The following is a 215,394-nucleotide window of genomic DNA, read 5'->3' on the forward strand; positions in this document are numbered from 1 at the left end:
TCCGCCCCGGGGGGGGCCCGCCGCCCCCCCCCCCCCCGGGCCCGCCCCCCCCCCCCCCCCCGCCCCGGCGGCTCCCCCCCCCCCCCCCCCCCCCCCCCCCCCCCCCCCCCCCCACGAGCGGAGCAGGCCGCTACGTGCCCGCGGGCTCCTGCTCCTGGGCGTGCTGGTTGGGGCCGGCGGCCTTTTCCTGGGAACGGAGCATCTGTGCCAGTGCCTCAAGGCTTTGCGCTGCGGCTGTGCCGCCACCGCAGGTCAAGGAGGCGATGAGGTTGCCGAGCAGGCCTGCCCGGTCGGCGACTATGCGTACCTGGCCGATTTCGACGACGAGGCCCAGCAGGTTCAGTCGCAGCCCCTGCGGGATGTTGAGTACGACGCACTCTTGAGGCGGTGTTGTCATCCGAGTCTCCCCCTCTGAAGGACCAACTGCGCTCCGGTACCCCTCGGGGGACACCCCATACGCGCCCGCACGCCTGCTTCTCACGCCCCTTCGGGTGCCGGTGACCCGTGCCGGACCGGTGGGGGCGTGCGGCGTGACAGGGGGCCGTTCCCGCGGTATGGAGGCCGGTCCGCGTGCGGTGTGCGGGGGAGCTGCCTGCGGGTCCGGCGGGTGGCTGGCGCTTCGGGCCGTACGCCGGTCGCGGGCATGCGGGCAGGGCGTACCGGGGAGGGGCGGGTATTGCGGGGGAGGGGGCGTACGCGGTACCGACCGGGTTTTTCGGTGTGTGCGTCGAGGCGGGCGTGGGGCGGAGGGCTGAGGGAGCGTGGGCGGGGTGGGCCGGTGCTCGCAGTGCGCCGGGGCGAGGCCCGGTACGGCGAAGGCCCCGACGTGGTCCGCCGGGGCCCGGGGGCGTTGCTGGTGCCGTTACTTGCCGGCGCCGACCGGGTCGACCGTGATCGACGGCGTGGCGCTGTCGGAGGCGGGGACGTTGATGGTCAGGGGCAGGGAGTGCGAGTGGGTCTCACCGGGCGGGGTGACGATGAGGGACGTGAAGGTCACGCCGCTGCCGCCGGAGTCGTTCATCGGGTGGTGAAGGGTGAAGCGGGTCTCCTCGCCGGGCGCGACGTCGACCTTCGTCGGGCCGATCTTGCTGCGGGTGGCGCTGACCGTGCCGTCCTTGCCCTTCAGGTCCACGCCGGGGAAGCCCTGGAGGCTGCAGGTGGCGGACCCGGTGTTCTTGAGGTTGATGAGCGTCGTGCCCTCGCTCATGCCGTGGGAGCTGCTGAAGTCGAGCTGCGAGGTCTTGCAGGAGCCGGAGCCCGAGGCGCCGCTCTCGCCGGAGCCGTCACTGCTCGAACCGGATTCCGAGCCGGTCGCGTTGCCGTCCGCGGGTGCGCTGCCGCCCCCGGAACCCTGCGACGCCGAGCTGTCGTTGCTGCTGCCGCTCGCGGAGTCGCTGTCCCCGCCCTGGCAGGCGGTGAGCGAGAGGCCGGCGGCGACCACCACGGCCAGTAGGGACAGCTTCTGAGCACGCATCGTTTCTCCTTGGGGGATGTGTGGGGGGAGTGCCCACTCCTCGCGAGTGAGCCCTGCCGGTCACAGGGACCCGGCCGGCGCCGGAGGCGTTGCGCATGATCGTCTCCTAATACGTGGCTGTGACAAACAATTCCGGATGGTGAGACCAGTCCCGTCCCTCTGGGTGACAGCGTGCACATTCGTCCGGCATGGGTGCGTGGCACTGTCGGTGGACACCCACGCGAGCCCCCCGCGCGCCGCTGTCGAGGCGGAAGAAGCTTCGTTATTTGTGAAGGGGCCTCGGATTTCAGGGAAACGGCGACAGCCGTCGCTCCCCGAGTGCTGCGGCATTCAGGGGTATCCGACCCTCTTGGTGCTGGCCGATGGGCCGGCTAAGCAAGCGCACGGTACGGCGAAACCCGGTGAGCGGAGGAATTTCGTGGTGGTACTGCGTACGGAATCGAGGGCGCCTGCTGGCGTGTCATTCGTGGATTACGGGGTTTCCACCCTGGCGCGTCTTCTGGACAGCGCGGGGATGGATGCCGAGCACGGCACAAGGGTACTGCGCGGGATGCTCACGCCATGGGGCGGAGGGCGAATAGGTGAGCGACCACATTGGCATTCGGACGTCTGCGCCGACGGTTCGCCGATCGAGTTCTCCGCGGCCTTTTCGAGGCACTGCCGAGAGGTTCGCGTGCTGGTCGAAGCCCTTCCTGACCGGCCGACCACACCGGCCGCACAGGAATCGGCGACCGAGCTCACCCGGATACTAGTCCAGGACTTCGGCGCGGACGGCGACCGGCTGGCGAAAATAACGGACCTGTTCCTCCCGGACGAGGAACCGACAGGATTCGCCATGATGCACGCGGTGGTCTTCACGCCCACCGGACGGCCCGAGTTCAAGGTCTACCTGAATCCGAACGCTTCCCGCGGGATGTCCGCCGTCGAGCGGACGCACGAGGCGCTGGACCGGCTGGGATTCGGAAAGGCGTGGACGGCCATCGCCGACTACGCCGACCGCGGATTCGACCTCGACCGGATCGTCTACGTCAGCCTCGACCTGGCCGACGGGCCCGAGTCACGCGTGAAGGTGTATTTCCGGCACTACGACGTCACCCCGGAATACCTCGACACCCGCATGGAGATATCGGCTCAGCACGAGCGGGGATTCCTCGGGGAATTCTGCCGCAAGGTGACCGGCCGGGCGGGAGAGGTACGGAACCAGCCGCTCGTCAGCAACCTGACCTTCGCCGCCGCCGGCGGGCATCTCCCCGTGTCCGCGACGCTGTACGTCCCCCTGTGGGTGCACGCCGAGAACGACCGGACCGTACGCGACCGCATCAGCGCGGTCATGGCCGGCCTGGGTCTTCCCGACAGCGGCTACCGGGCCCTGCTGGACCATGTGGCGCGCCGTCCGCTCCCGGACGGGCGCGGCATCCACACGTACGCGTCGGCACGGGTGCAGCACGGCCTTCCCCGCGTGACCACGTACTGGTCCTCGGAGCTGTACGACCGGTATCCGCCCGCCCGTTACCAGCGGGGCTGAGCGCCATGCCGCTCTACGAGGTGGAGCATGGGGCGCGCCACAAGATGGCGCACGAAGAGATGCACGGTACGACGCGCGAGGCGATGGGCTCGCTTTTCGACGACGCGCGTGTCCGGCCCGGTCTGCTCCGGAACCGTTCGCACATACGGTGGGGCGCCTATCCGCCCGATGTCATTCCGCTGACCGCCGCCGAACCGGATTTCCCCGGGCCGCAGGTGGTGACCGACGCCATGATCTCGGCGCTGGCCGACGGCTACTTTCCCTATGCGTCACCGGAGGGCCTGGACGAACTCCGGGAGGTGTTCGCGGAGGTGGCCGAGGACCGTTACGGGATAAGCGCACACCCCGACCGCGTGGTGACGGCGCCCGGCACGGCCGCCGCACTCTGGGGCGTGGTCCACCTGCTGTGCGGGCAGGGCGACGAATGCATATTGCTGGACCCGGTGGACCTGCTCTTCGGCCAGGCCATAGACGCCGCAGGAGCCCGCCGCGTCCATTACCCCGTCGACAAGAGGACGGGGCAGCTCGACCCGGACCGGCTCGCCTCCCTGATCACCCCGCGCACCGCACTGATCTGCATGTGCAACCCGCACAACCCTCTGGGCACGGTCTTCCCCGCGGAAACCCTCCGCGCGGTGGCGGAAACAGCCGGCCGGCACGGAATCCCGGTCCTTTCCGACGAGGTCTGGAACGAAATCGTGTACCCGCCCGGCGCGCACGTCAGCATGGCGAGCCTGGACACGGAGACCGGCCCGCGCATCCACACGGTGACCGGACTCTCCAAGACCTTTGCCCTGCCCGGCCTTCGGATGGGATTCGTGATCGCCCCGAATGCGCGCGAGGCGAACGACCTCCAGCGCGTCTTCCAGCGACTCGGCGCCGCGTACAGCCTGACGCCCTTCACCCAGGCCGGTGCGCTGGCCGCGCTGCGTCACGGCTGGCCCTGGCGGAACGCGTTCCTGGCACATCTGCGGGAGACCCGGGATTACTGCGTGGCACGGCTGAACGCGATTCCGGGAATGTCGTGCGGCCGCCCGGACGGCACATTCGTGCTGTTTCCCGATGTGTCGGCCACCGGCCTGAACAGTCGCGCGATGGGCGAATTCCTCCTGGCGGAAGCCCGGGTGGCGGTGGTGGCCGGTACGACGGAGTGGTTCGGCCCCGGCGCCGAAGGCAACATCCGCATCAGCTACGCCACGTCCCGGGCGGTGATGGAAGAGGCGCTGAACCGCGTGGAAAAGGCCGTCACCGGGCTTTCCGTGCGCGCGCGGCCCCTCCCATCACGAGCCCTCCGGCCCCCCTCACCCCCGTAGCCACGCCTTCAGCGGGCCCCACCAGGACCGACGACGCCGGGGAACCGGTACCGCCGGGGACGGGAGCGGGGGAGCGGGGTGAACCGGGAACCCGGCGGCGGGCCTCGGGCCGGTCACCGCCGACGCGCCCCGGGCGTCGCCCACGGGGCCGCCGGGCGCCGGTACGCTCCCCGCCGCGTCATCGAGCGGGGCGGGGGAGCGGCGCCGGGCCGCGGTGAACGTCACCGGCAGACTGGCCAGATGGCGCGTCATCCAGCCCGACGTCCAGCGCAGGTCCCCCTCGGGGATGCTGAGCCGGATGTCGGGCAGCCGCGCCAGCAGCGCGTCGATGCCGGTGTCGGCGATGGCGCGGCCGATGTTCTGGCCGGGGCACTCCTGCGGGCCGCTGCTGAACGCCAGATGCCCGCGGTTCCCGTGCAGCGGGGTCGAGGGGTCCGGCCGGACGGCCGGGTCGTAGTTACCGGCGGCCAGCCCGAGCAGCAGCATGTCGCCCGCCGCGACCTTCTGTCCGCCGACCTCCGTGTCCACGGCGGCCCATCGGCCGGGGATGGTCATCAGCGGCGGCTCGCTCCAGAGCACCTGCTCCACCACGTCCGGCAGGGTCATCTGCCCGCCGGCCAGCGACGCGTGGCAGCGGGGGTCGGTCAGCACCATCCGCAGCGTGCTCTTGAGCAGGTTGACCGTGGTCTCGTTCGCCGCGATGAGGATGACCCGCAGGTGGTTCCACACCTCCTCGTCGGTCAGCCCGGAGGAGTGGTCGATCAGCCAGGACGTGATGTCGTGGCCGCGGTCCTTGCGTTTGCGCCGTACGAGATCCGCGAGCGTTTCCACGATGAACTCGTTGCTGGCCACGGACGTCTCGGTGCCCGCCACCATGTCCCGGCTGGCCGCGACCAGCCGCGGTCCGAACTCGTCGGACATGCCCAGGAGCTGCGTCAGGACGAGCATGGGCAGCTGTTCGGCGAACTCGCCGGCCAGATCGGCCTCCCCCCGCTCCGCGAAGCCGTCGGCCAGCTGGTGCGTGAAGCGGGTGATGTGCCGCCGGATGCCGCGCCGGTTGAAGCGCTCCAGACTGTCGGTGACCGCCAGCCGCAGCCGGTCGCGCTCCGCCCCGTCCAGGAACAGGCAGACCGGCTGCCAGGCGATCATCGGGAGCAGTGGGGAGTCCGGCGGGACCTTCCCCTCCTTGAACCAGCGCCATGTACGGGAGTCGCGGCTGAACCGGCCCGGCGTACCGGCGACCTCCAGGATCTCCCGGTAGCCGAGCACGATCCACGCCGGCAGATCGCCGTCGAGCAGGACGGGCGCGACGGGGCCGTGCTCGGCGCGCAGGCGCTCGTACAGGCCCATGGGGTCCGCGGCCGCCTCGGGGCCGAAGAGCCGCGCCAGTCCGTCGGTACTCCTGGACCCGGCGTGCGCCGGACACTCCGGAGGCGGCCCGGGCAGCGACGTGAGGCGGGTCTGGTCGGGGGAGGAGGAGGTCACCGTGGCTCCGTGGTCGTGGTGGTGAGGGCGTGCAGATAGCGCACGAGGGACAGCAGACCGTCGCGGCTGGAGGTGCGTTCGCGGGCGTCGCAATCGATCACCGGCACCGCGTCGGGGATGTCCAGGGCCTCCCGGAGGTCGGACACCGGATAGGAGGGCGCGTCCGGGAAGGAGTTGATGGCGACGATGAAGGGCACCCCGCGCTCCTCCAGCCGGCCCATCACGTCGAAGCTGTCCTCCAGCCGCCGGGCGTCGACCAGGACCACGGCGCCGAGCGCGCCTTCGAAGAGGCCGTCCCACAGGAACCAGAAGCGCTGCTGACCGGGGGTGCCGAAGACGTACAGGACCAGTTCGTCGCTGAGGGTGATCCGGCCGAAGTCCATCGCCACGGTCGTCTCGCTCTTGCGCTCGACGCCGGCGATGTCGTCCACCCCGGCCCCGGCCTGCGTCATGGTCTCCTCGGTGGTCAGCGGTCTGATCTCACTGACCGATCCGACGAGGGTGGTCTTCCCGACGCCGAAGCCGCCGACGACGACGACCTTCACCGCGGTGGTGATCGACTCCGGCAGGACGTCTTCGGACCGGGGACCGACGACGGGCTCAGAGATTCTGTAGTCCATGCATCACCGCCTCCAAGAGTTCGACATCGGGCATCGACTTGGCGGGGATCGAGGCCCGGGCTTCCACGTGGCCGCTCTCCAGCAGGCCCGTGAGCAGAACGGTGACCACGCTGACCGGCAGCTTGAGATACGCGGAGATCTCGGCGACGGAGAGCGGGTAATCGCAGATGCCGACGATGGCGGCGCGTTCGGGCTGCATGCCCGAGCCGGCCTCGCTGCGGCTCACGATCAGCGTGACCACGTCCAGGGGGACGCGCTTCTCGGGCGGATTCCGGTCGGCGGACGCGAGGATGTAGAGCCGCTCGGGTCCGCCCTCTTCCCAGGGCCGGAGTTCCTCCTGTTCCGGGTCCTTCATGGCAGCTGCCGGTCGGACCGCGGTGGGCTGGTGAGGTGCTGCCCGATCCGGGCGACCAGGTCCCGCATGCGCTGCCCCACGAGCCCGGCGTCCACGTCGTCGTCGGCCAGTACCGCCAGATATGCCCCGGCGCCGGCCGCCATCAAATAGAAGAAGCCACCGTCGACCTCCACCACGACGAGTTTCATACGGCCGTTGCCGTGCGGGAATTCCGCCGCGATGGCCGCCGAAAGGCTCTGCAGTCCGGCGCAGGCGGCGGCGAGGCGATCAGCCGCGTCGCCGTCCGTACCGAATTGCGCCATGCACAGGCCGTCCGAGGACAGCACCACGATATTTCGGGTCTGCGGGACGCTGGAAGCCAATTCCTCCAGCATCCAGTCCATATTGAGCCACTGCTTTGTCGCCACGTGCTTACTCATCCTTACCTCATGGCTCTGTTACTGCTCGGATTCTTCATCGCTCGGGCCATCGGGACGAGACGCTGGGGAATCGGCTCGGGACTCGCCGGAGACACCTTCGAGGAAGGCGGACATCCACAACCCGGCCTGCGGTGGCCCGCCGGCCGACGCCGAGGACCGGGAGTCGGCGGTGGAAGCCGCCTGCTGCGGCGGCCGCTGATGGGGGGAGAGGGCGCGGGTACGCCGCCTGCGCTGCGGGAGCCCGTTGGCGGTGCGCCGGGCGTTGCTGGGCGACGGCTCCTGGAGGGACGCCTGGGAAATGGGCTTGCGGCCGTAGCTGGAGGGCTCGCGGGGCGGCGGCAGGCTGGGTGCCTTGGCCAGGGCCCCGCCGGGCACCGGAGTCACGGTGACCAGGTCGGGCGGGACGATCAGTACGACGCGCACGCCGCCGTACGCGGAGACCCGCAGGGACACCTTGAAGTGGTTCGTGTGGGACAGCCGGCCGACCACGGCCAGGCCGAGCCGCGGCGACTCGCCCAGGTCGTCCAGGTCCAGCCCGCTGGCGGCGTCCTGGGCCAGGGCGTGCTCGGCGCGGATCCGGGCTTCGTCGGTCAGCCCGAGCCCGGCGTCCTCGATCTCGACGGCCACGCCGGACTGCACCTCGGACGCGGTCAGATGGACCCGGGTCTGGGGCGGGGAGTAGCGGGTGGCGTTGTCCAGGAGCTCGGCCACGGCGTGAATGAGCGGCTCGGCGGCGCGGCCGAGAATGCCGACGTCCGCCACCGAGTGCAGGTCCACCCGGCGGTAGTCGGTGATTCGGGACATGGCGCCGCGCAACACATTGAACAGCGGGATGTCCTTCTGCCACTGACGCCCCGGCCGGGCCCCGCCCAGTACGGCGATGCTGTCCGCGAGGCGGCCGATCAGCGCGGTCCTGTGGTCGAGGTGCAGCAGGTCGTTGAAGACCTCGGGGTCCTGGCCGTGTTTGTCTTCCATCTCCCGCAGTTCCAGGGCCTGTTGATGCACGATGGCCTGGACGCGGCGGGCGATGTTGACGAAGGCCCGCTGGGCGGAGTCACGCAGGTCCTCCTCGGCCTCCACGGTCTGGAGCACGTAGCGCAGGACACCGTGCTGCGCGGCCTCGAAGCGGGGACTCACGAGGGACACCGGGCTGGTGGTGCGCAGTACGTCCTCGACCGAGTTGCCCTTCTGCAGCCGGGCCATGGCCGCGGGCAGCGTCTCCTTGGCCATCCGTACGGTCTCGGTCTCCTGCTCGGCCAACTGCCGCTGCAGGAACTCCTCTCTCGCGGCGTACTGCCGGCGGAGTTCGTCGATGGTGCGGCCCCGGCGGGCCGCCGACGCGGCCGCGACGGCCACCGCCGCCGTCGCGACGATGCCGATCCAGACGGCGTAGGGGCGGGCCGCCGGGGGCACCGACGAGGCGGCCACGGCCGTACATATGGCCAGTAGTGCGGGCGGCAGCAGCCACATCGTGGTGGCGGCGGGCCCCGGCCTTCCGGGTGACGCATCAGCACGGACCATCGGCATCCTCAGAGCACTAAGGGAAGGAATGGGGCGTCATGCACGGCATTCACGGGCCCGGGAAAAGGGCTGGGAACGACAGAAGACCGTCGGGCCACGCGCACCGTAAATCGGTCGCAGCACATGACTAATAGGTATTCCGCGCGGAGCCGGGTCCCCAGGACGCCCGAGCCCTCGTACGGCGGTCGGCATCACCGCAGCCGGCAGCGACGCGTTGTTTCCGTCGCAACCCGCTGCGCGGCAATGAGCATAGCGGTGTGGGATTAGCTCCGTGGGGCGAGTGCATATAACACATGAATGCACTCACGTGCGAAATTCAGCAGAATCGTTTGGTGCTGGCCATTCGCTGGAATCTTCCGCCCCCTTATTCACGGCCGGCGACCGGCGCAAAGGGGCGGGTGCGCGATTATGTCCGAGTCACGCGGCTTGCGCGCCATATGACGCGAAGACGCAGCAAACCGGCGGCCTTGTCGGGGTGCCCCCTCGTCGAGGGGGGCTTGAGTGAGTGGGCTCACACGAGGTGCTGAGCGAGGTGCAGGTGCGGCAGACGCCACGACAACGTCGAAGGGCCCCACCGCGAACGGTGGGGCCCTTCGACATCGTGCCCGGTGAGGCACTGGCGGAGGATACGAGATTCGAACTCGTGAGGGGTTGCCCCCAACACGCTTTCCAAGCGTGCGCCCTAGGCCTCTAGGCGAATCCTCCGCTGGAGACATTACATGACGTGGGGGAGTGCTCGCGAACTCGATCCCCGGGTGGGATCCACCCGGGTCGGGGGGCGGGGGTGAGGGTCGTTTCGGGGGCGCTGGATCAGGTACTGTGGGCGCAGCCCCTCACGTGGCGCTATCTGACTGAACTCCCCCAGGGCCGGAAGGCAGCAAGGGTAGGTCGGCTCTGGCGGGTGCGTGGGGGGCGTTTGCGTTCCCGGGGCTCGGGGCTCGGGGCCTCGGGGTGCCGCGGCCGCCGGTCGGCCTCGGTGGGCGGGCGGCCCGTAGGAAGGGCAGCCGTACGAAGGGTGGCCCGTGGGCAGGGCGGTCGGGTCGGCCGAAGGCGCGGGGCCGGGCTCCTTCGCTCCGGGGGTGGCCGTGGGACATCGTCGGCGGGGGCCGGTTGTCGGTGCGGGCCGATATCGTCGTATGCGTGTCATCCCTTGCGCTGTACCGCCGCTACCGCCCCGAGACCTTCGCCGAGGTCATCGGGCAAGAGCACGTGACCGACCCGCTGCAGCAGGCCCTGCGGAACAACCGCGTCAACCACGCGTATCTCTTCAGCGGACCCCGCGGCTGCGGCAAGACGACCAGCGCGCGGATCCTGGCGCGCTGCCTCAACTGTGAGCAAGGTCCCACCCCGAACCCCTGCGGGGAGTGCCAGAGCTGCGTCGACCTCGCGCGCAACGGCCGCGGATCGATCGACGTCATCGAGATCGACGCCGCGTCGCACGGTGGTGTGGACGACGCGCGCGAGCTGCGCGAGAAGGCCTTCTTCGGGCCCGCCAGCAGCCGCTACAAGATCTACATCATCGACGAGGCGCACATGGTCACCTCGGCGGGCTTCAACGCCCTGCTGAAGGTGGTCGAGGAGCCGCCGGAGCATCTGAAGTTCATCTTCGCGACCACCGAGCCCGAGAAGGTCATCGGGACGATCCGGTCGCGTACGCACCACTACCCGTTCCGGCTCGTGCCGCCCGGCACCCTGCGCGAGTACCTGCACGAGGTGTGCGGCCGGGAGGAGATCCCGGTCGACGAGGGCGTGCTGCCGCTGGTCGTGCGGGCCGGCGCCGGCTCCGTGCGTGACTCGATGTCGGTGATGGACCAGCTGCTGGCCGGCGCCGGTGCCGACGGTGTGACATACGCCATGGCCACGGCCCTGCTGGGGTACACGGACGGGTCGCTGCTGGACTCGATCGTGGAGGCCTTCGCCTCCGGGGACGGCGCGGCGGCCTTCGAGGTCGTGGAGCGGGTGATCGAGGGCGGCAACGACCCCCGGCGGTTCGTGGCCGACCTGCTGGAGCGGCTGCGCGACCTGGTGATCCTGGCGGCCGTGCCGGACGCGGCGGAGAAGGGGCTGATCGACGCCCCGGCCGACGTCGTGGAGCGGATGGAGGCCCAGGCGTCCGTCTTCGGCGCCGCGGAGCTCAGCCGCGCCGCCGACCTGGTCAACTCCGGCCTGACGGAGATGCGCGGGGCGACCTCGCCGCGGCTCCAGCTGGAACTGATCTGCGCGCGGGTGCTGCTGCCCGCCGCTTACGACGACGAGCGCTCGGTGCAGGCGCGGCTGGACCGCCTGGAGCGCGGGGTCGGCGTCGCGGCCCTCGGCGGCGGCATGCCGGGCGGCGCACCGGGCGCGGCCGGGATGCCGGTCATGCAGCCCGGCGGCGAGCCCGCAGCGGGGTACGTACCCGGGCCCGACACCCACGCGGCGCCGGGCGTGCCGGCGGGGCCGAGCGGTCCCGCGGCGGCACGGGCCGCGGTGCGCGGCGCCATGGGCGGCCCGGGAAGCGGCGCCGGGGGCGGTACAGGGAACGGCCCGGCGGCCGGAGCGGTCGGCGGTCCGGAGGGTGGCCCGACAGGTGGCCCCGCGGGTGGCGGTGCCGGGGGGGCGCCCGGTGCGGGGAGCGCGCCGGGGGACGCCTCGGGCGCGGCGCCCGTACCCGGCGGCAGCGGTGGCGCTCCGGCGGGCGCGTGGCCTTCGGGCGCGCAGCAGCCGGGCCGTGCGCCGGGCGACGGCGGGCAGCCCGCTGGAGCCGGCGCGGAGGCCGGTGCCGGGGAGCGCCGGCCGGGCGCCTGGCCGGGCAGCGCGAGCGGGCCCGGCGGTGCGAGCGGCTCCGGTGGCGGTGGTGAGGAGTCCGGGCAGCGGCCCGGGGCCTGGCCGACGGCCGGCGGTGCCGGACCACAGGGCGGACCTCAGGGCGGACCGGCGGCGGGCGGTGCCGAGGGCGGCGCGGCAGGTGGCCGGCGGCCCGGCGGCTGGCCGACCGCGGCCGCGCCCGGGAGCCAGCCGGGCGGCGGCCAGGGCGACGCCCCTGTACAGCAGTCCGGCGGGCAGCCGTCGTACGCCCCTCAGCCGTCCGCTCCGCAGCCGGCGGCCCCGCAGCAGCCCGCGGCCCAGCAGGGCGGGGGCGTGCCGGGGGCCGGTGGGCAGGGCAACGCCCAGGGGACTCAGCAGGTACGGCAGATGTGGCCGGACATCCTGGAGGCGGTGAAGGGCAAGCGGCGCTTCACCTGGATCCTGCTCAGCCAGAACGCCCAGGTGGCAGGGTTCGACGGCACGACGCTGCAGGTCGGCTTCCCCAATGCCGGCGCGCGCGACAGCTTCGCGAACGGCGGCAGTGAGGACGTGCTGCGGGAGGCGCTGGCCGAGCGGTTCGGCGTGCAGTGGCGGGTCGAGGCGATCATCGATCCGTCGGGCGGTGCCAACCCGCCGAGCGGCGGCCCGGCCCCGCGCGGCGGCGGCTTCGGCGGCAGCGGCGCGAGCGGTGGCGGCTTCGGCGGCGGTGGCGGTGGCTTCGGCGGCGGTGCCCCGGCCGGGCCGCCGCAGCCCGCGGCGGCGCCCGCACCGCCCGCGCAGGGCGGGCCCGACCGGAGTGCCGCGGGCGGCGGTCAGGGCGCGCAGCGGGCGCGGCAGGCCGTGGCCTCGGCCGGAGCTCCGCAGGCGCCGGGGCCGGCCGCCGAGCCGGCGTACCGCGAGCCGGAGCCCTCGCCCATGTCGATCGAGGAGGACATGCCGGCGGAGGACGACGCCGACCTCGTCGACTCGGCGCTGAGCGGCTACGACCTCATCGTCCGCGAACTGGGCGCGACGGTCATAGAGGAGTACAACAACGAGTGACCTCGTGCGACGAGAACGAGTGACCTCGTGCGACGACCACGAGTGATCTCGTGCGACGACCACGAGTGACCTCGTGCGGCAGCAACGGGTGGCCTCGTACGTCGACCACGAGTGACCTCGTGCGACAGCGCCGAGTGATCGAGTGGCTGTGTCGCTTTTTGTCGCATTCCGTCATCGCCGCAGGCGCGCCGCTGCCCGGGGCGGGCGCACATCCGTACTCCTCCCCGCGACGTAGGGCGGCACGCTCCCGGAGCACGTAGGCTCGGGCTACCGCACCCATTTGTAGTCGTACGGCAGGAGTCCGCAGTGATCCCCGGTGGTCAGCCCGATATGCAGCAGCTGCTCCAGCAGGCCCAGAAGATGCAGCAGGACCTCGCGGCGGCCCAGCAGGAGCTGGCGCAGACGCCCGTGTCAGGGTCCGCGGGCGGTGGTCTCGTCAAGGCGACGGTGAACGGCGCCGGCGAGCTGAAGGGCCTGGAGATCGACCCCAAGGCGGTGGACCCGGAGGCGGCGACGCCCGAGGAGACGGCCGAGACCCTCGCGGATCTCGTCATCGCCGCGGTCCAGGACGCCAACGCCGCGGCCGCCAAGCTCCAGCAGGACAAGCTGGGCCCGCTCGCGCAGGGCCTCGGCGGTGGCAGCGGCATCCCCGGCCTCCCCTTCTGAGGCCGCCCTTCCCGGCGGGAGCCGGTCCGGTTCCGTAACCGGTCCGGTTCCGCAGGGGCCGGGCCGACCGGTTTCCGGCGGGGAAGAACAGAAGAAGACCGGACGGCCGGCAGGCCAAGAGTTCCGGCAGGTTCCCTCTTCAGGGGGCCGAGACCTCCCCTTCGGACGGGAGGGCGATTAGCGTACGGAGCAGGGCGGACAAGGGAGAGAGCGTTCCGTGTACGAAGGCGTGGTCCAGGACCTGATCGACGAGCTGGGGCGGCTGCCCGGCGTCGGTCCCAAGAGCGCGCAGCGGATCGCCTTCCATGTCCTCCAGGCCGAGCCGACCGACGTCCGTCGGCTGGCGAACGCGCTGATGGAGGTCAAGGCGAAGGTCCGGTTCTGTTCCGTGTGCGGCAATGTCGCGCAGGACGAGCAGTGCCAGGTCTGCCGTGACCCGCGCCGGGACCCCTCGGTCATCTGCGTGGTCGAGGAGCCCAAGGACGTCGTCGCCATCGAGCGGACGCGGGAGTTCCGCGGCCGGTACCACGTACTGGGCGGGGCGATCAGCCCCATCGAGGGCGTGGGCCCGGACGATCTGCGGATCAGGGAGCTGCTGGCCCGGCTCGCCGACGGCACCGTCGGCGAGCTGATCCTGGCCACCGACCCGAACCTGGAAGGCGAGGCCACCGCCACGTACCTCGCGCGCATGATCAAGCCCATGGGACTGAAGGTGACGCGCCTGGCCAGCGGCCTGCCGGTCGGGGGCGACCTGGAGTACGCCGACGAGGTCACGCTCGGGCGGGCCTTCGAAGGACGGAGACTTCTCGATGTCTGATCCCACGTTGCACAACGCGACGCAGAACCCGGACGACTTCGCGGTACAGGTCGCCGATTCCATCGACAGCTTCATCGTCGCGGTCACGGAAGTGGCCCGCGGCGACGAGCCGGACAGCGCCGTGCCCTTCCTGCTCCTGGAGATCTCCCAGCTGCTGCTCACCGGCGGCCGGCTGGGCGCCCACGAGGACATCGTCCCGGACGAGCGGTACGAGCCGGACATCGGCCCCGAGCCGGACGTGGACGAGTTGCGGGAGCGGTTCGCGACGCTGCTGGACCCGGTGGACGTCTACAACGAGCTGTTCGACCCGTACGTCCCGCGCAGCGCGCCCGTGGCCTGCCGGATCTCCGACGACCTCGCCGACATCATCACCGACCTGCGGCACGGCCTCGCGCACTACCGGGCCGGGCGGATCACCGAGGCCCTGTGGTGGTGGCAGTTCTCGTACCTGTCGAACTGGGGCCCCACCGCGAGCGCCGCGCTGCGCGCCCTGCAGTCGCTGGTCGCGCACGTACGCCTGGACCAGCCGCTGGACGAGCTGGACGGCCTGGACACCGACACGGGCGCCGACGGCAGTGGCGACCTGGAGGAAGAGGCCGGGAAGGTGATGGCGGCGGAGATCGCCGGTCCCCTCGGCCTGCGCCAGGGCTGAGCGTCTGAGCGCCGGGGCCGAGCGCCGGGGCGCGCGGGCGAGGCTCGGCGTGCCCTTGGGCGCCGTCGCGTAACACCGGGCGCCTTGTGAGCTGGCTTACGTTTCCGGGTGGTTTCCGTGTGCTCTTGGCCGGAGCGGGCAGGTGGCCTGCCGAGCGGGCGCGACGGAGCGCCACGCCGGCCGTTTCGGGAGATACTCGGAAAGAAGGACACGGGACGGCTCGTACCGGGTCAGGGCGGTGGGTGCGGCGGTCGGACGCGACCGGCATGCCGACCGTTTCGATCAGGTTGCGAGCAATGTGTCTCACGATGTGGTAATGGCGAGGCGGATTCCGCCTGCTCGATAGACTGAGCCGACCGCATGGCCCCTGAACCCGGGGGTCCGGAAACAACCGCAGACCTGCGGAATCCGCAGGCCACGGGGATCCGACAGACAGTTGCGAGGAGCGAGCACACGTGGGCCTTGTCGTGCAGAAGTACGGCGGCTCATCCGTTGCGGATGCCGAGGGCATCAAGCGCGTTGCCAAGCGAATCGTCGAGGCCAAGAAGAACGGCAACCAAGTTGTCGTAGTGGTCTCCGCGATGGGCGACACGACGGACGAGCTGATCGATCTCGCGGAGGAAGTTTCCCCGATTCCTTCGGGCCGCGAGTTCGACATGCTGCTGACCGCCGGAGAGCGGATCTCCATGGCCCTGCTGGCGATGGCGATCAAAAACCTCGGACACGAGGCGCAGTCCTTCACGGGCAGCCAGGCCGGTGTCATAACGGACTCCGTGCACAACAAGGCACGGATCATCGATGTCACGCCGGGCCGGATCAAGACGTCCGTCGACGAGGGCAACATCGCGATCGTCGCCGGCTTCCAGGGTGTGTCCCAGGACAAGAAGGACATCACCACCCTGGGTCGCGGTGGCTCGGACACGACCGCCGTCGCGCTGGCCGCCGCGCTGGACGCGGACGTCTGTGAGATCTACACCGATGTCGACGGTGTCTTCACCGCCGACCCGCGGGTCGTGAAGAAGGCCCGCAAGATCGACTGGATCTCCTTCGAGGACATGCTGGAGCTGGCCAGCTCCGGTTCCAAGGTGCTGCTGCACCGCTGCGTCGAGTACGCACGCCGTTACAACATCCCGATCCACGTCCGGTCCTCGTTCTCGGGGCTTCGGGGTACGTGGGTCAGCAACGAACCGCAAGGGGACGAGCCGATGGAGCAGGCGATCATCTCGGGTGTCGCGCACGACACCTCCGAGGCGAAGGTCACGGTCGTCGGCGTACCGGACAAGCCGGGCGAGGCCGCGACGATCTTCCGGGCGATCGCGGACGCCGAGATCAACATCGACATGGTCGTGCAGAACGTCTCGGCCGCCTCCACCGGTCTGACCGACATCTCCTTCACGCTGCCGAAGACCGAGGGCCGCAAGGCCATCGCGGCGCTGGAGAAGACCAAGCCCTCCGTCGGCTTCGACTCGCTCCGCTACGACGACCAGATCGCCAAGATCTCCCTGGTCGGCGCCGGCATGAAGACCAATCCCGGCGTCACCGCCGGCTTCTTCGAGGCGCTGTCCAACGCGGGCGTGAACATCGAGCTCATCTCGACCTCCGAGATCCGCATCTCGGTCGTCACCCGCGCCGATGACGTCAACGAGGCAGTCCAGGCCGTCCACAGCGCGTTCGGTCTCGACACCGATTCCGACGAGGCCGTGGTCTATGGCGGCACCGGCCGATGACATCGGCTGATGGGCCGATGCTGTCGGCCCAGGCGGGGCGCGCGGACGACCGCGCGCCCCGTAAGCCGAACCTCGCCGTCGTCGGCGCCACCGGCGCCGTCGGCGGCGTACTGCTCGGCATCCTCTCCGAGCGCGCCGACATCTGGGGCGAGGTACGGCTGATCGCCTCTCCCCGCTCGGCGGGGCGCAAGCTGACCGTGCGCGGCGCGGAGACCGAGGTGCTGGCGCTCGCCGAAGAGGCCTTCGACGGCATCGACATCGCGCTCTTCGACGTGCCGGACGAGGTCTCGGCGAAGTGGGCGCCGATCGCCGCCGCCAAGGGCGCGGTGGTCGTGGACAACTCCGCCGCCTTCCGGATGGACCCGGACGTGCCGCTGGTCGTCCCGGAGGTCAACGCGCACGCCGCCCGCGCCCGGCCGCGCGGCATCATCGCCAACCCGAACTGCACGACGCTCTCGATGATCGTCGCGCTGGGCGCGCTGCATGCCGAGTACGGGCTGAGCGAGCTGATCGTCTCCTCGTACCAGGCCGTCTCCGGCGCGGGCAGGGCCGGCGTCGACGCCCTGCGCAGCCAGCTCTCCGAGGTGTCCGGCACCGAGCTGGGCACGACGCCCGGCGACGTACGGCGGGCCGTCGGGGACGACCTCGGGCCGTTCCCCGCGCCGATGGCGCTGAACGTCGTGCCGTGGGCCGGTTCCCTGCAGGAGGACGGCTGGTCCTCCGAGGAGCTGAAGGTACGCAACGAGTCCCGCAAGATCCTCGGGCTGCCGGACCTCCGGGTCAGCGCGACCTGCGTCCGGGTGCCGGTGATCACCACGCACTCCCTGACCGTGCACGCGCGCTTCGAGCGCGAGGTCACGGTGGCGGGGGCGCACGAGATCCTGGCCGCCGCGCCCGGTGTGGTGCTGTGCGACGACCCCGGGGAGGGCGAGTTCCCGACGCCCGCCGATGTGGTCGGTACGGACCCGACCTGGGTCGGCCGGGTACGCAGGTCTCTGGACGACCCGCTCGCGCTGGAACTCTTCGTCTGCGGCGACAACCTCCGCAAGGGCGCGGCCCTGAACACCGCGCAGATCGGCGAGCTGGTCGCGGCGGAGCTGACGGGGCACTGAGCCGCCGGGCCGTTGGCGGAGAGCGGGGCCGTGCGCGGCCGGACGTCGGCGGAGAGCGTAGCCGTGGGCGATCGGCGCTTCCGGGCCGTGGGCGGCCCTGAGTGATTGAACGTCGAAGAAACCCACTCCCCAAGATGTTCCCCGGTGGGTAATAATTCGAGGACTACTTGTGAAAGTCCTGTGAGCGGACGATCGACCCCGGTCGCTTGAGCTGGGTCGATGGCCCGTTCGACTATTCGCTCCCCGTCGAGCTGCAACCGCAGCCGCGCGGGGAGCGTCTTTGTCGCCGCCCTTCCTGGGCGTTCGACACGGCACGGTTCGGCGACGCGCCCTCACGGCGTACGGCGAAGGCCCCACAAGGGCCGCGGTAAGTGCGTAATACCGCCCATAGGGGTACGGGCAATCTGGGGCATCAAGGAAGAGCTGGTACGCATGAGGGCATTCAACGCATCGCCAAAAACGGTGCCTTGCGCGTACAACCCTGACGGGGGGAAGCGTGTCCAACAGGCGTGGCAGAGGTACTCGGCATCGCGATCGGCCCGGCGGGCGCAGGCGGCACAGCTGTGGCGCGGCCGCCGCGTACTCGCATCCCCGGTGGTATGCCGGTGATCGCGCCCTGGCCCGCCGCGCGCCCCTCGCAGGCACCGTCCCAGCACGGGAACGCTGACGAGGCGATGGCAGCGGGCACCACAGTCGACCACCTCACCGAGACCTACAGAGCGCACTACCGCTCCCTCCTCGGTCTCGCCGCGCTGCTCCTGGACGACACCGCGTCCTGCGAGGACGTCGTCCAGGAAGCGTTCATCCGTGTGCACTCCGCGCGCAACCGCGTGCGCGACCCCGAGAAGACCCTCGCCTATCTGCGGCAGACGGTCGTCAACCTCTCCCGCTCCGCGCTGCGCCGCCGCATCCTCGGACTGAAGCTGCTGTCCAAGCCGATGCCCGACATGGCGAGCGCCGAAGAAGGCGCGTACGAACAGCTGGAACGGGACCAATTGATCAAGGCGATGCGCGGTCTGCAACGGCGCCAGCGCGAAGTCCTCGTGCTGCGCTACTTCGCCGACATGACCGAGGCACAGGTCGCCGAGACGCTGGGCATATCGCTCGGCTCGGTAAAGGCGTACGGCTCACGGGGTATCGCGGCGCTGCGCGTCGCCATGGAGGCTCCGGCATGACCAGCAAGCAGTACGGCCCGCACGAGCCCGACTCCGAAGGCTCGACGGGCCGGCACGAAACGGCGCGCCCGGAGGACGGGGCGCCGGAGGGCGAGATGCGCCCGGAGACCGGGCCGCCGGAGGGCGGCACGCGTCCGGGTGCGCGTACGCCGGATGACAACGATGACAACGGTGCCATGGGCGGCGGCTTCGGCGGCCCCGGCGGCTTCGGCGGTCTCGATGGCCGTGGCGGTCTCGATGGCCGTGGCGGCCTCGACGGCCGTGGCGGTGAGGAGGAGCTGCGGAACCTCCTCCAGTCCGCCGTACGCGACCTGGAACCGTCCCCCGACTCCCTCGACCACCTCCGCCGCGCGGTACCGGCCCGGCGCAGGCGCCGCCGGCACGCCGTGGCCGGAGCCGCCGCCGTACTGCTCTTCGGCGGTACGGCCATGCCCGCCATGCTGCACGTCGCCAACGGCGGGGGAGACGACGCCGACCGCCAGGCCAACGCCGCCAGCAGCTCCCGGGCGCACGTCACGACCGGCGGCACGCACGGCGGGCCCGCCGGGCACCACACCGACCGCCCGGCCGGCAAGGACGGCAAGAAGGGCGACAAGGACGACCAGAAGACCGACAAGGACAAGGGCAGGAGCGAGGGCGGCAGCACCGACCAGCCCGGCGACCCCGCCGCCGACCCGGCCGCCACGATGGACGTCACCTCCCCGGCCTGCTTGCGCGCACAGCTCGGCGACGGCAGCGCCAGCGTCGCCGCCCCCGACGCCGAAGGCCGTGTCTACGGCGCCCTCAAGGTCGTCAACATCTCCACCACCTCCTGCTCCGTCGACGGCGGCGGCAGCGTCGTCGCCGTGGCCCAGGGCAGCGCCGACCCGAGCCGCGTCCAGGTCGTCGACCACACGGCGGGCGACGCCGCGCCCGGACTGCCGGACCCCGCAGCGGCGCCCGGCCAGCTCGTGCTCAAGCCCGGCGAGGCGTACGAGGTGAAGTTCGCCTGGATCCCGGCGCAGGGCGGCGGCCCCTCGGGCTGCGCGACAACCGGTACGCCCACGCCCGGCACGTCGGAGGGGGCGGGCGGCGGCGAGCCGGCCAACACGTCCTCCGCCGAGGGCAACGGCGACGAGGCCGGCGGCGGCAGCGAAGGACCCGGGGACGGCGGTACGCAGGCGGCCAGTGTCGCGGTCAGCCACACCCCGGAGGCGGGAGAGCCGTCCGCTGCCTCCACCACGCTCAACGAGGCGTGCGCGGGCACGGTCTACCGCACCGGCGCCCTGCCGGCGCAGTAGCGACCCCGAGTCGTTCCAGTCGACGGGGTGTTCTTGTCGACGGGGTCGTGTCGACGAGGTGATCTGGTCGACTCGGGTCACCGAGGCGCTGCGGGCCGGCGGATACGGGCCCGCCGTCCGGGTACGAGGCACGTGCCCGTACCTTTGATGGTGTGTACCGGTTCCTGCTCACCCCGCGATGGTGGGGAATCAACGTCTTCGTCCTGCTGGCGATCCCCGTGTGCATCTTCATGGGCAGCTGGCAGCTGAGCCGCTTCGAGGACCGCGTCGACAGCCACCAGCAGCAGGAACACCGGGCGGCCGACGCCAAGGCCGCGGCCGCCCGCCCGGTGACACAGCTGCTGCCCGTCGACCAGAACACCTCGGGCCGGAGCGCCACCGCGACCGGGCACTACGACACCGGTCACCAGATGCTCGTCCCCGGCCGGAAGCTCGGCGAGCGGACCGGCTTCTACGTGCTGACCATGCTGCGTACGGACGGCGGCAGGGCGCTGCCCGTCGTACGCGGCTGGCTGCCGGGCGACGCGGACTCCAAGGCCGCCACGGCGAAGGTGCCGGCGCCCCCGCGGGGCAAGGTCACCGTCACCGGCGCCCTCCAGGCCTCGGAGAGCCAGGGCACGCAGGGCGTCCAGACCGGCGGCGGCCTGCCGCAGGGCCAGCTCGGCATGATCAGCGCGGCGTCGCTGGTCAACATCGTGCCGTACGACGTGTACGACGCGTGGATCACCGTCTCCGACGCACAGGCCCCCCTGAAGGCCGTGCCGCCGGCCGCGGCCGAGGGCAGCGGACTGGACCTGAAGGCGTTCCAGAACCTCGGCTACACCGGCGAGTGGTTCGTCTTCGCGGGCTTCGTCATCTTCATGTGGTTCCGCCTCTTCCGCCGCGAATCCGAAGCGGCCCGGGACGCGGCGCTGGGAATTCCTACGGACGAGCCGGGCGGTCCGCCGGCAACGGCCGAGGCGAAAATCACCTCACCGTCCTGAGGCGCAAGGGGGGCCTTCCCGCCCCCGCCCCACCCCACCCCGAACTCAGCCCCGGCCATGGTCGTTCCCCGGCCCCCGGCCGCTCCGCCCCCCCCCGCGGCCATGGCGTCCCAGGCCGCGGGGCGAGCGGGCTCTTCGTTACTCAGGACTCAGGTGTGGGTCAGCCGACCTCCAGGTGGCGGCGGGCGAAGTCGAGTTCCAGGCGGAGCTGCTTGATGCGTTCCTCCACTACGAGGGAGCCGTGGCCCGCGTCGTAGCGGTAGACCTCGTGCGGGTGGGCGCGGGCCTTGAGGCGGTCGACGTAGTTCTCCACCTGGCGGATGGGGCAGCGCGGGTCGTTGACCCCGGCGGAGATGTACACCGGGGCGCGGACGGCGTCCACGTACGTCAGCGGGGAGGACGCCTTGAAACGCTCGGGCACCTCCTCCGGCGTGCCGCCGAGGAGCGTGCGGTCCATCGCCTTCAGGGCCTCCATCTCGTCGTGGTACGCCGTGACGTAGTCCGCGACGGGGACGGCGGCCAGGCCGAGGGCCCAGGACTCGGGCTGGGTGCCGAGGCCGAGGAGGGTCAGGTAACCGCCCCAGGAGCCGCCGGAGAGGACGAGCCTGGCCGGGTCGGCGAGGCCGGATTCCACCGCCCAGTCGCGGACGGCGGCGATGTCCTCCAGCTCGATCAGGCCGACGCGGTGCTTGAGCGCGTCCGTCCACTCGCGGCCGTATCCCGTCGAGCCGCGGTAGTTGACCCGTACGACGGCGAAGCCGTGGTCCACCCAGGCGGCCGGCGCCGAGGCGAAGGCGTCGCTGTCGTGCCAGGTCGGGCCGCCGTGGATGTCGAAGACGGTGGGGAAGGGACCGTCTCCGGCGGGCGTCTGGACCAGGGCGTGGATGCGGCCGCCGGGGCCCTCGACCCAGGTGTCCGTCACCGGGACGGAGCCCGGGGCCTTCATGCCGGGCGGGTCGAGGACGACCGCGCCGCTCGTGGAGCGGACCTCCGGGGGCTGGGCGGCGGAGGACCAGAGGAACTCCACGGTGCCGTCGGGCCGGGCGGTGGCGCCCGAGACCGTGCCCGTCGGGGTCTCGACGCGGGTCAGCTCGCCGTCGGCGGGGGCGTACCGCCACAGCTCGCCGCGGGCCTGGAACTCGTGCTCCACCAGCAGGGCCGAACCGTCGGGGTACCAGTCGGCGCCGACGTCGCCGGGCAGGTCGATGGCGAGGGCGGTCTCCTCGCCGGTCAGCGGATCCCAGATCATCGGCTCCCAGCGGCCGCGGCGCTGGTGGCCCACCAACAGCCGGGTGTCGCCGTCGACCGGCGCGAAGCCCATCACGGACAGGCCCAGTTCCTCGGTGCCGCCCTTGGTGTCGTCCAGCTCGGCGACGGTGGAGCCGTCGGCGCGGACGACGCGGATCGCGGAGTGCATCGCGTCACCGTGCTCGGTGTGCTCGATGGCGATCAGGGAGCCGTCGTGGGAGAGGGCGCCGACACCGGCCGACTCGCGGTGGCGGTAGATCTCCACCGGGTCCTGGCCGGGCCGGACGACGTGGACGGTCGAGCCCTCCTCGTCGGTGGAGCAGCCGATGACGGCCGAGCCGTCGCGGCCGAGGGCGAGTCCGCCCGGGTAGGAGGGGGCGAGGCCGGGCGCGGCCGGCTCGTCCTCGCCGCCGCCGAACGGCTGGCGCATCCAGACGCCGAACTCGTCGCCGTCGGTGTCGGAGAACCACCAGATCCACTCGCCGTCGGGGGTGAGCGTCCCGTCCGTCGTGCCGTTCGGCCGGTCCGTGACCTGGCGCTGCGCACCGTCGGCCCGGTCCCACGCGTACAGCTCGAAGGTGCCGGTGGCGTTCGACACGAACAGGGAGCGCTCGGGGGCGTCCTCCGCCCACTCGGGCAGCCCGACGCGGGGGGCCCGGAAGCGCTTCTCCCAGTCCGGCATGGACTCGGTGGTGGCAGTGGTCTCGTCAGTCATGGGACCCATTCTGCGCCCGGCGTGGGAGATCTCGTCGGGCCGTCCGTTCGCCTGTGGAAAACTCTCGGCGGGAGCATGTCAGGGGTTGGTCGAGCCGGGCCGGGGCAGGGGGCCGGGAGGCGGCCAGCGGCCCGCCGTGTGCGGCCAGTAGAGTGCGGCTCCGAATCCGCTCGAACTCCGAGGTAGCCGGCTGTGACCCCCGCCACGTCCCCACCCCCCACGCCACCGGCCGTGACCGTCGTCGGGATCGGAGCCGACGGGTGGGCGGGCATCCCGGCCACGTCGCAGTACGTGCTGCGGGACGCGGACGTCCTCATCGGCGGCCCACGCCAGCTGGACCTGCTGCCGGCGGAGTGCACGGGGCGCCGGGTGCCCTGGCCGTCCCCGCTGCGGCCCGCGGTGCCCGCACTGCTGGCGGCGCACGCCGGCCGCAAGGTCGCCGTGCTGGCCAGCGGCGACCCGATGTTCTACGGCATCGGGCGGACGCTCACCGAGGTGCTCGGCGACGGGGCGGTCGGCACCGACGCGCTGCGCATCCTGCCGCACCCCTCCTCCGTCTCCTACGCCTGTGCCCGGCTGGGCTGGCCGGTGGAGGAGACCGAGGTCGTCACGCTCGTCGGCCGGCCGCCCGCTCAGCTGTCCGCCGCCCTGCACCAGGGGCGTCGGCTGCTGGTCCTCAGCGCGGGCCCGGGCACGCCGGCCGAGGTCGCCCGGCTGCTGGGTGAACAGGGCTTCGGGCCGACGCGGATGCGGGTGCTCGAACAGCTCGGGGGCGAGGGGGAGCGCGTCCTGACCGGTACCGCCGAGGACTGGCCGCACCCGCCCGGGGACGCGCTGAACGTCATCGCCTTGGAGTGCCACCGGTCACCGGACGCGCTGCCGCTGGGCGCCGTGCCCGGACTGCCCGACGCCGCGTACGAGCACGACGGGCAGCTGACGAAGCGTCATGTGCGGGCGGCCACGCTGGGCGCGCTCGCTCCGGAGCCGGGCGAGCTGCTGTGGGACATCGGCGGCGGCTCGGGCTCCATCGCCATCGAGTGGATGCGGACCCACCGTTCGTGCCGCGCCGTCTGCGTCGAGCGCGACCCCGTACGGGCCGAGCGCATCGGGCGCAACGCCGACCGGCTCGGCGTACCGGCCCTTCGGGTCGTCACCGGCCCGGCCCCCGAGGCGCTGGCCGAACTTCGCTCCCCGGACGCGGTCTTCATCGGCGGCGGCCTGACCACCCCGGGCCTGCTCGCGGCCTGCTGGGCCGCGCTGCCGCCCGGCGGCCGGCTGGTCGCCAACACCGTGACGCTGGAGTCCGAGGCGCTGCTCGCGGACTGGTACCGGAGGCACGGCGGCGAGCTGGTACGGCTGGCCGTCTCGCACGCCGTACCGGTGGGCGGGTTCACCGGCTGGCGGCAGGCGATGCCGGTCACGCAGTGGGCCGTACGCAAGGGCCCCGGCCGGTCGGGAGACGGGACCGACCCAGGGGCCTTCGACGGCATCCGGGGAGGGACGTTCGACGCCCCCGCGGCGGCCGGGCCCGGTCACGGGCCCGAAGGTGACGACGACTACGAAGCACTTCCAGGAGACGACAGATGACCGTGTACTTCATCGGCGCGGGCCCCGGCGCGGCCGACCTGATCACGGTGCGCGGTGCCCGTACGCTCGCCGACTGCCGGGTCTGCCTGTACGCGGGCAGCCTCGTGCCCCGTGAACTGCTCGCCGAGTGCCCGCCGGACGCGCGTCTGGTGGACACCGCGCAGCTGAACCTGGACGAGATCATCGCCGAGGTGCTGCGCGCGCACGAGGCCGGGCACGACGTGGCCCGGCTGCACTCCGGCGACCCGTCGGTGTTCTCCGCGGTCGCCGAGCAGATGCGGCGGCTGGACGCGGCGGGCGTGCCGTACGAGATGGTGCCCGGCGTCCCGGCGTTCGCGGCGGCCGCCGCCGCGCTCAAGCGGGAGCTGACCGTGCCGACGGTCGGCCAGACGGTGATCCTCACCCGTATCGCGCAGCAGGCCACCGCGATGCCCGAGGGCGAGGACCTGGCCACCCTCGGACGCAGCGGCGCCCTTCTGGTGCTGCATCTGGCCGCCCGGTACGCGGACCGCGTCGTGGCGGAACTGCTGCCGCACTACGGGGCCGACTGCCCGGCCGCGGTCGTCGCGATGGCCAGCCGGCCCGACGAGGTCGTGCTGCGCGGCACCCTGGAGGACATCGCGGACCAGGTGAAGGCGGCCGGGATCGTCCGCACGGCGGTCATCATCGTGGGCCGCACGCTGGCCGCCGAGCAGTTCCGCGACAGCCACCTGTACTCGGCGGAGCGCGACCGCCACGTGTGCTGAGGCGGGGCACGGGGAGACAGGAGACGGAGCGTCGCTTCGTGCGGTCGGCCGGCGCCGCGGCGGTGGGTCAGCGGGGGCTGCTGCGCCCCACCACGTTGCCCGCGCGGTCGATGCAGATGACGTCGACGGTCACGGGGGCGCCGCGCAACACCTCAAGGGCCTGGTCCCGGGCGGTGGCCGCCACGAGGTCGCCCAGCGGGACCCCGGCCGCCGTGCACAGCTGAAGTGCCGCGAGCCCGGTGTTGGCCTCCGCCACCTCGGCCGCCAGCGCCTCGTCCGCGCCGCCGCGGCGTGCCAGGCCGGCGAGGAAGCCCTTGTCGACCTGGGAGCGGGCGGAGTGCAGGTCCAGGTGGCCGGCGGCCAGCTTGGAGAGCTTGGCGAAGCCCCCGCAGACCGTCAGCCGGTCCACGGGGTGGCGGCGGATGTACTTCAGCACCGCGCCCGCGAAGTCGCCCATGTCCAGCAGCGCGTCCTCGGGCAGCCCGTACTCGGCCACCACCGTCTTCTCGGACGTCGAGCCCGTGCAGCCGGCCACGTGCGTACGCCCGGCCGCGCGGGCCACGTCCACGCCGCGCCGGATGGAGTCGATCCATGCCGAGCACGAGTACGGCACGACGACGCCGGTCGTCCCGAGGATCGACAGCCCGCCCAGGATGCCGAGCCGCGGGTTCCACGTGGAGCGGGCGATCTCCTCGCCGTGGTCCACCGAGACGGTCAGCTCGACGTCCGCCGCGCCTCCCCCGTGGCGCGCGGCGACCTGCGCCAGATGGTCCCGCATCAGCCGGCGCGGTACCGGGTTGATGGCCGGCTCGCCGACATCGAGGGGGAGGCCCGGGCGGGTCACCGTCCCCACCCCGGGGCCGGCCTTGAAGACCACCCCGGAGCCGGGCGGCAGGGCTCGCACGGTGACGCGGACGAGCGCGCCGTGCGTGACGTCCGGGTCGTCCCCCGCGTCCTTGACCACACCCGCCGTCGCGCGCCTCCCGGCGGGCTCCCCAGGGCCACCCTCGGCCCCGGCCCGGTTCTCGGCTTCGGCCCCGGTCCCGCCCTCGGACAGCTCCTCGACCGCGAGCGCGAATGCCGGGGTCTGCCCCTTGGGCAGGGCGATCGTCACCGGGTCGGGGAAGTCGCCGGTCAGCAGCGCGGTGTAGGCGGCGGTGGCCGCAGCGGTGGCACAGGCACCGGTCGTCCAGCCGGGCCGCAGACCGGTGTGCTTGAGTTGGGCGCTGCGCCCGCCGCTCGCCTCAGTCATGGAAGGACCCGATGCACGCCACGCACGTACTGATCCTCGGCGGGACCACGGAGGCCCGCCGCCTCGCCACGGCGCTGGCCGACGGCCCGCTCGCCGGCGGTGTACGCGTGACGACCTCGCTCGCGGGCCGCGTCGCCCGTCCCGTGCTGCCGCCGGGCGAGGTACGCATCGGCGGCTTCGGCGGCGCCCAGGGGCTGGCCCAGTGGCTGCGCGCGCACCAGGTGGACGTGCTCATCGACGCCACCCATCCTTTCGCCGGAAAGATCAGTTTCAACGCGGCGACGGCCGCGGGCATGGCCCATGTTCCCCTGCTGGCGCTGCGCCGGCCCGGCTGGGTCCCCGGCGCGTGCGACGACTGGCACCCGGCCGGCTCCCTGCAGGAGGCCGCCGCGCTCCTCCCGGAGCTGGGCCGCCGGGTCTTCCTCACCACCGGCCGGATGGGCCTGTCCGCCTTCGCGGACCTGACGGACCTGTGGTTCCTCATGCGGTCCGTGGACGCACCCGAAGGGCCGTGCCCGCCGCACATGGAGGTGCTGCTCGACCGCGGCCCGTTCACCCTGGACGGAGAGCGGGCGCTGCTGCGCGAGCACCGGATCGACGTCGTGGTCACGAAGGACAGCGGGGGAGCGGCCACCGCCCCGAAGCTCACCGCCGCCCGTGAGGCCGGCGTCCCGGTGGTCCTCGTCCGCCGCCCGGCGGCCCCGGCCGGCGTCCCCGTCGCGGACGGCCCCGAACAGGCCGTCCGCTGGCTGGCGGATCACCTGGGCGAGGCCCTCCGTACGGAGGCGTGACCTCGGGAGGTGTGCCCCCAGAGGCGCGCCCGGGAGTCACGCCCCCGTCAGCCTCCCTCCGGGTACCGCCGCGGCATCAGTCCTCCGGATACCGCCGCGGCGTCCAGACGATCTGTTCGCCGCTGCCGCGCCGTACCGTCTGCGTCTGGGAGGAGCCGACGATCAGCAGGGTGCGCATGTCGACCTCGGACGGGTCCAGGTCGGCCAGCCGTACGATGCGGACGCTCTCCTCGGGGCCGCCGATGTCGCGGCCGAGCACCACCGGGGTGTCCGGCGCGCGGTGTTCGAGGAGCAGCTCGCGGGCCTTGCCTACCTGCCAGGTACGGCTGCGCGAACCGGGGTTGTAGAGCGCCAGCACCAGGTCGGCCGCGGCCGCGGCGCGCAGCCGCTCGGCGATGACCTCCCAGGGCTTGAGCCGGTCGGACAGCGAGATCGTGGCGTAGTCGTGGCCGAGCGGGGCGCCCGCGCGGGCCGCTGCCGCGTTCGCCGCCGTCACGCCCGGCAGCACCCGTACGGGCACCTCCGCGTACTCCGGCTGCGCGGCCGCCTCCAGCACGGCCGTGGCCATCGCGAAGACGCCGGGATCGCCGCCGGAGACGACCGCCACCCGCCGCCCGCGGCGCGCCAGGTCCAGGGCGAACTCGGCGCGCTCGGACTCGACCTTGTTGTCCGACCCGTGCCGCAGCTGCCCGGCCCGTACCGGCACCCGGTCCAGGTACGTCGTGTAGCCGACCAGGTCGGTGGCGTTGTCCAGGGCGCCGCGCGACTCGGGCGTCAGCCAGGGTGCCCCGGCGGGCCCGGTACCGACGACGGTCACCTCGCCGCGCCCCGGGGCCGCGGGCCCGCTGTCCACTCGGGACGGCAGTACGGCCACCGAGAAGTACGGCACCGACTCCGGGTCCACGTCCGCCAGCGCCGCCGTGCGCTCGCCCTCCATGTAGGCCCGCTCCACGTACCGCGCGTCCGCCAGCCGGCCCGCGCGCTCCAGGGCGCGGCGCACGGTCGGGAACGTACGGCCGAGCTTCATCACGACCGCCGAGTCGGCGGCGGCGAGCCGGGCCGTCAGCTCGTCCTCCGGCAGCGTGCCGGGCACGATCGTCAGGGTTTCCTCGGCCTCGACGAGCGGGACGCCCAGCCGGGCGGCAGAGGCGCTGACCGAGGTGATCCCGGGGACGACCTCGGTGGGGAAGCGGTGCGCGAGCCGCTTGTGCATGTGCTGGTACGAGCCGTAGAAGAGCGGGTCGCCCTCGGCGAGGACGGCGACCGTGCGGCCCGCTTCGAGGTGCGCCGCCAGCCGGGCCGAGGCCTCCTCGTAGAAGTCGTTGAGCGCGCCCCGGTAGCCGCCGGGGTGGTCCGTCGTCTCGACCGTGACCGGGTACCGCAGCAACTCCTCGATGTGGTCGGGCCGCAAATACCGCTCGGCGATCGCCCGGGCGCGGGACCGGCCGTGCCGGGCGCTGTGGTACGCGACGACGTCCGCCTCGCCGATGGCCTCGACGGCCCGCAGGGTCAGCAGGGACGGGTCGCCGGGCCCCAGCCCGACCCCGTACAGCTTCCCGGTGTTCCCGGCCTTCTCGGGGCCGCCTGCGCCCTCGGCGGCGCCGCTCTGCGTGGTGGTGCTCATTCCGCGGTGCTCGCAATCGCGTTGACGGCGGCCGCGGCCATCGCGCTGCCGCCGCGCCGGCCCCGCACCACCAGGTAGTCCAGGCCCAGCGCGTTGGCCGCCAGGGCGTCCTTCGACTCGGCCGCACCGATGAAGCCCACCGGTATGCCGAGCACGGCCGCCGGGCGCGGCGCGCCCTCCGCGACCATCTCCAGCAGGCGGAACAGGGCGGTCGGTGCGTTGCCCACGGCCACCACCGAGCCCTCCAGCAGGCCCCGGTCGCGCCACAGTTCCAGCGCGGCGGCGCTGCGCGTGGTGTCGAGCTTCGCGGCCAGCTCCGGTACGCCCGGCTCCGACAGGGTGCACACCACGTCGTTGTCCGCGGGCAGCCGCTTGCGGGTGACGCCGCTCGCGACCATCTGCGCGTCGCACAGCACCGGCGCGCCCGACTCCAGCGCGGCGCGGGCCCGGCCGATCACCTCCGGGCTGAAGGCGAGGTCGCGGACGAGGTCGGTCATCCCGCAGGCGTGGATCATCCGGACCGCGACCTGGGCGACGTCCGCGGGCAGCCCCGCGAGGTCCGCCTCCGCGCGGATGGTGGCAAAGGACTGGCGGTAGATCTCCGCCCCGTCCTTCTCGTAGTCGAACACTCTGCTCTCGCTCATCTCGTCGCTGTGGTCGCGGTGGTTGCGGTGGTCGGGGACCGCAGTGGTCACGTGGTGGCCGGGGACCGCGGTGGTCACGTGGTGGCCGGTGCCGCTGCGCTCGTACGTGCTGCCGCCACGGCGACGGCAAGGTCCGCTGACGTCCGTCCGTCCGCGGGCCCACAGGAGTCCGGTGACGTGTGCACGCCCGCGGACTCGCTCACACCAGATACATCTGAAGACCCGTTCATGTCTGCGGTGTCGGTCACGACAGTACGCAGGCGATCGCCGCGCTCCGTGACCCGGTACCCGTCGACCTCGTAGCCCTCGGGGGTGGCGACCACGTCCACCCAGTCGCCCTGCGGGTGGCCGCAGCGGCGCGCGCAGCCCGACCAGTACACCGGCAGCCCGCCGCCCGTGCCGAGGGCGCTGGCCGCGTCCGCCCGTACGTCGGCCAGCGACTTGGCGCAGCCGGGACGGCCGATGCAGGCGCCCACGCCGTGCCAGGGGGAGGCCGGGTCGGTGATCAGGCCGGCCGCGGCCAGCTCCCGCAGCCGGGCGTCGGCCGACTCCTGGCACAGCCCGGGGACGACCACGCCGCGCCACGGGGTGAGCCGCAGCTCGCCGGCGCCGTCCTTACGGGCCACGTCGGTCAGCAGCCTCCACTGCGCGGCGGTCAGCGTCCCCAGAGGGGCGAGGACGGACAGCGCCCGAAGGCCGCCGGGGCCCTCGACGATGCCGGGGGCGGGCGGCGCAGCTCCCGTAGGCGGCGAGGTCCGCTCCGTATCCGTAGCCGTGGCGGTATCCGCATCCGTATCCGTGCAGGGGCTGCCCGCCGCGTCCAGCCGCCGGGCCGTCTCGCGTACCAACGCGTCCGCGCCGTCCGGCAGATCGCGCACCCGCCAGGTGCGGGGCCGGCTCTCCGCCGTGTTGGACCCGCTCTCCGCCGCCGTGTTCGACCGGCTCTCCGCCGCCGCGTCCAGGAAGACCTCGGCGGCCGTCAGCGCGGCCCGGGGGCCGTCGGCGGCGCGCACCCGAAGAGCAGCGTCCGCAGCGCCGTCAGCAGCACCGTCCGCCGCACCGATGTGCAGCAGGGCGGCCCCGTCGCCGAGGGCGATCAATGTCACATCCGCGCCCAGCGCCGCCACGTCCCCGCGCCCGTCGTCCAGCGCGAACAGGAAGCGGCCCGAGAGCGCCGTCGCGGCGTCGCTCGCGCACAGCAGCCCGTCGAGGCCGCGCAGCCAGTCGCGTACCTCCGCGTGGCCGGCGCCGTCCAGCCCGGACAGCGGCGAGGCGACGATGTTCCGTACCCGTTCGTGCCGGTACGACGGCAGCAGTCCGGCCGCGTCGAGCAGGCCCGCGAGGGCCGCGCCGCATTCGCCGTCCAGGCCGCGCAATTGCACATTCCCGCGCGAGGTGAGATGCAGCGAACCGTCCCCGAGCCGGAGCGCCGCATCGGCCAGCGCGCCCGCCTGAGCGGCGGTCAGTACGCCGCCGGGCACCCGGACGCGGGCCAGCGCACCGTCGTCCGCGTTGTGCAGCCGCAAAGTGCCCGGGCAGGCGTCGAGGCGAACCGGTATGGGGGGTTCGTCCCGGGGTGGTGGGTTGGTCGCCGTGGGCATGGCGGCGAGCATACCGATCCTCTCCCGGCCGTCCGCCCCGCGCCGGGGAGGTGACCCTTACTATGACCACGGCGGACCACCCGGTCCGTCACCATCGCCGGCGACGGCGACAGGGGAGGAAGCCCGGTGCGAATCCGGCGCGGTCCCGCCACTGTGAGCCCGGCCCCTGCGGCCGGGTGAGTCAGGAACTCCCTTTCCCCCGCTCTCGGCCCTGCCGGAGCAGGGGAGATCCATTCCGACACCGCCCGGGGCGCGGACCCCGAGGAAGGCCCGACGCCGCATGCTGCCCACGTCCGGTGAGTCCACCCCGCAGCCGGGGAACCTCCAGTCCGAGGACCCGCAGTCCGGGGAGAACGCTCCCCGTCAGATCCTGCTCCTGTCGACCTCCGACACCGATCTGCTCAGCGCCCGCGCGGCCGGCGGCCCGGTCGGCTACCGCTTCGCCAACCCCTCCCGGCTGGACCTCGAAGAGCTGCCCGCCCTGCTGGACGGCTGCGACCTGGTCGTCGTACGCCTCCTCGGCGGCATCCGCGCCTGGCAGGAGGGCCTGGACCAGCTGCTCGCCGATGGCCGCCCGGTCGTCGTGCTGACCGGTGAACAGGCCCCCGACGCCCAGCTGATGGCCGCCTCGACCGTTCCGGTCGGCATCGCCGCCGAGGCGCACGCCTACCTCGCGCACGGCGGCCCGGCCAACCTGGAGCAGCTGGCCCGCTTTCTCTCCGACACCGTGCTGCTCACCGGCCACGGCTTCGAGCCCCCGGCCGCCGCGCCCTCCTGGGGCCCGCTGGAGCGGACCGCCCGTACGGACCTCGCCCCGGACGCCCCCACGGTCGCGGTGCTCTACTACCGCGCCCACCACATGAGCGGCAACACCGCCTTCGTGGACGCCCTGTGCGGCGCCGTCGAGGACGCCGGCGGCCGCCCGATGCCGCGGTACGTCGCCTCGCTGCGCGCGCCCGAGCCGGAGCTGATCGACGAGCTGCGCGCCGCCGACGTGATCATCACCACCGTGCTGGCGGCGGGCGGCACCAAGCCCGCCACCGCCTCGGCCGGCGGCGACGACGAGTCCTGGGACGCGGGCGCCCTCACCGGCCTCGACGTACCGGTCCTCCAGGCGCTCTGCCTGACCTCCTCGCGCGCCGATTGGGAGGAGAACGACGAGGGCGTCTCGCCGCTGGACGCGGCCAGCCAGATCGCCGTGCCCGAGTTCGACGGCCGCCTGATCACCGTCCCGTTCTCCTTCAAGGAGATCGACAAGGACGGCCTCCCGGCGTACGTAGCCGACCCCGAGCGCGCCGCACGGGTCGCCGGCACCGCCGTACGCCACGCCCGGCTGCGCCACATCGAGCCCGCCGACAAGCGCGTCGCGCTGGTGCTCTCCGCGTACCCGACCAAGCACTCCCGCATCGGCAACGCGGTGGGCCTGGACACTCCGGCCTCCGCCGTCGAGCTGCTGCGCCGCCTCCGCGCCGAGGGCTACGACTTCGGGCCCGAGGAGGAGATCCCGGGCCTGGTCTCCGGCGACGGCGACGAGCTGATCCGTGCGCTCATCGAGGCCGGCGGCCACGACCAGGACTGGCTCACCGAGGAGCAGCTGGCCCGCAACCCCGTCCGCATCCCGGCGGCCGACTACAAGCGCTGGTACGCCACGCTGCCGGAGGAGCTGCGCACCGCGGTCGAGGAGCACTGGGGCCCGGCCCCCGGCGAGATGTTCCTGGACCGCAGCCGCAACCCCGAGGGCGACATCGTGCTGGCGGCCCTGCGCCGCGGCAACCTGCTCATCCTCATCCAGCCGCCGCGCGGCTTCGGCGAGAACCCGATCGCGATCTACCACGACCCCGATCTGCCGCCCTCGCACCACTACTTGGCCGCTTACCGCTGGATCGCCGCCGCGCAGTCCGACGGCGGGTTCGGCGCCGACGCGATGATCCACCTGGGCAAGCACGGCAACCTGGAGTGGCTGCCCGGCAAGAACGCCGGCCTCTCCGCCGCCTGCGGCCCGGACGCCGCGCTCGGCGACCTGCCGCTGATCTACCCGTTCCTGGTCAACGACCCGGGCGAGGGCACCCAGGCCAAGCGCCGCGTGCACGCCACCCTCGTCGACCACCTCGTCCCGCCGATGGCCCGCGCCGACTCCTACGGCGACATCGCGCGCCTGGAGCAGCTGCTCGACGAGTACGCGCAGATCTCCTCCATGGACCCGGCCAAGCTGCCCGCGATCCGCGCGCAGATCTGGACGCTCATCCAGGCCGCCAAGCTCGACCACGACCTGGGCATGGAGGACCGCCCGGACGACGACGGCTTCGACGACTTCCTGCTGCACGTCGACGGCTGGCTGTGCGAGGTCAAGGACGCGCAGATCCGCGACGGCCTGCACGTACTCGGCGGCGCGCCGACCGGCGCCCCGCGCGTCGACCTGGTCCTCGCGATCCTCCGCGCCCGGCAGATCTGGGGCGGTACGTCAGCGCTGCCCGGCCTGCGCGAGGCGCTCGGCCTGGACGAGTCCGCGGCGACCCGCACCACCGCCGACGCCGCCGAGGAGCAGGCCCGCGCGCTGGTCCAGGCGATGGAGGACGCGGACTGGGCCCCCGAGGCCGTGGCGTCCGTCGCCGAGGGCCACTCGCAGCAGGTCGCGGACATCCTCGACTTCGCCGCCCGCGAGGTCGTGCCGCGCCTGGCCGGCACGACGGCCGAACTGGACCACGTCGTGCACGCCCTGAAGGGCGGCTTCGTACCGGCCGGCCCCTCGGGATCGCCCCTCCGCGGCCTGGTCAACGTCCTGCCGACCGGCCGCAACTTCTACTCCGTCGACCCGAAGGCTGTCCCGTCCCGCCTCGCGTGGGAGACCGGACAGGCGCTCGCCGACTCCCTCCTGGAGCGGTACAAGAGCGACAACGGCGACTGGCCCACTTCCGTCGGCCTGTCCCTGTGGGGCACGAGCGCGATGCGCACCGCCGGTGACGACGTCGCCGAGGCCCTCGCGCTGCTCGGCGTCCGCCCCGTGTGGGACGACGCCTCCCGCCGGGTAACGGGACTTGAACCCGTTGCTCCGGAAGAGCTGGGCCGCCCCCGCATCGACGTCACGCTCCGCATCTCCGGCTTCTTCCGGGACGCCTTCCCGCACACCATCGGTCTGCTGGACGACGCGGTCCGCCTGGTCGCGGGCCTCGACGAGCCCGCCGAGCAGAACTTCGTACGGGCGCACGCGCAGGCCGACCTCGCCGAGCACGGCGACGAACGCCGCGCCACCACCCGCATCTTCGGCTCCCGCCCGGGGACCTACGGCGCGGGCCTGCTCCAGCTGATCGACTCCCGCGACTGGCGCACCGACGCCGACCTCGCCGAGGTCTACACGGTCTGGGGCGGTTACGCGTACGGCCGCGGTCTCGACGGCTGTTCGGCCCGCGAGGAGATGGAGACGGCGTACAAGCGCATCGCCGTCGCCGCGAAGAACACCGACACCCGCGAGCACGACATCGCGGACTCGGACGACTACTTCCAGTACCACGGCGGCATGGTGGCCACCGTACGTGCGCTGCGGGGCACAGCCCCCGAGGCGTACATCGGCGACTCCACCCGCCCGGAGACGATCCGCACGCGCACCCTCGTGGAGGAGACCTCGCGCGTCTTCAGGGCGCGGGTCGTGAACCCCAAGTGGATCGAGGCCATGCGCCGCCACGGCTACAAGGGCGCCTTCGAGCTCGCCGCGACGGTCGACTACCTCTTCGGGTACGACGCCACCACCGGCGTGGTCGCCGACTGGATGTACGACAAGCTCACCGAGACCTACGTCCTGGACCCGGAGAACCGCGCGTTCCTCCAGGAGGCCAACCCCTGGGCCCTGCACGGCATCGCCGAGCGCCTCTTGGAGGCCGAGTCCCGCGGTATGTGGGCCAAGCCCGACCCCGCGGCCCTCGAAGCGCTCCGCGAGATCTTCCTGGAGACCGAGGGCGACCTGGAGGGCGAGGACTGAGCGCCGCCTGAGGCCCGACGGCTCCCGGGGCCCGGCTACTCCGCCGGGGCCCGGGAGCCGTTCGTGCGATTGAGGAAGGCCAGCAGGCCGCAGCACAGCACCGCCAGTGCCGCCGCCGCGGCCAGCAGCCGGGTCATCGGGACGGCGGCACCCATCGCGCTGAGCAGCAGGGGAGCGAACATCCCCAGGTAGGCGAGGCTCCAGAAGTACGACGTGAGGCGGGCGAGGGCGGCCGGAGTCGCGAGGGCCGCGGTGGTGGCCAGGCCGTAGGTGAGGGCGAGCCCGTACCCGGCGCCCAGCACCGCCCCGGCGAGCAGGGCGAGCACCGGCTGCCGGTACGCGACGGCCGGTACGGCGAGCGCGAAGCCCGCGGCCATCACCAGCAGGCCGGCGGCCCCGGTGAGCAGCCGGCTGCGACCGCTCAGCCGCCGGGCCAGCGGCTGCACCGCGACCCCCGAGCCGGGCACGACCGCGGTCGCCACCCCCGCGTACACCACCTGCCAGCCGGTGAGGCCACCGTCCACCAGCCCGGGGAGGGTCGCGAACCCGACCGTCGGCGCGGCGAAGACCCAGGGGGCCAGAGGGAGGACGGCACGCCGGAAGCCGGCGGTACGGCCGGTGGCGCGGCGTGCGCCGGTACGGCCGGTGGCGGCGCGTTCGCCGACGGGGCGGGTCTCAGGGATACGGGTGGCGGCGGCGCCGCGCGGGCCGGTGGGCCGGGTCTCCGGGCCGCCCAGGGAGAGGCAGCCGGCGAGCAGCGCCAGCACCACGTGGGGCAGATACGCCAGGACCATCGGCCAGGGCGCCCACTGCGCGATCAGCGAGGCGGACAGCCCGCCGGAGGCGAAGCCGAGCGAGACGAAGATCCCCGAGCGCCGGGCGGCCACCGTCTCCGTACCCGTCGGCGCGTACGGCGGCGAGGAGAGCTCCTTCACCCATGCGCCACCGGCCGCCAGCAGCGCACCGGCGCTGATCCCGGTGAGCAGCCGGCCGGGCGCCAGCCAGAACGCCGTGTCGGCGCCGAGCATCAGCAGCAGCGTGGCGGCCAGATTCAGGGCGAGCGCGGTGAACGCCACGGGGCGCCGGCCGTAGCGGTCGGCGAGCGGCGCGGCGGCGAGCAGCCCGGGTATCAGCCCCACCGCGTACACCGCGAGCAGCGCGTTCACCGCGGCGTCCGAGAGGCCGGCGGTGCGGTAGGCACCGAGCAGCGCGGCGAACTGGTTGGCGCTCCAGCCGGAGGCGGTCATCATCAGCGCCGTCCGCAGGCCGTACCGGCGCGGGGCGGGCGGCGTACGGGGTGCGGGGGAGGTACGGGTCGGTATCAGTCCGGCGGTGTCGGTCACCAGCCCGTTGTACGGGCACCGGGCCTCTCCCCGCCGCCCGCATTCACGATTCGTTAACGGACATACGCGCAGATAGCGGCTGCGTCGTACGCTGGACAACCATGGACCTCCGGCTGCTCCCGTCATTCCTGGCCGTGGTCGAAGAACAGCACTTCGGCCGGGCGGCGGCCCGCCTCTTCCTCACCCCGCCGGCCGTCACCCAGCACATCCGCCGCCTGGAGAGCGAGCTCGGCACCCCGCTGCTGCACCGGAACCCGGTACGGCCGACCGCCGCCGGGGCACGCCTCGCCGAGCACGCCCGCGCCCTGCTGGCCGCGGCGGACGCGGCGGTCGAGGACGTGCACGAGGTGGTGCGCCGGGACCGGGAGCGCACCACCCGCCCGCTGCGGATCGGGATCATGGGCCACGGCTCGGCGGAGATCACCCCGGCGGCGGTGAACGCCTACCGCAGGGCGCGCCCCGAGACACCCGTCGAAGTGGTCCAGCTCAATTTCACCGAACACGTCACGGCGCTGGTCGAGGGCCGGGTGGATCTGGCCTTCATCCGGCCGATGCCCGACGACGACCGGCTGGTCGGCGATGTGCTCCTCACCGAGCAGCGCATCGTGGTCGTCCCCGAGTCCGACCGGCTCGCCGATGCCCGTACCGAGGGCGTGCGCGTCGCCGACCTCGCCGACCTGCCGATCTTCCGGGTGCCGGACCACACGCCGTCGATCTTCAAGGACTACCTCTACTTCCACAACGAGGCCGCCCGCCGCGGCCGCAGCGTCGCCCTCTTCCCGCAGGAGGTGCTCACCGGCGTACTCACCGGCCACGGCGCCGGCTCCGGCCTCCGCTCCTTCGCCCGCTACTACAACTGGCCCGGTGCGGTCTTCGTCCCGGTACTGGACGCGCCCCTGGAGTCCAGCCACCTGGCGGCACGCGCCGGCGACACCGATCCCGAGGTCGCCATATTCCGCGCTCTGGCCACCACCCTCGCCCGCGAACTGGCCCCCCGCATCAACGCCATGCCCCTCCCCTGACCCGCCAACGGTCCACGCGGGGAAAAAGGACGCGTACTAGTACCGGCCGGAGCGTCCCCCAAGTGCCGTGCGAAACTCCCGAGATGACCTTTTGGAGCCGTCCCGGCACCCGGCAGGCCGCCCGCGGAGCCGCGCCGCTGCCCGCCGTACTGCTTTCCGCCTGCGCCGCCGCGTCGGTCCTCAGCGGCTGCACGGACGGGGGCTCGGACTCCGCCGGGAACGCCCGTCCCGGCTTCGTCAGCGGTAAGAGCGGCTTCGACACGGTCCCCGTCTCGGACCGCGAGCCGGCCCCCGACATCAAGGGCCGGACGACACAAGGGAAGCCGCTCGACATCGACGACTACAAGGGCAAGCTCGTCGTGCTCAACATCTGGGGCTCCTGGTGCGGTCCGTGCGATGCGGAGGCGCCCGACTTCGCCAAGGTCGCCGGGGAGAGCCGGGCCAAGGGCGTACGGTTCGTCGGCATCAACACCCGCGACAGCAACACCGCACAGGCCCGCACCTTCGAAGAGCAGCACAAGATGCCGTACCCCAGCCTGTTCGACCCGGCCGGCAAGCTCCTGGTGCGGTTCCCCAAGGGCAGCATCAACCCGCAGTTCATCCCGTCCACCGTCGTCATCGACCGCCAGGGCCGACTCGCCGCCCGAGCCATCGGCCCCGTCGGCGCCCCCCAACTACGCAAGATGCTCAAGCCCCTGACCGCAGAGGGCCTCTGATCCCTCAGGCGATCCTTGAACTCGCGGACAGCCTCTGATCCCCGCGGACAGCCTCGGATCCGGCAGAGTGGCATCCCGCGCTGACCGGGGACTGCCTCAGTTCATAGGCCGCCGCTTCAGGTCACCGGGGCGGCGAAGGGGAGAGCCGGCAGGACGGTAAGACGGTATGTCTGCGTGGTCAGGCGGTGAGCAGGTGTGTCGCCTGCCAGGCGAGTACGCAGTGGAGCACGACGCAGGCGGACCATCCGCCGGCTCCCTTGGCACCGTGCCTGGCCACCTGTACCCACCCCGCCACTGCCAGGAGCGCGGCGAGGCTCCACAGGACCCAGGAAACGGCCTGCCAGGTCCTGGACAGGTCGGTGAGAAAACCGATCAGGGGTACGGGAATGAGCGCGAGCAGGGGAACCGCCCAGGTCGCGTCGGTGGCCTTGTTCGTCTCGGTGGCCTTGTTCGTGGGGGTGTCGGCGTCGTCCGTCATAAAGCAGCTCTCCGATTGCGCGGACGCGGGGCAGCAGTCCGCTGCCCCGCGCTATCGATCACTGTTCCAACGCGTTGGCTCAGTGGTTGAAGTGCCACCAGATGTCGTAGAGCGACAGGCCGGGAGTCACCGACTTGATCAGGTACTTCACGTACCAGGGGCGGCTGTCGACCCACTTCTTGAAGTCGTTGTACTTGCCGCCGACGGCCTTGGCGAAGCCGCCGATCTTCTTCAGTGCGCCCCAGATCTTGCCCCAGTTGGGAGCCTTCAGGGCCTTGGCGCTGTGTGCGGCAGCGCCGTCATGGCCGTCGGCGACCTGCTGCATCTCCGCGAGCTCTTCAGGCGTGAACACGGACAGGAATGCCCGTACCTCAGGATCGTCACTGTCCAGGAAGGCCTTGAAGGTGCTGGGCAGCTGGGCTTCCTGTGCGGCTGCGAGTCGCGTCTGCGGCGAGGTGGCAGCAGTGGCCGCCGGCGCGGCGACTCCGACGGTGATTGCCGCCACGATGGCAGCGGCGGCCGTGCGAACGTGCTTGTGGTTCACGTAACCTTTCCCCTTGCAACACCAAGGGGGAAGAGGGACATGCGGATACGCCGGTAGGCGTCCAAACTTAACGGCCCCCGAATGTGCTTCTTCCCCCGTACTTCCCTGATCGGGTGGTCTGTCCGATCAGCGGTCGGCAGGACACTACCGGCGCTGAATAACCCCATACAAGCCGGTTCGGTGTGATGACGGTCATCACTACTGAGGGAACGCAATCAACCGATCATGCATCTGATCTGGATTGCCCGAGAGGTGCCGGCTGACCCGAGCGGATGTTCGCGCTCCCCACGGGGACCGCACGAACACCGCGACGGGAAACCCCATCCGTAAAGCGACTTGATGTCGCTGCCCATCTCGGGAGTGTCGATGGAGGCGTCCTCGTCGAACGACTGCGACCTGTCCAGGTCGTACGCCTCTTTCATCTTGTCGAGGTAGGAGGAAGTCTCGGATGCGATCGGCTCGGCGGAAATGAACGCCCAGTTTTGGGACAGCAACATTCAGCGAGGAATCGTTGTACCGGGTGCCGAGACCCTCGAGCTTGCTGTTGTATCTCTGCCAGTACGCCAAATCGGTCTCCGCCAACCGAGCGTTGTGCTGGACATCGATGTGGCCTTCGGCCTGAGCGGCAAAAAGTGCGTGGGGTGATTTCGCCTGAACCTTGGGCCGATAGCCGCGGCCCTTCAGGATCTCCTGCCACAGGTATGCGACATCCCTGCCCTGGTCCCCCTCGACGTATCCAACGGAGATACTGGGACCTGTAGGTGCGTCGTTCTTCGTCCTCAGGCTGATGGCGCCCGCGACGAGCGGGAGAGCGATCGGCCCGGCGGCGTACCCTGCCATTTACTGCTGCGCTGTTGCTGTGGAATGGGAGCGGCCGGCGTCGTTCGCCCGGCCCGCGTAACGGGCTCTGCCGAGACAGGCGTGACCTCGTCGCCCTCCGCAGCGGTGTCCGATGCGGCCGGAGTGGACTGCTTGTCGGTGACGAGCTGGAGAACGTCTGCCCACGCCCCCTCTTGTCCGGCCCAGCGGTCCTCGGGGGAGAGTCACGTGCGCCCCGCGGCGGACGCCCGCATCCTGTCGCAGCCAGTCGTACAGAGACCGCAGCTCCTGCTCTCCGCCGCCCACCCGCACATCAACCTGCGCGACTCCCCCTCCGAAGCGTTCGCATCCCCATCGCCACAAGAGTGGTCATACCTATGCACTGGGCAATCAGCTTGCCTACAGCACCAAGATCCCAGCGCACTTCCGATACGAGAACAGCCCCGGGAAGCGGCGGCGTTCACCCTCCCCGGGCCCCGGGCAGGAAGGCACTGAAGCGTGCCTGGCGAGGACGTGACCAACGTGGCCCCCGATGCGGGCGTGGCCATTGACGGTGAAGGCCGACGGTGTGTCCTACCTCACCCGTGGCCGTGCTCGATGATCTGCTGCGGCAGCGTCTGACGGGGCGTTGGTAGCGGGGTGCTGGGAGGTGGAGTCGAAGATCTTCTCCCAGGTGTCACTCAACAGGACCCCGGAAACCACTCAGCCCTGGTCTTCCTCACCGGAAGACCAGGGCTGACCTGGTGTTTCTTCAGTCGGGGTGGCGGGATTTGAACCCACGACCTCTTCGTCCCGAACGAAGCGCGCTGCCAAGCTGCGCTACACCCCGAAGCAACGAGCTCTACTTTAGCGGACCGATCCGCGAACGTGAAATCCGGTATCCGGGGCGCGGGGGAGCGGGCCTGAACTGGTCGATTGCGAGGAGGACCAGGGCGAGCGCGAAGAAGGCCAGACCGTAGAGGAAGGTGTTGACCAGGACGTCTGAGTACCCGTGGATCTCGACATCCAGGAAGGGGTACGGGTAGCGGCCGGCCGTGCCGGGAGTGATCAGGGCGCCGCGGACCAGGGCGAAGGCCAGATAGAGGAGCGGGTACGCCAGCCACTGCCAGGTGTGGCGCAGCCGGAAGTGGCGCGGGGTGGTCAGGAAGAGCCAGTCCAGTACGGCGGCCAGGGGCGTCACGGTGTGCAGGAGGTGGTTGGCGACCGTGCCGGTGGTGCCGCGTGCCGCGGCGCCGGTCATGGCGAAGTGGGCCGCGTCGCCGGCCAGGACGACGTGGTACACGAGGCCGGTGATCACCATGTAGAGCACGACGGCGCCGGTGATCCGGGGCGAGACGGGGCGGCGACCGGTGGCGGTCCGGTAGGCCGACCACGCGGCGCAGACGGCCAGCGCCGCGTTGCTCTGGATCGTGAAAGAGGACGCCAGCCGGGGCAGGTCCGTGGAGAGGGAGATTTCCAGGGCGATGCCGGTGGCGGCGGCCGCGGCGATCAGCAGCCGGAGGAAGGCGGCGAGCGGGCGGGGGCCGTGCGGCGCGACCGCCGACGACGGGGTGAGCGCCGAGGCGCCGGCCGGGCCGGTCGCGTAGTGCGAGGAACGGGTGGGGTCGGACCGGGTCGGGTCGATCATCCCTCCACGCTAGACGGGATGCGCGGGGATCGGGGACGGATCGGGGCGGCACCGGCCTTGAAGCGGAACCTGAGGTTTCCGGAGCCCGAGGCGGAAGCCGAGGCGGAAGCCGAGACGGAAGCCGGGGCGGATTCCGACTTGGAGTCCGCCCCGGAAGCGTGGAACCGGTCGGCGGCTAGGCGCGTTCCGTCAGGGTCAGCAGGGTCGCCTCGGGCGGGCAGGCGAAGCGGACGGGGGTGTAGCGGTTGGTGCCGCAGCCCGCGGAGACGTGCAGGTAGGAGGTGTGCTCGCCGGCGGTGTGGGTGGAGAGGCCCTTCACGCGGCCGGTGTCCAGGTCGCAGTTGGTGACCAGGGCGCCGTAGAAGGGGATGCACAGCTGGCCGCCGTGGGTGTGCCCGGCGAGGATCAGCGGATAGCCGTCGGCGGTGAAGGCGTCCAGCGAGCGCAGGTACGGGGCGTGCACGACGGCGAGCGAGAGATCGGCGCCGTCCTCGGGGCCGCCGGCCACCTCGGCGTACCGGTCGCGCTTGATGTGCGGGTCGTCCAGACCGGTCAGCGCGATCTCGAAGCCGTCGAGCTTCAGCCGGCCGCGGGTGTTGGAGAGGCCGACCCAGCCCGCCGTGTCGAAGGCGTCCCGCAGCTCTTCCCACGGGTTGTGGATGGCGCCGACGACGGGCGCGTTGCCGTTGAGGCCGTGCCGGCCCTGGACCTTCTCGATCAGGTAGCGGGCGGGATTGCGCAGCTTCGGCCCGTAGTAGTCGTTCGAGCCGAACACGTACGTACCGGGGAACTCCATCAGCGGGCCCAGCGCGTCCAGCACCTCCGGCACCCCTTCGGGGTCGGAGAGGTTGTCACCGGTGTTGACGACGAAGTCGGGGCGGAGGCCGGCCAGGGACTGCAGCCAGCGCCGCTTCTTGTGCTGCCCGCTGACCATGTGGATGTCCGACACCTGCAGCACCCGCAACGGCCGCATGCCGCGCGGCAGTACGGGGATCGTCACCCGGCGGAGCCGGAAGGACCGGGCCTCGATGCCGGCGGCGTAGGCGATGCCGGCCGCGCCGACCGCCGTCAGGGAAAGGGGTACTCCGTATCGCGCGCGCATGGCCCCATCGTGGCAGAGAGCGAGGCACGGAGGCATCACGGGGAGGGATGATCATGCTGTCGTACGGGTCTCGCACCGGGCGCGGGCCGGGTACGCGCCGGGCCTCGGCCGGGTTCCGGCGGCCGGGCTCGCCGGGGCCGGGGAAGCCGTTCCGGCCCGATAACTCCGCGCGGTAGCGGGCGGGCCCTGGCAAACTTGGGTCATGACCACGCTCAAGACGAAGCTGCAGGACGACCTCACCGCAGCGATCAAGGCGCGCGACGAGCTGCGCTCCTCCACCCTCCGCCTCACGATCACCGCGATCCAGAAGGAGGAGGTCGCGGGGACCGAGGCCCGCGAACTGTCGGACGGCGAGGTCGAGAAGATCATCGCGCGCGAGGCGAAGAAGCGCCGCGAGGCCGCTGAGGCGTTCGACAAGGGCGGCCGGACCGAGCAGGCCGCGCGGGAGAAGGCCGAGGGCGAGGTGCTCGCCGACTACCTCCCCAAGCAGCTCACCGACGCGGAGCTGGAGAACATCGTCGCCGAGGCGGTGGCGGAGGCCGTCGGCAGCGGCGCCGAGGGCCCGAAGGCCATGGGCGCGGTCATGAAGATCGTGAACCCGAAGGTCGCGGGCCGCGCCGAGGGCGGCCGGGTGGCCGCCACGGTGAAGAAGCTGCTGGCGGGCTGACCAGGGCGTTGGCGCCGGCGTTGGCGGGCTGACTCGTACGGATACGCGGGACGGACCGCGTATGGATACGCGGGAAGGACCGCGTTTGGACACGCGGGGCTGACCGCGTACGGGTACGCGAGGTCGACCGCGTACGGATGCGCGAAGGGGCGCCCCTCCGGAGAGGGGCGCCCCTTTTTGCGTGCTCGGTGCGCCGGGCACTATGCCCGAGACCATGGGCGCTAAGCCCACGGGCGGCTCCGGGTCACCGGTTGTGCCCCCGGCCGTTCCCACCGCCCGGCCAATTCCAGCCGCCGTCGCCGCCCCCAATGACGTCGGGCAGGTCCGGCAGGTCGGGGAGGTCGACGCCGCCCCCGCCGGGCTTGCCGTCCGTGCGGGCCGGCGGCTTGGCCCGGTTCTTCTTCTTGTCCTTGGGGCTGCGGATCGGCACCGTGTGGAAGCCCGGCGCTGGCTTGCCCGCGAGCGCCCCGGCCATCGCGTCCCGCCAGATCGGGCCCGGTACCTCGCCACCGAAGACCTTGTCGTGCGGGCGGCCGCCGATGGTGATGTCGACCATCCGCCGCTTGTGCTCGGGGTCGCCGACCCACACCGCGCCCGCCATGTTCGGGGTGTAGCCCACGAACCAGGCGGCGTAACGGCCGTCCGTCGTACCGGTCTTGCCCGCGCTCGGCCGGCTGTTGAGCCCGGCCTCCTTGCCGGTGCCGTCCTCGACGACGCCCTGCAGGAGGGTGTTTATGGTGTCGGCCGTCTTCTCCGACATGGCCCGGCGGCAGCTGGTCTGCGGGACCTTCATCGCCTTGCCGTTCGGGCCGGTGATCGACTCGATGGCGACCGGCGTGCAGTACTCGCCGCGGTTGGCGAACGCGGCGTACCCCGCGGCCATGGTCAGCGGCGACATCTCCTGCGTGCCCAGGGTGATCGACGGGACCTGGTCGATGTCCTTGCCGTCGGCGCGCTTGATGCCCATCTTGTCGGCCATCTTCGTGACCGGGCAGATGCCGACATCGCTGATCAGCGACACGAAGTAGGTGTTGACCGACTTCGCGGTCGCCTCCTTCATGCCGTACGGGCCCTTCTCGCTGCGGTTCTCGTTCTCCACCGGAGCGCTGCCGTTCCACATCCCCTTGCAGGTGGAGACCGGACTCGGGTACTGCATGCGGTACGGGGAGGGGTAGACCTTGTTCGGGCTGACGCCCTGCTCCAGCGCGGCCGCCGCGATCACCGGCTTGAAGGTCGAGCCGGGCTGGTAACCGGCGCCGCCGCCCATGTCACCGTCCACCGACAGGTTCATCTGGGTCTGGTGCGCCTTGAAGCCGTACGGCCGGGACTGGCCCATGCCGCGGATCTTGCCGCTGCCCGGCTCGACCAGGGCCGCCGCGGTGGCGACCGGGTCCGAGTCGTACACGTGATCGCTCACCGACTTCTGCACGGCCTTCTGGGCCTGCGGGTCCAGCGTCGTACGGATCGTCATGCCGCCGCGCTGCCAGCGGGCCAGCCGGGCCTTGGCCGTCTTGCCGAAGACCGGGTCGTTCAGGAACGCCTCGCGGACGTAGTCGCAGAAGAAGCCGGCCCCGTCGACGGCGGTGATGCAGCCGTTGCGCGGGGTGCTGACGTGCAGCTCGATCGGCTTCTTCGCGGCCGCGGCGGCCTGCGCCCGGGTGATGTCGTGGACGTCGGCCATCCGCTGGAGCACGGTGTTGCGCCGCTTGGTGGCCTCTTCGGGGTCGTTGACCGGGTCGTACCGGCTCGGCGACTGGACGATGCCGGCCAGCAGCGCGGACTCGGCGAGGTCCAGATCCTTGGCGGGCTTGCTGAAGTAACGCTGGGCCGCGGCCTCGACCCCGTACGCCTGCTGCCCGAAGAAGGTGATGTTCAGGTAGTTCTGCAGGATCTTCTTCTTGCCCAGCTCCTTCTCGACCTGGATCGCGTACTTCAGTTCGCGGACCTTGCGGCCGATGGTCTGCTGGGTGGCCTCCGCGACCTTGTCCTGGTCGTTGCCCGCCTCCTCGACGAAGACGTTCTTCACGTACTGCTGCGTCAGCGTCGAGGCGCCCTGGGAGACCCCGCCGGACTGCGCGTTCTTGTTGACCGCGCGCAGGATGCCCTTCATGTCGACCGCGCCGTGCTGATAGAAGCGCGAGTCCTCGATGGCGACGATCGCCTTCTGCATGTACGGGGAGACGTCCTTCAGGTCCACCACCGTGCGGTTGCGGAAGTAGACCTTGGCGATCTCGCCGCCGTCGGCGTCCAGGATCGTCGTCCGCTGGCTCAGCGGTGGCGTCTTCATATTGGACGGGATCTCGTCGAACCCCTCGACCGTCCCCTTGGCGGCGAGGCCCAGCGCGCCGGCGGCGGGGAGTGCCAGGCCCGCCAGTACGGCTCCGGCCAGAACGCTCACGCCGAGGAACTTCGCGGCCTGCTGGGTTGCGGTGAGGCCGCCACCGTCGCGCTTCTTACCCATGAAAGCACCCTAATCCGTTGGCAAGGACGTTCCGAGGCAGCGGGTGCCTCCCGGGATGTTCGAGTACCGGATCGTGACATCGGGGGCGCCCGGGTGGGCTATGCCATAAGGAGTAACGGTGGGCCGGAGCAACGGTGGACCGGCGTACCGGTGGGCCGCTCCGGGCCCCGGTGGAACGGTGGGCCGTCCCGGGCCGAGGAGGAGCTGTTCGACGGTGAGGGGGTACGGGCTCACCGTGCGGGCAGTTCGGCGCGGTGCCCCGGCAACGTGAGGCGCGTAGGTTCTCAATCACCGGACAGGGGCGCATCTGTTCGCATACTCTGTTCACGCCTGTCACTCGAACGTGGTTCCGCACCAGCACATCGCCGCTTTCCGCCGCGGGGCCGGTGACCGGATTGCCCGTATGCGTCGTCCGTGCTCGTTCGTGGCTTGTGTGAAACACCCTGAAGTGTCCTGGCCTGCCAGAAAAGCGACGTATGCCCTGCGCTCACTCCGTTGGGTGATCTGCCGCATACGCATAGTCCGTTCGGACCATTCAAGATTGGGCCCGAAGGGGGTGTTGCGCCCTGCCTGCCTTCCGTAACGTCCTCAACTGGCAACGGTGAATATGCCGCTTGCCGCCGTGGGGGAGCCTCGATTCGGGAGAGGACGGCGCCAGCATGAGCTGGGTAACCGACTGGAGTGCACAGGCAGCCTGCCGCACGACCGATCCGGATGAGCTGTTCGTTCAAGGGGCAGCCCAGAACCGCGCCAAGGCGGTCTGCACCGGATGCCCCGTGCGAACCGAGTGCCTTGCCGATGCCCTGGACAACCGCGTCGAATTCGGAGTGTGGGGCGGGATGACGGAGCGCGAGCGGAGGGCGTTGCTGCGCCGTCGCCCGACCGTCACCTCGTGGCGTCGGCTGCTGGAGACGGCTCGTACGGAATACGAACGCAGCGCGGGAATCCTCGTGGACTGCGACGAAGACGAAGAAGTGGAGTACGACAACTTCGCCGCGGTCGGCTGAGCCGGCCGGTGGTGCCCGGCGTCAGCCGGGAAATGAACACCCGGCGCAGGGCCGGCCGGGCAGGGTGAGCGCTGACTGCGGCATGGCCGCCGGCGCTTGGGTCGGTGCGCGATCGCCGCGTGCACGAGCGCGGTAGAAGTGCGGCACGTGACGGTGGCTTCGGCCGCCGTCGTGCACCGTCGCACTGAGGTCGGCGCGGGATGCGCCGCGTCGCGCCACGCCGTCCGTGCCTGAGTCGATGCCGTGCCGGGTTGCGCTGCCGTGTCGGCTCTCGTCTCTCCGCGTACGCCTCCTGAATGCGCCTCTCTGGATGCTGCATGGGCCTCTTGGATGCGCCTGCGCGAGGTCTGCCTGCTCGTCTCCGAATCGGCCAATCGGCATGACCTGTCGCCGTACTGGCTACCGCCGTACCGCTCCGCGCCATACCGCCTGGTCTCCACGTCCCGCGACGGTTCCGCGTGGTCTCCGAGACCGTTCCGCGTGATCTCCCCCACGGTTCCGCGTGCCGGCAGGCGATCGGTCCGTGCCGACGAGTGCCCGGGATGCTCAGTCTCATGCCCGTTGGGGCCGAGGAGCGTGCCCGAGCAGGCGCATGCCCGGACAGGCGCGCGCCCGAAGGGGCAGGCCCGTGTAGTCACGGACGGAGCCGGCGTGCGTCAGACCGTCCGCATCGTGCGGCGGGCTGTCAGCTCGCGCCCTCGGACGCGTCGCCGTGTGCCTCGTCCGTGTGCCCGGACGCGAGGCGGTCGGCGATCTCGCGCAGTCCCGAGACGTCATGGACGTCACCGGGCAGCGCGGCGATCTCCGCCACCGGTACTTCCGGGTGCAGCGCGGTGAAGCGGTCGCGGGTGCGCCGCTCGCGCGCCAGAACCTGCATCCGTTCGGCGTGCAGGGTCAGCAGGCCTGCGGCCAGACGGGCCGACCGGGCCTCGGGGGACTGCTTCGATTCGGGAGTTGCGGAGGGGTCTTGCCGGTGCAGCGCCGACGCAGCGGGGGAGGAAGCGTCAGCGGTACGTGATCCAGCCTTCCCGCCTCCGAGATCCACAATTCCGTCCTCGCCAAGATTTTCGGCGTCTTCCTCGTCCACCGAACCGGAGTTCCCGGCTCCGGCCAGGTCGGTCAGCGCTTCGGCCGCCGCCAGCGCCCGCTCGGCGCTCAACTGGTCGGCGCCGCTGCCGTGTACGCGGTTCAGCACCAGGCCGGCCAGCGGCATCTGCTCGGCGGCCAGCCGCTCCACGAAGTACGCCGCCTCGCGCAGCGCGTCCCGCTCCGGCGCGGCCACCACCAGGAAGGCCGTACCGGGCGCCTGGAGCAGCCGGTACGTGGCGTCCGCGCGGGTGCGGAAGCCGCCGAACATGGTGTCCATGGCGGCTACGAACGTCTGGACGTCCTTGAGCAGCTGGCCGCCCATCAGCTTGCTGAGCGTGCCGGTCATCATCGACATGCCGACGTTGAGGAACTTCATCCCGGCCCGGCCGCCGACCTTCGCGGGCGCCATCAGGACCCGGATGAACTTGCCGTCCAGGAAGGACCCCAGCCGCTTGGGCGCGTCCAGGAAGTCCAGCGCGGACCGGCTCGGCGGGGTGTCGACGATGATCAGGTCCCACTCGTCGCGGGAGCGCAGCTGGCCCAGCTTCTCCATGGCCATGTACTCCTGCGTGCCGGCGAACCCGGCCGACAGGGACTGGTAGAAGGGGTTCTCCAGGATCGCCCTGGCCCGCTCCTTGTCCGCGTGCGCCTCGACGATCTCGTCGAACGTGCGCTTCATGTCCAGCATCATCGCGTACAGCTCGCCCCGGCCTTCGGGACCGCTGACGTCCTTGACCTGCCGCGGGACGTTGTCCAGTTCGGAAATGCCCATCGACTGCGCGAGCCGGCGGGCCGGGTCGATGGTGAGGACGACGGCCCTCCGGCCGCGCTCCGCCGCGCGGACGCCGAGCGCGGCCGCCGTGGTGGTCTTCCCGACGCCGCCCGCGCCGCAGCACACGATGATGCGGGTCTGCGGGTCGTCGAGCAGCGTGTCCACGTCCAGGTGCGGAGCCGAAGCATCCAAGGTCGTGTACTCCGATGTCATATCGGTCCCTGTGTCCGCAGGTCCCGGGCCAGCCGGTAGAGCCCCGCGAGGTCGACTCCCTCGGGGAGCTGTTCCAGTTCGTACGTGGGCAGCCCGAGGCCGGTGATCTCGGTGTGTTCCGCACGCTCCAGCGCGACCCGCTCGGCGTGCTCGCGGGCCTGCTCCAGCAGCGGGTCGATGAGCCGCTCGGCGCGGCCGCCGCGGCGCGCTCCGCCGAGCCCCGCGCTGGAGAGTGCCGCCGCGATGCCCGCGCGGGCGCCGTTCGCGGCCAGGTCCACCTCGTCGGGGTCGAGGACGGGCGGCCGGATCATGTTGATGACCACGCCGCCCACCGGGAGGCCGGCGGCGCGCAGTTCGGCGACGCCGTCCACGGTCTCCTGTACCGGCATCTCCTCCAGCAGCGTCACCAGATGGACGGCCGTCTCGGGCGACTTCAGTACCCGCATGACGGCCTGTGCCTGATTGTGGATCGGCCCGATCTTCGCGAGTCCCGCGACCTCGTCGTTGACGTTCAGGAAGCGCGTGATGCGGCCCGTGGGCGGCGCGTCCATGACGACCGCGTCGTACACGAAGCGCCCGTGCTTGTCCTTGCGGCGGACGGCCTCGCAGGCCTTGCCGGTCAGCAGGACGTCCCGCAGTCCCGGCGCGATGGTCGTGGCGAAGTCGATCGCGCCGAGCTTCTTCAGGGCGCGGCCGGCACCGCCGAGTTTGTAGAACATCTGGAGGTAGTCCAGCAGCGCGCGCTCGGCATCGATGGCCAGCGCGTGCACTTCGCCGCCCCCTGGAGAGACAGCGATCTTGCGCTCTTCATAGGGAAGCGCCTCGGTCTCGAACACTTGGGCAATGCCCTGCCGGCCCTCGACCTCGACCAGGAGGGTGCGCCGCCCCTCGGTGGCCAGGGCGAGGGCGAGGGCGGCGGCGACCGTGGTCTTTCCGGTACCGCCCTTGCCGCTGACGACATGGAGCCTGCTCACGCCATGGAGCCTAACCAGTCCGCCTCCCGGCTACGCACGAGACGCCGGGCCTGTCGCGTATGCCTCGGTCGGCGGCGTGCTCACGGGCCCCTGGAGACGCGTGCGGGGGCGCCGCGGACGCGCGTCCTCGGCCACCCTGTACAGGCATTACGCTCGCCCCATGACGAAGTGGGAATACGCGACCGTGCCGCTGCTGGTGCACGCGACGAAGCAGATTCTGGACACCTGGGGCGAGGACGGCTGGGAGCTGGTCCAGGTCGTGCCCGGCCCGAACAACCCCGAGCAGCTGGTTGCCTACCTGAAGCGGGAGAAGCAGGCATGAGCCAGGTCGAGGACAAGATCGAGTCGCTCGGCCTGAAGCTCCCCGCCCTCGTGCCGCCGCTGGCCGCATACCAGCCGGCCGTGCGTACCGGGAACTACGTGTACACCTCCGGTCAGCTGCCGATGGTGGACGGCTCGCTGCCGGCCACCGGCAAGGTCGGCGCCGAGGTCGGTGCCGACCAGGCCAAGGAGCTGGCCGCCGTCTGCGCGCTGAACGCGCTGGCCGCCGTGAAATCCGTGACCGGCGACCTGGACAAGATCGTCCGGGTCGTGAAGGTCGTCGGCTTCGTGGCCTCCGCACCGGACTTCACCGGGCAGCCCGGTGTCATCAACGGTGCGAGCGAGCTGCTCGGCGAGATCCTCGGCGACAAGGGCGTGCACGCCCGCTCCGCCGTGGGCGTGGCCGTGCTGCCGGTCGACGCGCCGGTCGAGGTCGAGATCCAGGTCGAGATCGCGGACTGAGCGACCGGCCGGACGGCATTCTCCGAGGGGCGGTACGGCCCGCGGCACAAGCTGCGGATCCGTACCGCCCCTCGCGTCTGCGGAGCCGTACCGCCCCTCGGTCTTGGGGCTGCTGCTCCCTCGCCCCTGAGGCCCTTCGCGCCCGCCGGCTCTCGTGTCCGCCGTCCCTCGGGCCTTCGGGGCCGGTGCTCGCCGCCCCCTCGTGTGCCCCTGCGCGCGGCCTCTCCGAGGGGCGTCCGGGGGGCCGGGGCGCCCCCTCGAACATCCGCGCGTGAACGCATAGCATCCGGCCATGTCGACGACGACCAATGGCCAGTGGTACCCGCCCGAGTGGCCGGACCGGATCCGGGCGCTCGCCAGTGGGGAGCTGACGCCGGTCACGCCCCGTAGAGCGGCGACCGTCATGCTCCTGCGCGACTCCGGCCAGGGACCGGCCGTCCACATGCTGCGCCGGCGCGCCTCCATGGCCTTCGCGGCCGGCGCGTACGCGTACCCGGGCGGCTCGGTCGACCCGCGGGACGAGCGGCCGGTCGCCTGGGCCGGGCCCTCGCGCGCCGAGTGGGCCGCCCGGCTGGGCGTCGAGGAGGCCGTGGCGCAGGCGGTGGTCTGCGCGGCTGTCCGCGAGACCTTCGAGGAGGCGGGCGTGCTGCTCGCCGGGCCGTCGGCCGGCACGGTCGTCGCCGACACCACCGGGGACGACTGGGAGGCCGACCGTGCCGCCCTGGTGGCCCGTGAGCTGTCGTTCGCCGACTTCCTGGAGCGCCGGGGCCTGGCGCTGCGAAGCGACCTGCTGGGGGCCTGGGCGCGCTGGATCACCCCCGAGTTCGAGCCGCGGCGCTACGACACGTGGTTCTTCGTGGCCGCCCTCCCCGAGGGCCAGCGCACGCGCAACGCGTCCACGGAGGCCGACCGTACGGGGTGGACCCGGCCCGCCGAGGCGGCGGCCGGCTACGACCGCGGCGAGCTGCTGATGATGCCGCCGACCATCGCCACGCTGCGCACCCTTGCGCCGTACGGCACCGCCGCCGACGCGCTCGCCGCGGCGGCCCGGCAGGACCTCACCCCCGTACTGGCGCGCGCCGAGCTCGTCGAGGGGGAGATCGTGCTCAGCTGGCCGGGCCACGAAGAGTTCACCAAACACATCCCCTCGGGCGCGGCGGCCGGCCACGACGGCACCGCGTCCGGCTCCCCCGAAGGGCCTGCCGCATGACCGACGCAGCCGCACTTCCCGGCCAGCCGCGCGGCGGTGTCCTCTCCGGCGCCGCGACCGCACGCGCGTACTGCGTACTGGCGCCGAACCCGTCCGCGATGACCCTGGACGGCACCAACACCTGGATCGTCGCCGAGCCGGACTCCGACCGCGCCGTGGTCATCGACCCGGGGCCGCTGGACGAGAGCCACCTGAAGACGGTCCTCGACACCGTCGAGCGGGCCGGCCGGCGCGTCGCGCTCACCCTGCTCACCCACGGGCACCCCGACCACGCCGAGGGCGCCGCCCGCTTCGCCGAGCTGACCCGTACGCCGGTACGGGCCCTGGACCCCGCGCTGCGCCTCGGGGACGAGGGCCTGGCCGCCGGGGACGTGATCACGACGGGAGGCCTGGAGCTGCGCGTCGTGCCCACTCCGGGGCACACCGCCGACTCGCTCTCGTTCCACCTGCCGGCCGACGCGGCCGTGCTGACCGGGGACACGATCCTCGGGCGCGGTACGACGGTGGTGGCGCACCCGGACGGTCGGCTCGGCGACTACCTGGACTCGCTGCGGCTGCTGCGCTCCCTGACGGTCGACGACGGCGTGACCACGGTCCTGCCGGGCCACGGGCCGGTGCTGAACGATGCGCAGGGCGCCGTGGAGTTCTACCTCGCGCACCGGGCCAAGCGGCTCGCCCAAGTGGAGACGGCAGTCGAGGCAGGTCACCGTACGGCCGCCGACGTCGTCGCCCACGTGTACGCCGACGTCGACCGTTCCCTGTGGCCGGCGGCGGAGCTGTCCGTGCGGGCGCAGCTGGACTACCTGGGGGAGCACGGGCTGGTCTAGCCGAAGAACGGCCCGTCCGGCGTTGAGCGCCCCGGGGGGCGGGGGCGAAGCCCCCGCGCGAAAAGGCCCCGCACGGATGCGGGGCCTTTCGGTACGCGCGCTGACGCGCAGTGGTCAGCGCGACCGCTTCGCGAGGCGCTCGACGTCCAGGAGGATCACCGCGCGGGCCTCCAGACGCAGCCAGCCGCGGCCGGCGAAGTCCGCGAGCGCCTTGTTGACCGTCTCACGGGAGGCGCCGACCAGCTGGGCCAGCTCTTCCTGGGTGAGGTCGTGGACGACGTGGATGCCTTCCTCGGACTGCACGCCGAAGCGGCGCGAGAGGTCCAGGAGGGCACGCGCCACACGACCGGGCACGTCCGAGAAGACCAGGTCGGACATCTGGTCGTTGGTCTTGCGCAGCCGGCGGGCGACGGCGCGCAGCAGGGCCGTGGCCACCTCCGGGCGGGCGTTCAGCCAGGGCTGGAGGTCGCCGTGTCCCAGACCCAGCAGCTTCACCTCGGTGAGCGCGGTGCCCGTGGCCGTGCGCGGGCCCGGGTCGAAGAGGGACAGCTCACCGATCAGCTCACCCGGGCCGAGGACGGCGAGCATGTTCTCGCGGCCATCGGGGGAGGTGCGGTGCAGCTTCACCTTGCCGTCGGTGACCACGTACAGGCGGTCGCCCGGGTCCCCTTCGTGGAACAGGGCGTCACCACGGGCAAGCGTGACCTCGGTCATCGAGGCACGCAGCTCAGCAGCCTGCTCGTCATCGAGCGCCGCGAAGAGCGGTGCGCGCCGCAGAACGTCGTCCACGAGTTCTCTCCTTGTCGACATGCTCCGGGTGACGTAGGTCCCCATCATGCCGGAATGCAAAACAGTGCGATCAATCACAAGGATGCAGGACAGGTGTCCGCCGCCATAAGGCAGGGGGCCGATTGGGGGCGCGATTCCTGGCGATCGGGCCGGATGTCGGTGGGTGGCCGTAGTCTGGCCGAGTGTCCAATACGCCGGTGAGAGCACAGGACAAGGGGGCCGGACGAGTGAGCGCAGGCCGCGATTCTGCTGTGGGCGAACATGCGGGCGCGAATGCCGCGAAGCCCTCGAAAGCGGACTCGGAGCTGGTGGGGTCCGTTACCGCCAAAAGGGCTCCTGCGGCGGAGAAGGCCGGGGTGACGGAGGTGTCGGACGCCTCCGCGCCAACCACCGCCGACCCGGATTCGGGCAGGGCACGCACTCGTAGGAAACCGGCCACCACGAGGCAGCCGGAGGCGACCGCGGAGAAGAGCACGGTGACGGCGAAGAAGAGCACGTCAGAGGCGAAGAAGACCGATCGGGCCGGGCAGCGGACGGCTGCGGCGGCGAAGAAGTCGGCCGCCCCCGGGAAGGCCGCCGGAACCGCCTCCGAAAAGACCGCGAACGCGAAAAAAACCGCCGCGGCGGAGAAGACCGCGGCCGGGAAAAGCGCGGCCAAGAAGACCACGGCGAAGAAGAACGCCGCAGTGAAGAAGACTGCAGCGGCGAAGAAGACCGCGGCGGACAAGAGCACGGCGAAGAAGACCGCAGCGAAAAAGACCGCGGCACCCGAGACGCCCGCCGTCCGCAAGGCCGAGTCCCGCGTCGCCCTGGTCCGCCGGGCCCGCCGGATGAACCGCGAGCTCGCCGAGGTCTATCCGTACGCCCACCCCGAGCTGGACTTCCGCAACCCCTTCGAGCTGCTGGTCGCCACCGTCCTGTCGGCGCAGACCACCGACCTGCGGGTCAACCAGACCACCCCGGCCCTCTTCGCCGCGTATCCGACGCCCGAGGACATGGCCGCCGCCGACCCCGAGGCGCTGGAGGAGCTGATCCGCCCGACCGGCTTCTTCCGGGCGAAGGCGAAGTCCCTGCTCGGCCTGTCGGCCGCGCTGCGCGACCGGTTCGGCGGCGAGGTCCCCGGCCGGCTGGAGGACCTGGTCACGCTGCCCGGCGTGGGCCGCAAGACCGCCAATGTGGTGCTCGGCAACGCCTTCGGCGTCCCGGGCCTCACCGTCGACACGCACTTCGGGCGGCTGGTCCGCCGCTTCGGGTGGACCACGCAGCAGGACCCGGAGAAGGTCGAGGCGGAGATCGCCGAGATCTTCCCCAAGAGCGAGTGGACGATGCTCTCGCACCGCCTGATCTTCCACGGCCGCCGCGTCTGCCACTCCCGCAAGCCCGCCTGCGGGGCCTGCCCCGTCGCTCCGCTGTGCCCCTCGTACGGCGAGGGCGAGACTGACCCGGAGAAGGCGAAGAAGCTGCTCAAGTACGAGATGGGCGGCAAGCCGGGGCAGCGCCTGCGGCCCCCGGCCGACTTCCCCGGCGAGCCCGCGCCGCCCCTGGCGGCCCGCGTGACGGCCGGATGACGGAGGGCGGCCCCGGAGCCGGGACGTCGTGACCATCGCAGCGAGGGCCTGAGGGGGCGCGTATGACGAGAGCACAGGAGACGGCACGAGGGGCGTACGACCAGGACGCCCACGGACGGTGGACGGACGGGCGGACGGTGTACGGACAGCAGGCGGCCGGCGCGGGGGCGGCCGCCGGGGACGTACGCGTCACGACCGAGGGGCTGCCGGCGTGGCTGCGCCCGGTGGCCGACGCGGCGGCGACGGTCAAGCCGCATCAGCTGAGCCGCTTCCTGCCGCCCGCGACCGGCGGCCGGCAGTCCGCCGTGCTGATCCTCTTCGGTGAGGGCACCCGCGGTCCCGAGCTGCTCCTCATGGAGCGCGCCGGGACCCTGCGCTCGCACGCGGGCCAGCCTTCCTTCCCGGGCGGCTCGCTGGACCCGGAGGACGGCGACCCGGACGGCGACGGCCCGCTGCACGCGGCGCTGCGCGAGGCCCGGGAGGAGACCGGCCTGGACCCGGCCGGTGTGCAGCTCTTCGGTGTGCTGCCCCGGCTCTACATCCCGGTGAGCGGCTTCGTGGTGACGCCGGTGCTCGGCTGGTGGCACGAGCCCAGCCCGGTCGGCGCGGTCGACCAGGCGGAGACGGCCCGGGTGTTCACGGTTCCCGTGGCCGATCTCACGGACCCCGCGCACCGCGTGACGACCCGCCATCCGAGTGGCCACGTCGGCCCGGCCTTCACGGTCGAAGGGGCTCTGGTCTGGGGTTTCACCGCCGGTCTCATCGATCGGATCCTGCATTACGCGGGGTGGGAAGTGCCCTGGGACCGGGACAAGCAGGTCCCGCTCGACTGGCGCTCGTGAGACGGTGGCGGGCGTGAACGTCCTGGACATCCTGCTGTTGGTCGCCGCCGTGTGGTTCGCCGTCGTCGGTTATCGCCAAGGTTTCGTCGTCGGCATCCTGTCCGTGATCGGGTTCCTCGGCGGCGGACTGATCGCGGTCTACCTGCTGCCCGTGATCTGGAACGAAGTGACCGAGGACGCCACACCGGGCTCCTTCGCCGCCATCGCGGCGGTCGCCATCGTCATCGTGTGCGCCTCCGTGGGTCAGGCGCTCACCACGCATCTGGGCAACAAGCTCCGGAGATACATCACCTGGTCACCGGCGCGCGCCCTGGACGCCACGGGCGGCGCGCTGGTGAACGTCGTGGCGATGCTGCTGGTGGCCTGGCTGATCGGCTCGGCCCTCGCGGGCACGTCCCTGCCGACGCTGGGCAAGGAGGTACGCAACTCCAAGGTGCTGCTCGGCGTCTCCCGGGTGATTCCGGCACAGGCCGACATCTGGTTCGCCGACTTCTCCTCCGTCCTCGCGCAGAACGGCTTCCCGCAGGTCTTCACGCCGTTCTCCAACGAGCCGATCCAGGAGGTCGAGCCGCCCGACCCGGCGCTGGCCGGCAGCCCGGTCGCGGCCCGCGCCAAGCAGAGCATCGTGAAGGTCGTCGGCACGGCCACCGGCTGCGCCAAGGTCCTCGAAGGCAGCGGCTTCGTGTTCGCCCCGCACCGCGTCATGACCAACGCGCACGTCGTGGGCGGCGTGACCGAGCCGACCGTACAGATCGGCGGCGAGGGGCAGCGGTACGACGCGAAGGTCGTGCTCTACGACTGGCGGCGCGACATCGCCGTACTGGACGTCCCCGACCTGCGGGCGCCCGCGCTGCGCTTCACCGGCCAGGACGCGCGGAGCGGCAACAGCGCCATCGTCGCGGGCTTCCCCGAGAACGGCGGCTACGACGTCCGCTCGGCCCGTGTCCGCGGCCGCATCCAGGCCAACGGCCCGGACATCTACCACCGCGACACGGTCGCCCGCGATGTGTACTCCCTGTACGCCACGGTCCGGCAGGGCAACTCCGGCGGCCCGCTGCTCACCCCGGACGGCAGGGTCTACGGCGTGGTCTTCGCCAAGTCCCTCGACGACAACAGCACGGGGTACGCCCTGACGGCCGACGAGGTCCGCACCGACATCGAGCGGGGGCGTACGGCCCAGCAACCGGTCGACAGCCAGGGCTGTGCGATGTGAGAAGGGGCCCGGGGCGGCCGCTGCCGCTTCGGGGAGCCCGTACGGGCCGTCCGGAGCGTCCGCCGTCCGCGAGCCCGTCCAGCGGGCTCCTGGCGGCGTGACCCCGGCCGTCCGGGGTCAGCTCCGCGGGTGGCGGAGCCGCGCGGTCATCCAGCGCGCACGGCGGCGCAGGATGCGCGGAATGCCGAGTGGATCGGCGAGCTCATGAGGTCCGCCCGCCCGGAGGTCCGGGGCGCTCCTCTCCTTGGTGCCCAGCGCAGCGGCGTTGCTGCGGCGGTTGCGTGCCACGTCACGGTAGTCGTGCGTCCAGCCCATACCCTCGTCTCTGCCCGTGCCCCGCGGTCCGTAATCGCACCGGTGTCGGTCAATTGGCGTATGCGCCAGGCAAGTGGCTGTTCGTCAGACGAGCGTTCGTATCCGTTCGGCGGGGCGTCACTTCCGTCACCGGAACCCCGCTGACGAGGGCGTCCGCGGGGTCACCTGTCCGGCTCGGGATCCTTCAGCCAGTTGATGAGCTCGGTGGTGAAGCCGACCGGATCCTCCTCGTGGGGGAAGTGCCCCAGGCCGTCGAAGAGCCGCCAGCGGTAGGGCGCCTCGACGTACTCACCGGAGCCGGCCGCGCTGCGGGTACGCATCACCGGGTCGAGCGAACCGTGCAGGTGCAGCGTCGGCACCCGTACCGGCCACTTCATCCGGCGGTTGAACTGGATCCCGTCCGGTCGCGCCATCGACCGCACCATCCAGCGGTAGGGCTCGATCGAGCAGTGCGCCGTGGACGGGATGGTCATCGCCCGCCGGTACGCCTCGACGGCCTCGTCCTCGGGCAGCCGCGGCCCGGACCAGTCCCGGATCAGCCGTCCGACCAGCGCCGCGTCGTCCGCCACCAGGGCCCGCTCGGGCAGCCACGGCCGCTGGAAGTTCCAGATGTGCGAGGAGCGGCGGCTCTGCTTGACGTCGGCGAGCATGGCAGAGCGCCAGCGCCGCGGGTGCGGCATCGAGGACACCACGAGCCGCCGTACGAGCTTCGGCCGCATCACCGCGGCCGTCCAGGCCAGGTAGCCGCCCAGGTCGTGCCCGACGAGCGCGGCGTCCGGCTCGCCCAGCGAACGCACCACGCCGGTGATGTCCAGCGCGAGGTTGGCCGGGTCGTAGCCGCGGGGCGTGCGGTCGCTGCCGCCCACGCCCCGCAGATCCATCGCCACCGCCCGGAAGCCGGCCTCGGCGAGCGCGGGCAGCTGGTACCGCCAGGTCCACCAGAACTGCGGGAAGCCGTGCAGCAGCAGTACCAGCGGCCCGTCGCCCATCTCGGCGATGTGGAAACGCGCGCCATTGGCCGCGACGTCCCGGTGGGTCACCTCCTGGCCGCCGGGCAGGTCGAGCCGTACGACCGAGGCGGGCGAGGGAGCCGGCGAGGATTCGGAAGCCGTCATACGGCCGAGCGTGTCACACTCTCGACCGCCGGGTGCTCCTCCACGGCCGGGCGCGGGTGCGGCTTGACGTTCCCCAGCACGGCCGCGGTCTGCTTGGCCGACGCGACGGTCTTCTGGGGGCCCTTGCCCGCCTTGGCCTTCTTGAAGAACACCAGGGCGATCAGGCCCAGCAATCCGGCGACCAGCACGTTGGCCGCGAAGGAGAGCAGGAAGCAGACCGAGAGGTGCCAGCCGCTCCAGGCCTGGATGCCGTAGGCCAGCGCGAAGCTGAGCATCGGGAGCGAGAACAGCAGCACGATCGCCGCCGCCCCGCCCGCCAGTCCGCCGACGCCGGCCCGCTTCACATCGTTCCGCAGCTCGGCCTTGGCCAGCGCGATCTCGTCGTGGACCAGCGCGGACACTTCGGTGGTGGCGTGGGCCACGAGCTGCCCGAGGCTGCGGTCCCCGCCGTGGTCCGTGCCGTCGCCTGCTGTGCTCATCGACTGCTCCCGTTCTCTGTCTCCCGGTGATTACTCCTCAGATCATGCCGGACCATCCTGCCCGGAGTCGGAGGCGGCGGCCACCTCGGCCCGTCGTCGGTGTTCGGCCGCCTTCGCTTCGAGGAGCGCGGCCATCCGGAGGTGGTAGTCGGGGGTGCCCTCTTCGTAGATGTCCGGGATGCCGTCCAGGTCCTCGTCGCGGTTCTCTTCCTCGTACAGGCGCCGGTACTTGGCGTTGCGGATCTTCAGCAGCACGGTGGCCAGCACGGCGGCGGTCAGGGACCCGACCAGCACGGCGGCCTTGATCTCGTCGGCGAGCGCCGGGTCCGAGGAGAACGCCAGCTCGCCGATGAGCAGGGAGACCGTGAAGCCGATGCCGGCCAGCGCCGACACGGCGAAGACGTCCGGCCACTTCAGCTCGGGGCTGAGCGAGGCCTTGGTCAGCCGGGTGGTCAGCCAGGTCCCGCCGAAGATGCCGAGCGACTTGCCGAGGACCAGGCCGAGCACCACGCCGAGCGTCTCCGGCTTGGTGAAGACGTCGTGCAGCGCGCCGCCGGAGACGGACACGCCGGCCGAGAAGAGGGCGAAGAGCGGGACCGCGAGACCGGCTGAGAGGGGGCGTACGAGGTGCTCGATGCGCTCGCCGGGGGAGTGCGACTCGCCCTCGCGCCGGTGGCAGCGGAGCATCAGACCCATGGCCACGCCCGCGATGGTCGCGTGTACGCCGCTGTTGTACATCAGGCCCCAGATGACCAGCGCGAGCGGCACGTACACGTACCAGCCGCGCACCCCCTTGCGCAGCAGTACGTAGAACACCACCAGTCCGGCCGCCGCGCCGCCGAGCGCCCAGAAGTTGATCGTCGAGGTGAAGAAGACCGCGATGATCAAAATCGCGAACAGGTCGTCGACGACGGCCAGGGTCAGCAGGAACGCGCGGAGCGCCGAGGGCAGGGACGTACCGATGACGGCCAGCACCGCCAGCGCGAAGGCGATGTCCGTCGCGGTGGGCACCGCCCAGCCGTCCAGCGAGCCGCCGCCCGTCGTGCTGACCACGGTGTAGACGATCGCGGGCATGGCCATGCCGCACAGCGCCGCGACGACCGGCAGCGCCGCGGCCTTGGGGTCGCGCAGCTCGCCCGCGACCAGCTCGCGCTTGAGTTCGATGCCGGCCACGAAGAAGAAGACCGCCAGCAGGCCGTCGGCCGCCCAGTGCTGGACGGAGAGGTCCAGGCCGAGGGAGGCCGGGCCGAGGTGGAAGCCGCGCACCGCTTCATAGCTGTCGCCGAGCGGGGTGTTGGCCCAGACGAGCGCGATCACCGCGGCGGCCAGCAGCAGGACGCCGCCCACGGTCTCCGTACGGAGGAGATCCGTGAGGTGGTTCCGCTCGGGCAGGGACATCCGTCCGAAGAGGACGGAGCGGCGGGGAGCGGGCGAGTTCACGCGGTGACCTCCGGGTGACGGCAGCTGAGCATGGCTGTGCAGTTGCCGACCAGACTTCCCGGCGCACCCTGAGTGTTTCGCGTATTTCTTGACGCGTTCTTCACTGTACCCGGGTGGCGCACAGACGATCCAGCGATCTTCGGACGTGCATACATACAGGGATATAGGCGTGCTTTACGGGTGGCTTGTGAGCCGTGCGCGCTGCGAGGGGGGAGCGCGCCGCGGGGCGGCCGGTCGCTGCCGAGCGCGGGCCCGCGCTCGCAGAGGGGCGCCCCGCCGGCGTACGGCGGGGCGCCCCTCTGAGGTGCGTACCGGTCAGTCCTCGCTCGGCGCGCTCGTCAGCTGGGACTGGATCAGCCCCATGACCGAGGAGTCTGTAAGTGTCGAAACGTCGCCCATGTCACGGTTCTCGGCGACATCGCGCAGCAGCCGGCGCATGATCTTGCCGGAGCGGGTCTTGGGCAGCTCCTGGACCGGCAGGATGCGCTTGGGCTTGGCGATCGGGCCCAGGCTCTGCGCGACATGCGCCCGCAGCTCGTTGACCAGCTCCTCGTCCTGCTCGACGCCGCCGCGCAGGATCACGAAGGCGCAGATGGACTGGGTGGTCTGCGGGTCGGTGGCGCCGACGACGGCGGCCTCGGCCACCTTCGGGTGCGAGACCAGCGCGGACTCGACCTCGGTGGTGGAGATGTTGTGGCCGGAGACGAGCATGACGTCGTCCACCCGGCCCAGCAGCCAGATGTCGCCGTCGTCGTCCCGCTTCGCGCCGTCGCCCGCGAAGTACTTGCCCTCGAAGCGGGACCAGTACGTGTCGAGGTAGCGCTGGTCGTCGCCCCAGATGGTGCGCAGCATGGACGGCCAGGGCTCGGTCAGGACGAGGTAGCCGCCGGCGCCGTCGGGCACCTCGTTGGCGTCGTCGTCGACCACGGTTGCGGAGATGCCGGGCAGCGGCACCTGCGCGGAGCCGGGCTTCGTCGCCGTGACGCCGGGCAGCGGGCTGAGCATGATGCCGCCGGTCTCGGTCTGCCACCAGGTGTCCACGACCGGGGTCCGGTCGGCACCGATGTTCTTGCGGTACCAGACCCAGGCCTCGGGGTTGATCGGCTCGCCCACCGAACCCAGCACGCGCAGGCTCGACAGGTCGAACTTGGCGGGGATGTCGTCGCCCCACTTCATGCAGGCGCGGATCGCGGTCGGCGCGGTGTAGAGGATCGTGACGCCGTACTTCTGGACGATCTCCCACCAGCGGCCCTGGTGCGGGGTGTCGGGCGTGCCTTCGTAGAGCACCTCGGTCGCGCCGTTGGAGAGCGGGCCGTAGGTGATGTACGAGTGGCCGGTCACCCAGCCGACGTCCGCGGTGCACCAGTAGACGTCGGTCTCCGGCTTGAGGTCGAAGACCGCGTGGTGGGTGTACGAGACCTGGGTGAGGTAGCCGCCCGTGGTGTGCAGGATGCCCTTGGGCTTACCCGTCGTGCCCGAGGTGTACAGGATGAACAGCGGGTGCTCGGCATCGAAGGCCTGCGGGGTGTGCTGGTCGCTCTGCTGCTCGACCAGCTCGTGCCACCAGACGTCGCGGCCCTCCATCCAGGCGGTGTCCTGGCCGGTGCGGCGGACCACGAGGACGTTGCGCACGTTCTCCGTGCCGGGCTTGGTCAGCGCCTCGTCGACGGCGGGCTTGAGCGCGGAGGGCTTGCCGCGGCGGTAGCCGCCGTCGGCGGTGATCACGACGCGGGCGTCCGCGTCGTTGATGCGGGTGGCCAGCGCGTCGGCCGAGAAGCCGCCGAAGACCACCGAATGGGGCGCACCCAGACGGGCGCACGCCAGCATGGCGATGACCGTTTCCGGGATCATCGGCAGGTAGATCGCGACCCGGTCGCCGGCCGCGACGCCCAGCGACGTCAGCGCGTTGGCGGCCTTGGAGACCTCGCGCTGCAGCTCGGCGTAGGTGATCGAGCGGGTGTCGCCGGGCTCGCCCTCGAAGTGGATCGCCACCCGGTCGCCGTTGCCCGCCTCGACGTGCCGGTCGACGCAGTTGTACGCGACGTTGAGCTTGCCGTCGGCGAACCACTTGGCGAAGGGCGCGTTCGTCCAGTCCAGCGTCTGGGTGGGCTCGGTGGCCCAGGTCAGACGCTTCGCCTGCTCGGCCCAGAAGCCCAGCCGGTCCGCCGCGGCCTGCTCGTACGCCGCGGCCTTGACGTTGGCGTTCGCGGCCAGGTCAGCGGGCGGAGCGAACCGCCGCTCCTCCTTCATCAGGTTGGCCAGGCTCTCGTTGCTCACGGCATCTCCCAGTCTCAGGGCGTCCGGTGTGTCCCGAGCCTTAGCTCATCAGCCGATGGGGCGCTCTGACAAGGGCTGTTGATAAAAATTGGTGTAGACCTTTTGGCGTTCTTGGGGGCCGGCGGGTGAATCCGGCGCGGTCCGCGCGGGACGAGACCGCCGCAGGTCACGGCGGTCCGCCCGGCGCTCGGAGCCTTCGGACGCTACGCGTTGACCGGTGTCGCCTCAGGGCGCACGGCCGAGAACCGGTCGGAGCCGTGCTCCAGGACGTACGCCTGCGCCTCACCCACGTGGAAGTACATGCCGTACAGGGCCAGCGAACCCTCGGCCACGCGGCGCGCCACGCACTGATGCGACATCAGGTGGTCGAGCTGCTGCATGACGTTGACGAGCGCCAGCCGCTCCAGATCGTCGGCGACCGGCCGTTCCGCCAGCCGGACGGTCGCGCCTTCCGGCCGCTCCATCCGGTCCAGGCTCGGGTGACCGTGGCGCAGCCAGCGCGCGAGCGGGGTCTGCGCCCCGGGCTCATTGCGGTGGGAGTTGAGCAGCGCCTGCATCGCACCGCAGCCCGAATGCCCGCACACGGTGATCGAGCCGACCTTCAGTACTTCGACGGCGTACTCGATGGCGGCGCCCACGGAGTCGCAGGCGGCCTCCGTGCCCGGCGGCGGCATCAGATTGCCGATGTTGCGCACCGTGAAGAGGTCGCCCGGCCCGCTCGACGTGATCATGCTCGTGACGAGGCGGGAGTCGGCACACGTAAGGAAGAGGTTGGTGGGGCGCTGTCCCTCTCGGGCGAGCCGTGCCAGCTCCTCCCGGACGAGCGGAGCGGTGTTCCGCTGGAAGGCGCTGACCCCGCCGAGCAGCTGGCCGCCACCCAGGAGCTGGGCCTCGTCCGTACCGGTGGGCGGCGCGGGACGGGTGCAGTGGTGGTTGCGCCACGGTGTCCAGGGGCGGCAGGCGTGCGTGCCGCCCGGCTCGCCGATCGGCCGGCCGCCGCGCCCGCCCACGGTGACCTCGCCGCCGCGCGCCCGGTGCGCACTCGACCAGGACCGCAGCGCTTCGTAGGCGGCGTGGTCCATGAACGAGCCGTGCAGCTCGATGACCGCGTGGGCCTCCGCGGGTACCTGGGCCAGCGCCCGGGTCAGCCGCGGTACGGCCAGGAACGTCAACTGGCCGGTGACGCGCACCCGGTGCTGCGGGCCGTCCTCGATGACCGAGACCCGGGTGTGGGTGAGCCGGTGCATCGCCAGGAAGACGGCGACCGCGATACCCAGGCCCACGCCCTGCAGCACTCCGAAGACCACCACGCCGCCCAGCGTGACGGCGTAGACGGGGAACTCGCGGTGCCGCTGCACGTGCCGGATGTGCGCGAAGCTCACCATCCGTACGCCCACGAGCATCACCAGCGCGGCGAGCGCGGCCAGCGGGATCAGCTCCAGCGCCCCGGCGAGCAGCCCGGAGCAGAGCACCACCCACACGCCGTGCAGCACCGTCGACGCGCGGCCCGTCGCGCCGGCCTTCACGTTCGCCGAGCCGCGCATGGCGCCGCCGGCGATCGGCAGGCCGCACAGCATTCCGGAGACCACGTTCGAGACGCCCTGACCGGCCAGCTCACGGTCCAGGTGGGTGCCTCCGGAGCGGGTGCCGGGCTGTTCGGCGGCCAGCTTGTCGACCGCGACGGCCGACAGCAGCGACTCCATGCTCGCCACCAGCGTGACCGTCAGCACGGCAGCGATCAGGCCGAGCAGCGGCGTGTCCGGGAGGGTGGGCAGTGTCGGCGCGTCCCACGAGGGCAGCTCGACCCGCGGCACTTCGAAGCCCGCGCTCAGGGCGGTGGCCACGGCGACGGCGGGCAGCGGCGCGGGAACCTTGCGCAGCGCGTGGCCCACCCGCCCGGGCAGTCGGGGCCAGCCGACCAGGAGGGCGACGGTGAGCGCGGCGATCACCACGGAGGCGCCGTGCAGGCCCGCCAGCTGGCCCGGCAGCTCCGCGATGTTGGTCAGCGAGGAGCTGTGGGCGTCGCCGCCGAGCATCACGTGCAGCTGACCGAGCGCGATGGTCACACCGATGCCGGCGAGCATGCCGTGCACGATGGCGGGGCTGATCGCGAGCGCCGCGCGGGCCACCCGGAGCGCGCCCAGGAGGAGCTGCGCGAGTCCGGCCAGCACGGTGATGGCGCAGGTGGTCCGCCAGCCGTACCGCTGCACGAGGTCGGCGGTGACGACCAGGAGGCCGGTGGCGGCGCCGCTGACCTGGAGCGGGGCGCCGCCGAGCAGGCCCGCCACGAGGCCGCCGACGGCCGCGGCGATGAGGCCGGCCTGGGGCGGCGCGCCGATGGCCAGCGCGATGCCCAGCGAGAGGGGAATGGCGATCAGGAAGATGACGAAGGAAGCGCCCAGATCGCGGCGCCAGTCCTCGCCCGAGGAGCGGCGGAGCGACCGGAACGGTCCCCCGGAGCCCTGCTGTCTGTCGTGGTCCTGCTGCTCGGTACGCGGGTCCTGGGACCCTGGCGTGGCCGGCTCGGATGCGTAAGGCTGCGGCATTCCCGTCTCCTCCGGGGCGACGCGGCCGCGCTCGGGGCGCGGTCGTGGGCGGCGGTGTACTGCGGGGCTGAGCCGGCCGGGATGCGTCGCGGTGAGTGACGGTCCGGTGACTCTTCGGCTTCGGTAAAGAGATCGTAATGTCGTGTCAGGGTCTCCATGAAGCCGTGACAGGCAAACGGGCCGATTGTTCCGCCTATCAGGTGAACGTCCGCGCCGGCTGTCGGCGTGTGCGTTGCCGCGCGACCGGGGCGCGGTCGGCCGGGGGCCGCACTGCCGTGGCGGTCGGCGGGGGCCGCGGGTCCGCCGCTGAAGGTGTACCGGAGGGGTTCTGCCGGTCGGCGGCGCCCCGGTGGGCCGGGATCCGGGGCGAGCCGCCGTACGGCCGTCAGGCGGGCTGTGGCGCGGCCGTGGCCGGTGCTTCGGAGAGTACGAAGCCGGGGTCGACCTGGTCCGTCAGATCGGCTCCGGTCTTCCCGTTGCCCCAGCTCTCGGCGTTCTTCAGATGGAAGTGCACCATCTGCCGGGTGTAGCGCTCCCAGTCGCGCCCCGCGTACGCGGCGTCGGCTGTGGTGTGCAGCGTGCGCAGCGCCTCCTGGTTGGCGCCCTCCAGCTCCACGAACGGCGCCGGCCGGCCCTTCTCCATGGCGCGGACCCAGTCGGACTGGCCGAACGTCACCAGCAGGTCGTCGCCGACCTGGTCGCGCAGGAAGGCGAGGTCGTCCGGGCCCTGCACCTTGTTGCCGACGACCTTCAGCCGTACCCCGAAGTCCCGCGCGTACTCCTTGTACTGGCGGTACACCGCGATGCCCTTACGGGTCGGCTCGGCCACCAGGAAGGTGACATCGAAGCGGGTGAACATGCCCGAGGCGAACGAGTCCGAGCCCGCCGTCATGTCGACGACCACGTACTCCTCGCGGCCGTCCACGAGGTGGTTCAGGCACAGCTCCACCGCGCCGACCTTGGAGTGGTAGCAGGCCACCCCGAGGTCGGACTCGGTGAACGGGCCGGTGGCCATCAGCCGGACCGCATGGCCGTCGAGGCGCACGTCCCGGGCGCAGGCGGCGTACACGGGGTTGTCCTCGACGACCCGCAGCAGCCGGGAGCCGGCGCCCGGCGGTGTGGTCTTGATCATCGTGTCGGCGGACGCGATGCGCGGATTGGTGCCGCGCAAGTAGTCCTTGATGAGCGGGAGATGGGCGCCCATCGCGGGGAGCGCGGCGGCCTGGCTCTCGTCCAGGCCGAGCGCGGCCCCCAGGTGCTGGTTGATGTCGGCGTCCACCGCGATCACGGGGGTGTCGGTGGCGGCGAGGTGGCGGATGAACAGCGAGGACAGCGTGGTCTTGCCACTTCCGCCCTTGCCTACGAAAGCGATCTTCATGTTCACGAAGGGTAATTGCGGCATTGCCTTGCGTGATGGGTTTACGTGAAGAAGACCACTCCAACGAGGGGTCCGGCCTTGCGGTGCGTAGGGTCGTCCTCATGAGTACGACAGCCGACCCGCTCGCGACCCTTGCCTCGCTCCCCGGTGTCGCCGACAGCGTGGACTCCGTACGCAAGAGCATCGACCGGGTCTACGGGCACCGGATCATGCGTCGTCGCAGCAACGAGGTCACCGGTGAGGCCGCGCTGCGCAGCGCGCGCGGTTCGGCGGCTCTGTCCGGTGCCGACTGGGCGCTGGAAGAGGTCCGCAGGCGCACGGACTTCAGTGGCGACGAGGAGGCGCGCACCGTGGGCGCGGCGCTGCGGCTGTCGGCCGAGGCGGGGCAGCTCCTGAGTGTGTGGCGGCAGTCGCCCCTCCGGGTGCTGGCGCGGCTGCACCTGGTGGCGGCGGGCGGCGACGCGCCCGATGAGAGCGTGGGCCGGCCACGGCTGGCCGGTGAGGCCGTGGACGAGCCGCTGATCGAGCTGGAGCTGCCGGACGCCGACGAGGTGGCCGGGCGGCTGGACGGGCTGGCGCGGCTGCTGCTCTCGGGGACGCAGGCCCCGGCCCTGGTCACGGCCGCCGTGGTGCACGGTGAGCTGCTCGCGCTGCGGCCCTTCGGGTCCTGCAACGGCCTGGTGGCGCGTACGGCGGAACGTGTCGTCCTGGTCGGCAGCGGTCTCGACCCGAAGTCGATCTGCCCCTCGGAGGTCGGCTACGCGGAGCTGGGCCGGGCGGCGTACGTGGCCGCCCTGGAGAACTACGTCTCCGGCACTCCGGAGGGGATGGCGGCCTGGATCGCCCACTGCGGGCGCGCGGTCGAACTCGGCGCGCGGGAGAGCACGGCGGTGTGCGAGGCGCTTCAGAGGGGCGCTGCGTAGGCGCTGCACAGAAGTGCCGGGCCGCGCGGGCCCGGACAAAGGGTGGCGGCGGTACCTGGTCCTGCTCGGTACCGCCGCGCTGCACGTTCGTCGGGTTACCAAGCGTGCTCGATAGTTGCCGACAGGTCGGAGGCTTTGTCCGTCACCTGATGCGGCTGGCCCGTAATCGACGGGTCGGCGTCGCGTGGGTGCCTGGCGTTCGTGCGCGGTCCGTGGGCCTTACTGCGTTACAGGTTTTCCTCTCGGAGATCCTTGGTCTCGCGGGCCGTTAATTCCTTTGTACTCCTGCAGCCCGGCAAGCGGAACCCCTCGCTGCACATCTTTACTTTTGCCTTCAAAGGAGGGCGATTCGGGCGCATGTTCCGAGGGTGCGGTGCCGGGGCTCCTGTGAGGGGCGACCACGCTCAGGCCGAGAGGGCGCGCGCCGGCGTACCGCGGCGCCGGCTGGCGTACCAGACGAGGCCCGCCGTGGCGGCCGCGGCGCCCACCGCGACGGCAACCAGCGCCGGGCGCGCCGGCATGGCCAGCGACGGGATCCGCTGCTTCAGCCGGACCGGCCGGTCGAAGCTGAGGACCGGCCAGCCGCGGGCGGCGGCCTCCCGGCGCAGCGTCCGGCCGGGGTTGACCGCGTGCGGATGGCCGACCGCCTCCAGCATCGGGACGTCGGTCGCCGAGTCGCTGTACGCGTAGCACCGCGCGAGGTCGTACCCCTCGGACGCGGCGAGCTCCCGGATCGCCTCGGCCTTGGTGGGGCCGTAGGCGTAGTACTCGATCTCGCCCGTGAAGCGGCCGTCCGCGCCGACGACCATGCGTGTGGCCACCACCCGGTCGGCTCCCAGCAGTTCGCCGATCGGCTCGACGACCTCGGCGCCCGAGGAGGAGACGATGACGACGTCGCGGCCGGCGGTGTGGTGCTCCTCGATGAGGGAGGCCGCCTCGTCGTAGATGAGGGGATCGATCAGGTCGTGGAGGGTCTCGGCGACAATCGCCCGTACCTGAGCCACGTCCCACCCACGGCAGAGCGCGGAGAGGTACTCCCGCATCCGCTCCATCTGGTCGTGGTCCGCACCGCCCGCGAGGAAGACGAACTGGGCGTACGCGGTGCGCAGCGCGGCCCTCCGATTGATCAGGCCGCCTTGGTAGAACGACTTGCTGAAGGTCAGCGTGCTCGACTTAGCAATGACGGTCTTGTCCAGGTCGAAGAACGCGGCCGTACGGGGAGCCGAGTGGGGTGCTGAAGGAAGCGAGCTTCGGATTTCCACAAGGCGAGCATAGGGGGGCACCATTCGGCGTAAGGTGTGGCGCGTGGGTTTGCCTGAGAAGGCTCTCGGGTACACCATGGAAGTCACGGATCGTTCGCGACCGTGCTAACCCGGCCCGGCTCCTCCCCCCCCGAGTCGGCCGTGGAGACGACCCCCGCTCTCCCCCCCGGCGGGGGTCGTCGCATGTCCGGATGCATTTCCGGGCCTCCGGGGCCTCTTTTTGATCTTCCTTCGGCGATCGGTCGCCACGCCTCGTCGCGCACGCCCTTCGTAACTTACCGTAATCAGAAGGATGCTCTCAGGAAGTTTTCCATAGTCACTGGTATAGGTGACCGGGATATTCACAGCCCCAGTAGTTGTCCACAGTTTTCGACCAAGATCCACGAGATTTTCCGGATCGCTGCACCGTGAAAGTCCGCGAAGTTCGCGGATGTGCGAGTTGTGTAGCGACAGGGGGACAGAACGTGGTCGGAAGCAGCGATTGGGACAGTACGAAGCGCGACGCGCAAGAGCCCGGTCCGTTGATCGTCACGGAGGACGAAAACCTCCTCGACGATCTTCTGAGGCTCTGCGCGGCGGCAGGCACGATGCCGGCCGTGTCGCACGCCGGGGGAGCCGGTGCGGCCGGCTGGGACTCGGCCCCGCTGGTGATCGTCGGAGAGGACTGTATCCACCGGCTGCGCGGCGCAGGGCGCCGGCCCGGCGTCGTCCTCATCGGACAGCGGCCGGACGACACCCGCGTGTGGCAGCAGGCCGTGGAGATCGGCGCCGAGCGGGTCCTCGGGCTGCCGGACGGCGAGAGCTGGCTGGTGGACCGCATCGCGGACGCGGTGGAAGGAGACCGGAGCCCGGCCCTGACGGTGGGCGTCCTCGGCGGCCGGGGCGGCTCCGGCGCGAGCACCCTCGCCTGCGCCCTGGCCGTGACGGCAGCGCGGCAGGGCCACCGGACGATACTGATCGACGCCGACCCACTGGGCGGCGGCCTCGATGTCCTGCTCGGCGGCGAGCGGGAGAAGGGACTGCGCTGGCCCGCCTTCGCCGAGTCCCGCGGCCGGGTCGGCGGCGGTGCTCTGGCCGAGTCCCTGCCCCGGCTGCATGCGCTGCGCGTGCTGAGCTGGGACCGCGGCGAGTGCGTGACGATCCCGCCGCAGGCCATGCGCGCGGTGATGGCGGCGGCACGCAGGCGCGGCGGCGTCGTCGTGGTCGACCTGCCGCGCCGCCTCGACGGAGCCGTGGCGGAAGCGCTCACCCAGATCGACGTGGGGCTGCTGCTGGTCCCGGCCGACCTGCGTGCGACGGTCGCGGCCGAGCGCGTCGCCGCCTCGGCCCGGACTCTCCTGCGTGACCTGCGCGTCGTGGCCCGCGAGGTGCCGGGGCCCGGCCTGCCGGACAGCGAGCCGGCCCGGCTGCTCTCCCTGCCCCCGGTCGGCACCCTGCCCTGGGACCCGCAGCTCGCGGATGCCCTCGGCCGCGGCATCCCACCGGGAGCACATCCACGGTCACCGCTGAGTCGCTTCTGTACGGAGTTCTGGGTGCGGGTGCTGGACGGACAAGAGGCGGCGAGCCCCCGCTCCGAGGGACGTGACGTACTCGGTGCGGGTGCCGGCCGCCGTACCCGGCACGAAGACGGCGGCCTCTCATGAACGGCATCGGCACCCGGCTCAGGGCCCCGGGGGCGTCCCGGAGGGCGACACCGACGGCCACCACGCAACGCTCTGCGGAGTTCTCCCGCGGCGCAACCGAGGTCGGCGTCAGCAGCGCAGTGCAGGACGGGGGGCCTGTGAAGCAGGCCGCGACCACTTCCGCCGGCACAGGACAACAGCTCCTGGAAGCCGTACGGCTGCGGCTCGCCAGGGCCGGTGCCGAACCGACGCCCGCCCGCGTGGCCGTGGCGCTGCGCGAGGAAGGACGGCTGCTCGGGGACGCCGAGGTGCTCGGCGTCGTGACGGCGCTGCGCTCCGAAATGACCGGCAGCGGCCCCTTGGAGCCACTGCTCGCCGCACCCGAGGTGACGGACGTACTGGTCACCGCGCCCGACGAGGTGTGGGTGGACCGCGGCGGCGGACTCCACCGCGCCGACGTGCGCTTCCCCGATGCCGCGGCTGTCCGCAGGCTCGCCCAGCGGCTGGCGGCGGTCGCGGGCCGGCGACTGGACGACGCGCACCCGTGGGTGGACGCGCGCCTGCCCGACGGGACCCGCCTGCACGCCGTGCTCCCGCCGGTGGCCGTCGGCTCGACCTGCCTCTCACTGCGTGTGCTGCGCCCAAAGGCGTTCACGCTGGACGAACTGGTCGCGGCGGGCACGGTCCCGCCCGGCGGCGACCGCCTGCTCCGCTCGGTCCTCGCCGCCCGGCTGTCCTTCCTGATCAGCGGCGGCACCGGCAGCGGCAAGACCACGCTGCTCAGCGCCCTGCTGGGACTGGTGGGCGAGGAGGAGCGGATCGTTCTCGCCGAGGACTCCGCCGAGCTGCGGCCCGACCACCCGCACGTCGTACGGCTGGAGACCCGCCCGGCCAACCAGGAAGGCGCCGGCCTGGTCACACTGCGGGACCTGGTGCGCCAGGCGCTGCGCATGCGACCGGACAGGCTGGTCGTGGGCGAGGTCCGCGGCCCGGAGGTCACCGACCTGCTGGCCGCGCTGAACACCGGCCATGAGGGCGGCTGCGGCACCGTGCACGCCAATGCCGCCGCCGATGTACCGGCCCGTCTGGAGGCGCTCGGCTCGACCGCAGGGCTGGACCGGGCAGCCCTGCACAGCCAGTTGGCCGCCGCGCTCTCCGTCGTGCTCCACCTCGTACGCGACCGTACGGGACATCGCCGCATCGCCGAGATCCATGTCCTCGACCGCGCCCCCTCGGGCCTGGTCACCACCGCACCCGCCGCCGTCTGGCACCCGGCCGGCTTCCGTCGGGCCGAAGGCTGGCCCCGCCTGGCCGACCTCTGCGACCGGGGGAACGCGCTGAACGGGGGAACGCCATGACCGCGCAGCTCACGACGGACTCGATGACACCGGTGTGCGCGGCGCTGCTGTGCGCGGGGGCGGGCCTCTGGAGGGTCGGCGGCCGGGACAACTCCGTACGCCGCGCCCGTCTGCTGCTGGCAGGCGGCGAGACATCCGGCCCCGGACACGCCGTACGACGATGGGGCGCCGGGGAGTGGCCCCGGAGTGGTGCTGGGGGCCGGCCTCGTCGCGGCCGACTTCGGGCGTACGGCGAACGGGCGGCCCTGAGGTGCCGATCCTGGAGTGCCCGTCTCGCGCGACTGGGCCACGCATGGTGGAGCCTCCCCCTCGGTGCCGGACTCGCGCTCCTGGGCCAGTCGTTGCTGCCGCTGATCCTCGGGGTGCTGGCTGTACCGGTCGTGCACCGCCAACTGTGCGGTCGCGCGGCTCAGCGGGGGCGTGACCGACGTCGCGACCACGTGATCGCGCTCTGCGCCGCGGTCGCCGCCGAACTGCGCTCGGGGCGGCAACCGGGGCAGGCGCTGCTGCTCGCCGGTACGGAGGTGGCGTCGGATGCGGGCCCGGAGGGGCTGGGGGAGCCGGGGGCGGCTGTGCTGGCGGCGGCGCGGTACGGCGGGGACGTGCCGGCCGCGTTGCGGGAGGCGGCGCGCTTACCGGGTGCCGAGGGGCTGACCGGTGTGGCCGCCTGCTGGCAGGTCGCGGTCGAGGGCGGTGTGGGACTCGCGGCGGGCGTCGAACGCGTCACGGCGGGACTTCGAGCGCAACGACATCAACAAGCCGAGCTGAGCGCCCAGTTGGCGGGCGCGCGAACGACTGCCCTGATGCTCGCGCTCCTGCCGGCGTTCGGGCTGCTGATGGGCAGCGTGCTGGGAGCGGACCCGCTCCACGTGCTTCTGCACACGCCGGTCGGCTGGGGTCTGCTGGCGGTCGGCGGACTGCTGGAGTGGGCCGGGGTGCTCTGGGTGATCCGTATCGTCCGCGCGGCCGAGGGGCGGCGGGCCGATGGCGACCGCTGAAGTTATCCACAGCCTGGGGATTGTTTTCTCGCCCGCCACTACCGTGATCTGTCTCGCCACTCTCGTGATCTGTACGGCGCTCGGCACGACCTCGGTCCTTCGACAGGCCGTTCATGTGCGCACTGCCCGGCGGCGTGCGACCCGTATCTTCTCAGCCGCGAACCCGGCAGCCGTCTTCTCCGCGAGGCGCGGTGCGTCTCGCGGGGGGCCGGAGGGTCGGGCCCGTGCCGAACGGCGGACCGCGGCCGTTCGGGAGTGGGCCGTGGTCGTGGCCGCTGCCGTTACCGGTTTCGTCCTGGTCGGCGGGGCAGTCGGCGCCGCACTGGGAGTCGTGGCCGCGTACACCACGCGACGCCGACGGCGTCAGATGCGCGCCCGGTCCGCCGCCCGTGCGGTGGAGACGTCCGTACGCGAACAACTGGCCTCAGCGGCCGATTTGCTGGCCGGTTGCCTCGCGGCGGGCGCGAGTCCCGGCGAGGCGGCGGCCGCGGTGGGCGGGTCGCTGGGCGGCCCTGTCGGCGAACACCTGCGGCACACCGCGGCGGAACTCCGCCTCGGGGGCGAAGGGAACGCGAGCTGGGGGCGGTTCGCAGAGCTGCCCGGCGCACGGGAGCTGGGACGTTGCCTGGCGCGTGCGGACATGTCCGGTGCGCCGGCCGTCGAGTCGGTCGCGCGCATCGCGGCGGACCTGCGGTCCGAGTGGGGCCGCACGGCGACCGAGGCGGCGCGCAAGGCGGGGGTGCTGGTCACCCTGCCGCTGGCGGTGTGTTTCCTGCCGGCCTTCCTGACACTCGGGGTCGCCCCGGTGCTCGTGGGGCTGGCCCAGGGGCTGCTGAGTCCGCCGAACTGAACACCCGTCACCACGTACCAAAACGTCCATCACCACACATCAACGGCATTGCCTACAGGGGGATCTCATGACGACAGCAGCGTGGAAGCAGCCCGGAGCGACGGCAGAGGAAGCGACGCACGAGCCATCGAGCGAATCAACGAGCGGGACAACGTGCGAAACAACGAAGGGAGCCGTGACGGGAGCGGCGGAAGTGCCGCGTACGGCTGTGCCCGAGTGGGCGGCTGCGGCCGGCGGTGTCGCGCGCAGGGCGCGGGCAACGCGGGCTGCGGCTGTGGCCAGTGCCCAGGAACGGGTGACTGTGGCGGGAGGGCCTGCCGGCTGGGCCTCGTGGGCCGTCGCTCGCCTCACCTTCGGGAGGGTGACGCGACGGCTGGCGAGGAGGCGACGCGCGGCGCTGCGGAAGCGTGCGGATCGCGGGATGACGACGGCCGAGTACGCCATGGGGACGTTGGCGGCCTGTGCGTTCGCCGCGGTGCTCTTCAAGGTCGTGACGAGCGGGTCGGTGAGTTCGGCCCTGAGTTCATTGATCGGCAGGGCGCTCCATGCCCCGGTCTGACACGGCCGTGTTCGTGAGAGGGAAAGTCGTCGCCGCGAGGGCGGCAGCCGTCTCGGCGAAGGCGTCGGGGGACCGGGGGATGGTGACGGCCGAGGCGGCGGCGGTGATTCCGACGCTGGTGCTGCTCGTGGCGATGCTCCTGTGGGGGCTGATGGCGGCGTGCGCGCAGATCCAGTGCGTGGACGCCGCCCGCGCCGGGGCTCGGGCGGCGGCGCGGGCGGAGGCCGAAGGCAGCACGCTGGCGGCCGCCCGGGAGATCGCCCCGCGGGACTCGCGGGTGGTGCTCGAACGGGAGGGTGACCTGGTCCGCGTACGGGTCGCGGCGGCGATTCCGGCGCTGGGGCCGCTGAACATGACGCTCAGAGGGGAGGCGGTCGCCCTTGCTGAGGAGACGGTGGGGCGGTGAGCCGCGGGAGCGCAGAGGCGATGAGGGTGCTGCGACGGTCTGCGCGGCGGTGAGTGCGATGGCGCTGTGCGTGGTGTTCGCCGTGGTGCTCACCCTCGGGCAGGCGGCGCTCGCCCGTCATCGGGCGGGCGCCGCGGCCGACCTGGCGGCGCTCGCCGCCGCGGGGCGGAGCCTGTACGGGGAGGACGAGGCGTGCGAAGCGGCCCGGAAGGTCGCGGCAGCACAGCACGCACGGCTGGTGCGGTGCTCCGTGCGGGCCGAGATCGCCGACGTGGCGGCGGAGTCCCGCGCGGGACCGTTCGCCCCGAGGAGCCGCTCCCGGGCGGGCCCCTCGGACGCGCCCTCACAGGTCCGCCCCCTGCCAGTTCACCTCGCCTCTCCGGCGGCTTCGGACGATCCGGTGTCGGCCTCGGGCGGCCCGGTGATGCCGTCGGGCGACTCGATGGCGGCTTCATGCGACCCGGTGGGCCGGGGGGTCGACGCCGCCGCGTCCGCTCCCCGCAGCAGTTCGGTCAGCAGGCGGATAGCGCCGCGCTTGTGGAGGGGTTCGTTGCCGTTGCCGCACTTGGGGGACTGGATGCAGGACGGGCAGCCGGCGTCGCACTCGCAGGAGGCGATGGCCTTGCGGGTGGCGGCGAGCCAGTCGGCGGCGGTGTGGAAGGCGCGTTCCGCGAAGCCCGCGCCGCCGGGGTGGCCGTCGTAGACGAAGACCGTCGGGAGCAGCGTGTCCGGGTGCAGGGGGACGGAGACGCCGCCGATGTCCCAGCGGTCGCAGGTGGCGAAGAGCGGAAGGATGCCGATGGAAGCGTGTTCGGCGGCGTGCAGGGCGCCGCCCAGCTGTTCCGGATTGACCCGGGCCGCGTCGAGCTGGTCCTCGGTCATGGTCCACCACACGGCGCGGGTGCGCAGCGTACGCGGCGGGAGGTCGAGCTTGGTCTCGCCGAGCACCTCACCCGTGATCAGTTTGCGGCGGAGGAAGGAGACGACCTGGTGGGTGACTTCGACGGAGCCGAAGCACAGGCGCGCGTCGCCCCACGGCACCTCGGTGTCGGTCTCCAGGATGGAGATGGCGGTGGTGTCGCGGGCGGCCGTGGAGTAGGGCGGCGTGGCCTCCTCGACCAGGGCGACGCTGTCCTCCAGGTCCAGGTGCTTCACCACGTACGTGCGGCCCTGGTGCAGGTGGACGGCGCCCTCGTGGACGGTGGAGTGCGATGCGGCCTCGTCGACCGTGCCCAGGAGCCGGCCCGTGGCGGCCTCCACGACCTGGACGGGGGAACCGCCCTGGCCGCGGATGTCGGTGAGGTCGGCGGCGCGTTCGCGGCGGGTCCAGTACCAGGACTTGCCGCGGCGGCGCAGCAGCCGGCGGCGCTCCAGGCCCGCCAGGACGTCCGGGGCCTCCGGGCCGAAGAGGGCCAGGTCCTCGGGCCCGAGCGGGATCTCCGCGGCGGCGGCGCACAGGTGGGGCCAGAGCACGTACGGGTTGTCGGGGTCGAGGACGGTCGACTCGACCGGCCGGTCGAAGAGGGCTTCGGGGTGGTGGACGAGGTAGGTGTCCAGCGGATCGTCGCGCGCGACGAGTACGGCGAGCGCGCCCTGCCCGGCGCGCCCGGCCCGGCCGGCCTGCTGCCACAGGGACGCGCGGGTGCCGGGATAACCGGAGATGAGCACGGCGTCCAGGCCGGAGACGTCGATGCCCAGTTCCAGTGCCGTGGTGGCGGCGAGGCCGAGCAGATCACCGGTGTGCAGGGCGCGCTCCAGGGCGCGGCGTTCTTCGGGGAGATAGCCGCCCCGGTACGCCGCGACCCGGCCGGGGAGGGAGCGGTCGATCTCGCTCAACCGCTCCTGGGCGATGAGGGCGATCAACTCGGCGCCGCGCCGGGAGCGTACGAAGGCGACGCTGCGGACGCCCTGTACGGCGAGGTCGGTGAGGAGGTCGGCGGTCTCGGCGGTGGCGGTGCGGCGTACGGGCGCGCCGTGTTCGCCGTGCAGTTCGGTCAGCGGCGGCTCCCACAGCGCGAAGACGACCTCACCGCGTGGCGAGGTGTCCTCGGTGATCTGCACGACCGGCGCGCCGATGAGCCGCCCGGCCGACTCGGCCGGCTCGGCGGAGGTCGCGGAGGCGAGCAGGAAGACCGGCTCGGAGCCGTAGCGCGCGCAGACCCGGCGCAGCCGGCGTATGACCTGGGCGACGTGCGACCCGAAGACACCGCGGTAGGTGTGGCACTCGTCGATGACCACGTAGCGCAGCGCGCGCAGGAAGGAGGACCAGCGGGGGTGGGCCGGGAGGATGCCGCGGTGCAGCATGTCGGGGTTGGTGAGGACGTAATTGCCGTACTGGCGCACCCATTCGCGTTCTTCGACCGGCGTGTCGCCGTCGTACACGGCCGGGCGGATCGCGGTGCCCAGCGGGGCGGCCAGGTTGCGGACGGCGCGCCGTTGGTCGGCGGCGAGGGCCTTGGTGGGGGCGAGGTACAGGGCGGTGGCGCCCCGGCCGTTGGGGGCCTCGGAACCGTCCAGCAGTCCGGACAGCACGGGGGCGAGGTACGCCAGCGATTTACCGGAGGCGGTGCCGGTGGCGACGATGACCGATTCGCCGTGCAACGCGTGTTCCGCCACGCGGGCTTGGTGCTTCCAGGGGCGCTCGATGCCCGTGGTACGAATGGCGTCGATCACTTCCGCACGGATAGATGCGGGCCAGTCGGCATGGCTGCCGATCCGCGGGGGCAAGTGCTCCGTATGAGTGATGCGCGTAGCGCGGATCTCTCCCCTGGCGAGACGGTCGAGGACCATGCCCGGGGAGGGGCGCGCACCCGCATCCGGCGGAGGTTGATTGGAGGCCATCGGCACCGAGTGTGTCACCGGTGTGACGGACAATGCTCTTAAGGCGTCGTGCGCGCCTGCTGGTAAGTGATTGAATGCCATCGCGGCTGCCGATCCATGGGGGGCGACCGCTCGATAGCAAGGTGCTGGAGGATCCGTGGACCTGTCCCTGTCGACCCGTACCGTTGGCGACCGTACGGTCGTCGACGTCGGTGGCGAGATTGATGTATACACCGCGCCCAAGCTGCGGGAGCAGCTGGTCGAGCTCGTGAATGACGGCAGCTACCACCTCGTGGTGGACATGGAGCGCGTCGACTTCCTCGACTCCACCGGGCTCGGCGTTCTGGTGGGTGGCCTGAAGCGGGTGCGTGCCCACGAGGGCTCGCTGCGCCTGGTCTGCAACCAGGAGCGCATTCTCAAGATCTTCCGTATTACCGGACTGACGAAGGTGTTCCCGATTCACACCTCGGTCGACGAGGCCGTCTCGGCCACCGACTGACAGCTGTCCGGTGCCCCGCGCCGCGTGTGCGGGGGCAGGAAGCAGTGGGGGGTACCGGGCGACGCGTCCGGCCCCCTGCCTAGCACGCCCGCATACCGAGGGGGATGGCAATGGCCACCGTCGAACTTCGTTTCAGTGCCCTTCCCGAGCACGTCCGGACCGCGCGCCTGGTCGCGGCCGCCGTGGCACGACGGGCCGGGGTGGACGAGGCGGTGCTCGACGAGGTGCGCCTCGCCGTCGGTGAGGCGTGCAGTCGCGCCGTCGGGCTGCACCGCAGCAATGACGTCGCCGCGCCGATCACGGTCATGCTGATCGAGGACGAGAAGAAGTTCTCCATCGAGGTCGGCGACGAGGTGCCGGGGTCGGCCGCGAGTTCCGTGCCGGGTGTGCAGCACGCGGCGGACGGTGATCCGGACGGCGCGGAGTCCGCGTCCGTCGACGAGGCCGAGGACGAGATGGGCCTCGCGGTGATCAGTGGTCTGGTCGACGACGTCGAGGTGTCCTCCAGCGACAACGGCGGCGTCATCCGGATGAGCTGGCCGACGGTCCCGGACCCGGTCCTGCCGTAACGAGCGCGTCCGCCGGTCCGAGCGCCGGCCGATCACGCCGCCCCTGCCGCCACCCGGCGAGCCTCGGCCGACCGGGCCCCGGCCGATTCCCGCGGCTCCGCCGCGCCATGCCCACCCGGCGCCCTGACCGACCTCTCGCGTCGGCCGCTGTCGTCATGCGCGGCCACTGTCACCGTCGCACCGCCGCCGTCGACGCCTACCGCCATTGTGCGCCCGGCCGGGCCCGGCCCGTCTTCGGCATATCCGCCGCCACGCGCCGGATCGAGCCCCGAGCGGCCCGTTCGCGCCACAATCGCCGCCGTAAGCCCGCACTGGGGCCCGCGACCGCCGGAGCCGGGCGCTCACGGCTCCCGGAGGGGCACGAACGCCCGGCGCGCACGGCTGCCGCAGCCCAGACCGCTACCGGGCCCGACCTCCCGCGCCGCGCCATAAGGGCCCCGCATGCCCCCGGCGGCTTCCACCCGGCCCCTGCCCGGTCCCTCCCCGCCCCCGCCCCCGCCCCCTCCTACCGTCGCCGTACCGCCTCGCACGCTGTTCGGACGGGCCCGGGGGTGGGAGCGGGTGTACCGGCGGGGCTACGCCTACGCCTACATGTTCGTACGCGTACGCACACGCGGGACGTTCCGTCAGCGCCGCGTGCCGGAACGGAGGGGGTGGCTCCGCGGCGCGCCCCGTACCGCCTGCGGGAAAAGGATCTCGCGCTCGCCTCTGAGCAGCGGCGTTCAATAGGACAGCGAGATCATCCGTGCGCGGTCAGCGAATTTGCTGCATTCCGTCGTACGGGCGAATTCTCGGAGCGATCACCTATTGATCTTCGCGGCTGCAGGCGAATTCCCTTTGACGCGTACTGTTTTGATCTAGTGCGGCTCCCTACAATCCGTCCACATCTTTGCTCAGGACGCCTGAGCGTGCATTCGCGCGCCCATGTGCCAAACGTCAAGGAGGACGAATGGCGGGGCCTTACACCCCTCAGATGCTCGACACCCCCACATACCTGGCCGAGCCATCACTGACGAGCGGCAACCGCGGCATCGTGCTGGTGATCGCCGTCGTGGCCCTGGCGGCGCTCGCCGTCGCGGCCGTGCTGGTACGGCAAGTGCTCGCGGCCGGCGAGGGCACCGACAGTATGAAGAAGATCGCCGCTGCCGTGCAGGAAGGCGCGAATGCCTATCTCGCGCGGCAGTTGCGCACCCTCGGCGTATTCGCCGTCGTGGTGTTCTTCCTGCTCATGCTGCTGCCCGCGGACACGTGGACGCAGCGCATCGGGCGCAGCGTGTTCTTCTTGATCGGCGCGGGATTCTCCGCGGCCACCGGCTATATCGGCATGTGGCTCGCGGTGCGCAGCAATGTGCGCGTGGCCGCGGCCGCCCGGGAAGCCACCCCGGCCGAAGGCGATACGGCGCCCCGTGATCTGACGGCCGTTTCGCACAAGGCGATGAAGATCGCTTTCCGTACGGGCGGGGTCGTCGGCATGTTCACGGTGGGCCTCGGCCTGCTGGGCGCCTCCTGCGTCGTCCTGGTCTACGCGGTCGACGCGCCGAAGGTGCTGGAGGGCTTCGGTCTCGGCGCCGCGCTGATCGCCATGTTCATGCGAGTCGGCGGCGGCATCTTCACCAAGGCGGCCGACGTCGGCGCCGACCTCGTCGGCAAGGTGGAGCAGGGTATTCCCGAGGACGACCCGCGCAACGCCGCGACCATCGCGGACAACGTGGGCGACAACGTCGGCGACTGCGCCGGCATGGCGGCCGACCTGTTCGAGTCGTACGCCGTCACCCTGGTCGCCGCGCTGATCCTCGGCATGGCCGCCTTCGGTGACTCGGGCCTCGCCTTCCCGCTGATCGTCCCGGCCATCGGCGTGGTCACGGCGATGATCGGCATCTTCGTCGTCGCGCCCCGGCGTTCCGACCGCAGCGGCATGACCGCCATCAACCGCGGCTTCTTCATCTCCGCCGCCATCTCGCTGGTCCTGGTGGCGATCGCCGCCTTCACGTACCTGCCGTCCACCTACGCGGGCCTGACCGGCGTCACCGACGAGGCGATCACCGGCCGGGCGGGCGACCCGCGCATCCTGGCCCTGGTCGCGGTCGCCATCGGCATCGTGCTCGCCGCGCTCATCCAGCAGCTGACCGGCTACTTCACCGAGACCAACCGGCGCCCCGTACGGGACATCGGCAAGACCTCGCTGACCGGCCCCGCGACCGTCGTGCTGTCCGGCATCTCCATCGGACTGGAGTCGGCGGTCTACTCGGCCGTGCTGATCGGCCTGGCCGTGTACGGCGCGTTCCTGCTGGGCGGCACGTCCATCATGCTGGCGCTGTTCGCCGTCGCGCTCGCCGGTACGGGCCTGCTGACCACGGTCGGCGTCATCGTCGCCATGGACACCTTCGGGCCGGTCTCCGACAACGCGCAGGGCATCGCCGAGATGTCCGGTGACGTGACGGGCGACGGCGCGCAGGTCCTCACCGACCTGGACGCCGTCGGCAACACCACGAAGGCCATCACCAAGGGCATCGCCATCGCGACGGCGGTGCTCGCGGCGGCCGCGCTGTTCGGTTCGTACCGCGACGCGATCGCCAAGGCCGTGGGGGAGGTGGGTGACGCCGCCACGGGCATGGGGCTGAGCCTGGACATCTCCCAGCCGAACAACCTGGTCGGGCTGGTCCTGGGCGCCGCGGTGGTCTTCCTCTTCTCCGGACTGGCCATCAATGCCGTGTCCCGCTCGGCGGGTTCGGTGGTCTTCGAGGTGCGCCGGCAGTTCCGGGAGAAGCCCGGGATCATGGACTACACCGAGAAGCCGGAGTACGGCCGGGTCGTCGACATCTGCACCAAGGACGCGCTCCGCGAGCTGGCCACCCCCGGCCTGCTGGCGGTGCTCACGCCCATCGCGGTCGGCTTCTCGCTCGGCGTCGGCGCGCTCGGCTCCTTCCTGGCGGGCGCGATCGGCACCGGCACTCTGATGGCGGTGTTCCTCGCCAACTCCGGCGGTGCCTGGGACAACGCCAAGAAGCTGGTCGAGGACGGCCACCACGGCGGCAAGGGCAGCGAGGCGCACGCGGCCACCGTCATCGGTGACACCGTGGGCGACCCGTTCAAGGACACCGCGGGCCCGGCCATCAACCCGCTGCTGAAGGTGATGAACCTGGTGGCGCTGCTCATCGCGCCCGCCGTGGTCAAGTTCAGCTACGGCAACGACGCGAACATGGGCGTACGGGTCACGGCCGCGGTCGTCGCGCTGCTCATCATCGTGGTCGCGGTGTACCTCTCCAAGCGCCGCGGCATCGCCGTGGGTGACGAAGACAACTCCGGCAAGGTCGCTCAGACGGCCGACCCGGCGGTCGTTTCCTAGCGGGCGGCGGCACAGCCCCTCAACGGGCGGGTGGCCGAGGCGTTTTGTGCGCCTGGGCCACCCGCCCGTACGTATGCCCGGAGCGAGAGGTATCGGTCACCGTCCCTTGGTGCAAATGGCTTCAATGCGGGTCGTACGGGATGCTCGTCTCATGGTCAAAGCCTGTTGGGCGTGTATGTTCCGGGGCCGAGAGCCATGGAAGGGACCAATCCGGTGAACAAGAAGCTTGCGGCTGCACTGTCCGGCGGTGCGGCACTGGTGCTCGCGCTGGCCGGCTGCAGCGACGACAGCAACAAGAAGCTCGACGACTGGGCCAAGCGTTTCTGCGATCCGGCGCAGGCTCAGTTCAAGCAGATCCAGGACGCCAACGCGTCGATGCAGACCGCGGACGACGGGACGACCGACTCCAAGAAGGTCCAGCAGACCGACTCGCAGGCGTTCCAGCGCATCTCGGACGCTTACGGCTCGCTGGCCAAGTCGCTGGACAAGGCGGGCGCCCCGCCGGTCGACGGCGGCGCCGCCGACCAGAAGAACGCGGTCAAGGAGCTGAAGGGCCTCTCCTCGGGCTACGCGGACCTCAAGAAGGAGGTCGACGGCCTGGACACCAAGGACAAGCAGAAGTTCGCCGACGGGCTGCGCTCGCTGTCGGACGGCATCAACAAGCTCAACAAGAAGAGCGAGGCCGCCTTCAAGAAGCTGGAGTCCGGCGACGTCGGCAAGGCGATGTCGGGTCAGAAGGGCTGCCAGACCCAGAAGGCGTCGACCTCGCCGCAGAAGGGCTCCTGAGCGGTAGCCGTACGCACGGCGGCGGCCCGGCCCTCCTGACGGCTCGTCCGTACGGGACCGGCCGGGCCGCGGCCGTCGTGCCGGTGGTTCGCCGTCGGCGGTTGCCCTGACAATGGGGAGTGTGAGTACGCACCTCCCCGTCGCAGACGACCGAGACCCCCAGTCCGCCGCCCGCACCGCCCGGCTGCGGGAGGCGCTGCTGGCCGCCGGCTTCACCGCCGACGGCCTGCTGGAGCTGCTCGGCGCCACCGCCTACGCCGCGCTGGCCCGCAGCGAGACCGTGCCGGCCCTGCGCGCCACCAGAGGCGAGGGCCCGCTGCCGGCCCTGGTGCGGCTCTTCCTGCTCCAGCAGCCGGTGCCGGCGGCGCGCGCGGGCGCCGCGCTGCCCCTGGACGACTGCCTCGCCGACGGCTGGCTCGTCCGGGACGGCGACGAGGTACGCGCGACCGTGGACGTCCGCCCGTACGGCGGCCCCGAGGGCCAGGACTGGTGGATCGTCTCCGACCTGGGCTGCGCGGTCGGCGGCGCGGGCGGCATCGGCCGCGGCCCGGCCGGCGTGGACCGCGGCGAGCTGGTGCTCGGCGTGGGCGGCGCGTCCACCACGCTCGCGGGCCTCATGCTGCGCCCCCAGGCCGGTGCGCCGGCCGCCGGGCCGCACTTCGACTCCGTCCTCGACCTCGGCACGGGCTCCGGCGTCCAGGCGCTGCACGCCGCCGAGTACGCGACCCGCGTCACCGCGACGGACCTGAACCCGCGGGCGCTGCGCATCGCCGCGCTCACCCTCGCGCTGTCCGGTGCCCGGCCCGCCGATCTCCGGGAGGGCTCGCTGTTCGAGCCGGTCGGCGAGGAGACGTACGACCTGATCGTCTCGAACCCGCCCTTCGTGATCTCCCCGGGCGCCCGGCTCACGTACCGCGACGGCGGCATGGGCGGCGACGACCTGTGCCGCACGCTGGTGCAGCAGTCGGCCGGCCATCTGAACGACGGCGGGTACTGCCAGCTGCTGGCGAACTGGCAGCACGTCGAGGGCGAGGACTGGAAGGACCGGGTGCGCTCCTGGGTGCCGCGCGGCTGCGACGCCTGGATCGTGCAGCGCGAGGTGCAGGACGTCACGCAGTACGCCGAGCTGTGGCTGCGGGACGCCGGCGACCACCGGGCGGGCCCCGAGGAGTACGCCGCGCGGTACGAGGCGTGGCTGGAGGAGTTCGAGGCACGCAAGACCAAGGCGATCGGCTTCGGGTGGATCACGCTGCGCAAGTCCGGCGCCGACGAGCCGTCGATCACGATCGAGGAGTGGCCGCACCCGGTCGAGCAGCCGCTCGGCCCCGCCGTCCTCGGCCACTTCGCGCGGCAGGACTTCCTGCGGGCCACGGACGACGCGGCGCTGCTTGCCGGGCGGTTCAAGCTCGCCCCCGAGGTCGTGCAGGAGCAGGTCGGGCTGCCGGGCGCCGAGGACCCGGAGCACGTGGTGCTCCGTCAGAACCGGGGCATGCGGCGGGCCACGAAGGTCGACACGGTCGGCGCGGGCTTCGCCGGGGTCTGTGACGGCTCGCTCCCGGCCGGGCGCATCCTGGACGCCATCGCGCAGCTGGTCGGCGACGACCCGGTACTGCTGCGGGACCGTACGCCGGAGGCGATCCGCATGCTGGTCGAACAGGGCTTCCTGGAGCCGGTCGGCGGCCCGGCGGACGACGGGGACCCGGCCGAGGGCTGACACGGCCTCCCCGGGGCCGGCCTCCGGGAGCGGACGTGAAGCCCCTGGGGAGGCCGTGGGGAGCCCGTACGGGGGAGGGCGCGCGCGTGTTCACCCGGCGTTCGCCGGGGGGACGCGCGGGGCTGCCACGCTGCGGCCATGGAAAGTGGTCCCGCGCTGTTCTCCGGTGCTGCCTTCACGCTCTTCGGCGGCGGACTGCTGCTCTGGCTGGTGGCGCGCCTCGGTTTCCACGCACCCGTCGCTCACGGGGTCGGCCGCCCGCTCGCGGTGACCATGACCGCGCTCTTCGGCACGCTCTTCCTCGCGGTGGGCGGCTGGCTGCTCTCGGCGGCCTGACGCTCCGGGAGCCCGGCTGCTCTCGAAGGCACCGGCCCGGCCGTCGGCCGCGGCCCCGCCCCCGTCTCCGGTGCCCTCAGCCCGTCACGTTCCGTACGACGCCCCAGACGGCCGCGAGCGCGAGCGCGACGGCGAGCGTGCGTGTCCTGGGCCGGACACGGTAGCGGCGGCCCCGCAGTCCTTCGTAGAGCAGCCGTCCTCCCACGTAGGCGGTGAGCGGCACCCCGAGGACCAGCAGCGCCGCGTTGTCGTGGAACGCCGCGGACAGGTCGCCGTGCAGCAGGTCGTACGCCATGCGGGTGCCCCCGCACACCGGGCAGAGCAGCCCGGTCATGACGTTGAACGGGCAGCGCGGCAGCAGCTGTCCGGGCTGGTGTGGGTCGGTGTGCCACAGATACGCGCAGGCCGCCGTGGTGAGGCCGGTCATCGCCAGCGCCCCGAGGAGCGTCGTCCGCCGCACCCGTCGCGGGTCGGCCCGCTGCCGGTCGTCCGGCTTTCCGCCGGCCTGCTGCCCGCCGTCCGGTGCTGCGTACGGCGACCCACTGGGACTCGCCCACGGCGACTCATCGGGCGCTGCGTACGGCGACTCACCAGGTGCCGCGTACGGCGGTGCTTCCGGAGGGGCGGCCGACGACGTACCCGGAGTGGTGTGCGACGGCACGCCCGAGGTGGCGTGGGGCGACGCGCCCGGAGGGGCGGTCGGCGACGCGCCCGGAGCGGGCGGGGCCGTCGGTGTCGCCGCACCCGGTACCGCATGTATGTGGCCGCCGTGCTGCTCCGTCATGGCCGGCGCCCCCGAAGACGTATGAGTGTGTGACCGGCCACCCATCCTGCCAGCCGCCCCGGCACCGGGTGCCGGCCCCTGTCCCGCGCCGCCGGAGACCCGCTTCCCGGCGTGGTGCCGCCCGGAACCGGAATTTCCGGCGGGCCCCTTCCGTTCCAGCCGGGCGGAGTGCACGGAGCCGAATCCGGAGCGTCTTCTTCCGTGCCGCGCCGGCCCCCGGCGCGCCCCGTGGCGGCCCCTTCCGCGGCCCCCGCAGGGCACGTGATCACGCAGGGTGCCGGGACCGGCGGAGCGCGGTCCGGGCGGCACGAAGGGCTGGACTCGGGTTACCGTTCGAGTGGCGTTGTGGGCTTTTTCCGTTTGACACGGGGGCGGGATGTACCGTCACACTCCGCAGCGTCACCGCAGAGTCGCCCTCGGGAGTTCCGTCCCGGGGTACCCCCCAGCGTCGACCGGAGAGAAGAGCGAAGTTGTCCCCGACCAGCGACACCGCACAAGGCGGCGGCCGCCGACTCGTCATCGTCGAGTCGCCTGCCAAGGCGAAGACGATCAAGGGCTACCTCGGCCCTGGATACGTCGTCGAAGCGAGCGTCGGGCACATCCGTGACCTTCCGAACGGCGCGGCCGAGGTCCCGGCGAAGTACAAGGGCGAGTCCTGGGCGCGTCTCGGCGTGAACGTCGACGCCGATTTCCAGCCGATCTATGTCGTGAACAGCGACAAGAAGGACCAGGTCAAAAAGCTCAAGGAGCTGCTGGCCGAGTCCGACGAACTCTTCCTCGCCACCGATGAGGACCGCGAGGGCGAGGCCATCGCCTGGCATCTCCAGGAGATCCTCAAGCCCAAGGTCCCCGTCCACCGCATGGTCTTCCACGAGATCACCAAGGACGCCATCCGGGACGCCGTGGCGAACCCGCGCGAGCTGAACAAGAAGCTCGTCGACGCCCAGGAGACCCGCCGCATCCTCGACCGCCTCTATGGCTACGAGGTCTCGCCGGTCCTGTGGAAGAAGGTCATGCCCCGGCTGTCGGCCGGCCGCGTGCAGTCCGTCGCCACCCGGCTCGTCGTCGAGCGGGAGCGCGAGCGCATCGCCTTCCGCTCCGCCGAGTACTGGGATCTGACCGGCACCTTCGCCACCGGCCGTGAGGGCGACGCGAGCGACCCGGGCACCTTCGGCGCCCGCCTGACCACCGTCGACGGCCGCCGCGTGGCCCAGGGCCGCGACTTCGGCGCCGACGGCCGGCTCAAGAGCGACCAGGTCCTGCACCTGGACGAGGCGAACGCCCGCGCGCTGGCCGCCGCCCTGGAGGACACGCGCTTCGCAGTCCGCTCGGTCGAGTCCAAGCCGTACCGCCGCTCCCCGTACGCCCCGTTCCGTACGACGACGCTGCAGCAGGAGGCCAGCCGCAAGCTGGGCTTCGGTGCGAAGTCGACCATGCAGGTGGCCCAGAAGCTGTACGAGAACGGCTTCATCACCTATATGCGTACGGACTCCACGACGCTGTCGGACACCGCCGTCGCGGCGGCCCGTACGCAGGTCACGCAGCTCTACGGTGCCGACTACCTCCCGGAGAAGCCGCGCTCCTACGCGGGCAAGGTCAAGAACGCGCAGGAGGCGCACGAGGCGATCCGCCCCTCCGGCGACCGCTTCCGCACGCCCGCCGAGACCGGTCTGACCGGCGACCAGTTCAAGCTGTACGAGCTGATCTGGAAGCGCACCGTCGCGTCGCAGATGAAGGACGCCACCGGCAACAGCGTCACCGTCAAGCTCGGCGGTACGGCGAGCGACGGCCGGGACGCCGAGTTCAGCGCGTCCGGCAAGACCATCACCTTCCACGGCTTCCTCAAGGCGTACGTCGAGGGCGCCGACGACCCGAACGCCGAGCTGGACGACCGCGAGCGCCGGCTGCCGCAGGTCGCCGAGGGCGACCCGCTGACCGCCCGCGAGATGTCCGTCGACGGCCACGCCACCAAGCCGCCGGCCCGCTACACCGAGGCCACGCTGGTCAAGGAGCTGGAGGAGCGGGAGATCGGCCGTCCGTCGACGTACGCGTCGATCATCGGCACCATCCTGGACCGCGGCTACGTCTTCAAGAAGGGCACGGCCCTGGTGCCGTCCTTCTTGTCCTTCGCCGTGGTCAACCTCCTGGAGAAGCACTTCGGGCGGCTCGTCGACTACGACTTCACCGCCAAGATGGAGGACGACCTCGACGCCATCGCGCGCGGCGAGGCCCAGTCCGTGCCGTGGCTGCGCCGCTTCTACTTCGGTGAGGGCGAGGCCGAGGGCGCCGCCTCCGAGGCGGGCAACGGCGACGGCGACCACCTGGGCGGTCTGAAGGAACTGGTCACCGACCTGGGCGCGATCGACGCCCGCGAGGTGTCCTCCTTCCCGGTCGGCGACGGCATCGTCCTCCGGGTGGGCCGCTACGGCCCCTACGTGGAGCGCGGCGAGAAGGACACCGACAACCACCAGCGCGCCGATGTGCCGGACGATCTGGCACCCGACGAGCTGACCGTGGAGTTCGCCGAGGAGCTGCTGGCCAAGCCCAGCGGCGACTTCGAGCTGGGCACGGACCCGGAGACCGGCCACCAGATCGTGGCCAAGGACGGCCGGTACGGCCCGTACGTCACCGAGATCCTGCCCGACGGCACCCCGAAGACCGGCAAGAACGCGGTCAAGCCGCGCACGGCCTCGCTCTTCAAGTCGATGTCCCTGGACACGGTCACGCTGGCGGACGCGCTGAAGCTGATGTCGCTGCCGCGGGTGGTCGGCCAGGACGCCGAGGGCGTGGACATCACCGCGCAGAACGGCCGCTACGGCCCGTACCTGAAGAAGGGCACGGACTCGCGCTCCCTGGAGAGCGAGGAGCAGCTCTTCACCATCACGGTCGACGAGGCGCTGGAGATCTACTCCAAGCCCAAGCAGCGCGGCCGGGCCGCCGCCAAGCCGCCGCTGAAGGAGCTGGGCACCGACCCGGTCAGCGAGAAGCCGGTCGTGGTCAAGGACGGCCGCTTCGGCCCGTACGTCACCGACGGCGAGACCAACGCGACGCTGCGGCGGGACGACGACGTCGAGTCGATCACTCCCGAGCGCGGGTACGAGCTGCTCGCCGAGAAGCGCGCCAAGGGCCCGGCCAAGAAGAAGACCGCGGCGAAGAAGACGACGGCCAAGAAGGCGCCGGCGAAGAAGACCGCCGCCAAGAAGACGGCCGCGAAGAAGACGACGGCCAAGAAGACGACCGCGAAGAAGACCGCGGCCAAGAAGACGGCGAAAACCAGCCCGTCCGGCGAATGAGGCCGGCGCCCGGCGGGCGTCCCTCGGAGCAGGACCGCCAGGTCCGCTCCTATGTTCGGGCAGGGACCCGGTGTGTCACCGGGTCCCGCTAGGCTGGCGGAATGACGCGTACCGAGCAGCCAACGGTCGTGACCCCCACATCCGGCGCCCTCGCCGCGGACTCCCGCGAGCGCGCCGTGCGAGCCCTGTTGCGCTTCCCTCCGCTCAAACGGCTGTGGAGCGCCCAGTTCGTCGGTGGCATCGGTGATGCCCTCGGCGTGCTGGTCCTGGTTCTGCTCGCGCTTCAAGCGGCGGTCTTCACCCCCCACGGAGGCGCCGCGGCCTTCGGTGGCGGATACCGGGGCGCGGCCTTCGCGGTCGCCGCCGTTTTCGGTGCCCGCCTCCTGTCGACGTTGCTCTTCGGTGCCGTGCTGCTCGGCCCGCTCTCCGCGCTGACCGCCCCCGACGGCCCGCTGGACCGTCGCTGGACGATGATCGCCGCGGACGGCGTACGTGCCCTGGCGCTGATCGTCGCCCCCCTGTGGATCGACTGGCTCCCGGGCAACGCCCTGGCCTGCGTGCTGATCACGGCCTTCGTGACCGGCGTCGCCGAGCGCTTCTGGACGGTGTGCCGGGAGAGCGCGGCGCCCGGGCTGCTGCCCGCGCCTCCCGCCGAGGGCGACGCCGTGAGACCGCAGCCGGACCACCACGACGCGCTGCGCCGGCTCTTCCTGCGCACGGGCTTCGTGTCGCTGCCCATCGCCGCCGCCGGCCTCCTGGTCGTCACCCTCATCGGCAACGCCCTGGGCGCGGGCATCGAGTGGTTCCACACCCACCAGGCGGCCCTCGGCTCGTACGTGGCCGCCGGCCTGTTCGCCGCGTCCGTCTCGATCCTGTACTTCCTCGCGTTCCCCGGCTCCCGTACGCCGCGTCCGCGCTCGCCTCTTGAGGGGCTGCGCCGCCCCAAGAGCGGCACCGGCGTCGACAAGGGGCGCACGGGCGCGATCCCGCTCCTCGTGCTGGCCTGCGCGGCGGTGGCCGCCGCGATCGCCGCCGCCGTCGCCGTCAGCGTCCTGCACGTGCGCGACCTCGGGGGCGGCCCGGTCGGCTTCGGCCTCTTCGTGCTGGCACTGAGCGGTGGCCCGGTCGTCGGCATCCGCAGGGCCCGCAAGATCCTGCCCGGCTTCTCCCGCCGCCGGCTGCTCGCCCTCTCCGTCGCCGTCACCGGCCTCGCGCTGCTGGCCATGGGCCTGGTCCCCGACCCGACCACGGTCCTGCTGCTGGCGCTGCTCGCCGGGGTGAGCGCCGGTGTCGCGGCCAACACCGGACACGTCCTCCTCGACCAGGAGTCCGAGGAGTTCCGTACCTCCCGCACGACCGAGCACCTGCACGCCGTCGTACGGCTCGCCGTCGCGCCCGCCGCGATCATTGGCCCGCTGCTGGCCGCCGGCATCGGCCCGCACCACCTCGGGAACGGCTCGTTCGTCTTCGCGCACGGCGGTGCCGCGTTCACGCTCATGCTCGTCGGCGCGCTGCTGCTGCCGGTCGCCGCGTGGGTGCTCGGCAAGACCGACGACCGGCAGGGCGTACCGCTCCGCCGCGACCTGCGCGAGGCGCTGCGCGGCGGCGACCCGGAGCAGGCCCCGGCGTCGACCGGCTTCTTCATCGCCCTGGAGGGCGGCGACGGGGCCGGCAAGTCCACCCAGGTCGAGGCGCTCGCCGACTGGATAAGGGCCAAGGGCCACGAGGTCGTGGTGACCCGCGAGCCGGGCGCCACCGCCATCGGCAAGCGGCTGCGCTCGATCATCCTGGACGTCTCCACCTCCGGCCTCTCCGACCGGGCCGAGGCCCTGATGTTCGCCGCGGACCGCGCCGAGCACGTGAACAGCGTGATCCGGCCCGCCCTGGAGCGCGGCGCCGTCGTCATCACCGACCGGTACATCGACTCCTCGGTGGCGTACCAGGGCGCGGGCCGCAACCTCGCCCCCACCGAGATCGCCCGCATCTCCCGCTGGGCCACCGACGGCCTCGTCCCGCACCTCACGGTCCTGCTGGACGTATCCCCGGAGACCGCCCGCGAGCGCTTCACCGAGGCGCCGGACCGGCTGGAGTCCGAGCCCGCGGAGTTCCACGAGCGGGTGCGCAGCGGCTTCCTCGCGCTCGCCTCCGCCGACCCGGCGCGCTATCTGGTCGTGGACGCCGGGCAGGAGCCCGAGGCCGTCACCACGGTCGTACGGCACCGCCTGGACCAGGTGCTGCCGCTGTCCGAGTCCGAGGTCGAGGCCCAGGCCGAGGCGCGCAAGGCCGCCGAGGAGGAGGCACGCAGGAAGGCCGAGGAAGAGGCCGCGCGCAAGGCCGAGGAGGAGCGGCAGGAGCGCGAGCGCCAGGAGCAGCTCGCCCGGCTGCGCGCCGAGGAGGAGGAGCGCAAGCGCCGCGAGATCGAAGCCGCCAAGGCGCGCGAGGCCGCGCGGCAGGCGGAGGAGGCCCGGCAGCGTGCCGAGGAGGCCCGCCGCCAGGCCGAGGAGGAGCGCCGGCGCCGGGAGGCCGAGGAGGCCGCCCGTCAGGCCGAGCAGGAGCGGCTGCGCCGGCAGCACGAAGAGGAGAAGCGGCTCCGCCAGGAGGCCGAGGAGCGCCGCCTGGAGAAGCAGCGCAAGGCGGAGGAGGCGCTGCTCCGCGCCGAGCAGGCGCGGCTCGCCGCGGCCACGGCGGCCGAGGGCGTCCACGACGCCGACGCGCCGACCACCGAGACGCCGGTCTTCAGCATGCGCAAGAAGTACGTGGAGGACGCGCAGGGCTCCGCTTCGGACGCGGCGGAGACCGTGCCCGGTGGGACGCCGCGGGTGGACATGCACAAGGAGGCGGCGCCCGGCTCCGGGAACGCGCCCCGCTCCGGCGCCGAAGCCGGGGACCGGGACGCCCGGCCCGGCTCCGACCCCGAGGAGACCGCGGTGCTCCCGCAGCCCGAGCCGGCCCGGGACGACGACCGGCCCGAGTCCGGCCGGCGGACGTCCCCCGCGGGCTCCGACGCCGCCGATGAGACCGCCGTGCTGCCGTCCGTACGTCCGGAGGAGGCGGACCGGAGCCGTGCGGCCGATGAGACCGCCGTGCTGCCGCCCGTGCGTCCCGAGGGCCCGGAGGACCGGGTTCCGTCGTGGATGTTCCGCCCGGAGGAGGGCGGCACGCGACGGCCGGCGGCCGAGTCGAGCACCGAGCGCACCGCCGAGCTGCCGCAGATCGACCCGGCGACCGGCCGGCCCGCCGGGCAGTCGCCGTACGAGTCGTACGCGCCGCAGCAGCCGCACCCGCAGTACGAGCAGCAGGCGCGGCCGGCCGGCCGCCGGCGCCCGGAGTGGGCCGAGGAGACCCCGCTGGACGACCTCCCGACCCTCGCGGACGAGCTGCTCGGCCCGCGCGACACGGAAGAGGAGGAGCAGCGCGGCCGCCGCGGCCGCCGCTGACCCCCGACTCCCGACCCTGGCCCCCGGTACATGCGCGTACCGGGGGCCGGGGCGTTTTCGGGTGGGTGGGCGACCCGGTACCGGGTGGGGCTGCCGGTCCGCCGTGGCGGCCTGCCGGTGCTGCTTTCCGCCCCCTCCCGCCCCCGAGGTTTTCCACAGGCGGTCGGGAGTGTCGGTGCCGTCCACCACAATGGAATGCGACGGACCGACCGGGCGATGCGACGGCACGGGGAAGGCGGCGTGCCGGGAGGCGCGCGGCGGCGGCACGGCACGGCACGGTACGGCGACGGCACGGCAGACACGGACAGGACGGCGGAGCGGCAATGGCGGTGTGGGACGACCTGGTGGGCCAGGAGCGGGTGACGGATCAGCTCGCCGCCGCGGCGCGCGACGCGGACGCCCTGGTCACGGCCGAGGAGGCGGGCCAGGCCGCGTCCGAGGCCGCGCCGGCCTCCATGAGCGCGTCCAGGATGACGCACGCCTGGCTCTTCACCGGTCCGCCCGGCTCGGGCCGGTCCACCGCGGCCCGCGCCTTCGCGGCGGCGCTGCAGTGTGTGAGCCCCGACCGCGCCCTGGGGGGCACGCCCGGCTGCGGCTTCTGCGACGGCTGCCACACCACGCTGGTGGGGACGCACGCCGACGTCGAGGTGGTCCGTACGGATCTGCTGTCCATCGGCGTGAAGGAGACCCGCGACCTGGTCCGCAGGGCTTCCATGTCACCGGCCGGCGGACGCTGGCAGGTGATCGTCCTGGAGGACGCCGACCGCCTCACCGAGGGCGCGGGCAACGTCCTCCTGAAGGCCGTCGAGGAGCCCGCGCCGCGTACGGTCTGGCTGCTCTGCGCGCCCTCCATCGAGGACGTGCTGCCCACCATCCGGTCGCGCTGCCGCCTGCTGACGCTGCGGACGCCCGCCACTTCGGCCGTGGCCGACATGCTGATGCGGCGCGACGGCATCGAGCCGGCCGCCGCCGCTGCCGCCGCCCGCGCCACCCAGGGGCACATCGGCCGGGCCCGCCGGCTGGCAACGGACGAGCGCGCCCGGGCCCGCCGCGCCGCCGTCCTCAAGCTGCCGCTCCGGGTCGACGACATCGGCGGCTGCCTCAAGGCCGCGCAGGAGCTGATCGACGCGGCGGGGGAGGACGCCAAGCAGGTCGCCGAGGAGGTCGACACCAAGGAGACCGAGGAGCTGCGGGCCGCGCTGGGCGCAGCGGCCGGCACCGGCGGGCGGCTGCCGCGCGGTACGGCGGGCGTGATGAAGGACCTCCAGGACCGGCAGAAGCGCCGCTCCACGCGTACGCAGCGCGACAGTTTGGACCTCGCCCTCAGCGACCTGACGGGCTTCTACCGCGACGTCCTGGCCGTCCAGCTCGGCACCGCCTCCGAGCTGGCCAACGAGGACGTACGGGACAGCGTCCAGCGCATCGCCGGCGGCTCCACGCCCGAGCGCACCCTGCGCCGCATAGAAGCGGTGCTCGCCTGTCGCCAGGCCCTGGACCGCAACGTGGCCCCGCTCCTCGCCGTCGAAGCCATGACCGCCGCCCTCCGAGCGGGCTGACCGGCCCCCCGACCCGCGCCCACCGCCCCGTGACCATCGGCTGCGGGGAGCAGCCCACCGCCCGGCTGCCGGGGAGCCCTCCCCCACCCCTCTCGGCCACCCGGTACCCCGCCGGTTTGGCCGAGCCGTGCCCACCAAGCGGCTGAAGTCACTCGGACGAGGGCAATAGGCCGGGCACGGGCGCACCGGTACGGATACGCTCCCCAGAGCTGTCGCCAACTGTCACCATTGGTCACGAACAGTCACGAGCCGAGCGCCGCCACCGCCGCCGACCGAGGGACCGCCCCATGGACACCAGCCGTCTGTTTCGCACCTCCGGCGCCGTGCTCGCGGCCGCCGCGCTACTCGTCTCCTGCAGCTCGTCCGCGAGCAAGGGGGGCGACACCGTCGCCTCCCCGGCGCAGAACGGCCCCGACGCGCGCCCGGACAGCGACAAGGCGACCAAGCTCCTCGACCCGCTGCCCGCGGCCGTACCGGCGGCCCTGCGCCCGTACTACGACCAGAAGCCGGCCTGGCGCTCCTGCGGCCCCAAGGGCTTCGAGTGCGCCACCCTCAAGGCCCCCCTCGACTACGCGAAGCCCAGCAGCGCCACCGACCTGAAGCTCGCCGTCTCCCGCAAGAAGGCCACCGGCCCCGGCAAGCGGCTCGGCTCCCTGATGGTCGACCCGGGCGGCCCCGGCGCCTCCGCGATCAACTACCTCCAGCAGTACGCGCCGGAGCCGGCCGCCGTGAAGGCCCGCTACGACATGGTCGCGATGGACCCGCGCGGCGTCGCCCGCAGCGAGCCGGTGCGCTGCCTCTCCGACCAGCGGATGGACGCGTACACACAGGTCGACCAGACCCCGGACGACAAGGCGGAGCAGAAGAAGCTCACCACCGCCTTCAAGAACTTCGCGGACGGCTGCAAGGCCCGTTCCGGCAAGGTGCTCGGCCATGTCTCGACCGTCGAGGCCGCGCGCGACATGGACATCTTCCGGGCCGTCCTGGGCGACCGGAAGCTGACCTACGTGGGCGCCTCGTACGGCACCTTCCTCGGCGCGACGTACGCGGGCCTGTACCCCTCCCGCGTCGGCCGGCTCGTCCTGGACGGCGCGATGGACCCCTCGCTCACCTCACGGCAGCTCAACGAGGACCAGACCGCCGGCTTCAACACCGCCTTCACGTCCTTCGCCGCCGACTGCATCAAGAAGCGCGACTGCCCGCTGGGCACCAAGAGCACCGCGGACGCGGGCAAGCAGCTCTCCGCCTTCTTCCGGCGGGTGGACGCGCACCCCGTCGCCACGGGGGAGTCCCGCAAGCTCACCGAGTCCCTGGCGACCAGCGGCGTCATCGCCGCCATGTACGACCAGACGGCCTGGCCGCTGCTCCGCGAGTACCTCGGCAAGGCGAAGAAGGGCGACGGCAGCGGCCTGCTCGCGCTCTCCGACTCCTACTACGAGCGTGACCCCGACGGCAGCTACGCCAACCAGATGTTCGCCAACCCCGCGGTGAACTGCCTCGACCTCCCGCCCGCCTTCTCCTCGCCCGCGCAGGTCGAGGCCGCGCTCCCCGCCTTCCGCAAGGCCTCCCCGGTCTTCGGCGACAACTTCGCGTGGTCCCCGCTGAACTGCGCGTACTGGCCCGCCAAGGCCACCGGTGAGCCGCACCGCATCGAAGCGAAGGGCGCGGCCCCGATCATGGTCATCGGCACCACCCGCGACCCGGCGACCCCGTACCCCTGGGCCCGCGGCCTGGCCTCCCAGCTCTCCTCGGGCCGCCTGCTGACGTACGAGGGCGACGGCCACACCGCGTACGGCCGCGGCAGCGACTGCGTCGACACCGCCGTGAACACCTACCTCCTGGAAGGCGCCCCGCCGGCCAGGAACAAGCGCTGCTCCTGACCCCGGAGCCCGCCCCCAAAGCCGATTACGAACCACCCCTCCGCCATGTGTAGACTGGGCCGCGCACCACGCCGCCTTAGCTCAGTCGGCCAGAGCGACGCACTCGTAATGCGTAGGTCAAGGGTTCGATTCCCTTAGGCGGCTCCGTGAAAGGACCAGGTCAGAAGATTCTGACCTGGTCCTTTGCTGTGTGCGGGGGGGGATGGTCCGGCGCAGCCTTGCCGGTGGGGCGGTTGTGGAGCGGTGCATCGACGTTCCGGGGCCGGGAGCTCCGGCCCGGCGGGTTCCCTCGGGGGACACCGCCCCGCGCCATCCGGCGGCGGGGTGGCCGGTCCTTGGCGTCCGTGCGCGTGACTGGATGTGGACCGCTCCTGGTGCGGCTTCGTGTGGACGGGTGGCGTCCGGAGCCGGTCGCGGACGCTGGCCGGAAGCGTGCGAGCTGGGCGGATGGAGCGACCGGCGGCGCGCTTGCGGCTACCTGGTCATGGCTGGGCGCGGCCGGCTGGGAGGGGGACGGAACAGCGGTTCCGGATGCGGGCGTTTCGGTCCGCGCGGACCGGTTTCCGGCCTGCGGCCCCGGCTACGCGGATGCGGTCACGCCAAGCCGAGGAGGGTGAAAGTGATCACCCAGGAACAGATACCCGTTGTGCTGGAGCACCCGGTATACGACGCCGAGGGCAACAAGATCGGCGACGCCAAGCACGTGTTCTTCGACGACCTCACGGGCCGGCCCGACTGGGTCACCGTCAGGACCGGCCTGTTCGGCACGAAGGAGACCTTCGTGCCCACCCTGGAAGCCACCGTCGTGGAGGACCACCTGGAGGTTCCGTACCCCAAGAGCACGATCAAGGACGCCCCGCACGTCGACGTGGACGCCGGCGGCCATCTGTCCCAGTCCGACGAGGAGCGGCTGTTCGCGCACTACGGCCTCGTCGACGAGGCGGCCGGGCAGCAGCCCGACCGGCCGGCGGAAGGCATGCGTCCGGGCACCGGACGAATGGATGAGGAGCGGAGCGCGGCGCCCACGGCCTCCGCGCCGGGAGCCATCGCCGAGGAGCCCGCTGCCCCCGGTCCTGTGGCCGCGGGGGAGCACGCCGACGACGCGATGACCCGTTCCGAGGAGCGGCTGCGTACCGGTACCGAGCGCCGGGAGGCGGGTCGGGCACGGCTGCGCAAGTACGTGGTCACCGAGGAGGTCCAGCGGACCGTTCCGGTGCGGCGCGAGGAGGCCCGTATCGAGCGGGAACCGATCACCGAGGCCAACCGTGACGCGGCGATGGCCGGTCCGGACATCACCGAGGCCGAGCACGAGGTGACGCTGCACGAGGAACGGCCGGTGGTGGAGACCGAGGCCGTACCGGTGGAGCGGGTTCGGCTGACCACCGAGGAGCGCACGGACGAGGAGACCGTCCGGGGCGAGGTCCGTAAGGAGCGGATCGAGACCGACCTCCCTGAGGAGCGCGACCGTACCGAGCAGGCCGATCGGACCGGCCGGGCCGACGAGTCCCGTCAGGCAGGCGGGCCCGGCGAGCGCGAGAGCTGAGTGGCCGGCTGCCCGGCCGGGCTGCGGGCCGGGCAGCGGCAGGCTGTCGTGAATGGGGCTGTCCGGGGGCGGGGTGAAGGTTCTAGCCTCGGAACGTACGGAAGTTCCGTACCGGCAGGTGGAACAGCGCGTACCGGTACGGCGTGCAGCCATGGATCTCCGAGCCCCCGAGATCGTCATCCGGGCCCATGAGCGGCCGGAGATCCGCTGAGTCTGCGGCGACGTCGCGGTCTTCCGGCCCCGCCCTCCCGGACTTGTCCCGCCGGGGTCATTCCCGCGCTCCCGGCGGCCGGTGACGGGCGAAACCAGCGCCAGAAGACGGGGACGGGGAGCCACGCCTTCTCGCGCACGGTCGCCGCCGGAGCCGACTCACGTACCCGGCGGCGACCCCTCGCGGGGCCCCGTGCCCCGATCCTGCGGGAATCTTTCTTTTTCCGGGCCGGTCGGCCGACCGGGTGCCGCATTCGGCCGTTCGATTGAATAATCAAACGACTGCGGCTCGCGGGGCACCGTAACGCCGGGGTGCCGGGGACGCGAGAATGCGGCCGCCGGATTCCCCCACCGGGGTTATTAGTAGGGCTGGGCGAGCGCCGGGCGGGACACGGCTGTAATCATTTTTGTGTCCCACTTCTGCGCAAAAGGAGAGAAACCATGCGCAAGTTCATCGGACGCTTCGCCGCCACCGCCGCGCTCACCGCGGCAGCCGTTGTCCCGCTCTCGGGTGTGGCCTCGGCGCAGTCACAGGAGGCTGCTGCCGCACCGACATCCGCCTCGGCGGCCGGACCCTGCTGGTTCGGCAGCTGCTGGGGTGGCTGGGGCCACAACCACTACTACTCCGACAACGACGTCGTCAATCTCGGCGGAATCCTCCTCTGACGGAGGAGCGCGCCGGTAGTCACGGGGGAGACGGAAAGCGGAAGGGCCTCGCTCTCGCGGGGCCCTTCCGCCGTCACTGCCGTCCGCGAACGTCAGTCGTTCACGCAGGTGTTGCCGAAGGCGGGGTTCAGCAGACCGATGACGTTGATGGTGTTGCCGCAGACGTTCACCGGAACGTGCACCGGAACCTGGACGGCGTTGCCGGAAAGCACGCCGGGCGAACCGACGGCCGCACCGGAAGCGCCGCTGTCGGCCAGCGCGGCACCGGAAGCGGCACCCGTGGCGAGGCCGGCAGCAGCCAGGACCAGAGCGGCCTTGTGGGCATTCTTCATGGGGAATCCCTCCAGGGATGGTTACCGCGGCTCCGGACGGGCGCCGCACCGTGCTGAACGCAGTTCCGGTCGATCGGCTACGGGCAGCCGCCGATAAACCTTCGATCGGCTCAATGCGCTGAATGTGCGGGGCCGACCGACCGCGCTCCGAATTCTGGCCGGTGCGGCACGCGGGAGCGCGCAACGCTTGCCCGAGAGCGCCTTCGGCGTGTTGCGAACCGCACACCTGACCAGCGATTCACCCGATCGAAACCGCACCCGTCGACCTGTTGATGCGTTGATCGGTTTGTTAGCCCAACTGGGCGACGGAAATCGAAGCCGACGTTACTGTCCGCTGTTCAGTGAAGAGGTACTGCTATGTCGCGCGTTGCCAAGACCGCCCTGCTCACCGCCGTGGCCGGAGCCGCCGTACTCGGTGCATCCGGTATGGCTTCCGCCACCTCCGGTTCGGGTGCGTTCGGTGCCGCCGAGAACTCCCCGGGCGTCGGTTCCGGGAACCTCGTCCAGGCCCCCGTTCACGTTCCGGTGAACGCCTGCGGCAACACCGCCACCGTCATCGGTGCGCTCAACCCGGTTTTCGGCAACCCCTGCGTCAACCAGTGACGGCAGCGCCGGACGGCGGGATTTGAGCCGACCGGCGGCACGGCTGCGGACCGTTTTCCAGCGGCGCGGTGGCCTGATGTCCTTGCGGGCGTCAGGGCACCGCGCCGTTCCACGTTCATTCGAGTGACAGCACGCAACCAAACTCACCCCATCCCGTTGTCCAGTTCGCTCCGACTACGGGCATTCCGTATTGAGAAGGGTGAATCGTGTTCAAGAAGGTTCTTGCCACGGGTGCCGTGGCGGCGTCCATTGTGGGTATGTCGGCGGCGGCTGCTCCGCAGGCGCTGGCGCTCGGTGACGACGGGGGTGCCACGAACGCGAGCGGGAACGGCGCTTCGACGTCGTTCGGTAACCAGACGACGGCCGGTCACATGAGCACGCAGCTCGGTCTGGTCCAGGGCACGCTGAACAAGCCCTGTGTCGGTCTGCCGCTCAAGGCGAACATCGGCGCGCTCGTCGGCCTGGTCCCGATCGCCGTCCAGGACATCAACGTCCTGTCGAACCCGCAGAACCAGCAGTGCACCGACAACTCGTCCCAGAACAAGGGCGACGAGCCGCTGTCGCACATTGTGGACGGTGTTCCGGTGCTGTCGGCCAACGGTTCCGGCAACGGCTGATCACAACGGCTGTGAAGGCCCGGACCGCCAGTCCTCTCCTCCTGGGCGGTCCGGGCCTTTCCATGTCTCCGAATACCGTCTTCCCAGTACTGGTCGTATCAACCGAGTTGAGTACCGGCGAGCCGACCGGAAGAAATTCCTACAAGCATTCCTTCAGGCCGAGTCGTTGGGTCATTAGGGGGTGTTCCGGGGAAAGTTCCGGAGATGTGGTTTCGATTCTCCGGGGTGCTCGTTACCAGTCACGGCAGCGTAGTTACGGGCGATCTGGATAGCGCTCGTGCGGCACGAAGGTCGTGACCGTTTCGTACTCCGCTGCAGAAAGGGCTGAAAGTGAAGTACACGAAGGTCGCCGCGGTCGCCGCTGGAACGCTGATGGCTGCGGGCGTTGCCGCGCCGGCGTTCGCCGACTCGGGTGCCAGCGGTGCCGCCAACAACTCTCCGGGCGTGCTGTCCGGCAACGTCGCCCAGATCCCCGTTCACATCCCCGTGAACGTCTGCGGCAACACCATCGACGTCATCGGCCTGCTGAACCCCGCCTTCGGCAACACCTGCGTCAACGACTGACGTCCGCACGCACGCTGGTGCGAGTTCGACCCGGACGGCCTCGGGGCGCATGCCATGCGCCCCGGGGCCGCCTTGTGATTACGGGCGTACGGGCAGCAGGCCCTTACGCGACGGCAAGCGAAGACAGGAAGACCAATGCGACAGGTCCTGGCAAAGGGTCTCCTCGCCGCCGCGGCCACCACCGGTGTACTCGGGGTGACCGGAGGCGCCGCGTTCGCGGACGCGGGGGCGAGCGGCGAGAGCGGGAACTCCCCGGGCGTGCTCTCCGGGAACACCGTCCAAGCGCCGGTGGAGCTCCCCGCGAACGCCTGCGGGAACAGCGTGGACGTCGTCGGCGGACTCAACCCCGCCTTCGGCAACGGCTGTGCCAGTGACGGGGGCGGAAACGACGACAACGACAACGGGCATGCGCAGGGCGCACACCAGCAGCGCACGGGGGGAGGCGGCGGCAGCAGCAGCGACGGGAACGGCGCGAGCGCGACCGGCTCGGCGCAGAACTCCCCGGGCGTCGGATCGGGCAACGACGCCCAGGCGCCCGTCGACGTGCCGGTCAACGCCTGCGGCAACTCCGCGGACGTCGTCGGTCTGCTGAACCCCGTCTTCGGCAACAGCTGCGACTCCTCGACGGGTGAGAAGCAGCACGCCGAGGAGGCCGCGCCGCACCCTGTGCCCGAGACGCACACGCGTCCGGCGCAGCAGGAGCGGCCCGCCGCACCCCGTGCCGCCGAGCCCGAGGTCATGGGGGCGCAGCTGGCCCACACCGGTACGGCGCAGCTGGGTGCGGCGGCCGGCACCGGCGCCGCGCTGGTGCTCGGTGGGGCGATCCTGTACCGCCGGGCGCGTACGGCCGGGCGCTGAATCCCGCTGCCCGGCGTCGCCCACCCGGTCTCCGCGGCGGCGCCGGGCGGTGCGGTGGACGGGCTGCCCGTACCGCCGGGAAGTAATTCAGATTTCCGTATGGATGGGTGTGCATAACGCCGGGCGGGCTTCTCCCGGGTGCGCAGGGAAATCCGCGGAATCCCCGTCGTTCGAGTGGTACGGGAAAAAGGGAGCGGGCCCGCAGTTTCCGCGCGGGAACCGGGTCGTTACGCATGACGACAGCGGCGGTACGTACGGCTCGCCAAACTGCCTGCGCGACGCGCAGGGCGTCCTTGTCGCCCTCGCCGCTGCGGAAAGGAACGCTGAAGATGAAGCTCGCGAAGACCGCGGCGATCCTCGCCGGCTCCGTGGTGGCGCTGGGGGCCGCGACCCCCGCGTTCGCCGCACCCGCCCCCTCGACCTCTCCGAGCATGAGCCTGAACGCCGGGCTGAACGACGCGCTCGAGAACGCCGGCAAGGCCGAGGTCGACCCGCTGGTGGAGCACGCGCACCACACCACGCACGCGCTGGCCGCCGGCGACGGCGAGGGGCTGCTGGAGGGCGTCACCGGTGTCGCGGGAAACCTTCCGCTGGCCGGTCTGCCGCTCGGGAAGTAACGCCGCCGCACCGCCGGGCGGCCGATCCGGCGCAAGGATCAGCCGCCGTGCAGCGGGACGGCGTACGGCCCGTCCGGGCCCGCGACCGCGAGGACGGTTCCAGGATGAAGGGGATCGGAATCGCCCCCGCTGATCGGCCGCTCGATCAACATACCTTGCTCCGGTCCGTTATCCGGCACACCGGAGAATTTACCGCCGAACGGCGCATTCGGGCCGCCGCGCCGTTTTCCCTGAACAGCGCGTGGAATTCCCGGATCGTACATGCGCACGCGCGTTGCGCATTCCACCGTACGGCCGTTCCGGAACGGTGAATTCGAAGACCGCACGAAGAACCATATGGGTGAAAGTGCAAAACCAAACCCGCTGAGAAGAGTTGGGCAGAGCGCTCCGGATGCGGGCATTCAGTAACAAGAAGGGTGAATCGTGATCAAGAAGTTCATGGCCTCGGCCGCAGTTGCGGCGTCCATCGTCGGTGTCTCGGCCGCAGCCGCCCCGCAGGCGATGGCTGTTGGTGACGACGAAGGTGCCACCGCCCTCAGCGGCAACGGCGCGTCGCAGTCGTACGGCAACTCCACCACCCACGGCAACATGAGCCCGCAGATCGGCCTGATCCAGGGCTCCCTGAACAAGCCCTGCATCGGCCTGCCGGCCAAGGCCAACATCGGCTCGCTCGTCGGCCTGGTGCCGATCGCGGTCCAGGACATCAACGTCCTCTCCTCCCCGCAGAACCAGCAGTGCACCGAGAACTCGACCCAGAACAAGGGTGACGAGGCGCTGTCGCACCTGCTCGACGACATCCCGATCCTGTCGGCGAACGGTGCCGGCAACGAGTAAGTGCCACCGGGAACCCGGGCCGTTCACCCCTCGCGGGGTGCGGCCCGGGTTTCCTGCTGTCCGGCCGGCGTGCGGGCTTGTCCCGGGCGGACACGACGACGGCCCCGGGCGCCGCGGGTGGGCGGCGGCCGGGGCGGTCCGTACGAACGGCCGCGGTCCGTACGGTGCGGAGGCCGTACGGTCGGAGCTCGTACGGTCAGAGTTCGTACGGCCGTTGGCGGGGCGGCCGGGGCCGCGGCGGGTCGGGCACCCGTGGCGCCCGGAGCGGCGGCCGGTCCGGACCGGCCTGCGGCTCGGCGTCGTCGGGGAGTTCGCGGCGGGGCGGGAACGGGCCCCGCGCGTGCCACTCGGCCAGCAGTCGGTCGTAGATCGGCGTCGGCTCCTCCCGCACCCAGCGGCCGGGCCGGGGCACGCGCGGCGGTTGCCGGTCCGCGTGCTCGTCGTCGTCCATCATGTCCACGTCCACGTACAACCGACAGTCACGGCCGCGGGTTATGCCGGGTGTGGGCCGAAGGAGTTAGCCCGGGTGCGGGAGGAGCCGGGCAGGGCCCGCGACGCTCAGTAGTCCACGTCCGGTGTCTCGCCGGCCGGGGGCCGGGAGTACGGCGACTGCTGGGGCATGCCGGACGCGCCGGGTGCCTGGCCCCAGGGCCGCTGGACGTTGCCGAGGATGGTCTTGGCCAGGTCGCTGGTGGCGAAGACGGTCTCCTGGGCGGCCGTCGCGAGGTCCTCCCGGTCATTGGACCCGAGGGCCGCCACCAGGCCGAGAAGCTTGTGGTGCAGGACGCCGATGGCCTGCTCCTGCGCGCGCTGCGGAGCCGGCACCTGGCTTTCGGAACGCGCCGGGGCCCTGTTCGTCCCGGAGTGGTCGGTGGGGGCGTACGGGTCGGCCTGGGCGTAGATGTCGGCAGGCGCGTCGCCACCGGTCAGGCCCGACTGGTCCGCGGGGTACTCCGGGGTGGACATCAGATCGCGGCCCTGGAGCCTGGACAGCTCGCCGGCGATGGCCTGGGCCTCGGCCTTGGTCTGCGCAGCGGACTTCTTGTCGTCGGTCTTCAGCGCGTCCCCGACCACATGGAGCACGTCGGAGAGGGCGCCCAGCAGGCCGCCGGAACTGCTGCTCTGCGGAGTGTCGGCGCCGGGGGCCGGGGCGGTCACGTCGGGGGGCGCGGCGGTCCGTTCGGTGGCCGCAGCGGTGGCCGGGCCGGCCGTGCCGAGGACCAGGGCGCCGCAGACGGCGGAGGTGACGACGAGTCCGGGCTTACGGGGCATGCGCATGGGGGTCCTTTCGGGTGACCGGTCGTGGCGGTCGGTGGTGGGCAAGGCGGTACCCGCGAAGGGCACTGCCGAGCGGTGCGTCGGGGACGCCGAGATACCGTCACGGTGCAAAGGGCGGTCGCCACGCGCAATTCATCGACTACCGACTGTGTGGGGCGGTTGCTCCCGGTCACATTGCCTGACCTGCCGTTTCGCGCGGAGCGGCATTAGCGGTGGGGCTGCGGCCATTCGGGGCGTGCGGCGGACGGCCGGTGCGGGCGGTGCGTACGGCCGGCCGGCCCGCCCGAGTGCCCGGCCGGGTGGCAGCGGGCCCGGAATCATTACCTCCCGCCCCGCACGGCGTTGCACTGGGTGTGGCGGAACGTGTCACCGGCCGTGATGCGTGGGCCTTCGCGGGGCGGTGCCGTCCTCACCCTCCGGCACCGTCCCGCCTCCCGTACACAGCAGGCCTGTTCGGAGGCGGTGGAACGTATCTTCATGCCGTCCCCGGTGCAGGCGTATTCGGGGCCCGGTCCGGGTGCGGACCGCAACCTCCGGCCATGGCTTCGAGTTGGTCCGGGCGTGGAGCTCTTTCTCGAAAGACAGCGCCCCGGAGCCGTCCCGCGCCCCGGGATGGAGCCGACTCCGATCTACGACCGGCTGCTCGCCGAGTGGCGGGCGGGCACCGTCCGGCGGCCCGCCGCTGCCGGCTGGCCGCACGAGGACACGGTGTGCGGTACCGGCCAGGGGCCCGGCGGCCCCGGCCGGCCCGACGGTCCGCCCGGCACGCGGCTGCCCGCCGTGGTGACGGGGCCGGCGAGGGGGCCCGCACGGGGCGCGGCGCCGGTGCGGGGCGCGGGGCCGGTTCCGGTGGCGGCCCCGGCGCGCGCCGGGGCTCCGGCACGCCCCGGCATGCCCGCACGCGCCGCGGTGCCGGCCCGTACGGCGGCGCGGGCGCCGATGGCACGGATGGGCCGGGTGCCCGTGGCGCCGCGCACGGCGTCCACCTCGCACCCGCTGTGAGCTGCTGCTCGGCGACCTGGGGCACTGCGTGGTGACGTGATTCGCTGCTCGGTGGCCTGATCTGGTGCCCGGCGGGGCGAGGCGCGGAGGGCAGGCGGTCGGCGCCCTTCCTCGGCTCCTCGGCGCTCAGCGCCGGGTGTTCGTGCGGTCCGTCGGGGTGCCGCGCGGCCGGGGGATGGCCGGTCCGAAGGACAGCGCCTGGCGGACGACTTCCTCGGCGCTGGGCGGCACATCGGGCCAGAAGATCAAGTCGCTGATGTAGCGGCAGCGCAGGGCCTGCTCCAGCCAGTCCAGATGGGCGTAGAGCTCGGCCTCGCCCTCGTACGCACGGTCCAGGATCTGCTGGACGAGGGCGACGGCTCGCTGCCGCACGGCCTCGCCCGGGGCGTTACCGCAGTCGTCGTCGCCGCTGCCGCTGTGGTCGCTTTCCACGCGAGGCTCCCTGTCGAGGCTGACCGGTCCCCCAGAGACTGTCACTCTTCGGCCGCCGTCAAAACCTCCCGGACAGCGGCCGGACAGCAGCCGTACTGCCGCGGATCCGGCTCGGCGGTTGCGCTCCCCCGACGGACGGTGTGCGCGCCGGCGCACCGACGGGCCGGATCCGATGTGACGATCTCATCGGACGGGTCCAACGGCTGACTAACATGTGGCCAACCATGGGGCCAACGGGTCGGCCTGTACGGAGGAGCAACATGCGGTTCGGCCTGCTGGGCCCGTTGACGGTGGACGACGGCGCGGGCGGAGCCCGGCCGTTGAACAGTGCGAAGGGCCGGGCGCTGCTGGCCGCCCTCCTGCTGCGCGCGAACCGCGTCGTACCGGTCGAGGTGCTCAAGGAGGCGCTGTGGGGCGCGCGTGCCCCCGCCTCGGCCAACGCCTCGCTCTACAACCACGTCACGCGGCTGCGCCGCACGCTCGGTGCGGACGGCGACGGCCGGCTCCGCTCGGTGGCGCCCGGCTATCTGCTGCGGGTCGGCGCCGGTGAGCTGGACAGTACCGAGTTCACCGCGGCCGTACGGCGGGCCCGGGAGGCGTACAGCCGGGGGGACTGGACCGCGGTGCTCCGGGAGGCCGCCGGGGCGTCGGCCCTGTGGCGCGGCCGGCCGCTGGACGGCCTGTCCGAGGAGGTGCACGAGGCGCTGGACGCGCAGCCCTTCGTCCGCCAATTGGAGGAGGAACGTCTCCAGTTGCTGGAGTGGCGGTACGACGCAGAGCTGCTGCTGGGGCGGCACAGGGGCCTCGCGCCCGAGCTGTCGCGGCTGGTCGCCGAGCATCCGCTGCGCGAGTCCTGCCACCGGCAGCTGATGCTGGTACTGCGGCGCACGGGGCGTCAGGCGGAGGCGCTCGCGGTCTTCCACGCGCTGCGCCGGCGGCTGGTGGAGGACCTGGGCGTCGAGCCGGGCGCGGCGGTACAGGAGGCGTACCAGGAGGTGCTGCGGGACGACCCGCCCGAGGCGGCCGTCCCCGGCCGGAGAGAGACGAGCATCCCTGGCCAAAGGGCGGCTTCCCCGGCGCAAGAAGCAGCCGGGGAGGCAGCCCTTGAGGGGGACCACGAACGCTGCGTACCGGGTGCTGCGTACGACGGGGCCCCGTCTGTCGGCACGGAAGCCGGTGCAGGGCTCAGCGAGGAAGCCGGTGCCGGGCCGAGTACGGACACCGGTGCCGGTCCCGCGCCCCGGCCCGCCCAACTCCCGCCGCCGCCCACCCCGTTCCTGGGTCGCGACGCGCAGGTGGAGGCGCTGTACGAGGCGTTGGTGCCGCATGCCGACCGGCCCGCCACCGCCGTGCTCAGCGGAATGGCCGGGGTCGGCAAGAGCGCGCTTGCCGTGCACGTCGCCCACGGGCTGCGCGACCGTTACCCGGACGGGCAGCTCTTCCTGAACCTGCGCGGCGCCAACCCCGGTGGCGCGCCGATGACCGCGCTTCAGGGGTTGGAGGCGCTGCTGCGCGACCTCGGCGTACCGAGGGGCCGGGTGCCGGACGACGTGCACGCCGCAGCGGCGCTGTTCCGCTCGACGCTCGCCGGGGCCCGGATGCTCCTCGTCCTCGACGACGCGGCCGGCGCCGCCCAGGTGCGCCCGCTGCTCCCGGCGGATCCCGGCTGCGCGGTGCTGGTCACCAGCCGGTCGCCGCTGGCGGCGCTGGACGGCGCGGTGCACCTGCCGCTGGCCCGGCTCACCGAGCGGGACAGCGTGGACCTGATCGGCCGGGTCTCGGGGCAGGGCCGGGTGCCGGCCGGCAGTCCGGCGGCCCGGCGGCTGGCGGAGCTCTGCGGCCAGCTGCCGCTGGCGCTGCGGGTGGTCGCGGCGCGGCTGGCCGCCCGCCGTGCGCTGACCGTCGAGGCGCTGGTCGAGCTGCTGGACGGGCAGGACGGGCGGCTGGACCACCTGGAGTACGACGACCTGAGCGTGCGGCGTCCGCTGGCCTTCGCGTACGACGCCCTGGTCGCCTCGGAGCGGTCGGCCGACCGGGACGCGGCGCTGGTGCTGCGCCGGATGGGGACGCTGGACCTGCCGGAGTACGAGACGGAGCTGACGGCCCGGCTGATGGACGCCGGCGTCCGGCGGGCCTGTGCCGCGCTGGACCGGCTGGTGGACGTGGCCCTGCTGGAGGAGGTGGCCTTCGGCCGGTACGCGCCGCACGACCTCGTACGGGACTTCGCGCGCGAGGTGGCCGAGCGGCACGAGGAGGCCGCGGAGCGGGCGGCGGCGGTACGGCGCGGCGTGGAATGGTTCGCGGCCCGGGCCGCGCAGTCCGTCCGGGTGTTCCTGCCGGCGACGCGCTTCCGTGAGGTGCGGCTGGCGGGCGAGCCGGCGGAGCGGGCCGCGCCCTTCGAGGTCGGCGAGGAGGCGTGCGCCTGGGGCGATCGCGAACTGGCGGTGATGCGCTGCCTGGTGACCCGCCACATCCGTACGGAGCACGCCCGGGACGCGGCGGTGACGCTGGTGCGGATGCTCGCGCCGTATCTGCAGGGCCGCGGCCGGATGCAGGAGTTGACCGAGCTGAGCGGCCTGGCACGCACGGCCGCGCGGGAGTCGGGGGACGCGGGCGCGGAACTGGTCGCGATGAGCGACCTGGCCGGCGCGTACTACATGTCGGGGCGCTACGAGAAGGCGCTCGCGCTGATCGACGAGGCGATCGCGAAGTCGCGGCTGCTGGGCGACGACGAGTGGCTCCAGCGGGCGCTCGGCAACCGCGGGCTGCTGCTGTACGTGCTGGGTCGGCCCGAGGAGTCGGCGGCGGCGCAGGAGGAGGCGCTGGCGTACGCGTACCGGCTCGGCGACGACCACGCGGTGGCGGTCTGCCTCAGCAACCTGGGAAATCTCTTCGAGCTGACCGACGCGCGCAAGGCCATCGAGTTCCACATGCGGAGCCTGGAGACGGGCGTACGGCTGGACAGCGCACCGTTGCAGCAGACGGCGCGCTGCAACATCGGCTGCGCCTACCTCACGCTCGGCGAACCGGAGGAGGCCATCGGCCACTTCGAGGCGGCGCTGCACTCACCGGAGGACGCTACCGACTGGCACACGGTCTCCGAGAGCCGGCTCGGCCTCATCCGCGCGCTGCGGCGGCTGACGCGGGCGGACCACGCGGCGCGCGAGTGCGAGGCGCTGCTGGCCCTGGCCGAAGTGCGCGGCGACGCGTACACCTCGGGGAAGGCGCGGTACGAGTACGGCCATGTGCTGCGCGCACTGGGGCGCACTGCCGAGTCCGGTACGCAGTGGCGCCTGTCGCTGGCCGCGCTGGACGGTACGGACGCCGATGTACTGCCGGAGTTGCGGTCCCTCGTGTGACGTGCCGGTAGTGCGCAGGCCGAGTATTGGCCAAACAATTACTCAGCGTCCTTTCGCCATGTCCTGGCCCTCATCCGGCCGGTTTCCCGGGGGTGGGTAGCCCGCCTGGCGCACAGGAATGGGAAAACGGATAAACTGGTGCAATTGTGGTGGGAGTTGTCATGGGCTCTCCGGCGCCCGGCAGGGGTGGTCCGCCCTGTCCGGCGTGCGAGGCCCGCCGCCAGCGTCCAGGAGGCCCCATGCTCCGAAGCGCCGTCCGCAGCGCCGCAGCCGGTTTCGTGCTTCTCTTCGCGGCGGTGCTCGCCGCCGACGCGGGTGCCGGGGGCGGTGGTGCCGTCGCCCCGCCGGCCCCGGTCCGCCTGGTCTCCGCCCAGAAGGGACTGCCGCTCGACGGCCCCACCGTGGTCGCACACCGGGGGGCCGCGAAGTACGCGCCCGAGAACACCCTCGCCGCCGTCGACGAGGCCGACCGGCGCGACGTCGAGTGGGTCGAGAACGACGTACAGCGCACCAAGGACGGCAAGCTGGTCGTCATCCACGACGCCACGCTCACGCGGACCACCAACGCGAAGAAGGTCTTCCCCAAGCGGTCGCCTTGGCGGGTGGGGGACTTCACCGCTGCCGAGATCGCCAAGCTGGACGCGGGGAGCTGGTTCAACAAGAAGTACGCGGGCCAGCGGGTGCCCACCCTCGCGTCCTACCTCGACCGGCTGGACAACAACGGCCAGAACCTCCTGCTGGAGATCAAGAATCCGGAGAAGTACCCCGGCATCGAGAAGCAGGTACTCACGCAGCTGCGGAGTTCGGGTTGGCTGGACCCGGCACACGTCATGGACGGACTCGTCATCCAGAGCTTCGGCGTCGACGCCGTCCGTAAGGTGCACGCGCTCCAGCCGGAAGTCCGTACCGCGGTGCTCGGTACGCCGAGCCGGGCCAAGCTCCCGGAGTACGCCCGGTTCGCCGACTGGATCAATCCGCCCTTCAAGGACCTGAGTTCGGCCTATGTGTCCGCTGTGCACAGCCTGTGGGGACCGCACGCCGAGCGGCTCGAAGTGCACACCTGGGGCGTGTCGGCCAATCAGGCCAAACGGGCGTTCTCGGCCTTCGGAATCGACGGCGTCATCCTCTGACCTGCGCATTCCGCTTACCCGCCCGGCGTGTGACGTACATGGCATGTGAAGCATGTGAGGAGAGGATTTACGGGATTCGGCGTGCCGGGCTAGGGTGCCTCTGATGTTCTCAGCTGCCTCGCTCCCCGCAATTCCGGTAAGACGGAGAATTCTCTCCCTGGGTTGCCTGGGGGAGGGGACGTGAACAATCTCGCGCAGTCGCAGAGTGAGCGACGCACTCCCCTTCCTCCCACCCGGTCCGCACCGGGCGCCGCGGACACCGCGGTCAAGGACCATGCGGTCACCGGTGGCGGCGAGCAGACCGGCCGGAAGCGGGACACGCAGGCGAAGAACGGCAAACAGCGCGACGCCTTCTTCGACAACGCCAAGTACCTCGCCATCGTCCTCGTGGCGATGGGGCATTCGTGGGAACCGCTGCGGGACGGCAGCCGGTCGGCGGCCGCGCTGTACATCACCGTGTACGCGTTCCACATGCCGGCGTTCATCATCATCTCCGGCTACTTCTCGCGCAGTTTCGACATGCGCAAGGACCGGCTGCAGCGGCTGATCACCGGCGTCGCTGTGCCGTACATCCTCTTCGAGACGGCGTACACGCTGTTCAAGCGGGTGGCGGACGACGACCCTTCGTACCCCATCAGCCTGCTGGACCCGTGGTACCTGACCTGGTTCCTGATCGCGCTGTTCGTCTGGCGGCTCACCACGCCGATCTGGAAGATCGTGCGCTGGCCCGTCCCGCTGGCCCTGGCCATCGCCGTCCTGGCGTCCGTCTCGCCGGACATCGGTGACGACCTGGACCTCCAGCGCGTGCTGCAGTTCCTGCCGTTCTTCGTCATCGGCCTGTGCCTCAAGCCCGAGCACTTCCTGCTGGTGCGCAACAAGCGCGCCCGCATGCTGGCGGTGCCGGTCTTCGCCGCCGCGCTGGTCTTCGCGTACTGGGCCGCGCCCCGGATGAACGCCGCGTGGTTCTACCACCGCGACAGCGCCCAGGAGATGGCCGCCCCGTGGTGGTCCGGTGCGGTCATGACGCTGGCGATGTTCGGCTGCTCACTGGTCCTGGTGGCGTGCTTCTTCGCCTGGGTCCCGGGCCGCAAGATGTGGTTCACCGCGCTCGGCGCCGGCACCCTGTACGGCTACCTGCTGCACGGCTTCCTGGCCAAGGGGTCACGCTTCTGGGACTGGTACGACGCCCACTGGATGCACACCCCGCTCGGCGCGATCGCACTGACGCTGATCGCCGGTTCGATCATCACGGTGCTGTGCACCCCACCGGTGCAGCGGATGTTCCGGTTCGCCATGGAACCCAAGATGACCTGGGCGTTCAAGAAGGACGCCGCCGAGGTGGCCCGCCACCGGAAGTGACATGAAGGCCAGGCAGAATCGCCTGTGCCATCCGGGGCCCGGTTCGCGCGCGGACCGGGCCCCGTCGTCCGTCCGGAGGAGACACCATGTCCGAGTCGGCCTGGTCCGGTGAACAGCTGGACCTGGACGCCTACCTGGCGCGCATCGGGTACGCGGGGGACCGCGCGCCCACCCTGGAGACGCTGCGCGCGGTCCAGGCCGCCCACGTCACGGCCATCGGCTTCGAGAACATCGACGTGCTCCTCGGCCGGCCGCTGGCGCTGGACGTGCCGAGCCTCCAGGACAAGCTCGTCAGCGGCGGCCGCGGCGGCTACTGCTACGAGCACAACCTGCTCTACGCCGCAGCGCTGGAGCGGCTCGGCTTCGCCGTCTCCGGGCTCGGCGCCCGCATCCGGATGGGCGACGACCGGATCCGCCCCACCACGCACGCGCTGCTGAAGGTGCGGCTGGACGGCGAGGACTGGATCACCGACGTCGGCTTCGGCGGCGAGGCGCTGCTCGCGCCGCTGCCGCTGCGCGCCGGGTACCAGGAGCGGCAGGGCGGCTGGACCTTCGGCATCGACCGGGTCGACGCGGCGGACCCGGACGGCGAGCGCACGTGGATCGTGCGGTCGCTGCACCCCGAGGGCTGGCTCGACCTGTACTCCTTCGGGGCGGAGCCGCGGTACGCCGTCGACTTCGCCGTCTTCAATCACTACATCGCGACCCACCCGCGGTCGCCGTTCGTCCAGCGCCTCGTGGTGCAGCGCCCGGACCACGGCCTGCGGCGCACCCTGATCGGTACGGAGCTGACGCTGACCGGTACCGACTACTCCCGCGACGTGCGGGAGGTCGGCGCCGCCGAGCTGCCGCGGGTGCTCGGCGAACTCTTCCGGATCACGCTCACGGACGCGGACGAGAAGACGCTGGTGGGCTGGTACGGCCGGTGAGGGCCGGTGGCCGGCGCCGCGCGGCCGGGCGGATCAGGAGACGACCGCGATGCCCTCGATCTCGACGAGCGCGGCCTCGTCCCACAGGCGGGTCGTGCCGATCACGGCCATCGCGGGGTAGTCCGTGCCGACCAGTTGCTTCCACACCCGGCCGATCGCGGCGGCGTTGCTGCGGTAGTCGGCCACGTCCACCGCGTACACCGTCAGTTTGCCCAGGTCCCCGGGGCCGGCCCCGGCCGCCTCCGCGGCGGCCAGCAGGTTCGTCAGCGCCTGCTCGAACTGCTCGACGACGCCCGTGCCGACGATCCGGCCCGCGCCGTCCAGCGCCGTCTGCCCGGCGAGCAGGACGAGCGTCCCGGGAGCGGCCCGCACGGCATGGCTGAAGCCGGTGGGCGGGGACAACTGCGCCGGGTTGATCCGCTCCAGCTCACTCATGCACCGCTCCGTCCCGTGGTCCGCGCACGTACGCGGCCTCCGCCTCAGCCGTCGGTCGCCACCAATTCGTAGCGCACACCCAGCGATTGAAGCGCCTCCTGCTCCTCCTGCGGAAGATCCTGGTCGGAGATGACGAGATCGAAGTCGGCCAGCGGGGCCAGCTCGTACAGCGCCTGGCGGCTGAACTTGGAGTGGTCCACCAGCAGCACCTTGCGCCGGGCCGCCGCCATCAGGGCCCGCTTGACCAGGACGTTCTCCTGCGCCTGGTGGTAGCAGTGGCCGTTGTCGACGGCGGAGGTGGACAGGAAGGCGACATCGGCGCGGAAGCTGCGCGCGATGTCCGCGGTGGACATGCCGAGGAAGGCGTTGAACGCGGCGTGGTACTCGCCGCCCAGCGCGATCACCCGGATGTCGGGCTCGTCGGCCAGCTCATTGATCACCTGCAGGGAGTTGGTGATCACGGTGTACGCGCCCCGCCCGGAGAGCGAACGGGCCAGCGGCAGCGCCGTACTGGAGTCGTCGATGATCACCGCCTGGCCGGGCTCCGCGATGGCCAGCGCGGCCGCGCAGATCGCCTCCTTCGCGGCGACGTGCTCGCTGCCGCGCCAGCGCGCGTTGGACTCGAACAGGGCGTTGGGCGCCGCGGTGGCGCCGCCGCGCACCTTCCGCAGCCAGCCCTGGTGCTCCAGACTGTCCAGGTCGCGGTGGACGGTCATCTGGCTGACGCCCAGCTCCTTGACCAGGTCCTCGATGCTGACCTGGCCCTCCGCCAGCACCCGGTCCGCGATCCGCTTGCGGCGGTCCTTGGGGCTGAGCTTGGCCGGGGACGCGGGGTCGTCGGCCGGGGGCACGGCGTCAGGAGTCCCCTCGGCAGTGCCGTCGGCTGTCCCTTCGGTACCGGTCAACGCTGGTCCTCTCCCGGATGGCGGTCATCGACGTCCTCACGGCCCGGCCGGCCGCACCGGGGCCTCCTCGGAGTTTAGAGCCTGTACGGGCGCCGTCCCCCGGCTCGTACGCGGCCCCGTGCCAGGCCGTACGGCGCCCCGCCCGGCCGTGCCGCGCCTCATTTCGCGTCCGCGTAGCACTCCACCACCGCCGTGGTGAACGGGAAGCGGACCGGGGTGGGCCCGAAGGCGATGCGGCCCGCCAGATCGGCCGCCGCCGCGATGGCCTCGGCGACCGCGGGCGCTTCCTCCTCGGGACAGTGCACGATCACCTCGTCGTGCTGGAAGAAGACCAGCTCCGCGCGCATACCGGCCTCGTGCAGCGACCGGCGGAGCGCGGCCAGCACCAGCAGCGCCCAGTCGGCCGCGCTGCCCTGCACGACGAAGTTGCGGGTGAAGCGGCCGCGTGCCCGGTCGCCCGCCGTGCTGCCGTACGAGGCCGGGGCCTCCTCCTGCGGCAGGCCCGCCTCGTCGGGCAGGGCCACCGAAGCGGGCGTGCTCGTGCGGCCGAGCCAGGTGCGCACCAGGCGGCCCTCCTCGCCCGCCCGTGCCGCGTCGTCCACGTACGCCACCGCTGCCGGATAGCGGCGCCGCAGGTCCGCCATGTGCTTGAGCGCGTCGCCCGAGGTCTGGCCGTAGATCGCGCCGAGCAGCGCCAGCTTGGCCTGCGCGCGGTCCCCGCCGAAGGCACGGGCCGCCAGGTCGGCGTACATGTCGCGGCCGCTGCCCGCCACCTCCATCAGCCCGCGGTCCCGGGAGACGGCGGCCAGCACCCGCGGCTCCATCTGGTCGGCGTCCGCGACCACCAGCCGCCAGCCGGGATCGGCGACCACGGCCCGACGGATCACTTTGGGGATCTGGAGCGCGCCGCCGCCGTTGGTGGCCCAGCGCCCGGAGACCGTGCCGCCGGGGAGGTACTCCGGGCGGAACCGGCCCTCGTGCACCCACTGCTGGAGCCAGGACCAGCCGTGCGCCGTGTGCACCCGGTAGAGCCGCTTGTACTCCAGGATCGGGGCGACGGCCGGATGGTCGAGGGCCTGCAGCGCCCACTTGCGGGTGGAGGTCAGCTTGATGCCGGCCTGTCCGAAGGCACGGATGATGTCGGCGGGCAGGTCGGGACGGACCCGTATGCCCTCCCCGAAGGCCCGGGACACCTCGTCCGCCAGCTCGGCCAGCCGCTGGGGCTCCAGGCCGCCCGGATAGCGCTCGCCGAGCAGCTCGTCCAGGAGCGCGCGGTGCACGTCCGCGCGCCAGGGCACCCCCGCCCGCCGCATCTCGGCGGCGACCAGCATCCCGGCCGACTCCGACGCCAGCAGCAGCCGCATCCGCTCCGGCCGCTCGGTCTTCTCCGCACGCGCCAGCTGTCCCGCGTACACCTCCAGCAGCGCCGAGAACTCGTCCGTGCCCGGCGGCAGCGGCACCGGCCCCGTCTCGAAGAGCGAGGGCTGGGTGTCCGCGCTCCGCACGGGCGGGTCTTCGGGCACCGGCAGGCCGCGCAGTCGCGCCCAGGCCGCCGCGAGCGACCGCGGCTGGCCCGACTGGCCCTCCTCGTGCCCGATGAGCAGCGCCTCTGCGGCCTCGACGTCGTAACAGCGCTCGACCCGCACCCCCGCCGCCAGCAGCTTCCGGTACGACTCCGTCGTGGACCGCCACACCCAGCGCTCCACCTCGGGCCGCGCCCGCACCGCCGTCACCAGGTCCGGCTCCTCGGCCACCGGCCCGGCGGGCTGACCCGACCCGTCCACCGCGCACAGCCGCACACCCCCGCTCCCGGAACCACCCACCACCCACCGCATACGCTCGAGTTTCGCACCGGGGTCCGACAATCCCCCTCGGCGACGGCCCCCGCCGCCCGCCCGGCCCTCAGATCACCCGTACGGACACCGGGCGGTCCACGCCCGTGCAGCGCGCCAGGTGCGCCGCCTCGGCCGCCAGGCCCTCGTCCGGCACCGGCCCGCGCTCCGCCGCGTGGTCCTTGAAGAGGGCGATGTCCACGGCGGTGTCGGAGAAGGCCCAGACGCCCGCGACCCGCCCGCCGTGCACGACGACGGGGGAGATCCACCCGGCCGTACGGCTGACCTCCTTGCGGTACTGCGCCGGGACGAGCCGGGGGTCGGCCGTGCCGGGCCCGAGGACGTACTGATCGAAGCCGGCCAGCAGTCGCACCTCGCGGGAGGGCCGCGCGGCCGCCAGCGCGTCGGCGTCCTCGCTGCGCACGTATGCGCCGGGCACCCCGTCCACCTCCACCGGCGTGAGCGCGTCCCCGAGCGCCGCGAACCAGCCCCGCAGCACTGCCTTACGGGTCGCGCCGCGCAGCAGCCACGCGTCGAAGGCCGTCGGCGTGGCCGGGCCGTGCGCCCCCAGATACGCGGCGAGCACCGTGCCCGACGCCTCCTCCGGGTCCGGCACACCGGCCCAGTCCGGCACCCAGGACCGCGGCGCGGTGAAGGTCACGTTCCGCCCCCGGGGCAGGCCCTGGCACAGCCGGCCGGTCCACGCCAGCGGCTTGAGCACCGCGCTCCACCCCGAGGAGAGCTGCTCGCCGAGCCCGGCCAGGCCCTTGCGGGAGCAGACGGCCGCCACCAGCTCCTCGCGGGTCAGCTGCCGCCCGTCCAGCTCCTCGTCGACCGCCTCGCCCAGCGCCGCCACTTGCCGCGGACTCACCCCGAACGCCTTCTCCCAGGCAGGCTTCTCCCACGTACGGGCAGCGCCGAGCAGCGAGAGGTACGAGCCGAGCACCGGGGCGGGCAGCAGGTGCAGCGTCCCGCGCATGGCCCAGGTCCTGACCACCGAGCGGTCCACGAGCGCGGCGTCCACGGCGCCGGCGGCGGGCCGGCGGCGGCGGACGGCGACGGCCAGCTCGGCGGACGAGGCGACCTGGGCCTGCACTCCGGCCAGCCGCCCGGCGAGCCCGGCGACGGACTCGGTACCGCGGGGCACGAGGCTCTGCTGCCGCAGCCGCCAGGCCAGTACCTGGTCGTGGGAGACCTTCAGCGTCGGGTTCATGCCTCCATTGGACCGCAGGCCACTGACAGTCGCCCGGTACGCAAGTCGCCCCGGTGGCATAGGTGTTCGTGACGGTCAGCGTCTGTGCCGGGGCCGTGGACGGCGGGACCATACGAGGCGAGCACCACGGACCGGCCGTCTACGAGGGAGCCGCCGCATGACCAGAACCGAGCAGTCCGTCACTCACCGTCTCGTGGGCTCGGGCCCGCGCCACGTCATCGTGCTGCACGACTGGTTCGACACCTGTGCGGCCTGGGGCACGGCACTGGAGTACCTCGACGGCGACGCCTTCACGTACGCGCTGCTCGACTACCGGGGGTACGGCGAGCGCAGGGACGTGCCCGGCCGCTACGACCTGGGGGAGATCGCCGACGACGTGCTCGCCCTCGCGGACCAGCTCGGCTGGGACCGCTTCGCGCTGGTCGGGCACTCGATGGGCGGGAAGGCGATCCAGCAGGTGCTGGTCCGCGCGCCCGGCCGGGTGACCCGCCTGCTCGGCCTCGCCCCCGTGCCCGCCGGGCCGTACCCGATGGACGAGCCGACGCGAGCCCTCTTCTACGGCGCGTCCGAGGACCCCGAGAAGCGCCGTGCGATCCTCGACCTCGTGACCGGCCACCGTACGGGCCGGGTGTGGCAGCAGCGGATGGTCGGCCACTCGATGGCGGCCTCCCGAACGGAGGCGCACGCCCGCTACCTCGCCAGCTGGCACACGCTGGACCTCTCGGAGGCGGTGCGCGGCAACCCCGTCCCCGTGCGCGTCGTGGTCGGGGAGCACGATCTCGCCCTGACCGCCGACGTCATGCGGGCCACGTGGCAGGCCTGGTACCCGAACGCCGAGGTGATCACCCTGCCGGCGGCGGGCCACTACCCGATGCACGAGACACCGGTGATGCTGGCGCCGGTCATGGAGGAGTTCCTCTGGACCTTCTGACGGCCCTTCCGACGCCCGCCCGGGTCAGGCCCGGGCGGTGCGGGCCGTCACTCCCGGCCGGCGTCCACGGTCGCCCGGGCGCGCTCGGGGCTCGCGGTCCCGTCCGCCTCGGACTTCATGGCCTTGGTCTCGGACTTCAGGATGCGCATTGACTTGCCGAGGCCGCGGGCCATGTCGGGCAGCTTCTTCGAGCCGAAGAGCAGGACGAGGACCGCGAGGATCAGCACCAGGTGCCAGGGCTCGAGGGCATTGCGGAACATGGGGGCTCGCTCTCGTAGGGGTGCGTTCCCGTCGTAGGGGTGCGTTCCCGTGGGGTGCGCGGCCGCGCCTCCGTGAGCGCGGTACGGAATAGGGCGTTCCGCTCAGTATGCCCCGCACAGGGGTACGAAAGGGAAACCGGGGCCGAGGGGCGTGTGAACGCGGCCCCGGCCCCGGTGTCGGCGGGTGGTCTACCAGCTGGACTTCGTCACGCCCGGCAGGTGGCCGGCGTGCGCCTGTCCGCGCAGGTTGACGCGGGAGAGGCCGAAGGCGCGGAGGTAGCCGCGCGGCCGGCCGTCGATGCTGTCCCGGTTGCGGACCCGGGTGGCGCTGGCGTCGCGGGGCTGGCGGGCCAGCTCGCGCTGGGCACTGAGGCGCTCCTCGTCCGCCGTCTTCGGGTCGCGGATGATCGCCTTCAGGGCGGCGCGGCGGGCCGCGTACCGGGCGACGACGACGCGGCGCTTCTCGTTCTTCGCGATCTTGCTCTTCTTGGCCATGTCAGACGCGCTCCCCTCGGGCACGGATGCGGGCGACGGCGGCTTCGACGCCGATGGTGTCGACGGTCTTGATCGCCCTGGCGCTCAGCCGCAGGCGTACGTAGCGGTTCTCGCTCGGCAGCCAGTAGCGCTTGCGCTGGATGTTGGGGTCGAAGCGGCGGGACGTGCGCCGGTGCGAGTGGGAGATCGAGTTGCCGAAGGCCGGCGCGCGGCCGGTCAGCTGGCAGTGGGCGGACAAAGTGAGCTACCTCCTGCTGAGCTCTTAATGAAAATGGAAACCGTTTCTGTATAGTAGCCCGTATGGCCCGCAACGAACTACGTCCCGTGATCAAGCTCCGGTCCACCGCCGGCACGGGCTACACGTACGTCACCCGCAAGAACCGCCGGAACAACCCCGACCGGCTGGTGCTGAAGAAGTACGACCCGGTCGCCGGGCGGCACGTCGACTTCCGAGAGGAGCGCTGAGCAGCGTCATGAAGCCTGGAATCCACCCCGCGTACGGGCCCGTCGTCTTCCGCGACCGGGCCGCCGACTTCGCCTTCCTCACCCGGTCGACCGCCACCAGCGACAGGACGGTCGAGTGGGAGGACGGCAACACCTACCCGGTGATCGATGTGGAGATCTCCTCGGCGAGCCACCCCTTCTACACGGGGACGGCGCGCGTACTGGACACCGCGGGCCGCGTGGAGCGCTTCGAGCGCCGGTACGGCACCCGGACGCCCGGCGGCCGGCGCGCGGCCGGCGACGAGCGCGGGGACCGCTGATGGACCGCGACCGGCTCTCCGTGGTGATCGTCGGCGGGCTGCACGCGGAAGCCCGCCGGGCCGCCGTCGAGCAGCTGCTGCGCAAGGTCCCCGGCAGCGTCGCGCTCCACCACGACCTCGCCACCGCCGCCGACGGCCGCGTGCGGCGCACCGTACGGGACATCGGCGGGCTGCTGGACAGTGGCGAGGCGCCGCTGGTCAACGACTGCGCGTGCTGCGCGCTGCGCGAGGACCTGGTGCCCGAGCTGGAGCGGCTGGCCGACGGCCGGACCTGCCGGCTGGCCGTCGTGGAGCTGTGGGACTCCGTCGAGCCCAAGGCGATGGCCGAGGTGCTCGACGCCTGCGGCAGCGACGCGCTCGTGCTGACCGGCGTCATGACGGCCGTCGACCCGGCGCTGCTGCTGCCGTACCTCGGGTGCGGCGACGACCTCGCCGAGGCGGGGCTGGCTGCCGCCGCCTCCGACCAGCGGACCGTCGCGGACACCTGGGCGCGTCAGCTGGAGTATCCGTCGGCGCTGGTCCTCGCGCCCGGTGAGGAGCCGGGCGACGAGTCGGACCACGCGCTGCTGACGCAGCTGCACCCCACGGCGCTGCGCATTCCGGTGGAGTCGCCGGAGCTGGTGGCCGCGGCGACGGCGGGCTTCGACGTGGCGGCCGCCGCCGCGCGCCAGCACCCCGCCTGTGCGCTGCTGCCGCAGGAGGCCGAGGACGAGGACGTCTCGACCCTGGTCTGGCACCGCTCGCGGCCGTTCCACCCCGGCCGGCTGCACGCCGCGCTGGAGGACCTGTGCTGCGCCGCCGCGCGCAGCCGGGGCCGCTTCTGGCTGGCCGACCGGCCGGACACACTGCTGTCCTGGGACGCGGCGGGCGGTGCGCTCTGTGTGGAGAACACCGGGCCGTGGCTGGCCTCGCTGCCGGACGCCGCCTGGGAGATGGTGCCGCCGGTGCGCCGGGCCGCGGCCGCGCTGGACTGGGACCCCGAGCACGGGGACCGGGCGCAGCACCTGGTCTTCACCTCGCCGGGCCTGGACCGGGAGGGGCTGACGGCGCTCCTGGAGTCCTGCCTGCTCACCGACGAGGAGTACGCGCGGGGGCGGGACCACTGGCGGCGGCTGTCCACCGCGTTCGACGCGCTTCTCGACCCGGTGCCGTAGGGCGCGTCCGTCAACCGCCATACGGGTGCGTCATGCAACTACATCAATTCTCAGTCGTCTTTTGACCGTACGAGTTCGTAAGGAAATGTCTGTCATGCCCCGTCGCCCCGATCCGCGCAAGAAGAGCACGCCGCGTCCCAACCCGCTCGACGCGGCCGGGATCACCTACGTCGACTACAAGGACACCGACCTGCTGCGGAAGTTTCTTTCCGATCGCGGGAAGATCCGCAGCCGCCGCATCACCAGGGTTTCTGCGCAGCAGCAGCGGCAGATCGCCGCGGCGATCAAGAACGCCCGGGAGATGGCGCTGCTGCCGTACGCCTCGCGCTGACCGTACTCCGCCGGGCATGGGGGAGGGGGCGGCGGGGAAGGCGTCCGGCGGACACGAACGGGCTCGACGAGCTGTGACGGGCTGGCCACCCGCTGTCGTGCACGTGCATCTGCGCGAGCATCGGCATATGAACAGAGTTATGATCCCGGGCAGTTGACACCATTTCTCACCGGGAGAGACCTGTGCCCCACGCGTACAACGGCATGGCCGCATCGGATCTCGTCGGAGTGGTGTGGCAGAAGAGCCGGCACAGCAACTCCAACGGTACGTGCGTGGAGTTCGCGAAGTTGCCGGAGGGCGATGTGGCCGTGCGCAATTCCCGTTTCCCCGACGGGCCCGCGCTGGTCTACACGCCGGCCGAGATCGAGGCGATGCTGCTCGGCATCAAGGACGGTGAATTCGATCACCTCATGCGGGACTGACCGCGGTCGTCCCGAAAGGCGGGTTACCGGCCCGTACGAGGGCGGTTGAGGGGTCTCGCGGGAGGGGTTGCCACCGCGGGAATGGCCGCTGCGCCTGCATGTGATATCTGCACGTGCATATATCTGTGCGAATGGCGCCGGGAGTTCCTCAGCTCGCCTGGGAGGCCGCCGCCTGGGCCGGTACCTGAGGCAGCTGGAAGAGCGCCCAGACGACCTTGCCGTGCGCGGCGTCCTCCAGCCGGTGCCAGCCCCAGCTGTCGCTGAAGGAGTCCACGAGGTAGAGCCCGCGCCCGGATTCGGCGGAGAAGTCCGCCTCGCCCTCGACCGGAGAGGCGTCACTGCTGTCCCGCACGGCGCAGACGAGCCGGCCGGCCCAGCGGATCAGATGCAGCTTCGGGGGAGCCGAGTCGGCCGCCCGGTACACCTCTTCGTACGCCGCGCCTTCCACCAATTCGCCGGGTTCCGGGGCCGCGTGCCGCAGCGCGTTGGTGACCAGCTCCGAAACGACGAGCGCGACGCTGTCGAAAAGCTCGTCCATGTTCCAGCGCTGGAGCGTTTCCCTGGTGAACTGGCGCGCGCCGCGCACTGATTCGTACTGCGGCCGCAGGGTCCAGGTGACGGCGCCCGATATGGCTGCGGGGTCGACTGGCGGAAGCCCCTGCCATAACGGCGCGAGCATGGTCGAAACCTTGGTCCCCATGCGAGGCACTCCTGGCGTTCGCGGACGTCACGATCCAGACGGGTGTGCCCAGATCTCGCGGGTCTTTCACGAGCGTGCATGTGTGCGAGGTCCATGGTTCCGAATGCGTACGGCAGATGCAAGGGCAGATGCACGTGCAGACGTCCACTTTGTGTATGGCCGTAGGCATTGCGGCGTAATTCTTCCTACGCCCTCTTGTCCTGCTCTTTACCGGCGGTGCCAGAAGGGGCTCATATCCGTAACCGGTTGAGCACGCAACGGAGCCCGGACGTGGCAGACTGCCGCTCACTGTTGGACGGGGTGGGCCACGGGAGGGTCTGAGTTGTGACCGCAAGTGAGTCGAGCGGATCTGTGGTGCGGCGCATCCCGCTGGGGTCGCAGCTGCGGAGGCTGCGAGAGTCCCGCGGGATAACACGTGAGGCTGCCGGCTACTCGATCCGCGCTTCGGAATCGAAGATCAGCCGCATGGAGCTGGGGCGCGTGAGCTTCAAGGCGCGGGACGTGGCGGACCTGCTCACCCTCTACGGCGTCGGTGACGAGGCCGAGCGTGACTCCCTCCTCGGGCTGGCCCGTGAGGCCAATGTGGCGGGGTGGTGGCACAGTTTCGGCGATGTGCTTCCCGGCTGGTTCCAGACATATGTGGGACTGGAAGGAGCCGCGTCCCTCATCCGCACTTATGAAGTGCAGTTCGTGCACGGGCTTCTGCAGACGGAGGGGTACGCCCATGCCGTCGTCAGCCGTGGCATGCCCGACGCCGCCGCCTCCGAGATCGACCGCCGGGTCGCGCTGCGCCAGGAGCGGCAGAAGCTCCTCATAGCCGAGCGGGCGCCGCAGTTCGACTGCGTGCTGGACGAGGCGGCGCTGCGCCGCCCCTATGGGGACCGCACCGTCATGCGCGGCCAGCTCCAGCATCTGATCGACATATCCGAGCGTCCGAACGTGCGGCTCCAGGTCGTGCCGTTCAATTTCGGCGGGCACGCGGGCGAGAGCGGTGCCTTCACGATGCTGCGTTTCCCGGAGTCCGATCTCTCCGACATCGTCTATCTGGAACAGCTCACCAGCGCGCTGTATCTGGACAAGGCCGAGGAGGTCGGGCAGTACGAGCGGGTGATGAGCAGCCTGCAGGAGGAGAGCCTCGATCCCTCCCGCACCCGGGATCTTCTTCGCGGTCTGCTCCAATTGACGTGACTCGTCAGTAGAATGACGTCGGATCAGCCACCCCCACAGGCGCCCGCACAGAGTAGGAACGACCATGTCCTTCTTCTCCGACCTGGCCTACCAGTACATCGACGGTGAGTGGCGGGTCGGCAGCGGCTCGTGGGACATCATCGATTTCAATCCGTACGACCAGGAAAAGCTGGCGTCGGTCACCGTCGCGGGCGTGGACCAGGTCGACGAGGCCTACCGGGCGGCCGAACGCGCACAGCGCGAATGGGCGCGGACCAATCCCTACAGCCGCCGGCTGATATTCGAGAACGCGCTGCGCATCGTCCAGGAGCGCGAGGACGAGATCATCGAGGCGATCGTCGTCGAGCTCGGCGGTACGCGCGTCAAAGCGGCCTACGAAGTGCGCACGGCGCAGGAGTTCCTGCGCGAGTCGGTGCAGCTCGCGCTCCGCCCCGAGGGCCGCATCGTGCCGTCCCCCGTGGAGGGCAAGGAGAACCGTGTCTACCGCCTCCCCGTCGGCGTCATCGGCGTGATCAGCCCGTACAACTTCCCGTTCCTGGTCACCCTGAAGTCCGTGGCGCCCGCGCTGGCGCTGGGCAACGCCGTCGTCGTCAAGCCCAACCAGAACACCCCGGTGGTCGGCGGCGGCCTGATCGCCAAGATCTTCGAGGACGCCGGGCTGCCCGCCGGCCTGCTGAACGTCCTGATCACCGACATCGCCGAGATCGGCGACGCGCTCATAGAGCACCCCGTGCCGCGCGTCATCTCCTTCACCGGCTCGGACAAGGTCGGCCGCCACGTCGCCGCCGTCACCGCGGGCCACTTCAAGCGGGCCGTCCTCGAACTGAGCGGCAACAGCGCGCTGATCGTGCTGGACGACGCGGACATCGACTACGCCGTGGACGCCGCGGTCTTCAGCCGCTTCGTGTACCAGGGCCAGGTCTGCATGGCCGCCAACCGCGTCCTCGTGGACCGCAAGGTCGAGCAGGAGTTCACCGAGAAGTTCGTGGCCAAGGTCAAGAAGCTGCGGACCGGCGACCCGCGCGATCCGGACACCCACATCGGCCCGCTCATCAACAGCTTCCAGGCGGAGGCGCTGACCGCGCTGGTGGAGCGGGCGGTCGCCGAGGGCGCCACGCCCCTCGTGCGCGGCCGTACGCAGGGCAATCTGGTCGAGCCGACCGTGCTGGCCGGGCTGCCCGCAGACTCCGTGCTGTACACGCAGGAGATCTTCGGGCCCGTGGTGCTGCTCCGCTCCTTCGAGGGCGAGGACGAGGCGGTACGCCTGGCCAACGACTCCCCGTACGGGCTGAGCGGCGCGGTGCACACGGGCAACGTGGAGCGCGGCGCACGAGTGGCGCGGCAGATCGAGACCGGCATGATCCACATCAACGACAGCACGGTCCACGACGAGCCGCTGGTCGCCTTCGGCGGCGAGAAGGCGTCCGGCGTCGGCCGCCTCAACGGGGAGTCGACGGTGGAGGCCTTCACCACGCAGAAGTGGGTGTCGATCCAGCACGAACGGACCATCTTCCCGTTCTGAGCGGCCGCGGCACGCCGCCTCCGAAGGGCCGAGGAGTTGCGGACAGAATCTGACCGCAAGGGCCCGTAGCTTCTGCGGCGTCGGGAGGATTCCTCCCGGCACCCCCGAAGCGACGAAAGGCGGCTGCCATGCCCACTCACGTACTTGCCGAGGCCCGCGGTGACGAGCGCGGCGCGCTCCTGCAGTTCCTGGCGGCCCAGCGCGGCGGGCTGCGCCGCGCGCTGCTCGGGCTGACCGACGCGGCGGCCGCGAGCCGCCCCAGCGCCAGCGAGCTGTCCCTCTCCGGGCTGCTCAAGCACGTCGCGGAGACCGAGCTGAACTGGCTGGACATGGCCAAGCGGCGCCCGTCCACCATCGAGCGGGACGAGACCACCTGGCACCTCGGCTTCCGGCTGGCGGAGGACGAGACGGTCGCCGGCATGCTCGCCTTCTACGACCGGGTGGCGGAGGAGACCGAGGAGTTCATCCGCTCGGTGCCGAGCCTGGACGACACCTTCCCGCTGCCCGAGGCGCCGTGGTTCCCGCCGCAGGCCGAGCAGTCCATGCGCTGGCTGGTGCTGCACCTCATCGAGGAGACCGCGCGGCACGCGGGCCATGCCGACATCATCCGCGAATCCCTCGACGGCAGGACCGCCTTCGGCCTGGTGGACGAGGAGCGGGCGCTGCGCGAGAAGGAGGGGCAGCAGGGGGCGGGCGCCGCCGGGCAGTAGCGTGCTCACCGGAAGGTCACGTCCGGGGACGAGGAGAGCGCGGAGCGATGTCGGCGATCCGGCTGCTGGTACTGGGAGCCGTGCGGCAGCACGGCCGGACCCACGGCTACCAGGTGCGGAACGACCTGGAGTACTGGGGCGCCCATGAGTGGTCCCACGCCAAGCCCGGCTCGATCTACCACGCACTGAAGCAGATGGCGAAGCAGGGCCTGCTCCACGCGCACGAGACGGCGCCGAGCACGGCCGGCGGCCCGCCGCGCACGGAGTACGAGCTGACGGACGCCGGTGAGGCGGAGTACTTCGCGCTGCTGCGGGCCGCGCTCTCCCAGCACGACCAGAAGCTGGACATGCTCAGCGCCGGCATCGGCTTCATGGTCGACCTGCCCCGCGCGGAGGCGGCGGCCCTGCTGGCGGAGCGGGTCCGGGACCTGGAGGCCTGGCGCGCCGAGGTCACCGGGCACTACGTCCCCGAGGACGGCCCGGAGCAGCTCGGCCACATCGGCGAGATCATGAACATGTGGGTGCACGCCGCGGACACCGGGGTGGCCTGGGCCCGCTCCCTGATCGCCCGCATCGAGGGCGGCGCGTACGTCTTCGCGGGCGAGGGCGAGCCGTTCGTCGGCGTCCTCCCCGAGGGCGCGGAGAACCCGTTCGCGGACAAGCCGCCCTTCCCCGGGGGCGGCTCGCCCGCTTCCTAGCCGTCGGCCGTGCGGGTCAGCCCGTACCGGCCATCGAGAGCTTCGCGGCGAACCCCAGGAACGCCGCCCCGGCGCCCGCGGTCAGACCCGCGGTCAGGCGTCGGCGCTTGCGGAAGGTCGCCGCCAGGTACGTACCGCTGAAGATCAGGATCGACAGGTACGTGAGGCTGAACGCCTGGGCCCACGCGCCGAGCGCCAGGAAGGACAGCGTCTGGTGCGCGTAGTGCGGGTCGACGAACTGCACGAAGAAGGAGATGAAGAAGAGGATCGCCTTCGGGTTGAGCAGGCTGACCACGAAGGCGCGGCGGTACGGCCGCTCGTTCTCCTCCTTGGGGCGCGCCGCGGCGCCCTCCTCCGTGGCCTTACGGGCCTCCCGGCCGCGCCAGAGCGCCACCGCGCCGCGCAGCATCCCGAAGGCCAGCCACGTCAGATAGCCCGCGCCCGCGAACTTCACGATCCCGAAGGCCAGCGGGCTGGCCTTCAGCAGCGACGCCACACCGCCCGCCGACAGCGTCATCAGCACCGTGTCCCCGCACAGCACACCGGCGGCCGCGCGGTAGGCCACCTTCGGGCCGCGCCGCGCCGCCACCGAGACGACGTACAGCGAGTTCGGTCCCGGCAGCAGGATGATCAGCGCCAGCCCGGCGAGATACGTAGGAAGATCCGTTATCCCCAGCATGGGCGAAGGATGCCATTGGTTGTATCCGCCCTCCACTTTCTTCCGGCATACGGACTTGCGCCTCACGCGACGTGAGGACCCATCGTGAAGCGCGTACCGGGCTCGGCCTCCCGCTCGACTGGGTGACCGCCCTCCGGGACGACCCGGAGGCGGCCCCCCGGTTCTTACGAGCAGGGGGCACCCCAGCACCTGCGGCGTCAGCACGATCTGCTGACCGCCCGGATCTCCAGGCTCCAGGAGATGGCGGCGGCCGTGGAGACAGCGATGGAGGCACGCAGGATGGGCATCGATCTCACGCCCGAGGAGAAGTTCGAGGTCTTCGGCGACTTCGACCCCGACCAGTACGCGGCGGAGGCCGAGCGCCGCTGGGGCGGCACCGACGCCTACAAGGAGTCGCGGCGCCGCGCCGCCTCGTACACCCAGGAGGACCGGAAGCGGCTGACGGCCGACTTCGACGCGCTCCACCGCCGGATGGGCGAGCTGCTCGGAGAGGGCGTGCCCGCCGACTCCGCAGCGGCGATGGACGTGGCCGAGGAGCACCGCCGGTTCATCAGCCGGCACCACTACGAGTGCGCGTACGAGATGCATGCCGGTCCTGGCGAGATGTGCGTCGCGGACGAGCGGTTCACCGCCACGTACGAGGTGATCAGGCCGGGGCTCGCGGTCTGCATGCGGGACGCGATGCCGGCGAACGCGGTCCGCCACTCGTGAGGACGGGCGCCGGGACCGCCGGACGGCGGACCGTCCGGACCCGGCGCTCGGACGGGCGTACCCGACAGCTGGAACCAAGGGGCGTCATGAGGCGTTGATAGCTTTGGGCCGCACAATGCGCCTGTACCCCGCGTTCCGCGTACTGCCCGATCCGGCGCCCTCGACCCAGGAGCCCTGCCCACCGTGAACACTCTCGCGCTCGGCCCCCAGTGGCTGGACCCGGACTATCTGATCGGCACCTTCGGCCTGATCGGCGTGCTGGTCATCGTCTTCGCGGAGTCCGGTCTGCTGATCGGCTTCTTCCTGCCCGGCGACTCCCTGCTGTTCACGACCGGTCTGCTGGTCACGGCGGGCAAGCTGGACCGGCCGCTGTGGCTGGTGTGCGTGCTGATCGTGCTGGCGGCGGTCCTCGGCGACCAGGCGGGCTATCTCTTCGGCCGGAAGGTCGGGCCGTCGCTGTTCAAGCGGCCCGACTCCAAGCTGTTCAAGCAGGAGAACGTCGAGAAGGCGCACGAGTTCTTCGAGAAGCACGGCCCGAAGTCGCTGATCCTGGCGCGTTTCGTACCGATCGTGCGGACGTTCACGCCGATCATCGCGGGCGTCAGCCGGATGAACTACCGCTCGTTCATCACCTTCAACGTCATCGGCGGCGCCCTGTGGGGCGCGGGCGTGACGCTGCTGGGCGCCGCGCTGGGCGGCATCGAGTTCGTGCACAAGAACATCGAGGCGATCCTCGTCCTCATCGTGCTGATCTCCGTCGTCCCGATCGTCATCGAGTACCTCCGCGGCCGCAGCAGGTCCAAGAAGGCGGCCGCAGCGGGCGAGGACACTCCGGCGGCCGGCCCGGCCGCGGGCGGCCCCGCGGACGCCACCCAGCCGATGCCGCGCATCGGGCAGGACGAGGACCACGCGCCGTACGGCGCCGCGGACGGGCAGCAGCGCGCTCCGTACGGCGGCCAGGACGGCCGGGGCGGTCACGGGGCCCCGTACGGCGGCCAGGAGCGGCCCCCGTACGGCCACCAGCAGCAGCCGTACGGCCGTCAGGAGCCCCCGTACGGCCAGGGGCAGGCCCCCTATGGCCAGGGCCAGGCACCGTACGCCCAGGCGCAGGCTCCGTACGGCCAGGACCGCGGACAGGCTCAGGGGCAGCACCCGTACGGCCGCCCGGAGCAGCCCTCCTACCGACAGCAGCCGCAGCAGCCGCAGCAGCCGCAGTACGGCCGTCAGGAGCCGCCGCGGGCGCCTTACGGACAGCAGCCGCAGCACCCCCAGCAGCCCCCGTACGGCGGGCAGTCAGGGGACGCTCCGTACGGCGGTCCCGGGCAGCAGGAGGCCCGGCCGGAGCAGTATCATTCACCTTCGCAGCAGCCTCAGCAGGGGCCGCAGCAGCCGCACCCGCAGGACCCTCAGCAGCCCCCGGGCGACGGCCGCCGCGGCCGCCACGCCAAGCGCTGACCGGCTGCGCGACCCTTCACCCCGTACCGCACCGCCCCTCCGGCGTCCCTTCCGTTCCGCACCGCCGCGGAACGGCCCAGGGGCGCCTTCGCGGCGTCCAGGGCGGGTACTCACCCCCCAAAACCCGCCCTGCGAACCCCCCGCCCCGCGCGCCAAGGGCGGCGATCAGGCATGGTGGCACTTGACGACGGACGGCAGAGGCGCACGAGGAGCGAGGAGCAGTGGCGTCGGACGCGGAGTCCCCCGAGGACCGCAAACCCCAAACGGACGAGGCGCGGAGCGCGTTCACCCCGCCGCTCGGCATGCCCTACACCCCACTGCCCGAGGACGAGCACCCCACCTCCGAGTTCACCGTGCCGGAGGGTATGCGGACCGAGGCGCCCGTCGAGCCGGAGGGGTCGGCCTTCGCGCCGCCGGGCAGCAGCACGAACGGCAGCAACGGCTCCACCACGGGCACCCACCCGCTGCCGACGACGCCCGCGGGCTGGCCCGCCTTCACCCCGCCGCACGGCATACCGGCCATCAGCCTCACCAAGGACGTGCCGTGGCAGGATCGGATGCGCACGATGCTGCGGATGCCGGTCACCGAGCGCCCGGCTCCGGAGCGGAGCGAACGCGCCGACGAGACCGGGCCCGCCGTGCCGCGCGTGCTCGACCTCACCCTCCGTATCGGCGAGATCCTGCTCGCCGGCGGTGAGGGCGCCGAGGACGTCGAGGCGGCGATGTTCGGCGTGGCGCACGCCTACGGGCTGGAGCGCGTCGAGCCCACCGTGACCTTCACGCTGCTGTCGATCTCGTACCAGCCGTCCCTGGTGGACGACCCGGTGACGGCCAGCCGCACGGTCCGCCGGCGCGGTGTGGACTACACCCGGCTCTCGGCGGTCTTCCGGCTGGTCGACGACATCACCTCCGAAGGCATCACGCTGGAGGAGGCCTACCGCGGTCTCGCCGAGATCCGCCGTAACCGCCACCCGTTCCCCAGCTGGGCGCTCACCGTGGCGTCCGGACTGCTGTCCGGCGCGGCGAGCATGCTGGTCGGCGGCGGTCTGACGGTCTTCATCGCGGCCGCCATAGGCTCCATGCTCGGCGACCGGCTGGCCTGGCTCGCCTCCGGACGCGGGCTGCCGGAGTTCTACCAGTTCGTGGCCGCTGCGATGCCGCCCGCCGCGATGGGCGTGGCGCTGAGCATGGTGAACACGGGCGTGCAGGCGTCGGCGGTCATCACCGGTGGCCTCTTCGCGCTGATCCCGGGACGGGCGCTGGTGGCCGGCGTGCAGGACGGCCTGACGGGTTATTACATCACCGCGGCCGCACGTCTGCTGGAGGTCGGTTACCTCATCGTCGGCATCGTGATCGGCGTGCTCGGCGTGCTCTATCTGGGCGTCCAGCTCAGTGCCCACACGCTGAACCCGGAGGAGGCGCTGGGCACGTACGACGAGCCGGTGGTGCAGATCATCGCCTCGCTGCTGCTGGCGCTGGCCTTCTGTGTCCTGCTTCAGCAGGAACGTCACACCGTGCTGTTCGCGACGTTCAACGGCGGCGTCGCCTGGGTGGCGTACGGCGTCCTCGTACAGGCCAACGTCAACCCGGTGGTCGGCACGACGATCGCGGCCGGCCTGGTCGGCCTCTTCGGGCAGCTGCTGTCGCGGTACCGCTATGCCTCGGCGCTGCCGTACGTCACGGCCGCCATCGGCCCACTGCTGCCCGGTAGCGCGACGTACTTCGCGCTGCTCAACTTCGCCCAGGGCAATCTGAACGAGGGCATCTCCTCGCTGATCAAGGCGGTCTCGCTGGCGCTGGCCATCGCGGTCGGCGTGAACCTCGGAGGCGAGGTGGCCCGCCTCTTCATCAGGGCCCCGAGTGGCGAGGACGCCGCCAACCGCCGCGCCGCGAAGCGCACCCGCGGCTTCTGACACGCGAAGAACCAGCCGGTCCGGGCAGCAATCAAGCCCGTCCTGGGGGCACCTCCCAGCGGTAGCCGGGGGAGATTGAGGACATCTCGTACGCCGATGGGCGGACACCAGCAGGTGCCCGCCCATCGGTACCACCGGCCACCGGGCCGGCAAAGGTCGGAAAAACCGAGCCGATCAGGCTCAGTGCTTGCCGCCCTGCGCCTCCAGGCGCTTGAAGGAAGCCTCGATCTCGGCCTCGGCCTCACTGCGGCCCACCCAGTTGGCGCCCTCGACCGACTTGCCCGGCTCCAGGTCCTTGTAGACCTCGAAGAAGTGCTGGATCTCCAGGCGGTCGAACTCCGACACGTGGTGGATGTCGCGCAGGTGCTCCACGCGCGGGTCCGAGGCGGGGACGCACAGCAGCTTGTCGTCGCCGCCGGCCTCGTCGGTCATGCGGAACATGCCGATGGCGCGGCACTTGATGAGGCAACCCGGGAAGGTCGGCTCGTCCAGGATGACCAGCGCGTCCAGCGGGTCACCGTCCTCGCCGAGGGTGTTCTCGACGAAGCCGTAGTCCGCCGGGTAGCTGGTCGAGGTGAAGAGTCGACGGTCCAGGCGGATCCGACCGGTCTCGTGGTCCACCTCGTACTTGTTCCGCGAACCCTTCGGGATCTCGATGGTGACGTCGAACTCCACGGGTGGCTCCTCCATGATCAACACATACGTCTGGTGATTAAGTGTCCCCCACGCAGGTGTGTGGTGGCGAAAGGGGCTGGTCCAAAGTGCCGGAGACCAGGTCGTGGCAGGTCAGGTGGGTCGGCCGGTGTCGGTCCTGCATACGGGCGACAGCCGGTGCGGGCCGGGGCGCCGCACAGTTCGTGGCCGACGAGTGGTTCTTCGCCCGCCAGTGGTGGCGAAAGACCCCTGTCCAGCGGAAACGGACGTGGCAGCTGTCGGCCGGCTCCGCCGTCGCCGGTCTCGCGGTGGCGGCAGGCGCGGTAGCGGCGGCCGGTCCGTGGGACTCCGGTCAGACTACGGCCGAACGGGCCCGCGCCGCCCGCTGGGACGGCAGGGGTGGCGAGCATCACGGCGACGGCCCCGCGACCCCGGGCGCCGCACCCGTCCTGGCGGCCCTGGGCGCCCCTGTGAAGGGCGGCGGGGACGGTGCGCCCCCACCCACCGGCAGCGGCCTCGCGGACGCCCTGGCGCCCCTCCTGAAGGCTCCGGCGCTGGGCCCGGTCCGGACCGCCTCGGTCATGGACGTCGCCACCGGCCGCGAGGTCTTCGCGAGCCGCGCCGACCGGACCGCGACCCCCGCCTCCACGATCAAGCTCGGCACCGCCGTGGCCGCCCTCACCGCCCTCGGGCCCGACCATCGCTTCACCACGAAGGCCGTCCAGGACGGCCGCACGAAGGACGGCACTCCCCGGGTCGTCCTCGTCGGCGGCGGCGACCCCACCCTCACCGCCCGCACCCCGAAGCGCGGGACGCCGGCCGCCCAGCGCCCCGCCGCCCTCGGGGACCTCGCCGCCGACACCGCCCGCGCCCTCAAGAAGCGCGGCGCGAAGAAGATCACCCTGCGGTACGACGACTCGCTGTACCAGGGGCCGGCCCTGCACCCGATCGGCCCCAACGAGAACCTCGCCCCCATCACCGCCCTCACCGCCGACGAGGGCCGCCTGGACGACAGCGGCCACGGCCCCGCGCCCCGCGCCACAGACCCGTCCGCCGAGGCCGCCCGGGCCTTCGCCGACGACCTGCGCGCCCACGGCATCGAGGTCACCGGCGGGACCGGGGACACCGACGCCCGGCGCGCGGCCACCCGGCTGGCCGCCGCGTCCTCCCTGCCGCTCTCCTCGATCGTCGAGCGCATGCTCACCCACAGCGACAACGACATCGCCGAGCAGCTGGCCCGCCAGACCGCCGTGGCCACCGGACAGCCCACGACTTTCAAGGGCGGCGGACGCGCCGTACAGCGCACTCTCGGGCAGCTCCGCATCCCCGTGGCGAAGACCGACTTCGAGGACGGCAGCGGCCTGGACCGCGACGACCGGGTCTCGGCCCGCCTGCTCTCCCAGGTGCTGCTGCTCGCCGCGGCACCGGACCACCCGGAGCTGCGCCCGGTCCTCACCGGTCTCCCCGTGGCCGGTTTCACCGGCACCCTGGAGAGCCGGTACGCCGACGAGGCCGCGGGCGCCGGTGCCGTACGCGCCAAGACCGGCACCCTGACCGGCGTGAACACGCTCGCCGGCACGGTCGTCGACGCCGACGGCCGCCTGCTGACCTTCGCCTTCATGACCAACGGAGCGGGCGACGGAGCCGCGGCCCAGCAGGCCCTCGACCGGCTCGCCTCGGCGGTGGCCAACTGCGGCTGCCGGTGAGGCCGGCGCCGCCGTACGGGACGGCCGGGTACCGCCGCTCGCCGCGAATCGGCTACCCCCCGGCCGGGCGCACCCGTACCGTGAAGTCATGACGAGCATCGGTGGTGCCGAGATGGTCGACTGGAATCTCGCGGTGACGACCGCTTCCCGCTTCGTAAGGCCGGGGCCCGAGGTGAGCCGGGACGAGGCCCGCGCGGTCGTCGCCGAGCTGCGCCGGCACGCCAAGGCCGCCGAGGAGCACGTACGGGCGTTCACCCGCATGACGCCGCCCGGCGGCGAGGACGCGATCCACGACACGCCCGTACTGGTCGTGGACCGGCCCGGCTGGATCCGCGCCAACGTGGCCGGCTTCCGCGCCGTACTGAAGCCGCTGCTGGAGAAGATGCAGGAGCGCCGCTCCTCGCTCCCCGGCGGCGCGGTGATAGGCGCGGTCGGCGGCAAGGTCACCGGCGTGGAGCTGGGCATGCTGCTGTCGTTCCTGGCGTCCCGCGTGCTCGGCCAGTACGAGACGTTCGCGCCGCCCACCAGGGACCTCCCGGCGGGTGCCAAGGGCGGCCGGCTGCTGCTCGTCGCGCCGAACATCGTCCACGTCGAGCGCGAGCTGGAGGTGGCGCCGCACGACTTCCGGCTGTGGGTCTGCCTGCACGAAGAGACGCACCGTACGCAGTTCACCGCGGTGCCCTGGCTGCGCGACCACATCGAGGGCGAGGTGCAGGCGTTCCTCGCCGAGACCGAGATCGACCCGGGCACGCTCCTGGAGAGGCTGCGCGAGGCCGCCCAGTCGCTCGCCGGGGCCCGCCCCGAGGGCGAGGCGGGCGAGGACGGCGGACGGAGCCTCGTCGACCTCGTGCAGACCAGGGCGCAGCGCGAGATCCTCGGCCGGCTGACCGCCGTGATGTCCCTGCTGGAGGGGCACGCCGACTACGTCATGGACGGCGTCGGCCCGCAGGTCGTGCCGTCGGTGACGGAGATCCGGGAGAAGTTCCAGCAGCGCCGGGCGAGCGGCGCCGGCCGCCTGGACCAGGCGCTGCGCAAGCTGCTGGGCCTGGACGCCAAGCTGCGGCAGTACCGGGACGGCGAGCGCTTCGTGCGGGCCGTCGTGGACGAGGTCGGCATGGACGGCTTCAACCGCGTGTGGACCTCACCGAACACGCTCCCGACCAAGCAGGAGATCGCCAAACCGGCGGACTGGGTCGCGCGGGTGCATCGCAAGGCGGACGGTGCGCCGTAGGAAGGCGGCGCGGCGCGAGCGCGCCGTAGGACAGACGAACGCCCCCTCAATCACCCTTCTGAGGGACCGTGGCTCGGGGAGAGGCGTGCAATGCTCGGGTAACTGCTCATCTCTGTCACCATCGAGACACTCTGAGTGACCGCCCCGGGGGTCGCCCGGCGCGATCCCCCCGGCGCTCGCTCCCGAGATGCTCCCGGTGGGCCGGACGGCCACGCGCCGCCCGGCCCGTGGCTCCCCCAGCTGAACGATTGGAAACGGACATGGGTCCCCATCCAGCGGTCGCCGCAATACGCCTGGCGGTCCGCCGCGTACTCCACGACGTCCTGACGTCCCACAGCCGGCGGTCCGGTCCCGACGCTCCGCCGCCCCTGGTGCTCGCCGCCTGCTCCGGCGGCGCCGACTCCATGGCGCTCGCCTCCGCGCTCGCCTTCGAAGCCCCGCGCCTCGGCGTCCGCGCGGGCGGCGTCACGGTCGACCACGGTCTTCAGCACGGCTCCGACACCCGGGCGGCGGAGGTGGTCCTCCGGATGCAGGCGCTCCGGCTGGACCCCGCCGAGGCCGTCGCCGTCGAGGTGGGTAGGGAAGGCGGCCCCGAGGCGGCCGCCCGCGAGGCCCGTTACGCCGCCCTGGACGACGCCGCGCGGCGGTACGGCGCGGACGCCGTACTCCTCGGCCACACCCGTGACGACCAGGCCGAGACCGTCCTCCTCGGCCTCGCCCGCGGCTCCGGGACCCGCTCGCTGTCCGGCATGGCCGCCGTCTCCGGTTCCGAAGGCCGGTACCGCCGCCCGTTCCTCGGGATCGACCGCCAGACCGCCCGCAAGGCCTGCCTGATCCAGTCGCTGCCCGTATGGGACGACCCGCACAACACCGACCCCTCGTACACCCGCTCCCGGCTCCGCCACGAGGGCCTGCCCGCCCTGGAGAAGGCGCTCGGCAAAGGCGTCGTCGAGGCCCTCGCCCGTACGGCCCAGCTCTCCCGCGACGACGCCGACGCGCTGGACTCCTGGGCCACGGAGGCCGAGCACGGTGTGGCCGATGCCACCGGCGCGCTGGACGTCGCCGCGCTCTACGCACTGCCCGCCGCGGTCCGCCGACGAGTGCTCCGCCGGGCCCTGTTGCGCGCCGGTTCACCTGCGGGTTCGCTGTTCGCCCGGCACATCGAGGAAGTGGACCGGCTGATCACCGCCTGGCGCGGTCAGGGGGCGATCGACCTCCCCGGGCTGGTGGGTGTGCGACGGCAGGGTGGCAAACTGGTCATCCGGCAGGGCTGAGCCGCGCGGGAGCGCCCGGCCGGACGAGTCACATGACACCGAACCGAGCGAGAGTGGCACGGGTGGACGACAAGGACATGGGTTCCGACCTTCAGTCGGTGCTCATCACCAAAGAAGAGATCGACGCGAAGCTGGCGGAGCTGGCCGCGAAGATCGACGCGGAGTACGCGGGCAAGGAGCTGCTCATCGTCGGCGTTCTGAAGGGCGCCGTGATGGTGATGGCGGATCTGGCGCGTGCGCTGTCCACCCCCGTCACGATGGACTGGATGGCCGTGTCGTCGTACGGCGCGGGCACCCAGTCCTCGGGCGTGGTCCGGATCCTGAAGGACCTGGACACCGACATCAAGGGCAAGCACGTCCTGATCGTCGAGGACATCATCGACTCCGGTCTGACGCTGTCCTGGCTGCTGTCGAACCTCGGCTCGCGCGAGCCGGCCTCGCTGGAGGTCTGCACGCTGCTGCGCAAGCCCGAGGCGGCCAAGGTCGACATCGACGTGAAGTGGATCGGGTTCGACATCCCCAACGAATTCGTTGTGGGTTACGGCCTGGACTTCGCCGAGAAGTACCGGAACCTGCCGTTCGTGGGCACGCTCGCGCCGCACGTCTACGGCGGCTGACGCCCCGTCGGAAGCGACGGAAGGGCCCGGAGAACCCCCGGAAAGTCCCTCGCGCCGGGACGGCGGGAACCCTGTGCGGTCTCCCGCCGTTGGAGCAGGGAGGGCGGAATCCAAGCCGCATTGTTCACCACGGGCAGCGGCGTCGGGTGACAATGCTGGGGTACCGTCCGAAGGTCAGTCTTTTTCGGGCCAGTAATACACCGTACGCACGACCAGACCTCCCCGAGGGCTGGAGTGCCTCACTGTGGCAGGAGGGACGGGGCCTCAAGGCTCCGTATGGATGGACGTGAAGCGATACTTCCGTGGGCCGGTCATGTGGATCGTGCTGGCCGTCCTCGCCGTGGTCGTGTTGATGCAGGTCGTCAGTTCGTCTGGCGGCTACAAAACGGTGGACACCGGTCAGGTCGTCAAGGCGATCACTGACAACAAGGTCAAGTCCGCCGAGCTGACCACCGGCGACGAAATGAAGGTCAAGGTCGAGCTCTCCGGCAGCAACAAGGTCGAGGGCTCCGACAAGATCCAGTCGAGCTACATCGGCGACCAGGGCGTCGAGCTCGCCAAGACCCTGCAGGCCAAGTACCAGACGGGCGACATCAAGGACGGGTACACCGTCTCGCCGCAGAAGCAGAGCCCCTTCGTGGGCATGCTGCTCTCGCTGCTGCCGTTCGTTCTGATCGTCGTCGTCTTCCTGTTCCTGATGAATCAGATGCAGGGCGGCGGCTCCCGGGTCATGAACTTCGGCAAGTCCAAGGCGAAGCTCATCACCAAGGACACCCCGAAGACGACGTTCTCGGACGTCGCGGGGTCGGACGAGGCCGTCGAGGAGCTCCACGAGATCAAGGAGTTCCTGCAGGAGCCGGCGAAGTTCCAGGCCGTCGGCGCCAAGATTCCCAAGGGCGTACTGCTGTACGGCCCGCCCGGTACGGGCAAGACGCTCCTCGCGCGCGCCGTCGCGGGCGAGGCGGGCGTGCCCTTCTACTCGATCTCCGGCTCCGACTTCGTCGAGATGTTCGTGGGTGTCGGCGCCTCGCGTGTCCGTGACCTCTTCGAGCAGGCCAAGGCGAACGCCCCGGCGATCGTCTTCGTCGACGAGATCGACGCCGTCGGCCGGCACCGCGGTGCGGGCCTCGGCGGTGGCCACGACGAGCGCGAGCAGACGCTGAACCAGCTGCTCGTCGAGATGGACGGCTTCGACGTGAAGGGCGGCGTCATCCTGATCGCCGCCACGAACCGGCCGGACATCCTGGACCCGGCGCTGCTGCGTCCGGGCCGCTTCGACCGGCAGATCGCCGTCGACCGCCCCGACATGCAGGGCCGTCTGGAGATCCTCAAGGTTCACCAGAAGGGCAAGCCGGTCGCGCCCGACGTCGATCTGGGTGCGGTCGCGCGCCGTACGCCGGGCTTCACGGGTGCGGACCTGAGCAACGTCCTCAACGAGGCCGCCCTGCTGACGGCTCGCAGCGACAAGAAGCTGATCGACAACCACTTCCTGGACGAGGCGATCGACCGGGTCGTGGCGGGACCGCAGAAGCGGACCCGGATCATGTCGGACAAGGAAAAGAAGATCACCGCGTACCACGAGGGCGGACACGCCCTGGTCGCGGCGGCTTCACCGAACTCCGACCCGGTCCACAAGATCACGATCCTGTCCCGGGGCCGTGCGCTCGGCTACACGATGGTGCTCCCGGACGAGGACAAGTACTCCACCACGCGCAACGAGATGCTCGACCAGCTGGCGTACATGCTGGGCGGCCGCGCGGCGGAGGAGCTGGTCTTCCACGACCCGACGACGGGTGCGGCGAACGACATCGAGAAGGCGACCGCCACGGCGCGCGCGATGGTCACGCAGTACGGCATGACCGAGCGGCTCGGCGCGATCAAGTTCGGCTCCGACAACTCCGAGCCCTTCCTGGGCCGCGAGATGTCCCACCAGCGCGACTACTCCGAAGAGGTCGCGGCGCTGGTGGACGAGGAGGTCAAGAAGCTGATCGAGACCGCGCACAACGAGGCGTGGGAGATCCTGGTCGAGAACCGCGACGTGCTCGACAACCTGGTCCTGGCGCTCCTGGAGAAGGAGACCCTGGGCAAGGAGGAGATCGCCGAGGTCTTCAAGCACATCGTGAAGCGCCCGGCCCGCCCCGCGTGGACCGGCTCCTCGCGGCGTACGCCGTCCACCCGCCCGCCGGTGCTCGCTCCCAAGGAGCTGGCCGCGGCCAACGGTGCGGCGTCCGTGACGCCGACCGTCTCGACGGAGAAGGTCGAGCTTCCGGAGGATTCGTCCGGAAGCGGAAGCAGCGAGGGGTGACGTCAGGGGTGACGGTCGGGCCTCGGCCCGATGGATCCCCCGGTCGCCACGTCACCGGTCCGCCGGTCGCCACACCGGCCCCGGAATGAATGCCGCGCCCCCCAGGTTCTAGCCTGGGGGGCGCGGCATTTCGCGTTCGTAGCGGAATGAAGAAGGAACGAGGCACCAGATGACCGACCCGGTGAGGCTGGACGGCGAAGGCACGATCGGCGAATTCGACGAGAAGCGTGCCGCGGACGCCGTGCGCGAGCTTCTGATCGCGGTCGGTGAGGACCCGGACCGCGAGGGCCTGCTGGAGACGCCGGCCCGTGTGGCGCGGGCGTACAAGGAGATCTTCGCGGGCCTGTGGCAGAAGCCCGAGGACGTCCTCACGACGACCTTCGACCTCGGTCATGACGAGATGGTGCTGGTCAAGGACATCGAGGTGCTGTCCTCCTGCGAGCACCACCTGGTGCCGTTCGTGGGCGTGGCGCACGTCGGATACATCCCGTCGTCCGACGGGAAGATCACCGGGCTGTCGAAGCTGGCCCGGCTGGTGGATGTGTACGCGCGTCGTCCGCAGGTCCAGGAGCGGCTGACCACGCAGATCGCGGACTCCCTGATGGAGATACTGGAGCCGCGTGGCGTGATCGTCGTGGTCGAGTGCGAGCACATGTGCATGACCATGCGGGGGGTTCGTAAGCCGGGGGCGAAGACGACGACGTCTGCGGTGCGGGGGCAGCTGCGGGATGCGGCTACTCGTGCCGAGGCGATGAGTCTGATCTTGGCTCGGTAGGAGCTTCGGCTCCGCGGGGGCTGCCCCGCCGTTGCCGGGTGCCTCGCCGTTGCCGGGTGCGGCGCCGTTTCGCCTGCGGCGGGCGGTTACCGCTGCGCGGGGCTTGACGTCACGGTGCCGGGCCTCCGCCGGTGGGGTACCGGGCTGCTTCGCTTTACGTCCGGCCCCCCACCCGCTGCGGCCCGCCCCACCCCGCCGGTGGTGGGTGAAAGGACTGGGGTGCGGGTTTCTTATGCGCTCAGGCGGGCGCTCAGCCAGGTGAGGGCTGGGGGGATTTCTCGGCGCCAGGTGTTGAAGTTGTGGCCGCCGCTTTCGAGGACGATGGACGAGACCCGGGTGGGGGCCTTGGTCCGCTGTATGAAGCGCATCGTGTCGGCGTAGTTGGTTTCGCCCTGCTTGCTGGTGGTGACCAGCAGGTTCACCGGCGGGGGCGGGAGGTGGCGCTGGCGCCAGAGCAGGTCGTTCTCGCGCTGGAGCTGGGGGTCGCCGGCGAAGAGGTCGCCGGTGGTGGGGTCGAGCGGGGCCTTGTAGTAGCCGGAGAGGGCGGCGCCCGCCGAGAAGGCCTCCGGGTGGCGCATGGTCATTTTGAGCGCGCAGTAGCCGCCCGTGGAGTCGCCGATGATGCCCCAGTTACGGGCCTGGGTGCCGGTCCGATAGTGCGCCGCGATGTCCGCGCGGAGTTCCTTGGTGAAGAAGGTCTCGGTCTGCGGGCCGCCCGGTATGTCCATGCATTCCGTGTCGCGGGGCGGGGCGACCGTCGGGCGCATCATTACCAGGATCGTCGGCTGCATCTTGCCTTGGGAGACCAGGCGGCGCTGGGTCTGGGGGTAGTGCAGTTTGGTGTAGAGGGCTTCTGCCGTGCCGGGGTAGCCGGTGAGGACTACTGCTGTGGGGAAACGCTTCTGCGCGTTCTGGGGCCGGAAGTACTCCGGCGGCAGGTAGACATACGCGGGGCTGGTGATGCCGGTGTTCTCGCCGCGTACGAGGACCTTGTCCAGCCGGCCTGCGACGTCCGCCCGTCGGTTGTCCTGGGGGAGGCCGGTCCGTTCGACGCCCTGCCGCTTGGTCGAGTGGTCGACCACCACTCCGGTCTCGGTCTCCTGGCCGAAGAGGTCGGCCCAGGACGCGTAGAAGCCGAAGGCGTTGTTGACCACGAGCCCGACAGCGGCGAAGAGGGTCAGCTGGGTCGCCAGCAGCAGGCCGATCCGGCCGGTCACCGCGCGCCAGGTTCGGCTCGCGAGCCGCGGCCAGAGCAGCACGGTGGCGGCGAAGAGTGCCACCGCGACCAGCACGGTGAGCAGCAGAACGGTCTTACTGGTGAGGTCCATGTCCACTTCCTGCTGGGCGGCCGGGCGGCCGGACCGGCTGATGGAACCCGGGGCCCTGAAGCGCCGTCCTACAGGGCGCGAATTGTCCAGGTAACTGCTCCACATTCTGGAGATCAGGCGACCTGAGGAGCGGGCGACGGGAAAGTGATGTCTGACAGGCTAGATGGGGAAAAATCCGGAGTGGTTGCGTGGCGCCGCACACGCTGGGTGCGGGGGCCGCGCCCGGAGTCGGTGCCCACGGCCGTCGGTACGGCCTGCACGCTGATCGGTCTGCTGAACGTGGCGGCCGGCGTCTTTCCACGCTTCCGGCACAGCCGTATGCACGCACTGGCGGAGGTGCTGCCGGGGGCGGTGAGCCCGCTGGCCGCGGCCGCTTCGATCGTGGTGGGCCTGCTGCTCCTGCTGCTGGCGCACGGGCTGAAGCGGCGCAAGCGGCGGGTGTGGGTCGCGGCCGTCGCGCTGCTCCCGGTGGGGGCCGTGGCGCAGTTCGCGTACCGCCACTCCGTTTTCGGAGCGGTGCTCTCGCTGGCGCTGCTGGCCTATTTGGTCCGGCACCGGCGCGAGTTCGCCGCGCTGCCGGATCCGCGCAGCCGATGGAAAGCGCTGCTGAATTTCGTCGTGCTGGGCGGCGTGAGCATTGCTCTCGGCATGGTGATCGTCAACTCCCACCCGCACCGCACCGTGGGTGATCCCTCTGTCTGGGCGGAGCTGCAGCACGTCGTGGTCGGCTTGTTCGGCTTCGAGGGCCCGGTGGCGTTCACCCACCATGTCGACTACACCGTCGGCTACTCCCTGGGCGCGCTCGGCCTGCTGACGCTGGGCACCACCGCGTACCTGGCGTTCCGGCCCGAGCGGCCCGTCGCGCGGCTCACCGAGGAGGACGAGGAGCGGCTGCGGGCGCTGCTGGCCAAGCACGGCCGCCGGGACTCCCTCGGCCACTTCGCGCTCCGCCGCGACAAGGGCGCGGTCTTCTCGCCGAGCGGCAAGGCGGCCGTCTGCTACCGCGTCGTCTCCGGTGTGATGCTGGCCAGCGGCGACCCGATCGGTGACGTGGAGGCGTGGCCCGGCGCGATCGAGCGCTTCATGGAGGAGGCCAGGGCGCACTCCTGGACGCCCGCGGTGATGGGCTGCTCCGAGACCGGCGGCGAGGTCTGGACCCGGGAGACCGGGCTGGACGCGCTGGAGCTGGGCGACGAGGCCATCGTGGACGTGGCGGACTTCACGCTCTCCGGGCGCGCGATGCGCAACGTACGGCAGATGGTCAAGCGCATCGAGCGGAACGGGTACGAGACCCGGGTGCGCCGGGTGGCCGAGCTGTCCGCGGAGGAGATGCAGGCGGTCCAGCGGGCGGCCGAGGACTGGCGGGGTACGGACACCGAGCGCGGCTTCTCGATGGCGCTGGGCCGGATCGGCGACGAGCGGGACGGTGACGCGGTGATCGCCACCGCGCACCGCGCACCCGAGGAGGGCGAGGTGCCGGGCCCGTACGGGGACCTGAAGGCGGTGCTGCACTTCGTGCCGTGGGGCACGGACGGCATGTCGCTGGACCTGATGCGCCGGGACCGGAGCGCCGACCCCGGCATGAACGAGCTGCTGATCGTCGCGGCCCTGGAGGCGGCGCCGAAGCTGGACGTGGCGCGGGTGTCGCTGAACTTCGCGATGTTCCGGTCGGCGCTGGCCAGGGGCGAGAAGCTGGGCGCGGGGCCGGTGCTGCGGACCTGGCGCGGGCTGCTGGTGTTCCTCTCGCGCTGGTTCCAGATCGAATCGCTGTACAAGTTCAATGCCAAGTTCCAGCCCCGCTGGGAGCCGCGCTTCGTGGTCTTCCGGCACACCCGTGACCTGCCGCGTATCGGCTTCGCGGCGATGCAGGCGGAGGGCTTCGTGCAGCTGGGGCTGCCCCGGCTGCTGCGCCGTCGGAGTGCGGGGCCCGCGGCCCGTCCGTGTGCGCACCAGCACACGGCGCTCCGCGGCACGTCGGTCGAGCGGGCCGCCTGAGAGGGCGGGGGCCACCGTGACGTCCGGAAACTGCCTTTACGGGGGCGGGCCGCGCTGCGTACTCGTGGGCAGACAGGCGTACGCGTGTGCCCATACGTCCGCGTTCGCCCAGGTACGCGGGGTGCACGGGGCGAGCGGACCGGCCACACCGCCTAGGCTGGAAGTATGAGTACCTTGCGTGGCCGGGTGGCCGGTCTGCCCGAGTGGGACCGGTGCGCGGTCATGGGCGTGGTCAATGTGACCCCCGACTCGTTCTCCGACGGCGGCGACTGGTTCGACACCGAGCTCGCGGTCAAGCACGGCCTGGACCTGGTGGCCCAGGGGGCCGACCTGGTGGACGTGGGCGGCGAGTCGACCCGGCCCGGGGCCGCGCGGGTGGACGGGGCCGAGGAGCTGCGCCGGGTGATCCCGGTCGTGCGCGAGCTGTCGGCGGCCGGTGTGGTGGTCTCCGTGGACACCATGCGGGCCTCCGTCGCCGAGCGGTCCCTGGAGGCCGGCGCGCAGCTGGTCAACGACGTCAGCGCGGGCGCCGCCGACCCGGCGATGATCCCGGTGGTGGCGGCCGCGCACGCGCCGTTCGTGGTGATGCACTGGCGCGGCCAGTCCGTCGACATGAACGACCGGGCGGTCTACGGCGACGTCGTCGGCGAGGTCGTGGCCGAGTTGCGGGCCGCCATGGAGCGGGCGGTGTCCGGGGGGATCGACCCGGAGCGCATCGTGATCGACCCGGGGCTGGGCTTCGCCAAGGCCGCCGAACACGACCTCGCGCTGGTCGCGGGCCTGGACCGGTTGCGCGATCTGGGCCGGCCGCTGCTGGTGGCCGCCTCGCGCAAGCGGTTCCTGGGGCGCGTACTGGCCGGTGCCGGCGCCTCGGCCTCGGTGCCGCCGGCCCGGGAGCGGGACGCGGCGACGGCGGCGGTCACCGCGCTGTCGGCGCGCGAGGGCGCCTGGGCGGTCCGCGTGCACGAGGTGCGGGCGAGCGCAGACGCGGTACGCGTGGCCCGGGCCGTGGAGACCGCGCGTTCCGCGGCCCCCGGCGCGGCGTAGAACGGGGCCCGGCAGGGCACAGGGCAGCCAGGCGGCGTACGGGGTGCCCTGTGCCCGCCGCAGGCACGTATCCGTGCGCGTGCCTGCGCACGTCCGGAAAGACGCACGAGGACCACGACAGGAGCGGTGTGAGCGGATTGAGCCCACGTACGGACATCGAGCTGGTGGAGCAGGCGAACACCGCGTTCTACGAGGCCATCGAGCGCGGTGATCATGAGGCGATGTCCGAGCTGTGGCTGGACGGCCAGGTGAGTGTCGTGCATCCTGGCTGGCCGGTGCTGCGCGGCCGCAGCGAGGTGCTGCGCTCCTATGCGCTGATCATGGCGAACACCGAGTACATCCAGTTCTTCCTCACCGACGTGGAGATCGACGTGGTGGCCGACACCGCGCTCGTGACCTGCACGGAGAACATCCTCAGCGGCGGCCCCGCCGAGGAGGACGGCTCGGTCGGGCCGCTGATCGGCCAGCTGGTCGTGGCCACCAACGTCTTCCGGCGTACGGAGGACGGCTGGCGGGTGTGGTCGCACCACGGGTCGCCGGTGCTCGCCGACCGGGACGACGAGGACGACGAGGACGGCCCGGAGGACGAGGACGACGGCGTCGGCGGACTGCCGGGCGGGCTGTGAGGCCGGTACCGGGAGTCAGCGGCCGGGGTCAGCGGGGTGACCGCTGGCGCACTCGTTCGAGCCAAGTCGCACCCGGGTAGGGGTGGGGCGCGGGGCGGCGGGGTAAGTGGCCGCGCGGGCGGGGACCCGGCTGTGCGGCAGCTGTGCGGGGTGCCCGTCCAGGGCCCCCGTGAGCGAGTGCTGTCAGTGCTCGCAGGTAAATTCGATGACTGGGCGGAGTTCCGGACGATGTCCGGCACGTGCCCGTTCATCCAACGATCAGTGGTACCAGTGGGAGTGATTCGCGTGGACCGTGTCGCGCTGCGCGGGCTGAAGGCCCGGGGACACCACGGTGTGTTCGCCCAGGAACGCGAGGCGGGCCAGGCGTTCGTCGTGGACCTGGTGCTCGGTCTGGACACCCGTCCCGCGGCGGCGACCGACGACCTCGCGAAGACCGTGCACTACGGAATCGTGGCGGAGGAGGTCGTGGCGATCGTCGAGGGCGAGCCCGTCGACCTCATCGAGACGCTCGCGGAGCGGATCGCGGCCCAGTGCCTGAAGCACCAGGGGGTGGAGGAGGTCGAGGTCGTCGTCCACAAGCCCGACGCCCCGATCACGGTCCCCTTTGACGACGTGACCATCACCATCACCCGGAGCCGAGTATGACCAGCAGTGACCCGACCGTACAGCCGGTGCCCGCTTCCGTGGTGGCGCAGGTCGACGCGGCGGACGTGACGCTCACCAACCCGAAGCGCGCCGTGATCTCCCTCGGGAGCAACCTCGGCAACCGCCTGGAGACGCTCCAGGGGGCCGTCGACGCCCTGGAGGACACCCCCGGGGTGCGGGTGAAAGCCGTCTCGCCGGTGTACGAGACCGAGCCGTGGGGCGTCGAGCCGGGCACCCAGCCGTCGTATTTCAACGCCGTGGTGATCGTGAAGACGACGCTGCCCCCGGGCTCGCTCCTGGAGCGCGGGCACGCGATCGAGGAGGCCTTCGAGCGGGTGCGGGACGAGCGCTGGGGTCCGCGCACGATCGACGTGGACATCATCGCGTACCAGGACGTCGTCTCCCAGGACCCGGTGCTCACGCTGCCGCACCCGCGGGCCCATGAGCGCGCCTTCGTCCTCGTGCCGTGGCACGACATCGACCCCGAGGCCAAGGTGCCCGGGCACGGCGCGGTGGCCGAGCTCCTGGACGAGCTGGGCCGGGGCGGCGTCGCGGCCCGCGCCGACCTGGAACTGCGGCTGCCCGAGTGATCGTTGTCCGTACGGCCCGCGAGGGCTCGTAGCGGGATGATGGTCCGGTGGACATGATGGCCGCCGCGCCCGGCGCGGCGTGGGCGGCCAGGACGGTGTGAGGGGCGAAAAGCTCGGTGAAGCAGCTAAAGATCAAGGTGCTGGTCGGGCTGTTCGTGGTGGCGGGTGTGCTGGCGTGGGCCGGTGCCCGCCTGTGGGACGCGCTCGGCAGCCTGCCCAGCGTGCCGCTGGCGGCCCCGATCGTGCTGGCGCTGATCGCCGCGGTGCTGGCCGCGACGGCCCTGTCGCTGCGCAGCCGCCTGAAGGCCCAGCGGGAGCGGGTGCAGGGTGCCAAGGGCGTCGAGCCGATGATGGCGGCGAGGGCCGTGCTGTTCGGCCAGGCGAGTGCGCTGGTCGCCGCGCTCGTGAGCGGGCTGTACGGCGGCGTCGCGGTCTTCCTGCTGACCTCGGGCTCGGCGGGCCTGGGACGTACGGACCAGACGGTGTACGCCGGCCTGTCGGTGCTCGCGGGCATCGCGGTGGTCGCTGCCGCGGTCTTCCTGGAGCGCGTCTGCAAGCTCCCGGACGATGACGACGAGGCGGGGGCGGCGGCGGCCTGACGCTGCCGCGGTGCGGGGCCGGAGCGACGCCGCCCGGCCCCGTCCTCCTCACGCGTCCAGCACCGTCTGGAGTTCCACGTCGGCGCGGGAGATGTTCGCCGCGTCGGCCGTCGTCGAGCGGCGCAGCGCTTCGTGCAGGCGGCCCGGGGTGAGGACGCCGAGGAAACGGTCGCCGTCCAGGACCGCGATCCAGCCCGCGTCGTGCTGCAGCATCGTGCTGAACGCCTGCTTCAGGGGCGCGCCGACCGGCAGCCAGGCCTCCATGCGCCGGGCGTGCGCGCGGACCGTCCCGTCCGCCGCCGCCTGCCCGAGGACGTCGGCGGCGACCCAGCCGTGCAGCCGGTCCTCGCTGTCCAGGACGACCGCCCAGCGCGCGCCGTCCGCCGCCATCCCGGCCAGCGCGCGCCCCACCTGGTCGTCCAGATGGATCACAGGGGGCTGCTCCAGGTCGCCGGTCTCGATCGGCGTGACGGACAGCCGCTTCAGACCGCGGTCGGCGCCGACGAACTCCGCTACGTACGGTGTCGCCGGCGCGCCCAGCACCGTCGCCGGAGTATCGAACTGTTCGATGCGTCCGGAACCGTAGACGGCGATGCGGTCCCCGAGCCGTACCGCCTCCTCGATGTCGTGGGTGACGAAGAGGACCGTCTTGTGGAGCGAGGACTGCAGGCGAAGGAACTCGGTCTGCAGGTGCTCGCGGACGACCGGGTCCACGGCACCGAACGGCTCGTCCATGAGGAGCACGGGCGGATCGGCGGCGAGCGCGCGGGCCACGCCGACGCGCTGGCGCTGGCCGCCGGAGAGCTGTTCCGGGTACCGCGAGCCGTACACCGACGGGTCCAGGCCGACCAGGTCGAGCAGTTCGGCGGCCCGGGCGCGGGCCTGCTTGCGCGGCCGGCCGAGCAGGTGCGGGACCGTGGCGGTGTTGTCGAGCACGGTCTTGTGCGGGAACAGACCGATCTGCTGGATCACGTAACCGATGCGGCGGCGCAGCTCGACCGGGTCGACCGTGGCGATGTCGGCGCCGTCCAGGAAGATGCGGCCTTCCGTGGGCTCGATGAGCCGGTTGACCATCTTCATGGTCGTGGTCTTGCCGCAGCCGGACGGGCCGACGAGCGTGACGAGCTCGCCCTCCGCGACCTCGAAGGAGAGGTCGTCGACGGCGGTGGTGCCGTCCGCGTAACGCTTGGTGACGTGCTCGAAACGGATCATGCTTCCCCATTGTCGTCGGTCCGCCCGGGGCGGGATGAACGGGATGTTGCGAGTCGATGGCGGTCCGGGCCGATTGTCAGTGGCGGGGGATAGGGTCGCAGACAGTCACCGGATTTGTGAGCGAGCGGACGGGGGAGGTGACGTGGCGTGAGCACGCCCTTGAGTACGTACCCGAGTACGGCCATGAGCCAAGCAGCGGGCCCGCGGAACTGTCTGCAGGCCAATGACTGGATCTGCGGCGAGTATCTCCACAGCCGTGGCCAGGAGCTGGTGGACGCCACCGTCCAGCACATCTGGATCACGGTCGCCTCGGTGGTCATCGGACTGCTGATCGCCTTCCCGCTGGCCCTGCTCGCCCGGCAGCGGCGCGGCGCGGCCGGCCCGGTGCTCGGCCTGACGACGATTCTGTACACGGTCCCGTCGCTGGCCATGTTCGCGCTGCTGACCCCGGTGTTCGGGGTCTCGGCCGCGGTGGTCGTGACGGGTCTGGTGCTCTATTCGCTGACGATCCTGGTGCGCAACATACTCGCGGGGCTGCAGGCGGTCCCCGAGGAGGTGCGCGAGGCGGCCCGCGGGATGGGGTACGGCCCGCTGCGGCTGCTCTTCCAGGTCGAACTGCCGCTGGCGCTGCCCGCCATGATGGCCGGGCTGCGGATCGCCACGGTCTCGACGGTGGCGATGACGACGATCGGCGCGGTGGTCGGCTTCGGCGGCCTGGGCAATCTCATCGACAGCGGGATGCAGGGCTTCTTCAAGGCGGAGGTGCTGACCGCCTCGGTGCTGTGCGTGCTGCTCGCGCTGGTCGCCGATCTGCTGCTGGTGGGGCTCCAGCGGGCGCTGACGCCCTGGACCCGGGCCGGCCGGGCGGGGTCCGGTGGCGCGGGTGCCGGGGGCAGGGACACGGACGGCGAGGGCGGCGGGCGCCCGGGGGCCGGCCGGACGCGGGGATTCGGGCGCGAGCGGAAGGCGGTGGCCTGAGCGGTGGACGCGATCACGGGTGCGTGGGGCTGGCTCGGCTCCGCGGCCAACTGGGCCGGTGAGAACGGCGTCTGGCACCGCCTCGGGCAGCACGTGCAGCTGAGCGTGGTGTGCCTGGCCATCTCGTGTCTGCTGGCGCTGCCGGTGGCGCTGTACCTGGGCCACATCGGCAAGGGCGGGGCGCTGGCAGTGAACCTCGCCAACGTCGGCCGCGCGGTGCCGACGTTCGCCGTGCTGGTGCTGCTGACGCTCAGCCCGCTGGGCAAGGCGGGGGACTGGCCGACGATCGTGGCGCTGGTGCTCTTCGCGGTGCCCCCGCTGCTGACCAACGCGTACGTCGGCATGCGGGAGGCGGACCGCGATGTGGTGGAGGCGGCCCGGGGGATGGGCATGTCCGGATGGCAGCTGCTGCTCCGCGTCGAGCTGCCGCTCGCGTACCCGTTGATCATGACGGGGCTGCGGTCGGCGTCGGTGCAGGTGGTGGCGACGGTCACGCTGGCCGCGCTGGCCGGCGGTGGCGGCCTGGGCCGGATCATCACGGCGGGCTTCGGCAACTACGACACCCCGCAGGTGGTGGCCGGCGCGGTGCTGGTCGCCGGGCTGGCGCTGCTCGTCGAGGCGGTGCTGGTGGCGGTGGAGCGGCTGTGCGACCCGATGCGCGGCAAGCGGCCGGCGCGTACGGGCCGCCGCGCCATACGGGCGTCCCGCAAGGAAACGGCGGCCGCCTGAGCGGGCACCAGGTAGGGCCTCCGGCAGGTGAGCCCGGCACCAGGTACGGCCTCGGGCGGCTGAGGAAAGCCGCCGGGCCCGGGCGGTGTGGGGCGTGACCCGCTATCAGTGTGCTCCGGTGCCGGATGTGGTGACGTCTCCCGCCCCACGTGCGAACATCCGTCCGCTCCCTCTGCTGTACTCCTTGCTCGACCTTCGCAACCCGCTCGACCTTCTCGGCCTGCTCGACCCGCTCGACTTCAACGACCCGCCGGTGTCCGACCGGTGACCGCATGGACGACTGGATGGTGAAACCGATGAACAGCACGTCGCGTACCGCGCGGACGGCCCTCGTCGCTGGGACGGTGCTGGCGCTGGCCGCGGGGCTCTCCGCGTGCGGCGGCCAGAGCCTGGAGGAAAAGGGCGGCAAGAGCGAGGGCGGGAAGGGCGCGATCGTCGTCGGTTCCGCCGGATTCACCGAGTCGCAGGTGCTCGCCGAGCTCTATTCCAAGATCATTTCCAATGCCGGGTACAAGGCGTCCGTACAGACGCTGAAGAATCGCGAGCTCTACGAACCCGCCCTGGAGAAGGGCGAGATCGACGTCGTTCCGGAATACGCCTCCACGCTCGCCGATTTCCTCAACGCCAAGAAGAACGGCGCCAAGGCGGAGTCGGTCGCGTCCAACGACCCGGACGAGACCGTCGCGGCACTCAAGAAGCTCGCCACGCCGCGCGGACTGAAGGTTCTCCCGCACGGCTCCGCGACGGACCAGAACGCCTTCGCGGTCACCAAGGAATTCGCCGCGAAGCACAAGCTGAAGACCCTCTCCGACCTCGGCAGGTCCGGGGAGAAGGTGAAGCTCGCGGCGGGCGAGGAGTGCGAGACGCGGCCGTACTGCCTGCCGGGCCTGAAGAAGACGTACGGCATAGACGTCACGGGCATCGACCCCAAGGGCGTGGGCACGGTGCAGGCCAAGCAGGCGGTCAAGGACGGCACGGACCAGCTCGTGCTGACGACCACGACGGACGCCACGCTCGGCGACTTCGGACTGGTGCTGCTCAAGGACGACAAGCACCTGCAGAACGCCGAGAATGTGCTGCCGGTGGTGAATGCCAAGAGCGCCGGGGACAGCGCGCTGGAGAGTGCGCTCGGCAAGCTCACGAAGGTGCTCACCACCAAGGACTTGATCGAGCTGAACCGTCAGGTCGATGCCGACCGGCGCAAGCCGGCGGATGTCGCGGAGGCCTATCTGAAGGAGAAGGACCTGCTCAAGAAGTAACCAGCGGGAAACGGATTGGCGGGCGGGGCCCCACCGGCCTCGTACGCACGGTAAATTTCAGGCCATGCCACGAGGACGCCACCGCCATTCCCCACCCCTGCACAGGCTTCTTCCCCCCGCGACGGTCGCCGGTGCGTCAATTGCCTGCGCCGCCGGTGCCTGGTTGGTCGGCGACGCGCTCGTGCTCAGGGTCCTGGTCGCCGCCGCGGCAGTGGCCGCGGTCGGCGGCGCCGTGCTGGCCCGCCGTTGGGACCGTACGGCCGGCAAGCGGGTCGCCGACCTCACCCGCGCCCGGGTGCGCGACGAGTGGAGGACCGAGGAGCGCATAGCCGAGCTGGAGACGGACGTCGAGGAGGGCCGGGAGATCCGGACCGCTCTGGAGACGAAGCTGCGCGCCAAGCGCGCGGAGCTGGCCCGGCTGCGCAACGAGCACGCCGCGCTGCTGCGCCGGTACGCCACGGCGGAGACCGAGCGGGCCACCGCCCTGGAGGGCCGCCGCCGGCTCGCGATCGATGCCGCCGCCCCGGCCCGCGAGCTGACCGCGGGCGGCGCGGTGCCGGTACCGGGCCTGACGGCCGTCGCCCCCGCGGCGGTCGCCCCCGTCGCCGACGGTACGGCCGCGGCCGGCATCGCCCCCGGTGCGCCGGGTGCCGCGGCCCGCACCGCCCCCACGGCCCCGGCGGGCCGTGGCCCCGCGCACGCGGCCCCCGCCCCGGCTCCCACCGCCGTCGACTTCCGCAAGGCGGACGAGGCGCTGCTGCGGCTGAACGACAGCGCCGTACGGCAGGAGGCCGCCCGTCAGGAGGCCGCCCGCCGCGCGGAGCGGGAGCGTGCCGAGCGGCAGCGCGCCGCCGAGCAGGCCAGGGCCGCCGCGCAGGTCCGCGGGGCCTCCGCGGGCGTTCCCGCGCTGCGTCCGGTGCCGGCAGCGGCGGTCGCGCCGCTCGCCCCGCAGCACCGGCCCGCTTCGCGGGCGACCGGCGGCTTCGACTTCTTCGGTACGGGCACGGCCGCCCCGGACACCGCCGGTACGGACACGGTCTCCGCTTCGGGCACGGTCGCCGTGCCGAAGGAGGCCCCCGCGGCGCCGCTGGAGGAGGATCTGGCGGACGTGGTGGGCGACGAGGCGGTGGCCGAGCAGTCGGCCCGCGCCACGGCGGCCCCGCGCCCCGCTCAGCCGCTCGAAGGCCCCGCGCCGGCCGCTCAGGAGGCCGCCGAGGCCTCCCGAGAGGCGGAGCCCCGGCAGGAGCCCGCAGCGGCGGAGAACGGGCCTGAGGCCGGAGCCGGGGCGGAGCCCGGGACCCACGAGCCCACGGCCGACGCCGACGCCGGTACCGGCACCGAGTCCGACACCGCCGCCGAGTCCGCGTCCGGCGCGGAGCCCCCGTCCGGCGAGCGTGCCGCCGGTGAGGTCATCGACCTGACCGCGCACGACGAGACGGAGCAGTTCGACGTCGCGGAGCTGCGCAGCGCGGCCGCGCAGTAAGCGGCGGCGGCAGCAGCAACAGGCAGGCAGAGCGAACGCAACGCCCGCGCCGGTCACCGACCGGCGCGGGCGTCGTCGTTCGTCCTGAGAGGTGGGCGTCCTGGTCGACCGTCCCGAGGGCGAAAAGTTATCCACAGCCTGTGGATCGCCCTGTTGGTGTTGGCCCGGGCGACACTCCGCGTACAGCGGACCGCGCCCCGCGCGTCACCAGCGGCCCGCGCGCCTCACTTGTCGATGTCGCCGACCACGAAGAACAGCGACCCCAGGATCGCGACCATGTCGGCGACCAGGGTGCCGGGCAGCAGCTCCGTCAGCGCCTGGATGTTGTTGAACGAGGCGGAGCGCAGCTTCAGGCGGTACGGCGTCTTCTCGCCCTTGGAGACCAGGTAGTAGCCGTTGATGCCGAGCGGGTTCTCCGTCCAGGCGTACGTCGCGCCCTCGGGGGCCTTGAGCACCTTCGGAAGCCGCTGGTTGATCGGCCCCGGGGGCAGCTCGGCGATGCGCTCCAGACAGGCGTCGGCCAGGTCCAGCGCATTGTGGGTCTGCTCCAGCAGCACCTCGAAGCGGGCCAGGCAGTCGCCCTCGGAGCGCGTGACGACCTTCAGGGTGTCCTGCAGCTCCCCGTAGGCCAGGTACGGCTCGTCGCGGCGCAGGTCGAAGTCGACGCCCGAGGCGCGGCCGATCGGGCCGGAGACGCCGTACGAATGCACCGCCTCCGGGGTCAGCACGCCGACGCCGCGGGTCCGGCCGCGGAAGATCTCGTTGCCCAGGACGAGGCGGTCGAAGACGTCCATGCGGGAGCGGACCGCGGCCACCGCGTCGCGGGCACGGCCGAGCCAGCCGGCCGGCAGGTCCTCCTTGAGGCCGCCGACGCGGTTGAACATGTAGTGCATCCGGCCGCCGGAGATCTCCTCCATGACGTTCTGCAGCTCTTCGCGCTCGCGGAAGGCGTGGAAGACCGGGGTGATCCCGCCCAGCTCCAGGGGGTAGGAGCCGAGGAACATCAGATGGTTGAGCACGCGGTTCAGCTCGGCGAGCAGCGTACGGGTCCAGACGGCCCGCTCGGGGACCTCCATGCCGAGCATCCGTTCGACGGCCATCACGACGCCGAGCTCGTTGGAGAACGCCGACAGCCAGTCGTGGCGGTTGGCGAGCACGATGATCTGGCGGTAGTCGCGCGCTTCGAAGAGCTTCTCGGCGCCCCGGTGCATGTAACCGATCACTGGTTCGGCATGGCTGATGCGCTCGCCGTCCAGTACCAGGCGCAGCCGCAGCACTCCGTGCGTGGAGGGGTGCTGGGGCCCGATGTTGAGCACCATGTCCGTGCTCTCCGCCGCACCGCCAATACCGACCATCGTCTCCGTCATGGGGACAGTCTGACAGCTCCGGCAGGCAGCCCGACCGGCTGGACCAGCCACTGGAAGGCCCCCAGGCCGCCCGGATCGGTCAGCTCGGCGGCCTCGCCGGCCGCGCCGAGTGCCCGCAGGTAGGCGGCCGGGTCGGTGGACGCGAGGGACAGCGGCGGCCGGCCGCCGTCGACGCCGAGGGCGCGCAGCGCGGCCCGCTGGGTGAGCAGCAGCGCCCCGGTGCCGCCGGCCGCCGCGCAGGCGTCCAGCGCGACGTGTGCGGTGATGTCGCAGCCTCCGTCCGGTACGGGGGCCACCTCGCTGCCGTCACGGAAACCGGTGAGCGTGCCGTACGGGGGGCGGGCGTCCCGTACGTGCGCGTAGTCCGCGGTCACGGCGAAGCCGCGGTGGAGCGTCGCCACCGCGCGTGCCCACGCGGCGTCCCGCGACCGTCCGATCTCGGCGCGCGTGCCCGGCCCCTCGGGGCCCGCGCCCCCGGCCTCCGAAGCGGCGTCCGCCGCGTCTCCGGCTTCCGAAGCACTGTCCGCCGCGTCTGCGTCCTTCGAAGCGCTGTCCACCGCGCTGCCCGAAGGCCACCACTCCGCCAGCCAGGCCGCGTCCTCGCCCGTCACGGGAGGGCCGAGCCGCTCGGCGCCGTCGGCGGGCCGGACGAGTACGTGGCGCGGTACGCCCTCGGAGTCCGTCTCGGCGACGTCGACCGGGACGTTGTCCAGCCACTCGTTCGCGAAGACCAGACCGGTGAGCGTCCCGGGCGCGGGCAGCTCGTCGTGCCAGGTGATCCGCGGGTCCAGCCCTTCGGGGCGGGGCGCCTTCTCGACGGCGTGCGCGTGCAGCCGCGCGGGCAGATCGCCGGCCCCCGGTTCGCCGGAGGCCGCGTCCAGGGCGGCCAGCACGCCGCTCAGCAGCTCGCCGCGGCCCGCGCCGATGTCCAGGACGTCCAGCCGCTCCGGACGCCCCAGCGCCTCGTCCACGCGCTCCAGCAGCCGCGCCACGGCGCCCGCGTAAAGCCGCGAGGCGTGCACCGAGGTGCGGAAGTGCCCGGCGGGCCCGGGGCCGTCCGCGCGCGTGTAGAAGCCGCCGGGCCCGTACAGCGCCCGTTCCGTCGCGTCCCGCCAGCCGTACCACTCGTTCGTCACGGCTTCACCGTACGGGCGGCCCGGGCGCTCCTCGGCATCCACCTTGGGGAGTACGGAGCGCGCACAGGATCGCCCCTTCGGTTGACTCGTACACCTATCCGCGCTGCCTACGCTGGGTTACGTGCAGCGTCTCTACGACTTCTTCCGCAGGCACCCGACAGGTGTGGACACCTTCTGGGCGCTGCTGCTGCTCGGGTTCGCCGGGCTGTGGCTGATGTCGGACCTGCTCCGGGGCTCCCTCCAGTACGCGGTCGCGGTGGTCGTCGTCCTGTCGCTGTGCACGGTGGTCGCGCTGCGTCGCCGCGCACCGGTGAAGATGCTGCTGCTGGCGACCGCCGCCGGCCTCGCGCAGATGGTCTTCGACGTGGAGCCGAACCCGGCCGACTTCGCGATGCTGGTGATCATCTACACCGTCGCGTGCGGCAACGTCCGCTGGGCCTCCCGGTACGCGCTGATCGGCGGCGTCCTCGCCCCCTTCCTGTCCCGGCTCCGCTGGCACCAGCCCGACCCGTACAGCACGCTCTGGCAGGACGTGATCGTCACCGTCTTCCTGGCCGTGCCCTTCGTGCTGGCCTGGGTGATGGGCGACTCGTTGCGCACCCGCCGCGCCTACTGGGCGCAACTGGAGGAGCGTGCGGCCCGCCTGGAGAAGGAGCGCGAGACGCAGTCGCGGATCGCGGTGGCGGCGGAGCGCGCCCGCATCGCCCGGGAGCTGCACGACGTCGTCGCGCACAACGTGTCGGTGATGGTGGTGCAGGCCGACGGCGCCGCCTACGTTCTCAAATCCGCCCCCGACCAGGCCCGGCAGGCGCTGGAGACCATCTCCGGCACCGGCCGGCAGGCGCTCGCCGAGATGCGCCGCCTGCTGGGCGTGCTGCGGACCGGCGAGGGCGCCGAGGGCGGCGAGTACGTGCCGCAGCCCGGCGTCGAGCAGCTCGCCGACCTCGTGGAGCAGGTGCGCGGCGCGGGCCTGTCCGTGGAGTTCACGGTCCACGGCGAGGAGCGGCCGCTGCCCAGCGGCGTGGAGCTGACCGCGTACCGCATCGTCCAGGAGGCACTGACCAACACCCGCAAACACGGCGGCCCCGGCGTCGGCGCGACGGTCAGCATCGTCTACGGGGAGCAGAACCTCGAACTGCTCGTCGAGGACGACGGACGCGGCGCGCAGCACGAGCTGTACGAGGACGGCGGCGCCGACGGGCTGGGCCACGGCCTGATCGGCATGCGGGAGCGCGTCGGTATGGTCGGCGGCAGTCTGGACGCGGGGCCGCGGCCGGGCGGCGGCTTCCGTATCAGTGCCGTGCTGCCGCTCGCTCCGGTGCGCTGACGGGCGCGCCACTACGGACGCGCCGGCCGGCGCGTCCTCTTGTTGACCGAAGCCCCGAAGAACGGATCCCTGCCATGACCATCCGCGTGATGCTCGTCGACGACCAGGTGTTGCTGCGTACCGGCTTCCGGATGGTGCTCGCCGCCCAGCCGGACATGGAGGTCGTCGCCGAGGCGGGCGACGGGGTGGCCGCCCTGGAGGCGCTGCGCACGACCGGGGTCGACGTGATCCTGATGGACGTCCGGATGCCGAACCTGGACGGCGTGGAGACCACCCGGCGGATCTGCGGGAACGGCACGGTGGAGGACGCGCCCAAGGTGCTCATCCTGACCACCTTCGACCTGGACGAGTACGCCTTCTCCGCGCTCAAGGCCGGGGCCAGCGGCTTCATGCTCAAGGACGTCCCGCCGGACGAGCTGCTGGCGGCGATCCGCGCCGTGCACAGCGGCGACGCGGTCGTCGCGCCCTCCACCACCCGCCGGCTGCTGGACCGTTTCACGCCGATGCTGCCGTCGGCCACGCCGCAGGAGGGCCGCCCGGAGCTGGGCCGGCTCACCGAACGGGAGCGCGAGGTGCTGCTCCTCGTGGCGCAGGGCCTGTCCAACGGGGAGATCGCCGCGCGTCTCGTCCTCTCCGAAGCCACGGTCAAGACGCACGTGGGCCGCATCCTCACCAAGCTCGAACTGCGCGACCGTGTGCAGGCAGTCGTGCTGGCCTACGAAACGGGCCTGGTACGGGCGGGCGGCGGCGCATCATAGAAGGACCGCTGTCTCCTACCTTCCAGGGAGCGCACCGTGACCGACCGCAAGCCGCCGGGCGTCAGCTTCGAGACCTGGGTCGACCGGCAGATCAGGGAAGCCGCCGAGCGGGGCGAGTTCGACGACCTGCCCGGTGCCGGGAGGCCCCTCACGGGCCTGAACAAGCCGTACGACGAGCTGTGGTGGGTGCGGGACAAGATGGCGCGGGAGGGCGTGTCCTACCTCCCGCCCACGCTCGCGCTGCGCAAGGAGGCCGAGGACGTGCGGGCCGCGGCGCGCGCCGCCCCGTCCGAGCGCGAGGTGCGGCGGATCGTCGCGGACATCAACACCAGGATCCGGGAAGCCCTGAAGAACCCGCCTCCGGGGCCGCCGCTGGGTATCGGGCCGCTCGACCCCGAAGAGGTCGTCGGGGAGTGGCGCGCCGCTCTCCGGGAGCGGGTACGCAAGCGCGACGCCTCCTGAGCGCAGGCGGCCGCGGCGCTTCGGAGGCCGCGGCCGGTCAGCGCAGTACGCCCTCCAGGAAGTCGCTGCCGAGCCGGGCGACGACCGGGAGGTCCAGCTGGTGCAGCACGTACCGGCCGCGGCGCCGGGTCCGGATCAGGCCCGCCTTCTTCAGGATGGCCAGGTGCCGGGAGACCTCGGGCGCGGTGATGCCGTGCTCGGAGGCCAGCTCCCCGGTGGTGAACGCGGTCCTGGCGAGGTTGCGGCAGATCCGGACACGCATCGGGTGGGCCAGCGCCTCCAGGCGCTGCTGGAGCAGCTCCACGGAGGCCGTGCCGGACAGCTCGGGCCTGGCCACCGGGTAGTGGACCACCGGCCGCCAGCCCGGCGCGTGCAGCACCATCAGGTGCGGCCAGCCCAAGGTCGACGGCACGAACGTCAGGCCGGCGCCGACCGCGGGATTCACGGCGGTGGCGCGTCCGTTGCTGAGCTTGTCCACCGTGATGCGGCGCTGCTCCTCGTCCAGGGAGAGGGCGGCGGACACCTCGGACAGCGCGTCGGCCAGTCCCTTGTGGCGCAGCACCTCCGCCTTGTGCCGCGCGTCGGCCGCCAGTTCCACGCGGACCCGTTCCCATACGTCCCCGAAGAACGCCGCGTCGCAGTCCTCGAAGAAGCGGCGCAGCCAGGCCCGTACGGCGGGCGGATCGGCCAGCAGCCGCCGGGCGAACTCCGCCTGGCGCGGCCCGCGCGCCATCGCCCGCTCCAGCGCCTGTTCCCGTGCCTCGGCGTCGACCAGCGGGGACGGGCCGCCGCGGCTGTAGAGGCTGGCGCAGGAGATCTCCAGTGCCGCGGCGACGTACAGCTCGTCGTCCAGCCGGTCGAGCAGGTCCAGGTCCTCGGCGAGCGTCGCGCCGGGCAGTCCCTGGGTGTCGGCGAGCGCGGCGAACGGCAGTGAGATGTCGGAGAACGTCGGGCCCCACAGGAAGTCCGCCTCGTGCAGCCGGTCCGCCAGGTCCGGCTTGAGCGCGGCGCAGGTCGCCGTCGTCCAGCCGTGCAGCCCCGGGTGGTGGCCCGGCTCGGTCAGCGCGTGCAGGGCGGTGCCGAGCTCCGCGAGGGGGGAGGGGGCGAAGACGATGCGTTCCTCCGGCAGGCCGGTGATGTCGATCTGGATGCCCATGCGTCCTCCCCGCTTCGTACGCGCCGTCCCCCGGCCCCGTACGACCATCATGCGTGACCTGCGGAGCATCGCGGACGACGGTTGACGGCTCCCGTCAATCCACGTGCCTCCGCCGGCGCCGGCCGCCCACCGTTGAGGACATGAACGCGATGCAGCAGCACATGATCGATGCCTACCGCGCCGCGCAACGGGGAGAGGCCGCACCGCCGTTGCCGGGCACCGGCGACGTACGGGCATTGCGCGAGGTGCGGGACTGGCGGCGCTTCGAAGCCGTCGTCACCGCGCCCGCCGACCGCCTGCCGGCCCGGCTCCGGCGCGCCGTACGGAGCCTCATGGGCCCCCGCACGGCCGGCTCAGCCCCCGTCGGCCACCGTCCGCACCCGGGCGATGAAGTCCGCGAGAACGTCCCGCACATCGGCGGCAGTCCAGCTCAGTGCGGATGAGGCCACGTGCACCTCGGTGACGGCCAGGCCCGGTACGCCCCCGTCCCGCCAGCGGCGGAAGAGCGCCGTACGGGTCTCCTCGGCCAGCCGCAGGCCCGCCTCGTCCAGCACTTCGGGGGAGTACGGCAGCCACACCTGGAAGTCGTGGGTGTGCGGCGGGTCCGGGTGCACCCGGAACCACGGCACGCCGTGCTCCGCCAGGCCCTCGTTCAGTGCCCTCACGACGACCTTCGCGTGGGCGACGTACTCCGGGAGCCGGGGCAGTTCCCGGTCCAGCCCCGCGAGCGCGGCGAGCGCGGCCGGCCACTGCTGGAAGGGCAGCCCGCCGTACCGGTGCCGCCACGCCCGCGCCTCGGCCACGAAGTCCTCGGCGCCGGCCAGCGCGGCCCCCGATATCCCGCCGAGCGACTTGTAGAACGACACGTACACGCTGTCGGCAAGCCCCGCGATCTCCCGGAGCGGCCGCCCGAAGTGCGGTGCCGACTCCCACAGCCGCGCCCCGTCGAAGTGCACCACCGCGTCCCGCTGCCGTGCCGCGTCCACCACGGCGACCAGCTCGTCCCACGAAGGCAGCACGAGCCCGGCGTCCCGTAGCGGCAACTCCAGCGCGAGCGTCCCGAAGGGCTCGTCCAGGGCGCGCACCTCCTCGGCGGTCGGCAGCCGCGGCTCCCGCGTCGGATGGATCATCCGCAACCCGCTGACCACGGCGTACGCGTCCCGCTCGTGCAGCTCCAGGTGGGAGAGCGGGTGCCCGGCCACCGTGGCGTTGCCCGTGCGCCCCGCCCAGCAGCGCAGCGCGACCTGCTGCGCCATCGTGCCGGTGGGGAAGAACGCCGCGTCCTCGGTGCCCAGCAGTTCCGCCGCGCGGCGCTCCAGGACGCCGACGATGCCCTCCTCGTCGGCGTAGAAGTCGACGGGGCCGTCCAGGTCGTGGCTCTCGGCGCCCTCCGCCGTGAGGCGCCGCAACCGCTCGGCGAGGGAGTCGTCGGTGACGCTGCGCGTCAGCATCCGCTCGCAGCCGCGCCATGCCGCCAGCCGCCGCGTCCGCTCTTCCTGGTCGGTCATCCGCTGCCCGCCTCCCGGCCTCGCCCGCGCACTGCCCGTACAGGGCACCGATCATCCCGTACCGTCCCCCTGGCGGCGACTGTCTTTTGCGCGATCACGAGACGCCCGTCTCACCTGTCCGCCGCCCCTCGGGCCCGCAGGGAACACCGCGTAGCATGACCAGGAAACGTCCGGTACCCCCCGCGGACTGGAACGGAAGGCCATCGCCGCGTGAATGACATCCCCTCGACAGAAGCCCAGGACCGCCCCGCCCGGCTCACCGTCGGCGTCGTCGGGGCCGGCCGCGTAGGGCCCGCGCTCGCCGCGGCACTGCAGCTCGCCGGGCACCGTCCGGTCGCCGTCTCGGGCGTCTCCGACGCCTCCAGGCGGCGCGCCGCCGCGCTCCTGCCCGACGTGCCGCTCGTGCCGTCGGAGGAGGTCCTCGCACGCGCCGACCTGGTGCTGCTGACGGTCCCCGACGACGCGCTGCCCGGCCTGGTCGCCGGCCTCGCCGAGACCGGCGCCGTACGGCCCGGACAGCTGCTCGTGCACACCTCGGGGCGGTTCGGCGCCGGTGTACTGGACGAGGCCACCCGAGCCGGTGCGCTGCCGCTGGCACTGCACCCCGCGATGACGTTCACCGGCACGTCCGTCGACGTCCAGCGGCTGGCCGGCTGCTCCTTCGGGGTCACCGCGCCCGAGCAGCTCCGGATGGCCGCCGAGGCGCTGGTCATCGAGATGGGCGGCGAGCCGGAGTGGATCGAGGAGGCCGCCCGGCCGCTGTACCACGCGGCCCTGGCCATGGGCGCGAACCACCTCGTCACCCTGGTCGCGCAGTCCCTGGAGCTGCTGGGCAAGGCCGGTGTCGAGGCCCCGGACCGGATGCTCGGCCCGCTGCTCGGCGCCGCCCTGGACAACGCCCTGCGCTCCGGTGACGCGGCGCTGACCGGCCCGGTCGCCCGCGGCGACGCCGGTACGGTCGCCGCGCACGTCACCGAGTTGCGCAAGCACTCCCCGCAGGCGGTCTCCGGTTACCTCGCCATGGCCCGTACGACGGCGGACCGGGCGCTCGCGCAGGGCCTGCTCAAGCCGGAGCTCGCCGAGGACCTGCTCGGCGTGCTCTCCGATGTCGCGGACCGCACGGAGGGAGGCACCCGATGAACACCACGGCACACCACCCCGCCGGTACGGAGGCCCACGTCCTGCCGACGGCACCCGCTCCCGCCGCGGCCGGTCCCCGGCTGGTGGGCACCGCCGCCGAGCTGCGCGCCCTGCCGCGCCGCGGCCGCCGCGCCGTCGTGATGACCATGGGCGCGCTGCACGAGGGCCACGCGACGCTGATCCGTACGGCGCGCGCCCATGTCGGCCCCGAGGGGCAGGTCGTGGTCACCGTCTTCGTGAACCCGCTGCAGTTCGGGGCGGGCGAGGACCTGGACCGCTACCCGCGCACGCTGGACGCCGACATCATGATCGCCGGCGAGGCCGGTGCCGACGTGGTCTTCGCGCCGTCGGTCGAGGAGGTCTACCCGGGCGGCGAGCCACAGGTGCGGATCGCCGCGGGCCCCATGGGCGATGTGCTGGAGGGTGCCTCGCGCCCGGGGCACTTCGACGGCATGGCCACCGTGGTCGCCAAGCTGCTGCACCTCACGGCGCCGGACGCGGCGTTCTTCGGACAGAAGGACGCCCAGCAGCTCGCCATCGTGACGCGCATGGCACGCGACCTGAACTTCCCCGTGCGGATCGTCGGCGTGGAGACCGTGCGCGAGGACGACGGCCTGGCGCTCTCCAGCCGCAACCGCTACCTCTCCGCCACCGAGCGCAGGACCGCGCTGGCCCTCTCCCGGGCGCTGTTCGCGGCCCGCGACCGGCTGGCCGCCGAGGAGACGCTGCGCGCCAGGGCCGGCGCCGGCAGCCACTCCGAAGCGCGCGCCGCAGGCCTGGCCGCCATGGGCGAGGACCGGGCGGCGGCCGACGCGCACGCCCTCGCGTACGCGGCGTCCGCCGACACCCCGCAGGGCCCGGCGGTGGCCCGTGCGGCCGCCCACGCCGTCCTGGCGGACGCGGCCCGCCTCGACCCGCCGCTGGAGCTGGACTACCTGGCGCTGGTCGACCCGGGCACCTTCACGCCGATCCCGGACACGGAGCGCGCTCCGGAGGACGGGCCGTACAAGGGCGGGTACGAAGGCGAGGCGGTGCTCGCCGTGGCCGCCCGGGTCGGTACCACCCGCCTGATAGACAACATCCGCCTCACTTTCGGGCCCGCCGTGCCGCAGAGCGGACCCCCGTCAGCAGGAGAGCCACGATGACCGCAGGAGCGCCCCGATGACCGGGGTGACCGGGCCCGGCATACGTCTCGACGCCCCCGCGCCCGGCTGGGCCATCGACGCGGACGTCGTCGTGGTCGGCTCCGGCGTCGCCGGGCTGACCGCCGCACTGCGCTGCGCGGCGGCCGGCCACCGTACGGTCGTGGTCACCAAGGCCCGGCTGGACGACGGCTCCACACGCTGGGCACAGGGCGGCATAGCCGCGGCCCTCGGCGAGGGCGACACCCCGGAACAGCACCTGGACGACACCCTCGTGGCGGGCGCCGGGCTCTGCGACGAGGAAGCCGTACGGACGCTGGTCACCGAAGGCCCGGGCGCGGTGCGCCGCCTGATCGCCGCCGGCGCGCGCTTCGACGCGGGCGAGGACGGCGAGGGAATCGCGCTGGCCCGCGAGGGCGGCCACCACCGGCGCCGGATCGCGCACGCGGGCGGCGACGCCACCGGCGCGGAGATCTCCCGCGCACTGGTCGAGGCGGTGCGTTCCCTCGGAAGGGGCGAGCGCGAAGCGCTCTCCGGCAAGGGCGGGGGTGGGCGACGGGCGGGACTGCGCACCATCGAGAACGCGCTCGTCCTGGACCTGCTCACGGACGCCGAGGGCCGAACGGCGGGCGTCACCCTGCACGTGATGGGCGAGGGCCAGCACGACGGTGTGGGCGCCGTGCACGCGCCCGCCGTGGTGCTCGCCACCGGCGGCATGGGCCAGGTCTTCTCGGCCACCACCAACCCGTCCGTCTCCACGGGTGACGGCGTCGCGCTGGCCCTGAGGGCCGGCGCCGAGGTCTCCGACCTGGAGTTCGTGCAGTTCCACCCGACCGTGCTCTACCTGGGCCCGGAAGCGGAGGGGCAGCAGCCGCTCATCTCCGAGGCGGTGCGGGGCGAGGGCGCGTACCTCGTGGACCGCGACGGTGAGCGCTTCATGGTGGGGCAGCACGAGCTGGCCGAACTGGCGCCGCGCGACATCGTCGCCAAGGGCATCCTGCGCCGCGCCCTGGAGCAGGGCACCGAGCACATGTACCTGGACGCGCGGCACTTCGGGGCGGAGATGTGGGAGCGGCGCTTCCCGACCATCCTGGCCGCCTGCCGCGGCCACGGCATCGACCCGGTCACCCAGCCGATCCCGGTGGCGCCCGCCGCGCACTACGCCTCCGGCGGCGTCCGCACCGACCTGCGGGGCCGGACGACCGTGCCGGGCCTGTACGCGTGCGGCGAGGTCGCCTGCACCGGTGTGCACGGCGCGAACCGGCTCGCCTCCAACTCCCTCCTGGAGGGCCTGGTCTTCGCCGAGCGGATCGCCGCCGACATCGGTACTCGGCCCCTCCCGCGGCCCGGGGAGCCCCGGCTGCCCGACGGGCCGCCCGTACCGCTGCTCCCGCCCGAGGCGCGCTTCGAGATCCAGCGCCTCATGACCGAGGGCGTCGGAGTGCTGCGCTCCGCGACGAGCATGGCCGAGTCCTTCAAGGGCCTCGTGCGGCTGGCCTCCAGGGCCTCGGCCGAATCCTCCGGGGAGGACAAGGCCGCCGAGCCCGGCGTGGAAGCATGGGAGGCCACGAACCTCCTGCTGGTCGCGCGTGCCCTGGCCGCCGGTGCCCGGGCGCGCGAGGAGACCCGCGGCTGCCACTGGCGGGAGGATCACCCCGAACGGAACGACGAGGTCTGGCGGCGCCACTCCGTGGTGACGCTCCGCCCGCCGCACACGGTGGAATTCCGCGCCACGGACTCCGCCGACTTCCCCGCCACCCATCCCGAAACGGAGCCGAACCCGTGAGCACGCCCGACGACCTCCCCCTCCTCCAGATCGGCGCCCCGGGCCAAAGCACGGACACCGGAGGCTGCGGCGACGGCTGCGGCTGCGGCGCGGGCGACGGCTTCGAGCTGGACCCGATGGAGTGCGGCCTGGACCCGGACCTGGCCGCACTCCTGGTGAACGCCGGGCTGGACCCGGTACAGGTCGAGGACATCGCGCACATGGCCATCGAGGAGGACCTCGACCAGGGCGTGGACGTCACCACCGTCGCGACCATCCCCGAAGACGCCGTCGCCACGGGCGACTTCACCGCACGCGACGCCGGTACGGTCGCGGGCCTGCGGATCGCCGAGGCCATCCTCTCGGTGGTCTGCACCGACGAGTTCGCGGTCGAGCGGCACGTCGAGGACGGCGACCGCGTCGAGGCCGGGCAGAAGCTGCTGTCCGTCACCGCCCGCACCCGTGACCTGCTGACCGGCGAGCGCAGCGCGCTGAACCTGCTCTGCCGGCTCTCCGGCATCGCCACCGCCACCCGCGCCTGGGCGGACGCCCTGGAGGGCACGAAGGCCGGCGTGCGCGACACCCGGAAGACGACGCCGGGGCTCCGCGCGCTGGAGAAGTTCGCCGTGCGCTGCGGTGGCGGCGTCAACCACCGCATGTCCCTCTCGGACGCGGCGCTCATCAAGGACAACCACGTCGTGGCGGCGGGCGGCGTCGCCGAGGCGTTCAAGGCCGTACGGAACGAGTTCCCGGGCGTGCCGATCGAGGTCGAGGTGGACCGGCTGGACCAGATCCCGCCGATCCTCGCCGAGGGCGCCGACCTGATCCTGCTGGACAACTTCACGCCCGAGCAGACCCGGGAGGCGGTGGAACTGGTCGCGGGCCGCGCGTTCCTGGAGTCCTCCGGCCGCCTCACCCTCGACAACGCACGCGTCTACGGGGAGACCGGCGTGGACTACCTCGCCGTCGGCAGCCTCACCCACTCCTCGCCGATCCTCGACATCGGCCTCGACCTGCGCGAGGAGACCCCCGCCGAGTCCGCCGGGGAGGCGCGGGCCTGATGCTCCTGACCATCGACGTCGGCAACACCCGCCCTCCCGTCGCCCCACCCACCACCCCGATCGGCGGCTGCGCGCGCGACGTGACCCCGAGGCGGTGCGGAACATGCTCCTGACCATCGACGTGGGTAACACCCATACGGTGTTGGGCCTCTTCGACGGCGAGGAGATCGTCGAGCACTGGCGGATCTCCACCGACGCCCGCCGCACCGCCGACGAACTGGCCGTGCTGCTCAACGGCCTGATGGGCATGCACCCGCTGCTCGGTGAGGAGCTGGGCGACGGCATCGAGGGCATCTCCATCTGCTCCACCGTCCCCTCGGTCCTGCACGAGCTGCGCGAGGTCACCCGCCGCTACTACGGCGACGTGCCGGCGGTGCTCGTCGAGCCCGGCGTGAAGACCGGCGTGCCGATCCTCATGGACAACCCCAAGGAGGTCGGCGCCGACCGGATCATCAACTCGCTCGCGGCCGTGGAGCTGTACGGCGGCCCCGCGGTGGTGGTGGACTTCGGTACGGCCACGACCTTCGACGCGGTCAGCGCGCGCGGCGAGTACGTCGGCGGCGTGATCGCCCCGGGCATCGAGATCTCGGTGGACGCCCTCGGCGTCAAGGGCGCGCAGCTGCGCAAGATCGAGCTGGCCCGGCCGCGCAGCATCATCGGCAAGAACACCGTCGAGGCCATGCAGTCCGGCATCCTCTACGGCTTCGCCGGCCAGGTCGACGGCGTCGTGCAGCGGATGGCGCGGGAGCTGGCCGAGGACCCCGAGGACGTGACGGTCATCGCCACCGGCGGGCTGGCCCCGATGGTGCTCGGCGAGTCCTCCACGATCGACATGCACGAGCCCTGGCTCACCCTCATCGGGCTGCGCCTGGTGTACGAGCGGAACGTCGGGCGGCAGTGACGCCCCGCGTATGTGCGGCGCTCTGGAAGGGGCGTCGCGCATACGCCCCGGGCGCCGCACCCGGGAATTTCAAATAACGGGGATTTTGTCCGTTTAGTAATTAAAGTCGGGCTATGCCCACGCCTTACGGATTCCGCGGCGGCATGGCGTTCAGCGCGGACGAACTGCGCGTGCTCCGCCGCGCCCTCGCCACCGCCCTTCAGCCCCTCCCCGCCCCCGGCCACGCTCCGGCCGGCTCCGTACCCGTGTCCCGCGACCCGCGGCGCACCGAAGAGGTCCAGGAATGCCTCCGGCTCACCGAGGCACTGGACGAGGCGGTGCACGAGGGCGCCCGGCTGCGCGCCTTCCAGCTCGCCGACCTCGCCCGGCATCGCGAGGCCCTCCCGGGCTCCGCGTACGGCTATCTGGGACGCCTCCAGGAGGCCCTGGCCGCCGGTTATGTGCCGGACCCGGACGACCTCGCCGCGCTCCGGGTGCTGCGCTCGCTGGCCGTCGGCCCGGCCGAGCGGGACCGTCGCACTGCCCTGCTGCGCCGCTGCGAGCAGGCCGCCGGGCACTCCGTACGGACCCCGCTGCGCGCGCTCCCGGGAGGCCGGTCGGCCGACGAACCGGAGCGCCCGGCGGAGCCGCAGCCGCAGCCGGCCCCGAAGCCCGGCCGGCCCGGCCCTGCGGGACCGCGGCCCGACCGCCGCGACCGGCCCGTGCCCACGCCGGGCGAGGTCTTCCCGCCGCGCCGCAGGCCCACTCCGCCCCCCGCGGCCCGGACCGCCTGAGCCCGCCGCGTACTCTGGAAGCCTCGTCGCACAAGGAGGCCTTCGTCATGGATTACGTGTCAGCTCTGCTTCCCCCCGTCGTGATGGCCGTCGCCTTCACCGGGGTCATCGTGACGATCGTCAAGAGCCAGGGCGGCGCGAACAAGGCCAAGGAGGACGCGGCCGTGGACGCGGTGCTCCAGAGCGCCGAGGCCGCCCGCCAGGAGCCGAAGGCACACGGCGCCTGAGACACGCGCGGACCCGCGGCGGTCCGCCCCGGCCCGCGGGCCTCACGAATACCGACGTATGGCCTGGGATAGCGCATCCCGGGCCATACGCCTTTTTCTGCGAGGAATCGGTCCCGCGCCCCTGTCAACACGCGGCATTCTGGACATCTCCCACTATTGTTCTCGTGTGCCGAGACGTTTGGGTGAACTGGAAGATGCCGTCATGACGCGGGTCTGGCAGTGGAACCGGCCGGTAACCGTTCGGGAAGTCCTGGAAGATCTGCAGCAGGAACGGTCGATCGCGTACACCACCGTGATGACCGTATTGGACAACCTTCACCAGAAGGGCTGGGTGCGGCGAGAAGCGGAAGGCCGCGCCTATAGATATGAGGCGGTCTCCACTCGCGCTGCCTACTCGGCCGCACTGATGAACGAAGCGTGGTCGGTCAGCGACAACCCCGCCGCCGCCCTCGTCGCCTTCTTCGGGATGATGTCGCAGGAACAGCGACAGGCCCTCCGCGATGCGATGCGCGTCGTACAGGCGGTAGGGCCCGAGGAAGTCTCGGAACCCGGCGCGGGACCCCCGGAGTCGGAACGATAGCGTCCTTGCATGCCACCACTATCGAATGGCGTCACCGTCCGCCGGGCCCGGACCGCTGATGTGCCCGCCGTACGCCGCCTCATCGACTCCTACTCGCGTGACGGGATCCTGCTCGACAAAGCGACCGTCACGCTTTACGAGAGCATCCAGGAGTTCTGGGTGGCCGAGCGCGACGAGGACGCCGAGGTGGTGGGCTGCGGCGCACTGCACGTCATGTGGGAAGACCTCGCGGAGGTCCGTACCCTCGCCGTGGCCCCGCAGCTCAAGGGCGCCGGAGTGGGCCATCAGGTCCTGGACAAGCTGCTCCGTACAGCAAGCTGGCTGGGAGTGCGCCGTATTTTCTGTCTGACCTTCGAAGTCGACTTCTTCGCCAAGCACGGCTTCGTGGAGATCGGCGAGACTCCGGTCGACGGTGATGTCTACAGCGAGCTGCTGCGTTCCTATGACGAGGGTGTCGCGGAGTTCCTCGGTCTCGAACGAGTGAAGCCCAACACCCTAGGCAACAGCCGCATGCTTCTGCACCTGTGATCAGCGTTCTATGTCCGAATCGCGCCCCTATCTCATAGCTGTCGAACCCGACGTTCCCCGGAGCTGCCGCAACTGAACCCGACCCGGGGGTTTGTGTTTTTCCCGGAAAAGCGGTTTGCTTTCCGTCGTAATCCACATTCGATGAAAGGGAAACCGGTGGCACAGAAGGTTCAGGTTCTTCTTGTCGACGACCTCGACGGTGGCGAGGCGGACGAGACCGTGACGTTCGCGCTCGACGGTAAGTCCTATGAGATCGACCTCAGCACCGGCAACGCGGAGAAGCTGCGCGACGCCCTTGAGACGTTCGTGAAGGCCGGCCGCCGTACCGGCCGTGCCGCGAGCGGCCGTGGCAAGGCGCGTGCCGCTTCCTCCGGCAACAAGGACACCGCTGAGATCCGTAAGTGGGCCAAGGAGAACGGTTACGAGGTCAACGACCGCGGCCGCGTCCCCGCGACGGTCCGTGAGGCGTACGAGAAGGCCAACGGCTGATCACAGCGGAAGCTGTCCGTTCGACCTTTTCCTGCGCGCAGCAACCGGGCCCGGTGGCATTCCGTTGCCGCCACGCTCACGAGCCGTACGAGGTCGGGGGCGCGCCCCATACGTGACGTACGGGGAACCCCACCACCGCCCCCGAGGCCTGCCCCGCTCCCCGTGGAGGGCAGCGTCGCCTCGACATCGCAGCCCGGCTCCGGAGGCCGCACCCACGCTCCTCGCGGACCGATCCCCGCAGGCAGCCCGGGCCCCGCTGCCGGTACCGGCGCCGCCCCGCCGTGCGCGGCCGGCGTCCACGGCGCAACGGGCGGGGGCGCGGGCATCAGGTCACCGGAGCCGAGAGCGGTCAGCTCAAGGTCCACCGAGCCCCACTCCAGCCACTCCAGTACCCCTGGCAGCTCCTCCGCCGCGTCTGCGGCCACCAGGAAGCGCAGGACCGGTTCTCCGGACCGCTGGGAGCCGTCTGCGGGCTTCTCGCTCCCGCCGAGCGCGACGGGGCCCGTACGGCCCGCACGGCGCAGCGTGGCGAAGCCGGCGTCCGCGGGCATCTCCAGGACGTCGAAGCGGATCCCCGTGCGCAGCCCGAGCCGCGTGCCGCCGTCCGTCGGCCAGCCGAGCGTCTGCTCGTACCACCGCCGCGCGCCGGAGTCTGCGGCGTGCAGCGGTTCGCGGGGGCGCGGGAGCGCGATGGCCATGACCGGTGCAACTGCCTAAATGCTCAGAAGTTACGCTGGGTTGAGCCTCGGATACGTACCGTGCTCGCCGGGTGGGTATAGGACGGGCGTGCGGACGCGCTAAACGGCGCAAGGGTGTTCGCCCGTAGCGGAGCAGGGCGGGCCGCGCGGATGGACTGTCAGAGGCAGCGGGTAAGACTTTTCGCGAGGGGAGGGACGATGAAACGCAGCGATGAGCGGGATGTTCGCGATACGCGCGCCATGGGCGCGGGCGTGTCGGGAGCTGCGGCGTTCGCCATGGGCGTACTGGCATGGGGCGTATATGCCTGGCCTGCGGGAACATCGTCTCGCACCATCGGGTTGGAGCAGATGTCGGCTGTTCGGGGCAGGAGGCCAAGGACGGGTGTCGGCAGTTGGAATGAGCTGTCCCGCCCCGCGGGACTAGCATGCGGAAGGACAGGGAGGGGACCGACCCCTAACTGCCTGACCGCTCTGAGGAGCGATTAACGATGTTCGAGAGGTTCACCGACCGCGCGCGGCGGGTTGTCGTCCTGGCTCAGGAAGAAGCCCGGATGCTCAACCACAACTACATCGGCACCGAGCACATTCTCCTGGGCCTGATCCATGAGGGTGAGGGTGTCGCCGCTAAGGCCCTGGAGAGCCTCGGGATTTCGCTCGAGGCGGTCCGCCAGCAGGTGGAGGAGATCATTGGCCAGGGCCAGCAGGCCCCGTCCGGTCACATTCCCTTCACTCCCCGTGCCAAGAAGGTCCTGGAGCTGTCGCTCCGCGAGGCCCTCCAGCTCGGCCACAACTACATCGGCACCGAGCACATCCTGCTCGGCCTGATCCGCGAGGGCGAGGGCGTCGCCGCCCAGGTCCTCGTGAAGCTGGGCGCCGATCTGAACCGGGTGCGGCAGCAGGTCATCCAGCTGCTCTCCGGCTACCAGGGCAAGGAGACGGCCGCCGCCGGCGGCCCCGCCGAGGGCACGCCCTCGACCTCCCTCGTCCTGGACCAGTTCGGCCGCAACCTCACGCAGGCCGCTCGTGAGTCCAAGCTCGACCCGGTCATCGGGCGCGAGAAGGAGATCGAGCGGGTCATGCAGGTGCTGTCCCGGCGTACGAAGAACAACCCGGTCCTCATCGGCGAGCCCGGCGTCGGCAAGACGGCGGTCGTCGAGGGCCTGGCCCAGGCCATCGTCAAGGGCGAGGTGCCCGAGACCCTCAAGGACAAGCACCTCTACACCCTCGACCTGGGCGCCCTGGTCGCCGGCTCCCGGTACCGCGGTGACTTCGAGGAGCGCCTGAAGAAGGTGCTCAAGGAGATCCGCACCCGCGGCGACATCATCCTGTTCATCGACGAGCTCCACACCCTGGTGGGTGCGGGTGCCGCCGAGGGCGCGATCGACGCCGCCAGCATCCTGAAGCCGATGCTGGCCCGCGGTGAGCTGCAGACCATCGGTGCGACCACGCTCGACGAGTACCGCAAGCACCTGGAGAAGGACGCGGCCCTGGAGCGCCGCTTCCAGCCGATCCAGGTAGCGGAGCCGTCGCTGCCGCACACCATCGAGATCCTCAAGGGCCTGCGCGACCGCTACGAGGCGCACCACCGGGTCTCGATCACGGACGAGGCGCTGGTCCAGGCCGCTCAGCTGGCCGACCGGTACATCTCCGACCGCTTCCTGCCGGACAAGGCGATCGACCTGATCGACGAGGCCGGCTCCCGGATGCGCATCCGCCGGATGACCGCGCCGCCGGACCTCCGCGAGTTCGACGAGAAGATCGCCGACGTGCGCCGGGAGAAGGAGTCCGCGATCGACTCGCAGGACTTCGAGATGGCCGCGGGCCTGCGCGACAAGGAGAAGCAGCTCCTGGCCGCGAAGGCGAAGCGGGAGAAGGAGTGGAAGGCCGGCGACATGGACGTCGTCGCCGAGGTGGACGGCGAGCTGATCGCCGAGGTGCTGGCCACGGCCACGGGCATCCCGGTCTTCAAGCTCACCGAGGAGGAGTCCTCGCGTCTGCTGCGCATGGAGGACGAGCTGCACAAGCGCGTCATCGGCCAGAAGGACGCCATCAAGGCGCTCTCGCAGGCCATCCGGCGTACGCGTGCCGGCCTGAAGGACCCGAAGCGCCCCGGCGGCTCGTTCATCTTCGCGGGCCCGTCCGGTGTCGGTAAGACCGAGCTGTCCAAGACGCTCGCCGAGTTCCTCTTCGGCGACGAGGACGCGCTGATCTCCCTCGACATGTCGGAGTTCAGCGAGAAGCACACGGTCTCCCGGCTCTTCGGTTCGCCCCCCGGCTACGTGGGCTACGAAGAGGGCGGCCAGCTGACCGAGAAGGTCCGCCGCAAGCCGTTCTCCGTGGTCCTCTTCGACGAGGTCGAGAAGGCGCACCCGGACATCTTCAACTCCCTGCTGCAGATCCTGGAGGACGGTCGTCTGACCGACTCCCAGGGCCGGGTCGTGGACTTCAAGAACACCGTCATCATCATGACGACGAACCTCGGCACCCGGGACATCTCCAAGGGCTTCAACCTGGGCTTCGCCGCCCAGGGCGATGTGAAGACCGGCTACGAGCGGATGAAGAACAAGGTCAACGAAGAGCTGAAGCAGCACTTCCGGCCGGAGTTCCTCAACCGTGTCGACGACACGGTCGTCTTCCACCAGCTCACCGAGGAAGACATCATCCAGATCGTCGACCTGATGATCGCCAAGGTGGACGAGCGCCTCAAGGACCGGGACATGGGCATCGAGCTCAGCACCGAGGCCAAGTCGCTGCTCGCCAAGCGCGGATACGACCCGGTGCTGGGCGCCCGCCCGCTGCGCCGGACGATCCAGCGCGAGATCGAGGACGCCCTGTCGGAGAAGATCCTCTTCAGCGACCTGCGTCCGGGCCACATCGTGGTCGTCGATGTCGAGGGCGAGGGGGAGAACGCCAAGTTCACCTTCCGCGGCGAGGAGAAGTCGGCCCTGCCCGATGCCCCGCCGATCGAGTCCGCCACCGGCGGCTCGGGCCCGAACCTGAACAAGGACGCGTAAGCGCGAGCCCCGTCCGCTGCCCCGGAACCACCAGGTGGTTCCGGGGCAGCGGCGTTTTCGGGACCGCCCTCGGCCGCCGGCCGAAGATCGGCAGTCGGGCGCCGTACGGGCTCTACAGCTCCACGACCTCGATGCCTTCGGGGACGCCGGACGGGCGGGGGAGGCGGCTGCCGATCAGCAGCGTGTCCAGGTGCGGAAAGGCGGTCAGCCAGTCCATCGGGACGCCCAGGTCGTAGGAGAGCCACAGCCGGGTGAGCGGCCCGGCGACGATGCCCTCGATGAGCTGGTCGGGCGTGAACCGGCCGGCGATCTGGAGGTGCGGCCGGCCGCCCAGCCGGCGCAGCGCGTGCAGCTCCTCCAGGTCGGAGACCGGGAAGTACAGCTCGGTGTCGTCGAGGTGGGCGATGATCTCGCGGGCGTACCGCTCGGTGTCGTACTTCCGCCAGGCGCTCGCCAGCTGCGCCCGTACGTCCAGGTGCGGCCGTTCGCGCAGCGCCGTGAGGTAGTCGATGGCCATGTCGTCGCCGATGGAGGTGGCGGTGAGCGCGAGGAGGTACGCCTCCGCGTCGGTGGCCGAGGCCGGATCCGGCAGCATCTCCAGGACGATCGGCCCGATCCAGCCCAGCGCACGCGCCCCGGCGGGCGTGGTCGGCCGCATCATGTCGCGGGTGAAGCGCTGCACCCGCCACCGGACCTCCGGGTCCAGCTCGGTGGCGTGCTCCAGGCAGGCGGCGGCCAGCAGCTTGCGGTGCCGGGCCTCCGCGGCCCGTACGCCCGGGTGCGGGGCCAGCAGGCCGTTCAGCAGCTGGGCGCACTCGTCGGGCCGGGCGAGGGCGACGGCCATCCGGATGACGTCCTCCCACTCCGTGTGGTGCGCGTGGTCCAGCAGCAGCGCGAAGTCGTGCTGCTGCACGGTGGCCCGCGCGGCCAGATAGTCCTGGAACGTGCGGTGCACGAAGTCCACCGTGCCGGGCGTCGTCTCGCGCAGCAGCCCCGTACGGTTCAGCAGATGCCGGTAGACGTCCTCGGCGTCGCCCTGCCGGGACGCGTCGGGGATGGCGGGCAGATGCCGGGCGAGGGTCTCGACGGCCACGTCCCGGCCGATCTCGGACCGTCCGTTGACCAGCATCCAGTGGGCCAGCTTCTGCAGCAGCTGGACCTTCGGCCGGCGCGGCAGGTCGATGGCGTCGGTGGGGACCATCGCCCGTTCCCGGTCCCGCCGCTCCAGCAGCATCGACAGGCCCGCGTCGTACAGCTCCTTGCGGCCGTTGGGCAGATAGCCGCGCCGGTCCCGGTGGAGCGCGCACAGCAGGCCGCACATCAGCGGATTGGTCGCCAGCCGCCCCAGGTCCCGGGTGATGCGTACGGCGTTCAGCAGTGTGCGTTCGTAGTGGCCGAGCCGGTCCAGGTCGGCGGGCGACTGCTGGGCGGCGGCCCGGTGCCAGCGCTGGATGAACGCCGCGACGTCCTCCCGGCTCATCGGTGCCAGCCGCAGCTCGGTGAAGCCGTCGGAGGCCAGCCAGTCCTCCGGTACGGCGGACGGCCGGGAGGTCACCAGCCACACATTGCCGGGGTACCGGGACGTCCACTCCCGCAGCCGCGTCCGCAGCAGCTCGCGGTCGTCCTCCTGGGCCTCGTCCACCCCGTCCACGAGCAGCAGCCCGCGGCCGGCGCGCAGCACCCGCTCCGCCCAGCCGGCCGGCTGCGCGTCCGCGCCCGGATGTCCCATGGCGTCCAGGAAGCCGTCCGGTGACGGTATGCCGGAGCGCGAGGCGAACCGCCGTACGGGCAGCAGGAACGGCACCCGGCCGGCCAGCTCGGCGCTCAGCGCCGGCGGCAGCTCGTCGCGGGCCGTGCCGACCGCGAGCCACTGCAGCAGGGTCGTCTTGCCGGACCCCGCGACGCCCCGTACGAGCACCCTGTCCAGCCCGGCCAGCGCCTGTTCGGCGGGGACGGGCGGGGCCTGCGGGCCGGGATCCTGCCGCTCGCGGGCGGGCGGACCCGACATCTCCGGCTGGCCGCGCTCGCACTGGAGGCCCAGATACGCGGCGTCCAGCGGCCAGCTGTCCGGGGAGTGCGCGAGGTCGATGCCGAAGATCGTGAGGTGGTTGTGGAGCACGGCGACGTCCCGTGCGTACCGCGCCTCGAAGGCGGCCTCGTCCGGGGCCGCCCCGGCCGGGAGGGGCCCGTCGTCGCGAAGGGCCTCGTGGAGTACGGGCTCCGCACCCGCGCCGGGGCCGTCCTGGCCCGCCGCCAGCTCCGCCAGCCGCCGCGTCTCCTCCACGAGGGTGCGCGCCACAAAGTCCGACCGCCGGGTGAAGAAGTGCAGGATGTGCACCGCCACGGTGTCGAGCACGGCCCGGTACAGCGCGCGGCGGTCGTCGCTCAGCCCGTGCTCCACGTCCGGCACGGCGGCCCGCATCCGCTGCGCGAAGTCGCCGGGCCGCAGCCGTACGGCCTGCCAGTCGTCCAGCTCGGACGCGGCGAGCGCGGCGAGCGTACGGGCCAGCGCGCCGGCCACGGGCATGCGCGCCGCCTCGTCGGGCTCGGCGGGCTCCAGGAGCCGCTCCGCCAGGCGTTCGAGGTCCTCGTCGGTGAGCGCGGGCTTCTCCCCGCGGAAGACGACGAGCCGCGCCACGGGAACCGGCCGGTCGTCCGCCACCCCCGCCGCCGGATCCTCGTCCGCGCTCACGAACAGCGTTCTGACGAGCGGCCCGACGTGTCCGGGCACGAGGCGGGAGGCGGCGGTCGTGGGATCCATGAGGTGGTGTCCCCCGGTAACTGGTGGGCGTTTGCAACGCGGTTGGGGCTCAGGGTAGGGGAGCGGGGCGGGATTGTGAGGGGGCCGGGGCAGCACCGGGCGGTCCGACGACGTCGAGCGTTTCCAGGCCCGGGAAGTGGCGCGCGACGGCTTCCCGGTCGATGAACGCTCCCGTGGGATCGAAGAGCCGGAGAGTGACCAGGCCGGGGAGCGTGAGCCCGGCCGGGCAGGTGGCGAGGCCGTCGACGCCCATGCTGAGGTGCGTCAGCGAGTCCAGTGCCGCGATCGCCTCCCAGCCCGCGGCGTCCCGGGGGCAGGCCCGGGAGTCGAGCAGGAGCCGCCGCAGCCCTGGCCACGCCCGTACGACGAGCGGCCCCGACCAGTCGCGGGAAGCGGTGCCGCCCAGCCGCAGACGCTCGAGCGGAGCGTCCTTCGGCAGGTCGTCGGGGCTCCAGGCGATGTCCGGCAGGTGGACCGTCAGGTTGGTGAGTCCGGACAGCGAGGCGAGGGGGCGCAGCTCCCGGAGCCCGGGGAGGTGAAACAGGCCGAGGCGCTTCAACGGCAAGCCGGCGAGCGGCGAGAGGTCGCTGATGCGCGGGGCGTCGTAGAGGATCAGCTCGGCGAGCCGGGGGGTGTCGCGCAGGAACCCGAGGTCGTGGATGTCGTTCGCCTCGATCCGGAGGAAACGGGCGCCGAACTCACGGGCGTAGGACGCCAGCGCCTCCTGGGTGACCCTGCTGCGGATGTCGAACTGCTCCCGGCCCCCGGCCTCCCGCAGCAGCCGGAGATGTTCGTCGGTGTGGACCGAGAACATCAGATCGTCCGGGGTCAGGTGCCGGACCACCTCCTCCGCGTACCGCTCCGCGGGAAACCGGTGCCAGGCCCACACCAGTTGTGAGCGGACCCGCAGCGCCGGGTGGTCCCGGAATCGGGTCAGTACCGCCATCGCCCGCTCCGACTCCACGTTCGAGGCCGCGACCGTGACGGCGACGGCCTCGTCCTCGGTCAACCCCTCGGGTCCCGGCAGGAGTTCCAATACCAGGGGCCCGGCGGCCGCCAGTTCACGGGCCTCCTCCGCCGAGCGGGGCGGCAGGAGTTCCGCCGTGCGGTCCTCCACGGCTCTGCGGACCGCCGGGTCCAGTTCGGAGGCGTGTTCCAGGCAGGCCAGGGCGAGGAGCAGGATGCGGATGCGTACCGGGCGCTCGTCCTCGCCGTTCGCCGCGTCCGCGCGGGCCAGCAACTCGCTGAGGATCTCAGCCCGTTCGCGCGGCCGTCCGTGTGCGACCGCCATCCGGATCACGTCCTCCCACTGGGAGTCGTGCGCGTGGGCGATCAGGAGGCCGATGTCCCACTCCTCGACGGCGGCCCGCGCGCCCAGGTAGTCCTGGAACGTGCGGTGCACGAAGTCGACGGCGCCGGGTGTGGGTTCGCGCAGCAGGCCACTGCGGAGCAGCAGGTGCCGGAAGACCGCGCCGGCGTCCCCCTGGGCGGCCGCCGCCGGTACGGCGGGCAGCGCGTCCGCGACGATGCGCTCGGCGTGCTCCCGGTCCAGCTCGGCGCGGCCGTTCCGGATGAGCCAGTACGCGAGCCGCTGGAGCAGCTGGATCTGCGGTTCGTCGCTCAGCTCGATGCCGTCCGGGCCGTTCATGTCGCGTTCCCGATCGCGGCGCGACAGCAGCATCGTGAGCGCCGCGTCGTACAGCTCCTTGCGCCCGTGCGGCAGGTAGCCGCGCCGGTCGCGGTGAAGGGCGCAGACGAGTCCGCACATCAGCGGGTTGGTCGCCAGCCGTCCCAGGTCCTGCTTGGTGCGTACGGCGTGCAGCAGTGACTGCTCGTACGCGGCGAGCCGGTCCTCGTCCGCGGGCGCGTCGGCGCGCGCTGCGGCGTGCCAGCGCCCGATGAACGCGGCCACCTCGTCCCGGCCCATCGGGGCGAGCGTCAGTTCGGTGAAGCCCTCGGCCGCGAGCCAGTCCTCGCGGACGGCGGAGGGGCGCGAGGTCACCATCCACAGGTTGTGGGGGAACGCGTCGAGGAGGTCGCGCAGCCACTGCCGGGCCCGGTCGCGCTCCCGCTCCGGTATCTCGTCCAGCCCGTCCACGAGGACCAGCCCGCGGCCGCTCGCCAGCACCCGGTGCGCCCAGCCGGCCGGCTGCGCGCCGGACACCGGGCAGCCGACGGCCGCGAGGAAGCCGTCCGGCGTGGGGAGGCCGCCCCCGGCGCGCTGGAGGGTCCGCAGGGGGAGGACGAAGGGGACGCGGCCGTAGAGGTGCGGCAGGGCGGTGGCGTCGCCCGCCGGGGTGCAGGTGACCGCGAGCCACTGCACCAGCGTGCTCTTGCCCGACCCGGCGACGCCGCGCAGCAGGATCCGGTCGCGCCCGGCCAGCGCGTGGTCGGCGCGGACCGGCGGGGCGGGCGGCGCGGGGACGTCCGGCAGGCCGTCGTACGCGTCCTCGGCGTCCCGGCCGGGGCCCTGCGGCGCGTACGTCGCGCGCAGGCTCAGATACGCCGCGTCCAGCGGCCACCGGTCCGGCGAATGCGCCAGGTCGATGCCGTAGATCGTCAGCCGGCCGTGCTTCTTCCCGAGGTACGCGAGGTAGTCCCGCTCGAAGGCGGTGTCCGCGGCCAGCTGGGTCGGGTTCCGTGCGATCAGCTCGTCCGTCAGTGCGATGAGCCGGTCCAGGCTGCGGCTCTGGTCGACGAGGGTGCGTGCGACGAACGTCGACCGCCGGCTGAAAAAGTGCACGATGTGCAGGCAGGCGGCGCCCAGCAGGGCGTCGTACAGCTGCTCCGCGTCCCGCGAGAGGGCGCTCAGCGGCACCTGGCCCGTCTTTTGCCGCAGCCGGCCGGCGAGCGCCGGGGCGCCGAGCCGCACGGCCTGCACGTCGTCCATGTCCAGCGTGCCGAGGCCGTACAGGGTCCGCGCGAGCGCGTCGGCGACGGCGGCCTCCTCATCGGCGGGTACGGGCCGCTCGCCGGGCCCCGCGGCCCGTACCGCGCGGGCCACCAGCTCCTCGGCGATCTTCCGCAGATCGCCCTCGGTGAGTGTGCGCTTCTCGCCCGTGAACGACACCAGCGCCGACACCCGTACCGGCCGCTCCACGAGCCCCGCGCCGGGCCCCTCCTTCACGAAGAGCTTCTTCATGAGCGGCGCCACGGCGGACGACGCCAGCCGGGCCCCCAGTGCCGCCGGTTCCATGCCGGGCTCCCCCTCCTGTGCCGGCCGAATGTGCCTTTCAGGTTACCGGGGTCACAGGCCCTTGGTCCCGAAACGGACATACCAAGGGCCTCGCGCAAAGCGCGCACAACGGGGGGTTCGGTGACATGACGCACAGCGGATTTCGGGCCTACTAAAGGAGATAGGAAAGGCGGCGGCCGGTTTCGTGGGGCGTAGTTCCTCAGCGCCGTGGGACTTTCGGCAGGGGGGTGGCAGGGTTCTGCGGCAGGGAAGTCGAGGATCAAGGGAACCGCTGGTGGGAGCCGAATTCGACGACGGGGAGCGGGCCCAGAAAGAAGTCGGCGGGGATGTTTTGAAGCGAATGGAGGGGGTAGCGCAAGGGGCTGATTCCCGCAGCTGCTGATACGGCATCGGGTAGTAGAAAGGGCCCTTGGCAGGTCTGCGGGTGGGGGTTACCAAGGAATGGCGATCCCGGTTGGTCCCGGCCGGGAGTCTTTTCTTTCGGAGGTAATTCCCGCATGTCGAAGTTCTCCCTCACCCGGTATTCGAAGAAGCCCGCCCTGCGTACCCGCGCCACTGTTCTGGTGGCGGGCATGGGCGCCTCCCTCGCGCTGGGTGCCGGTGCTGCTTCGGCGATGGACGGCGGCGCGGTTTCGCTCCAGGGCCTCTCCACGGACGTGGGGAGCACGGTGAGCGCGCAGGCCGACGCGCAGAAGAAGGCGATCGACGCGGAGAAGAAGGCCAAGGCCGACCGCGCCAAGGCGGCCGCTGACCGGCACGAGCGTGCCCAGCGCCAGCTGCAGAAGACCAACGGCTGGGAGAAGCCGGTGGACAAGTACGGCATCGGCGAGAAGTTCGGTCTGGCCGGCAGCCACTGGTCGCACGGCCACAGCGGCCAGGACTTCGTGGTGCCCACCGGTACCGAGGTGAAGGCCGCGCACGAAGGCACCGTCGTGAAGGCGGGCCCGAACGGCGGCGGTGACGGTCCCGCGTACGGCAATGCCATTGTGATCAAGCACGGTGACCGCACGTACACCCAGTACGCGCACCTTTCGAAGATCCAGGTCCAGGTGGGCCAGAAGGTCTCCGCCGGTACGCAGATCGGGCTTTCCGGCAGCACCGGTAATTCCACCGGTCCGCACCTGCACTTCGAGGTCCGTACCGGCCCGAACTACGGCTCCGGTGTCGAGCCGGTGGACTTCCTGCGCGGCGAGCACGTGAACCTCTGAGCCGCCGGAAGAGCAGAACTCAAGATGCCGCGGGATGATTCGCCGCGGTGACCAATTCGAGGGCGACCTCGAGGATGGCCTTGCGCTTCTCCTCGGGGTCGCCCTCGACGTTCTGCATGGCGAACATGCCGGCGTGCAGCGACACCAGTGCGGTGATGCAGCGCGCCTGGTCCGTCAGCTCGGCCTCCGGCTCCTTGAGGAGGCCGACCATCGTCAGCATGCGTTCCTTGAACGACTCGCCGATGCTGAGGTCGCGGACGGTGGCCTGGTTCTCCTGCATGAAGCGGAAGAGCGGTGCGGCGTCGCGCAGCGCCTCGCTGTAGCGGCGGACGACCTCCTGCTTCGTCTCCAGCGTCCGCGGCCGGCCGGCGGCCCATTCGATCAGCTCGTCGCAGGGCCTGGCCAGGTCCTCGAAGAGGCTGATGACGATGTCTTCCTTGGTCTTGAAGTGGTAGTACAGGGCGGCCTTGGTGACCTCCAGCCGCTCGGCGATCTCCCGCAGCGAGGTCTTCTCGTACCCCTGCTGGGCGAAGAGGTCCAGGGCCACGTCCTGAATGCGCTGCCGGGTGTTGCCCCTGCGCGCGTGTCCTGTGCCCATGGTGCTCTCCTACCTCGTCGGTGCCGGTCTCGCAGGCTATCCCTGGTCAGGCGGGGCGGGGCAAAACTTACTTGACGCCCGGCTAGTTTCTCTCTTACCGTCCTCATCGTAAGCAAACTTGCCGGGCGGCAAGTAAGTACCTTGAACGGGGGAGTGATGGCCGCAACCCAGGCCGCCGCGCCGACGGACACCGGTGGCAGACAGCCCGCGAGCGTCCGTGTGGTGCTCTTCGCACTGATGATCGCGATGCTGCTCGCGATGCTCGACAACATGATCGTGGGCACGGCCATGCCGACGATCGTGGGCGAGCTGGGCGGCCTCGAACACCTCTCGTGGGTGGTCACCGCCTACACCCTCGCCACCGCCGCCTCCACGCCCATCTGGGGCAAGCTCGGCGACATGTACGGCCGCAAGGGCGTCTTCCTCGCGTCCATCGTGCTGTTCCTGATCGGCTCGGCGCTCTCCGGCATGGCCCAGGACATGGGCCAGCTCATCGCCTTCCGCGCGGTCCAGGGCCTGGGCGCCGGCGGCCTGATGGTCGGCGTCATGGCGATCATCGGTGACCTGATCCCGCCCCGGGAGCGCGGCAAGTACCAGGGCATGATGGCCGGCGTCATGGCCGTCGCCATGATCGGCGGCCCGCTCGTCGGCGGCACCATCACCGACCACCTCGGCTGGCGCTGGAGCTTCTACATCAACCTGCCGCTCGGCGCGATAGCCCTGGTCATGGTCACGGCCGTGCTGCACCTGCCGAAGAAGCGCACACAGGCCCGTATCGACTACGTGGGCGCCGCGCTGCTCACCATCGGCATCACCGCGCTCGTCCTGATCACCACCTGGGGCGGTACCGAGTACGACTGGCTGTCGGCGCAGATCGTCGGCCTCGGCGCGCTCGGCCTGGTCTCCCTCGTCGCCTTCGTGTTCGTCGAGCGCAAGGTCAGCGAGCCCGTCCTGCCGCTGCACATCTTCCGCAACGGCAACTTCTCGCTCGTCACCCTGATCGGCTTCCTGGTCGGCTTCGTGATGTTCGGGTCGATGACCTTCCTGCCGCTCTTCCAGCAGTCCGTCCAGGGCGCCTCGGCCACCAACTCGGGCCTGCTGCTCCTGCCGATGCTGCTGGCGATGATGGCCGTCTCGCTGGTCGCGGGCCGGATCACCACGACCAGCGGCCGGTACAAGATCTTCGTGGTGGGCGGCGGCGCGCTGATCACCGCGGGTCTCTTCCTGCTGTCCCTGATGGACACCGGCACCAGCCGCTTCACCTCGGGCGCCTACATGGCCGTGCTCGGCGCAGGCATGGGCTTCCTGATGCAGACGACCATGCTGATCGCGCAGAACAGCGTCGAGATGAAGGACATGGGCGTCGGCTCCTCCTCCGCCACGCTCTTCCGCACCATCGGCGGCTCCTTCGGTGTGGCGATCTTCGGCGCCCTCTTCACCCACCAGGTGCAGAACACCATGACCGAGCGGGGCGGCGCGGCCGCAGGCAAGGCCATGGAGGGCGGCTCGCAGCTCGACCCCGGCGGCCTGGCGCAGCTCCCGGCCCCGCTGAAGGACGCGTATCTGCACGCGGTCGCGGACGGCACCCACCTGGTCTTCCTGTGCGGCGCCGCCATCAGCGTCATCGGCTTCCTCGCGGCCTGGTTCCTCAAGGAGGTGCCGCTGCGCGGCGGCCCGGCGGACAAGCCGGCCGCCGAGGAGTCGCAGGACGCCGCCCCGGTCGCCGAGGAACAGCTTCCGCAGGGCGTCTGACCTGGCACGACGCGAAGAACGGCCCCGGCACCGGCAAACGGTGCCGGGGCCGTTGTCAGTGGTGCGTGTCAGCATCGGAACGAGGACCACGCACCCGGCACGGCGCACCTCGCCCATCTGCGGCAGCTGCGCCTCGCCAAGGACGCGACGGACCGTGACTGGGCCGAGCCGCTCGACCTGGACGCGGTGGCCGCGCACGCCGGCTACTCCCGCCACCACTTCGTCCGCGCCTTCAAGGCGGTCTACGGCCGCACCCCCGGCCAGTACCTCAGCAGGCGCCGCATCGAGCGCGCGGAGCAGCTGCTGCGGACGGCCGACTTGTCCGGCACGGAGACCTGCACCCTGGCCGGCTTCACCAGCCTGGGGTCAGTCCTCCGTGCCGGGCAGCTGGATCACGGGGAAGCTGCCGGTGGCGGTCGGGGCGTTCTCGGGCAGCCAGAGGACGGCGACGGCGCCGCTCGTGCCGTCCACGGCGGCCTCCGCGTTGCGGAAGGTCAGCCGGGCGCCGAGGACCCGGGCCTGGCCGGCCGCGATGGTCAGGCCCAGGCCGTGGCCGCGGCCCGCCCGGTCGCTGCTGCCCGTACGGAAGCGGCTCGGTCCCTCGCGGAGCAGTGCCTCGGGGAAGCCGGGCCCGTGGTCGCGGACGCGGATGACGCGGCCCTCGACCGTGACCTCGACCGGCGGTTTGCCGTGCCGGGAGGCGTTGGCGATGAGGTTGCCGAGGATCCGTTCCAGGCGGCGCGGGTCGGTGCTGACCTCGGCGTCCCGCAGCACCTCGATCCGGATGTCCGGGCCGAGCGCCCGCACCCGCCGGCGGACGAACTCCCCGAGGTCGACGTCCTGCAGCTCGGCGCGCTCGGCGTAACCGTCCAGGCGGGCCACCTCCAGCACGTCCTCGACCAGCGTGCGCATGGCCTGCGCCCGGTCCCGGACCAGCTCGGTCGGGCGGCCGGGGGGCAGCAGCTCCGCCGCGGTGAGCAGTCCCGTGACCGGCGTGCGCAGCTCGTGCGCGATGTCCGCCGTCACCCGCCGCTCGGCCTCGATACGGGTCTGCAGCGCGTCCGACATGGCGTCCATGGCGTGCGCCAGCTCGTCCGTCTCGTCCCGTACCCGGCCGGGGAGCTGGTCCCGTACCCGGACGGACGTGTCGCCCTCGGCGAGCTTGCGGGCCGCCGCTGCCGCCTTCCGGAGCCGTTTGGAGAGCCGGCCGCCGACCAGGACGCCCAGCGCGCAGCCGGCCGCCACCACCGAGATGGACCCGATGAACAGCGCCTGGTCCAGGTCGTCCAGGACGGTGAAACGGTCGGGGAAGTCGTTGTGGAGGGAGAGCACCCGGCCGTCGTCCAGCGGTGCCGCGGCCCACACCTCCGGCGCGGCCTCGCCGTTGTCCTCCAGGAAGGTGGCGCGCCGGCCCTCGGCGACCTCGGCGCGCAGGTCCTTGGGCAGCTTCGGGTCGTCCAGCCGGGCGCCGAACTGCAGCCGGCTGGTGGTCTCGTAGATCCGCTGGGTGAAGTTCAGCCGCTCGATCTGCACGTCGCGGCTGTTGTCGAGCATGGAGACCCGGGCGGCGTTGTGCACGACGAGGCTCAGTGCGATCGCGACCAGCGCTCCGACGAGCGCGATCGCCGCACTGAGCTTCCAGCGCAGTCCCGTACGCAGAGGGAGTCCGACCACGCCGCGGTCAGCCTCTCAGCTTGTAGCCGAAGCCGCGGACCGTCTCGATGCGGTCCTGGCCGATCTTGCCGCGCAGCCGCTGCACGTGGACGTCCACGACCCGGGTGTCGCCGCCCCAGCCGTAGTCCCACACGCGCTCCAGCAGCCGGTCGCGGGAGAGCACCGTGCCCGGCGCGTCGGAGAACTCCAGCAGCAGCCGCATCTCGGTCGGCGTCAGCGCGACCGGCTCGCCGGCCCGCCGCACCTCCATGCCCTCGGTGTCCACCTCCAGGTCACCGAAGCGCAGCAGCCCGTCGTCCGCCGCGGAGGCGGTCTCCTTGCCCGCGCCGCTCCGGCCGTCGGGGCCGCTCGCGTGCCCGAAGCGTCGCAGCACCGCCCGTATCCGGGCGACCAGTACCGCGCCGTCGAAGGGCTTGGTGACGTAATCGTCGGCGCCCGCTTCCAGGCCGAGCACCACGTCGATGGAGTCGGCGCGCGCGGACAGCATGATCACCGGGACCGTGGACTCGTCCCGGATCCGCCGGCACAGGCTGACCCCGTCCAGGCCCGGCACCATGACGTCCAGCAGGGCGATGTCGGGCCGGTCGGCACGGAACGCCTCCAGGCCCGAGAGCCCGTCGGGCATGGCCGTCACCGTGAAGCCGTCCCGCTCCAGCGCGAGTTGGGTGGCCTCGCGGATGACGTCGTCGTCCTCGACGAAGAGCACATGGGTCTCGGCCATGCGGGTTCTCAATCCTCCGATGGTGTCGCGCTGGGCCCGGTTCCGTCGCCGGTCTTGCTGTAGTCGGTGTAGTAGTGGGAGTACTCACGGAAGCGGTCGCTCTTCCAGTGGTACGTCATCACATCCTCACCCGTGGGGCAGCAGACCGCGTCGTCGGTCTTGTACGTCTGCTTGGTGATCTCCAGCTCGCCCTTGCTGACCGCGGCGTAGACCGGCGGCTCCTCGCTGGTGAAGACGTTCTCGTAGCCCTTGGCGCCCTTGCGGTACACGTACGACCCGATGCCGACGGAGTCCGCGCAGGTCATCACGTTGACGATGACGTCCGCCGTCTTGTTGCCGGTCAGCGGCGCGTAGGTGACGTCGATCGGGTATTCGTCGGCCGTGCACGGCTTGGCCAGCGTCTTCTTCACCTCGGCGCCGACCTTGGGGTCCTCGCGCAGCAGCGCCCGCGCGTCGACCTTCTTGTACGTCACCGACGACGAGGGGGAGGGCGACGGCGCATCGCCGCGGGCCCGGGACGGCACCGGCGAGTCGGCGGCCGAACCCTCGGACCGCACCCCGTCGCCGGTCGTCTCGCACCCGGCCAGCAGCAGAGCGATCGCGGCGACCCCCGCGAGGGCCGTGCCGGTCGCGCGCCACAAGGTCGCGGGCAGGCGCGAAGAAGCGGCCGGCCGCTTCCCGGCCGGTCCGCCGTCGGCTCCGCCGCCTCTGGTCACACCGCTCCTGCTCACCATGTGCCTGTCACCCGTCGCCGGCCCACTGACCGGCGGTGCCGCCGCCGGTCAGGCCGCGCACCGCTCCCGCCCCCGGCCGTCACGCTCCAGTACGCGCGCGTCGACCTCACGGTTCACCAGTTCCTGGCGCAGCCGGGCCAGCGCCCGGTGCAGCGTGCTCTTGACCGTCCCCGTGGACATGCCCAGCGCCGCCGCGGTCTCCTCCGTACTCATCTGCTCCCAGTGTCGCAGCACGACGACGCTGCGCTGCTTGGGAGCCAGTACCGAGAGGATGTCCATCAGCAGGGCGCGGTCGGCGCGCTGCTCGGCGCCGTCGTCCACGCTCGCGTCCGGGAGCTGCTCGGTGGGCACCTCCTCCAGCTTGCGCGCCCGCCACCACTCGGTCCGCGTGTTGATCATGACGCGGCGCAGGTAGGCGTCGGCGAGGGACTTGTCGGCGATGCCGTCCCAGCGGCCGTACGTCCGCACGAGTGCCGTCTGGAGCAGGTCCTGGGCGTCGACCGGGTCGGGCACCAGACGCCGGGCGCTCCGCAGCAGGGCATCCTGCCGAGTGCGTACGTACTCTTCAAAGTCCAGTACCTTGCCGCCGCTGGTCGCCATACCGACGCCTCCGTTCCTCCGCCTGCGTTCCCCACGTTGTGTGTGCCGGTGGTCGCGGGCCGGGCGCCGTACGTCTGTCGGCGCGGCCCTCATCTCCAGCACGGAAGGGACGCTACGGAGGGGGTGTTGCGGCGTCATGCGCGACTGCCCCACGGCGAACGCACGGGAATCCGTCGGTTGTGTAACAGCGGCGCGGGGCTCCTCCTCGCGGGGGACGGAAGCCGCCGGAACGTCATCCCCCAGAGGGAGGACGGGCCCGCCGGGCGGCGGGTTCCACGGAAAGCGGCATTCTTCGGCATTCGCCGGTAATCCGGTGCAGTCCGGCCGAGTCCGGTGCAGCTCGGTGCGGCCCGGTGCGGCCCGGGCTGACAGGACCGACCAGGCCGACCAGGCCGACCGGACCAGCAGGACCGGCCGGATCGCCCGGACCGGCGGAGCACCCCGGTCCGGGCCGCGTCGTACCGGAAAGGAGATCCGGAACGGATCAGGTCAGCGGGAGCCGGTACAGGCCGTCCGGGAGGGGCTCCACCAGGCCGTCGGCGACCAGCCCGTCCAGGGCACGCGCCCGCTGGACCGGCTCGTGCCACACCGCGTCCAGCCGCGCCTGCGGCACCGGTGCGACGGCCTCGCGCAGCACGGCCAGCAGCTTGCCGCGGACCTGGCGGTCGGTGCCCGCGTACGTCTGGACGCGCCGCGGCGGGCCCTCGTGCTCGGGGCAACCGGCCAGCCGCCAGGCGCACTGCGCGGCGACCGGGCAGCGCACGCACTCGGGGCTGCGCGCCGTGCACACCAGTGCGCCCAGCTCCATCGTGGCCGCGGCCCACTTGGCGGCGGTCGCCTCGTCCTCGGGCAGCAGCGCGCGGGCGAGCTTGCGTTCGGCGGCGGTGGTGGCGTTCGGCGGGTACTGGCGGCCGGTGACCGCGCGGGCGAACACACGGCGGACATTGGTGTCGAGTACCGCGTGCCGCTGCCCGTACGCGAAGGAGGCCACCGCCGCGGCGGTGTACTCGCCGACGCCGGGCAGCGCCAGCAGCTGGGCGTGCTCGCGCGGCACGTCGCCGCCGTGCCGCTCCTTTATCGCGGAGGCGGCGGCGTGCAGCCGCAGGGCGCGCCGCGGGTAGCCGAGCCGGCCCCAGGCGCGCACCGCCTCACCGGACGGCTCGGCGGCCAGGTCGGCCGGGCGGGGCCAGCGGGCGAGCCACTGCTCGTAGATGGGCAGCACCCGGTTGACGGGCGTCTGCTGCAGCATGAACTCGCTGACCATCACGCCCCAGGCACCCGCCTCGGGGCGGCGCCACGGCAGATCGCGGGCGTGCTCGTCGAACCAGTCGTTGACCGGCTCGTGCAGCCGCCGGCCGGCCCTGTCGGCGGCGTCGGCGGCATCCGTGGCGATGCCGGTGGCGGAGGCGGAGGCGGCGGCGGGCTCGGCGGGGCGCGGTGCCGGGGTTCCGGCGGTGCGTCCGTTGCCGGGCTCCACGGCGGCCTCGCCGGCGGGCTGGGCGGGGGCAGGAGTGGAAGTCATGGCACCGTCGATCCTGACACGGTGCCGCGCGGCGGTGAAACGACCCGGCCCCGTGCCGCCCGTTGTGCACCTGCACGTGGTACGCCGACTGCTGCAACGGGGCGTGCGCGGGACCGCCGGACGTGGCGGCCGTGGGTGCGGCCGGCAGGGGGCGCGGGGTGCCGTTTCCGCCGCCCGGCCGGCGAGCGAGGATGCTCCCATGAACCAGAGCACGCACCCGGACCGTCCCTGCCCGCCCGAGATCCTGCTGGCCCTGGCCGACCACACCACCATGACGCTCGCCTACACGGACGAGGACGGGCCGCAGGCCTGCGCCGTCCTGTACGCCGCGACCGACGGCCCGGACCCCGTCCTCCTCTTCGTCACGTCGGAGTCCACCCGGCACGGCCGGGCCCTGGCCGCCGCGCACCCGGCGGCCCCGGTCGCCTTCACCGCCCAGCGCGACGACCAGGAGTGGTCGGGCCTGACGGGAATTCAGGGGCGCGGCACATGCCGCCGTCTGGAGGGTGCGGAACGCCGCCGGGCGTGGCGCGCGTACGCCGACCGCTTCCCGTACGTCGCGCTCAGCCCCAAGCTGCGCAGCGCCATGGACCACACCGCCTTCTGGGAACTCCGCCCCACCTGGCTCCGCCTGATCGACAACGCCCGGGGCTTCGGCCACAAGGAGGAATGGACCGGCGCCGCCGGATTCGGCCAGTAGGGGCGCGCCGCTCCCGTACGAGGGTCGCCTCGGGACGAACGGGTACTCAGGGTGCGAAAGCGAACGAAAAGCGCGCGCACTGAGGGAGGCGGGCATGGCGGCGAGCGGCCACGCGACGAACGGCAGCCTCGCGCACCGGCTCATCGCGGACCACCTGGTGGACGGCGAACCGGAGCCGGGCAGCGAGATCGGCCTGCGCATCGACCAGACCCTGACGCAGGACGCCACGGGCACGCTGGTCATGCAGGAGCTGGAGGCCATCGGCCTGGACCGGGTACGCACCGAGCTGAGCGTCCAGTACGTCGACCACAACATCCTCCAGGCCGACGGGCGCAACGCCGAGGACCACGCCTTCCTCCGCTCGGCGGCCCGCCGCTTCGGGGTCTGGTACTCCAAGGCGGGCAACGGCGTGTCGCACCCGGTGCACATGCAGCGGTTCGGGATCCCCGGCCGGTCGCTGGCCGGATCCGACTCGCACACCTGCGCAGCGGGCGCGCTCGGCATGCTCGCCATCGGGACGGGCGGACTGGAGGTCGCGCTCGCCATGGCGGGCCGTCCGCTGCGCCTCACCATGCCGGAGATCTGGGGCATCCGGCTGACCGGTGCGCTGCCGGAGTGGGTGAGCGCCAAGGACGTGGTGCTGGAGATGCTGCGGCGGCACGGCGTGAAGGGCGGCGTGAACCGGATCATCGAGTACCACGGCCCCGGTCTGGCCGGGCTGTCCGCGATGGACCGCCATGTGATCGCCAACATGGGGGCCGAACTGGGCGCGACCACGACCGTCTTCCCCGCCGACGAGGCCGTACGGGACTTCCTGCGCAGCGAGGGCCGGGAGGACGCGTACCGGCCGCTCGCCGCGGACCCGGACGCGCGCTACGACCGGGCGGACGAGATCGACCTGAGCGCCCTCGAACCGCTGATCGCCCGCCCCACGTCACCCGGCAACGTGGTCCCGGTGCGCGAGGTCGCCGGCGAGCGAGCCGACCAGGCGGTCCTCGGCTCCTCCGCCAACCCCGGGCTGCGCGACTACGCGGTCGCCGCGGCGATGGTCCGGGGGCGCCAGACCGCTCCCGGGGTGAGCTTCGACGTGAACCCCACCTCGCGCGAGACGCTGCTGGACCTCACCCGGTCGGGCGCGGTGTCGGACCTGGTCGCCGCCGGGGCCCGCATTCACCAGGCGGGCTGCCTGGGCTGCATCGGCATGGGCCAGGCGCCCGCCGCCGGCCGCAACTCCCTGCGTACGTTCCCGCGCAACTTCCCCGGCCGCTCGGGCACCGAGGACGACCGGGTCTGGCTCTGCTCGCCGGAGACCGCCACCGCGTCCGCGCTGACCGGCGTCATCACCGACCCGCGCGACTGGGCCGCGGAGGTGGGCGCCGACCACCCCGCCGGCCTCCCCACCCTCCGCCGCGAGCCGGTCAACAAGGCCATGCTGGAACCGCCGCTGCCCCCGGACGAAGCAGCCCGCGTCGAGCTGGAGCGCGGCCCCGGCGTCTCGGCGCTGCCCGAACTCGCCCCCATGCCCGACACACTGTGCGGCCCGGTCCTGCTGAAGGCCGGCGACGACGTGTCCACGGACGAGATCTCGCCCGCGGGCGCCAAGGCCCTGCCCTTCCGGTCCGACATCCCGCGGCTGGCCGACTTCACCTTCACCCGCCTCGACCCGGAGTACCCGCGGCGCGCGGCGGAGCACCGGGACCGCGCGGAGCGGGACGGGCAGGACGGCGGGCACCTGGTCGTGGCGGGCGACAACTACGGCCAGGGCTCCTCCCGCGAACACGCCGCCCTGACCCCGCGCTACCTGGGCCTGCGCGCCGTCCTCGCCAAGTCCTACGCCCGCATCCACTGGCAGAACCTGGCCAACTTCGGCGTTCTCGCCCTGGAGTTCGACGACCCCGCCGACTACGACCGCATCCACCAGGACGACGAACTCCGCCTGGAACACGTGCACGAGGCGCTCGCCCCGGACGCCGAGCCGGTCCTCACGGCGGTCAACGTCACCCGGGACGAGCGCTACCGCCTGCGACACAACCTCCCACCCGGCCGCCGCGCCGCCGTACGCGCCGGCGGCGTGATCCCGGCCCTCGCCGCGGAGGAGTCGGGGAAGCCGGAGAAGCCGGGGGCCTAGCAGGCCCAGCAGGCGAACTCCGCTCGGCGCTGGGGCCGGTGACGGGCTCCGCGTCTCGCGGATCGCCGCGTCAGCGGCCTATGTGCGCGACAAAGGCGGACCAGGCGTCGGCCGGGAAGAAGAGGGCCGGGCCCTGCGGATCCTTGCTGTCGCGGACGGGGACGCCGTGGGGCGTGTGGTCGGCGACCTCCACGCAGTTGCTCTGCGGATTGCTGTAGCTGCTCTTGCGCCAGTTGGTCAGGGACAGGCCGGTCGGAGTCTTCACAGGTGTACTCCTCAGTCGCGTGCGGTCCATGTCGAGTGAACGTTTCCTCACACCCGGTTCGCATCGTACGTATGTCCGACGTTGCGGCATAGGGTGCCTGGACGGTCGCCCTCGGGCTCGCGCCGCATGGTCGCGCGGAGGGGAATCGCGGGAGTTGACCAGGGAGAACCAGGCTGATGATGGGAAAAGTCGGGGGTGCGTCGGCGGGTACTGGCTGGCATCGGGGCTGACTTCTCGTACAGTTTCCGCGTGGGATCTCTGCGCAATCCGATCGGGCCGCTTCCCTCCTCCATCTACTGGCGACGGAGGGCGGTCGCGCTCGCGATCCTCGCGCTCCTCGTGCTGCTGGTGGTGTGGGCCGTCAGCATGAGCAACACCAGTGGTGATGGCGGCTCGAACAACAAGGGGTCGGCCGGCGGTCCCGCCACGTCCATCACGCCCGGCCCCAACGCCACCGACTCCGGCATCAGCCAGAAGCCGGGCGGCCGCGACGAGGCGGGCGACGGCGGCGGCGACGGTGATGCCGACGCGGGCTCCGGCGGGGCCGGGAGCGGCGGTTCGGGCGGCTCCGGCGGCGGTACGGGCGGTGGTACGCCCATCGGTGAGGGCGGCGGTAGCGGCTCCGGCGCGGGTGCCGGCAGCGGTGGCGGCGTCCTGGTGCCGGGTGGCTCCGCGCTCGCCGACTGCCAGGGTTCCGACGTCGAGTTGAAGCTGCGCAGCAGCAAGAACTCCTACGGCCCTGACGACCGCCCGAAGTTCGAACTGACCGTCAAGAACTCCTCGGACCAGGACTGCAAGGTCGACCTCGGCCACAAGTCCGCCGTACTGACGATCAGTCACACCGACAGTGACGACCACCTGTACGCCTCGGACGACTGCCCGCCGAGCACCGGCCCCGCGCCGCTGAAGGTGCCCGCCGGCGCGACCCTCACCCGGACCGTCGAGTGGGACCGCAAGCCCACGGCCCCGCAGTGCGCGACGCCCAACGCCAAGACGGCCAAGGCGGGTACCTACCTCGCCGAGCTCACGGTCGACGGCCTGAAGCCGGACAGCACGTCCTTCGTGCTCGCGAAGGACTGACGGGGGCGGAAGGGGAGGAGCGGGCCCGCCTCTTCCGAACCGCCCGACGGTCCGCGACCGCCGACGACGGGCCCGCAGCCGTACCGGCCGGCGGGCCCGAGCGGGTCAGACGTAGCGTTCCAGGATCGAGGATTCCGCGAGGCGGCTGAGGCCCTCGCGGACCGAGCGGGCGCGGGCCTCGCCGACGCCGTCCACCGTCTGGAGGTCGTCGACGCTGGCGGCGAGGAGCTTCTGCAGGCCGCCGAAGTGGTCGACGAGGCGGTCGATGACCGCGCCGGGGAGGCGGGGGACCTTGGCCAGCAGGCGGAAGCCGCGCGGGGAGACCGCGGAGTCCAGGGTCTCGGGCGAGCCGCTGTAGCCGAGGGCGCGGGCCACGATCGGGAGTTCGAGCAGCTCGGTGTGGGAGAGCGCGTCCAGCTCGGCGAGCGCCTCGGCCACCGTGCGGGACCGCTTGGCCGTCGGCTGGGGTACGTAGTCGCGTACGACCAGCTCCCGCTCCGGCTCGACGCCCGCGATCAGCTCGTCCAGCTGGAGGGAGAGCAGCCGGCCGTCCGTGCCCAGCTCGACGACGTACTCGGCGATCTCGGTCGCGATCCGGCGGACCATCTCCAGGCGCTGGGCCACGGCGGTCACGTCGCGGACCGTCACCAGGTCCTCGATCTCCAGCGCGGAGAGCGTGCCGGCGACCTCGTCCAGGCGCAGCTTGTACCGCTCCAGGGTCGCGAGCGCCTGGTTCGCGCGGGAGAGGATCGCGGCGGACTCTTCGAGGACGCGGCGCTCGCCGTCCACGTAGAGGGCGATCAGGCGCATGGACTGGCTGACCGAGACGACCGGGAAGCCGGCCTGGATGGAGACCCGCTGCGCCGTACGGTGCCGGGTGCCGGTCTCCTCGGTGGCGATGGAGGCGTCGGGGACGAGCTGGACGCCGGCCCGCAAGATCTTGGTGATGTCCTTGTCGAGCACCAGCGCGCCGTCGAGCTTGCACAGCTCGCGCAGGCGGGTGGCGCTGAACTCGACGTCGAGGACGAAACCGCCGGTGCACATCGACTCGACGGTCTTGTCGAAGCCGAGCACGATGAGACCGCCGGTGTTGCCGCGGAGGATGCGCTCCAGTCCGTCACGCAGTGCCGTGCCCGGTGCGACCGCGCTCAGCGAGGCACGCATCAGACTGTCACCGCCGGAGCTACCGCCGGACCTTCCGGGGGACGACGCCCGGTCGTTGGCTGCCACTGCACTCCTCCGTCGCAAGGTCTGTCGGTGCCGCAGCCCGCCCGGAGCCGCCGTGGCCGCGTGAGTACGTCGCGGGCGCGATCTGCGGCAGGACTGCGTTGACGGGCGAGACCAGGGCAAAGTCTACCGGCGACGCGCCGTTTACCTAGGGGAGTCCCGTCCGGGCGGCGCGGGGCGGCACCCGCCCGGCGCACCGGAGGCGGCCTCCGCGGCTCAGCGGCCGCTCAGTGGGGACGCCTCCGCCTCCTCCGGCGCGCCCTGCTTCCGCGCGGACTCGCGGGGTGGGCGGCGGGGCAGCACGCGCAGCGCTTCGCCGACGTCCGCGACCTCCCGGACCCGCATGCCCGCCGGGATCTTGCCCGGATCGGCCGGCACCAGGGCGTGGGTGAAACCCAGCCGCGCCGCCTCGGCGAGCCTGCGCTGCACGCCCGTGACCCGGCGGACCTCGCCCGCGAGGCCGACCTCGCCGATCGCCACGAGGTTCTTCGGCAGGGGCGTGTCGGACGCCGCACTGGCCAGCGCGAGCGCCACGGCCAGGTCGGCGGCCGGCTCGGACAGCTTCACGCCGCCGACCGTCGCGCTGTAGATGTCCCGCTTGCCGAGCGCGGAGATCCGGCCGCGCTGCTCCAGCACGGCCAGCATCATCGAGACCCGGGAGGTCTCCAGGCCGGAGGTCGTCCGCCGGGGGGACGGGATCTGGGAGTCGACCGTGAGCGCCTGGACCTCGGCGACCAGCGGGCGGCGGCCCTCCAGGGTGACGGTGAGGCAGGTGCCCGGCACGGGCTCGTCGCGGCGGGTCAGGAAGAGGCCCGAGGGGTCGGCCAGGCCGGTGATCCCCTCGTCGTGCAGCTCGAAGCAGCCGACCTCGTCGGTGGCTCCGTACCGGTTCTTGACGCCCCGTACGAGGCGGAGGCGGGCGTGCCGGTCGCCCTCGAAGCTCAGCACGACGTCGACGAGGTGCTCCAGCAGGCGGGGGCCCGCGATGTTGCCGTCCTTGGTGACGTGGCCGACGAGGAGCGTGGACATCCCGCGCTCCTTCGAGGCGCGGATCAGCGCCCCGGCCACCTCGCGGACCTGGGCCATGCCCCCGGGCGCGCCGTCGATCTCGGGCGAGGCGACGGTCTGGACGGAGTCCAGGACGAGCAGGGAGGGCTTTACCGAGTCGAGGTGGCCGAGGACGGTGGAGAGGTCGGTCTCTGCGGCGAGGTAGAGGTGGTCGTCGATGGCGCCGATGCGGTCGGCGCGCAGCCGCACCTGGCTCGCGGACTCCTCACCCGTGACGTAGAGCGTGCGGTGGTCCTCGCTCGCGGCCTTGGCGGCGACGTCCAGCAGCAGCGTGGACTTGCCGACGCCGGGCTCGCCGGCGAGCAGCACCACGGCGCCGGGGACGAGGCCGCCGCCGAGTACGCGGTCCAGCTCGGCCACGCCGGTGGAGCGGGCCGTGGCCTGCCGGCCGTCGACCTGCCCGATGGGCAGCGCGGCCGTCGTCACCCGGCCCGGCGCCGTCGTGCGGACGGCCGGGCTGCCGCCGGCCTCCTCGACCGTGCCCCACGCCTGGCACTCGGGGCAGCGGCCGAGCCACTTCGCGGTGGTCCAGCCGCACTCGGTGCAGCGGTAGGAAGGGCGGTCCTTGGCCGGGGATTTGCGGGTTGCCATGGGAGCCACCGTAGCCGTGGGGTCCGACAACGCGGCCGGGCGCGGTACGGACGACGTCCGGTGAGGGGCAGGAGGCGGGTGGCGGCGAATGACACGTTCCGGGTGGCAGTGGCCATGGATACGCGTGTGGGGGACGGGGCGGACCGGACGCCTGTCCCCTTTTGAGGGAGAACGTCACCCGAAAGAATTAAAAGCCGCCAACCGGCCCCGACCGGTCACCGTCGCCTGTCTACGGTCGCCGGGTGATGAGCAGCAGGCCCGGACATCCGACACAGACCACTGCCGCACCGCTCCGCGCGCCCCGGGCGGAGCGGGACCGGCGGCAGGGCCGGGCCGGCCGTGCCGCCCGGTCCGACCGACACGACCGGCACGACCTCTCCACCGAGCGCTACGAGCCCTACGTGGACGGACTGTTCACGTACTGCCTCTCCGTGCTGTGCGAGCACGGCGCGGCGACCGAGGTGCTCGGCGAGGTGCTCGCGCTCGCCGAGCGGCAGCACGGGCGCCGCCCGTCCGACCCCGCGCTGTACCGCCCGTGGCTGTACGCGCTGGCCCGCTGGGCGTGTCAGCGGCGGCTCGCCGACCCGGACGCGCGCCCGGAGCCCGCGGCCGGCGACGAGACCGATCAGCGGCGCGAACTGGCCGCGCTGGCCTGGCCGGAAGCGGCCGGTACGACACCGGAGCAGCGCGAGGCGCTGGAGCTGTCCGTACGGCACGGGCTCGGCTCCCGCGAACTGGCCGCCGTGCTCGGCATGGAGCCGGTCACGGCCCGGGCCCTGCTCTCCACCGCCGCCTGCGAGGTGGAGCGCACCCGCGCGGCGCTCGCCGTCGTCGAGTTCGGCCGCTGCCCCGACGTGGCCCGGCTGGCCGGGGACACCCGGACGCTGCTGGGCACGGCGCTGCGGCGGGAGCTCGTACGGCACGTCGACGCCTGCGAGGAGTGCCGCCGGACGGCCGAGCGGGCGACGGCGGGCGGGCCCTGGCCCGGGGCCGAGCCGGTGGCGCAGGGGCCGCTGCCGATGGTCACGGCGCCGCGCGCCGCGGCCCGCGTCGCGATGCGCGCGGCCCTGCGGTCGCGGACCGGGCGGGCGGTGGAGCCGCTGGAGAAGGGGGCGCAGGGGCGCACGAAACGGGCGGCCGGCGTAAACGGTTCTGCACCCCGCTACGACCGCGACGGCTTCCCCCTCGGGCCCAAGGACCGGGCGGCCCGCAACGCCCGGCTGCGCAGCCGCGCGCTCACCACGACCGTCGTGGCCACGGTCCTGGCGGCGCCGGTGCTCGCCCTCTGGGCCGCGTACCGGGGCGCGCCGCTGACCGGCGAGACCGACGGCACGTCCGTCACCGCCGGCGACACCGAGGGCGACCGGCTGGGCGCGCGCCCGTACGAGAAGGCGGGCAGCGCGCAGACCACGCCCGATCCCCGGTTCGGTGCCGGCACTCACTCGCCGGACGTGTCGGTGGAGGTCATCGGCGCGCAGGGCGAGCGGCTGGGGGAGGCCGTGCCGAGCCCTTCGCGGTCCCGCACCGGGCCGGGACGGCTGACCGTCGCGGCGCAGCCGAGCGGCGACCTCACCCTCATCACGCTGTCCGCCTCCGGCGGGACGCCCGTGCGGTGGGCGGCGCACACCGGCGCGCCGTGGCTCCAGTTCAGTACGACGGCGGGGGTGCTGCAGCCGGGGGAGACGACGACGGTCAGGGTGTACGTCGACCACGACCGGGAGCCGGCGGGCTACTGGCGGGCCCGGATCACCGTGGACCCGGCGGGGGCGGTGATCACGATCGAGGGGCGCGGCGCGACGCGGCCGGACCCCGGAGGGCCGCGGCCGACGCCGACGCATCCGCCGACGGACCCGACACCCGGGCCGCCCGATCCGACGCCGTCCGACCCGTCGCCGAGCGACCCGCCGCCGTCCCCGACGCCGACGGATCCGGCACCGTCCGACCCGTCGCCGAGCGAGCCGCCGCCCAGCACGACGCCGCCGCCGTCGGACAGCGGCAGCCCGGCGGGCTGAGGGCCGGAGCCCGGGGCCGAGCGCCGTCGGGCCCGGGCACCGCCGCCGTCAGGCCTTCGGCACCACCGGCATAGGCAGCAGCACCGGGTCGGCCGGGTGCGGGGCCACCGGGCTTTCCGAGGCCAGGCGTTCCTCGCAGAGTTCCGCGAGGCGGTCGTAGCCCTCCTTGCCCATCAGCTCGATGAGTTCGGGGGCGTACGACTGGTACACCGCCTTCGACGCGCCGTGCGCGGACGTCGCCGAGGTGCACCACCAGTTCAGGTCGTGGCCGCCGGGGCCCCAGCCGCGGCGGTCGTACTCGCCGATGGTGATTTCGAGGACGCGGGTGTCGTCGGGCCGGTCGATCCACTCGTAGGTGCGGCGGACCGGGAGCTGCCAGCAGACGTCCGGCTTGGTCTCCAGCGGCTCGCGGCCCTCCTGGAGGGCCAGGATGTGCAGCGAGCAGCCGGCGCCGCCGGGGAAGCCGGGGCGGTTCTGGAAGATGCAGGAGCCCTTCCAGCGCCGGGTCTGGCGCTCGCCGTCGTCCTCGTCCTCCTCGACCCAGCCGGTCGTGCTGCCCACGTCGTGGAACTGCCAGATGTCCGGCGTGAGCCGCGCCACGTGCCCGGCGACCCGTTCCTCGTCCTCCTCGTCGGAGAAGTGCGCGCCGAGCGTGCAGCAGCCGTCGTCGGCGCGGCCCGCCTCGATGCCCTGGCAGCCGCCGCCGAAAACGCAGTTCCAGCGCGAGGTGAGCCAGGTCAGGTCGCACTTGAAGACCTGCTCGTCGTCGGCCGGGTCCGGGAAGGTGACCCAGGCACGGGCGAAGTCGAGGCCGACCTCGTCGGTCACCTCGTCGGACGCCGCCCCGCGCGCCTGCTGCTTTTCGAGCTTCTTGAGGGCTTTTTCCTGCTTCGCCTTTTTCGTCTTCGCCACATCCCCAGCCTAAAGGCGTCACGGGCCCGCAGTAGCTTTCTGTGTATGCGACTCGGTGTTCTCGACGTGGGTTCCAATACGGTGCATCTGCTGGTGGTGGACGCGCACCCCGGCGCGCGCCCGCTGCCCGCCTGGTCCCACAAGGCGGAACTGCGGCTGGCCGAACTCCTCGACGAGGGCGGGAACGTCGCCGCCGCGGGCATCGACCTGCTCGTCGCGACGGTCCGTGAGGCGATGCAGGTCGCGGAGGACAAGGGCGTCGAGGACGTGCTGCCGTTCGCGACCTCCGCGATACGTGACGCACCCAACGGCGAGGACGTGCTCGCGCGCGTCGCCGAGGAGACCGGCGTCACGCTGCGGGTGCTCTCCGGCGAGGACGAGGCGCGGCTCACGTTCCTCGCGGCCCGCCGCTGGTTCGGCTGGTCGGCCGGGCGGCTACTGCTCCTGGACATCGGCGGCGGCTCGCTGGAGATCGCGTACGGCCTGGACGAGGACCCGGACGCGGCGGTCTCGCTGCCGCTCGGCGCGGGCCGGCTCACCAACAGCGACCTGCCCGGCGACCCGCCGGACCCGGAGGCCGTACGGGCGCTGCGGCGCCGGGTGCGCGCCGAAATCGCGCGGGTGGTGAGCGACTTCACACGCTTCGGGGCGCCGGACCACGTCGTGGCCACCTCCAAGACCTTCAAGCAGCTGGCCAGACTCGCCGGCGCGGCCCGCTCGGCGGACGGCCTGTACGTCCAGCGCGGGCTGAGCCGGGCGACGCTGGAGGAGTGGGTGCCCCAGCTGGCCACGATGACCGCCGACAAGCGCGCCGGACTGCCCGGGGTCTCCGAGGGGCGGGCCCGCCAACTGCTGGCCGGGGCGCTGGTCGCGGAGGCCGCGATGGACCTCTTCAAGGTGGACGAGCTGGAGATCTGCCCGTGGGCGCTGCGCGAGGGCGTCATCCTGCGGCGGCTGGACCATCTGCCGAACGGCGAGCCGGGCTGAGCCCCGGAGAGGCCCCGCCCGCGCGGCCCCGGACCGCCAAAAAGGCGTCATGGGCGCGTCATGGTGTCGTGCGACATAGCGGACCGCCTGCCCCCGGTACGGCACGGGCCCGTACCCTGTCCCTCGTGACGGAGCCAGTGGTGCGCATCCCGGATGCGAAGGTCGCCCTGTCCACGGCGTCGGTGTATCCGGAGTCGACCGCGACGGCCTTCGAGATCGCCGCACGCCTGGGGTACGACGGCATCGAGGTCATGGTCTGGACCGATCCGGTCAGCCAGGACATCGAGGCGCTGCGCCGGCTGTCCGACTACCACGGCGTGCCGGTGCTGGCTGTCCACGCGCCGTGCCTGCTGATCACTCAGCGCGTGTGGTCCACCGACCCGTGGACCAAGCTCCAGCGGGCCCGCAACGCGGCGGAGAAGCTCGGCGCCTCGACGGTCGTCGTGCACCCGCCCTTCCGTTGGCAGCGCAACTACGCCCGGGACTTCGTGCGCGGGGTGTGGCGGATGGAGAACGAGACGGACGTGAAGTTCGCCGTCGAGAACATGTACCCCTGGCGCTACCGCGACCGCGAGATGCTGGCGTACGCGCCGGACTGGGACCCCACCAAGGACGACTACCGGCACTTCACGGTCGACCTGTCGCACACCTCGACCGCCCGGAGCGACGCGCTGCACATGGTGGACCGGATGGGCGACCGGCTGGCCCACATCCACCTCGCCGACGGCAGCGGCTCCAACAAGGACGAGCACCTGGTCCCGGGGCGCGGCAAGCAGCCCTGCGCCGAACTGCTGGAGCGGCTGGCCGCCACCGGCTACGACGGGCACATCGTCATCGAGGTCAACACCCGCCGCGCGCTCTCCGCCGCCGAACGCGAGGCCGACCTCGCCGAGGCCCTCGCCTTCACCCGGCTCCACCTGGCCTCGCCGAACCGGGTGTACGGCTCGTGACCGCGCCCCATACGGGCGCTTCCGGGGCAGCGCCGCGGCGGCGCGGCCGCCCCTCCCGTACGGAGGGCACGACGGGCCCCGGCGCACGGGAGCGGATCCTCGCCGCGGCCCGTACGGAATTCTCCGAGCGCGGGTACGACAAGACCTCCATCCGCGGGATCGCCAAGGCGGCGGAGGTGGACCCGGCGCTGGTGCACCACTACTTCGGCACGAAGGAGCAGGTCTTCGGCGCCGCCATTGAGGTGTCCATGGAGCCCGCGCTGCACCTCCCCGACGTGCTGGCGCAGGGCGCCGACGGCATCGGCGAGCGGTTCGCTCGGTACTTCCTGAGCATCTGGGAGAACCCGGCGACCCGCGCCCCGCTGCTCGCCGTGGTCCGGTCCGCCGTGACCCACGAGGCGGCGGCGAAGGTGCTGCGCGGCCTGGTGCTGCGGCGGATGCTGGAGCGGGTGGCGGGGGAGCTGGCCGTGCCGGAGCCGCGCTTCCGGGCCGAGCTGGCCGCCTCCCAGCTGGTCGGCATCGCGATGCTGCGGTACGTCATCCGGGTCGAGCCGCTGGCCTCGGCCGATCCCGAGGAGATCGTCCGGATGGTCGCGCCGACGCTGCAGCGGTACCTCGCGGAGGCGTGAGCGGGCGCGCTGCGCCACGGGTCGTGGCCGGTTGTGTTCCGTCCCGTCCGCATGGCGACCGCGCGTCTCACATTCCGGAGGGGCTGTCCAGATCTTGGATCGGAGGCGTAGTCTCGGATCAGCTGATATGTGACTGCCGTGACGTGACTGCGCCGCAGGCCGGAGGCCCGGCGAAGGGCCCCGCGAGGCGCCTGCGTGGCGGCGAGTCCACCGAATCCCAAGGGAGTGACCATCGTGCCTGAGCTGAGGTCCCGCACCGTTACCCACGGCCGCAACATGGCGGGCGCCCGTGCCCTTATGCAGGCCTCGGGCGTAGCGGGCGCGGACATCGGCCGGAAGCCGATCATCGCGGTGGCCAACAGCTTCACCGAGTTCGTGCCGGGCCACACCCACCTCGCGCCGATCGGCCGGATCGTCTCCGAGGCGATCCAGGAGGCGGGCGGCATCGCCCGGGAGTTCAACACCATCGCCGTGGACGACGGCATCGCGATGGGCCACGGCGGCATGCTCTACTCGCTGCCCTCCCGCGACCTGATCGCCGACTCCGTGGAGTACATGGTCGAGGCGCACTGCGCCGACGCCCTGATCTGCATCTCCAACTGCGACAAGATCACCCCGGGCATGCTGATGGCCGCGATGCGGCTGAACATCCCCACGGTCTTCGTCTCCGGCGGCCCGATGGAGGCCGGCCGGGCCACGCTGGTCAACGGCACGGTCCGCAAGCTGGACCTGATCGACGCGATCTCCGACGCGGTCAACGAGAACGTCTCCGACGAGGACATCCTCCGGATCGAGAACAACGCCTGCCCGACCTGCGGCTCCTGTTCCGGCATGTTCACCGCCAACTCGATGAACTGCCTGACCGAGGCCATGGGCCTGGCCCTGCCGGGCAACGGCTCCGTGCTCGCCACCCACACCGCCCGCAAGGCGCTGTACGAGCGTGCCGGGCAGACGGTCGTGGACATCACCAAGCGCTACTACGAGCAGGACGACGAGACCGTCCTGCCCCGTAACGTCGGCTCCCGCGCGGCCTTCGAGAACGCCATGGCGCTGGACATCGCCATGGGCGGCTCGACCAACACGATCCTGCACCTGCTGGCCGCGGCCCAGGAGGCGGGCCAGGACTTCGGCCTGACCGACATCGACGCGGTCTCCCGCCGCGTCCCCTGCCTCTCCAAGGTCGCGCCGAACGTCGCGCCGCAGGGCACGTACTACATGGAGGACGTGCACCGCGCGGGGGGCATCCCGGCCATCCTGGGCGAGCTGTTCCGCGGCGGGCTGCTCAACGAGGACGTGTCCTCCGTGCACGCCGACTCCCTGGCCGACTGGCTCAAGGAGTGGGACATCCGCGGCGGCTCGCCCTCCCCGGAGGCCGTCGAGCTGTTCCACGCGGCGCCCGGCTGCAAGCGCTCGGCGACGGCGTTCTCCCAGTCCGAGCGCTGGGACTCGCTGGACACCGACGCGGCGAACGGCTGCATCCGCTCCGTGGCGGAGGCCTACTCCAAGGACGGCGGCCTGGCGGTGCTGCGCGGCAACATCGCCGAGGACGGCTGCGTCGTGAAGACCGCCGGCGTCGACGAGTCGATCCTGGTCTTCGAGGGCCCCGCCGTGGTCTGCGAGTCCCAGGAGGAGGCCGTCGAGCGCATCCTGAACAAGGAGGTCAAGGAGGGCGACGTGGTCGTCATCCGCTACGAGGGCCCCAAGGGCGGCCCTGGCATGCAGGAGATGCTGTACCCGACCTCCTTCCTCAAGGGCCGCGGCCTGGGCAAGGCCTGCGCGCTGGTCACCGACGGCCGCTTCTCCGGCGGCACGTCCGGCCTGTCCATCGGCCACGCCTCCCCGGAGGCGGCGGCCGGCGGCACCATCGCGCTGGTCGAGGACGGCGACCTGATCAAGATCAACATCCCGGAGCGCTCGATCGAGCTGGCCGTCGACGAGGCCACGCTGGCCGCCCGCCGCGAGGCCCTGAACGGCGTCTACGCGCCGAAGAACCGCGAGCGCAAGGTCTCGCAGGCCCTGCGCGCCTACGCCGCGATGGCCACCAGCGCCGACCGCGGCGCGGTCCGGGACGTCAGCAAGCTCGGCTGACCCCACGCCGCACGCGCCCCCGGCACACGGGCCTCCGTATGCCGGGGGCGTTCGCGTACCGGCTACCAGCGGCCGGGCTGCGCCGCGTCCACGCCGAAGACCGTGCCGTCCGGGGCCGAGGCGAAGATCCGGCGCGCGGCCGGGTCCAGCACCGGCGACGGCACCGTCTCCAGGAAGCCGCCGCGCCCCGTGGCCAGCCGCGGCTCGGTCTGCCCGAGCATCGCCCCGCGCCGGGTGTCCACCGCCAGCAGCCGCCCGTCGGGCGCGCTGAAGTACAGCCGGTCACCGGCCACCACCGGCTGCGAACCGCGGCTGACGGAGGTCTCCACCGACCAGGTACGCGCGCCCACCGCCTGCAGCGTGCCCCCGTAGGCCAGCAGGTAGACAGTGCCGCCGCGCACCACGGTGAGCGCGTCGTCCAGCGGCGCCTCCAGGCGGTACTTGCGCACCGCGCCGCGCTCCGGGTCGTACCGCACCACCGCCTCCGTACGGGAATCCGGCGCGGCCGCGGTCAGGAAGAGCGCGCCGCCGCTGCCCGGCCCTGCCGGGGTGAGCGCCCCGGGCAGCGCCTTCTCCCACCGGACGGCCCCCTTGGCGAGGCCGATCGCCGTGACGAGGGTGCGCCCGCCGTCCTGCACGGTGGCCGTGTACGCGGTGGACCCGCCCCCGTAGGTACGGAAACGGGGCAGCGCGTGCCCCGGGAACGCGCGGCTCCACCGCTCCTCGTGCGTCCGGCTGTCCAGCGCGGTGACGGTGCCGTCGGCCGCCGTGAGCAGCACGGCGTCGCCCACGACGGCGACCTGCCCGTGGTACGCGGAGACGTCCTTGGTCCAGCGCCGGGCGCCCTTGCCGTCCGCCGAGGGATCGAAGGCGTCGAGCCGCTTGCCGTCGGCGGACAGGGCGTACAGCAGCCCGCCGGAGAACACCGGCGCGGCCGGCGGCAGGTCGGTGTCGGCGGCGGGCCCCGCGGGCAGCCGCCACGTCACGGCGCCGTGCTCCGGCTCCAGCCGCGCGGCCCGCACGTCCCGCTGGGCACAGAAGAGCCCCGGTACGGCCTCCGTGGCGGAGGGCGCGGTGCGCGGCGCGAAGGAGCAGAACGGCATCTCGGCGGCGTGGCCGGCCGGCCGTTCGAGCAGCGCGGTGCGCCACGGGTGGAACGGTTCGGCCGTGCCCGTCGCGCCGGCCCTCACCTGCGGGACGTCCGCCGGGAGCAGCGCCCGTACGCCGAGGAAGCCGCCCCCGCCGACGATCACAGCGGCGACCGCCGCCCAGGCCGCCCAGCGACGCGGCCGGCGCGGCGCGGGGGAGCCGGCGACCGGGGAGGCGTCCGCAGGGGGCGGCGTCGCCGGCGGCCTGGCCCGCACATGGGTGGGGACGGCCTCGGAGGGGGCGCGCTGGGCCGGTATGCGCGGGGCCGCGTCCGCGGCGGCGGCCCGCGCTTCGTGTACGGCCGCTTCGGGTACGGCCGCCGCGGCCACCGGCTCGGGCGCGTCGAGGGTCGAGTCGGGCTCCAGGAGCGACTCCGGGCCGTAGAGGGAGCCAGGACCGGAGCAGGGGCCGGTGGCGAGCGCGGTGGCGGGCGGCTCGTGCAGCGGGTCGAGGTTCAGCTCCGTCGGCAGGTCGACGCGGAGCCGGGCCATCAGCTGGCTCGGCGTCGGCCGGTCCGCCGGGTCCTTCGCCAGGCAGCTGCGCAGCAGCGGCGCCAGCTCCTCCGGCACGCCCGCGAGGTCCGCCTCGTCGTGGACCACCTGGTACGCGACGAGGTACGGGCTCTCCGAGTCGAACGGGCCGCTCCCGGTCGCGGCGTGCACCAGTACCGAACCCAGCGCGAACACATCCGCCGCCGGTCCCACTTCGCGCGGCCGCTGGAACTGTTCGGGCGCCATGAAAGGCGGCGTCCCGATCAATTTGCCGGTTTCCGTCCGCATTTCGCTGTCGGACGGTCGGGAAATGCCGAAATCGATGACTTTCGGGCCGTCCGGCGCCAGCAGGACATTGCTCGGCTTCAGATCGCGGTGCACCACGCCCGCACGGTGGATGTCGCGGAGCGCCTCCGCCAGTCCGGCGCCCAGCTTCCGTATCTCGTCCAGGGCCAGCGGGCCGTTCCGCTTCACATGGGAGGAAAGCGTGGGGCCGGGAATGTAGAGCGTCGCCATCCACGGGCGTTCGCTGTCGGGATCGGCGTCCACGACCGGCGCCGTGAACGCGCCGCTGACCCGCCGCGCCGCCGCCACCTCCTGGCGGAACCGGCCGCGGAACTCCGGGTCCTGCGCGAATTCCCCGTGCACCACCTTCACGGCGAGCCGCAGCCCGGACGCCGAACGCGCCAGGTGCACCACGCCCATACCGCCCGAACCGAGCAGCTTTTCCAGCCGGTAGTTCCCCGCGTATTCCGGATGCTCCGCTTCCGGTCCGACGCCGGAACTCCGCAGCGGCGGCATCTCCCCACCCCCGTGTATTCGGCCGCGCAAACGGCCGCAGATGCGACGCTCGGAGCCTAGTGGATAACGGCTGCGGCCCGGACACCGCTTGCTAGCCTGCTCTCGTTCGAGTCGTCGAGCGGTTCGGCGCGGGTGACCGAAAATCGGCCCCGCGGCCGGGCGGACATTTACACGACATTCCACGGGGGAGTGCGAGATGAGCACGCAGGAGAACACCGTCGACAGCGCGGCCGAAGCGGCCGGCACCGTATCGGCCTACCGCAGTTACCCGGTCGCCCCGGGCTACCGCCTCAACGTCCGCAGCGGCCCGAGCACCGGCGCCGCGGTCGTCCGTACCCTGCCGGCCGGCTCCTCGGTCCCGATCCGCTGCCAGCGCCACGGCCAGCGCGTCATCGGCCCGTACGGCACCAGTGACATCTGGGACTGCATCGGCAGCGGCCAGTACGTCTCCGACGCGTACGTGTACACCGGGAGCAGCGGTCTGGTCGCCCCGGTCTGCGGGAGCTGACCGGCGGGCGCCGCGCCGGGCCGACCGGGGGCGGCGGCGACGGCCGGGGATAATCGACGGCATGAGCGAGGAGCACAAGAGTCCGGCCGACGATCCGGCCGGGCCCGAGCCGGTCGCCCTCCGGTTCTTCGGGACGACCTGGGTCCACCACGACGGCGGCTACGCGCTGCGCCGCGCGGGCGTGGCCCTCGGCGCGCTCGTGCTGGCCGTGCTCGGCGCGTTCGTGCTGCGCTTCGCCTTCGAGGGCCTGGCGGTCGCCGAGGTCGGCTCGCTGGTGAACGTCCTGATCGTGGTCTGCTTCGCGGTGTGCAGCGTGCTCGCCTTCCGCCGTACGTGGGAGGGGTTCGTCCGGCACCGCGAGCCGGCCGCCGACCGCGCCGCCGAGAAGGCCGAGAAGTCCGCGCAGAGCCTGATGATGATCGGTTTCATCGGCTCGCTGCTGGCCTATTTCTGCCGCGCGCTGATCGAGGCGCCCGGCGAGAAGCTGCACCGCGCGGAGTACGAGGCGGCCCGCGAGCGCCACGCCCGCCGGCGCACCGCCCGCACGGGCAACCCGGCGGCGCGCAAGGCGGGCGCGAAGAGCGGTGCCAAGAGCGGCGCCAAGACCGGCGGCAAGGGCAAGAAGCGCCGCTGACCTCCAGGGTGTCACACCTCCCGGCGCCGTTTCGTCCGCAGTACGGGGCCACACGCGTCCCGTACGGAGCCGGCACCAGGAGGAGCAGATGGACACCGACCCGCTCGCCGAGTTCGAGGCGCACCGGCCCCGGCTGTGGGCCGTCGCGTACCGGATCATGGGCACGGTCAGCGATGCCGACGACGCGGTCCAGGAGGCCTGGCTGCGCTGGCAGTCCCGCCCCGCCGGGGAGGTGGCCAACCCCCGCGCGTACCTGACCACGACCGTCAGCCGCATCTGCTACGACCAGCTGGGCTCGGCCCGCGCCCGCCGCGAGACCTACGTCGGCCCCTGGCTCCCGGAGCCGGTGGTCACCGACGGCGCGGCCCCGGAGCCGCCCGGGCTGCCAGAGGACCGGATCACCCTGGACGAGTCGGTGGGCCTCGCCCTGCTCACCGTCCTGGAGCGGCTCACCCCCGCCGAACGCACCGCCTTCGTCCTGCACGACGTCTTCGCCGTGCCCTTCCCGGAGATCGCCGAGGTCGTCGGCCGCACTCCGGAGTCCGTACGGCAACTGGCCGCGCGTGCCCGCCGCCGGGTCCGGGCCGAGGCGCCGCGCCGCACCGTCGACCGCGCCGAACACCGCCGCACGGTGGAGGCGTTCCTCGCCGCCGTGATGGGCGGCGGCCTGGAGACGCTGCTGGGCGTGCTGGACCCCGACGTGGTGTGGCGCTCGGACGGCGGCGGCAAGCTGCCCGCTGCCCGCAAGCCGGTGCTCGGCCGCGAGAAGGTCGCCCGCTTCGCACAGGGCCTGGTCCGCGGCTTCGACCGGCGGACCATGCGGGTCTCGCTGCGCGAGGTCAACGGCGCCACCGGCCTGGTCTTCGTCGACCCGCCGCACGGGCGGGCCGCCGTCTTCGGCTTCACCGTCCACGCGGGACGGATCACCGAGGTGGCCGCCGTGGTCAACCCGGAGAAGCTCGCGCACCTGGACTTCGACACGCTGTGACGCACGCCCCTCCCCGCCCCGTCACACTTCGCCCGCCCGTCCCGTCCCCCTGGTGTCACCGGCACACCGGCCGGAACACCAGGAGGACACCATGCAGAAGCAGCGACAGCTGACCGCGCCGCGGGTCGTGGTGCTCGGCGGGGGATACGCCGGCACCCTCGCGGCGCTCCGCCTCGCCCCGCACGCCCGGGTCACCCTCGTCGACCCGGCCGACCGCTTCACCGAACGCGTCCGCCGGCACGAGCTCGCCGCCGGCCGCCCCGACATCACCCACTCCCGTACCGCCCTGCTGCGCGGCACCGGCGTCCGTGCGGTCACCGCCCGCGCCACCGCGCTCGACCCCGAGGCCCGTACGGTCGCCACGGACGACGGCCGCACCCTCGGCTACGACCGCCTGGTGTACGCCCTCGGCAGCCGTACGGCCCCCGCGCCCGACCCTCGGGCCTTCACCCCGGAAACCGCCGCCGAGCTGCACAAACGGCTCCAGGACGGGCCCGGCACGCTGGCCGTCGCCGGCGGCGGCCTCACCGGCATCGAGCTGGCCGCCGAGCTGGCCGAGGCCCGGCCCGGCTGGCGGGTGCGGCTGCTGACCGCCGGCGTGCTCGGCGCCGGACTGTCCGCACGCGGCCGGGACCACGTACGTGCGGTGCTCGGCCGGCTCGGCGTACACACCGAGGAGGGCCACCGGGTGACCGACGGCACCGACGCCGACGTGCTGGTGTGGGCCGGCGCGATGGTGCCCGCCACCGGCCTCGCGCGCGCGGCGGGGCTCGCGGTCGAGGAGTCGGGCCGGATCGCCGTGGACGCGGCGCTGCGCTCCCGCAGCCACCCGGACATCTACGTCGCGGGCGACGCTGCCGCCGCCCACGCCCCGGCCGCCGGCGCGCTCCGCATGGCCTGCGCCACCGCCCTGCCGACCGGCTCGCACGTGGCCACCGCACTCCTCGCCGAGGCCCGCGGCACCGAACCGCCGCCGCTGACCTACCGGTTCTTCGTCCAGTGCGTCAGCCTCGGCCGGCGCGACGGCCTGATCCAAGCGGTACGCGCCGACGACACCCCGTACGAGCGGATCCTCACCGGTCGCGCGGCCGCCCGCACCAAGGAGACCGTCGTGCGCAGCGCGTACGCCGTCCTCCGGCTGGCCCGCCGTCGGCCGGGCGCGGCGCGGCTGCTGCCCTGGGTCGGCTGAGCGCGGGCGGGGCCGGGCTCAGTACGTCCGGTCCGGCTTCCCCGCCCCGTACAGCCAGGTGTCGAACAGGCCCGACAGGTCCTTGTGCGCGCGCTTCTCGCAGAACGCGATGAAGTCCTTCGTCCCGGCCGTGCGGTGCCGGTACTCGGCGGGCCACTCCTTCAGGATGCGGAAGAACGTCCGGTCGCCCACCGCGTTCCGCAGCTGCTGGAGGACCATCGCGCCGCGCTCGTACACCGGCGTCTCCATCACGTTCTCCGCCTTGCCCGGGCGGCCGGGCGGGAACTCCCACAGCGGCGCTTCGCCCGGCTGCCGGTAATGCCGGTCGAACTCCTGCTGCGGCGACCGGCCGCCGTGCCGCTCCGCCCACAGCCACTCCGTGTACGTCGCGAAGCCCTCGTTGAGCCAGATGTCCTGCCAGGTCTCCGGCGTCACCGAGTCGCCGAACCACTGGTGCGCCATCTCGTGCACCACCGTCAGCTCGTCGGGGGCACCGGAGTAGATCGGCTTGGTCTGCGTCTCCAGGGCGTAGTCCACGCTCTTGGGCGGGTGGTCGACGATGGCCCCGGCGGAGGAGAAGGGATAGCGGCCGAAGACCTTCGACTCCCAGGACACGATCTCCGCCAGGCGGCCCAGCGGCGCGGCGCTCTTCCGCGCCTCCTTGGGGTCGACGGCCATGTACAGCGGCAGGCCCTCCGCCGTCCGGCCCGTCCGGACCCGGAACTTCCCGACGGTGGCGGTGGCGAGGTACGACGCCATCGGCTCGGCGCTGTGCCAGCGGAACGTGGTACGCCCGCCCGATGCCTGCTTCCGGCTCCGCAGCTCGCCGTTGGCGACGGCGGTGTACCCCTCGGGAACGGTGACGGTGATGTCGTACGACGCCTTGTCGCTCGGGTGGTGGTTGCCGGGGAACCAGGTCTGCGACCCGGCCGGCTCGCCGACGACGAACGCCCCGTCCGCCGTGCGCACCCACCCCTCCGTCGACCCGTCGGGATCGGCGAAGTCCGAGGGGCGGCCCTCGTACGCGATGGTGGTGCGGAAGGTGCGCCCCTTCGCGAGCGGCTCGGCGGGGCGTACCCGCAGCTTGTCGCCCCGCCGGGAGAAGTCGGCGCGCGCACCGTCGACCTGAACGCGCGTCACCTTCAGGCCGTGCAGATCGAGGGAGAAGGACGCCAGGCGCTGCCGGGCCCGGGAGGTGAGGCGGGCGGTGGCGTCGAGCGTGCCGTGCCGCACGTCGTAGTCCAGGCCCAGGGCGTAGTGGTGTACGTCGTAGCCGCCGTTGCCGAGGGCGGGGAAGAGCGGATCGTCGAGAGTGTCCCGGCCGTCCACGGCCGCGGTACCGGCGGTGCCGGCCGTGACCTCGGAGGTGCAGGAGGACAGCAGAAGTGCCACGGACAGAGCGGCGGTCGCGCCGCAGGCGCGCAGGGGCCGGCGTTTCACGGGAGAGTCCTGGGGTGTGGGGGACGGGGGAGATCGCGCTGACCTTATGGGGTCGTACGGATTCCTGTATCCCCCCGGTGACGGGGACCTGTTCCGCCACCAGGGGGATCTCCCAGGACGAGCGCCCTGCTTCAGGGGCGGCGGGTCAGGAGACCGCGCCGCGCACCGGCATGTGATCGATGCTCACACCGGCCGGCTCGGCGAGCTGGCGGCGGCGCTGTTCGGCCCACGAGAGGAGGGCCGCCTCGCAGGCGTGGTCGAGGTGGCGCAGGCCCGAGAGGTCCAGCTGGATCTCCCGGTCGGCGGGCAGCTCCTCCAGCTGGTCGAGGAGGCGCGGCAGCCGCAGGAAGGTGGCGTTGCCGACGGCGCGTACGCGGACCGGCCCCGCGGCCGTGGCGGTGGTGGGCTCGGCGTCCTCGATCGTGGAGGTCGCCACGCCCCCGGTCGCCACGGAACCGCCACCGGGCACCGACTTGGCCACCACGAGGCTCTGCTGCTCGCGGGCGCCGCCGTCGATGCCGTCGCCGGACACCTCCAGGTGCACGTGCGAGGTCTCCCAGGCCGTCTTCGCGACCGCCATGAGCAGACCGATCAGCACGCCTTCGAACATGTTGGTGACCACGATGGCGATCGCGGTCGACGCGAGCACGATGGCCTCGCCGCGGTGCTCCCGCCACAGCGGACCGATCTCCTTCAGCGGCATCAGCTTCCAGCCCGCGTGCACCAGGACACCGGCCAGCGCGGCCACCGGGATGACGCCCAGCGCGGCCGGGAAGGCGGCGGCGAACACCAGCAGCCACACACCGTGCAGCACGCGCGAGGCCTTGGTCTTGGCGCCGGCCGACACATTGGCGGAGCTGCGCACGATCACCGCGGTCATCGGGAGCGCGCCGAGCACACCGCACACGGTGTTGCCCGCGCCCTGGGCCATCAGTTCCTTGTCGTAGTCCGTCTTCGGCCCGTCGTGCAGCCGGTCCACGGCCGCCGCGCTGAACAGCGACTCGGCGGAGGCGATGAGGGTGAAGGCGAGGACGGTGCCGATGACGCCGAACTCCGCGACGCGCGAGAAGTCGTCGGCGCCCGGCGGCTGGATGGCGCCCAGCAGGCCCTGTACCTCGACGCGGGCGACGGGCAGGTCGAAGGCGAAGACGGCGACCGTGGCGAGGGCCACCGCGGCGAGCGGCGCGGGCAGGACCTTCGCCGCCTTCTTCCAGCGCGGCCACAGGACGAGTACGGCTATTGTTCCGGCGCCGATCGCCACCGCGGCCAGTGCGGAGTTCGAGCCGACGGTGTCGATGAACAGGTCGGGCAGTCCGCCCAGGTTGGCGAGGCCGCTGCCGGGCGCCTTCGCGTCGGCGAGGGCGTACAGCTGGCCCGCGATCAGTACGAGGCCGATGCCGGCCAGCATGCCCTGGACGACCGCGACCGAGATGGCGCGGAACCACCGGCCGAGCTTCAGCGCGCCCATCAGCAGTTGGAGCAGGCCGGCGACGAGGACGAGGATGCCGAGCGCGCCGACGCCGTACTCCTTCACGGCTTCGAAGACCAGCACGGTCAGACCGGCGGCCGGGCCGCTGACCTGGAGGCTGGAGCCGGGCAGGAGGCCGGTGAGCAGACCGCCCACGATGCCGGTGACCAGGCCGAGTTCGGCGGGCACGCCGGAGGCCACGGCGACGCCGACGCAGAGCGGCACGGCGACGAGGAAGACCACCAGTGAGGCGGTGAAGTCGGCGCGGAGGGTGCCGCGTCGGGGGGCGGGGGAGCCCGGCGGTGCGTCGGTGCCCGGGGGGCCGAGACGGGAGTTGAAGATCCGTTCGACGAAATTGCGCATGAGGATGCCTCCAGCTGGTACCCGCCGGCAGTGCGTGCTGCGGCAGGAGCTGTTGCGGATGGATTGCTGGACCCGTACGGAGCGGACGTGGGCACGCCGGGCCGGCCGGAAGTGCCGGGCCGCGCGGCCGGTCGCCGTCAGCCGTCAGTAGGGCGGTGTTTCTGGCGGTCGGTTCCGGTCAGCGGTCGGTTCCGGTCAGATGTGATTGGCGTGGTCACGCCCGTGTTGTGCGGTGCGCGGGCAAGGGGGAAGCCCGTGTTGACATCCCTCAGCAGCGAAAAACACAGAGAGTGAGGGGAATTTGACCGATTCTCTGCAGTGATTTGGCGCGCGAACGCGCCAACGGGAGGGTCGGTTCGTGATCGTCGACCGGCGCGGTGCGGCAGCATACGCAGTAGGCACGCGGATCGGGCGGCGTGGGCGGTCCGGCAGAGGTGCGGACGGCCCGTCGCAGGTGACAGGTCTCGGGCCCGATCTCGCCCTTGCCGCTGCCTTCGACAGCGGCCTTGACGGTCTCGGCGGCCGGCGCGGAGCCGCTGTTCTTGGGCGCGGCGGTATGGGTGCCTACGCCCTCGGCGGGCTCGGCAAAGGCAAAACCGGCCGTGGACAGCAGAGTCAGCAGTGCGGCAATGAAGATGACCAGGGCAGGGCGTATCGCGGTACCCGGCTTCCCCATCGTCGCCCCCTCCGGCGTCCGTGGACAGTCACTTCCATTGTGTCCAAAGGCAACCCCTCTACGGCAAGCCCGCGTGTAACCGTCAAGTTAACGCGGAGTTATCGGAGAGGAACGATCTCCTCCGATCGCTCCGGCGGCCGCCGGGAGTGCATACCGAACCCCCGCACACCGGGCGATCCGAACGTCCGGTTCTCACGGGTCAGGACACGACGCATGTGCATGCACATGCGTCTTCACTGAACGGTTGCCCTCCCCCGGCAGGTTCCCTCGCCCTCGATCCTTGACGCCTTGATTCCGCCCGGCGCATTATTCAACATGTGATGAATTGTGGGTCGGGCGGCACGCACGGGCCGGACGCGGCGAGCGGGTCCGAGGAGAGCCGGGCGGCGCGGAGCGCACTACGTGCGGCGAGCGCGCCGGGCGGACCGGATGCGTCCGATGTACCCGGCAACGACCCCGCTCCTGCCGTACGGGCCCGCGGCCTCTCCGTGGTACGCGGCGGCCGCACCGTCCTGGCCGCCCTCGACTTCGACGTCGAGCGCGGCCGCGTCACCGGCCTGCTCGGTCCCTCCGGCTGCGGCAAGACCACGCTCATGCGCGCCATCGCCGGCACCCAGGCCCACGTCGACGGCGCGCTCGACGTCCTCGGCCGGCCCGCCGGCGACGCGTCCCTCCGCCCCCGGACCGGTTACGTCACCCAGGCGCCGTCCGTGTACGACGACCTCACCGTCCGCCAGAACCTCGCGTACTTCGCCGAGGTCCTGCTCCCGGGCCGGGCCGCCCACGCCGCCCGCCGGGAGGCCGTCGACCGGGTCCTCGCCGACGTCGCCCTGGCCCCGCACGCCGACGTCCTCGCCGGAAACCTCTCCGGCGGCCAGCGCAGCCGCGCCTCCCTCGCGGTCGCCCTGCTCGGCGACCCCGAACTCCTGGTCCTGGACGAGCCGACCGTCGGCCTCGACCCCGTACTCCGCCGCGACCTGTGGCACCTCTTCCACACCCTCGCCGCCGACCGCGGCGTGACGCTGCTCGTCTCGTCCCACGTCATGGACGAGGCCGAACGCTGCGACCGCCTCCTCCTGATGCGCGAGGGCCACGTCCTGGCCGACACGACTCCGGCGGCCCTCACCACGGACCCCACGACCCCAACAGTGGAAGCGGCGTTCCTCGCACTGGTCGAAGACCCCGAAGCCACCACGGCTGCAAGCAGTCGTGAGCGGGCAGCCGGCCGGCCCCCCACGCACCCCGACGGCGAGCCGCGCCCCGCACCCCGGGCCTCCACGGCCCGCACCCTGGCCACCACCGCCCGCGTCCTCCACCAGCTCCGCCACGACCCCCGCACCATCGCGCTCCTCCTCGTCGTACCGAGCGTGATGATCACCCTGCTCCGCTACGTCTTCGACAGCGCCACCGGCACCGGCACCTTCGACCCCATCGGCGCCGCCCTCCTCGGCATCTTCCCGATGATCACCATGTTCCTGGTGACCTCCATCGCCACCCTCCGCGAACGCGCCTCGGGCACGCTCGAACGCCTCCTCGCCATGCCGCTCGGCAAGGCCGACCTGATCTCGGGCTACGCCCTCGCCTTCGGCGCGCTCGCCGTCGTGCAGTCGGCCGTCGCCACCGGCCTGGCCCTGTGGGTGCTGGACCTGGACGTCGCCGGCTCGCCCTGGCTCCTCCTCCTGGTGGCCGTCCTGGACGCCCTCCTCGGCACGGCCCTCGGCCTCTTCGTGTCGGCCTTCGCGGCGTCCGAGTTCCAGGCCGTCCAGTTCATGCCGGCGGTCCTGATGCCGCAGCTCCTGCTCTGCGGCCTCTTCGCCCCGCGCGACGCCATGCAGCCGGTGCTCTCCGCCCTCTCCGACGTCCTCCCGATGTCCTACGCGGCCGACGCCATGAACGAAGTGCTCCGCCACCCCGACGTCACCACCGGCTTCCTCCGCGACATCGCCGTCGTCGCCGGCTGCGCCCTGCTCGTCCTCTCCCTCGGCGCCGCCACCCTCCGCCGCCGCACGCACTAGCCCCGGAACAGCCCGGCGCAGCCGCACCCGGTCCGCCACGGTTCACAACGTGAAACGCCCAGGCGACCTGGCACCACCCAATGCGAGGATGACGCGGTACCGAGCGCCCGGCGCGCACCACGAAGTCCCACCGGCGAGGTGAACCGCATGTCCCACAAGGTCGCCGTCCTAGGCACAGGAAAGATCGGCGAGGCCCTGCTCAGCGGCATGATCCGCGGTGGCTGGTCCCCGTCCGACCTGCTGGTCACCGCCCGCCGTCCCGAGCGCGCGGCGCAGCTCCGCGAGCGCTACGGCGTCGAGGCCGTCAGCAACGCCGACGCCGCCAAGGCCGCCGACACGCTCATCCTCACCGTCAAGCCGCAGGACATGGGCGCGCTCCTCGACGAGCTCGCCCCGCACGTCCCCGCAGACCGTCTCGTCATCAGCGGCGCCGCCGGCATCCCCACCGCCTTCTTCGAGGAGCGGCTGGCCCCGGAGACCCCCGTCGTACGGGTCATGACGAACACCCCCGCCCTCGTCGACGAGGCCATGTCCGTCATCTCCGCCGGCACCCACGCCACCGACGCGCACCTCGCGCACGCCGAGGAGATCTTCGGCGGCGTCGGCAAGACGCTCCGCGTCCCCGAGAACCAGCAGGACGCTGCCACCGCCCTCTCCGGCTCCGGCCCGGCCTACTTCTACTTCCTCGTCGAGGCCATGACCGACGCCGGCATCCTGCTCGGTCTGCCCCGCGACAAGGCGCACGACCTGATCGTCCAGGCCGCCATCGGCGCCGCCGTGATGCTCCGCGACAGCGGCGAGCACCCGGTCAAGCTGCGCGAGAACGTCACCTCGCCGGCCGGCACCACCATCAACGCCATCCGCGAGCTGGAGAACCACGGCGTACGGGCCGCCCTCATCGCCGCTCTCGAAGCAGCGCGGGACCGCAGCCGCGCCCTGGCCTCCGGCAACGGCTGACCCCACCCGGCGGCTGCCCTTCCTGGCAGCCGCCGAGCCGAGCCGGGCCCTCAAGCCAGCAGCCCCACCGCCCGGTAGGCCGCGTCCACCCGCGGCCGGGCCATCCGCCGGGCCCGCTCGGCCCCGGCGCTCAGCACCTCGTCGACGTACGCCGGATCAGCGGCCAGCTCCGCATGGCGCTCGCGCACCGGCCGCACCGTCTCCACCACGGCCTCCGCCGTGTCCTTCTTCAAGGCGCCGTAGGAGTCGTACCCGTCGGCCAGCGCCCGCGGATCCTCGCCCGTACAGGCCGCCAGCACATCGAGCAGGTTCGCGACCCCGGGCCGCTCCGCCCGGTCGTAGACCACCTCGCTGCCCGCGTCCGTCACCGCACGCATGACCTTCTTCCGCACCACGTCCGGCTCGTCCAGCAGATAGACGATTCCCGCCGTACGGACGTGCGACTTCCCCATCTTCCGCGTGGGCTCCTGCAGGTCCATCACCCGCGCGCCCACCGCCGGCAGCGTCGCCCTCGGCACCACGAACGTCTGCCCGTACCGCTGGTTGAACCGGACCGCCAGGTCCCGCGCCAGCTCCACGTGCTGCGCCTGGTCCTCACCCACAGGCACCTCATCCGTCCCGTACGCCAGAACATCGGCCGCCATCAGCGCCGGATAGGTGAGCAAGGACAACCGGACGCTCCCGCCCCGCTCCCGTTCCCGCGCCGCCTTCTCCTTGTACTGGATCATGCGCCGCATCTCGCCGTCCGTGGCCGTGCACTCCATCAGGTACGAGAGCCGCGTGTGCTCGTCCACCCTGCTCTGCACGAACAGCGTGCACCGCTCCGGATCCAGCCCACACGCCAGCAGCAGCGTCGCCGCCTGCCGACTGAGCCGCCGCACCCGCGCCGGATCGTGGTCGACGGTCAGCGCGTGCAGGTCGACCACGCAGAACAGCGCGTCCGCCCGGTACTGGTCCTCCGCGGCCCACCGCCGCATAGCGCCGAGGTAATTGCCCAGCGTCAGGTGCCCCGTGGGCTGCACACCGCTGAAGATCCGCGTCATTCCGGTCCCCTTGCCTGCTCAGTCGCTCCATTGCGTGGAGCGATCGATTACGTGGAGACCGCCGCACCGAGCCGACCGGCCGGGTCACGGGAGGGAGATACGTGAACGGCCGCCGGAGGCGGCGGCCGTGATCATGCATGCGCTGTGGTCGGCCGCCGTCAGGCGGGCCACCACTGCTGTACGAGCGCACGCGTATGCATGGCCCCAAGGTACGCCGAGAAGGGCCCCGATGAGCGGGTTTGAACGAACCCGGGGCGTCGTGTACTGTCCTCCGAGTTGCCACGGAGTCATCGGCTCCCGGCAGCCACTCACGCCGCACCGGCGGCAACCCATTACTGCACGGCCTTCCTTCGGGAACAATTTCGGCATGCCGAAATTCAACCGATCGGCTCGATTATGAGCCGGCCCGGAAAACCGCTAAAGTAGTGATCACGCCGGAAGGCGCGAAACCCCCTCCGACAGGGATCGGGACCTAATTCGAAAACCGCTTCGCAGAAGCGGGAAGCGAAAAAGGATCTGATAGAGTCGGAAACGCCGAAAGGGAAAGCCCGCAAGGGCCGAACCGGAAAGCAACCCCGCTCCAACGGGGGGCCGGAAACGCCAAGCGGATCTGGTAAGGTTGGAACCGCGAAGAAGCCGAAAGGCCGAAACGCACCGGCGAAAATCGGAACCGCAAGGATCTGATAGAGTCGGAAACGCAAGACCGAAGGGAAGCGCCCGGAGGAAAGCCCGAGAGGGTGAGTACAAAGGAAGCGTCCGTTCCTTGAGAACTCAACAGCGTGCCAA

At 72.2% G+C, this 215,394-nt stretch carries 186 protein-coding genes, 3 tRNA genes, 1 other RNA gene, 4 pseudogenes and 1 riboswitch; of the genes and pseudogenes, 121 read left to right on the forward strand and 73 right to left on the reverse strand.

Going from position 1 to position 215,394, the window contains the following annotated elements; all coding sequences use genetic code 11:
• Positions 1–130: 130 nt before the first annotated feature.
• On the reverse strand, positions 131–397 hold the full coding sequence (locus ACIGQF_RS26155; protein ID WP_399714683.1) for a hypothetical protein: 267 nt from the start codon (positions 395–397) through the stop codon (positions 131–133).
• A gap of 465 nt (positions 398–862) precedes the next feature.
• The gene (locus ACIGQF_RS26160) at positions 863–1,474 is read right to left on the reverse strand and encodes a DUF4232 domain-containing protein (RefSeq protein ID WP_399714686.1); all 612 of its coding nucleotides are present in this window, start codon (positions 1,472–1,474) and stop codon (positions 863–865) included.
• Between the two features lie 136 nt (positions 1,475–1,610).
• On the opposite strand from ACIGQF_RS26160, the gene ACIGQF_RS26165 reads away from it, so the two are divergent.
• Positions 1,611–2,999 (forward strand): tryptophan dimethylallyltransferase family protein, encoded by a 1,389-nt coding sequence (locus tag ACIGQF_RS26165; RefSeq protein WP_399714689.1) that lies wholly within the window; start codon positions 1,611–1,613, stop codon positions 2,997–2,999.
• Between the two features lie 5 nt (positions 3,000–3,004).
• Complete coding sequence (locus ACIGQF_RS26170) at positions 3,005–4,312, forward strand: pyridoxal phosphate-dependent aminotransferase (protein ID WP_399714692.1); 1,308 nt, start codon at positions 3,005–3,007, stop codon at positions 4,310–4,312.
• Here the strand turns inward: ACIGQF_RS26170 and ACIGQF_RS26175 are convergent.
• From ACIGQF_RS26175 to ACIGQF_RS26200, 6 genes are all read right to left on the reverse strand, one after another.
• Positions 4,301–5,797, reverse strand: a complete 1,497-nt coding sequence (locus ACIGQF_RS26175) for a cytochrome P450 (protein ID WP_399714694.1) — start codon at positions 5,795–5,797, stop codon at positions 4,301–4,303. The genes ACIGQF_RS26170 and ACIGQF_RS26175 overlap by 12 nt on opposite strands.
• A complete protein-coding gene (locus ACIGQF_RS26180) occupies positions 5,794–6,417 on the reverse strand; it encodes a GTP-binding protein (protein ID WP_399714696.1) in 624 nt (207 codons plus the stop codon). The genes ACIGQF_RS26175 and ACIGQF_RS26180 overlap by 4 nt, the downstream gene beginning before the upstream one ends.
• A complete protein-coding gene (locus tag ACIGQF_RS26185) occupies positions 6,398–6,772 on the reverse strand; it encodes a DUF742 domain-containing protein (protein WP_399714699.1) in 375 nt (124 codons plus the stop codon). The genes ACIGQF_RS26180 and ACIGQF_RS26185 overlap by 20 nt, the downstream gene beginning before the upstream one ends.
• Positions 6,769–7,155, reverse strand: coding sequence for a roadblock/LC7 domain-containing protein (locus ACIGQF_RS26190; protein WP_399715107.1), 387 nt, complete (start codon positions 7,153–7,155; stop codon positions 6,769–6,771). Before ACIGQF_RS26190 ends, ACIGQF_RS26185 begins: the two co-directional genes overlap by 4 nt.
• 54 nt (positions 7,156–7,209) lie before the next feature.
• On the reverse strand, positions 7,210–8,712 hold the full coding sequence (locus ACIGQF_RS26195) for an ATP-binding protein (protein ID WP_399714701.1): 1,503 nt from the start codon (positions 8,710–8,712) through the stop codon (positions 7,210–7,212).
• Between the two features lie 617 nt (positions 8,713–9,329).
• Positions 9,330–9,417 (reverse strand) — tRNA-Ser (locus ACIGQF_RS26200).
• Positions 9,418–9,536: 119 nt separating this feature from the next.
• On the opposite strand from ACIGQF_RS26200, the gene ffs reads away from it, so the two are divergent.
• From ffs to ACIGQF_RS26250, 10 genes are all read left to right on the forward strand, one after another.
• Positions 9,537–9,635: signal recognition particle sRNA small type (gene ffs, locus ACIGQF_RS26205), an RNA gene on the forward strand.
• 217 nt (positions 9,636–9,852) lie between these two features.
• Positions 9,853–12,540: a DNA polymerase III subunit gamma and tau gene (locus ACIGQF_RS26210; protein WP_399714703.1), complete on the forward strand. Its 2,688-nt coding sequence runs from the start codon at positions 9,853–9,855 to the stop codon at positions 12,538–12,540.
• A 306-nt stretch (positions 12,541–12,846) separates the two neighbouring features.
• Positions 12,847–13,206, forward strand: coding sequence for a YbaB/EbfC family nucleoid-associated protein (locus ACIGQF_RS26215; protein WP_362212222.1), 360 nt, complete (start codon positions 12,847–12,849; stop codon positions 13,204–13,206).
• Between the two features lie 217 nt (positions 13,207–13,423).
• Complete coding sequence (gene recR, locus ACIGQF_RS26220) at positions 13,424–14,023, forward strand: recombination mediator RecR (protein ID WP_399714707.1); 600 nt, start codon at positions 13,424–13,426, stop codon at positions 14,021–14,023.
• The gene (locus tag ACIGQF_RS26225; protein WP_361552894.1) at positions 14,016–14,675 is read left to right on the forward strand and encodes a DUF5063 domain-containing protein; all 660 of its coding nucleotides are present in this window, start codon (positions 14,016–14,018) and stop codon (positions 14,673–14,675) included. Before recR ends, ACIGQF_RS26225 begins: the two co-directional genes overlap by 8 nt.
• A gap of 455 nt (positions 14,676–15,130) precedes the next feature.
• The gene (locus tag ACIGQF_RS26230) at positions 15,131–16,402 is read left to right on the forward strand and encodes an aspartate kinase (RefSeq protein WP_361552891.1); all 1,272 of its coding nucleotides are present in this window, start codon (positions 15,131–15,133) and stop codon (positions 16,400–16,402) included.
• Between the two features lie 17 nt (positions 16,403–16,419).
• Positions 16,420–17,514 carry an aspartate-semialdehyde dehydrogenase gene (locus ACIGQF_RS26235; protein WP_399715109.1) on the forward strand — a complete coding sequence of 365 codons (1,095 nt, stop codon included), beginning with the start codon at positions 16,420–16,422 and terminating at the stop codon, positions 17,512–17,514.
• A 509-nt stretch (positions 17,515–18,023) separates the two neighbouring features.
• Positions 18,024–18,689 carry a SigE family RNA polymerase sigma factor gene (locus tag ACIGQF_RS26240; protein ID WP_399714711.1) on the forward strand — a complete coding sequence of 222 codons (666 nt, stop codon included), beginning with the start codon at positions 18,024–18,026 and terminating at the stop codon, positions 18,687–18,689.
• Entirely contained in the window at positions 18,686–19,969 is a 1,284-nt protein-coding gene (locus tag ACIGQF_RS26245) for a hypothetical protein (RefSeq protein ID WP_399714713.1), read from the forward strand. Before ACIGQF_RS26240 ends, ACIGQF_RS26245 begins: the two co-directional genes overlap by 4 nt.
• A 152-nt stretch (positions 19,970–20,121) precedes the next feature.
• Entirely contained in the window at positions 20,122–20,952 is an 831-nt protein-coding gene (locus ACIGQF_RS26250) for an SURF1 family protein (RefSeq protein ID WP_399714716.1), read from the forward strand.
• 160 nt (positions 20,953–21,112) lie between these two features.
• Here ACIGQF_RS26250 and ACIGQF_RS26255 read toward each other — a convergent pair whose 3' ends face one another.
• Positions 21,113–22,915 (reverse strand): S9 family peptidase, encoded by a 1,803-nt coding sequence (locus ACIGQF_RS26255; protein WP_399714719.1) that lies wholly within the window; start codon positions 22,913–22,915, stop codon positions 21,113–21,115.
• A 192-nt stretch (positions 22,916–23,107) separates the two neighbouring features.
• Here ACIGQF_RS26255 and cbiE point away from each other — a divergent pair, with 192 nt between their 5' ends.
• Both cbiE and cobM read left to right on the forward strand, forming a co-directional pair.
• Complete coding sequence (cbiE, locus tag ACIGQF_RS26260) at positions 23,108–24,502, forward strand: precorrin-6y C5,15-methyltransferase (decarboxylating) subunit CbiE (RefSeq protein ID WP_399714721.1); 1,395 nt, start codon at positions 23,108–23,110, stop codon at positions 24,500–24,502.
• Complete coding sequence (cobM, locus tag ACIGQF_RS26265) at positions 24,499–25,248, forward strand: precorrin-4 C(11)-methyltransferase (protein ID WP_399714723.1); 750 nt, start codon at positions 24,499–24,501, stop codon at positions 25,246–25,248. The genes cbiE and cobM overlap by 4 nt, the downstream gene beginning before the upstream one ends.
• 67 nt (positions 25,249–25,315) lie before the next feature.
• On the opposite strand, the gene ACIGQF_RS26270 is transcribed toward cobM, so the two are convergent.
• Complete coding sequence (locus ACIGQF_RS26270; RefSeq protein ID WP_399714726.1) at positions 25,316–26,500, reverse strand: cobalt-precorrin-5B (C(1))-methyltransferase; 1,185 nt, start codon at positions 26,498–26,500, stop codon at positions 25,316–25,318.
• Positions 26,501–26,511: 11 nt separating this feature from the next.
• On the opposite strand from ACIGQF_RS26270, the gene ACIGQF_RS26275 reads away from it, so the two are divergent.
• A complete protein-coding gene (locus ACIGQF_RS26275) occupies positions 26,512–27,291 on the forward strand; it encodes a cobalt-precorrin-6A reductase (RefSeq protein ID WP_399714729.1) in 780 nt (259 codons plus the stop codon).
• 76 nt (positions 27,292–27,367) lie between these two features.
• Here ACIGQF_RS26275 and ACIGQF_RS26280 read toward each other — a convergent pair whose 3' ends face one another.
• The 3 genes from ACIGQF_RS26280 to cobG all read right to left on the reverse strand — a co-directional run bounded on the left by ACIGQF_RS26280 (position 27,368) and on the right by cobG (position 31,172).
• A complete protein-coding gene (locus tag ACIGQF_RS26280) occupies positions 27,368–28,915 on the reverse strand; it encodes a precorrin-2 C(20)-methyltransferase (protein WP_399714731.1) in 1,548 nt (515 codons plus the stop codon).
• Positions 28,912–29,559, reverse strand: coding sequence for a precorrin-8X methylmutase (locus tag ACIGQF_RS26285; protein ID WP_361552860.1), 648 nt, complete (start codon positions 29,557–29,559; stop codon positions 28,912–28,914). The genes ACIGQF_RS26280 and ACIGQF_RS26285 overlap by 4 nt, the downstream gene beginning before the upstream one ends.
• A 74-nt stretch (positions 29,560–29,633) precedes the next feature.
• Positions 29,634–31,172, reverse strand: coding sequence for a precorrin-3B synthase (gene cobG, locus ACIGQF_RS26290; protein ID WP_399714734.1), 1,539 nt, complete (start codon positions 31,170–31,172; stop codon positions 29,634–29,636).
• A 103-nt stretch (positions 31,173–31,275) separates the two neighbouring features.
• A riboswitch (cobalamin riboswitch) is annotated at positions 31,276–31,351 on the forward strand.
• A gap of 89 nt (positions 31,352–31,440) precedes the next feature.
• Here cobG and cobN point away from each other — a divergent pair.
• The gene (gene cobN, locus ACIGQF_RS26295; RefSeq protein WP_399714736.1) at positions 31,441–35,133 is read left to right on the forward strand and encodes a cobaltochelatase subunit CobN; all 3,693 of its coding nucleotides are present in this window, start codon (positions 31,441–31,443) and stop codon (positions 35,131–35,133) included.
• A 35-nt stretch (positions 35,134–35,168) separates the two neighbouring features.
• Here cobN and ACIGQF_RS26300 read toward each other — a convergent pair whose 3' ends face one another.
• A complete protein-coding gene (locus tag ACIGQF_RS26300) occupies positions 35,169–36,476 on the reverse strand; it encodes an MFS transporter (protein ID WP_399714739.1) in 1,308 nt (435 codons plus the stop codon).
• 101 nt (positions 36,477–36,577) lie between these two features.
• Here ACIGQF_RS26300 and ACIGQF_RS26305 point away from each other — a divergent pair, with 101 nt between their 5' ends.
• Together ACIGQF_RS26305 and ACIGQF_RS26310 are read left to right on the forward strand one after the other, a co-directional pair.
• Positions 36,578–37,498, forward strand: a complete 921-nt coding sequence (locus ACIGQF_RS26305; RefSeq protein WP_399714742.1) for a LysR family transcriptional regulator — start codon at positions 36,578–36,580, stop codon at positions 37,496–37,498.
• Between the two features lie 83 nt (positions 37,499–37,581).
• Complete coding sequence (locus tag ACIGQF_RS26310; protein WP_399714745.1) at positions 37,582–38,214, forward strand: TlpA family protein disulfide reductase; 633 nt, start codon at positions 37,582–37,584, stop codon at positions 38,212–38,214.
• A gap of 178 nt (positions 38,215–38,392) precedes the next feature.
• Here ACIGQF_RS26310 and ACIGQF_RS26315 read toward each other — a convergent pair whose 3' ends face one another.
• The 6 genes from ACIGQF_RS26315 to ACIGQF_RS26340 form a co-directional block, all read right to left on the reverse strand.
• On the reverse strand, positions 38,393–38,692 hold the full coding sequence (locus ACIGQF_RS26315) for a hypothetical protein (protein ID WP_399714747.1): 300 nt from the start codon (positions 38,690–38,692) through the stop codon (positions 38,393–38,395).
• A 79-nt stretch (positions 38,693–38,771) separates the two neighbouring features.
• Complete coding sequence (locus tag ACIGQF_RS26320; RefSeq protein WP_399714749.1) at positions 38,772–39,236, reverse strand: hypothetical protein; 465 nt, start codon at positions 39,234–39,236, stop codon at positions 38,772–38,774.
• Between the two features lie 198 nt (positions 39,237–39,434).
• A complete protein-coding gene (locus tag ACIGQF_RS26325; protein ID WP_399714752.1) occupies positions 39,435–40,076 on the reverse strand; it encodes a glycine betaine ABC transporter substrate-binding protein in 642 nt (213 codons plus the stop codon).
• Positions 40,077–40,810: 734 nt separating this feature from the next.
• A tRNA-Pro gene (locus tag ACIGQF_RS26330) sits at positions 40,811–40,884 on the reverse strand.
• Positions 40,885–40,896: 12 nt separating this feature from the next.
• Complete coding sequence (locus ACIGQF_RS26335) at positions 40,897–41,682, reverse strand: Pr6Pr family membrane protein (protein WP_399714754.1); 786 nt, start codon at positions 41,680–41,682, stop codon at positions 40,897–40,899.
• 175 nt (positions 41,683–41,857) lie between these two features.
• A complete protein-coding gene (locus tag ACIGQF_RS26340; protein WP_361552839.1) occupies positions 41,858–42,784 on the reverse strand; it encodes a metallophosphoesterase in 927 nt (308 codons plus the stop codon).
• A gap of 202 nt (positions 42,785–42,986) precedes the next feature.
• On the opposite strand from ACIGQF_RS26340, the gene ACIGQF_RS26345 reads away from it, so the two are divergent.
• Entirely contained in the window at positions 42,987–43,451 is a 465-nt protein-coding gene (locus tag ACIGQF_RS26345; protein WP_399714757.1) for a GatB/YqeY domain-containing protein, read from the forward strand.
• A gap of 244 nt (positions 43,452–43,695) precedes the next feature.
• Here the strand turns inward: ACIGQF_RS26345 and ACIGQF_RS26350 are convergent, their stop codons facing one another.
• Complete coding sequence (locus tag ACIGQF_RS26350) at positions 43,696–45,912, reverse strand: transglycosylase domain-containing protein (protein WP_399714759.1); 2,217 nt, start codon at positions 45,910–45,912, stop codon at positions 43,696–43,698.
• Positions 45,913–46,571: 659 nt separating this feature from the next.
• Between ACIGQF_RS26350 and ACIGQF_RS26355 the strand changes: the two genes are divergently transcribed.
• Positions 46,572–46,919 carry a WhiB family transcriptional regulator gene (locus tag ACIGQF_RS26355; protein ID WP_399714762.1) on the forward strand — a complete coding sequence of 116 codons (348 nt, stop codon included), beginning with the start codon at positions 46,572–46,574 and terminating at the stop codon, positions 46,917–46,919.
• 685 nt (positions 46,920–47,604) lie between these two features.
• On the opposite strand, the gene ACIGQF_RS26360 is transcribed toward ACIGQF_RS26355, so the two are convergent.
• Together ACIGQF_RS26360 and ACIGQF_RS26365 are read right to left on the reverse strand one after the other, a co-directional pair.
• On the reverse strand, positions 47,605–48,993 hold the full coding sequence (locus ACIGQF_RS26360; RefSeq protein WP_399714764.1) for an ArsA family ATPase: 1,389 nt from the start codon (positions 48,991–48,993) through the stop codon (positions 47,605–47,607).
• On the reverse strand, positions 48,990–49,967 hold the full coding sequence (locus tag ACIGQF_RS26365) for an ArsA family ATPase (protein WP_399714767.1): 978 nt from the start codon (positions 49,965–49,967) through the stop codon (positions 48,990–48,992). The genes ACIGQF_RS26360 and ACIGQF_RS26365 overlap by 4 nt, the downstream gene beginning before the upstream one ends.
• Positions 49,968–50,127: 160 nt before the next feature.
• Here ACIGQF_RS26365 and ACIGQF_RS26370 point away from each other — a divergent pair, with 160 nt between their 5' ends.
• The 4 genes from ACIGQF_RS26370 (at position 50,128) to ACIGQF_RS26385 (ending at position 52,787) form a co-directional block, all read left to right on the forward strand.
• Positions 50,128–50,289, forward strand: a complete 162-nt coding sequence (locus ACIGQF_RS26370) for a DUF4177 domain-containing protein (protein ID WP_003975360.1) — start codon at positions 50,128–50,130, stop codon at positions 50,287–50,289.
• Positions 50,286–50,750 carry a RidA family protein gene (locus tag ACIGQF_RS26375; protein ID WP_361552821.1) on the forward strand — a complete coding sequence of 155 codons (465 nt, stop codon included), beginning with the start codon at positions 50,286–50,288 and terminating at the stop codon, positions 50,748–50,750. The genes ACIGQF_RS26370 and ACIGQF_RS26375 overlap by 4 nt, the downstream gene beginning before the upstream one ends.
• 292 nt (positions 50,751–51,042) lie before the next feature.
• Positions 51,043–51,960 carry an NUDIX hydrolase gene (locus ACIGQF_RS26380; protein WP_399714770.1) on the forward strand — a complete coding sequence of 306 codons (918 nt, stop codon included), beginning with the start codon at positions 51,043–51,045 and terminating at the stop codon, positions 51,958–51,960.
• A complete protein-coding gene (locus ACIGQF_RS26385) occupies positions 51,957–52,787 on the forward strand; it encodes an MBL fold metallo-hydrolase (protein WP_399714773.1) in 831 nt (276 codons plus the stop codon). Before ACIGQF_RS26380 ends, ACIGQF_RS26385 begins: the two co-directional genes overlap by 4 nt.
• A 114-nt stretch (positions 52,788–52,901) precedes the next feature.
• Here the strand turns inward: ACIGQF_RS26385 and ACIGQF_RS26390 are convergent, their stop codons facing one another.
• The gene (locus ACIGQF_RS26390) at positions 52,902–53,576 is read right to left on the reverse strand and encodes a Crp/Fnr family transcriptional regulator (RefSeq protein ID WP_030260115.1); all 675 of its coding nucleotides are present in this window, start codon (positions 53,574–53,576) and stop codon (positions 52,902–52,904) included.
• A 476-nt stretch (positions 53,577–54,052) separates the two neighbouring features.
• On the opposite strand from ACIGQF_RS26390, the gene nth reads away from it, so the two are divergent.
• The 3 genes from nth to ACIGQF_RS26405 all read left to right on the forward strand — a co-directional run bounded on the left by nth (position 54,053) and on the right by ACIGQF_RS26405 (position 57,199).
• Positions 54,053–55,144, forward strand: a complete 1,092-nt coding sequence (gene nth / locus ACIGQF_RS26395) for an endonuclease III (protein WP_399715113.1) — start codon at positions 54,053–54,055, stop codon at positions 55,142–55,144.
• A gap of 62 nt (positions 55,145–55,206) precedes the next feature.
• Complete coding sequence (locus ACIGQF_RS26400; RefSeq protein ID WP_399714777.1) at positions 55,207–55,986, forward strand: NUDIX hydrolase; 780 nt, start codon at positions 55,207–55,209, stop codon at positions 55,984–55,986.
• 13 nt (positions 55,987–55,999) lie between these two features.
• Positions 56,000–57,199 carry a MarP family serine protease gene (locus ACIGQF_RS26405; protein ID WP_399714780.1) on the forward strand — a complete coding sequence of 400 codons (1,200 nt, stop codon included), beginning with the start codon at positions 56,000–56,002 and terminating at the stop codon, positions 57,197–57,199.
• A 117-nt stretch (positions 57,200–57,316) separates the two neighbouring features.
• On the opposite strand, the gene ACIGQF_RS26410 is transcribed toward ACIGQF_RS26405, so the two are convergent.
• The 7 genes from ACIGQF_RS26410 to ACIGQF_RS26440 all read right to left on the reverse strand — a co-directional run bounded on the left by ACIGQF_RS26410 (position 57,317) and on the right by ACIGQF_RS26440 (position 66,749).
• The gene (locus ACIGQF_RS26410; RefSeq protein WP_110944252.1) at positions 57,317–57,514 is read right to left on the reverse strand and encodes a hypothetical protein; all 198 of its coding nucleotides are present in this window, start codon (positions 57,512–57,514) and stop codon (positions 57,317–57,319) included.
• 161 nt (positions 57,515–57,675) lie between these two features.
• Positions 57,676–58,629 (reverse strand): alpha/beta hydrolase, encoded by a 954-nt coding sequence (locus ACIGQF_RS26415; RefSeq protein ID WP_362212081.1) that lies wholly within the window; start codon positions 58,627–58,629, stop codon positions 57,676–57,678.
• On the reverse strand, positions 58,626–59,108 hold the full coding sequence (locus ACIGQF_RS26420) for a phage holin family protein (RefSeq protein ID WP_399714784.1): 483 nt from the start codon (positions 59,106–59,108) through the stop codon (positions 58,626–58,628). The genes ACIGQF_RS26415 and ACIGQF_RS26420 overlap by 4 nt, the downstream gene beginning before the upstream one ends.
• 42 nt (positions 59,109–59,150) lie before the next feature.
• Positions 59,151–60,506 carry a Na+/H+ antiporter NhaA gene (gene nhaA, locus ACIGQF_RS26425; protein WP_399715116.1) on the reverse strand — a complete coding sequence of 452 codons (1,356 nt, stop codon included), beginning with the start codon at positions 60,504–60,506 and terminating at the stop codon, positions 59,151–59,153.
• Between the two features lie 357 nt (positions 60,507–60,863).
• The gene (gene acs, locus ACIGQF_RS26430; RefSeq protein WP_399714787.1) at positions 60,864–62,825 is read right to left on the reverse strand and encodes an acetate--CoA ligase; all 1,962 of its coding nucleotides are present in this window, start codon (positions 62,823–62,825) and stop codon (positions 60,864–60,866) included.
• Positions 62,826–63,028: 203 nt separating this feature from the next.
• Positions 63,029–65,371 (reverse strand): SulP family inorganic anion transporter, encoded by a 2,343-nt coding sequence (locus ACIGQF_RS26435; RefSeq protein WP_399714790.1) that lies wholly within the window; start codon positions 65,369–65,371, stop codon positions 63,029–63,031.
• A gap of 385 nt (positions 65,372–65,756) precedes the next feature.
• Entirely contained in the window at positions 65,757–66,749 is a 993-nt protein-coding gene (locus ACIGQF_RS26440; protein WP_399714792.1) for an ATP-binding protein, read from the reverse strand.
• 101 nt (positions 66,750–66,850) lie between these two features.
• On the opposite strand from ACIGQF_RS26440, the gene ACIGQF_RS26445 reads away from it, so the two are divergent.
• Positions 66,851–67,672: an oxidoreductase gene (locus ACIGQF_RS26445; RefSeq protein ID WP_399714794.1), complete on the forward strand. Its 822-nt coding sequence runs from the start codon at positions 66,851–66,853 to the stop codon at positions 67,670–67,672.
• 404 nt (positions 67,673–68,076) lie between these two features.
• On the opposite strand, the gene ACIGQF_RS26450 is transcribed toward ACIGQF_RS26445, so the two are convergent.
• On the reverse strand, positions 68,077–68,958 hold the full coding sequence (locus ACIGQF_RS26450; RefSeq protein ID WP_399714797.1) for an HAD family hydrolase: 882 nt from the start codon (positions 68,956–68,958) through the stop codon (positions 68,077–68,079).
• A 440-nt stretch (positions 68,959–69,398) separates the two neighbouring features.
• Here ACIGQF_RS26450 and ssd point away from each other — a divergent pair, with 440 nt between their 5' ends.
• The 7 genes and pseudogenes from ssd to ACIGQF_RS26485 all read left to right on the forward strand — a co-directional run.
• The gene (gene ssd / locus ACIGQF_RS26455) at positions 69,399–70,577 is read left to right on the forward strand and encodes a septum site-determining protein Ssd (RefSeq protein WP_399714800.1); all 1,179 of its coding nucleotides are present in this window, start codon (positions 69,399–69,401) and stop codon (positions 70,575–70,577) included.
• A gap of 137 nt (positions 70,578–70,714) precedes the next feature.
• The gene (locus ACIGQF_RS26460) at positions 70,715–71,914 is read left to right on the forward strand and encodes a TadA family conjugal transfer-associated ATPase (RefSeq protein WP_399714802.1); all 1,200 of its coding nucleotides are present in this window, start codon (positions 70,715–70,717) and stop codon (positions 71,912–71,914) included.
• A gap of 440 nt (positions 71,915–72,354) precedes the next feature.
• Positions 72,355–72,912, forward strand: coding sequence for a type II secretion system F family protein (locus ACIGQF_RS26465; protein WP_399714804.1), 558 nt, complete (start codon positions 72,355–72,357; stop codon positions 72,910–72,912).
• 268 nt (positions 72,913–73,180) lie between these two features.
• On the forward strand, positions 73,181–73,762 hold the full coding sequence (locus tag ACIGQF_RS26470) for a type II secretion system F family protein (protein ID WP_399714807.1): 582 nt from the start codon (positions 73,181–73,183) through the stop codon (positions 73,760–73,762).
• A gap of 421 nt (positions 73,763–74,183) precedes the next feature.
• The gene (locus ACIGQF_RS26475) at positions 74,184–74,321 is read left to right on the forward strand and encodes a DUF4244 domain-containing protein (protein ID WP_234426722.1); all 138 of its coding nucleotides are present in this window, start codon (positions 74,184–74,186) and stop codon (positions 74,319–74,321) included.
• Positions 74,322–74,400: 79 nt separating this feature from the next.
• The gene (locus ACIGQF_RS26480) at positions 74,401–74,727 is read left to right on the forward strand and encodes a TadE family type IV pilus minor pilin (RefSeq protein ID WP_399715119.1); all 327 of its coding nucleotides are present in this window, start codon (positions 74,401–74,403) and stop codon (positions 74,725–74,727) included.
• Between the two features lie 58 nt (positions 74,728–74,785).
• Positions 74,786–74,998, forward strand: a pseudogene (locus ACIGQF_RS26485) (Rv3654c family TadE-like protein); the annotation flags it as partial.
• A gap of 95 nt (positions 74,999–75,093) precedes the next feature.
• Here the strand turns inward: ACIGQF_RS26485 and ACIGQF_RS26490 are convergent.
• A complete protein-coding gene (locus ACIGQF_RS26490; RefSeq protein ID WP_399714811.1) occupies positions 75,094–77,649 on the reverse strand; it encodes a DEAD/DEAH box helicase in 2,556 nt (851 codons plus the stop codon).
• 55 nt (positions 77,650–77,704) lie between these two features.
• Here ACIGQF_RS26490 and bldG point away from each other — a divergent pair, with 55 nt between their 5' ends.
• The 6 genes from bldG (at position 77,705) to ACIGQF_RS26520 (ending at position 84,797) form a co-directional block, all read left to right on the forward strand.
• A complete protein-coding gene (gene bldG, locus ACIGQF_RS26495) occupies positions 77,705–78,046 on the forward strand; it encodes an anti-sigma factor antagonist BldG (protein WP_052866070.1) in 342 nt (113 codons plus the stop codon).
• Positions 78,047–78,156: 110 nt separating this feature from the next.
• Positions 78,157–78,615, forward strand: a complete 459-nt coding sequence (locus ACIGQF_RS26500) for an ATP-binding protein (protein WP_399714814.1) — start codon at positions 78,157–78,159, stop codon at positions 78,613–78,615.
• A gap of 949 nt (positions 78,616–79,564) precedes the next feature.
• Positions 79,565–81,961, forward strand: a complete 2,397-nt coding sequence (locus ACIGQF_RS26505) for a sodium-translocating pyrophosphatase (protein WP_399714817.1) — start codon at positions 79,565–79,567, stop codon at positions 81,959–81,961.
• 213 nt (positions 81,962–82,174) lie between these two features.
• Positions 82,175–82,747 carry a small secreted protein gene (locus tag ACIGQF_RS26510; RefSeq protein ID WP_399714820.1) on the forward strand — a complete coding sequence of 191 codons (573 nt, stop codon included), beginning with the start codon at positions 82,175–82,177 and terminating at the stop codon, positions 82,745–82,747.
• A gap of 121 nt (positions 82,748–82,868) precedes the next feature.
• Positions 82,869–84,461, forward strand: a complete 1,593-nt coding sequence (locus tag ACIGQF_RS26515; protein WP_399714823.1) for a methyltransferase — start codon at positions 82,869–82,871, stop codon at positions 84,459–84,461.
• 138 nt (positions 84,462–84,599) lie between these two features.
• On the forward strand, positions 84,600–84,797 hold the full coding sequence (locus ACIGQF_RS26520) for a hypothetical protein (protein ID WP_399714825.1): 198 nt from the start codon (positions 84,600–84,602) through the stop codon (positions 84,795–84,797).
• Positions 84,798–84,873: 76 nt separating this feature from the next.
• On the opposite strand, the gene ACIGQF_RS26525 is transcribed toward ACIGQF_RS26520, so the two are convergent.
• Positions 84,874–85,581 carry a DUF2752 domain-containing protein gene (locus ACIGQF_RS26525; RefSeq protein WP_399714827.1) on the reverse strand — a complete coding sequence of 236 codons (708 nt, stop codon included), beginning with the start codon at positions 85,579–85,581 and terminating at the stop codon, positions 84,874–84,876.
• A gap of 470 nt (positions 85,582–86,051) precedes the next feature.
• Between ACIGQF_RS26525 and topA the strand changes: the two genes are divergently transcribed.
• The 7 genes from topA (at position 86,052) to ACIGQF_RS26560 (ending at position 98,166) form a co-directional block, all read left to right on the forward strand.
• Entirely contained in the window at positions 86,052–88,874 is a 2,823-nt protein-coding gene (topA, locus tag ACIGQF_RS26530; RefSeq protein WP_399714830.1) for a type I DNA topoisomerase, read from the forward strand.
• Positions 88,875–88,975: 101 nt separating this feature from the next.
• Positions 88,976–92,311, forward strand: coding sequence for a dTMP kinase (gene tmk, locus ACIGQF_RS26535; RefSeq protein ID WP_399714833.1), 3,336 nt, complete (start codon positions 88,976–88,978; stop codon positions 92,309–92,311).
• A 323-nt stretch (positions 92,312–92,634) separates the two neighbouring features.
• The gene (locus tag ACIGQF_RS26540) at positions 92,635–93,867 is read left to right on the forward strand and encodes a DNA polymerase III subunit delta' (RefSeq protein ID WP_399714836.1); all 1,233 of its coding nucleotides are present in this window, start codon (positions 92,635–92,637) and stop codon (positions 93,865–93,867) included.
• Positions 93,868–94,154: 287 nt separating this feature from the next.
• Entirely contained in the window at positions 94,155–95,747 is a 1,593-nt protein-coding gene (locus tag ACIGQF_RS26545) for an alpha/beta hydrolase (RefSeq protein ID WP_399714839.1), read from the forward strand.
• Between the two features lie 70 nt (positions 95,748–95,817).
• Positions 95,818–95,891, forward strand: a tRNA-Thr gene (locus ACIGQF_RS26550).
• Positions 95,892–96,366: 475 nt separating this feature from the next.
• Entirely contained in the window at positions 96,367–97,290 is a 924-nt protein-coding gene (locus ACIGQF_RS26555; RefSeq protein WP_399714842.1) for a DUF2382 domain-containing protein, read from the forward strand.
• Positions 97,291–97,941: 651 nt separating this feature from the next.
• Positions 97,942–98,166 carry a hypothetical protein gene (locus ACIGQF_RS26560; RefSeq protein WP_399714845.1) on the forward strand — a complete coding sequence of 75 codons (225 nt, stop codon included), beginning with the start codon at positions 97,942–97,944 and terminating at the stop codon, positions 98,164–98,166.
• A gap of 92 nt (positions 98,167–98,258) precedes the next feature.
• On the opposite strand, the gene ACIGQF_RS26565 is transcribed toward ACIGQF_RS26560, so the two are convergent.
• The gene (locus ACIGQF_RS26565) at positions 98,259–98,498 is read right to left on the reverse strand and encodes a chaplin (protein WP_361552730.1); all 240 of its coding nucleotides are present in this window, start codon (positions 98,496–98,498) and stop codon (positions 98,259–98,261) included.
• Between the two features lie 357 nt (positions 98,499–98,855).
• On the opposite strand from ACIGQF_RS26565, the gene ACIGQF_RS26570 reads away from it, so the two are divergent.
• From ACIGQF_RS26570 to ACIGQF_RS26590, 5 genes are all read left to right on the forward strand, one after another.
• Positions 98,856–99,101: a chaplin gene (locus ACIGQF_RS26570; RefSeq protein ID WP_362212033.1), complete on the forward strand. Its 246-nt coding sequence runs from the start codon at positions 98,856–98,858 to the stop codon at positions 99,099–99,101.
• Between the two features lie 206 nt (positions 99,102–99,307).
• Entirely contained in the window at positions 99,308–99,718 is a 411-nt protein-coding gene (locus tag ACIGQF_RS26575) for a rodlin (protein WP_399714850.1), read from the forward strand.
• A gap of 330 nt (positions 99,719–100,048) precedes the next feature.
• Positions 100,049–100,282, forward strand: coding sequence for a chaplin (locus ACIGQF_RS26580; protein ID WP_361552721.1), 234 nt, complete (start codon positions 100,049–100,051; stop codon positions 100,280–100,282).
• 135 nt (positions 100,283–100,417) lie between these two features.
• Entirely contained in the window at positions 100,418–101,140 is a 723-nt protein-coding gene (locus tag ACIGQF_RS26585) for a chaplin (protein ID WP_399714853.1), read from the forward strand.
• 329 nt (positions 101,141–101,469) lie between these two features.
• Entirely contained in the window at positions 101,470–101,757 is a 288-nt protein-coding gene (locus tag ACIGQF_RS26590) for a hypothetical protein (protein ID WP_362212026.1), read from the forward strand.
• A 38-nt stretch (positions 101,758–101,795) separates the two neighbouring features.
• Here the strand turns inward: ACIGQF_RS26590 and ACIGQF_RS26595 are convergent, their stop codons facing one another.
• Positions 101,796–102,026, reverse strand: coding sequence for a hypothetical protein (locus ACIGQF_RS26595; RefSeq protein WP_399714857.1), 231 nt, complete (start codon positions 102,024–102,026; stop codon positions 101,796–101,798).
• A gap of 154 nt (positions 102,027–102,180) precedes the next feature.
• Here ACIGQF_RS26595 and ACIGQF_RS26600 point away from each other — a divergent pair, with 154 nt between their 5' ends.
• Positions 102,181–102,591, forward strand: coding sequence for a rodlin (locus ACIGQF_RS26600; RefSeq protein ID WP_399714860.1), 411 nt, complete (start codon positions 102,181–102,183; stop codon positions 102,589–102,591).
• A gap of 196 nt (positions 102,592–102,787) precedes the next feature.
• Here the strand turns inward: ACIGQF_RS26600 and ACIGQF_RS26605 are convergent, their stop codons facing one another.
• Positions 102,788–103,045, reverse strand: coding sequence for a hypothetical protein (locus ACIGQF_RS26605; protein ID WP_399714862.1), 258 nt, complete (start codon positions 103,043–103,045; stop codon positions 102,788–102,790).
• Between the two features lie 104 nt (positions 103,046–103,149).
• Entirely contained in the window at positions 103,150–103,863 is a 714-nt protein-coding gene (locus ACIGQF_RS26610) for a hypothetical protein (protein ID WP_399714865.1), read from the reverse strand.
• A gap of 618 nt (positions 103,864–104,481) precedes the next feature.
• Here ACIGQF_RS26610 and ACIGQF_RS26615 point away from each other — a divergent pair.
• Entirely contained in the window at positions 104,482–104,871 is a 390-nt protein-coding gene (locus tag ACIGQF_RS26615) for a hypothetical protein (RefSeq protein WP_399714867.1), read from the forward strand.
• Positions 104,872–104,997: 126 nt separating this feature from the next.
• Here ACIGQF_RS26615 and ACIGQF_RS26620 read toward each other — a convergent pair whose 3' ends face one another.
• Complete coding sequence (locus ACIGQF_RS26620; RefSeq protein ID WP_399714870.1) at positions 104,998–105,303, reverse strand: hypothetical protein; 306 nt, start codon at positions 105,301–105,303, stop codon at positions 104,998–105,000.
• 260 nt (positions 105,304–105,563) lie between these two features.
• Here ACIGQF_RS26620 and ACIGQF_RS26625 point away from each other — a divergent pair, with 260 nt between their 5' ends.
• From ACIGQF_RS26625 to ACIGQF_RS26640, 4 genes are all read left to right on the forward strand, one after another.
• A complete protein-coding gene (locus ACIGQF_RS26625; protein ID WP_399714873.1) occupies positions 105,564–108,662 on the forward strand; it encodes a BTAD domain-containing putative transcriptional regulator in 3,099 nt (1,032 codons plus the stop codon).
• Positions 108,663–108,901: 239 nt separating this feature from the next.
• Complete coding sequence (locus tag ACIGQF_RS26630) at positions 108,902–109,792, forward strand: glycerophosphodiester phosphodiesterase (protein WP_399714876.1); 891 nt, start codon at positions 108,902–108,904, stop codon at positions 109,790–109,792.
• A gap of 180 nt (positions 109,793–109,972) precedes the next feature.
• On the forward strand, positions 109,973–111,151 hold the full coding sequence (locus ACIGQF_RS26635; protein WP_399714878.1) for an acyltransferase family protein: 1,179 nt from the start codon (positions 109,973–109,975) through the stop codon (positions 111,149–111,151).
• Positions 111,152–111,237: 86 nt separating this feature from the next.
• Positions 111,238–112,080 carry an arylamine N-acetyltransferase gene (locus ACIGQF_RS26640; RefSeq protein WP_399714880.1) on the forward strand — a complete coding sequence of 281 codons (843 nt, stop codon included), beginning with the start codon at positions 111,238–111,240 and terminating at the stop codon, positions 112,078–112,080.
• Between the two features lie 33 nt (positions 112,081–112,113).
• Here ACIGQF_RS26640 and ACIGQF_RS26645 read toward each other — a convergent pair whose 3' ends face one another.
• From ACIGQF_RS26645 to ACIGQF_RS26660, 4 genes are all read right to left on the reverse strand, one after another.
• Entirely contained in the window at positions 112,114–112,515 is a 402-nt protein-coding gene (locus ACIGQF_RS26645; RefSeq protein ID WP_399714883.1) for a RidA family protein, read from the reverse strand.
• Between the two features lie 44 nt (positions 112,516–112,559).
• Complete coding sequence (locus tag ACIGQF_RS26650; RefSeq protein WP_399714885.1) at positions 112,560–113,420, reverse strand: DeoR/GlpR family DNA-binding transcription regulator; 861 nt, start codon at positions 113,418–113,420, stop codon at positions 112,560–112,562.
• 158 nt (positions 113,421–113,578) lie between these two features.
• Positions 113,579–115,255 (reverse strand): bifunctional 3'-5' exonuclease/DNA polymerase, encoded by a 1,677-nt coding sequence (locus ACIGQF_RS26655; protein WP_399714887.1) that lies wholly within the window; start codon positions 115,253–115,255, stop codon positions 113,579–113,581.
• 67 nt (positions 115,256–115,322) lie between these two features.
• Positions 115,323–116,465 carry a winged helix DNA-binding domain-containing protein gene (locus ACIGQF_RS26660; protein ID WP_399714889.1) on the reverse strand — a complete coding sequence of 381 codons (1,143 nt, stop codon included), beginning with the start codon at positions 116,463–116,465 and terminating at the stop codon, positions 115,323–115,325.
• Between the two features lie 157 nt (positions 116,466–116,622).
• Here ACIGQF_RS26660 and ACIGQF_RS26665 point away from each other — a divergent pair, with 157 nt between their 5' ends.
• Positions 116,623–117,396, forward strand: coding sequence for an alpha/beta fold hydrolase (locus tag ACIGQF_RS26665; RefSeq protein ID WP_399714892.1), 774 nt, complete (start codon positions 116,623–116,625; stop codon positions 117,394–117,396).
• A gap of 47 nt (positions 117,397–117,443) precedes the next feature.
• Here ACIGQF_RS26665 and tatA read toward each other — a convergent pair whose 3' ends face one another.
• From tatA to rpmB, 3 genes are all read right to left on the reverse strand, one after another.
• Positions 117,444–117,656, reverse strand: a complete 213-nt coding sequence (tatA, locus tag ACIGQF_RS26670) for a Sec-independent protein translocase subunit TatA (protein WP_399714895.1) — start codon at positions 117,654–117,656, stop codon at positions 117,444–117,446.
• Positions 117,657–117,845: 189 nt separating this feature from the next.
• Positions 117,846–118,151, reverse strand: a complete 306-nt coding sequence (rpsN, locus tag ACIGQF_RS26675; protein ID WP_361552668.1) for a 30S ribosomal protein S14 — start codon at positions 118,149–118,151, stop codon at positions 117,846–117,848.
• Between the two features lies 1 nt (position 118,152).
• Positions 118,153–118,389, reverse strand: coding sequence for a 50S ribosomal protein L28 (gene rpmB / locus ACIGQF_RS26680; RefSeq protein ID WP_361552665.1), 237 nt, complete (start codon positions 118,387–118,389; stop codon positions 118,153–118,155).
• A gap of 62 nt (positions 118,390–118,451) precedes the next feature.
• On the opposite strand from rpmB, the gene rpmG reads away from it, so the two are divergent.
• The 5 genes from rpmG to ACIGQF_RS26705 all read left to right on the forward strand — a co-directional run bounded on the left by rpmG (position 118,452) and on the right by ACIGQF_RS26705 (position 120,822).
• Positions 118,452–118,616 carry a 50S ribosomal protein L33 gene (rpmG, locus tag ACIGQF_RS26685; protein ID WP_030260286.1) on the forward strand — a complete coding sequence of 55 codons (165 nt, stop codon included), beginning with the start codon at positions 118,452–118,454 and terminating at the stop codon, positions 118,614–118,616.
• Positions 118,617–118,624: 8 nt separating this feature from the next.
• Complete coding sequence (locus ACIGQF_RS26690) at positions 118,625–118,915, forward strand: type B 50S ribosomal protein L31 (protein WP_399714899.1); 291 nt, start codon at positions 118,625–118,627, stop codon at positions 118,913–118,915.
• Positions 118,915–120,069 carry a GTP-binding protein gene (locus ACIGQF_RS26695; protein WP_399714902.1) on the forward strand — a complete coding sequence of 385 codons (1,155 nt, stop codon included), beginning with the start codon at positions 118,915–118,917 and terminating at the stop codon, positions 120,067–120,069. Before ACIGQF_RS26690 ends, ACIGQF_RS26695 begins: the two co-directional genes overlap by 1 nt.
• Before the next feature lie 94 nt (positions 120,070–120,163).
• The gene (rpsR, locus tag ACIGQF_RS26700; RefSeq protein ID WP_399714905.1) at positions 120,164–120,400 is read left to right on the forward strand and encodes a 30S ribosomal protein S18; all 237 of its coding nucleotides are present in this window, start codon (positions 120,164–120,166) and stop codon (positions 120,398–120,400) included.
• A gap of 182 nt (positions 120,401–120,582) precedes the next feature.
• A complete protein-coding gene (locus tag ACIGQF_RS26705; protein ID WP_399714909.1) occupies positions 120,583–120,822 on the forward strand; it encodes a DUF397 domain-containing protein in 240 nt (79 codons plus the stop codon).
• 148 nt (positions 120,823–120,970) lie between these two features.
• Here the strand turns inward: ACIGQF_RS26705 and ACIGQF_RS26710 are convergent, their stop codons facing one another.
• Entirely contained in the window at positions 120,971–121,522 is a 552-nt protein-coding gene (locus ACIGQF_RS26710; protein WP_399714911.1) for an ATP-binding protein, read from the reverse strand.
• Positions 121,523–121,846: 324 nt separating this feature from the next.
• Here ACIGQF_RS26710 and ACIGQF_RS26715 point away from each other — a divergent pair, with 324 nt between their 5' ends.
• The 4 genes from ACIGQF_RS26715 (at position 121,847) to ACIGQF_RS26730 (ending at position 125,640) form a co-directional block, all read left to right on the forward strand.
• Positions 121,847–122,710: a helix-turn-helix domain-containing protein gene (locus ACIGQF_RS26715; RefSeq protein ID WP_399714914.1), complete on the forward strand. Its 864-nt coding sequence runs from the start codon at positions 121,847–121,849 to the stop codon at positions 122,708–122,710.
• Positions 122,711–122,774: 64 nt separating this feature from the next.
• Positions 122,775–124,232 (forward strand): aldehyde dehydrogenase family protein, encoded by a 1,458-nt coding sequence (locus tag ACIGQF_RS26720; protein ID WP_399714918.1) that lies wholly within the window; start codon positions 122,775–122,777, stop codon positions 124,230–124,232.
• Positions 124,233–124,360: 128 nt separating this feature from the next.
• Positions 124,361–124,942 carry a DinB family protein gene (locus tag ACIGQF_RS26725; RefSeq protein WP_399714921.1) on the forward strand — a complete coding sequence of 194 codons (582 nt, stop codon included), beginning with the start codon at positions 124,361–124,363 and terminating at the stop codon, positions 124,940–124,942.
• A 47-nt stretch (positions 124,943–124,989) separates the two neighbouring features.
• Positions 124,990–125,640 (forward strand): PadR family transcriptional regulator, encoded by a 651-nt coding sequence (locus ACIGQF_RS26730; protein WP_399714923.1) that lies wholly within the window; start codon positions 124,990–124,992, stop codon positions 125,638–125,640.
• Between the two features lie 16 nt (positions 125,641–125,656).
• On the opposite strand, the gene leuE is transcribed toward ACIGQF_RS26730, so the two are convergent.
• Positions 125,657–126,319, reverse strand: a complete 663-nt coding sequence (gene leuE, locus ACIGQF_RS26735; protein WP_399714926.1) for a leucine efflux protein LeuE — start codon at positions 126,317–126,319, stop codon at positions 125,657–125,659.
• A gap of 101 nt (positions 126,320–126,420) precedes the next feature.
• Between leuE and ACIGQF_RS26740 the strand changes: the two are divergent.
• The 3 genes and pseudogenes from ACIGQF_RS26740 to ACIGQF_RS26750 form a co-directional block, all read left to right on the forward strand.
• Positions 126,421–127,030 (forward strand): annotated as a pseudogene (locus ACIGQF_RS26740) (TipAS antibiotic-recognition domain-containing protein); the annotation flags it as partial.
• Between the two features lie 183 nt (positions 127,031–127,213).
• Positions 127,214–128,485: a VTT domain-containing protein gene (locus ACIGQF_RS26745; protein ID WP_399714928.1), complete on the forward strand. Its 1,272-nt coding sequence runs from the start codon at positions 127,214–127,216 to the stop codon at positions 128,483–128,485.
• A 221-nt stretch (positions 128,486–128,706) separates the two neighbouring features.
• Complete coding sequence (locus ACIGQF_RS26750) at positions 128,707–130,398, forward strand: threonine/serine exporter ThrE family protein (protein WP_399714931.1); 1,692 nt, start codon at positions 128,707–128,709, stop codon at positions 130,396–130,398.
• A gap of 180 nt (positions 130,399–130,578) precedes the next feature.
• On the opposite strand, the gene ACIGQF_RS26755 is transcribed toward ACIGQF_RS26750, so the two are convergent.
• Positions 130,579–131,073, reverse strand: coding sequence for an inorganic diphosphatase (locus tag ACIGQF_RS26755; protein ID WP_030260327.1), 495 nt, complete (start codon positions 131,071–131,073; stop codon positions 130,579–130,581).
• Positions 131,074–131,159: 86 nt separating this feature from the next.
• Here ACIGQF_RS26755 and dacB point away from each other — a divergent pair, with 86 nt between their 5' ends.
• The 6 genes from dacB to folE all read left to right on the forward strand — a co-directional run bounded on the left by dacB (position 131,160) and on the right by folE (position 138,960).
• Positions 131,160–132,758 (forward strand): D-alanyl-D-alanine carboxypeptidase/D-alanyl-D-alanine-endopeptidase, encoded by a 1,599-nt coding sequence (gene dacB / locus ACIGQF_RS26760; RefSeq protein ID WP_399714933.1) that lies wholly within the window; start codon positions 131,160–131,162, stop codon positions 132,756–132,758.
• 88 nt (positions 132,759–132,846) lie between these two features.
• Entirely contained in the window at positions 132,847–133,989 is a 1,143-nt protein-coding gene (locus tag ACIGQF_RS26765) for a zinc-dependent metalloprotease (RefSeq protein WP_399714935.1), read from the forward strand.
• 260 nt (positions 133,990–134,249) lie between these two features.
• Positions 134,250–135,263, forward strand: a complete 1,014-nt coding sequence (gene tilS, locus ACIGQF_RS26770; protein WP_399714938.1) for a tRNA lysidine(34) synthetase TilS — start codon at positions 134,250–134,252, stop codon at positions 135,261–135,263.
• 77 nt (positions 135,264–135,340) lie between these two features.
• The gene (hpt, locus tag ACIGQF_RS26775) at positions 135,341–135,880 is read left to right on the forward strand and encodes a hypoxanthine phosphoribosyltransferase (protein WP_031058519.1); all 540 of its coding nucleotides are present in this window, start codon (positions 135,341–135,343) and stop codon (positions 135,878–135,880) included.
• A 280-nt stretch (positions 135,881–136,160) separates the two neighbouring features.
• Complete coding sequence (ftsH, locus tag ACIGQF_RS26780; protein WP_361552625.1) at positions 136,161–138,185, forward strand: ATP-dependent zinc metalloprotease FtsH; 2,025 nt, start codon at positions 136,161–136,163, stop codon at positions 138,183–138,185.
• A gap of 169 nt (positions 138,186–138,354) precedes the next feature.
• On the forward strand, positions 138,355–138,960 hold the full coding sequence (gene folE / locus ACIGQF_RS26785) for a GTP cyclohydrolase I FolE (protein ID WP_399714942.1): 606 nt from the start codon (positions 138,355–138,357) through the stop codon (positions 138,958–138,960).
• Positions 138,961–139,190: 230 nt separating this feature from the next.
• On the opposite strand, the gene ACIGQF_RS26790 is transcribed toward folE, so the two are convergent.
• Positions 139,191–140,288 (reverse strand): alpha/beta hydrolase, encoded by a 1,098-nt coding sequence (locus ACIGQF_RS26790; protein WP_399714944.1) that lies wholly within the window; start codon positions 140,286–140,288, stop codon positions 139,191–139,193.
• A 147-nt stretch (positions 140,289–140,435) separates the two neighbouring features.
• Here ACIGQF_RS26790 and ACIGQF_RS26795 point away from each other — a divergent pair, with 147 nt between their 5' ends.
• The 6 genes from ACIGQF_RS26795 to ACIGQF_RS26820 all read left to right on the forward strand — a co-directional run bounded on the left by ACIGQF_RS26795 (position 140,436) and on the right by ACIGQF_RS26820 (position 145,790).
• Positions 140,436–142,283: a phosphatidylglycerol lysyltransferase domain-containing protein gene (locus ACIGQF_RS26795; protein WP_399714947.1), complete on the forward strand. Its 1,848-nt coding sequence runs from the start codon at positions 140,436–140,438 to the stop codon at positions 142,281–142,283.
• Positions 142,284–142,448: 165 nt separating this feature from the next.
• Positions 142,449–143,330, forward strand: a complete 882-nt coding sequence (gene folP / locus ACIGQF_RS26800) for a dihydropteroate synthase (RefSeq protein ID WP_399714950.1) — start codon at positions 142,449–142,451, stop codon at positions 143,328–143,330.
• A gap of 137 nt (positions 143,331–143,467) precedes the next feature.
• Positions 143,468–143,956, forward strand: a complete 489-nt coding sequence (locus ACIGQF_RS26805) for a nuclear transport factor 2 family protein (RefSeq protein WP_030260354.1) — start codon at positions 143,468–143,470, stop codon at positions 143,954–143,956.
• A 285-nt stretch (positions 143,957–144,241) separates the two neighbouring features.
• Positions 144,242–144,601, forward strand: a complete 360-nt coding sequence (folB, locus tag ACIGQF_RS26810) for a dihydroneopterin aldolase (RefSeq protein ID WP_030260356.1) — start codon at positions 144,242–144,244, stop codon at positions 144,599–144,601.
• Positions 144,598–145,191, forward strand: coding sequence for a 2-amino-4-hydroxy-6-hydroxymethyldihydropteridine diphosphokinase (folK, locus tag ACIGQF_RS26815; RefSeq protein ID WP_399714954.1), 594 nt, complete (start codon positions 144,598–144,600; stop codon positions 145,189–145,191). Before folB ends, folK begins: the two co-directional genes overlap by 4 nt.
• A 116-nt stretch (positions 145,192–145,307) precedes the next feature.
• On the forward strand, positions 145,308–145,790 hold the full coding sequence (locus tag ACIGQF_RS26820) for a DUF3180 domain-containing protein (RefSeq protein ID WP_399714957.1): 483 nt from the start codon (positions 145,308–145,310) through the stop codon (positions 145,788–145,790).
• Between the two features lie 48 nt (positions 145,791–145,838).
• Here ACIGQF_RS26820 and ACIGQF_RS26825 read toward each other — a convergent pair whose 3' ends face one another.
• The gene (locus ACIGQF_RS26825; protein WP_399714959.1) at positions 145,839–147,002 is read right to left on the reverse strand and encodes a betaine/proline/choline family ABC transporter ATP-binding protein; all 1,164 of its coding nucleotides are present in this window, start codon (positions 147,000–147,002) and stop codon (positions 145,839–145,841) included.
• A 183-nt stretch (positions 147,003–147,185) separates the two neighbouring features.
• Between ACIGQF_RS26825 and ACIGQF_RS26830 the strand changes: the two genes are divergently transcribed.
• The 5 genes from ACIGQF_RS26830 to ACIGQF_RS26850 all read left to right on the forward strand — a co-directional run bounded on the left by ACIGQF_RS26830 (position 147,186) and on the right by ACIGQF_RS26850 (position 151,451).
• Positions 147,186–147,980: an ABC transporter permease gene (locus tag ACIGQF_RS26830; protein WP_399714962.1), complete on the forward strand. Its 795-nt coding sequence runs from the start codon at positions 147,186–147,188 to the stop codon at positions 147,978–147,980.
• A 3-nt stretch (positions 147,981–147,983) separates the two neighbouring features.
• Complete coding sequence (locus ACIGQF_RS26835) at positions 147,984–148,709, forward strand: ABC transporter permease (protein WP_399714965.1); 726 nt, start codon at positions 147,984–147,986, stop codon at positions 148,707–148,709.
• 94 nt (positions 148,710–148,803) lie between these two features.
• Complete coding sequence (locus tag ACIGQF_RS26840) at positions 148,804–148,977, forward strand: hypothetical protein (protein ID WP_399714967.1); 174 nt, start codon at positions 148,804–148,806, stop codon at positions 148,975–148,977.
• A 28-nt stretch (positions 148,978–149,005) separates the two neighbouring features.
• Positions 149,006–149,968 (forward strand): ABC transporter substrate-binding protein, encoded by a 963-nt coding sequence (locus ACIGQF_RS26845; protein WP_399714970.1) that lies wholly within the window; start codon positions 149,006–149,008, stop codon positions 149,966–149,968.
• A 163-nt stretch (positions 149,969–150,131) separates the two neighbouring features.
• Positions 150,132–151,451: a hypothetical protein gene (locus ACIGQF_RS26850; RefSeq protein WP_399714973.1), complete on the forward strand. Its 1,320-nt coding sequence runs from the start codon at positions 150,132–150,134 to the stop codon at positions 151,449–151,451.
• 224 nt (positions 151,452–151,675) lie between these two features.
• Here ACIGQF_RS26850 and ACIGQF_RS26855 read toward each other — a convergent pair whose 3' ends face one another.
• Together ACIGQF_RS26855 and ACIGQF_RS26860 are read right to left on the reverse strand one after the other, a co-directional pair.
• A complete protein-coding gene (locus tag ACIGQF_RS26855; protein ID WP_399714975.1) occupies positions 151,676–152,818 on the reverse strand; it encodes an NADH-quinone oxidoreductase subunit D in 1,143 nt (380 codons plus the stop codon).
• Positions 152,815–153,954, reverse strand: coding sequence for an SAM-dependent methyltransferase (locus ACIGQF_RS26860; protein ID WP_399714978.1), 1,140 nt, complete (start codon positions 153,952–153,954; stop codon positions 152,815–152,817). The genes ACIGQF_RS26855 and ACIGQF_RS26860 overlap by 4 nt, the downstream gene beginning before the upstream one ends.
• A gap of 121 nt (positions 153,955–154,075) precedes the next feature.
• Here ACIGQF_RS26860 and ACIGQF_RS26865 point away from each other — a divergent pair, with 121 nt between their 5' ends.
• From ACIGQF_RS26865 to ACIGQF_RS26875, 3 genes are all read left to right on the forward strand, one after another.
• A complete protein-coding gene (locus ACIGQF_RS26865) occupies positions 154,076–155,281 on the forward strand; it encodes a sensor histidine kinase (RefSeq protein WP_399714981.1) in 1,206 nt (401 codons plus the stop codon).
• A 74-nt stretch (positions 155,282–155,355) separates the two neighbouring features.
• A complete protein-coding gene (locus tag ACIGQF_RS26870) occupies positions 155,356–156,039 on the forward strand; it encodes a response regulator (protein WP_399714984.1) in 684 nt (227 codons plus the stop codon).
• 36 nt (positions 156,040–156,075) lie between these two features.
• Complete coding sequence (locus ACIGQF_RS26875) at positions 156,076–156,501, forward strand: DUF1992 domain-containing protein (RefSeq protein ID WP_399714986.1); 426 nt, start codon at positions 156,076–156,078, stop codon at positions 156,499–156,501.
• 37 nt (positions 156,502–156,538) lie between these two features.
• Here the strand turns inward: ACIGQF_RS26875 and ACIGQF_RS26880 are convergent, their stop codons facing one another.
• Together ACIGQF_RS26880 and ACIGQF_RS26885 are read right to left on the reverse strand one after the other, a co-directional pair.
• Positions 156,539–157,651: a DUF5937 family protein gene (locus ACIGQF_RS26880; RefSeq protein WP_399715125.1), complete on the reverse strand. Its 1,113-nt coding sequence runs from the start codon at positions 157,649–157,651 to the stop codon at positions 156,539–156,541.
• A 359-nt stretch (positions 157,652–158,010) separates the two neighbouring features.
• Positions 158,011–159,165 carry a threonine aldolase family protein gene (locus ACIGQF_RS26885; protein WP_399714989.1) on the reverse strand — a complete coding sequence of 385 codons (1,155 nt, stop codon included), beginning with the start codon at positions 159,163–159,165 and terminating at the stop codon, positions 158,011–158,013.
• Positions 159,166–159,375: 210 nt separating this feature from the next.
• Here ACIGQF_RS26885 and ACIGQF_RS26890 point away from each other — a divergent pair, with 210 nt between their 5' ends.
• The 10 genes from ACIGQF_RS26890 to ACIGQF_RS26935 all read left to right on the forward strand — a co-directional run bounded on the left by ACIGQF_RS26890 (position 159,376) and on the right by ACIGQF_RS26935 (position 167,771).
• Complete coding sequence (locus tag ACIGQF_RS26890) at positions 159,376–160,305, forward strand: Rossmann-like and DUF2520 domain-containing protein (protein WP_399714991.1); 930 nt, start codon at positions 159,376–159,378, stop codon at positions 160,303–160,305.
• Positions 160,302–161,450, forward strand: coding sequence for a pantoate--beta-alanine ligase (gene panC / locus ACIGQF_RS26895; protein ID WP_399714994.1), 1,149 nt, complete (start codon positions 160,302–160,304; stop codon positions 161,448–161,450). Before ACIGQF_RS26890 ends, panC begins: the two co-directional genes overlap by 4 nt.
• A gap of 16 nt (positions 161,451–161,466) precedes the next feature.
• Positions 161,467–163,233 (forward strand): L-aspartate oxidase, encoded by a 1,767-nt coding sequence (locus ACIGQF_RS26900; RefSeq protein ID WP_399714996.1) that lies wholly within the window; start codon positions 161,467–161,469, stop codon positions 163,231–163,233.
• Entirely contained in the window at positions 163,230–164,273 is a 1,044-nt protein-coding gene (gene nadC, locus ACIGQF_RS26905; protein WP_399714998.1) for a carboxylating nicotinate-nucleotide diphosphorylase, read from the forward strand. Before ACIGQF_RS26900 ends, nadC begins: the two co-directional genes overlap by 4 nt.
• A gap of 103 nt (positions 164,274–164,376) precedes the next feature.
• On the forward strand, positions 164,377–165,174 hold the full coding sequence (locus ACIGQF_RS26910; protein ID WP_030621709.1) for a type III pantothenate kinase: 798 nt from the start codon (positions 164,377–164,379) through the stop codon (positions 165,172–165,174).
• A gap of 113 nt (positions 165,175–165,287) precedes the next feature.
• On the forward strand, positions 165,288–165,947 hold the full coding sequence (locus ACIGQF_RS26915) for a hypothetical protein (protein WP_399715001.1): 660 nt from the start codon (positions 165,288–165,290) through the stop codon (positions 165,945–165,947).
• Between the two features lie 47 nt (positions 165,948–165,994).
• Entirely contained in the window at positions 165,995–166,174 is a 180-nt protein-coding gene (locus ACIGQF_RS26920; protein ID WP_361552551.1) for a hypothetical protein, read from the forward strand.
• A 166-nt stretch (positions 166,175–166,340) separates the two neighbouring features.
• Positions 166,341–166,754, forward strand: coding sequence for a BlaI/MecI/CopY family transcriptional regulator (locus tag ACIGQF_RS26925; protein WP_399715005.1), 414 nt, complete (start codon positions 166,341–166,343; stop codon positions 166,752–166,754).
• Between the two features lie 9 nt (positions 166,755–166,763).
• Positions 166,764–167,282, forward strand: coding sequence for an amino-acid N-acetyltransferase (locus tag ACIGQF_RS26930; protein ID WP_361552545.1), 519 nt, complete (start codon positions 166,764–166,766; stop codon positions 167,280–167,282).
• Between the two features lie 156 nt (positions 167,283–167,438).
• Positions 167,439–167,771 carry an Lsr2 family protein gene (locus ACIGQF_RS26935; protein ID WP_030621700.1) on the forward strand — a complete coding sequence of 111 codons (333 nt, stop codon included), beginning with the start codon at positions 167,439–167,441 and terminating at the stop codon, positions 167,769–167,771.
• Here the strand turns inward: ACIGQF_RS26935 and ACIGQF_RS26940 are convergent.
• Positions 167,702–168,469, reverse strand: a complete 768-nt coding sequence (locus tag ACIGQF_RS26940) for an SCO3374 family protein (RefSeq protein ID WP_399715009.1) — start codon at positions 168,467–168,469, stop codon at positions 167,702–167,704. The two genes, ACIGQF_RS26935 and ACIGQF_RS26940, sit on opposite strands and share 70 nt — an antisense overlap.
• Positions 168,470–168,957: 488 nt before the next feature.
• On the opposite strand from ACIGQF_RS26940, the gene ACIGQF_RS26945 reads away from it, so the two are divergent.
• Positions 168,958–171,483 carry an ATP-dependent Clp protease ATP-binding subunit gene (locus tag ACIGQF_RS26945; RefSeq protein ID WP_361552538.1) on the forward strand — a complete coding sequence of 842 codons (2,526 nt, stop codon included), beginning with the start codon at positions 168,958–168,960 and terminating at the stop codon, positions 171,481–171,483.
• Between the two features lie 112 nt (positions 171,484–171,595).
• Here ACIGQF_RS26945 and ACIGQF_RS26950 read toward each other — a convergent pair whose 3' ends face one another.
• Together ACIGQF_RS26950 and ACIGQF_RS26955 are read right to left on the reverse strand one after the other, a co-directional pair.
• Entirely contained in the window at positions 171,596–174,244 is a 2,649-nt protein-coding gene (locus tag ACIGQF_RS26950; RefSeq protein WP_399715012.1) for an NACHT domain-containing protein, read from the reverse strand.
• 49 nt (positions 174,245–174,293) lie between these two features.
• Positions 174,294–177,440, reverse strand: a complete 3,147-nt coding sequence (locus ACIGQF_RS26955; protein ID WP_399715015.1) for an NACHT domain-containing protein — start codon at positions 177,438–177,440, stop codon at positions 174,294–174,296.
• A gap of 497 nt (positions 177,441–177,937) precedes the next feature.
• Here ACIGQF_RS26955 and ACIGQF_RS26960 point away from each other — a divergent pair, with 497 nt between their 5' ends.
• On the forward strand, positions 177,938–178,648 hold the full coding sequence (locus ACIGQF_RS26960) for a M23 family metallopeptidase (RefSeq protein WP_399715018.1): 711 nt from the start codon (positions 177,938–177,940) through the stop codon (positions 178,646–178,648).
• A 19-nt stretch (positions 178,649–178,667) separates the two neighbouring features.
• On the opposite strand, the gene ACIGQF_RS26965 is transcribed toward ACIGQF_RS26960, so the two are convergent.
• On the reverse strand, positions 178,668–179,246 hold the full coding sequence (locus tag ACIGQF_RS26965) for a helix-turn-helix domain-containing protein (protein ID WP_361552526.1): 579 nt from the start codon (positions 179,244–179,246) through the stop codon (positions 178,668–178,670).
• A 156-nt stretch (positions 179,247–179,402) separates the two neighbouring features.
• On the opposite strand from ACIGQF_RS26965, the gene ACIGQF_RS26970 reads away from it, so the two are divergent.
• Together ACIGQF_RS26970 and ACIGQF_RS26975 are read left to right on the forward strand one after the other, a co-directional pair.
• The gene (locus ACIGQF_RS26970; RefSeq protein ID WP_399715020.1) at positions 179,403–180,998 is read left to right on the forward strand and encodes an MDR family MFS transporter; all 1,596 of its coding nucleotides are present in this window, start codon (positions 179,403–179,405) and stop codon (positions 180,996–180,998) included.
• A 117-nt stretch (positions 180,999–181,115) separates the two neighbouring features.
• Positions 181,116–181,367: pseudogene (locus tag ACIGQF_RS26975) on the forward strand (helix-turn-helix transcriptional regulator); the annotation flags it as partial.
• Here the strand turns inward: ACIGQF_RS26975 and cseC are convergent.
• The 5 genes from cseC to ACIGQF_RS27000 all read right to left on the reverse strand — a co-directional run bounded on the left by cseC (position 181,365) and on the right by ACIGQF_RS27000 (position 186,249).
• Positions 181,365–182,672, reverse strand: a complete 1,308-nt coding sequence (gene cseC / locus ACIGQF_RS26980) for a two-component system sensor histidine kinase CseC (RefSeq protein WP_361552518.1) — start codon at positions 182,670–182,672, stop codon at positions 181,365–181,367. The pseudogene ACIGQF_RS26975 and the gene cseC overlap by 3 nt on opposite strands.
• A 7-nt stretch (positions 182,673–182,679) precedes the next feature.
• Complete coding sequence (cseB, locus tag ACIGQF_RS26985; protein WP_399715024.1) at positions 182,680–183,393, reverse strand: two-component system response regulator CseB; 714 nt, start codon at positions 183,391–183,393, stop codon at positions 182,680–182,682.
• Positions 183,394–183,401: 8 nt separating this feature from the next.
• Positions 183,402–184,109, reverse strand: coding sequence for a hypothetical protein (locus ACIGQF_RS26990; protein ID WP_399715026.1), 708 nt, complete (start codon positions 184,107–184,109; stop codon positions 183,402–183,404).
• 66 nt (positions 184,110–184,175) lie between these two features.
• The gene (locus ACIGQF_RS26995) at positions 184,176–184,727 is read right to left on the reverse strand and encodes a SigE family RNA polymerase sigma factor (RefSeq protein ID WP_399715029.1); all 552 of its coding nucleotides are present in this window, start codon (positions 184,725–184,727) and stop codon (positions 184,176–184,178) included.
• 484 nt (positions 184,728–185,211) lie between these two features.
• Positions 185,212–186,249: an A/G-specific adenine glycosylase gene (locus ACIGQF_RS27000; RefSeq protein WP_399715032.1), complete on the reverse strand. Its 1,038-nt coding sequence runs from the start codon at positions 186,247–186,249 to the stop codon at positions 185,212–185,214.
• Between the two features lie 199 nt (positions 186,250–186,448).
• Between ACIGQF_RS27000 and ACIGQF_RS27005 the strand changes: the two genes are divergently transcribed.
• Positions 186,449–186,949 carry a pyridoxamine 5'-phosphate oxidase family protein gene (locus ACIGQF_RS27005; protein WP_399715035.1) on the forward strand — a complete coding sequence of 167 codons (501 nt, stop codon included), beginning with the start codon at positions 186,449–186,451 and terminating at the stop codon, positions 186,947–186,949.
• 94 nt (positions 186,950–187,043) lie between these two features.
• On the forward strand, positions 187,044–189,077 hold the full coding sequence (locus ACIGQF_RS27010) for an aconitate hydratase (RefSeq protein WP_399715038.1): 2,034 nt from the start codon (positions 187,044–187,046) through the stop codon (positions 189,075–189,077).
• Between the two features lie 70 nt (positions 189,078–189,147).
• On the opposite strand, the gene ACIGQF_RS27015 is transcribed toward ACIGQF_RS27010, so the two are convergent.
• Positions 189,148–189,342 (reverse strand): DUF397 domain-containing protein, encoded by a 195-nt coding sequence (locus tag ACIGQF_RS27015; protein WP_399715040.1) that lies wholly within the window; start codon positions 189,340–189,342, stop codon positions 189,148–189,150.
• A gap of 249 nt (positions 189,343–189,591) precedes the next feature.
• Here ACIGQF_RS27015 and ACIGQF_RS27020 point away from each other — a divergent pair, with 249 nt between their 5' ends.
• Complete coding sequence (locus ACIGQF_RS27020) at positions 189,592–190,422, forward strand: hypothetical protein (protein WP_399715043.1); 831 nt, start codon at positions 189,592–189,594, stop codon at positions 190,420–190,422.
• Between the two features lie 105 nt (positions 190,423–190,527).
• On the opposite strand, the gene disA is transcribed toward ACIGQF_RS27020, so the two are convergent.
• Positions 190,528–191,652, reverse strand: coding sequence for a DNA integrity scanning diadenylate cyclase DisA (gene disA / locus ACIGQF_RS27025; protein WP_361552494.1), 1,125 nt, complete (start codon positions 191,650–191,652; stop codon positions 190,528–190,530).
• Between the two features lie 213 nt (positions 191,653–191,865).
• Positions 191,866–193,308, reverse strand: a complete 1,443-nt coding sequence (gene radA, locus ACIGQF_RS27030; protein WP_399715045.1) for a DNA repair protein RadA — start codon at positions 193,306–193,308, stop codon at positions 191,866–191,868.
• Between the two features lie 245 nt (positions 193,309–193,553).
• Here radA and ACIGQF_RS27035 point away from each other — a divergent pair, with 245 nt between their 5' ends.
• Positions 193,554–195,320, forward strand: coding sequence for a sigma-70 family RNA polymerase sigma factor (locus ACIGQF_RS27035; RefSeq protein WP_399715048.1), 1,767 nt, complete (start codon positions 193,554–193,556; stop codon positions 195,318–195,320).
• Between the two features lie 48 nt (positions 195,321–195,368).
• Here the strand turns inward: ACIGQF_RS27035 and ACIGQF_RS27040 are convergent, their stop codons facing one another.
• Entirely contained in the window at positions 195,369–196,232 is an 864-nt protein-coding gene (locus ACIGQF_RS27040; RefSeq protein WP_399715050.1) for a hypothetical protein, read from the reverse strand.
• Positions 196,233–196,277: 45 nt separating this feature from the next.
• Here ACIGQF_RS27040 and ACIGQF_RS27045 point away from each other — a divergent pair, with 45 nt between their 5' ends.
• The 4 genes from ACIGQF_RS27045 (at position 196,278) to ilvD (ending at position 200,886) form a co-directional block, all read left to right on the forward strand.
• Positions 196,278–197,219: a Ppx/GppA family phosphatase gene (locus tag ACIGQF_RS27045; RefSeq protein ID WP_399715053.1), complete on the forward strand. Its 942-nt coding sequence runs from the start codon at positions 196,278–196,280 to the stop codon at positions 197,217–197,219.
• 125 nt (positions 197,220–197,344) lie between these two features.
• A complete protein-coding gene (locus ACIGQF_RS27050) occupies positions 197,345–198,169 on the forward strand; it encodes a sugar phosphate isomerase/epimerase (RefSeq protein ID WP_361552480.1) in 825 nt (274 codons plus the stop codon).
• Positions 198,166–198,798 carry a TetR family transcriptional regulator gene (locus ACIGQF_RS27055; protein ID WP_399715056.1) on the forward strand — a complete coding sequence of 211 codons (633 nt, stop codon included), beginning with the start codon at positions 198,166–198,168 and terminating at the stop codon, positions 198,796–198,798. Before ACIGQF_RS27050 ends, ACIGQF_RS27055 begins: the two co-directional genes overlap by 4 nt.
• Before the next feature lie 234 nt (positions 198,799–199,032).
• Positions 199,033–200,886: a dihydroxy-acid dehydratase gene (gene ilvD, locus ACIGQF_RS27060; protein WP_399715058.1), complete on the forward strand. Its 1,854-nt coding sequence runs from the start codon at positions 199,033–199,035 to the stop codon at positions 200,884–200,886.
• Positions 200,887–200,948: 62 nt separating this feature from the next.
• Here ilvD and ACIGQF_RS27065 read toward each other — a convergent pair whose 3' ends face one another.
• Complete coding sequence (locus ACIGQF_RS27065) at positions 200,949–203,327, reverse strand: PQQ-binding-like beta-propeller repeat protein (protein ID WP_399715060.1); 2,379 nt, start codon at positions 203,325–203,327, stop codon at positions 200,949–200,951.
• 196 nt (positions 203,328–203,523) lie between these two features.
• Here ACIGQF_RS27065 and ACIGQF_RS27070 point away from each other — a divergent pair, with 196 nt between their 5' ends.
• The 4 genes from ACIGQF_RS27070 (at position 203,524) to ACIGQF_RS27085 (ending at position 206,646) form a co-directional block, all read left to right on the forward strand.
• On the forward strand, positions 203,524–203,835 hold the full coding sequence (locus tag ACIGQF_RS27070) for an SH3 domain-containing protein (protein WP_361552471.1): 312 nt from the start codon (positions 203,524–203,526) through the stop codon (positions 203,833–203,835).
• Positions 203,836–203,896: 61 nt separating this feature from the next.
• Positions 203,897–204,469: a hypothetical protein gene (locus tag ACIGQF_RS27075; RefSeq protein ID WP_399715063.1), complete on the forward strand. Its 573-nt coding sequence runs from the start codon at positions 203,897–203,899 to the stop codon at positions 204,467–204,469.
• A gap of 88 nt (positions 204,470–204,557) precedes the next feature.
• Positions 204,558–205,457: an RNA polymerase sigma factor SigJ gene (sigJ, locus tag ACIGQF_RS27080; RefSeq protein WP_399715066.1), complete on the forward strand. Its 900-nt coding sequence runs from the start codon at positions 204,558–204,560 to the stop codon at positions 205,455–205,457.
• 91 nt (positions 205,458–205,548) lie between these two features.
• The gene (locus ACIGQF_RS27085) at positions 205,549–206,646 is read left to right on the forward strand and encodes an NAD(P)/FAD-dependent oxidoreductase (RefSeq protein ID WP_399715068.1); all 1,098 of its coding nucleotides are present in this window, start codon (positions 205,549–205,551) and stop codon (positions 206,644–206,646) included.
• Positions 206,647–206,664: 18 nt separating this feature from the next.
• On the opposite strand, the gene ACIGQF_RS27090 is transcribed toward ACIGQF_RS27085, so the two are convergent.
• From ACIGQF_RS27090 to ACIGQF_RS27100, 3 genes are all read right to left on the reverse strand, one after another.
• A complete protein-coding gene (locus tag ACIGQF_RS27090; RefSeq protein ID WP_399715070.1) occupies positions 206,665–208,086 on the reverse strand; it encodes a M1 family metallopeptidase in 1,422 nt (473 codons plus the stop codon).
• 145 nt (positions 208,087–208,231) lie between these two features.
• A complete protein-coding gene (locus ACIGQF_RS27095) occupies positions 208,232–209,917 on the reverse strand; it encodes a SulP family inorganic anion transporter (RefSeq protein ID WP_399715072.1) in 1,686 nt (561 codons plus the stop codon).
• 268 nt (positions 209,918–210,185) lie between these two features.
• Positions 210,186–210,593, reverse strand: coding sequence for a hypothetical protein (locus tag ACIGQF_RS27100; RefSeq protein WP_399715075.1), 408 nt, complete (start codon positions 210,591–210,593; stop codon positions 210,186–210,188).
• 320 nt (positions 210,594–210,913) lie between these two features.
• Here ACIGQF_RS27100 and ACIGQF_RS27105 point away from each other — a divergent pair.
• The 3 genes and pseudogenes from ACIGQF_RS27105 to proC form a co-directional block, all read left to right on the forward strand.
• Positions 210,914–211,621 (forward strand): annotated as a pseudogene (locus ACIGQF_RS27105) (ABC transporter ATP-binding protein); the annotation flags it as partial.
• 51 nt (positions 211,622–211,672) lie between these two features.
• Positions 211,673–212,608 carry an ABC transporter permease gene (locus ACIGQF_RS27110; protein WP_399715128.1) on the forward strand — a complete coding sequence of 312 codons (936 nt, stop codon included), beginning with the start codon at positions 211,673–211,675 and terminating at the stop codon, positions 212,606–212,608.
• A 147-nt stretch (positions 212,609–212,755) separates the two neighbouring features.
• A complete protein-coding gene (gene proC / locus ACIGQF_RS27115) occupies positions 212,756–213,565 on the forward strand; it encodes a pyrroline-5-carboxylate reductase (RefSeq protein WP_399715078.1) in 810 nt (269 codons plus the stop codon).
• A 50-nt stretch (positions 213,566–213,615) separates the two neighbouring features.
• On the opposite strand, the gene trpS is transcribed toward proC, so the two are convergent.
• Positions 213,616–214,608, reverse strand: a complete 993-nt coding sequence (gene trpS / locus ACIGQF_RS27120; RefSeq protein WP_399715081.1) for a tryptophan--tRNA ligase — start codon at positions 214,606–214,608, stop codon at positions 213,616–213,618.
• Between the last annotated feature and the right edge of the window lie 786 nt (positions 214,609–215,394).

This window comes from Streptomyces sp. NPDC053560 (genome assembly GCF_044544605.1).
Classification (GTDB): Bacteria; Actinomycetota; Actinomycetes; order Streptomycetales; family Streptomycetaceae; genus Streptomyces.

Coding starts and splice junctions, on each gene's coding strand:
- ACIGQF_RS26155 (WP_399714683.1), bottom strand. CDS start 397: ATGACAACACCGCCTCAAGAGTGCGTCGTACTCAACATCCCGCAGGGG.
- ACIGQF_RS26235 (WP_399715109.1), top strand. CDS start 16,420: ATGCTGTCGGCCCAGGCGGGGCGCGCGGACGACCGCGCGCCCCGTAAG.
- ACIGQF_RS26420 (WP_399714784.1), bottom strand. CDS start 59,108: ATGAGCACAGCAGGCGACGGCACGGACCACGGCGGGGACCGCAGCCTC.
- ACIGQF_RS26380 (WP_399714770.1), top strand. CDS start 51,043: ATGTCGACGACGACCAATGGCCAGTGGTACCCGCCCGAGTGGCCGGAC.
- ACIGQF_RS26945 (WP_361552538.1), top strand. CDS start 168,958: ATGTTCGAGAGGTTCACCGACCGCGCGCGGCGGGTTGTCGTCCTGGCT.
- ACIGQF_RS26585 (WP_399714853.1), top strand. CDS start 100,418: ATGCGACAGGTCCTGGCAAAGGGTCTCCTCGCCGCCGCGGCCACCACC.
- ACIGQF_RS26540 (WP_399714836.1), top strand. CDS start 92,635: ATGGCGGTGTGGGACGACCTGGTGGGCCAGGAGCGGGTGACGGATCAG.
- ACIGQF_RS26645 (WP_399714883.1), bottom strand. CDS start 112,515: ATGAGTGAGCTGGAGCGGATCAACCCGGCGCAGTTGTCCCCGCCCACC.
- ACIGQF_RS26720 (WP_399714918.1), top strand. CDS start 122,775: ATGTCCTTCTTCTCCGACCTGGCCTACCAGTACATCGACGGTGAGTGG.
- ACIGQF_RS26190 (WP_399715107.1), bottom strand. CDS start 7,155: ATGGACTGGATGCTGGAGGAATTGGCTTCCAGCGTCCCGCAGACCCGA.
- ACIGQF_RS27035 (WP_399715048.1), top strand. CDS start 193,554: ATGAGCAGCAGGCCCGGACATCCGACACAGACCACTGCCGCACCGCTC.
- ACIGQF_RS26490 (WP_399714811.1), bottom strand. CDS start 77,649: ATGGCATTCAATCACTTACCAGCAGGCGCGCACGACGCCTTAAGAGCA.
- ACIGQF_RS26165 (WP_399714689.1), top strand. CDS start 1,611: ATGGTGAGACCAGTCCCGTCCCTCTGGGTGACAGCGTGCACATTCGTC.
- ACIGQF_RS26500 (WP_399714814.1), top strand. CDS start 78,157: ATGGCCACCGTCGAACTTCGTTTCAGTGCCCTTCCCGAGCACGTCCGG.
- ACIGQF_RS26930 (WP_361552545.1), top strand. CDS start 166,764: ATGCCACCACTATCGAATGGCGTCACCGTCCGCCGGGCCCGGACCGCT.
- ACIGQF_RS26970 (WP_399715020.1), top strand. CDS start 179,403: ATGGCCGCAACCCAGGCCGCCGCGCCGACGGACACCGGTGGCAGACAG.
- ACIGQF_RS26370 (WP_003975360.1), top strand. CDS start 50,128: ATGACGAAGTGGGAATACGCGACCGTGCCGCTGCTGGTGCACGCGACG.
- ACIGQF_RS26630 (WP_399714876.1), top strand. CDS start 108,902: ATGCTCCGAAGCGCCGTCCGCAGCGCCGCAGCCGGTTTCGTGCTTCTC.
- ACIGQF_RS26180 (WP_399714696.1), bottom strand. CDS start 6,417: ATGGACTACAGAATCTCTGAGCCCGTCGTCGGTCCCCGGTCCGAAGAC.
- ACIGQF_RS27110 (WP_399715128.1), top strand. CDS start 211,673: ATGCGCGAGGGCCACGTCCTGGCCGACACGACTCCGGCGGCCCTCACC.
- ACIGQF_RS26625 (WP_399714873.1), top strand. CDS start 105,564: ATGCGGTTCGGCCTGCTGGGCCCGTTGACGGTGGACGACGGCGCGGGC.
- ACIGQF_RS26915 (WP_399715001.1), top strand. CDS start 165,288: ATGCCCACGCCTTACGGATTCCGCGGCGGCATGGCGTTCAGCGCGGAC.
- folK (WP_399714954.1), top strand. CDS start 144,598: ATGACCAGCAGTGACCCGACCGTACAGCCGGTGCCCGCTTCCGTGGTG.
- ACIGQF_RS26520 (WP_399714825.1), top strand. CDS start 84,600: ATGGAAAGTGGTCCCGCGCTGTTCTCCGGTGCTGCCTTCACGCTCTTC.
- ACIGQF_RS26900 (WP_399714996.1), top strand. CDS start 161,467: ATGACCGGGGTGACCGGGCCCGGCATACGTCTCGACGCCCCCGCGCCC.
- ACIGQF_RS26615 (WP_399714867.1), top strand. CDS start 104,482: ATGGAGCCGACTCCGATCTACGACCGGCTGCTCGCCGAGTGGCGGGCG.
- ACIGQF_RS27100 (WP_399715075.1), bottom strand. CDS start 210,593: ATGGGGAAGCCGGGTACCGCGATACGCCCTGCCCTGGTCATCTTCATT.
- ACIGQF_RS27075 (WP_399715063.1), top strand. CDS start 203,897: ATGAGCGAGGAGCACAAGAGTCCGGCCGACGATCCGGCCGGGCCCGAG.
- leuE (WP_399714926.1), bottom strand. CDS start 126,319: ATGCTGGGGATAACGGATCTTCCTACGTATCTCGCCGGGCTGGCGCTG.
- ACIGQF_RS26955 (WP_399715015.1), bottom strand. CDS start 177,440: ATGGAACCGGCGGCACTGGGGGCCCGGCTGGCGTCGTCCGCCGTGGCG.
- ACIGQF_RS26170 (WP_399714692.1), top strand. CDS start 3,005: ATGCCGCTCTACGAGGTGGAGCATGGGGCGCGCCACAAGATGGCGCAC.
- nhaA (WP_399715116.1), bottom strand. CDS start 60,506: ATGTCCCTGCCCGAGCGGAACCACCTCACGGATCTCCTCCGTACGGAG.
- ACIGQF_RS26870 (WP_399714984.1), top strand. CDS start 155,356: ATGACCATCCGCGTGATGCTCGTCGACGACCAGGTGTTGCTGCGTACC.
- ACIGQF_RS26355 (WP_399714762.1), top strand. CDS start 46,572: ATGAGCTGGGTAACCGACTGGAGTGCACAGGCAGCCTGCCGCACGACC.
- cseB (WP_399715024.1), bottom strand. CDS start 183,393: ATGGCCGAGACCCATGTGCTCTTCGTCGAGGACGACGACGTCATCCGC.
- ACIGQF_RS26710 (WP_399714911.1), bottom strand. CDS start 121,522: ATGGGGACCAAGGTTTCGACCATGCTCGCGCCGTTATGGCAGGGGCTT.
- ACIGQF_RS26160 (WP_399714686.1), bottom strand. CDS start 1,474: ATGCGTGCTCAGAAGCTGTCCCTACTGGCCGTGGTGGTCGCCGCCGGC.
- ACIGQF_RS26525 (WP_399714827.1), bottom strand. CDS start 85,581: ATGACGGAGCAGCACGGCGGCCACATACATGCGGTACCGGGTGCGGCG.
- ACIGQF_RS26285 (WP_361552860.1), bottom strand. CDS start 29,559: ATGAGCGAGAGCAGAGTGTTCGACTACGAGAAGGACGGGGCGGAGATC.
- ACIGQF_RS26310 (WP_399714745.1), top strand. CDS start 37,582: ATGACCTTTTGGAGCCGTCCCGGCACCCGGCAGGCCGCCCGCGGAGCC.
- ACIGQF_RS26605 (WP_399714862.1), bottom strand. CDS start 103,045: ATGATGGACGACGACGAGCACGCGGACCGGCAACCGCCGCGCGTGCCC.
- ACIGQF_RS26830 (WP_399714962.1), top strand. CDS start 147,186: ATGAGCCAAGCAGCGGGCCCGCGGAACTGTCTGCAGGCCAATGACTGG.
- ACIGQF_RS26325 (WP_399714752.1), bottom strand. CDS start 40,076: ATGGCAGGGTACGCCGCCGGGCCGATCGCTCTCCCGCTCGTCGCGGGC.
- ACIGQF_RS26475 (WP_234426722.1), top strand. CDS start 74,184: ATGACGACGGCCGAGTACGCCATGGGGACGTTGGCGGCCTGTGCGTTC.
- rpsN (WP_361552668.1), bottom strand. CDS start 118,151: ATGGCCAAGAAGAGCAAGATCGCGAAGAACGAGAAGCGCCGCGTCGTC.
- tatA (WP_399714895.1), bottom strand. CDS start 117,656: ATGTTCCGCAATGCCCTCGAGCCCTGGCACCTGGTGCTGATCCTCGCG.
- ACIGQF_RS26345 (WP_399714757.1), top strand. CDS start 42,987: ATGACCACGCTCAAGACGAAGCTGCAGGACGACCTCACCGCAGCGATC.
- ACIGQF_RS27070 (WP_361552471.1), top strand. CDS start 203,524: ATGAGCACGCAGGAGAACACCGTCGACAGCGCGGCCGAAGCGGCCGGC.
- ACIGQF_RS26845 (WP_399714970.1), top strand. CDS start 149,006: ATGAACAGCACGTCGCGTACCGCGCGGACGGCCCTCGTCGCTGGGACG.
- sigJ (WP_399715066.1), top strand. CDS start 204,558: ATGGACACCGACCCGCTCGCCGAGTTCGAGGCGCACCGGCCCCGGCTG.
- ACIGQF_RS26560 (WP_399714845.1), top strand. CDS start 97,942: ATGCGCAAGTTCATCGGACGCTTCGCCGCCACCGCCGCGCTCACCGCG.
- ACIGQF_RS26825 (WP_399714959.1), bottom strand. CDS start 147,002: ATGATCCGTTTCGAGCACGTCACCAAGCGTTACGCGGACGGCACCACC.
- ACIGQF_RS26885 (WP_399714989.1), bottom strand. CDS start 159,165: ATGACCGACCAGGAAGAGCGGACGCGGCGGCTGGCGGCATGGCGCGGC.
- ACIGQF_RS26790 (WP_399714944.1), bottom strand. CDS start 140,288: ATGGACCTCACCAGTAAGACCGTTCTGCTGCTCACCGTGCTGGTCGCG.
- ACIGQF_RS26480 (WP_399715119.1), top strand. CDS start 74,401: ATGGTGACGGCCGAGGCGGCGGCGGTGATTCCGACGCTGGTGCTGCTC.
- ACIGQF_RS26665 (WP_399714892.1), top strand. CDS start 116,623: ATGACCAGAACCGAGCAGTCCGTCACTCACCGTCTCGTGGGCTCGGGC.
- ACIGQF_RS26340 (WP_361552839.1), bottom strand. CDS start 42,784: ATGCGCGCGCGATACGGAGTACCCCTTTCCCTGACGGCGGTCGGCGCG.
- cobG (WP_399714734.1), bottom strand. CDS start 31,172: ATGCTCGCCGCCATGCCCACGGCGACCAACCCACCACCCCGGGACGAA.
- ACIGQF_RS26275 (WP_399714729.1), top strand. CDS start 26,512: ATGCACGCCACGCACGTACTGATCCTCGGCGGGACCACGGAGGCCCGC.
- ACIGQF_RS26690 (WP_399714899.1), top strand. CDS start 118,625: ATGAAGCCTGGAATCCACCCCGCGTACGGGCCCGTCGTCTTCCGCGAC.
- ACIGQF_RS27000 (WP_399715032.1), bottom strand. CDS start 186,249: ATGACTTCCACTCCTGCCCCCGCCCAGCCCGCCGGCGAGGCCGCCGTG.
- ACIGQF_RS26255 (WP_399714719.1), bottom strand. CDS start 22,915: ATGACTGACGAGACCACTGCCACCACCGAGTCCATGCCGGACTGGGAG.
- ACIGQF_RS26660 (WP_399714889.1), bottom strand. CDS start 116,465: ATGAACCCGACGCTGAAGGTCTCCCACGACCAGGTACTGGCCTGGCGG.
- ACIGQF_RS26270 (WP_399714726.1), bottom strand. CDS start 26,500: ATGACTGAGGCGAGCGGCGGGCGCAGCGCCCAACTCAAGCACACCGGT.
- ACIGQF_RS26565 (WP_361552730.1), bottom strand. CDS start 98,498: ATGAAGAATGCCCACAAGGCCGCTCTGGTCCTGGCTGCTGCCGGCCTC.
- ACIGQF_RS26245 (WP_399714713.1), top strand. CDS start 18,686: ATGACCAGCAAGCAGTACGGCCCGCACGAGCCCGACTCCGAAGGCTCG.
- ACIGQF_RS27005 (WP_399715035.1), top strand. CDS start 186,449: ATGAACCAGAGCACGCACCCGGACCGTCCCTGCCCGCCCGAGATCCTG.
- trpS (WP_399715081.1), bottom strand. CDS start 214,608: ATGACGCGGATCTTCAGCGGTGTGCAGCCCACGGGGCACCTGACGCTG.
- ACIGQF_RS26360 (WP_399714764.1), bottom strand. CDS start 48,993: ATGACATCGGAGTACACGACCTTGGATGCTTCGGCTCCGCACCTGGAC.
- ACIGQF_RS26440 (WP_399714792.1), bottom strand. CDS start 66,749: ATGAAGATCGCTTTCGTAGGCAAGGGCGGAAGTGGCAAGACCACGCTG.
- ACIGQF_RS26570 (WP_362212033.1), top strand. CDS start 98,856: ATGTCGCGCGTTGCCAAGACCGCCCTGCTCACCGCCGTGGCCGGAGCC.
- ACIGQF_RS26385 (WP_399714773.1), top strand. CDS start 51,957: ATGACCGACGCAGCCGCACTTCCCGGCCAGCCGCGCGGCGGTGTCCTC.
- ACIGQF_RS26610 (WP_399714865.1), bottom strand. CDS start 103,863: ATGCCCCGTAAGCCCGGACTCGTCGTCACCTCCGCCGTCTGCGGCGCC.
- ACIGQF_RS26505 (WP_399714817.1), top strand. CDS start 79,565: ATGGCGGGGCCTTACACCCCTCAGATGCTCGACACCCCCACATACCTG.
- ACIGQF_RS26695 (WP_399714902.1), top strand. CDS start 118,915: ATGGACCGCGACCGGCTCTCCGTGGTGATCGTCGGCGGGCTGCACGCG.
- ACIGQF_RS26305 (WP_399714742.1), top strand. CDS start 36,578: ATGGACCTCCGGCTGCTCCCGTCATTCCTGGCCGTGGTCGAAGAACAG.
- ACIGQF_RS26225 (WP_361552894.1), top strand. CDS start 14,016: ATGTCTGATCCCACGTTGCACAACGCGACGCAGAACCCGGACGACTTC.
- ACIGQF_RS26415 (WP_362212081.1), bottom strand. CDS start 58,629: ATGACGGCTTCCGAATCCTCGCCGGCTCCCTCGCCCGCCTCGGTCGTA.
- ACIGQF_RS26950 (WP_399715012.1), bottom strand. CDS start 174,244: ATGGATCCCACGACCGCCGCCTCCCGCCTCGTGCCCGGACACGTCGGG.
- ACIGQF_RS26940 (WP_399715009.1), bottom strand. CDS start 168,469: ATGGCCATCGCGCTCCCGCGCCCCCGCGAACCGCTGCACGCCGCAGAC.
- radA (WP_399715045.1), bottom strand. CDS start 193,308: ATGGCAACCCGCAAATCCCCGGCCAAGGACCGCCCTTCCTACCGCTGC.
- tmk (WP_399714833.1), top strand. CDS start 88,976: ATGACGCGTACCGAGCAGCCAACGGTCGTGACCCCCACATCCGGCGCC.
- ACIGQF_RS26315 (WP_399714747.1), bottom strand. CDS start 38,692: ATGACGGACGACGCCGACACCCCCACGAACAAGGCCACCGAGACGAAC.
- ACIGQF_RS26280 (WP_399714731.1), bottom strand. CDS start 28,915: ATGAGCACCACCACGCAGAGCGGCGCCGCCGAGGGCGCAGGCGGCCCC.
- ACIGQF_RS26435 (WP_399714790.1), bottom strand. CDS start 65,371: ATGCCGCAGCCTTACGCATCCGAGCCGGCCACGCCAGGGTCCCAGGAC.
- ACIGQF_RS26195 (WP_399714701.1), bottom strand. CDS start 8,712: ATGGTCCGTGCTGATGCGTCACCCGGAAGGCCGGGGCCCGCCGCCACC.
- ACIGQF_RS26960 (WP_399715018.1), top strand. CDS start 177,938: ATGTCGAAGTTCTCCCTCACCCGGTATTCGAAGAAGCCCGCCCTGCGT.
- ACIGQF_RS26185 (WP_399714699.1), bottom strand. CDS start 6,772: ATGAAGGACCCGGAACAGGAGGAACTCCGGCCCTGGGAAGAGGGCGGA.
- ACIGQF_RS26335 (WP_399714754.1), bottom strand. CDS start 41,682: ATGATCGACCCGACCCGGTCCGACCCCACCCGTTCCTCGCACTACGCG.
- rpmG (WP_030260286.1), top strand. CDS start 118,452: ATGGCCCGCAACGAACTACGTCCCGTGATCAAGCTCCGGTCCACCGCC.
- ACIGQF_RS26590 (WP_362212026.1), top strand. CDS start 101,470: ATGAAGCTCGCGAAGACCGCGGCGATCCTCGCCGGCTCCGTGGTGGCG.
- ACIGQF_RS26375 (WP_361552821.1), top strand. CDS start 50,286: ATGAGCCAGGTCGAGGACAAGATCGAGTCGCTCGGCCTGAAGCTCCCC.
- ACIGQF_RS26640 (WP_399714880.1), top strand. CDS start 111,238: ATGTCCGAGTCGGCCTGGTCCGGTGAACAGCTGGACCTGGACGCCTAC.
- ACIGQF_RS26855 (WP_399714975.1), bottom strand. CDS start 152,818: ATGACGGAGACGATGGTCGGTATTGGCGGTGCGGCGGAGAGCACGGAC.
- ftsH (WP_361552625.1), top strand. CDS start 136,161: ATGGACGTGAAGCGATACTTCCGTGGGCCGGTCATGTGGATCGTGCTG.
- ACIGQF_RS26730 (WP_399714923.1), top strand. CDS start 124,990: ATGTCGGCGATCCGGCTGCTGGTACTGGGAGCCGTGCGGCAGCACGGC.
- ACIGQF_RS26920 (WP_361552551.1), top strand. CDS start 165,995: ATGGATTACGTGTCAGCTCTGCTTCCCCCCGTCGTGATGGCCGTCGCC.
- ACIGQF_RS27095 (WP_399715072.1), bottom strand. CDS start 209,917: ATGCGCAATTTCGTCGAACGGATCTTCAACTCCCGTCTCGGCCCCCCG.
- ACIGQF_RS26400 (WP_399714777.1), top strand. CDS start 55,207: ATGACGAGAGCACAGGAGACGGCACGAGGGGCGTACGACCAGGACGCC.
- tilS (WP_399714938.1), top strand. CDS start 134,250: ATGGGTCCCCATCCAGCGGTCGCCGCAATACGCCTGGCGGTCCGCCGC.
- ACIGQF_RS26795 (WP_399714947.1), top strand. CDS start 140,436: ATGTCTGACAGGCTAGATGGGGAAAAATCCGGAGTGGTTGCGTGGCGC.
- folE (WP_399714942.1), top strand. CDS start 138,355: ATGACCGACCCGGTGAGGCTGGACGGCGAAGGCACGATCGGCGAATTC.
- ACIGQF_RS27065 (WP_399715060.1), bottom strand. CDS start 203,327: ATGCCGCCGCTGCGGAGTTCCGGCGTCGGACCGGAAGCGGAGCATCCG.
- ACIGQF_RS27045 (WP_399715053.1), top strand. CDS start 196,278: ATGCGACTCGGTGTTCTCGACGTGGGTTCCAATACGGTGCATCTGCTG.
- ACIGQF_RS26765 (WP_399714935.1), top strand. CDS start 132,847: ATGACGAGCATCGGTGGTGCCGAGATGGTCGACTGGAATCTCGCGGTG.
- ACIGQF_RS26410 (WP_110944252.1), bottom strand. CDS start 57,514: ATGGGCTGGACGCACGACTACCGTGACGTGGCACGCAACCGCCGCAGC.
- ACIGQF_RS26445 (WP_399714794.1), top strand. CDS start 66,851: ATGAGTACGACAGCCGACCCGCTCGCGACCCTTGCCTCGCTCCCCGGT.
- ACIGQF_RS27010 (WP_399715038.1), top strand. CDS start 187,044: ATGGCGGCGAGCGGCCACGCGACGAACGGCAGCCTCGCGCACCGGCTC.
- hpt (WP_031058519.1), top strand. CDS start 135,341: ATGGGTTCCGACCTTCAGTCGGTGCTCATCACCAAAGAAGAGATCGAC.
- ACIGQF_RS26655 (WP_399714887.1), bottom strand. CDS start 115,255: ATGCGGTGGGTGGTGGGTGGTTCCGGGAGCGGGGGTGTGCGGCTGTGC.
- panC (WP_399714994.1), top strand. CDS start 160,302: ATGAACACCACGGCACACCACCCCGCCGGTACGGAGGCCCACGTCCTG.
- ACIGQF_RS26545 (WP_399714839.1), top strand. CDS start 94,155: ATGGACACCAGCCGTCTGTTTCGCACCTCCGGCGCCGTGCTCGCGGCC.
- ACIGQF_RS26450 (WP_399714797.1), bottom strand. CDS start 68,958: ATGGTGCCCCCCTATGCTCGCCTTGTGGAAATCCGAAGCTCGCTTCCT.
- rpsR (WP_399714905.1), top strand. CDS start 120,164: ATGCCCCGTCGCCCCGATCCGCGCAAGAAGAGCACGCCGCGTCCCAAC.
- ACIGQF_RS26350 (WP_399714759.1), bottom strand. CDS start 45,912: ATGGGTAAGAAGCGCGACGGTGGCGGCCTCACCGCAACCCAGCAGGCC.
- ACIGQF_RS26725 (WP_399714921.1), top strand. CDS start 124,361: ATGCCCACTCACGTACTTGCCGAGGCCCGCGGTGACGAGCGCGGCGCG.
- ACIGQF_RS27085 (WP_399715068.1), top strand. CDS start 205,549: ATGCAGAAGCAGCGACAGCTGACCGCGCCGCGGGTCGTGGTGCTCGGC.
- folP (WP_399714950.1), top strand. CDS start 142,449: ATGAGTACCTTGCGTGGCCGGGTGGCCGGTCTGCCCGAGTGGGACCGG.
- ACIGQF_RS26965 (WP_361552526.1), bottom strand. CDS start 179,246: ATGGGCACAGGACACGCGCGCAGGGGCAACACCCGGCAGCGCATTCAG.
- ACIGQF_RS26995 (WP_399715029.1), bottom strand. CDS start 184,727: ATGGCGACCAGCGGCGGCAAGGTACTGGACTTTGAAGAGTACGTACGC.
- proC (WP_399715078.1), top strand. CDS start 212,756: ATGTCCCACAAGGTCGCCGTCCTAGGCACAGGAAAGATCGGCGAGGCC.
- ACIGQF_RS26910 (WP_030621709.1), top strand. CDS start 164,377: ATGCTCCTGACCATCGACGTGGGTAACACCCATACGGTGTTGGGCCTC.
- cobN (WP_399714736.1), top strand. CDS start 31,441: ATGCTGCCCACGTCCGGTGAGTCCACCCCGCAGCCGGGGAACCTCCAG.
- cobM (WP_399714723.1), top strand. CDS start 24,499: ATGACCGTGTACTTCATCGGCGCGGGCCCCGGCGCGGCCGACCTGATC.